The 230,686-nt window shown below is 46.0% G+C and carries 209 protein-coding genes, 7 tRNA genes, 4 pseudogenes and 1 riboswitch (2 of these 221 only partly in view); of the genes and pseudogenes, 153 read left to right on the top strand and 67 right to left on the bottom strand.

The genetic code is table 11. From position 1 onward, the window contains the following. Both natB and BGM23_RS20490 read left to right on the top strand, forming a co-directional pair. Positions 1–645, top strand: partial view of a sodium ABC transporter permease NatB gene (gene natB / locus BGM23_RS20495; protein ID WP_003234755.1) — the 3' portion only. It extends 516 nt beyond the left edge of the window; the window shows 645 of its 1,161 coding nt (coding positions 517–1,161); its start codon lies beyond the left edge, outside the window; it ends in the stop codon at positions 643–645. Between the two features lie 135 nt (positions 646–780). Continuing rightward, a complete protein-coding gene (locus tag BGM23_RS20490) occupies positions 781–1,713 on the top strand; it encodes an aldo/keto reductase (protein ID WP_015715197.1) in 933 nt (310 codons plus the stop codon). A 38-nt stretch (positions 1,714–1,751) separates the two neighbouring features. Here the strand turns inward: BGM23_RS20490 and BGM23_RS20485 are convergent, their stop codons facing one another. Both BGM23_RS20485 and BGM23_RS21965 read right to left on the bottom strand, forming a co-directional pair. Beyond that, positions 1,752–2,816: a DUF4352 domain-containing protein gene (locus tag BGM23_RS20485; RefSeq protein WP_003234750.1), complete on the bottom strand. Its 1,065-nt coding sequence runs from the start codon at positions 2,814–2,816 to the stop codon at positions 1,752–1,754. A 22-nt stretch (positions 2,817–2,838) separates the two neighbouring features. Then, complete coding sequence (locus BGM23_RS21965) at positions 2,839–2,970, bottom strand: hypothetical protein (RefSeq protein ID WP_003246334.1); 132 nt, start codon at positions 2,968–2,970, stop codon at positions 2,839–2,841. A 173-nt stretch (positions 2,971–3,143) separates the two neighbouring features. Between BGM23_RS21965 and BGM23_RS20480 the strand changes: the two genes are divergently transcribed. Both BGM23_RS20480 and BGM23_RS20475 read left to right on the top strand, forming a co-directional pair. Continuing rightward, on the top strand, positions 3,144–4,562 hold the full coding sequence (locus tag BGM23_RS20480; protein ID WP_046664294.1) for a YcdB/YcdC domain-containing protein: 1,419 nt from the start codon (positions 3,144–3,146) through the stop codon (positions 4,560–4,562). A gap of 186 nt (positions 4,563–4,748) precedes the next feature. Further along, entirely contained in the window at positions 4,749–6,110 is a 1,362-nt protein-coding gene (locus tag BGM23_RS20475) for a YcdB/YcdC domain-containing protein (protein WP_010886397.1), read from the top strand. A gap of 7 nt (positions 6,111–6,117) precedes the next feature. On the opposite strand, the gene cwlK is transcribed toward BGM23_RS20475, so the two are convergent. Continuing rightward, the gene (cwlK, locus tag BGM23_RS20470; RefSeq protein WP_009966473.1) at positions 6,118–6,621 is read right to left on the bottom strand and encodes a peptidoglycan L-alanyl-D-glutamate endopeptidase CwlK; all 504 of its coding nucleotides are present in this window, start codon (positions 6,619–6,621) and stop codon (positions 6,118–6,120) included. Positions 6,622–6,743: 122 nt separating this feature from the next. Between cwlK and rapJ the strand changes: the two genes are divergently transcribed. From rapJ to znuB, 6 genes are all read left to right on the top strand, one after another. After that, complete coding sequence (gene rapJ / locus BGM23_RS20465) at positions 6,744–7,865, top strand: response regulator aspartate phosphatase RapJ (protein WP_003246478.1); 1,122 nt, start codon at positions 6,744–6,746, stop codon at positions 7,863–7,865. Positions 7,866–7,971: 106 nt separating this feature from the next. Then, complete coding sequence (locus tag BGM23_RS20460) at positions 7,972–8,748, top strand: SDR family oxidoreductase (protein ID WP_019712418.1); 777 nt, start codon at positions 7,972–7,974, stop codon at positions 8,746–8,748. A 24-nt stretch (positions 8,749–8,772) separates the two neighbouring features. Next, positions 8,773–10,458: a glycoside hydrolase family 13 protein gene (locus BGM23_RS20455; RefSeq protein WP_003234736.1), complete on the top strand. Its 1,686-nt coding sequence runs from the start codon at positions 8,773–8,775 to the stop codon at positions 10,456–10,458. Between the two features lie 187 nt (positions 10,459–10,645). Beyond that, entirely contained in the window at positions 10,646–11,605 is a 960-nt protein-coding gene (locus BGM23_RS20450; RefSeq protein ID WP_003234733.1) for a metal ABC transporter substrate-binding protein, read from the top strand. Positions 11,606–11,660: 55 nt separating this feature from the next. Next, positions 11,661–12,356 (top strand): zinc ABC transporter ATP-binding protein ZnuC, encoded by a 696-nt coding sequence (gene znuC / locus BGM23_RS20445; RefSeq protein WP_003234730.1) that lies wholly within the window; start codon positions 11,661–11,663, stop codon positions 12,354–12,356. Then, entirely contained in the window at positions 12,314–13,156 is an 843-nt protein-coding gene (znuB, locus tag BGM23_RS20440; protein ID WP_003246340.1) for a zinc ABC transporter permease ZnuB, read from the top strand. The genes znuC and znuB overlap by 43 nt, the downstream gene beginning before the upstream one ends. Before the next feature lie 37 nt (positions 13,157–13,193). Here znuB and BGM23_RS20435 read toward each other — a convergent pair whose 3' ends face one another. Continuing rightward, entirely contained in the window at positions 13,194–14,189 is a 996-nt protein-coding gene (locus BGM23_RS20435) for an LLM class flavin-dependent oxidoreductase (protein WP_003246351.1), read from the bottom strand. A gap of 283 nt (positions 14,190–14,472) precedes the next feature. On the opposite strand from BGM23_RS20435, the gene BGM23_RS20430 reads away from it, so the two are divergent. From BGM23_RS20430 to niaP, 7 genes are all read left to right on the top strand, one after another. Beyond that, positions 14,473–15,072, top strand: a complete 600-nt coding sequence (locus BGM23_RS20430; RefSeq protein ID WP_003234725.1) for a TerD family protein — start codon at positions 14,473–14,475, stop codon at positions 15,070–15,072. A gap of 21 nt (positions 15,073–15,093) precedes the next feature. Next, positions 15,094–15,675, top strand: a complete 582-nt coding sequence (locus tag BGM23_RS20425; RefSeq protein WP_003234723.1) for a TerD family protein — start codon at positions 15,094–15,096, stop codon at positions 15,673–15,675. 34 nt (positions 15,676–15,709) lie between these two features. Then, a complete protein-coding gene (locus BGM23_RS20420) occupies positions 15,710–16,288 on the top strand; it encodes a TerD family protein (RefSeq protein WP_003241242.1) in 579 nt (192 codons plus the stop codon). A gap of 50 nt (positions 16,289–16,338) precedes the next feature. Further along, the gene (locus BGM23_RS20415; RefSeq protein WP_003246458.1) at positions 16,339–17,112 is read left to right on the top strand and encodes a TerC family protein; all 774 of its coding nucleotides are present in this window, start codon (positions 16,339–16,341) and stop codon (positions 17,110–17,112) included. A gap of 84 nt (positions 17,113–17,196) precedes the next feature. After that, positions 17,197–18,810 carry a YceG family protein gene (locus BGM23_RS20410; protein WP_003246317.1) on the top strand — a complete coding sequence of 538 codons (1,614 nt, stop codon included), beginning with the start codon at positions 17,197–17,199 and terminating at the stop codon, positions 18,808–18,810. 15 nt (positions 18,811–18,825) lie between these two features. After that, positions 18,826–19,917: a toxic anion resistance protein gene (locus tag BGM23_RS20405; protein WP_003234715.1), complete on the top strand. Its 1,092-nt coding sequence runs from the start codon at positions 18,826–18,828 to the stop codon at positions 19,915–19,917. 121 nt (positions 19,918–20,038) lie between these two features. Next, a complete protein-coding gene (niaP, locus tag BGM23_RS20400) occupies positions 20,039–21,241 on the top strand; it encodes a niacin permease NiaP (protein WP_032722887.1) in 1,203 nt (400 codons plus the stop codon). 290 nt (positions 21,242–21,531) lie between these two features. Here the strand turns inward: niaP and BGM23_RS20395 are convergent, their stop codons facing one another. Further along, positions 21,532–22,704 (bottom strand): MFS transporter, encoded by a 1,173-nt coding sequence (locus tag BGM23_RS20395; protein ID WP_029317213.1) that lies wholly within the window; start codon positions 22,702–22,704, stop codon positions 21,532–21,534. Positions 22,705–22,772: 68 nt separating this feature from the next. After that, positions 22,773–23,075, bottom strand: a complete 303-nt coding sequence (locus BGM23_RS20390) for an ArsR/SmtB family transcription factor (RefSeq protein ID WP_010886398.1) — start codon at positions 23,073–23,075, stop codon at positions 22,773–22,775. A gap of 289 nt (positions 23,076–23,364) precedes the next feature. Between BGM23_RS20390 and opuAA the strand changes: the two genes are divergently transcribed. Genes opuAA through opuAC form a run of 3 tightly spaced genes read left to right on the top strand, consistent with a single transcriptional unit; the run spans position 23,365 to position 26,352 of the window. Beyond that, a complete protein-coding gene (opuAA, locus tag BGM23_RS20385) occupies positions 23,365–24,621 on the top strand; it encodes a glycine/proline betaine ABC transporter ATP-binding protein OpuAA (protein WP_029727052.1) in 1,257 nt (418 codons plus the stop codon). A gap of 1 nt (position 24,622) precedes the next feature. Continuing rightward, positions 24,623–25,471 carry a glycine/proline betaine ABC transporter permease subunit OpuAB gene (gene opuAB / locus BGM23_RS20380; RefSeq protein ID WP_003234703.1) on the top strand — a complete coding sequence of 283 codons (849 nt, stop codon included), beginning with the start codon at positions 24,623–24,625 and terminating at the stop codon, positions 25,469–25,471. Then, a complete protein-coding gene (gene opuAC, locus BGM23_RS20375) occupies positions 25,471–26,352 on the top strand; it encodes a glycine/proline betaine ABC transporter substrate-binding protein OpuAC (RefSeq protein WP_003246462.1) in 882 nt (293 codons plus the stop codon). Before opuAB ends, opuAC begins: the two co-directional genes overlap by 1 nt. 37 nt (positions 26,353–26,389) lie before the next feature. On the opposite strand, the gene BGM23_RS20370 is transcribed toward opuAC, so the two are convergent. Continuing rightward, positions 26,390–27,541 (bottom strand): M20 peptidase aminoacylase family protein, encoded by a 1,152-nt coding sequence (locus tag BGM23_RS20370; protein ID WP_029727053.1) that lies wholly within the window; start codon positions 27,539–27,541, stop codon positions 26,390–26,392. Between the two features lie 149 nt (positions 27,542–27,690). Here BGM23_RS20370 and BGM23_RS20365 point away from each other — a divergent pair, with 149 nt between their 5' ends. The 5 genes and pseudogenes from BGM23_RS20365 to BGM23_RS20340 all read left to right on the top strand — a co-directional run bounded on the left by BGM23_RS20365 (position 27,691) and on the right by BGM23_RS20340 (position 34,768). After that, positions 27,691–29,124 carry a YfcC family protein gene (locus BGM23_RS20365; protein ID WP_029727054.1) on the top strand — a complete coding sequence of 478 codons (1,434 nt, stop codon included), beginning with the start codon at positions 27,691–27,693 and terminating at the stop codon, positions 29,122–29,124. A gap of 115 nt (positions 29,125–29,239) precedes the next feature. Continuing rightward, a pseudogene (locus tag BGM23_RS20355) lies at positions 29,240–29,841 on the top strand (DUF6773 family protein). Positions 29,842–29,989: 148 nt separating this feature from the next. Then, positions 29,990–31,969, top strand: coding sequence for an alpha-amylase (gene amyE, locus BGM23_RS20350; protein WP_029727055.1), 1,980 nt, complete (start codon positions 29,990–29,992; stop codon positions 31,967–31,969). A 176-nt stretch (positions 31,970–32,145) separates the two neighbouring features. After that, the gene (locus BGM23_RS20345; protein WP_046160029.1) at positions 32,146–33,111 is read left to right on the top strand and encodes an L-lactate dehydrogenase; all 966 of its coding nucleotides are present in this window, start codon (positions 32,146–32,148) and stop codon (positions 33,109–33,111) included. Positions 33,112–33,142: 31 nt separating this feature from the next. Then, positions 33,143–34,768 (top strand): L-lactate permease, encoded by a 1,626-nt coding sequence (locus BGM23_RS20340; protein WP_038428329.1) that lies wholly within the window; start codon positions 33,143–33,145, stop codon positions 34,766–34,768. A 43-nt stretch (positions 34,769–34,811) separates the two neighbouring features. Here BGM23_RS20340 and bmr3 read toward each other — a convergent pair whose 3' ends face one another. Then, on the bottom strand, positions 34,812–36,350 hold the full coding sequence (bmr3, locus tag BGM23_RS20335) for a multidrug efflux MFS transporter Bmr3 (RefSeq protein ID WP_032724880.1): 1,539 nt from the start codon (positions 36,348–36,350) through the stop codon (positions 34,812–34,814). A 112-nt stretch (positions 36,351–36,462) separates the two neighbouring features. On the opposite strand from bmr3, the gene BGM23_RS20330 reads away from it, so the two are divergent. From BGM23_RS20330 to BGM23_RS20320, 3 genes are all read left to right on the top strand, one after another. Continuing rightward, the gene (locus BGM23_RS20330) at positions 36,463–36,927 is read left to right on the top strand and encodes a MarR family transcriptional regulator (protein ID WP_046664293.1); all 465 of its coding nucleotides are present in this window, start codon (positions 36,463–36,465) and stop codon (positions 36,925–36,927) included. 73 nt (positions 36,928–37,000) lie between these two features. Continuing rightward, the gene (locus tag BGM23_RS20325; RefSeq protein WP_003246469.1) at positions 37,001–37,630 is read left to right on the top strand and encodes a LysE family translocator; all 630 of its coding nucleotides are present in this window, start codon (positions 37,001–37,003) and stop codon (positions 37,628–37,630) included. A gap of 69 nt (positions 37,631–37,699) precedes the next feature. Continuing rightward, a complete protein-coding gene (locus BGM23_RS20320) occupies positions 37,700–38,461 on the top strand; it encodes a YqcI/YcgG family protein (protein WP_003246374.1) in 762 nt (253 codons plus the stop codon). A gap of 1 nt (position 38,462) precedes the next feature. On the opposite strand, the gene BGM23_RS20315 is transcribed toward BGM23_RS20320, so the two are convergent. Then, on the bottom strand, positions 38,463–39,803 hold the full coding sequence (locus BGM23_RS20315; RefSeq protein WP_029727057.1) for an amino acid permease: 1,341 nt from the start codon (positions 39,801–39,803) through the stop codon (positions 38,463–38,465). A gap of 129 nt (positions 39,804–39,932) precedes the next feature. Here BGM23_RS20315 and BGM23_RS20310 point away from each other — a divergent pair, with 129 nt between their 5' ends. Together BGM23_RS20310 and nadE are read left to right on the top strand one after the other, a co-directional pair. Continuing rightward, positions 39,933–40,529, top strand: a complete 597-nt coding sequence (locus BGM23_RS20310) for a DUF1989 domain-containing protein (protein WP_003246345.1) — start codon at positions 39,933–39,935, stop codon at positions 40,527–40,529. A gap of 129 nt (positions 40,530–40,658) precedes the next feature. Next, entirely contained in the window at positions 40,659–41,477 is an 819-nt protein-coding gene (nadE, locus tag BGM23_RS20305; RefSeq protein WP_003246440.1) for an ammonia-dependent NAD(+) synthetase, read from the top strand. Between the two features lie 49 nt (positions 41,478–41,526). Here the strand turns inward: nadE and tmrB are convergent, their stop codons facing one another. After that, entirely contained in the window at positions 41,527–42,120 is a 594-nt protein-coding gene (gene tmrB / locus BGM23_RS20300) for a tunicamycin resistance ATP-binding TmrB (RefSeq protein ID WP_029727058.1), read from the bottom strand. A 277-nt stretch (positions 42,121–42,397) separates the two neighbouring features. On the opposite strand from tmrB, the gene BGM23_RS20295 reads away from it, so the two are divergent. Beyond that, positions 42,398–42,958: a shikimate kinase gene (locus tag BGM23_RS20295; protein ID WP_003246473.1), complete on the top strand. Its 561-nt coding sequence runs from the start codon at positions 42,398–42,400 to the stop codon at positions 42,956–42,958. 27 nt (positions 42,959–42,985) lie between these two features. Here BGM23_RS20295 and BGM23_RS20290 read toward each other — a convergent pair whose 3' ends face one another. After that, positions 42,986–43,747 carry a class I SAM-dependent methyltransferase gene (locus BGM23_RS20290; RefSeq protein ID WP_015715211.1) on the bottom strand — a complete coding sequence of 254 codons (762 nt, stop codon included), beginning with the start codon at positions 43,745–43,747 and terminating at the stop codon, positions 42,986–42,988. A gap of 117 nt (positions 43,748–43,864) precedes the next feature. Here BGM23_RS20290 and BGM23_RS20285 point away from each other — a divergent pair, with 117 nt between their 5' ends. From BGM23_RS20285 to putR, 7 genes are all read left to right on the top strand, one after another. After that, positions 43,865–44,839, top strand: coding sequence for a LysR family transcriptional regulator (locus BGM23_RS20285; RefSeq protein WP_029727059.1), 975 nt, complete (start codon positions 43,865–43,867; stop codon positions 44,837–44,839). A 71-nt stretch (positions 44,840–44,910) separates the two neighbouring features. Beyond that, the gene (gene cah / locus BGM23_RS20280) at positions 44,911–45,867 is read left to right on the top strand and encodes a cephalosporin C deacetylase (protein WP_029727060.1); all 957 of its coding nucleotides are present in this window, start codon (positions 44,911–44,913) and stop codon (positions 45,865–45,867) included. Positions 45,868–45,950: 83 nt separating this feature from the next. Next, positions 45,951–46,733, top strand: coding sequence for a nucleotidyltransferase domain-containing protein (locus BGM23_RS20275; RefSeq protein WP_029727061.1), 783 nt, complete (start codon positions 45,951–45,953; stop codon positions 46,731–46,733). 189 nt (positions 46,734–46,922) lie between these two features. Then, positions 46,923–47,834 carry a proline dehydrogenase PutB gene (gene putB / locus BGM23_RS20270; protein WP_072173922.1) on the top strand — a complete coding sequence of 304 codons (912 nt, stop codon included), beginning with the start codon at positions 46,923–46,925 and terminating at the stop codon, positions 47,832–47,834. A 16-nt stretch (positions 47,835–47,850) separates the two neighbouring features. After that, on the top strand, positions 47,851–49,398 hold the full coding sequence (gene pruA, locus BGM23_RS20265) for an L-glutamate gamma-semialdehyde dehydrogenase (RefSeq protein ID WP_003234655.1): 1,548 nt from the start codon (positions 47,851–47,853) through the stop codon (positions 49,396–49,398). A gap of 90 nt (positions 49,399–49,488) precedes the next feature. After that, positions 49,489–50,943 (top strand): sodium/proline symporter PutP, encoded by a 1,455-nt coding sequence (gene putP, locus BGM23_RS20260; RefSeq protein ID WP_072692962.1) that lies wholly within the window; start codon positions 49,489–49,491, stop codon positions 50,941–50,943. A gap of 152 nt (positions 50,944–51,095) precedes the next feature. Continuing rightward, positions 51,096–52,331, top strand: a complete 1,236-nt coding sequence (gene putR / locus BGM23_RS20255) for a proline utilization transcriptional regulator PutR (RefSeq protein ID WP_003234651.1) — start codon at positions 51,096–51,098, stop codon at positions 52,329–52,331. A 36-nt stretch (positions 52,332–52,367) separates the two neighbouring features. Here the strand turns inward: putR and BGM23_RS20250 are convergent, their stop codons facing one another. From BGM23_RS20250 to BGM23_RS20240, 3 genes are all read right to left on the bottom strand, one after another. Further along, positions 52,368–53,225: a TIGR03943 family putative permease subunit gene (locus BGM23_RS20250; protein WP_029727064.1), complete on the bottom strand. Its 858-nt coding sequence runs from the start codon at positions 53,223–53,225 to the stop codon at positions 52,368–52,370. Positions 53,226–53,229: 4 nt separating this feature from the next. Next, a complete protein-coding gene (locus BGM23_RS20245; protein ID WP_072692963.1) occupies positions 53,230–54,114 on the bottom strand; it encodes a permease in 885 nt (294 codons plus the stop codon). Positions 54,115–54,213: 99 nt separating this feature from the next. Continuing rightward, positions 54,214–55,068 (bottom strand): alpha/beta fold hydrolase, encoded by an 855-nt coding sequence (locus tag BGM23_RS20240; RefSeq protein ID WP_019712511.1) that lies wholly within the window; start codon positions 55,066–55,068, stop codon positions 54,214–54,216. 154 nt (positions 55,069–55,222) lie between these two features. On the opposite strand from BGM23_RS20240, the gene ffoR reads away from it, so the two are divergent. Next, positions 55,223–56,233, top strand: coding sequence for a ferredoxin--NADP(+) reductase (gene ffoR, locus BGM23_RS20235; protein ID WP_029727065.1), 1,011 nt, complete (start codon positions 55,223–55,225; stop codon positions 56,231–56,233). A 31-nt stretch (positions 56,234–56,264) separates the two neighbouring features. Here the strand turns inward: ffoR and cobA are convergent, their stop codons facing one another. The 5 genes from cobA to nasB all read right to left on the bottom strand — a co-directional run bounded on the left by cobA (position 56,265) and on the right by nasB (position 65,121). Then, complete coding sequence (cobA, locus tag BGM23_RS20230) at positions 56,265–57,716, bottom strand: uroporphyrinogen-III C-methyltransferase (protein ID WP_080348067.1); 1,452 nt, start codon at positions 57,714–57,716, stop codon at positions 56,265–56,267. Between the two features lie 60 nt (positions 57,717–57,776). Further along, positions 57,777–58,097: a nitrite reductase small subunit NirD gene (gene nirD / locus BGM23_RS20225; RefSeq protein WP_003246252.1), complete on the bottom strand. Its 321-nt coding sequence runs from the start codon at positions 58,095–58,097 to the stop codon at positions 57,777–57,779. Between the two features lie 31 nt (positions 58,098–58,128). Then, positions 58,129–60,546 carry an NADPH-nitrite reductase gene (gene nasD, locus BGM23_RS20220; protein ID WP_029727067.1) on the bottom strand — a complete coding sequence of 806 codons (2,418 nt, stop codon included), beginning with the start codon at positions 60,544–60,546 and terminating at the stop codon, positions 58,129–58,131. Positions 60,547–60,666: 120 nt separating this feature from the next. After that, positions 60,667–62,799, bottom strand: a complete 2,133-nt coding sequence (gene nasC / locus BGM23_RS20215) for an assimilatory nitrate reductase catalytic subunit NasC (protein WP_029727068.1) — start codon at positions 62,797–62,799, stop codon at positions 60,667–60,669. A 6-nt stretch (positions 62,800–62,805) separates the two neighbouring features. After that, the gene (gene nasB, locus BGM23_RS20210; RefSeq protein ID WP_029727069.1) at positions 62,806–65,121 is read right to left on the bottom strand and encodes an assimilatory nitrate reductase electron transfer subunit NasB; all 2,316 of its coding nucleotides are present in this window, start codon (positions 65,119–65,121) and stop codon (positions 62,806–62,808) included. Between the two features lie 179 nt (positions 65,122–65,300). Between nasB and BGM23_RS20205 the strand changes: the two genes are divergently transcribed. From BGM23_RS20205 to zinU, 6 genes are all read left to right on the top strand, one after another. Continuing rightward, positions 65,301–66,506: an MFS transporter gene (locus tag BGM23_RS20205; protein WP_003246358.1), complete on the top strand. Its 1,206-nt coding sequence runs from the start codon at positions 65,301–65,303 to the stop codon at positions 66,504–66,506. A 116-nt stretch (positions 66,507–66,622) separates the two neighbouring features. Further along, positions 66,623–67,537 (top strand): GTP cyclohydrolase FolE2, encoded by a 915-nt coding sequence (gene folE2, locus BGM23_RS20200; protein WP_029727070.1) that lies wholly within the window; start codon positions 66,623–66,625, stop codon positions 67,535–67,537. Continuing rightward, positions 67,534–68,118 (top strand): L,D-transpeptidase, encoded by a 585-nt coding sequence (locus BGM23_RS20195; protein WP_015252852.1) that lies wholly within the window; start codon positions 67,534–67,536, stop codon positions 68,116–68,118. The genes folE2 and BGM23_RS20195 overlap by 4 nt, the downstream gene beginning before the upstream one ends. Positions 68,119–68,199: 81 nt before the next feature. Further along, complete coding sequence (locus BGM23_RS22050; RefSeq protein ID WP_164833588.1) at positions 68,200–68,412, top strand: hypothetical protein; 213 nt, start codon at positions 68,200–68,202, stop codon at positions 68,410–68,412. Next, the gene (locus BGM23_RS20190) at positions 68,340–68,522 is read left to right on the top strand and encodes a hypothetical protein (protein WP_046664292.1); all 183 of its coding nucleotides are present in this window, start codon (positions 68,340–68,342) and stop codon (positions 68,520–68,522) included. The genes BGM23_RS22050 and BGM23_RS20190 overlap by 73 nt, the downstream gene beginning before the upstream one ends. 27 nt (positions 68,523–68,549) lie before the next feature. Beyond that, the gene (gene zinU / locus BGM23_RS20185; RefSeq protein WP_029727072.1) at positions 68,550–69,743 is read left to right on the top strand and encodes a zinc metallochaperone ZinU; all 1,194 of its coding nucleotides are present in this window, start codon (positions 68,550–68,552) and stop codon (positions 69,741–69,743) included. Between the two features lie 48 nt (positions 69,744–69,791). Here the strand turns inward: zinU and BGM23_RS20180 are convergent, their stop codons facing one another. Together BGM23_RS20180 and BGM23_RS20175 are read right to left on the bottom strand one after the other, a co-directional pair. Then, complete coding sequence (locus tag BGM23_RS20180; protein WP_003234624.1) at positions 69,792–70,472, bottom strand: amino acid ABC transporter permease; 681 nt, start codon at positions 70,470–70,472, stop codon at positions 69,792–69,794. Between the two features lie 9 nt (positions 70,473–70,481). Next, positions 70,482–71,345 (bottom strand): transporter substrate-binding domain-containing protein, encoded by an 864-nt coding sequence (locus tag BGM23_RS20175; RefSeq protein WP_029727074.1) that lies wholly within the window; start codon positions 71,343–71,345, stop codon positions 70,482–70,484. A gap of 161 nt (positions 71,346–71,506) precedes the next feature. Here BGM23_RS20175 and BGM23_RS21960 point away from each other — a divergent pair, with 161 nt between their 5' ends. From BGM23_RS21960 to bglC, 4 genes are all read left to right on the top strand, one after another. Continuing rightward, a complete protein-coding gene (locus BGM23_RS21960) occupies positions 71,507–71,704 on the top strand; it encodes a hypothetical protein (protein ID WP_119122841.1) in 198 nt (65 codons plus the stop codon). An 18-nt stretch (positions 71,705–71,722) separates the two neighbouring features. Further along, complete coding sequence (locus BGM23_RS20165) at positions 71,723–72,178, top strand: RDD family protein (protein ID WP_029727075.1); 456 nt, start codon at positions 71,723–71,725, stop codon at positions 72,176–72,178. A gap of 81 nt (positions 72,179–72,259) precedes the next feature. After that, positions 72,260–72,592 (top strand): YckD family protein, encoded by a 333-nt coding sequence (locus tag BGM23_RS20160; protein ID WP_015252849.1) that lies wholly within the window; start codon positions 72,260–72,262, stop codon positions 72,590–72,592. 151 nt (positions 72,593–72,743) lie between these two features. Continuing rightward, positions 72,744–74,177: a 6-phospho-beta-glucosidase gene (gene bglC / locus BGM23_RS20155; protein WP_029727076.1), complete on the top strand. Its 1,434-nt coding sequence runs from the start codon at positions 72,744–72,746 to the stop codon at positions 74,175–74,177. Between the two features lie 36 nt (positions 74,178–74,213). Here the strand turns inward: bglC and nin are convergent, their stop codons facing one another. From nin to hxlA, 5 genes are all read right to left on the bottom strand, one after another. Then, a complete protein-coding gene (nin, locus tag BGM23_RS20150) occupies positions 74,214–74,612 on the bottom strand; it encodes a DNA-entry nuclease inhibitor (RefSeq protein ID WP_015715226.1) in 399 nt (132 codons plus the stop codon). A gap of 26 nt (positions 74,613–74,638) precedes the next feature. Continuing rightward, positions 74,639–75,088, bottom strand: coding sequence for a DNA-entry nuclease (nucA, locus tag BGM23_RS20145; protein WP_003234608.1), 450 nt, complete (start codon positions 75,086–75,088; stop codon positions 74,639–74,641). Between the two features lie 167 nt (positions 75,089–75,255). After that, a complete protein-coding gene (gene tlpC, locus BGM23_RS20140) occupies positions 75,256–76,977 on the bottom strand; it encodes a methyl-accepting chemotaxis protein TlpC (RefSeq protein ID WP_029727077.1) in 1,722 nt (573 codons plus the stop codon). 110 nt (positions 76,978–77,087) lie between these two features. Beyond that, a complete protein-coding gene (hxlB, locus tag BGM23_RS20135; RefSeq protein ID WP_003234605.1) occupies positions 77,088–77,645 on the bottom strand; it encodes a 6-phospho-3-hexuloisomerase in 558 nt (185 codons plus the stop codon). A gap of 5 nt (positions 77,646–77,650) precedes the next feature. Beyond that, a complete protein-coding gene (hxlA, locus tag BGM23_RS20130; RefSeq protein ID WP_003234604.1) occupies positions 77,651–78,283 on the bottom strand; it encodes a 3-hexulose-6-phosphate synthase in 633 nt (210 codons plus the stop codon). A 232-nt stretch (positions 78,284–78,515) separates the two neighbouring features. On the opposite strand from hxlA, the gene hxlR reads away from it, so the two are divergent. From hxlR to BGM23_RS20095, 6 genes are all read left to right on the top strand, one after another. Continuing rightward, positions 78,516–78,878 (top strand): transcriptional activator HxlR, encoded by a 363-nt coding sequence (gene hxlR / locus BGM23_RS20125; protein WP_003246265.1) that lies wholly within the window; start codon positions 78,516–78,518, stop codon positions 78,876–78,878. Between the two features lie 572 nt (positions 78,879–79,450). Continuing rightward, positions 79,451–90,214: a surfactin non-ribosomal peptide synthetase SrfAA gene (gene srfAA, locus BGM23_RS20115; protein WP_069280911.1), complete on the top strand. Its 10,764-nt coding sequence runs from the start codon at positions 79,451–79,453 to the stop codon at positions 90,212–90,214. Between the two features lie 12 nt (positions 90,215–90,226). Then, complete coding sequence (gene srfAB / locus BGM23_RS22440; protein WP_046664290.1) at positions 90,227–100,975, top strand: surfactin non-ribosomal peptide synthetase SrfAB; 10,749 nt, start codon at positions 90,227–90,229, stop codon at positions 100,973–100,975. A gap of 36 nt (positions 100,976–101,011) precedes the next feature. Then, positions 101,012–104,839, top strand: coding sequence for a surfactin non-ribosomal peptide synthetase SrfAC (gene srfAC, locus BGM23_RS20105; RefSeq protein WP_029726579.1), 3,828 nt, complete (start codon positions 101,012–101,014; stop codon positions 104,837–104,839). 28 nt (positions 104,840–104,867) lie between these two features. Further along, positions 104,868–105,596, top strand: coding sequence for a surfactin biosynthesis thioesterase SrfAD (srfAD, locus tag BGM23_RS20100; protein WP_029726578.1), 729 nt, complete (start codon positions 104,868–104,870; stop codon positions 105,594–105,596). Positions 105,597–105,696: 100 nt separating this feature from the next. Continuing rightward, the gene (locus BGM23_RS20095) at positions 105,697–106,923 is read left to right on the top strand and encodes an MFS transporter (RefSeq protein WP_029726577.1); all 1,227 of its coding nucleotides are present in this window, start codon (positions 105,697–105,699) and stop codon (positions 106,921–106,923) included. A gap of 14 nt (positions 106,924–106,937) precedes the next feature. On the opposite strand, the gene BGM23_RS20090 is transcribed toward BGM23_RS20095, so the two are convergent. Next, the gene (locus BGM23_RS20090) at positions 106,938–107,495 is read right to left on the bottom strand and encodes a YcxB family protein (protein WP_029726576.1); all 558 of its coding nucleotides are present in this window, start codon (positions 107,493–107,495) and stop codon (positions 106,938–106,940) included. 53 nt (positions 107,496–107,548) lie between these two features. After that, positions 107,549–108,487 carry a DMT family transporter gene (locus tag BGM23_RS20085; protein ID WP_015715233.1) on the bottom strand — a complete coding sequence of 313 codons (939 nt, stop codon included), beginning with the start codon at positions 108,485–108,487 and terminating at the stop codon, positions 107,549–107,551. Between the two features lie 123 nt (positions 108,488–108,610). Between BGM23_RS20085 and BGM23_RS20080 the strand changes: the two genes are divergently transcribed. Next, a complete protein-coding gene (locus tag BGM23_RS20080; protein ID WP_046664289.1) occupies positions 108,611–109,945 on the top strand; it encodes an aminotransferase-like domain-containing protein in 1,335 nt (444 codons plus the stop codon). Here the strand turns inward: BGM23_RS20080 and BGM23_RS20075 are convergent. From BGM23_RS20075 to bsdA, 6 genes are all read right to left on the bottom strand, one after another. Next, complete coding sequence (locus BGM23_RS20075) at positions 109,940–110,614, bottom strand: 4'-phosphopantetheinyl transferase (RefSeq protein ID WP_015715234.1); 675 nt, start codon at positions 110,612–110,614, stop codon at positions 109,940–109,942. The genes BGM23_RS20080 and BGM23_RS20075 overlap by 6 nt on opposite strands. Before the next feature lie 104 nt (positions 110,615–110,718). After that, on the bottom strand, positions 110,719–111,366 hold the full coding sequence (locus tag BGM23_RS20070; RefSeq protein ID WP_014475783.1) for a YczE/YyaS/YitT family protein: 648 nt from the start codon (positions 111,364–111,366) through the stop codon (positions 110,719–110,721). Between the two features lie 320 nt (positions 111,367–111,686). Then, positions 111,687–112,430, bottom strand: a complete 744-nt coding sequence (tcyC, locus tag BGM23_RS20065; protein WP_046664288.1) for a cystine ABC transporter ATP-binding protein TcyC — start codon at positions 112,428–112,430, stop codon at positions 111,687–111,689. A 13-nt stretch (positions 112,431–112,443) separates the two neighbouring features. Further along, entirely contained in the window at positions 112,444–113,148 is a 705-nt protein-coding gene (tcyB, locus tag BGM23_RS20060) for a cystine ABC transporter permease TcyB (RefSeq protein ID WP_003234541.1), read from the bottom strand. After that, positions 113,135–113,941: a cystine ABC transporter substrate-binding lipoprotein TcyA gene (gene tcyA / locus BGM23_RS20055; RefSeq protein ID WP_014475786.1), complete on the bottom strand. Its 807-nt coding sequence runs from the start codon at positions 113,939–113,941 to the stop codon at positions 113,135–113,137. The genes tcyB and tcyA overlap by 14 nt, the downstream gene beginning before the upstream one ends. Before the next feature lie 115 nt (positions 113,942–114,056). Beyond that, positions 114,057–114,929, bottom strand: a complete 873-nt coding sequence (bsdA, locus tag BGM23_RS20050) for a transcriptional regulator BsdA (protein WP_003234533.1) — start codon at positions 114,927–114,929, stop codon at positions 114,057–114,059. Positions 114,930–115,018: 89 nt separating this feature from the next. Between bsdA and BGM23_RS20045 the strand changes: the two genes are divergently transcribed. The 5 genes from BGM23_RS20045 (at position 115,019) to BGM23_RS20025 (ending at position 118,673) form a co-directional block, all read left to right on the top strand. Further along, positions 115,019–115,633 carry a non-oxidative hydroxyarylic acid decarboxylases subunit B gene (locus tag BGM23_RS20045; protein ID WP_046664287.1) on the top strand — a complete coding sequence of 205 codons (615 nt, stop codon included), beginning with the start codon at positions 115,019–115,021 and terminating at the stop codon, positions 115,631–115,633. A gap of 2 nt (positions 115,634–115,635) precedes the next feature. Further along, positions 115,636–117,057 carry a phenolic acid decarboxylase BsdC gene (bsdC, locus tag BGM23_RS20040; RefSeq protein ID WP_003234529.1) on the top strand — a complete coding sequence of 474 codons (1,422 nt, stop codon included), beginning with the start codon at positions 115,636–115,638 and terminating at the stop codon, positions 117,055–117,057. A gap of 16 nt (positions 117,058–117,073) precedes the next feature. Then, positions 117,074–117,301: a phenolic acid decarboxylase subunit BsdD gene (gene bsdD, locus BGM23_RS20035; protein WP_010886405.1), complete on the top strand. Its 228-nt coding sequence runs from the start codon at positions 117,074–117,076 to the stop codon at positions 117,299–117,301. Next, positions 117,298–117,762, top strand: coding sequence for a pyridoxamine 5'-phosphate oxidase family protein (locus BGM23_RS20030; RefSeq protein ID WP_072692861.1), 465 nt, complete (start codon positions 117,298–117,300; stop codon positions 117,760–117,762). Before bsdD ends, BGM23_RS20030 begins: the two co-directional genes overlap by 4 nt. Positions 117,763–117,827: 65 nt before the next feature. Continuing rightward, complete coding sequence (locus BGM23_RS20025; protein ID WP_029726572.1) at positions 117,828–118,673, top strand: alpha/beta fold hydrolase; 846 nt, start codon at positions 117,828–117,830, stop codon at positions 118,671–118,673. A gap of 40 nt (positions 118,674–118,713) precedes the next feature. Here the strand turns inward: BGM23_RS20025 and BGM23_RS20020 are convergent, their stop codons facing one another. Next, positions 118,714–120,192 (bottom strand): peptide MFS transporter, encoded by a 1,479-nt coding sequence (locus BGM23_RS20020; RefSeq protein ID WP_029726571.1) that lies wholly within the window; start codon positions 120,190–120,192, stop codon positions 118,714–118,716. Between the two features lie 279 nt (positions 120,193–120,471). Here BGM23_RS20020 and BGM23_RS20015 point away from each other — a divergent pair, with 279 nt between their 5' ends. Further along, positions 120,472–122,226 carry a right-handed parallel beta-helix repeat-containing protein gene (locus BGM23_RS20015; RefSeq protein WP_029726570.1) on the top strand — a complete coding sequence of 585 codons (1,755 nt, stop codon included), beginning with the start codon at positions 120,472–120,474 and terminating at the stop codon, positions 122,224–122,226. A gap of 14 nt (positions 122,227–122,240) precedes the next feature. Here BGM23_RS20015 and BGM23_RS20010 read toward each other — a convergent pair whose 3' ends face one another. Further along, a complete protein-coding gene (locus BGM23_RS20010) occupies positions 122,241–122,462 on the bottom strand; it encodes a YczF family membrane protein (RefSeq protein WP_015252828.1) in 222 nt (73 codons plus the stop codon). A 125-nt stretch (positions 122,463–122,587) separates the two neighbouring features. Between BGM23_RS20010 and gerKA the strand changes: the two are divergent. From gerKA to gerKB, 3 genes and pseudogenes are all read left to right on the top strand, one after another. Beyond that, positions 122,588–124,221 (top strand): annotated as a pseudogene (gene gerKA / locus BGM23_RS20005) (spore germination protein GerKA). Then, complete coding sequence (gene gerKC, locus BGM23_RS20000) at positions 124,211–125,434, top strand: spore germination protein GerKC (protein WP_003246578.1); 1,224 nt, start codon at positions 124,211–124,213, stop codon at positions 125,432–125,434. Before gerKA ends, gerKC begins: the two are co-directional and overlap by 11 nt. 24 nt (positions 125,435–125,458) lie before the next feature. Beyond that, positions 125,459–126,580, top strand: coding sequence for an endospore germination permease GerKB (gene gerKB / locus BGM23_RS19995; RefSeq protein ID WP_003234509.1), 1,122 nt, complete (start codon positions 125,459–125,461; stop codon positions 126,578–126,580). Between the two features lie 104 nt (positions 126,581–126,684). On the opposite strand, the gene BGM23_RS19990 is transcribed toward gerKB, so the two are convergent. Next, entirely contained in the window at positions 126,685–127,365 is a 681-nt protein-coding gene (locus tag BGM23_RS19990) for an ABC transporter ATP-binding protein (protein ID WP_032722912.1), read from the bottom strand. 15 nt (positions 127,366–127,380) lie between these two features. Continuing rightward, complete coding sequence (locus BGM23_RS19985; RefSeq protein WP_032722913.1) at positions 127,381–128,841, bottom strand: ABC transporter permease; 1,461 nt, start codon at positions 128,839–128,841, stop codon at positions 127,381–127,383. A gap of 210 nt (positions 128,842–129,051) precedes the next feature. Between BGM23_RS19985 and yclJ the strand changes: the two genes are divergently transcribed. The 4 genes from yclJ to phrC all read left to right on the top strand — a co-directional run bounded on the left by yclJ (position 129,052) and on the right by phrC (position 132,560). Continuing rightward, complete coding sequence (yclJ, locus tag BGM23_RS19980; protein WP_032722955.1) at positions 129,052–129,735, top strand: two-component system response regulator YclJ; 684 nt, start codon at positions 129,052–129,054, stop codon at positions 129,733–129,735. After that, positions 129,722–131,143 (top strand): two-component system sensor histidine kinase YclK, encoded by a 1,422-nt coding sequence (gene yclK / locus BGM23_RS19975; protein ID WP_072173981.1) that lies wholly within the window; start codon positions 129,722–129,724, stop codon positions 131,141–131,143. The genes yclJ and yclK overlap by 14 nt, the downstream gene beginning before the upstream one ends. Before the next feature lie 162 nt (positions 131,144–131,305). After that, positions 131,306–132,454, top strand: coding sequence for a response regulator aspartate phosphatase RapC (gene rapC / locus BGM23_RS19970; protein ID WP_014475800.1), 1,149 nt, complete (start codon positions 131,306–131,308; stop codon positions 132,452–132,454). After that, positions 132,438–132,560, top strand: a complete 123-nt coding sequence (phrC, locus tag BGM23_RS19965; RefSeq protein WP_003224994.1) for a phosphatase RapC inhibitor PhrC — start codon at positions 132,438–132,440, stop codon at positions 132,558–132,560. The genes rapC and phrC overlap by 17 nt, the downstream gene beginning before the upstream one ends. A gap of 99 nt (positions 132,561–132,659) precedes the next feature. Here phrC and BGM23_RS21670 read toward each other — a convergent pair whose 3' ends face one another. The 3 genes from BGM23_RS21670 to BGM23_RS19955 all read right to left on the bottom strand — a co-directional run bounded on the left by BGM23_RS21670 (position 132,660) and on the right by BGM23_RS19955 (position 134,461). After that, positions 132,660–132,749 carry a YjcZ family sporulation protein gene (locus BGM23_RS21670; protein WP_015482794.1) on the bottom strand — a complete coding sequence of 30 codons (90 nt, stop codon included), beginning with the start codon at positions 132,747–132,749 and terminating at the stop codon, positions 132,660–132,662. 81 nt (positions 132,750–132,830) lie between these two features. Then, a complete protein-coding gene (locus BGM23_RS19960; RefSeq protein WP_014478831.1) occupies positions 132,831–132,944 on the bottom strand; it encodes a YjcZ family sporulation protein in 114 nt (37 codons plus the stop codon). 152 nt (positions 132,945–133,096) lie between these two features. Continuing rightward, the gene (locus BGM23_RS19955; protein ID WP_015715246.1) at positions 133,097–134,461 is read right to left on the bottom strand and encodes an aspartate kinase; all 1,365 of its coding nucleotides are present in this window, start codon (positions 134,459–134,461) and stop codon (positions 133,097–133,099) included. 384 nt (positions 134,462–134,845) lie between these two features. On the opposite strand from BGM23_RS19955, the gene yclN reads away from it, so the two are divergent. The 4 genes from yclN to yclQ are packed head-to-tail and all read left to right on the top strand — an operon-like array spanning position 134,846 to position 138,463. Then, a complete protein-coding gene (gene yclN, locus BGM23_RS19950; RefSeq protein WP_014475804.1) occupies positions 134,846–135,796 on the top strand; it encodes a petrobactin ABC transporter permease YclN in 951 nt (316 codons plus the stop codon). Further along, a complete protein-coding gene (gene yclO / locus BGM23_RS19945) occupies positions 135,789–136,736 on the top strand; it encodes a petrobactin ABC transporter permease YclO (RefSeq protein WP_014475805.1) in 948 nt (315 codons plus the stop codon). Before yclN ends, yclO begins: the two co-directional genes overlap by 8 nt. After that, complete coding sequence (gene yclP / locus BGM23_RS19940; protein ID WP_046664285.1) at positions 136,730–137,488, top strand: petrobactin ABC transporter ATP-binding protein YclP; 759 nt, start codon at positions 136,730–136,732, stop codon at positions 137,486–137,488. Before yclO ends, yclP begins: the two co-directional genes overlap by 7 nt. 21 nt (positions 137,489–137,509) lie before the next feature. After that, complete coding sequence (yclQ, locus tag BGM23_RS19935) at positions 137,510–138,463, top strand: petrobactin ABC transporter substrate-binding protein YclQ (RefSeq protein WP_046664284.1); 954 nt, start codon at positions 137,510–137,512, stop codon at positions 138,461–138,463. A 46-nt stretch (positions 138,464–138,509) separates the two neighbouring features. On the opposite strand, the gene BGM23_RS19930 is transcribed toward yclQ, so the two are convergent. From BGM23_RS19930 to BGM23_RS19915, 4 genes are all read right to left on the bottom strand, one after another. Then, positions 138,510–139,928, bottom strand: a complete 1,419-nt coding sequence (locus BGM23_RS19930; RefSeq protein ID WP_046664283.1) for an MDR family MFS transporter — start codon at positions 139,926–139,928, stop codon at positions 138,510–138,512. A 19-nt stretch (positions 139,929–139,947) separates the two neighbouring features. Next, the gene (locus BGM23_RS19925) at positions 139,948–140,826 is read right to left on the bottom strand and encodes a TetR/AcrR family transcriptional regulator (RefSeq protein ID WP_046664312.1); all 879 of its coding nucleotides are present in this window, start codon (positions 140,824–140,826) and stop codon (positions 139,948–139,950) included. A gap of 163 nt (positions 140,827–140,989) precedes the next feature. Then, positions 140,990–141,739, bottom strand: a complete 750-nt coding sequence (nfsA, locus tag BGM23_RS19920) for an oxygen-insensitive NADPH nitroreductase (RefSeq protein WP_046664282.1) — start codon at positions 141,737–141,739, stop codon at positions 140,990–140,992. 16 nt (positions 141,740–141,755) lie between these two features. After that, positions 141,756–142,043, bottom strand: coding sequence for a putative quinol monooxygenase (locus tag BGM23_RS19915; RefSeq protein ID WP_046664281.1), 288 nt, complete (start codon positions 142,041–142,043; stop codon positions 141,756–141,758). A gap of 139 nt (positions 142,044–142,182) precedes the next feature. Between BGM23_RS19915 and BGM23_RS19910 the strand changes: the two genes are divergently transcribed. Beyond that, the gene (locus tag BGM23_RS19910) at positions 142,183–142,497 is read left to right on the top strand and encodes an ArsR/SmtB family transcription factor (RefSeq protein ID WP_003234476.1); all 315 of its coding nucleotides are present in this window, start codon (positions 142,183–142,185) and stop codon (positions 142,495–142,497) included. Between the two features lies 1 nt (position 142,498). On the opposite strand, the gene gabR is transcribed toward BGM23_RS19910, so the two are convergent. Then, positions 142,499–143,938 carry a MocR-like transcriptional regulator GabR gene (gene gabR / locus BGM23_RS19905; protein WP_046664280.1) on the bottom strand — a complete coding sequence of 480 codons (1,440 nt, stop codon included), beginning with the start codon at positions 143,936–143,938 and terminating at the stop codon, positions 142,499–142,501. A gap of 105 nt (positions 143,939–144,043) precedes the next feature. Between gabR and gabT the strand changes: the two genes are divergently transcribed. The 4 genes from gabT to gdh all read left to right on the top strand — a co-directional run bounded on the left by gabT (position 144,044) and on the right by gdh (position 148,602). Beyond that, on the top strand, positions 144,044–145,354 hold the full coding sequence (gene gabT, locus BGM23_RS19900; RefSeq protein WP_015252814.1) for a 4-aminobutyrate--2-oxoglutarate transaminase: 1,311 nt from the start codon (positions 144,044–144,046) through the stop codon (positions 145,352–145,354). Between the two features lie 68 nt (positions 145,355–145,422). Continuing rightward, positions 145,423–146,811: a succinate-semialdehyde dehydrogenase gene (gene gabD, locus BGM23_RS19895; protein WP_029317299.1), complete on the top strand. Its 1,389-nt coding sequence runs from the start codon at positions 145,423–145,425 to the stop codon at positions 146,809–146,811. A 122-nt stretch (positions 146,812–146,933) separates the two neighbouring features. Next, complete coding sequence (gene glcU / locus BGM23_RS19890; protein ID WP_003234455.1) at positions 146,934–147,797, top strand: glucose uptake protein GlcU; 864 nt, start codon at positions 146,934–146,936, stop codon at positions 147,795–147,797. A 19-nt stretch (positions 147,798–147,816) separates the two neighbouring features. Further along, positions 147,817–148,602 carry a glucose 1-dehydrogenase gene (gene gdh, locus BGM23_RS19885; protein ID WP_003246720.1) on the top strand — a complete coding sequence of 262 codons (786 nt, stop codon included), beginning with the start codon at positions 147,817–147,819 and terminating at the stop codon, positions 148,600–148,602. 43 nt (positions 148,603–148,645) lie between these two features. Here gdh and BGM23_RS19880 read toward each other — a convergent pair whose 3' ends face one another. Genes BGM23_RS19880 through ycnK form a run of 3 tightly spaced genes read right to left on the bottom strand, consistent with a single transcriptional unit; the run spans position 148,646 to position 151,505 of the window. Next, complete coding sequence (locus tag BGM23_RS19880) at positions 148,646–149,260, bottom strand: YcnI family copper-binding membrane protein (protein ID WP_014475816.1); 615 nt, start codon at positions 149,258–149,260, stop codon at positions 148,646–148,648. 12 nt (positions 149,261–149,272) lie between these two features. Beyond that, positions 149,273–150,898, bottom strand: a complete 1,626-nt coding sequence (ycnJ, locus tag BGM23_RS19875) for a copper transporter YcnJ (RefSeq protein ID WP_003246637.1) — start codon at positions 150,896–150,898, stop codon at positions 149,273–149,275. 34 nt (positions 150,899–150,932) lie between these two features. Beyond that, positions 150,933–151,505, bottom strand: a complete 573-nt coding sequence (ycnK, locus tag BGM23_RS19870; protein WP_003246724.1) for a copper uptake transcriptional regulator CutR — start codon at positions 151,503–151,505, stop codon at positions 150,933–150,935. A gap of 164 nt (positions 151,506–151,669) precedes the next feature. Here ycnK and BGM23_RS19865 point away from each other — a divergent pair, with 164 nt between their 5' ends. The 6 genes from BGM23_RS19865 (at position 151,670) to sipU (ending at position 157,064) form a co-directional block, all read left to right on the top strand. Continuing rightward, positions 151,670–152,023 carry a hypothetical protein gene (locus BGM23_RS19865; RefSeq protein ID WP_003246726.1) on the top strand — a complete coding sequence of 118 codons (354 nt, stop codon included), beginning with the start codon at positions 151,670–151,672 and terminating at the stop codon, positions 152,021–152,023. A 172-nt stretch (positions 152,024–152,195) separates the two neighbouring features. Continuing rightward, positions 152,196–153,632: a PTS mannitol transporter subunit IIBC gene (locus BGM23_RS19860; protein ID WP_010886406.1), complete on the top strand. Its 1,437-nt coding sequence runs from the start codon at positions 152,196–152,198 to the stop codon at positions 153,630–153,632. A 24-nt stretch (positions 153,633–153,656) separates the two neighbouring features. Continuing rightward, the gene (locus BGM23_RS22255) at positions 153,657–154,088 is read left to right on the top strand and encodes a PTS mannitol transporter subunit IIA (RefSeq protein ID WP_003246714.1); all 432 of its coding nucleotides are present in this window, start codon (positions 153,657–153,659) and stop codon (positions 154,086–154,088) included. 1 nt (position 154,089) lies between these two features. Beyond that, positions 154,090–155,211, top strand: coding sequence for a mannitol-1-phosphate 5-dehydrogenase (locus BGM23_RS19850; RefSeq protein WP_046664279.1), 1,122 nt, complete (start codon positions 154,090–154,092; stop codon positions 155,209–155,211). 90 nt (positions 155,212–155,301) lie between these two features. Further along, complete coding sequence (locus tag BGM23_RS19845; RefSeq protein WP_003234436.1) at positions 155,302–156,366, top strand: tartrate dehydrogenase; 1,065 nt, start codon at positions 155,302–155,304, stop codon at positions 156,364–156,366. Between the two features lie 134 nt (positions 156,367–156,500). Then, positions 156,501–157,064 carry a signal peptidase I sipU gene (gene sipU, locus BGM23_RS19840; protein ID WP_003234434.1) on the top strand — a complete coding sequence of 188 codons (564 nt, stop codon included), beginning with the start codon at positions 156,501–156,503 and terminating at the stop codon, positions 157,062–157,064. 59 nt (positions 157,065–157,123) lie between these two features. Here sipU and BGM23_RS19830 read toward each other — a convergent pair whose 3' ends face one another. Further along, the gene (locus BGM23_RS19830; protein ID WP_015715251.1) at positions 157,124–157,732 is read right to left on the bottom strand and encodes a dienelactone hydrolase family protein; all 609 of its coding nucleotides are present in this window, start codon (positions 157,730–157,732) and stop codon (positions 157,124–157,126) included. An 85-nt stretch (positions 157,733–157,817) separates the two neighbouring features. On the opposite strand from BGM23_RS19830, the gene BGM23_RS19825 reads away from it, so the two are divergent. Continuing rightward, positions 157,818–158,210: a 3-hydroxyacyl-ACP dehydratase FabZ family protein gene (locus tag BGM23_RS19825; protein ID WP_003246580.1), complete on the top strand. Its 393-nt coding sequence runs from the start codon at positions 157,818–157,820 to the stop codon at positions 158,208–158,210. 32 nt (positions 158,211–158,242) lie between these two features. Here BGM23_RS19825 and BGM23_RS19820 read toward each other — a convergent pair whose 3' ends face one another. After that, positions 158,243–158,407, bottom strand: coding sequence for a hypothetical protein (locus tag BGM23_RS19820; RefSeq protein WP_015715252.1), 165 nt, complete (start codon positions 158,405–158,407; stop codon positions 158,243–158,245). A gap of 132 nt (positions 158,408–158,539) precedes the next feature. On the opposite strand from BGM23_RS19820, the gene BGM23_RS19815 reads away from it, so the two are divergent. The 9 genes from BGM23_RS19815 to BGM23_RS19775 all read left to right on the top strand — a co-directional run bounded on the left by BGM23_RS19815 (position 158,540) and on the right by BGM23_RS19775 (position 165,962). Further along, positions 158,540–159,289 carry a phosphoglycolate phosphatase gene (locus BGM23_RS19815; RefSeq protein ID WP_015715253.1) on the top strand — a complete coding sequence of 250 codons (750 nt, stop codon included), beginning with the start codon at positions 158,540–158,542 and terminating at the stop codon, positions 159,287–159,289. Between the two features lie 205 nt (positions 159,290–159,494). Beyond that, positions 159,495–160,268, top strand: coding sequence for a 5-oxoprolinase subunit PpxA (pxpA, locus tag BGM23_RS19810; RefSeq protein ID WP_015715254.1), 774 nt, complete (start codon positions 159,495–159,497; stop codon positions 160,266–160,268). A gap of 14 nt (positions 160,269–160,282) precedes the next feature. Then, positions 160,283–161,497 (top strand): NRAMP family divalent metal transporter, encoded by a 1,215-nt coding sequence (locus BGM23_RS19805; protein WP_014478854.1) that lies wholly within the window; start codon positions 160,283–160,285, stop codon positions 161,495–161,497. Between the two features lie 23 nt (positions 161,498–161,520). Next, on the top strand, positions 161,521–162,294 hold the full coding sequence (locus tag BGM23_RS19800; protein ID WP_074794535.1) for a putative hydro-lyase: 774 nt from the start codon (positions 161,521–161,523) through the stop codon (positions 162,292–162,294). A 44-nt stretch (positions 162,295–162,338) separates the two neighbouring features. Beyond that, complete coding sequence (pxpB, locus tag BGM23_RS19795; protein ID WP_003234420.1) at positions 162,339–163,061, top strand: 5-oxoprolinase subunit PxpB; 723 nt, start codon at positions 162,339–162,341, stop codon at positions 163,059–163,061. A 2-nt stretch (positions 163,062–163,063) separates the two neighbouring features. Continuing rightward, the gene (gene pxpC, locus BGM23_RS19790; protein WP_003234419.1) at positions 163,064–164,071 is read left to right on the top strand and encodes a 5-oxoprolinase subunit PxpC; all 1,008 of its coding nucleotides are present in this window, start codon (positions 163,064–163,066) and stop codon (positions 164,069–164,071) included. Positions 164,072–164,086: 15 nt separating this feature from the next. Beyond that, positions 164,087–164,839 (top strand): IclR family transcriptional regulator, encoded by a 753-nt coding sequence (locus tag BGM23_RS19785; RefSeq protein WP_003246517.1) that lies wholly within the window; start codon positions 164,087–164,089, stop codon positions 164,837–164,839. Positions 164,840–164,902: 63 nt separating this feature from the next. Further along, a complete protein-coding gene (lipC, locus tag BGM23_RS19780; protein ID WP_003234415.1) occupies positions 164,903–165,544 on the top strand; it encodes a spore germination lipase LipC in 642 nt (213 codons plus the stop codon). 172 nt (positions 165,545–165,716) lie between these two features. Beyond that, entirely contained in the window at positions 165,717–165,962 is a 246-nt protein-coding gene (locus BGM23_RS19775) for a YczI family protein (protein WP_003240256.1), read from the top strand. Between the two features lie 5 nt (positions 165,963–165,967). Here the strand turns inward: BGM23_RS19775 and BGM23_RS19770 are convergent, their stop codons facing one another. Continuing rightward, the gene (locus BGM23_RS19770) at positions 165,968–166,255 is read right to left on the bottom strand and encodes an antibiotic biosynthesis monooxygenase family protein (protein ID WP_003234413.1); all 288 of its coding nucleotides are present in this window, start codon (positions 166,253–166,255) and stop codon (positions 165,968–165,970) included. A 150-nt stretch (positions 166,256–166,405) separates the two neighbouring features. On the opposite strand from BGM23_RS19770, the gene pbpC reads away from it, so the two are divergent. From pbpC to BGM23_RS19750, 4 genes are all read left to right on the top strand, one after another. Further along, positions 166,406–168,412 (top strand): penicillin-binding protein 3, encoded by a 2,007-nt coding sequence (pbpC, locus tag BGM23_RS19765; protein WP_003246590.1) that lies wholly within the window; start codon positions 166,406–166,408, stop codon positions 168,410–168,412. Between the two features lie 100 nt (positions 168,413–168,512). After that, positions 168,513–169,415: an aldo/keto reductase gene (locus tag BGM23_RS19760; RefSeq protein WP_003246655.1), complete on the top strand. Its 903-nt coding sequence runs from the start codon at positions 168,513–168,515 to the stop codon at positions 169,413–169,415. Between the two features lie 185 nt (positions 169,416–169,600). Further along, a complete protein-coding gene (gene mtlR, locus BGM23_RS19755) occupies positions 169,601–171,685 on the top strand; it encodes a mannitol operon transcriptional activator MtlR (RefSeq protein WP_046664278.1) in 2,085 nt (694 codons plus the stop codon). Positions 171,686–171,896: 211 nt separating this feature from the next. Next, positions 171,897–173,408, top strand: coding sequence for a class I adenylate-forming enzyme family protein (locus BGM23_RS19750; protein WP_014478863.1), 1,512 nt, complete (start codon positions 171,897–171,899; stop codon positions 173,406–173,408). A 19-nt stretch (positions 173,409–173,427) separates the two neighbouring features. Here the strand turns inward: BGM23_RS19750 and BGM23_RS19745 are convergent, their stop codons facing one another. Beyond that, a complete protein-coding gene (locus tag BGM23_RS19745; protein WP_032722916.1) occupies positions 173,428–174,024 on the bottom strand; it encodes a class I SAM-dependent methyltransferase in 597 nt (198 codons plus the stop codon). 154 nt (positions 174,025–174,178) lie between these two features. Here BGM23_RS19745 and BGM23_RS19740 point away from each other — a divergent pair, with 154 nt between their 5' ends. The 5 genes and pseudogenes from BGM23_RS19740 to amj all read left to right on the top strand — a co-directional run bounded on the left by BGM23_RS19740 (position 174,179) and on the right by amj (position 178,011). Continuing rightward, on the top strand, positions 174,179–175,039 hold the full coding sequence (locus tag BGM23_RS19740) for an SDR family oxidoreductase (RefSeq protein ID WP_032722917.1): 861 nt from the start codon (positions 174,179–174,181) through the stop codon (positions 175,037–175,039). A 15-nt stretch (positions 175,040–175,054) separates the two neighbouring features. Further along, a pseudogene (gene lyxE / locus BGM23_RS19735) lies at positions 175,055–175,557 on the top strand (D-lyxose ketol-isomerase). Between the two features lie 87 nt (positions 175,558–175,644). After that, positions 175,645–176,196: a GNAT family N-acetyltransferase gene (locus BGM23_RS19730; protein ID WP_014478866.1), complete on the top strand. Its 552-nt coding sequence runs from the start codon at positions 175,645–175,647 to the stop codon at positions 176,194–176,196. Between the two features lie 77 nt (positions 176,197–176,273). After that, a complete protein-coding gene (locus BGM23_RS19725) occupies positions 176,274–176,696 on the top strand; it encodes a pyridoxamine 5'-phosphate oxidase family protein (RefSeq protein WP_003234396.1) in 423 nt (140 codons plus the stop codon). A 505-nt stretch (positions 176,697–177,201) separates the two neighbouring features. Next, entirely contained in the window at positions 177,202–178,011 is an 810-nt protein-coding gene (gene amj / locus BGM23_RS19720) for a lipid II flippase Amj (RefSeq protein ID WP_032722918.1), read from the top strand. 44 nt (positions 178,012–178,055) lie between these two features. Here the strand turns inward: amj and BGM23_RS19715 are convergent, their stop codons facing one another. Continuing rightward, entirely contained in the window at positions 178,056–178,346 is a 291-nt protein-coding gene (locus BGM23_RS19715; protein ID WP_015252794.1) for a DUF3817 domain-containing protein, read from the bottom strand. A gap of 184 nt (positions 178,347–178,530) precedes the next feature. Between BGM23_RS19715 and lrpC the strand changes: the two genes are divergently transcribed. From lrpC to BGM23_RS19665, 10 genes are all read left to right on the top strand, one after another. Next, a complete protein-coding gene (gene lrpC, locus BGM23_RS19710) occupies positions 178,531–178,965 on the top strand; it encodes a transcriptional regulator LrpC (protein ID WP_003246585.1) in 435 nt (144 codons plus the stop codon). 64 nt (positions 178,966–179,029) lie between these two features. Next, positions 179,030–181,213 (top strand): DNA topoisomerase III, encoded by a 2,184-nt coding sequence (locus BGM23_RS19705; RefSeq protein ID WP_029317313.1) that lies wholly within the window; start codon positions 179,030–179,032, stop codon positions 181,211–181,213. Positions 181,214–181,415: 202 nt separating this feature from the next. Beyond that, on the top strand, positions 181,416–182,504 hold the full coding sequence (locus BGM23_RS19700) for a lipoprotein YdaJ (RefSeq protein WP_046664274.1): 1,089 nt from the start codon (positions 181,416–181,418) through the stop codon (positions 182,502–182,504). Next, on the top strand, positions 182,485–183,336 hold the full coding sequence (epsK, locus tag BGM23_RS19695) for a cyclic-di-GMP receptor EpsK (protein ID WP_046664273.1): 852 nt from the start codon (positions 182,485–182,487) through the stop codon (positions 183,334–183,336). The genes BGM23_RS19700 and epsK overlap by 20 nt, the downstream gene beginning before the upstream one ends. Positions 183,337–183,346: 10 nt before the next feature. Continuing rightward, positions 183,347–185,056, top strand: a complete 1,710-nt coding sequence (locus BGM23_RS19690) for a DUF2334 domain-containing protein (RefSeq protein WP_082359963.1) — start codon at positions 183,347–183,349, stop codon at positions 185,054–185,056. Beyond that, positions 185,049–186,311 carry a glycosyltransferase family 2 protein gene (locus BGM23_RS19685; RefSeq protein ID WP_003246697.1) on the top strand — a complete coding sequence of 421 codons (1,263 nt, stop codon included), beginning with the start codon at positions 185,049–185,051 and terminating at the stop codon, positions 186,309–186,311. Before BGM23_RS19690 ends, BGM23_RS19685 begins: the two co-directional genes overlap by 8 nt. 5 nt (positions 186,312–186,316) lie before the next feature. After that, positions 186,317–188,428, top strand: coding sequence for a cellulose biosynthesis cyclic di-GMP-binding regulatory protein BcsB (locus BGM23_RS19680; protein WP_046664271.1), 2,112 nt, complete (start codon positions 186,317–186,319; stop codon positions 188,426–188,428). 136 nt (positions 188,429–188,564) lie between these two features. Next, positions 188,565–188,708: riboswitch (cyclic di-AMP (ydaO/yuaA leader) on the top strand. A 192-nt stretch (positions 188,709–188,900) separates the two neighbouring features. Next, positions 188,901–190,724, top strand: coding sequence for a potassium transporter KimA (gene kimA / locus BGM23_RS19675; RefSeq protein ID WP_021481720.1), 1,824 nt, complete (start codon positions 188,901–188,903; stop codon positions 190,722–190,724). 58 nt (positions 190,725–190,782) lie between these two features. Beyond that, a complete protein-coding gene (gene mutT, locus BGM23_RS19670; protein ID WP_015715262.1) occupies positions 190,783–191,232 on the top strand; it encodes an NUDIX hydrolase in 450 nt (149 codons plus the stop codon). A 66-nt stretch (positions 191,233–191,298) separates the two neighbouring features. Continuing rightward, positions 191,299–193,023: a pyruvate oxidase gene (locus BGM23_RS19665; protein ID WP_046664270.1), complete on the top strand. Its 1,725-nt coding sequence runs from the start codon at positions 191,299–191,301 to the stop codon at positions 193,021–193,023. A 56-nt stretch (positions 193,024–193,079) separates the two neighbouring features. Here BGM23_RS19665 and BGM23_RS22250 read toward each other — a convergent pair. The 5 genes and pseudogenes from BGM23_RS22250 to BGM23_RS19645 all read right to left on the bottom strand — a co-directional run bounded on the left by BGM23_RS22250 (position 193,080) and on the right by BGM23_RS19645 (position 195,887). Continuing rightward, positions 193,080–193,195 (bottom strand): annotated as a pseudogene (locus tag BGM23_RS22250) (hypothetical protein). A 28-nt stretch (positions 193,196–193,223) separates the two neighbouring features. After that, positions 193,224–193,490: a hypothetical protein gene (locus BGM23_RS19660; protein ID WP_021481716.1), complete on the bottom strand. Its 267-nt coding sequence runs from the start codon at positions 193,488–193,490 to the stop codon at positions 193,224–193,226. A gap of 102 nt (positions 193,491–193,592) precedes the next feature. Then, complete coding sequence (locus BGM23_RS19655; protein ID WP_041850718.1) at positions 193,593–194,870, bottom strand: Nramp family divalent metal transporter; 1,278 nt, start codon at positions 194,868–194,870, stop codon at positions 193,593–193,595. Positions 194,871–195,099: 229 nt separating this feature from the next. Further along, a complete protein-coding gene (locus tag BGM23_RS19650; RefSeq protein WP_046664269.1) occupies positions 195,100–195,357 on the bottom strand; it encodes a GlsB/YeaQ/YmgE family stress response membrane protein in 258 nt (85 codons plus the stop codon). 77 nt (positions 195,358–195,434) lie between these two features. Next, a complete protein-coding gene (locus BGM23_RS19645; protein WP_003246574.1) occupies positions 195,435–195,887 on the bottom strand; it encodes a DUF2188 domain-containing protein in 453 nt (150 codons plus the stop codon). A gap of 117 nt (positions 195,888–196,004) precedes the next feature. Between BGM23_RS19645 and BGM23_RS19640 the strand changes: the two genes are divergently transcribed. From BGM23_RS19640 to BGM23_RS19625, 4 genes are all read left to right on the top strand, one after another. Beyond that, positions 196,005–196,823, top strand: a complete 819-nt coding sequence (locus BGM23_RS19640; protein WP_003234359.1) for an EcsC family protein — start codon at positions 196,005–196,007, stop codon at positions 196,821–196,823. A 128-nt stretch (positions 196,824–196,951) separates the two neighbouring features. Beyond that, the gene (gsiB, locus tag BGM23_RS19635) at positions 196,952–197,323 is read left to right on the top strand and encodes a glucose starvation-inducible protein GsiB (RefSeq protein WP_003246542.1); all 372 of its coding nucleotides are present in this window, start codon (positions 196,952–196,954) and stop codon (positions 197,321–197,323) included. A 131-nt stretch (positions 197,324–197,454) separates the two neighbouring features. Continuing rightward, the gene (locus BGM23_RS19630; protein WP_003246564.1) at positions 197,455–197,796 is read left to right on the top strand and encodes a cupin domain-containing protein; all 342 of its coding nucleotides are present in this window, start codon (positions 197,455–197,457) and stop codon (positions 197,794–197,796) included. Beyond that, on the top strand, positions 197,790–198,149 hold the full coding sequence (locus BGM23_RS19625; protein ID WP_032722920.1) for a YdbC family protein: 360 nt from the start codon (positions 197,790–197,792) through the stop codon (positions 198,147–198,149). The genes BGM23_RS19630 and BGM23_RS19625 overlap by 7 nt, the downstream gene beginning before the upstream one ends. A 36-nt stretch (positions 198,150–198,185) precedes the next feature. Here the strand turns inward: BGM23_RS19625 and BGM23_RS19620 are convergent, their stop codons facing one another. Further along, a complete protein-coding gene (locus BGM23_RS19620) occupies positions 198,186–199,007 on the bottom strand; it encodes a manganese catalase (protein ID WP_015715268.1) in 822 nt (273 codons plus the stop codon). A gap of 84 nt (positions 199,008–199,091) precedes the next feature. Then, positions 199,092–200,144: a C4-dicarboxylate TRAP transporter substrate-binding protein DctB gene (gene dctB, locus BGM23_RS19615; protein ID WP_032722921.1), complete on the bottom strand. Its 1,053-nt coding sequence runs from the start codon at positions 200,142–200,144 to the stop codon at positions 199,092–199,094. A gap of 69 nt (positions 200,145–200,213) precedes the next feature. On the opposite strand from dctB, the gene dctS reads away from it, so the two are divergent. The 8 genes from dctS (at position 200,214) to BGM23_RS19570 (ending at position 208,745) form a co-directional block, all read left to right on the top strand. After that, on the top strand, positions 200,214–201,821 hold the full coding sequence (dctS, locus tag BGM23_RS19610) for a two-component system sensor histidine kinase DctS (protein WP_046664268.1): 1,608 nt from the start codon (positions 200,214–200,216) through the stop codon (positions 201,819–201,821). Continuing rightward, positions 201,811–202,491, top strand: a complete 681-nt coding sequence (gene dctR, locus BGM23_RS19605) for a two-component system response regulator DctR (protein WP_003234347.1) — start codon at positions 201,811–201,813, stop codon at positions 202,489–202,491. The genes dctS and dctR overlap by 11 nt, the downstream gene beginning before the upstream one ends. 120 nt (positions 202,492–202,611) lie before the next feature. Then, a complete protein-coding gene (dctP, locus tag BGM23_RS19600) occupies positions 202,612–203,877 on the top strand; it encodes a C4-dicarboxylate transporter DctP (RefSeq protein ID WP_014475862.1) in 1,266 nt (421 codons plus the stop codon). A 147-nt stretch (positions 203,878–204,024) separates the two neighbouring features. After that, positions 204,025–205,077, top strand: a complete 1,053-nt coding sequence (locus tag BGM23_RS19595; RefSeq protein WP_015715271.1) for an AI-2E family transporter — start codon at positions 204,025–204,027, stop codon at positions 205,075–205,077. Positions 205,078–205,353: 276 nt separating this feature from the next. After that, on the top strand, positions 205,354–206,280 hold the full coding sequence (locus BGM23_RS19585) for an ABC transporter ATP-binding protein (protein ID WP_015715272.1): 927 nt from the start codon (positions 205,354–205,356) through the stop codon (positions 206,278–206,280). After that, positions 206,273–207,040, top strand: coding sequence for an ABC transporter permease (locus tag BGM23_RS19580; RefSeq protein ID WP_015715273.1), 768 nt, complete (start codon positions 206,273–206,275; stop codon positions 207,038–207,040). The genes BGM23_RS19585 and BGM23_RS19580 overlap by 8 nt, the downstream gene beginning before the upstream one ends. Positions 207,041–207,134: 94 nt before the next feature. Then, the gene (locus BGM23_RS19575; protein ID WP_003225151.1) at positions 207,135–207,470 is read left to right on the top strand and encodes a hypothetical protein; all 336 of its coding nucleotides are present in this window, start codon (positions 207,135–207,137) and stop codon (positions 207,468–207,470) included. Positions 207,471–207,599: 129 nt separating this feature from the next. Next, positions 207,600–208,745, top strand: a complete 1,146-nt coding sequence (locus BGM23_RS19570) for an acyl-CoA dehydrogenase family protein (RefSeq protein WP_015715274.1) — start codon at positions 207,600–207,602, stop codon at positions 208,743–208,745. Between the two features lie 23 nt (positions 208,746–208,768). On the opposite strand, the gene fbpB is transcribed toward BGM23_RS19570, so the two are convergent. Together fbpB and BGM23_RS19560 are read right to left on the bottom strand one after the other, a co-directional pair. Then, positions 208,769–208,948 (bottom strand): Fur-regulated basic protein FbpB, encoded by a 180-nt coding sequence (gene fbpB, locus BGM23_RS19565; protein ID WP_072692865.1) that lies wholly within the window; start codon positions 208,946–208,948, stop codon positions 208,769–208,771. Beyond that, entirely contained in the window at positions 208,902–209,066 is a 165-nt protein-coding gene (locus tag BGM23_RS19560; RefSeq protein ID WP_015715275.1) for a Fur-regulated basic protein FbpA, read from the bottom strand. The genes fbpB and BGM23_RS19560 overlap by 47 nt, the downstream gene beginning before the upstream one ends. 247 nt (positions 209,067–209,313) lie before the next feature. Here BGM23_RS19560 and BGM23_RS19555 point away from each other — a divergent pair, with 247 nt between their 5' ends. Next, complete coding sequence (locus BGM23_RS19555; protein ID WP_038427412.1) at positions 209,314–210,186, top strand: cation diffusion facilitator family transporter; 873 nt, start codon at positions 209,314–209,316, stop codon at positions 210,184–210,186. 14 nt (positions 210,187–210,200) lie between these two features. Here BGM23_RS19555 and BGM23_RS19550 read toward each other — a convergent pair whose 3' ends face one another. Next, positions 210,201–210,521 carry a thioredoxin family protein gene (locus tag BGM23_RS19550; protein ID WP_038427414.1) on the bottom strand — a complete coding sequence of 107 codons (321 nt, stop codon included), beginning with the start codon at positions 210,519–210,521 and terminating at the stop codon, positions 210,201–210,203. Positions 210,522–210,674: 153 nt separating this feature from the next. On the opposite strand from BGM23_RS19550, the gene BGM23_RS19545 reads away from it, so the two are divergent. From BGM23_RS19545 to BGM23_RS19525, 5 genes are all read left to right on the top strand, one after another. Beyond that, positions 210,675–211,760, top strand: coding sequence for a D-alanine--D-alanine ligase (locus BGM23_RS19545; protein ID WP_038427416.1), 1,086 nt, complete (start codon positions 210,675–210,677; stop codon positions 211,758–211,760). Between the two features lie 71 nt (positions 211,761–211,831). Then, positions 211,832–213,205 (top strand): UDP-N-acetylmuramoyl-tripeptide--D-alanyl-D-alanine ligase, encoded by a 1,374-nt coding sequence (locus tag BGM23_RS19540; protein ID WP_046664276.1) that lies wholly within the window; start codon positions 211,832–211,834, stop codon positions 213,203–213,205. A 401-nt stretch (positions 213,206–213,606) separates the two neighbouring features. After that, a complete protein-coding gene (gene cshA / locus BGM23_RS19535) occupies positions 213,607–215,091 on the top strand; it encodes a degradosome RNA helicase CshA (RefSeq protein ID WP_003246685.1) in 1,485 nt (494 codons plus the stop codon). Positions 215,092–215,263: 172 nt separating this feature from the next. Then, positions 215,264–215,743, top strand: coding sequence for a PH domain-containing protein (locus BGM23_RS19530; RefSeq protein ID WP_046664267.1), 480 nt, complete (start codon positions 215,264–215,266; stop codon positions 215,741–215,743). Beyond that, positions 215,733–217,214, top strand: coding sequence for a PH domain-containing protein (locus BGM23_RS19525; RefSeq protein ID WP_029726538.1), 1,482 nt, complete (start codon positions 215,733–215,735; stop codon positions 217,212–217,214). The genes BGM23_RS19530 and BGM23_RS19525 overlap by 11 nt, the downstream gene beginning before the upstream one ends. Here the strand turns inward: BGM23_RS19525 and BGM23_RS19520 are convergent. Next, positions 217,211–217,810, bottom strand: a complete 600-nt coding sequence (locus tag BGM23_RS19520) for a rhomboid family intramembrane serine protease (protein ID WP_003246687.1) — start codon at positions 217,808–217,810, stop codon at positions 217,211–217,213. The two genes, BGM23_RS19525 and BGM23_RS19520, sit on opposite strands and share 4 nt — an antisense overlap. A gap of 94 nt (positions 217,811–217,904) precedes the next feature. Between BGM23_RS19520 and acpS the strand changes: the two genes are divergently transcribed. The 14 genes from acpS to BGM23_RS19450 all read left to right on the top strand — a co-directional run bounded on the left by acpS (position 217,905) and on the right by BGM23_RS19450 (position 228,709). Then, the gene (gene acpS, locus BGM23_RS19515; protein ID WP_015252768.1) at positions 217,905–218,270 is read left to right on the top strand and encodes a holo-ACP synthase; all 366 of its coding nucleotides are present in this window, start codon (positions 217,905–217,907) and stop codon (positions 218,268–218,270) included. Between the two features lie 165 nt (positions 218,271–218,435). Then, complete coding sequence (locus BGM23_RS19510; protein ID WP_072557167.1) at positions 218,436–219,452, top strand: LolA family protein; 1,017 nt, start codon at positions 218,436–218,438, stop codon at positions 219,450–219,452. Between the two features lie 113 nt (positions 219,453–219,565). After that, entirely contained in the window at positions 219,566–220,735 is a 1,170-nt protein-coding gene (gene alr, locus BGM23_RS19505; RefSeq protein ID WP_029727188.1) for an alanine racemase, read from the top strand. 115 nt (positions 220,736–220,850) lie between these two features. Beyond that, the gene (gene endB, locus BGM23_RS19500; protein WP_003225183.1) at positions 220,851–221,132 is read left to right on the top strand and encodes a type II toxin-antitoxin system antitoxin EndoAI; all 282 of its coding nucleotides are present in this window, start codon (positions 220,851–220,853) and stop codon (positions 221,130–221,132) included. 4 nt (positions 221,133–221,136) lie between these two features. Next, positions 221,137–221,487 carry a type II toxin-antitoxin system endoribonuclease NdoA gene (gene ndoA / locus BGM23_RS19495; protein ID WP_003156187.1) on the top strand — a complete coding sequence of 117 codons (351 nt, stop codon included), beginning with the start codon at positions 221,137–221,139 and terminating at the stop codon, positions 221,485–221,487. A 114-nt stretch (positions 221,488–221,601) separates the two neighbouring features. Then, on the top strand, positions 221,602–222,426 hold the full coding sequence (rsbRA, locus tag BGM23_RS19490) for an RsbT co-antagonist protein RsbRA (RefSeq protein ID WP_009966610.1): 825 nt from the start codon (positions 221,602–221,604) through the stop codon (positions 222,424–222,426). A 4-nt stretch (positions 222,427–222,430) separates the two neighbouring features. Next, entirely contained in the window at positions 222,431–222,796 is a 366-nt protein-coding gene (gene rsbS / locus BGM23_RS19485; protein ID WP_003225190.1) for an RsbT antagonist protein RsbS, read from the top strand. A gap of 3 nt (positions 222,797–222,799) precedes the next feature. Then, positions 222,800–223,201 carry a serine/threonine-protein kinase RsbT gene (gene rsbT, locus BGM23_RS19480; RefSeq protein ID WP_003246640.1) on the top strand — a complete coding sequence of 134 codons (402 nt, stop codon included), beginning with the start codon at positions 222,800–222,802 and terminating at the stop codon, positions 223,199–223,201. Between the two features lie 11 nt (positions 223,202–223,212). Further along, the gene (gene rsbU / locus BGM23_RS19475; RefSeq protein WP_003234295.1) at positions 223,213–224,220 is read left to right on the top strand and encodes a phosphoserine phosphatase RsbU; all 1,008 of its coding nucleotides are present in this window, start codon (positions 223,213–223,215) and stop codon (positions 224,218–224,220) included. A 61-nt stretch (positions 224,221–224,281) separates the two neighbouring features. Beyond that, complete coding sequence (gene rsbV, locus BGM23_RS19470) at positions 224,282–224,611, top strand: anti-sigma factor antagonist RsbV (protein WP_003234298.1); 330 nt, start codon at positions 224,282–224,284, stop codon at positions 224,609–224,611. Beyond that, entirely contained in the window at positions 224,608–225,090 is a 483-nt protein-coding gene (gene rsbW / locus BGM23_RS19465) for an anti-sigma B factor RsbW (protein WP_003234299.1), read from the top strand. Before rsbV ends, rsbW begins: the two co-directional genes overlap by 4 nt. Beyond that, positions 225,056–225,844: an RNA polymerase sigma factor SigB gene (gene sigB / locus BGM23_RS19460; RefSeq protein ID WP_029727187.1), complete on the top strand. Its 789-nt coding sequence runs from the start codon at positions 225,056–225,058 to the stop codon at positions 225,842–225,844. The genes rsbW and sigB overlap by 35 nt, the downstream gene beginning before the upstream one ends. Beyond that, positions 225,844–226,443 carry a phosphoserine phosphatase RsbX gene (gene rsbX / locus BGM23_RS19455; RefSeq protein WP_003234303.1) on the top strand — a complete coding sequence of 200 codons (600 nt, stop codon included), beginning with the start codon at positions 225,844–225,846 and terminating at the stop codon, positions 226,441–226,443. Before sigB ends, rsbX begins: the two co-directional genes overlap by 1 nt. A gap of 106 nt (positions 226,444–226,549) precedes the next feature. Next, entirely contained in the window at positions 226,550–228,709 is a 2,160-nt protein-coding gene (locus BGM23_RS19450; RefSeq protein WP_015252761.1) for a Tex family protein, read from the top strand. 9 nt (positions 228,710–228,718) lie between these two features. Here the strand turns inward: BGM23_RS19450 and cmpA are convergent, their stop codons facing one another. Continuing rightward, complete coding sequence (cmpA, locus tag BGM23_RS19445; protein ID WP_003225207.1) at positions 228,719–228,832, bottom strand: cortex morphogenetic protein CmpA; 114 nt, start codon at positions 228,830–228,832, stop codon at positions 228,719–228,721. A gap of 103 nt (positions 228,833–228,935) precedes the next feature. On the opposite strand from cmpA, the gene BGM23_RS19440 reads away from it, so the two are divergent. The 8 genes from BGM23_RS19440 to BGM23_RS19405 all read left to right on the top strand — a co-directional run bounded on the left by BGM23_RS19440 (position 228,936) and on the right by BGM23_RS19405 (position 230,227). Next, positions 228,936–229,388: a SprT family protein gene (locus BGM23_RS19440; protein ID WP_015252760.1), complete on the top strand. Its 453-nt coding sequence runs from the start codon at positions 228,936–228,938 to the stop codon at positions 229,386–229,388. A gap of 122 nt (positions 229,389–229,510) precedes the next feature. Continuing rightward, a tRNA-Asn gene (locus tag BGM23_RS19435) sits at positions 229,511–229,585 on the top strand. 4 nt (positions 229,586–229,589) lie between these two features. Continuing rightward, positions 229,590–229,680: transfer RNA gene (locus tag BGM23_RS19430), tRNA-Ser, on the top strand. A 29-nt stretch (positions 229,681–229,709) separates the two neighbouring features. Continuing rightward, a tRNA-Glu gene (locus BGM23_RS19425) sits at positions 229,710–229,781 on the top strand. 11 nt (positions 229,782–229,792) lie between these two features. Further along, positions 229,793–229,867: transfer RNA gene (locus BGM23_RS19420), tRNA-Gln, on the top strand. 26 nt (positions 229,868–229,893) lie between these two features. Further along, positions 229,894–229,969 (top strand) — tRNA-Lys (locus BGM23_RS19415). An 11-nt stretch (positions 229,970–229,980) separates the two neighbouring features. After that, positions 229,981–230,062: transfer RNA gene (locus BGM23_RS19410), tRNA-Leu, on the top strand. Between the two features lie 81 nt (positions 230,063–230,143). After that, positions 230,144–230,227 (top strand) — tRNA-Leu (locus tag BGM23_RS19405). Positions 230,228–230,446: 219 nt separating this feature from the next. On the opposite strand, the gene BGM23_RS19400 is transcribed toward BGM23_RS19405, so the two are convergent. Next, on the bottom strand, positions 230,447–230,686 hold the end of the coding sequence (locus BGM23_RS19400) for a GNAT family N-acetyltransferase (protein WP_029727186.1). The gene runs 324 nt beyond the window's last position; only the last 240 of its 564 coding nucleotides appear in the window; its start codon lies beyond the right edge, outside the window — the gene reads right to left on this strand; its stop codon occupies positions 230,447–230,449.

Below are 230,686 nucleotides of genomic sequence, written 5' to 3'. Positions count from 1 at the left end.
ATTATGCTTTCCGCCATTCTGCCCATGCTGATTCTGACTTCCATTGTTTCCGGCGCAATGCCGATCGCTCTTGATATCATGGCCGGTGAAAAGGACCGAAAGTCAATCGAGGCGCTGCTATTAACGCCAGTCAGCAGAAACAAAGTGCTGGTCGGCAAGTGGCTTGCGGTTTCCACTTTTGGCGTGGCTTCAGGTGTATTTGCTTTGGTGTTTTTGATTTTGTCCACCGTGTTATTTACCGAAAATTTAAAAACGGCCTTCCAGCTGGGAGATCATATGTGGAGTGTAATCGGCGCTTCAGCCTTAATCATTGTGCTCTCTGCATTGCTGATATCTGCGATGGAGCTTTTCATCAGCATCATGTCCAGCTCGGTAAAAGAAGCGCAAAGTTATATGTCTCTCGTCGTCTTTCTGCCTGTGTTCCCGATGTTTTTCATCTTCAGCAAGGCACCGAACCAATTTGACTTATCATACTTTCTCATCCCGTTTCTGAACCTGCATGCGTTATTTAAACAGCTTTTATTCGGGATGGTTGACCCGGCTGCCATTTTGTCTACGTCAGGAACCATCGCCGTGCTCATCGCCATCTTCTTTTTACTAGCCAGAGCCTGCTTCCTGAAAGACAAATGGGTTCTCCCAAAATAAACTTGCGAAAGGAGAAATACACTTTCTCCTTTTTGTATATCCTGAAAAAAGAAGGAAAATAGAAAAAGGATATCTAATACAAAAAGTGACCCTGCACTATTTTTCATCAAAATTGGTTTCAAAGGAGAAGGAACAATGGATCAAACACGTACACTCGGCAAAACGAAGCTGAAGGTGAAGCGGATCGGATTCGGCGCGAATGCGGTCGGCGGGCATAATCTATTTCCAAATCTAAATGATGAAACAGGGAAGGATTTAGTGCGCACGGCATTGGATGGCGGCGTCAATTTTATCGATACCGCCTTTATATATGGATTGGGGAGATCTGAAGAATTAATCGGCGAAGTCGTACAGGAACGCGGCGTGCGGAATGAGCTCATCATCTCCACCAAAGGAGCTCATAAAGAAGTGGACGGCAGCATTGAATTAGACAATAGCCGGGAGTTTCTTCGCAGCGAGGTCGAGAAGAGCCTGAAGCGGCTGAAAACAGATTACATTGATTTGTATTATGTTCACTTTCCGGATGGAAAAACACCTCTCGCTGAAGTGGCGGGCACTTTGAAAGAGTTGAAGGATGAGGGGAAAATCAAAGCAATCGGCGCTTCGAACCTCGATTATCAGCAATTGCAGGATTTTAATGCTGATGGCTATTTGGAGGTCTTCCAGGCCGAATATTCTCTCATACAGCGTGATGCCGAGAAAGAGCTTCTTCCATACTGTGAAAAACAAGGCATCTCCTTTATTCCTTACTTTCCGCTTGCGTCCGGACTGCTGACAGGAAAATTCACGCGAGACACAGTCTTTGATGACTTCAGAAAGGATAAACCTCAATTTCAGGGTGAAACGTTTATCCACAATCTCAAAAAAGTAGATAAGCTGAAAGCAGTAGCGGAGGAAAAACAAGCGGATACGGCACATGTCGCCTTGGCGTGGCTGTTAACGAGACCGGCGATTGATGCCATTATTCCAGGAGCTAAACGACCTGAGCAATTACAGGATAACCTGAAAACCTTGAACATTGAACTCACCGAAGACGAAGTGAATTTCATCAGCGACATTTTTAAATAAAAAGGAAATAGCCGTCAAGGCTATTTCCTTTTGGTGTTTTATTCTTTGATGAATGCTTCGACTAATTCTGCTGCTCTGTAATCATCCATATCAAGCTGCCATTGGTCGATGTCATTTTTCTTCATTTTCACTTCAACTGTTTTTTCAGATGAAGCAGGTCCAAGCTTTTTGAATTCCTCAGGATAGACTTGAAGCGCGTATTTCACTGCCTCTTCATAGCTGGCACTAGAGTTTTTACTGTAGTAGTCTTTCACTTTGTCTTCGATACGGTCTGAAAGAGAAGATGCATCTACAGGTTTAACTGTGGCTTCAACAATTGCTTCGTCTTTAGAGATTGAAGTCGTTTTTGCCTGAATGGAAGAGTTTTTGCTTAATCCCTCTTTAATGCCGTTCACGATATTATCAAGCGCTTTGCTGTCCGCATATGTGCTGGAAAGGCCGGAAGCTGAGAGATAACCGTCTTTGGCTGATTCATTGAAATCATTTACAATTTCATTTTTGTTAGCGCCGGTGATTTTTTCGAAATCGGCGTTATCTTTGCCGAAAAGAAGGACATCAACATAAGCTGATAACGCTTTTGCAGAATCTTGGAGCTTATCTGCCGTCGCCAGGATTTTTTTGTCTTTTCCGTCAATTTTAAAAGTAACTGATTTTGGCTTTTTATCACCGTAAGATTCCGGCGTATAGTTAAGCTCGTATTGCTTGCCTTTATCTACAACGAAGAAAAGATTTCCTTCAACGGATTTGTCAGCGTTAATCGTGCTGCCCTGAAGCTTTTCGCTATAGTCTTCAGGGTCTGTGTCAGACATTTTGGTATCACCTTGATACAATGTGAAATCCATACTGTCTACATTCAGCGGGTCTTTTCCTGTGTTTTTCACCGCGACATTGACTTTTAACACAAGCTGGTCATCTGAAGTGGACTTATCATATTTAGACGGAAGTGTGTAAGAGACATCCTTGATTTTGACTTGAGCTATATCTGAGCTTTTTTCTGTTTCTGATTCTTTCTTCTCCGCGCTTGTTTTGCTGCCGGAACAAGCAGCTGTAAACATCATCAGCAGAAGAATTAGGAAAACAGCGTACGTTTTTTTCTGAAACATTCATTTTTCCTCCTCAAATGGTTTAGGAAAGGGGAGTCTTTTGTCTTTGAGAAATGGATCTTTTTGAATGGATTAGCATCATATAACCAAAAAAATCAGTTCTTTTCTCACGGTTTTCACCGGATTTTCTGGAAACTCCGCCCTCCTTTGTCATGAATGGACCTATAAAAAGTTACAACGGAATTAATTTTAAGATTATTAGCTTTTATATTGAATAGGTTCATCATCCTATTTTTGGTGAAAAATGTTCTGGTAAAACTGGTAAACTCAGAAAACTGTGTATTTTAGACTATTACTTTTTGATTAGTTGGAGGGAACTTAAGAAGGATGAAAGGGGCCGCCTTTGTGAAGAAAGAGGGACTGAAACAAAAAGCACTGGAAATCGGCCGGGTGCCGACACACTTAAAACTGGAAATTGAAGATTATGGCGGTGATGACAAAAGAGCCTATTTTTGTTGGACAGATCCTCAGGATGAGAATACCGGCATTATCGTGGAGCTTGGACCGGACGGAGAGCTGGAATCCCTTTCCCGTGATATTGAGCCTGAAAGCGGAGAAAGGCTGTCTGAGGAGAAACTAGAGGATATCATGCGCCAATTTGTCGAGACTCATCATCCGGGGGCACTCTCTGCCTTTGTTCGTGAAGAAAATGACCGTGCATACGGCGATAAAGTGAGATTTTCATATGTTCAAATGGAGGCTGGGCTTCCTCTCCCCATGAGCGGATTTATGGCTGATGTTTCCTTATCAGGTGAGATTGTTTACTTCCGTTATTACGGCGAAGCGGGCAGCATCATCAAGCCAAAGCGGGTCGCGGATGTTGAAGAGGCACTTGCCTTTATCAAGAAGGACGTGGAGTTCGACCTTTTGTTTGAGGTTCTCCATCGTTCTGTTTACAAAAACGGAGATGATCAGCCGCATTTGGTGTACGAGCCTGAAGGTAGGGCGATTACCGTACCTGCGGATTTGGTTCAAGAAGAACAAGCAGTTGATGATGACGATGATTACAGGGAGCCGGAGAGCTTTCCTCTCCCTTTATTCGAGGGCATCCGCGAAAAGGCCGATCCTGACAGCATGATTGGTATTGAAAATGGGTTTGTCAAAGAGCGGGAAGCGGATTTGGGAGATGGGAGAATTGGAATCGTTTGGCGGAATCCGGATGACCCTGTGTATCAGCCGGCGGATAAAAGCATGGACAGCTGGTTTAAGGGACGGACTCATCAAGTGCTGAAAACCATCTATAACAAAGAAACCGGAAAACTCGAAGGCGTCATGTCATTTATGGAGAAAAAAGGGCCGCTGACAGTAACCTTGGCAGAGTGTGAAAAAATCGCGCTTCGCTTTCTATTTGCTTTATTTCCGAATGCCGATCAATATTTTAGGATCAGATACGACGAAAAAGATGAAGAAGAAAACGCAGTCGCTGGTTTTACGTTTGAAGCGCATTGTCACGGAGTTCCGCTCCGATTTGGGCAGATCAGAATTTGTGTCAGCCGCCAGACAGGGTATATCACCGTTTATATGGGACCGGATATTGACCCAAATAAGCTGGCAACCATTGATCCTGTGCCGGCTATTTCAGTTGAACAAGCCAAGTCTATCTTTTGGCAGCATTTTAAAGTTGAGCTTGGCTGGGAAAGAGAGTACGGGGATGATGAAGAACACAGCTACCGGCTCGTCTATAAGCCGGTGTATCCGCATTTTATCGATGCACATACAGGGGAGCCTGTCTTCAGCATATGGTGAAACAGCCAAAAGTCACGCAATTGCCTCAGATATAGAAGAGAGTATGTGATGAAAGTAACAGAAAGAATCTCAAAAAACAATGACAATAATAGAAAAGGACCTTTCTTCACTTTAAATGAAGAAAGGTCTTTTTATATAATAAACAGGATTCTCTTTGTCGTAGACTCTTTGAAAGGGATGACTTCATTGGTTAATAAACAGCTGAAAAAGAAGGCGCAGGAGATCGGAAATGTACCGACGCATTATGAGCTTGAGATAGAAGATTACGACCAAAAGCAAAAGAAGTACGGGCAGGCATATTTTATCTGGAAGGACCCTAAAGATCCGGAAAAGCACATTACAGTTGAACTTAGAAATGACGGCGCCTTGCTCACCTTTTCAACAACTGTCCACTCCGAGACAGACAAAAAACTTCCAGATGCCGAGCTGAAGCTGACGGCTCTTCAGTTTGCCGCTGCCAATCATCCCGGCACATTTATGAATTTTCATTTTCAAGGCAAGGAAGAAAGGGGGCAGCACATCCGGTTTGTCTATACCAAAATGGAGCTGGGGCTTCCGATTCCCAATTCAGGCTTTTTAATTGATATGACACGAAGCGGTCAGATTGTCCACTTTCTATATTACGGGGAAGGGCATAAAGCCGAAGTTCCGACGGAATTTGTAGCAAAAGAGAAGGTTGTATCCCATTACTTAAACACAATGTCTTTTGAGCTGATGTACGATGTCATTGATGGCGAACAGGAACCAAGGCTTGTATATGAACCGATTCTACCGGGATACAGCTATCCCGCAGATGTAGACGAAATTGTGCCCGACCAGCATATCGCAGATGAAAGAATAGAAAACACGGCGCCACTGCCGCCGCTTCAGAACAAGGAAGAAGTTGATATATTTGCCTTGCTGGGTTTTACCTCTGATATGCAGAAAGTCAGTGAAAGAGACTTTGGAGAACAAATTGGAAGCACGTGGCGCAGGGGCGCTGCGCCGGAGCGTAAGGATTTAAGCATAGGAAGCTATTTTGAAACGAGAAATAAAAATACAATCAAAATGAAGACGGATAAAAGAACCGGAAAATTAAAAGCAGCGCTTTCTTTTATGGACTGGCGGAACAACCTCCAATGCTCCACGGAAGAATGCCAAGAGATAGCGCTTCAATTTTTGTATGCCCTCTATCCGAGAGCGGCTGAGTTTTTCAGGGTGAATCCCGTCCGAATTGATGAAAGAGGGAGAGTCCGCAACCATTTTTCTGTCTGGTATAAAGGAGTGCCGCTGCGGTTCGGCGCTGCCCGCATCATTGTCAATCCGGAAACTGGGTTGATTGACGCTTTTATGGCGCCTGATATTGAACCTGAACAATTGGAAGCGATAAATCACAGGCCGGATGTTTCCGCTGAAGAAGCGAAAGAAGCATTTTTAGCCGCTTTTGATGTGAAACTGGAATGGCAGCCTGATTTTACAGCAGGCAGTGACCAGCACTGCAAACTTGTCTATAAGCCGGTTTACCCTTCCTATATTGATGCGCACATAAGGAAAAAGAAAAGGCTGTGAGGGGTGTCTAGTTAGGAATCATCTCCAAGTGGGGGTAGTCCTTGAATCGTTTCCAATCCCCGCCCCATTCGAAACCGAGTGTCTTAGCGATCTCGACAACCTCCAGCCAATCTGATTTTCCGTTTTGATTGCCGTCATATTCCATATCCCATATGATGCTGCCATCCTTTTTTTGAAGGGCGAAATCAATCGCTAAACCATAGTTATGATACGATTCCCCTCCTCTTGCATAGGTGACAATATTCCCTTTTTTTGTACGTCCCTGTTTATATAATTCATCTTGTTCCTTAAAGGACCTGAATCCTTCAGTAATGACGACGTCAATGCCTTTATTCGCTGCAGCGGCTTTGAGTGCATCGGCATTCTGCTTCACAATCGGATGAAGATCCGAGGGGACAGGCATGTCCTGCAAGGCGTTTTGAGAATGCCATTCATGCCGAATATAACTAAAACAAAGATCTAGAAGAAATAGAATACATAAGATAACAAATGTTTTTGCGGGTAAGTTCATATCGGTCTCACTTTCTCAAGATGTGCTGAATGTTAACGCTTTTAAGTGATTGACTCTCTCTAAAAGCGAACAGCTATGATAAAATATAACATAAATAGTAGCAGGAGGAAGGAGGCAGACCGATGAGAGCAAAGATTCCATCAGAAGAAGTAGCAGTAAAGCTGAATGAATGGTACAAGCTCATTCGCGCATTTGAAGCAGATCAAGCAGAAGCGTTAAAGCAGGAGATTGAATATGATTTAGAAGATATGGAAGAGAATCAGGACTTGCTTTTATATTTTTCTTTGATGGAATTCCGGCATCGAATCATGCTTGATAAGCTGATGCCGGTGAAAGACAGCGACACCAAGCCTCCGTTCTCTGATATGCTGAACGAAATTGAAAGCAATCAGCAAAAACTCACGGGCTTACTGGAATACTACTTTTATTATTTCAGAGGAATGTACGAATTCAAGCAGAAAAATTTCATATTAGCGATTGACCATTATAAACATGCCGAGGAAAAGCTCGAGTATGTCGAGGATGAGATCGAAAAAGCTGAGTTTCTTTTTAAAGTCGCAGAAGTGTATTATCACATCAAACAAACGTATTTTTCCATGAATTATGCGAGCCAGGCGCTTGATATCTATACGAAATATGAACTGTACGGTCGCCGCCGGGTTCAGTGTGAATTTATCATCGCCGGAAATTTGACCGATGTGTATCATCATGAAAAAGCACTGACCCACTTGTGCAGCGCTTTAGAACATGCCAGGCAGCTTGAAGAAGCGTACATGATCGCTGCTGCCTATTATAATGTCGGACACTGTAAGTACAGTCTGGGTGATTACAAAGAAGCGGAGGGCTATTTCAAAACAGCCGCCGCCATTTTTGAGGAGCACAACTTTCAGCAAGCTGTTCAAGCTGTATTTTCACTGACCCATATCTACTGTAAAGAGGGAAAATACGACAAGGCAGTAGAGGCTTATGACCGCGGGATAAAGAGCGCGGCTGAATGGGAGGATGACATGTACTTGACGAAATTCCGCCTCATTCATGAGCTGTATCTTGGAAGCGGCGACCTGAACGTGCTTACAGAATGCTTTGACCTGCTGGAATCCAGGCAGCTTCTTGCTGACGCCGAAGATCTGCTGCATGATACAGCGGAACGTTTCAATCAGTTGGAACATTACGAGTCCGCCGCTTTCTTTTACCGCAGGCTGATGAATATTAAAAAGAAGCTTGCCGAGCAGCGTTTTCAATAGGAAATGGCAGAGAACTACAGGTTCTCTGCTTTTTTTGTGCTGTTTTCAACTCGGAAAAACAGGGTATTTTCCACTGCATAGTGAGAAACAGAGGAGGATATCAAGTATGTACAAAGATTTAACCGGAAAAACAGCGATTGTGACAGGGTCTTCAAAAGGAATCGGGAAAGCCATTGCGGAACGGTTCGGACAGGAGAAAATGAATGTTGTTGTAAATTACCACAGCGACCCGTCTGGAGCAGATGAAACTCTGGAAATCATTAAGCAGAACGGAGGGAAAGCCGTCTCAGTTGAGGCGGACGTGTCAAAAGAAGAGGGGATTCAGGCGCTCTTGGACACAGCTTTAGAGCATTTCGGCACGCTCGATGTGATGGTAAACAACTCCGGTTTTAACGGCGTTGAGGCGATGCCGCATGAGATGAGTCTTGAAGATTGGCAGAGAGTGATTGATGTCAATGTTACCGGAACCTTTCTGGGAGCGAAAGCAGCACTTAACCACATGATGAAAAACAATATCAAGGGCAATGTGCTGAATATCTCAAGTGTTCATCAGCAGATTCCGCGCCCTGTAAACGTTCAGTATTCCACATCCAAAGGCGGCATCAAGATGATGACGGAAACGCTGGCGCTCAATTATGCGGATAAGGGAATCCGCGTCAATGCGATAGCGCCCGGCACCATTGCCACAGAATCAAATGTTGATACGAAAAAGGAAGAGAGCAGGCAAAAACAATTGAAAAAAATCCCGATGAAAGCCTTCGGAAAGCCTGAAGAAGTGGCGGCAGCAGCAGCTTGGCTCGTATCTGAGGAAGCAAGCTATGTGACCGGCGCAACACTTTTCGTCGACGGCGGAATGACACTTTATCCATCTCAGCTTGAATAGAAGACAAAACAGGGGGATTGCGGGATGAAAACAGACTGGTGGAAGGATGCAGTGGTGTACCAAATTTACCCGAGAAGCTTTCAGGACAGCAATGGAGACGGAATTGGGGACTTGCGGGGGATTATTTCCCGTCTTGACTACATAAAGGAGCTCGGGGCAGATGTGATTTGGATTTGCCCGATCTATCCTTCTCCGAATGTTGATTACGGCTATGATGTGACAAACCATAAGGCGATTATGGATTCTTACGGAACAATGGACGATTTTCACGAGCTGCTGGACCAGGTGCATCAGCGGGGATTAAAGCTGGTGATGGACTTTGTGTTAAATCACACCTCGGTCGAGCATCCGTGGTTTAAAGAAGCGGAGCTGGACAAAAACAGCAAATACCGTAGCTATTATTATTGGCGTCCCGGCACAAAGAACGGCCCGCCGACGGACTGGCTCTCAAACTATGGATGCCCGGTCTGGCAATACGAAGAGCACACCGGAGAATACTATCTCCATATGAATGCCGTCAAACAAGCTGATTTAAACTGGGAAAATCCCGAAGTTCGCCAGGCGGTGTATGACATGATGAAATTTTGGCTCGATAAAGGGGTCGACGGTTTGCGAATTGATCAGCTCCATCTCATTTCTAAGAAAGAATATCTTCCTTCGTATGAGGACTATATCAATCAGCAGGCAGAGCCGAAGCCCTTTCAGCCAAATGGCGAACGAATCCATGACTATTTAAAAGAAATCACAGATGAAGTGTTTTCTCATTATGATGTCATGTCTGTCGGAGAGGTCGGCAGTGTCACACCGGAAGAAGGCCTGAAATATACGGGAACAGATAAGCATGAGCTGAATATGATTTTTCACTTTCAGCATATGGAGCTTGATCAGCAGCCCGGAAAAGAACATTGGGATTTGAAGCCCCTTGAGCTTTCTGATTTAAAATCGGTTTTGACAAAATGGCAAAAGAAGCTTGAACATCAAGGCTGGAATACATTGTTTTGGTGCAACCACGACCAGCCCCGGATTGTGTCCAGATTCGGAGACGATGGGGAATACCGCAAAGCATCAGCGAAAATGCTGGCAGCCGTAATTTATTTTATGAAGGGCACGCCGTATATTTATCAGGGAGAAGAAATCGGGATGACAAACGCGCCGTTCACCCGGATTGAAGACTACAAAGATATCCAAACGATCAATATGTATCATAAACGGGTGTTTGAAAAAGGCTATGATCCAAATGATGTGATGAGATCGATCTTAGCCAAAAGCCGGGATCACGCCCGGACCCCGATGCAGTGGAACAGCGGCAAAAATGCCGGATTTACTGACGGCACGCCTTGGCTGAAGGTCAATCCGAACTTCACCGCAATCAATGTGGAGGAAGCGCAGGGAGATCCTGATTCTGTCTTAAACTATTACAAAAAGCTGATCAGCCTGAGAAAGCAGTACGCTGACCTCATGAAAGGGAGCTTTGATCTTTTGCTTCCGGACGATCCGCAGTTGTTTGTATACATGAGAGAAAACAGTAAACAACAGCTTTTGTCGGTCAATAATTTTTCAAAAGAGCAGGCTGTTTTTCAGTGGCCTAAGAACTGCGGCAAAGCTCAGGCCTCACTGCTTCTCAGCAATTATAACAACGATGATCTTGATGACGAAATGGTGTTCCGGCCTTATGAGAGCAGGGTCTATCTTCTGGACAAAACAAACTAATGATTGAAGTAGCCCGGCATTTTTAGCCGGGTTTTTTTAGTACATATATTCGCTCTGCAGGCGGGAAGAATAAATGAAAATGAAATTTATTCTTGCAAAACGTAATGACTTCGGTTTATTATGATATAGGATTACAAAATCGTTATCATTTTGATTTAAAGTTACTGAAAAAGAGGGGATATACGATATGTTTAAAAAATGGAGCGGTTTGTTTGTGATTGCAGCGTGCTTTTTATTAGTTGCAGCATGCGGCAACTCATCAACAAAAGGGTCGGCGGATTCAAAGGGTGATAAACTGCACGTTGTCACAACGTTCTACCCGATGTATGAATTCACAAAACAAATTGTAAAAGACAAAGGCGATGTGGATCTGTTAATCCCATCTTCCGTTGAACCGCATGATTGGGAACCGACGCCGAAAGACATTGCCAACATTCAGGATGCTGATTTGTTCGTTTATAATAGTGAATACATGGAGACATGGGTTCCGTCAGCTGAAAAAAGCATGGGCCAAGGCCATGCCGTTTTCGTTAATGCAAGCAAAGGCATTGATTTAATGGAAGGCTCTGAAGAAGAACACGAAGAGCATGATCATGGGGAGCATGAGCACAGTCATGCAATGGACCCTCACGTATGGCTTAGCCCTGTTCTGGCACAGAAGGAAGTTAAAAATATTACGGCTCAAATCGTGAAGCAGGACCCGGATAACAAAGAATACTATGAGAAAAATAGTAAAGAATATATTGCAAAACTGCAGGATCTTGATAAACTATATCGTACAACCGCAAAAAAAGCGGAGAAAAAAGAATTTATCACGCAGCATACAGCTTTTGGCTATCTGGCAAAAGAATACGGCTTGAAGCAGGTTCCGATTGCAGGGCTTTCACCTGACCAAGAACCGAGCGCAGCCAGCTTGGCAAAGCTGAAAACATATGCCAAAGAACATAATGTAAAAGTTATTTACTTTGAAGAAATTGCATCCTCAAAGGTCGCAGATACGCTCGCCAGTGAAATCGGCGCGAAGACAGAAGTGCTGAATACACTGGAAGGCTTGAGCAAAGAAGAACAGGATAAAGGTTTAGGGTATATCGACATTATGAAACAAAACCTCGATGCCCTGAAAGATTCACTATTGGTTAAATCATAAGATAGTGTGCGCCGGAGGGGTGCACACTATTTCTTTGTGAGAAAGGAAGATTAACATGAATCTCGTCTCATTGAAAGATATCGTTTTCGGCTATTCCCATACGCCTGTTTTAGATAAAGTATCACTTGATATTGAAAGCGGTGAGTTCGTCGGCATCACTGGACCAAACGGCGCCTCTAAATCGACGCTCATAAAGGTAATGCTCGGCATGCTGAAACCGTGGGAAGGCACAGTGACGATCAGTAAAAGGAATACAGAAGGGAAACGCCTGACCATAGGGTACGTCCCGCAGCAAATTTCTTCATTTAATGCCGGATTTCCGAGCACGGTGCTGGAGCTTGTTCAGTCAGGCCGCTATACAAAAGGGAAATGGTTTAAACGTTTAAATGAAGAAGATCATCTTGAAGTAGAAAAAGCATTGAAAATGGTGGAAATGTGGGACCTCCGCCATCGTAAAATCGGTGATTTATCAGGCGGACAGAAACAGAAAATCTGTATCGCCAGAATGCTCGCCAGCAACCCGGATCTGCTGATGCTGGACGAACCGACGACAGCTGTTGATTACGACAGCAGAAAAGGATTTTACGAATTTATGCATCATCTCGTGAAAAATCACAACCGCACAGTTGTGATGGTTACTCACGAACAAAACGAAGTACAGCAATTTTTAGATAAAGTGATTCGATTAGAGAGAGGAGAAAAAGGCGGATGGAAATGTTTGACTTGGAATTCATGCGACGAGCTTTTCTAGCAGGCGGCATGATCGCCGTCATGGCTCCGATACTAGGAGTGTATCTCGTTCTCAGAAGACAGGCCTTAATGGCTGACACACTTTCACATATCTCATTGTCAGGTGTTGCCATCGGCTTTTTTCTCAGCACCAATATAACCGCAGCAAGCATAGTCGTCGTGACCATCGGCGCGATCGGAATTGAATACATGCGGCGGGCGTATCGGACTTATTCAGAAGTGTCCATTGCCATCTTAATGGCAGCTGGTTTGTCCTTCGCGATGTTTTTAATCAGCCTTTCCAAAGGCACAGCCAATATGAGCATCGATCAATACCTATTTGGATCGCTTGTGACAGTAAACCAGCAGCAGGTCTATATTATCAGTATTATCACACTGCTGATCCTGCTTTATTTTATTGTACTGAGAAGGCCGCTCTACCTGCTGACGTTTGATGAAGCTACAGCCAAAACATCGGGAATCAATACAAACGTTCTCTCGTTGTCATTCAGTATTGTCACAGGCCTTGCGATTTCAGTCATTATTCCGATCATCGGGGTCCTTCTTGTATCGGCCCTGCTCGTATTGCCGGCAGCCTTCGCCATCAGAATTGCAAAAGGCTTTAACATGGTTTTCATTACAGCCATACTCATTTCATTATTCAGCGTATTTACGGGACTGACATCATCCTATCAGCTCGGGACGCCGCCAGGTCCGTCTATTACCCTGCTATTGATCGTTTTGCTATTAATCGGATTTGCAGTTCAGGGAGTTTGGACGTTTATCAAAAAAGAAGCTCAGCGCAAAAAAAGAAGCCGATAACATGAAAAGCAGTTTTCCCTAGGGAAAACTGCTTTTTTTATAGAAACAATTCGGCAAGGCGCTCATAAGATTCTTTTTTCGCCTCAAAATCAAACACATTGCACAGAACCATGATTTCATTTGTTTCGTAGCAGCCTGTGAGGTCTAACAGCTGTTGTTTGACAGTGGTGGGAGAACCGATCACCATCCGCTTTCTGTTTTCTTCTATGAGTTTTTTATCGGACGCTGTATAGGGATGAGCTTTCGCTTCCTCGATGCTTGGCACGCGGCTGTCCAAGCCTTTTCCGACGCGAAGAAGCCACAGATCCTGGCTTAATGCGAGTTCTTCTGCCTCTTCATCTGTTTTTGCGCAAATGACAAAAATCGTAAACAGTGCGGATGGATTCGAAAAATGGGCTGAGGGCCGAAAGCTTTCCCGGTAGATGCGGAATGCATTTTCTCCTCGCTCGGGATTAATGAAATGCCCAAATACATATCCAATCCCCTGGTGCGCCGCGCGTCTTGCGCTGTTTTCACCAAGACCGAGCACCCATAGCTCGGGTGCCGTACCAATAAGGGGCGCCGCTTTGATTCCGGCATACGGATGGTCGGGAGGAAGGGAATCTGTTAGAAAATAAGAGACATCCTGCAGCTGTCTGTTAAATTCGGTTAAGCTTTTTTTCACCCCGTCCGTTAATGCAAGTCTGGTTTTTGTCGTGCCGCCGGGGGAGCGACCGACGCCGAGGTCAATCCGGTTTGGATACAGGGCCTCAAGCTGGCGAAAGGTTTCAGCCACTTTAAATGGGCTGTATTGGGGCAGAAGCACGCCGCCTGATCCGACACGAATGGTGTTTGTCTGTGCTGCGATGCGGGCGATCATGATTTCAGGCGCTGTGCTTGCCAGTCCTTTCGTGCTGTGATGCTCGGCAAACCAATAACGCTTATAGCCCCACTGTTCGCTTAATTGGGCAAGCTCAACCGAATGCTGGAGAGTTGTCACAGGGCTTTCTCCTTTAGAAACAGGTGCCTGATCAAGTATGCTTAAATGAATCAAAAGGCCGCTTCCTTTCTGTCTGTTTTTAGATGGTGACACCAGAATAGGCAAAATGACTTGCCCGCGTCAAATGGTTTGTTTAAGAAGCGCACTTTATAGCATTTGCAAATCATATATCAAATATGGAAGTTTTTTTTCGAGGTTTTTCGTCAATTATTCTTAACTTTTACGAAACTTTGATATAATAACAAACGTATATATTAGTAATTTACGGCTTATTTTCCTTGTGAGCGTAAAAATAAATGTGACTATCTTCACATTTTGATGAGTAGGAGTGAATCGTGTGGCAATTTCTTTAGAAAAAGGTCAACGAATTGATTTAACAAAAGGAAAAGCCGGTCTGTCAAAATTGATGGTCGGTCTCGGCTGGGACCCAGTGTCCTCAGGCGGAGGATTCTTCAGCAAACTGCTTGGCGGAGGCGGTCCGAATATCGACTGTGACGCTTCAGTGCTGATGCTGGAAAACGGAAAATTCACCGATAAGAAAAACCTGATTTATTTCGGCAACCTGAAAAGCCGCTGCGGCGGTGTACAGCATACAGGCGACAACCTGACGGGTGACGGTGCGGGCGATGACGAGCAAATTATGATAGATTTAGATAAAGTGCCTGGAAACATCGATAAGCTTGTATTTGTAGTGAACATTTACGATTGTGTCAGAAGAAAACAAGATTTCGGCATGATTCAAAATGCGTTTATCCGCGTAGTTGATCAATCTAATCACGAGGAAATGCTCAAGTACAATTTGAGAGACAATTACGCCGGCAGAACAAGCCTGATTACAGCAGAAATCTACCGCAGCGGCAGTGAGTGGAAGTTTGCGGCGATTGGTGAAGGCACAAACGATACGAGATTAGAAGATATTATCAGCCGATACGTATAAAAGAAAAGGAGTGGATGAAACATGACAATTTCATTGGCAAAAGGACAAAAAGTAGATTTAACAAAAACAAATCCGGGTCTTTCAAAGGTTGTTGTCGGTTTAGGCTGGGATACGAACAAGTATGACGGCGGGCACGACTTTGATCTTGACTCAAGTGTGTTTCTGTTAGACGCTGCAGGCAAATGCGCGTCACCAAACGACTTTATTTTCTACAACCAGCTTGAAGGCGGCAACGGTTCAGTCGTTCATTCAGGCGACAACCTGACTGGTGCTGGCGAAGGCGACGATGAGAATGTAAAAGTAAATCTCAGCGCTGTACCGGCAAACATTGATAAAATCTCATTTGTTATTACCATTCACGATGCAGAAGCGCGCAGCCAAAACTTTGGACAAGTATCAAACGCGTTTGTCCGCATCGTAAATGAAGAAACAAATGAAGAGCTCATCCGTTACGATCTTGCAGAAGATTTCTCTATTGAAACGGCAATCATTGCAGGGGAGCTTTACAGACATAACGGCGAGTGGAAATTCTCAGCAATCGGCTCAGGCTACCAAGGCGGCCTTGCCCGCATTGCAACAGACTACGGTTTGCAAGTCGGTTAAGACAAATACGAAGAGCAGAAAGGAGAGAGGCAGTATGGCCATTCAATTATCAAAAGGACAGCGCATTGATTTAACAAAAACAAATCCGGGACTGACAAAAGCGGTGATCGGCTTAGGCTGGGATACAAACAAGTACTCCGGCGGACACGATTTTGACCTGGATGCTTCGGCCTTTTTAGTTGATGCGCATGATAACTGCGTAAATGATCTCGATTTCGTCTTCTATAATAACCTTGAACATCCGAGCGGCGGTGTCATCCATACGGGTGACAACCGCACGGGTGAGGGCGACGGAGATGATGAGCAGATTATCGTTGATTTCTCAAAAATCCCTGCTCACATTGAGAAAATCGGCATCACAGTGACCATTCACGACGCTGAAGCACGCAGCCAAAACTTTGGACAAGTTTCCAATGCATTTGTCCGCGTTGTGGATGAAGAAACGCAGAATGAGCTTCTTCGCTTCGATTTGGGAGAAGACTTCTCCATTGAAACAGCTGTTGTCGTTTGTGAGCTTTACAGACACGGCGGCGAGTGGAAATTCAATGCAATCGGCAGCGGATTTTCCGGCGGGCTGGCTGCATTGTGCCGGAATTACGGTTTGCAAGTGTAAGCGAGTGACAAATAGAGAAGTCACCGTTTCAAATTATAGGAGGAAAAAACTTGGACTTTTTACATCATATTTTGTCTACGTATGCTTCATTTTTCGATTGGAAAATGTGGGGGGAAGTTCTGACTGATCCTGTTTCCTGGGGTTTGATCGGTTCCCTTGTTGTTCTGGAAGGCCTTTTATCGGCCGATAACGCGCTTGTTCTTGCGGTCATGGTTAAACACCTGCCGGAAAAACAGCGGAAAAAAGCGTTAACGTATGGTTTGTTTGGAGCTTATATTTTCAGGTTTATTTTCATCGGGCTCGGTATGCTTCTCATTAAATTCTGGTGGATCAAGGTGCTTGGCGCGCTTTACCTGGCTTGGCTCGTCATTAAGCACTTCTGGATAGGCGAAAAAGAAGAGGAAGCGGACGGCATGAAGAAAAACTCTTGGATGGTCCGCACGTTCGGGATCTTCTGGGCGACTGTCATTTCAGTAGAATTAATGGATCTTGCCTTCTCTGTGGACAGCATCCTGGCCGCGTTTGCAGTATCTGAAAAAGTATGGGTGCTTCTGATTGGCGGTATGCTTGGTATTTTAATGATGCGTACAGTGGCAAAAGTGTTCCTTGTGCTGATTGATAAAATTCCTGAGCTGGAAAACACAGCATTCGTCTTAATCGGCATTATCGCGCTGAAAATGGCGGGGAGCGCTTTCCATTACGAAATGCCGCACTCTGTATTCTTCATTATCATTATCGCTGCATTTGCGGTAACATTGATCATTCACTACATCAATAAACAAAAGCAGGTGCGCGAACAAACAGCCGCTTCAAAAGAAGAATAAAACAAAACAAGGAGGGAGGTTCAATGTCCTTCCTTTTTTGTTACCGAAATATCGTTTCAATGACAAACCGGAAAGGAGGATATGATGAGACAAGAAGAACTAACCATTCATAAAGCACTTCCGGCTGATGGCGATTGGAAAAGCCTGCTGTTTCAGCCATTGCCGGAGCGGGATCACTATGAAACTGCACAAGGCCTTTCTTTTTCTCGTCTTGCCGGTCAGATATTGGGCACGCCTATTGATGAGACGGACTACTATAACGAGCTGTATGAGCTGTCTGTAAACGACCGCATAACGATTTTGAGTGAAACGCTTGATAAAACAATCGAACCGGAAACATTTCAAAAGCTTCAGCATATTCATTCCATCAATCAGAAAGAAAAAGGGCTGTCAGTCAGCCGCTTTGTTGCCTTTCTGGACGGGGAAAAGCTGATTGCGAAGCACTCAAATCCCTTGATGCACCGCCATTTAAGAAAAGCGTTGATGACGCTTTTACATACCTTTGCGGACAGTCATGAAAAGGGGCTGAATCATCCTGATTTTCGCAGAGTGCTGCTTGATGTCTCGAAGTTTTCCTTAAACCATCTGAACCCTTGGCTGGAAAAAACCGATATAGAGCGGGAGATGCCGAAGGTTGTTTGGTATGGAGATGCGACGAAAAGCCAGCTCTATTTCTTATATTATCTGATGCTGGTCGGCTGTGATGTACTGCTGTTCCATCCGGCGGGAACGGATCAGCTGGCGCTTGTCGACCCGAAGCAGGAGCTCGGTTTTACGGAAAAGCTCCCGGATGTTTCGGAGCTTCAGCCGTTTCCGAAAGAAAAACCAGACCGGAAATCAACAGTGGCTTACCGCTCAACAAAGGAAATTGAACATGTGCTGAATCACGAGGAATCCATGCTATATAAGCCGTGGCAGTTCAGAGATCACACACCGGTGTCCGTTACGCTGAAAACGACCTATGATGAATTGTTTTTAATCACGAAAGAACGCGCCTTTATTCGGCCGAATTTCAAAGCTGATAAACATTCCATTGAGATTCCGAATGTATTCGCCAAAATTATGGGCGTGTCGAAAGACAATAAGGAATATTGGAACAGGCTTCATACTCTAGCGGATTATCAGGAAACAGAAATGGTCAGAAGCTTTCCATTTACAGAAGAAATAAAGTCGAACTATCAATTTCACTACAGCCACGCACTTGATCAAGAAGGGAACATTGATCCGGACAAGCTGATGGCAAGCAATGTGTGGCAGTACAAACAGCTGCCGGCGGGCGTTCAGACTGCCATTGCCAAAACGATTTCGAGAATGTGCAGGTACCCGCGGCTTAAAGCCTTGCATCAGGAACAAGTCAAGGATGTTCAAATCTATTTGTTTAAACAAACAACAAACCTGCCTGCTAATCTGCTGAAATTGATTCAAATGTTCGACTATGCGCAAACCGTTCCGAAACTCGTTTTATATCATACGGAAATGAGCGGCGGACTCACGCGTTCGGATGCTGCCGCCCTGCTGTTCCTGAATGAAATCGGAATCGATATCATCATTTATAATCCGCCCGGACACCAAGATATTGAGCAGTTTATTGAAGAGGATCAGTATGATATCCACTGGCTGGATGACATGGTGTTTCAGCAGGACTACAAAGAGCCTTCGCTTGTGAAAAGGCTCTTCAGAACCATTACCCAAAAATAAGGAGAGAAGAAAAGCATGACAACAGAAAATCAAAATCCGCTTGTTCTCGATAAAAATGAAGAGATTTCCCAGCAAAAAGCTGACGATATCCGTCTTCAGCTCCGTCAGGAACCAGAAGTGAAGCGGCTTGCTCAACAAATTGACGTCAAAAACCAAATGGAGCTGCTTGAGTACGGCAAGGAGCCGGCCGTTGAAATATCCAAGTTCTCTGACCGCATCTTGGGGATGATGAAAACAACAAGCGTGACAGACTCCGGCACAATGCTGACTCAGCTTGGGAAAATCATGGACCGCTTCGACAAAAATGATTTTGATGAGCCAAAGGGATTAATGGCGAAAATTTTCAAACGCGGCGGCAGCATGATTGAAAAAATCTTTAAAAAGTATCAGACGCTTGGCGGAGAGATTGAAAAAATCCACGTTGAGATTTCAAAATACAAAGATGAGATGACGAAGACGAACTACACGCTCGATGAAATGTATGAAAACAATATCAAATACTATATGGAGCTTGAAAAATACGTCGTTGCCGGGCAGATGAAACTGGAAGAGATGCAGTCGATCCTTCCTTCATATGAGGAAAAAGCGGCAAGCGGGAACCAGCTGGCGCAAATGCAGCTCGATACGTTGCGCAACGGCATTCAGGCGCTTGAGGAACGGGTGTATGATCTGGATATGGCACGGATGGTGGCGCTTCAAACTGCTCCTCAAATCCGTCTCCTGCAGCGAGGAAATGCAAAGCTGATCGGGAAAATCAACTCGGCGTTTATCATTACCATTCCGATTTTCAAAAACGGCATTATTCAGGCTGTTACGGTAAAGCGGCAAAAGCTTGTGGCTGATTCCATGAGCGAGCTTGACCGCCGGACAAACGAGATGCTGAAACGAAATGCTGAAAACATCTCGAGCCAAAGTGTTGAAATTGCCAGAATGGCCGGCAGACCGAGCATAGATATTGAAACGATCGAATCGTCTTGGAACACGATTGTCAGCGGCATGCAGGAAACAAAACAAATCGAAGAAGAAAACAAGCGCCTCCGCGAAGACGGCGCGAGACGAATTGCACAGCTTCAGGATAATATTAAAAAAGCAGCATTGCAGCAATAATAAAAACCCCGCTTGTGGAACATAAGCGGGGTTTTTCAATTACATCATTTAGTTAATGACAATGTGTAAAGACAGGTGTAAACTTAAACGGTAATCATTTTGCATATCAGAGGTGTTGGCAATGGGAAAACAACAGCCTATATCCCAGCGTAAACTGCTGGGCGTCGCCGGTTTGGGGTGGCTGTTTGATGCAATGGATGTCGGAATATTATCGTTTATTATCGCCGCGCTCCATGTAGAGTGGAATCTGTCGCCCGAGGAAATGAAATGGATCGGAAGCGTCAATTCCATCGGCATGGCTGCGGGTGCGTTTTTGTTTGGTTTGCTGGCTGATCGAATCGGCCGCAAACAAGTGTTTATCATCACCCTTTTATGCTTTTCCATCGGAAGCGGCATTTCCGCTTTTGTGACGAGCTTATCGGCATTTCTAATCCTTCGTTTCGTGATTGGTATGGGACTTGGCGGAGAGCTTCCAGTCGCTTCAACACTCGTTTCGGAAGCGGTTGTGCCTGAAAAGCGAGGCAGAGTGATTGTGCTTTTGGAAAGCTTTTGGGCCGTGGGCTGGCTCGCAGCGGCCTTGATTTCTTACTTTGTGATACCAAGCTTTGGCTGGCAGGCTGCCCTGCTGTTAACTGCGCTGACTGCTTTTTATGCGCTGTACCTGCGGACGAGTTTGCCTGATTCGCCGAAATATGAATCGCTTTCTGCCAAAAAGAGGTCGGTGTGGGAGAATGTAAAAAGCGTCTGGGCAAGACAGTATATACGGCCGACCGTGATGCTGTCGATCGTTTGGTTCTGTGTGGTGTTTTCTTATTACGGCATGTTCCTATGGCTCCCGAGTGTTATGCTGCTGAAAGGCTTCAGCATGATTCAAAGCTTTGAATATGTCCTGCTGATGACGCTTGCTCAGCTACCTGGCTATTTCTCTGCCGCATGGCTGATTGAAAAAGCGGGCCGGAAGTGGATACTCGTCATTTACTTGATTGGCACAGCAGGAAGCGCCTATTTCTTCGGAACGGCGGATTCCTTAAGTCTTCTGCTTACGGCTGGAATGCTGTTATCGTTTTTCAATCTCGGTGCATGGGGCGTGCTGTATGCTTATACCCCGGAGCAATACCCGACTGCGATTCGAGCAACAGGTTCAGGAACGACAGCAGCGTTTGGAAGAATCGGCGGCATCTTCGGGCCTTTGCTCGTCGGAACTCTGGCAGCCCGTCATATTTCGTTTTCGGTCATCTTTTCAATCTTTTGCATTGCAATCTTACTCGCGGTTGCTTGTATTTTGATTATGGGGAAAGAAACGAAACAAACTGAGCTAGAATAGGAAAAGCACCTCTTGAAAGAGGTGCTTTCAGCGTGTCGACAAACCCTCGCATTCGTTGTCAGGACTGCGCTTCGGTGCTCAATGCGAAGTGGATCAACGGCTAAATTCTCAGGCGTCCTGCCTAAACGCCGTCGTCATCACATCCTGTGAATGTCCGCTCCTATGCTCGTCCTTCCTAGACTTCAAGGGTTTTCAATCACGCTGAAAAGATGACAAAATCCTAAAATGAAAACCATTTTAGGATTTTGTCAACAATCTGAGGCACCTCTTGAATGAGGTGCTTTTTTTTTTTACATCTGCGCCCGGGCTGCGGATTGGCGTTTCCCGGTTTTACTGATTGCCTGGTAGAGCGTCATAGAAAGTATGAACAAAATGGCAGTAAATCCTGTGACAGCTCCGAAATGCTGTGTGCTTTGATATAAAAAACCTGCAATACTTGTACCGACAGTGGTCCCGGCATACATAGCGGCATTGGAAAGGGAAGCGATGGTTCCTCGCGCATTTGGTGCAATGGATTGAAAGACACCCATCATTAACGGAAAGATGATGCCAGCTGTAAAGAACGTGAGAAAAAAGCCGGCTTCTACTAAAAACAAGTTTGGAAAGAACGGAAGAGCGAAATAGAGAGCGCCCATTAGCAGCATCCCGCTGATCAGTGTTTTAAACATGCCCAGCTTTTCTGAAACCCGGCTGCCGATAAGGCTCCCGAGCATATTTCCCAGTCCGAGTACAAGCATAGCTGCGCCAATTTGTGACACGGTTAAATGATAATCCGCGGAAAGCCAAGTACCCAGAAAGCTGAACGAAGCGAAGTTTCCGGTTTGAAACAGAAAATAGGCAAGCAGAATGACCGATGTTTTCGGCAATGAAAAAAGCTCCCGGTAGGGGTTGACAATTGATGGTCGCGCCAATGGTTCAGAAGGCAGGATATCAGGCATGACCGCCGCCAGGATCAATAGAAGAATAAGCGAGCACGCTGACAAAACGAAAAATGGCGTATGCCATGTAAAGGAAGCGAGAAACCCTCCAATAGGAAGTCCGAGCATTTGTGAAGCGGCCAAACCTGCTGTCGCAATCCCCATGCCTTTTATGATCTGAGAAGGCTGGACAATGACTGGGATGGACGCCCAAATTTGAGGCGTCACAAACGCAGCGCTAACGCCTGCGGCAAAACGGAACAGGCACATGGCGGCAAAAGAGGGAGCGATGCCGCATAAAAATGTGGATACGATAAAGCCTGCAAGTCCCCACAGCATGACTGTTTTCCTGTTCAGCCGGTCTGAGATTGGGCCTGCAATGAAAGCGAAGAGCGCATAACCGAGTGCATAAGCACTGACCATCCAGCCTGACAAATCAGTAGAGACATGAAACTGATCCTGTAAAAGGGGGAGAAGCGGCGAAAGCAAAAAGGTATCCGTGCCAATGACAAACATGACACTGAAGAAAAGCCAAATGCGATTCAAATTTTATCACTCCTATTGTTTTATAACTTTGAAACTATGAAACAGATATGTATAGAGAAAACCCTTTGTTAGAGGGTTTCCAAAAAGCCAGGCAGGTATGTTTGAAATGTGTCTTCACGCAGACTGACGTATTTTGTCCGCGAATCTTTCCGGGTTGCCGTCAATCCCGCTTCACGCAACGTTTTAAAATGATAAGATGCCGTGGTTTTGACAATATTGCACTTTTCACCTACTTCACCGCAGCTGAGTTCTTTTCCGCTGACATAAAGCGTACGAATAATGGCAAGCCTTGATTCATCAGACAGTGCTTTAAAAATTTGCGCTCTGATTTGATCATCTGATTGTTTCATAGTCATGAAACTATAATACATAATGGGTGTTGAAAAAGCAACTTATTTTTCCAGTAAAGGAGCAGGAAGTCATAAGAGGAAGGAGGAATTCAATTCCAATAAAAGCGTTTTCAACTAAAGATAGGCGAAAAATCACCCGTAAAATACAATCATATAGGAGGATTACAGAGCATTTAGAAGCATAAATAAGATCATGTGGTCACATGGATGTTTATAAAGAAATGGTACAGAATAAAAGAGAATATGCTGTTTGTGTGGGAAGTTACATAAATGTTACGGTAATAAAGATTGCTTAATATGGAGGGAAAATATGAGTGTAGATGAGAAACCAATTAAGATAAAAGTCGAGAAAGTCTCTAAGATTTTTGGGAAACAAACAAAGAAGGCAGTTCAAATGCTTGCCAACGGAAAGACAAAAAAAGAGATCCTGAAAGCAACCGGATCAACCGTTGGGGTTAATCAGGCAGATTTTGAAGTATATGATGGTGAGATATTTGTCATCATGGGTCTATCAGGGAGCGGTAAATCAACTTTAGTACGGATGTTAAACCGGCTTATTGAACCGACTGCCGGAAGTATTTACATTGATGGTGACATGATAACAAATATGTCAAAAGACCAGCTCCGGGAAGTCCGCCGGAAAAAAATCAGCATGGTCTTCCAAAAGTTCGCTCTGTTCCCGCACAGAACGATACTTGAAAACACAGAATACGGACTGGAGCTTCAAGGCGTAGACAAACAAGAACGGCAGCAAAAAGCGCTTGAGTCTCTTAAGCTCGTCGGGCTCGAAGGATTTGAACACCAATATCCAGACCAGCTTTCCGGCGGGATGCAGCAGCGTGTCGGCCTTGCCCGCGCGTTGACAAATGATCCGGACATCCTTCTGATGGACGAAGCGTTCAGTGCGCTTGACCCACTGATTCGTAAAGATATGCAGGATGAGCTTCTTGATCTTCACGATAATGTCGGAAAAACAATTATCTTTATTACGCATGACTTGGACGAAGCGTTGCGGATCGGCGACAGAATTGTCCTAATGAAGGACGGCAATATCGTTCAAATCGGCACGCCTGAAGAAATCCTGATGAATCCATCTAACGAATATGTTGAGAAATTCGTCGAAGATGTTGATTTGTCTAAAGTCCTCACAGCAGGCCACATTATGAAACGCGCTGAAACAGTGCGGATTGATAAAGGGCCTCGCGTAGCATTGACACTGATGAAAAACCTTGGAATTTCTTCAATTTATGCAGTGGATAAACAAAAGAAATTATTAGGTGTTATCTATGCGTCTGATGCGAAAAAAGCGGCTGAGTCTGATTTATCACTTCAAGACATCTTGAATACAGAATTTACGACTGTACCAGAGAATACGTATCTGACTGAGATTTTTGACGTTGTGTCCGATGCGAATATTCCAATTGCGGTTGTGGATGAGAAGCAAAGAATGAAAGGAATTGTCGTAAGAGGCGCGCTGATTGGCGCACTTGCCGGCAATAACGAGTATATCAATGCTGAAGGCACTGGTGAACAAACACAAGATCCTTCTGTACAGGAGGTGAAGTAAGATGGATAGACTGCCTAGAATACCTTTAGCAGATATCATTGACCGTTTTGTTGACTGGATTACGATGACGTTTGGCGGATTCTTCGACGGAATCGCTAACGGATTGGCCGCTTTTGTAAATGGAATTGTCACCGGTCTTGGATTTATTCCATCTATTTTGTTAACGATTATTTTCGCCGCACTTGCGTGGTGGATCAGTACAAGGGGAATTGCGTTATTTACGTTGATTGGATTCCTCCTGATCGATTATTTAGGATATTGGGACCCAATGCTGCAAACATTGGCGCTTGTTTTGACATCTGTGATTATTTCGATTGTGGTCGGGGTTCCGATCGGAATTTGGGCGTCTCAGAAAGAAACGGTTCGCCGTATTGTAACGCCAATTCTTGATTTAATGCAGACAATGCCTGCTTTCGTATATCTATTGCCGGCGATTTTCTTCTTTAACATCGGTGTTGTGCCGGGTGTTGTTGCATCTGTTATCTTCGCGATGCCGCCGACAATCCGCATGACTGTTCTCGGTATAAAACAAGTGCCGGCGGATCTGATTGAAGCGACTGAGGCATTCGGTTCTACAACAGCTCAGCGTTTGTTTAAAGTTCAGCTCCCGCTTGCGACAAAAACCATTTTGGCCGGGATCAACCAAAGCATCATGCTTGCGTTATCAATGGTTGTTATTGCCGCAATGGTCGGTGCACCGGGACTTGGTTCTGAAGTATACAGTGCCGTTACACAGCTGAAAACCGGGGTCGGAGTAGAGGCCGGTATCGCCATCGTTATCGTTGCCATTACCCTGGACCGTATTACTCAAAATATTAAAGTGAAGAAGAAAAGCAGGGGGAATGCCTGATGCTTAAAAAAATCATCGGCATCGGCGTTTCCGCCATGCTGGCGCTCTCACTTGCGGCTTGCGGTTCAGAAAACGATGAAAATGCATCCGCAGCAGAACAAGTGAATAAGACCATCATCGGGATTGACCCCGGTTCAGGGATTATGTCCCTGACTGACAAAGCGATGAAGGATTATGACCTGAATGACTGGACATTGATTTCAGCGTCAAGTGCTGCGATGACTGCTACGCTTAAAAAGTCATACGACCGTAAGAAACCGATTATCATTACAGGATGGACACCGCATTGGATGTTCTCCAGATATAAGCTGAAATATCTCGATGATCCGAAACAATCTTATGGCAGCGCAGAGGAAATCCATACGATCACACGCAAAGGCTTCAGCAAAGAGCAGCCGAATGCCGCAAAGCTTCTGAGCCAGTTTAAATGGACGCAAGACGAAATGGGCGAAATCATGATCAAGGTGGAAGAAGGCGAGAAACCTGCCAAAGTTGCTGCTGAGTACGTCAATAAACACAAGGATCAGATAGCCGAATGGACAAAAGGCGTTCAAAAGGTGAAGGGAGACAAAATCAACCTTGCCTATGTGGCGTGGGACAGTGAGATTGCAAGTACAAACGTCATAGGCAAAGTCTTAGAAGACTTGGGCTATGAGGTAACACTTACTCAGGTAGAGGCTGGGCCGATGTGGACTGCAATTGCGACGGGAAGTGCGGATGCATCCCTTTCCGCATGGCTGCCGAATACCCATAAAGCATACGCCGCTAAATATAAAGGCAAATATGATGATATTGGCACCAGTATGACTGGTGTGAAGATGGGGCTTGTTGTTCCTCAATATATGAAAAATGTCAACTCAATTGAAGATTTGAAGAAGTAATCAAAAAAGCAGCCTGTGTCAGGCTGCTTTTTTTGCGTTAAGAAGCGTTAGCGGCAGCAAGTGATTCCGCCTTCTGAAATGTTTTGAGCACGGCGTTCGCCAAAATATGAATGCCGGTAAACATCGCATTTCTGTCAAAGGTCATGTGCGGATGATGGAGCCCCGGCTGGAGCCCGCAGCCTAGTCCGAGCATCGTTGTTTTCAGATTCGGCACCTTCACGGCGTAAAAATGGAAATCCTCTCCGCCGGTAGTGACAAGCGGGTCATCAAGCCGCTCAGCCCCGATGATATCTGTAATGGCTTCTGCCATGATCGCTTCAGCTTCTTTGTTTTGTGTTGCCGCAGGAAGGCTGTGTTCTTTTTGCAGATCGATTTTTGCGCCGAATGCAGCGGCGGCCGCTTCACAGGCTCTTTCTGTCTCGGCGATTAACGCCTCCATGGCTTCATTGGTCTGTGCGCGCAAATCAAGGCTGAACGATGCTTTTCCTGGAATGATGTTAGAGCTTTCACCGCCGGCTTGAAGTTTTGTCATTTTGACGGTATGCGGGATTTGCGGGTCAATATGAATGAGTCCGAGCTTATGTACAAGAAATGCCGCAATTTCAATGCTGTTTTTCCCGAGGTGCGGACGGGCGCCATGAGCCTCTTCCCCGATGATCGTTCCCTCAATGTGCTGGCTTGATCCGTGCAGAATAGACGGAGCGCAGCGGCCGTTCTGTGTTTCCTGGATCGGACGGACGTGAACGCCATACAAATAGTCGATATCATCAAGCACGCCTTCTTCTATCATTTTCAAGGCGCCGCCGCCTTTTTCTTCTGCCGGCTGAAAGATAAAACGGATTGTGCCCTTCGGAAGCTCAGGTTGTTTTTTTAGCAGCATTAACGTGCCCAATGCCATTGTCATATGTGAATCGTGTCCGCAGGAATGGTTGGCGCTAAATGTGCCGTTAACCTCCTGCCACAGCGCGTCAATATCAGCGCGTACCGCTACAACAGGTGAGCCTGAGCCGATTTCGCCGACAACCCCGGTGCAGTCTGAAAACGTGCGCGTCCGGCACCCTAAATCCTCAAGCTTTTGTTTCAAAAATGAAGTTGTCTCATATTCCTTCCAGCTGACTTCAGGGTTCGCGTGCAGATGCTCGAAGATGTCCATAATGGTTTGTTTCATGTCTTCTGAAAGCTTTTGCATGGTTAGAAATACCTCCTTCTATCAGAATGAATTTTTACCTTCTTTACTTTATTTATATTGAAACAGGAAGATAGGCTGTATATAATATAGCACATATTGCTACTTTTCAGAATAATTAATATTTTCAAACAGAGGGGATGGATCGAAATATGAGTATGCCAGCAGCCGAAACACAGCCTAAGAAAAAACGTATGACATTTAAAATGCCTGACGCCTATGTCCTCTTATTTATGATTGCTTTCATTTGCGCAATCGCTTCATATATTGTGCCGGCAGGTGAATTTGACCGCGTGACAAAGGGGGATGTCACGACCGCTGTTCCGGGAAGCTATCATTCAATTGAACAGTCTCCGGTCAGCTTGATCAGCTTTTTTACTTCTCTACAGGATGGAATGGTTGGATCAGCACCCATCATCTTTCTGATTTTATTCACAGGCGGCACCATTGCTATTCTAGAAAAAACGGGTGCCATCAATGGCCTGATTTACAATGTCATCAGCAAATTCCGCACAAAGCAATTATTATTTATTTGTATTGTCGGCGCATTGTTCTCCATTCTCGGAACAACCGGGATTGTCGTGAATTCAGTTATCGGTTTTATCCCCATCGGCCTCATTGTGGCACGATCCTTAAAATGGGACGCAGTCGCGGGAGCCGCTGTTATATACATCGGCTGCTACGCTGGATTTAACTCCACCATATTATCACCGTCACCGCTCGGTTTATCACAATCAATCGCGGAGCTCCCTCTTTTCTCAGGAATCGGCCTGCGAGTTGTGATATACATATGCTTTTTGCTGTCTTCTATTATTTATATCTATTTGTATACGAGAAAATTAAAAAAATCAAAAGATGCCAGTGTGTTAGGAACAGATTGGTTCCCTGCGGCAGGAATGGCCGAAGCCGGTAAAGAAGAAGATCAGTCAGTGCCGTTTACCGTTCGCCATAAGCTGATTTTGGCTGTGGCGGGACTCTCACTTGTCGGATTTTTATACGGCGCTTTGAAGCTTGGCTGGTCAGATTCCCAAATGGCTGCGACATTTATTTTTATTTCTGTCCTTGCCGGTTTAATAGGCGGGCTTGCGGCGAACGATATTGCTAAAACCTTCATTACGGGCTGCCAAAGTCTTGTATACGGGGCGCTGATTGTCGGGATGGCACGAAGCATTTCCGTTATCCTTGAAAATGGAAAGCTTCTCGATACTGTCGTCAATGCTTTGGCTTCACTTTTGGATGGTTTCAGCCCGATTGCCGGGGCAATCGGCATGTATATCGCCAGTGCGCTGCTTCATTTTCTCATCTCTTCAGGTTCTGGCGAAGCCGTTGTATTTATTCCAATACTGGCGCCGCTCGCTGATTTGATGGGAATCACGAGACAGGTTGCGGTGGAGGCAGTTATGCTTGGAGAAGGGGTCGTCAACTGTGTGAACCCGACATCCGGCGTTCTCATGGCGGTGCTTGCCGCCAGCGGTATTCCGTATGTCAAGTGGCTGCGGTTTATGGTGCCGCTTGCTCTGATTTGGTTCTTGATCGGGCTTGTCTTTATCGTGATCGGCGTCATGATCAATTGGGGGCCGTTTTAACGATTGCTGCCCGCCGGCTTGTACGGCGGGCTTTTGAGTTATTCATTGCAGAAGCGCAGGCTGTTATTGTAACATGTAAGCCATAAGCCATTCGTAAAAGTGCGGGAGGAAGGTCATGAATAATCTGCGTAATAGACTTTCAGGCGTGAATGGGAAAAATAAGAGAGTAAAAGAAAAAGAACAAAAAATCTGGTCGGAGATTGGGATGATAGCGGGAGCATTTGCGCTGCTTGATGTGATCATCCGCGGCATTATGTTTGAATTTCCGTTTAAAGAATGGGCTGCAAGCCTTGTGTTTTTGTTCATCATTATCTTATATTACTGCATCAGGGCTGCGGCATCCGGAATGCTCATGCCGAGAATAGACACCAAAGAAGAACTGCAAAAACGGGTGAAGCAGCAGCGAATAGAATCAATTGCGGTCGCCTTTGCGGTAGTGGTGCTTACGATGTACGACAGGGGGATTCCCCATACATTCTTCGCTTGGCTAAAAATGATTCTTCTTTTTATCGTCTGCGGCGGTGTTCTGTTTCTGCTTCGGTATGTGATTGTGAAGCTGGCTTACAGAAGAGCGGTAAAAGAAGAAATAAAAAAGAAATCATCTTGAAAAATAGATGGTTTCTTTTTTTGTTTGGAAAGCGAGGGAAGCGTTCACAGTTTCGGGCAGCTTTTTTTATAGGAACATTGATTTGTATTCACTCTGCCAAGTTGTTTTGATAGAGTGATTGTGATAATTTAAAATGTAAGCGTTAACAAAATTATCCAGTCTTCACATCAGGTTGAAAGGAGGAAGCGGAAGATTGAAGTAAGAGCGATTTTTGACTCCGAAGTAAGTCTTCAAAAAATCAAATAAGGAGTGTCAAGAATGTTTGCAAAACGATTCAAAACCTCTTTACTGCCGTTATTCGCTGGATTTTTATTGCTGTTTCATTTGGTTCTGGCAGGACCGGCGGCTGCGAGTGCTGAAACGGCGAACAAATCGAATGAGCTTACAGCACCGTCGATCAAAAGCGGAACCATTCTTCATGCATGGAATTGGTCGTTCAATACGTTAAAACATAATATGAAGGATATTCATGATGCAGGATATACAGCCATTCAGACATCTCCGATTAACCAAGTAAAGGAAGGGAACCAAGGAAATAAAAGCATGTCGAACTGGTACTGGCTCTATCAGCCGACATCGTACCAAATTGGCAACCGTTACTTAGGAACTGAACAAGAATTTAAAGAAATGTGTGCAGCCGCTGAAGAATATGGCATAAAGGTCATTGTTGACGCGGTCATCAATCATACCACCAGTGATTATGCCGCGATTTCCAATGAGATTAAGAGTATTCCAAACTGGACACATGGAAACACGCAAATTAAAAACTGGTCTGATCGATGGGATGTCACGCAGAATTCATTGCTCGGGCTGTATGACTGGAATACACAAAATACACAAGTACAGTCCTATTTGAAACGGTTCTTAGAAAGAGCATTGAATGACGGGGCAGATGGATTTCGCTTTGATGCCGCTAAACATATAGAGCTTCCGGATGATGGGAGTTACGGCAGTCAATTTTGGCCGAATATCACAAATACAGCTGCAGAGTTCCAATACGGAGAAATCCTGCAGGATAGTGCCTCCAGAGATGCTTCATATGCGAATTATATGAATGTGACAGCGTCTAACCATGGGCATTCCATAAGGTCCGCTTTAAAGAATCGCAATCTGGGCGTGTCGAATATCTCCCACTATGCATCTGATGTGTCTGCGGACAAGCTAGTGACATGGGTGGAGTCGCATGATACGTATGCCAATGATGATGAAGAGTCGACATGGATGAGCGATGATGATATCCGTTTAGGCTGGGCGGTGATAGCTTCTCGTTCAGGCAGTACGCCTCTTTTCTTTTCCAGGCCTGAGGGAGGCGGAAATGGTGTGAGATTCCCGGGGAAAAGCCAAATAGGCGATCGCGGGAGTGCTTTATTTGAAGATCAGGCTATCACTGCGGTCAATAGATTTCACAATGTGATGGCAGGACAGCCTGAGGAACTCTCGAACCCAAATGGAAACAACCAGATATTTATGAATCAGCGCGGCTCACATGGCGTTGTGCTGGCAAATGCAGGTTCATCCTCTGTTTCTATCAATACGCCAACAAAATTGCCTGATGGCAGGTATGACAATAAAGCTGGGGCAGGTTCATTTCAAGTGAATGATGGTAAACTGACAGGCACGATCAATGCCAGGTCTGTGGCTGTGCTTTATCCTGATGATATTGCACAAGCGCCTCATGTTTTCCTTGAGAATTACAAAACAGGTGTAACACATTCTTTCAATGATCAACTGACGATTACCTTGCGTGCAGATGCGAATACAACAAAAGCCGTTTATCAAATCAATAATGGACCAGAGACGGCGTTTAAGGATGGAGATCAATTCACAATCGGAAAAGGAGATCCATTTGGCAAAACATACACCATCATGTTAAAAGGAACGAACAGTGATGGTGTAACGAGGACCGAGGAATACAGTTTTATTAAAAGAGATCCAGCTTCGGCCAAAACCATCGGCTATCAAAATCCGAATCATTGGAGCCAGGTAAATGCTTATATCTATAAACATGATGGGGGCCAGGCAATTGAATTGACCGGATCTTGGCCTGGAAAACCAATGACTAAAAATGCAGACGGAATTTACACGCTGACTCTGCCTGCGGACACGGATACAACCAACGCAAAAGTGATTTTTAATAATGGCAGCGCCCAAGTGCCTGGCCAGAATCAGCCTGGCTTTGATTACGTGCAAAATGGTTTATATAATGACTCGGGCTTAAGCGGTTCTCTTCCTTATTGAGGACAAGGCTAGACTGGACTTACCGAAAGAAACCATCATAGATGGTTTCTTTTTTGTTCATAAATCAGACAAAACTTTTCCCTTGCAAAAGTTTGTGAAGTGTTGCACAATATAAATGTGAAATACTTCACAAACAAAAAGACATCAAAGAGAAACATACCCTGGAAGGATGATTAATGATGAACAAACATGTAAATAAAGTAGCTTTAATCGGAGCGGGTTTTGTTGGAAGCAGTTATGCATTTGCGTTAATTAACCAAGGGATCACAGATGAGCTTGTGGTCATTGATGTAAATAAAGAAAAAGCAATGGGCGATGTGATGGATTTAAACCACGGAAAGGCGTTTGCGCCACAACCGGTCAAAACATCTTACGGAACATATGAAGACTGCAAGGATGCTGATATTGTCTGCATTTGCGCCGGAGCAAACCAAAAACCTGGTGAGACACGCCTTGAATTAGTAGAAAAGAACTTGAAGATTTTCAAAGGCATCGTTAATGAAGTCATGGCGAGCGGATTTGACGGTATTTTCTTAATCGCGACAAATCCGGTTGATATCCTGACTTACGCAACATGGAAATTCAGCGGCCTGCCAAAAGAGCGGGTGATCGGAAGCGGCACAACACTAGATTCTGCGAGATTCCGTTTCATGCTGAGCGAATACTTTGGCGCAGCGCCTCAAAACGTACACGCGCATATTATCGGAGAGCACGGCGACACAGAGCTTCCTGTTTGGAGCCACGCGAATGTCGGCGGTGTGCCGGTCAGTGAACTCGTTGAGAAAAACGATGCGTACAAACAAGAGGAGCTGGACCAAATTGTAGATGATGTGAAAAACGCAGCTTACCATATCATTGAGAAAAAAGGCGCGACTTATTATGGGGTTGCGATGAGTCTTGCTCGCATTACAAAAGCCATTCTTCATAATGAAAACAGCATATTAACTGTCAGCACATATTTGGACGGGCAATACGGTGCAGATGACGTGTACATCGGTGTGCCGGCTGTCGTGAACCGCGGAGGGATCGCAGGTATCACTGAGCTGAACTTAAATGAGAAAGAAAAAGAACAGTTCCTTCACAGCGCCGGCGTCCTTAAAAACATTTTAAAACCTCATTTTGCAGAACAAAAAGTCAACTAACCGCAACTTTAGAGTAAAGGGCTGATTGTCAATGTGGGAGCAGTTGTATGATCCGTTTGGAAACGAGTATGTGAGCGCACTTGTGGCGCTCACTCCGATTCTCTTTTTTCTTTTGGCTTTAACTGTTTTGAAAATGAAAGGCATTCTTGCGGCATTTCTTACCCTAGCCGTCAGTTTCTTCGTCTCCGTTTTGGCATTTCATATGCCGGTTGAAAAAGCGATTTCTTCTGTTTTGTTAGGAATCGGGAGCGGGCTGTGGCCCATTGGCTACATCGTCCTGATGGCGGTGTGGCTGTATAAAATCGCCGTGAAAACCGGGAAATTTACCATTATTCGGTCCAGCATTGCCGGCATTTCGCCTGACCAACGATTACAGCTATTATTAATTGGTTTTTGTTTTAACGCGTTTTTAGAAGGCGCGGCCGGTTTTGGTGTTCCGATTGCGATTAGTGCGGCGCTGCTCGTCGAACTTGGTTTTAAACCGTTAAAAGCGGCGGCGCTCTGCTTGATTGCAAACGCCGCCTCCGGAGCCTTTGGGGCGATCGGGATTCCTGTCATCACAGGGGCGCAGATTGGTGATTTGTCTGCTCTTGAGCTGTCACGGACATTAATGTGGACACTGCCGATGATCTCATTTTTAATACCATTCCTGCTTGTATTCTTATTAGACCGAATGAAAGGAATCAAACAGACATGGCCCGCTCTTCTGGTTGTGAGCGGTGGGTATACAGCGGTTCAGACACTGACAATGGCGGTGCTCGGACCGGAATTAGCAAACATTTTGGCGGCCTTATTCAGCATGGGCGGGCTTGCCCTCTTCCTCCGCAAATGGCAGCCGAAAGAGATTTACCGCGAGGAAGGGGCCGGCGATGCTGGTGAGAAAAAGGCATACCGTGCCGCTGACATTGCGAAAGCGTGGTCTCCATTCTACATTTTAACTGCGGCGATCACCATCTGGAGCCTTCCAGCATTCAAAGCGCTTTTCCAAGAAGGCGGGCTGTTATATCAATCAACGCTCCTGTTCAAAATGCCTTTTCTGCATCAGCAAATTATGAAAATGCCGCCGATTGCGCCATCTGCCATGCCGTTAGATGCAGTCTTTAAAGTTGATCTGCTGTCAGCGACTGGTACAGCGATTTTAGCGGCGGTCATCGTGACAGGGCTGTTCAGCAAAAAGTTCTCCTCTCGGGATGCCTTTGCTTCCCTGAAGGAGACAGGAAAAGAGCTGTGGGTGCCGATTATGACGATCTGCTTCGTGATGGGGTTTGCCAATCTGGCCAACTTCGCAGGGCTCAGCTCTTCAATTGGATTAGCATTGGCGAAAACAGGAGACCTGTTCCCGTTTGTCAGTCCTGTTCTTGGCTGGATTGGCGTGTTCATTACTGGTTCTGTTGTCAGCAATAATGCTTTGTTCGGTCATTTGCAGGTTGTCACCGGAGCGCAGATCGGTGCGGGTTCAGACTTGCTGTTAGCCGCAAATACGGCGGGCGGTGTCATGGCGAAACTTGTTTCTCCTCAATCTATCGCCATCGCTGCCGCAGCGGTCGGCCAAACAGGCAAGGAATCTAAACTGTTTAAAAAGACAGTGGCGTACAGCCTGATTCTGTTAGTGATTATTTGTATATGGACGTTTATTCTTGCAAGATTTGGAGTGTAATAGAAAAAAGCAGTACATGCCCAGCATGTACTGCTTTTTTATGTTAATTTGCTTTCTTTGTCATTTCGGCTGTTGTTTTCACTCTGGCTTTCCCCATAAATAAAATGGTAACCGCCGCGAGGACAATTGGAATCAAAGCGAGCAAAAACACATACGTAATACTTGATGACATCGCGTCAATAATGCGATTCAGGATCGCATCAGGAATCTGGGAACGTGTTCCCGCTTGGAATATCTCCTGCGGGTCGCCAATATTTTGCGCAGCACCTGATCCCGCTGAGCCTTTCATCCCGCTGAAGGCGTCGGTCAGCTTGTTCGTGAATACGTTTGTTTGCACCGTTCCGAAAATGGTGACGCCTAAGGTCATGCCAAATGATCGCAAAAATGAATTTGTAGAGTTTGCCGTTCCCCGAAAGCGAGGTTCAAGATCATTCATCGATGCCGCCGGCAGCAGGGAAAAGTTAAAGCCTACACCAAAGCCTGAAATCATCATGAAGACTGTCAGCCATACCCGTGCTGTGTCAGGCGTCATATTGGAAAGAAGCAGCATGCCGATAAAGAAAGCTATAACAGATATCAGCATCAAATTGCGGAAGCTTGCCTTCGTTTGGAAGATTCCGCCGATCATGCTTCCGATGACTGATCCAATCATCATCGGCGTCAGAATGAAGCCCGCGCTTGTCGCCGAGCTGCCGTAGACCGCCTGAACAAAAATCGGAATAAATACCGCTAAAATAATAAATGTTCCGCCATACAGGAAAGCGAGAATCTGTGCTGTGGCAAACAAGCGGTTCTTAAACATCCAGAAAGAAATAATCGGCTCTTCTGCTTTTCTCTCCACAATAAAAAAGGCAATGAAGAAAACGGCGAATACAATAAACAGCCCGATGATCTGAATGGAATTCCAATCGTATGTTTTGCCGCCAAGCTCAAGGGCGAACATCAGGCATACAATGGATACGACTAAGGTAATCGCGCCGCCCCAGTCTATTTTCTGCTTTCTGTGCTCCAGAGATTCTTTGTAGTAGCGAATAATGAAAAACAATGACAATGCGCCGATCGGCACATTGATGTAAAACACCCAGTGCCAACTGATCGAATCTGTAATGATCGCGCCTAAGAGCGGACCAAGAACACTGGATAATCCAAATACAGCACCGAACATGCCGGACATTTTTCCGCGTTTTTCCGGCGGAAACAAATCAAAGATAATGGTAAAGGCAATCGGCAGGAGCGCGCCGCCTCCGATCCCTTGAATGGCCCGGAAGATGATCAGCTGATTCATCGTCTGGGCAATCCCGCATAAAGCAGAACCGATTAAGAAAAAAATAAGTCCAAACAGGAAAAAACGTTTTCGGCCGTACATATCGGAAAGCTTGCCGTAAATCGGCATGCCAGCCATAACCGCCACCATATAGGATGCCGTCACCCAGGCAAATTTATCGAAGCTTCCAAGATCGGCTACGATATTGCCCATCGCGGTGGCAACAATCGTATTGTCCATTGCAGACATCAAGATGCCCAGCAGGAGACCGAGGACCACAAATTTGGTGGAAGCCTGTTTTGCTGTTGTTGTGTCCATTTGTTCTACCTCCTCTTACTTTTCTATGTAAGTTCTGATATCATGATAATAGTTTGATCGTTGAATATCTCGATTATCAAGATAAACTCGATTTTATAGGGAGGACTGTCAGTTGTCAACAAGAAATTCCAGAAGTGAGTTGGAAAGGACTGCTGTTCAGCTTTTTCGAAAACTGGGCACAAGAACGGTCCTGTTTCATCAGGCAGCCGCTCAAGCTCTCGGTCTGTTTCCTACCGATTTGAAATCAGCTGACATTTTAAATGAAGCAGGGCCGATGACGGCCGGAGAGCTGGGAAAAAAAACCGGCCTCAGCACGGGTTCCGTCACGGCGCTTGTTGACCGGCTGGAAAAAGCGGGGTATGTGGCTCGTGAAAAGGACCCGAACGATCGCAGGAGAGTCGTAATCGTCCCTTTGACTGCTTCGAAAAAACATATAAAGGATTTGTTCCGTCCTCTGTCTGAGTCAACGATGGATTTGTGCCGCGAATATACGGAAGAGGAGCTGGAACTCATTTTCAGTTTTGTAGGCAAAGCTGCCGATATTATGGAGGAAGAGCTTGAACGTCTGAAACAGTAAGTGAATTTGTGCATAGCTTGGCCCGTTCCCGAATAAATTGTACAAGTTACATAAGAGAAGGGAGTACGGGCCGGTGAACATTTTTTTGAGCTATATTGTGCTGGGACTGTCCTTGTCTGCGCCTGTGGGGCCAGTGAATGCGGCGCAAATAGACAAAGGAATTAAAAACGGTTTTTGGCATGCATGGATTTTCGGTTTAGGCGCCATGACAGCGGATGGGCTGTACATGCTTTTTATCTATTTCGGGCTGTCGCAGTTCTTGACCGCTCCATTTGTGAAAACGTTTTTGTGGCTGTTCGGCTTTTTTGTCCTGACCTATACCGGAATTGAAACGCTGAAAAACGTCAGAGAACCGATGGATGTGCGAAGCTCGCGGGGGAAACCGTCATACAGGAAAACATTCGCATCGGGTTTTCTCATTTCATTGTCAAACCCATTGAGCATCCTTTTTTGGCTTGGAATTTACGGAAGCATTCTTGCGAAAACAGCAGAGGCCTACAATATGAATCAGCTTCTAATCTATAGCTCCGGCATCATGATCGGCATTTTAATCTGGGATTTCTGCATGGCTATCACAGCCAGTACGTTCAGAAACCTGCTTCATGAAAAGCTATTGAGAGGATTGACCGGAATCGCCGGTGTATCCCTCCTTGTGTTTGGCTTTTACTTTGGTTATCAGGGCATCAAACAGTTATTGGGCTGATTCATGAAGGACAGTCACCTGCCGCTTCCAGTTTTAATATAGTATCCAGATGATACTGGAGGTGGATCAATGGTGAATGGGATTTACACCAAAAGTTTTCTGGAACGTATTCAGGAAGAGCTTCCTGAATGGCAAAGAATCGCTTTTGAGCTGCTGGCAGAAACTCTGGGAGACGACGCGGATACGTTTCCGTGCATTCCCGGACGCCAGGCGTTTCTGACTGATCAGCTTCGGATTGCTTTTGCCGGAGATCCGCGGGAAAACCGTACAGCGGAGGAACTGGCTCCGTTGCTTGCGGAGTACGGCAAGATATCGCGGGACACGGGAAAATACGCATCCCTCGTTGTGTTGTTTGATACACCGGAAGATTTGGCGGAGCATTATTCGATTGAAGCGTATGAAGAGCTGTTTTGGCGCTTTTTAAATAGACTGAGTCATCAAGACGAAAAAGAATGGCCGGAAGACATTCCGGCCGATCCCGAGCATTATAAATGGGAGTTTTGTTTTGACGGCGAGCCGTATTTCATTCTGTGCGCTACACCGGGGCACGAGGCAAGAAGAAGCCGGAGCTTTCCTTTTTTTATGGTCACGTTTCAGCCAAGGTGGGTGTTTGATGACCTAAATGGATCAACTGCATTTGGCCGTAACATGAGCAGGCTGATCCGATCTCGTTTAGAGGCCTATGATCAGGCTCCGATTCACCCGCAATTAGGCTGGTACGGAGGAAAGGATAATCGTGAATGGAAGCAGTATTTCCTCCGTGATGACGAAAAACAGGTATCGAAGTGCCCGTTTTCTTATTTAAAGAACATGTTCAACAAAATGAAATAAATCAAGGACTGGCAGGGCGATCTTTATGACCCTGCTTTTTTTGATAGATCATGGTCACGATGGCGATGATCACGAGAAAACCTATGCTGACGAAAAAACCGGGCCGGCTTGATTTTTCAAACAATGTACCGGACACAGCCGCAGCAATCAGAACCATCGCTAAATAAATTTGCGTTTTTCCCATGCCCTCGGGATCAGTCAGCTTTTTGCTGGAGAACAGGATAAACAGCCAAGTGTATAAAAGCATAAGCCCCGCAGCTGTTGTCATATGCTCATAAATGTTTTTAGGCAGCACTAACGACAGAATAATGGAGAGAACAAGCCCCGCAAACGTCAGCCCAAGTGCCGGCCAGCATATTTTTTTGCCTTCCTTTAGAGTAAAGCATTTCGGCGCGTCGCCGTCATCAGCCATCGTACAAAGCAATGTCGTAACCGCAAATAGCGAAGCGACAAGGGTCGAGAACCCGGCGATAATGAAAATCCCGTTAAATATATCAAGGATGATCTCAAGGTTGTATCCTTTTAACGACGTAATGAACGGGCTGTCCTGTTCTGTAAACTTGTGTAACGGAACCAAAAGCAGAGCCAGCCCGATTGAAATGATATAAATAATCGCCAGCGTTGCCAGCATCAGTTTCCCTGATTTAGACGCTTCCTCAGGTTTTTTTAAGTGAACCGCCATCAGCCCCATGACCTCAATCCCGCCAAAAGCGTAAAACGCGTAGATTAAACCTGTCCACAGCCCCATGGCGCCGTATGGGAAAAACTCACTCGTCTTATTTGGAACATGTATGCCATGATTTCCGCCGGACAGGATACCGCATAAAGCCAGGATGGCAATGACAATAAACATAAAAATAGCAGCTGTTTTAATGACTGCCAGCACGTTTTCTGTTTTTTCAAAGACGGACAGGCCGGTGAAAATAATAAGGAGCCCCAGTACTGCATAGATTGAGGCAAACACCCATAGCGGCACTTGAGGAAACCAATGCTTCGTAAATAGCGAAATGGCTGTCAGCTGGCTTCCGGTAATCAGCATTTCTGATGTCCAGTACACCCAGCCGTTGCTGAAGCCTGCCCATTTGCCGAATGCTTTTCGGGCATACGCACAAAACGAGCCTTTTTCCGGCTGCTTCGCCGATAGCTTGGCGAGCTGTTCAAAGACAAAATACGTACCGATCCCTGCGATCAGAAATGAAAGGAGAACGGAAAAACCGCTTTTTACAATTGCGATGCTGGAACCGAGAAAGAAGCCTGTTCCAATCGTGCAGCCGACTCCGATCAGTGACAGCTGCCACCAAGCCAGATTCCCTTTTGGCTGGTCTTTTTTTGTTTGGCTCATTATTTATTCAACCCCTTTTATCTAAGGTTAGATTGTGATCTGTCCAAAGCTTATATACATCGGATTTTTGCCTCTTTTTACATGGAGAAGGAAGCGGACGCTCATACTAATGAAAAAAGGAGCAAACCAATGACACAGCAATATATTGTGGAGCCGAAAAAAGGGCTTGGGCTGAAGCTGAAAAAGGGTCAGATTTTAAAGGTGGTTGATGTAGAAGGGCAGCAGGTGGCTGATTTTGTCGCATACCATGCCAAGGATTTTTATGAACACCTTGATCAGGGAGCGACGATAGACGCCAATCACTCCATTCATGTGAAGGTCAACGACCATCTCTACTCCAACCTGTATAAGCCGATGTTAACCCTGATTGAAGATACGGTCGGCAAGCATGATCTGCTGTTGCCCGCCTGCCGTCCTGATATGAACAGGCTCTTATATGGGAAGCAAAAGGATGAGTTTCAGGATACGTGCTATGACAATATGAACCGTGCGCTTGAGCAGTTTGGCGTACCGAAGCCTCACATGCATTACCCATTTGCGATTTTTATGAATACTGTCCTTGATGAGAAAGGGAATCTGTCTGTGGAAACGCCGCTTTCGAATGCCGGAGATTATGTAAGGCTCAGGGCGGAGATGGATTTAATTGTCGCGTTTTCTTCCTGCCCGATTGAAAAAGGGAAATGCAATGGCGACAGTGTGACATCCATACGGGTTGAAGTCAGCTGATCTCTCTTGTTCACTGTGAATGAAGACCTGTGCTATATTTAATAGGGATACATAACAGTCATGATTCATTTTCATTGATTTGGGGAAATGATCAGTAACAAGGGAAAATGTACAGGAGGAATGATTGGGATGAGCATGCAGGAAAAGATTATGCGTGAGTTACATGTGAAGCCCTCAATTGATCCAAAGCAAGAAATTGAGGACCGAGTCAATTTTTTAAAACAATATGTAAAGAAAACCGGTGCTAAAGGCTTTGTATTGGGAATCAGCGGCGGCCAGGATTCAACACTTGCGGGAAGACTCGCTCAGCTTGCGGTGGAGAGCATTCGCGAGGAGGGCGGAGACGCTCAATTTATCGCTGTCCGTCTTCCGCATGGCACACAGCAGGATGAAGACGATGCCCAGCTTGCTTTGAAGTTTATTAAGCCGGATAAATCATGGAAGTTTGATATTAAATCGACAGTCAGCGCTTTTTCTGATCAGTATCAGCAGGAAACAGGCGATCAGCTGACTGACTTTAATAAAGGAAACGTAAAAGCAAGAACAAGAATGATCGCGCAATACGCGATCGGCGGCCAGGAAGGCCTTCTTGTGTTAGGAACAGACCATGCTGCTGAAGCAGTGACTGGTTTCTTTACGAAGTACGGTGACGGCGGAGCAGACCTCCTGCCGCTGACAGGCTTGACGAAGCGCCAGGGAAGAACCTTGCTGAAAGAGCTGGGTGCACCGGAACGCTTATACTTAAAAGAACCGACTGCCGATCTGCTCGACGAAAAACCGCAGCAGTCGGATGAAACAGAGCTTGGCATTTCCTACGACGAGATTGACGATTATCTCGAAGGAAAAGAAGTATCAGCGAAAGTATCAGAAGCGCTGGAAAAACGCTACAGCATGACTGAACATAAACGCCAGGTTCCGGCGTCTATGTTTGATGACTGGTGGAAATAAGTTGAAGAAAGCCCGCTCTCGGAGCGGGCTTTTGTCGTGTACAGAAGCTTTATTTGATGCGGATATGATTCAGCTTTACCATTAATCTGTCGGCGAACCTTCGGAGGCTGCCTCTCGTATCAGGATCTAATGGGAGTTCGGCTCTCGCGGCAATGTTCTCTGCCACATCCTGAATCGACAGGTTGTCTGTTTGAATGTGGTCCTCAAAAATGGGTGATGATAAACCTTCAATGCAGCGGTCAATTTGTTTGGCGGCCCAGGAGTTTTTTCCTTCTGCTCTGGTGCGCAGCCTTTTTAACAAGGTTTCCTTTGAAGCCATTAGTGTAAAGTGGTGAACGATCCTGCCTTCATGCCTGAGCCTGCCGATGATCTCATTGAAGTATTCAGGATGTACAATCGTCATAGGCACAATAATGATGCCGCGGTATGTATCTGTCAGAGAAGCTAGCAAACTGTAATTGAACGCCCGCCATAAAGGATAGCTTTGAAAATCGTCCTTTGCGATCTCCTGCGGCACCATGGAGCGCAGCGCAAAACCCATTTTCTCGGGATCATACACGTAAGATGGGTTCAGCCTTCTGTGCAGTTCGAAGGCTGTTTGTGTTTTTCCGGAACCGAATGCCCCGTTTATCCAAATGATCATCGCCATTTCTCCCTTCCTATTTATCATACAGAAAAAGACCCTTCCATCGAAGAGTCAGCTGGAAAAACAATAAAGGCGGAAGGTTTTAACGCTTTTTTGCGTCGAAGTATTAAAATACCTGCAGAAATGTTGTACAATGAATGTCATTCAGGCAAAAATGATTAAAAAAAAAAGCGCACTATAAGCTTGACCGGTAAAGCCGGTATCTATATAAATATTCGCTAAATAAGCATATAATGAATATAAAATTTCATTCCTTAGGAGGATTTCGCCGAAGATGAACGCTAAACGAGCCATCCCAGTAAGAGAAAGAAATATCGTCCTGATCGGATTCATGGGTGTAGGAAAAACGACAATCGGCCAATTGGTCGCTAAAAAATTATATAGAGATTTTATTGATATTGACCAACAGATCGAAAAGGATTTCAATATGTCAATTCCTGAGATATTTGAGAAAAAGGGGGAAGACTTTTTCCGGAAAACGGAGAAGGAATATATTTTAGACATCTGCCATCATAAACGATTCAAAATCGTATCTCTGGGCGGGGGATCTTTTAAACAAGAAGAAATCAGAAATTGCTGTCTGGAAAACTGTCTCGTGCTTCATCTGGACCTGTCATGGGAGAACTGGAAGCAGCGCGCGGATTTATTGATCGAAAGCCGCCCTGTACTGCATAACCGTTCAATGGATGAAATGGAACAGCTGTTTAACGAAAGAAAAGTCATTTATGACAAGCACAATTCAAAAGTGGCAACAGACAACCTTTCCCCGGAAGAGGTTGCCGATTACATTGTTGAGACATTAAAAATTGGCTGGGATCTTTATCAGCCGATGTAAAAAGCCGTGCGCAGCGCACGGCTTTTTTTATCGTTTTATCCCTTGTATCAAAATCGCTTTTAAACAAAAGGAGATGGGCTGTCCGTTTTGGTTCAATGTAATACAGAACGTGTCGCGTGCTTCGTCTGATGCGTGATTCAAGTGGGTAATGATTTGTTTTTTCCGGTCAGCGGGAGTTCCGCCTCGTTTGATCCAGCTATCGTATTGAATCGGCAAGTTCCACTTTTGGATGTCTTGATAGGGCAGTTGATTGGCGCTGAACATCGACTGCCATTCTGATAATGAGCTTTCTCGAACATGGGAAGGGTCTCGAAGCCGGTTCAAATGATTGACAAACTCATCAAGAACGGGATCTTCAGGCGCGTAATGATCAACTAAGAGAAAACGTCCGTCCTGTTTTAGTACGCGTGCAACCTCGCTGACAGCTTTGCGGACATCTGAAAAATGGTGGGCTGCGTATCGGCAGGTGATGATGTCAAATGAATCGTCGGGGAAGGGGAGTGACTCTGCCGTTCCTTGCTGAAAGCGTACGTTTTCAGCTCCTTTTTCTTGCGCGAAGGAGGACGCAACCTCAACCATCTCTTTCGTCGCATCAACACCGATGCACTCCTGTACATAAGGAGAAAATGCCAGCGCCGTATGGCCGGCGCCCGCTCCTATATCCAGCACTCGATGCTCTGCCCGGCATTCCGCTGTTTTGATCATCAACCCCAAATCTTCCCCCTCGGCAAATACCTTTTCATCCCGATACATCTCGGCGTTTTTAGAAAACGGTGTTTCATTAGTCATTTGAACCAGCTCCTTCTTTTCGTAAATGATGATATGGATTATGTTAGCAATTTTTGTTATGATTCGTCCAAGATATAAAAATGATGAAAATGATAGGTTCAACCTATGGAGGCTGAAATGGATATTAAAGTGATGGAATATGCAGCGGAAATTGCCCGGCGCCAAAGCTTTACAAAGGCGGCGGAACATCTTCATATCGCACAGCCGTCTCTCAGCCAGCAAATCAAAAAGCTTGAGGCTGAGCTGGGGCTTACCCTTTTTCACAGATCCCATAGCTCTGTTACACTGACACCTCACGGCAGGCGTTTCATTGAAAAAGCCGAGGACATCATTCGTTCCAGAGATGATTTGCTTCGGGAAATGCAGGAGCGATCACAGGGAATCGGTCATAAATTATCCATCGGGATTCCTGCTGTAACAGGGAGATATCTCTTTCCCCCGCTGCTGAAGCAGTTTTTGGCGCGCTATCCTCATGTGGAAGTTCAGCTTGTTGAAAAAGATCCGGTTTCATTAGAGGAGATGACGGCAAAGGGAGAAGTTGACCTTTCTGTTTTATCCTTGCCGATCGAGGATGAACGGCTCTCCATTACACCCTTGCTCACGGAACCGGTTGTTCTCGCGGTGCCGAAGGAAAAACAAAGGTGGATGCCGCCGGAATTGGTCGCGCTGATTGAGAAAGCGCTGGAAGAAGATGAGGGACGCCAGCCGTGTGTGCCGATTGACATGGTAAGGAACGTGCCATTTATTCTGTTAAAAGAAGGCTTCGGCTTTCGCAGGACAGTTCTCGATCTCTGTGCGGAAAGCGGCTTTAAGCCGAATGCCGCCTTTAAGACAAGCCATATTGAAACCGCCCAATCTCTTGTGGCTAACGGATTAGGTGTGACAATGGCGCCGAATATGGTCAGAAGGGATAAAGATCCGGGTGTGATCTATTTATCGATTCAATCCGCGCCATCACGAACCCTCGTCTTCGTCTTTTTAAAGAACCGCTATGTCAGTCTGACCGCCCGGGCCTTTATGGAACTAAGCCGGGAAAGTCTTAAACAAACGTTTGATGAAGGCTGTCTGGGAAACAATGATGAAAATATTTAGAAAACAAAGCCGAAACGTGGTAGTATAGGAATACAAACTATATCTTATAAAACAAAGGGGAATAATCGGAAATGCAACTATTCGATCTGCCGCTCGACCAATTGCAAACATATAAGCCTGAAAAAACAGCACCGAAAGATTTTTCTGAGTTTTGGAAATTGTCTTTGGAGGAACTTGCAAAAGTCCAAGCAGAACCTGATTTACAGCCGGTTGACTATCCTGCTGACGGAGTAAAAGTGTACCGTCTCACATATAAAAGCTTCGGAAACGCCCGCATTACCGGATGGTACGCGGTGCCTGACAAGGAAGGCCCGCATCCGGCGATCGTGAAATATCATGGCTACAATGCAAGCTATGATGGTGAGATTCATGAAATGGTAAACTGGGCACTCCATGGCTACGCCGCATTCGGCATGCTTGTCCGCGGCCAGCAGAGCAGCGAGGATACGAGTATTTCACCGCACGGTCACGCTTTGGGCTGGATGACGAAAGGAATTCTTGATAAAGATACATACTATTACCGCGGTGTTTATTTGGACGCCGTCCGCGCGCTTGAGGTCATCAGCAGCTTTGACGAGGTTGATGAAACAAGGATCGGTGTGACAGGAGGAAGCCAAGGCGGAGGTTTAACCATTGCCGCAGCGGCGCTGTCAGACATTCCAAAAGCCGCGGTTGCTGATTATCCTTATTTAAGCAACTTCGAACGGGCCATTGATGTGGCGCTTGAACAGCCGTACCTTGAAATCAATTCCTTCTTCAGAAGAAATGGCAGCCCGGAAACAGAAGTGCAGGCGATGAAGACACTTGCATATTTCGATATTATGAATCTCGCTGACCGAGTGAAGGTGCCTGTCCTGATGTCAATCGGCCTGATTGACAAGGTCACGCCGCCGTCCACCGTGTTTGCCGCCTACAATCATTTGGAAACAGAGAAAGAGCTGAAGGTGTACCGCTACTTCGGACATGAGTATATCCCTGCTTTTCAAACGGAAAAACTTGCTTTTTTTAAGCAGCATCTTAAAGGCTGATAAATGTGAAAAGCCGCCGCATATCATCAGGCGGTTTTTTTCTGCAAACTGCCGGAATGAGAACAGACTGGAGACGAATAGATATGAAACAAAGAATCATTGATGAATTAAAACGGATCGAGCAGTCATACGGAGTCAAAATCGTGTATGCCGTCGAGTCAGGAAGCCGCGCATGGGGATTTCCCTCGCAGGATAGTGATTACGACGTCCGCTTTATTTATGTGCCGAAAAAGGAGTGGTATTTTTCAATTGAGCAGGAGCGTGATGTCATTGAGGAACCGATTCACGATTTGCTGGATATCAGCGGCTGGGAGCTGAGAAAAACGCTTCGGCTTTTCAAAAAATCAAACCCTCCGCTCCTCGAATGGCTGTCCTCAGACATTGTGTATTATGAAGCATTTACGACCGCAGAGCAGTTAAGAAAACTGCGCACGGAGGCATTTAAGCCTGAAGCAAGCGTGTATCACTATATCAATATGGCGAGAAGGAACGTCAAGGATTATCTACAAGGACAAGAGGTCAAAATTAAAAAGTACTTCTACGTTCTTCGGCCTATTTTGGCTTGCCAATGGATTGAAAAGCACGGAACCATTCCGCCAATGGACTTTACTGTTTTGATGAATGAACTTGTTGCTGAATCCGAGCTGAAGGCTGAAATGGAAACCTTGCTTGAACGGAAAAGAAGAGGGGAAGAGCTTGACCTCGAAGCAAGAATCGATGTTATTCACCAATTCGTTGAAACGGAAATCGAAAGAATCATGGAAGCGGCAAAAGAACTGAAGGCAGAGAAAAAAGATATGACATCTGAATTGAACCGTTTGCTTTTGAATACGGTTGAAGAAGTGTGGAAGGATGGAGGAAGCTGATGTTTTTTGTCGCTTCCTTTTCTCCTTTATTCGACAGAATCCCCCCCGACTTTCTAACTATCTGATTGTGGCAAACCCACAAAAATAATCAGAATCTTTGTATTTTGAGAATATTGTGAACGCTGGTTTTGTCCATTTACAATAAACTCATACAAATACTTCTTAGATTGCGGGGTGTTGAGGTTGGAAGTGATCACAAGAGATTTTTTCTTATTTTTATCCAAAAGCGGCTTTCTCAATAAAATGGCGAGGAACTGGGGAAGCCGGGTAGCAGCGGGTAAAATTATCGGCGGGAATGACTTTAACAGTTCAATCCCGACCATTCGACAGCTTAACAGCCAAGGCTTGTCAGTTACTGTCGATCATTTAGGCGAGTTTGTGAACAGCGCCGAGGTCGCACGGGAGCGTACGGAAGAGTGCATTCAAACCATTGCGACCATCGCGGATCAGGAGCTGAACTCACACGTTTCTTTAAAAATGACGTCTTTAGGTTTGGATATAGATATGGATTTGGTGTATGAAAATATGACAAAAATCCTTCAGACGGCCGAGAAACATAAAATCATGGTCACCATTGACATGGAGGACGAAGTCAGATGCCAGAAAACGCTTGATATTTTCAAAGATTTCAGAAAGAAATACGAGCATGTGAGCACAGTGCTGCAAGCCTATCTGTACCGGACGGAAAAAGACATTGACGATTTGAATTCTTTAAACCCGTTCCTTCGCCTTGTAAAAGGAGCTTATAAAGAATCAGAAAAAGTAGCTTTCCCAGAGAAAAGCGATGTCGATGAAAATTACAAAAAAATCATCCGAAAGCAGCTCTTAAACGGTCACTATACAGCGATTGCCACACATGACGACAAAATGATCGACTTTACAAAGCAGCTTGCCAAGGAACATGGCATTGCCAATGACAAGTTTGAATTTCAGATGCTGTACGGCATGCGGTCGCAAACCCAGCTCAGCCTCGTAAAAGAAGGTTATAACATGAGAGTCTACCTGCCATACGGCGAGGATTGGTACGGCTACTTTATGAGACGCCTTGCAGAACGTCCGTCAAACATTGCATTTGCTTTCAAAGGAATGACAAAGAAGTAAAAAAGGAGAGATTATCATGACAACACCTTACAAACACGAGCCATTCACAAATTTCCAAGATCAAAACAACGTGGAAGCGTTTAAAAAAGCGCTTGCGACAGTAAGCGAATATTTAGGAAAAGACTATCCGCTTGTCATTAACGGCGAGAGAGTGGAAACGGAAGCGAAAATCGTTTCAATCAACCCGGCTGATAAAGAAGAAGTCGTCGGCCGAGTGTCAAAAGCTTCTCAAGAGCACGCTGAGCAAGCGATTCAAGCGGCTGCAAAAGCATTTGAAGAGTGGAGATACACGTCTCCTGAAGAGAGAGCGGCTGTCCTGTTCCGCGCTGCTGCCAAAGTCCGCAGAAGAAAACATGAATTCTCAGCTTTGCTTGTGAAAGAAGCAGGAAAGCCTTGGAACGAGGCGGATGCCGATACGGCTGAAGCGATTGACTTCATGGAGTATTATGCACGACAAATGATCGAACTGGCAAAAGGCAAACCGGTCAACAGCCGTGAAGGCGAGAAAAACCAATATGTATACACGCCGACTGGAGTGACAGTCGTTATCCCGCCTTGGAACTTCTTGTTTGCGATCATGGCAGGCACAACAGTGGCGCCGATCGTTACTGGAAACACAGTGGTTCTGAAACCTGCGAGTGCTACACCTGTTATTGCAGCAAAATTTGTTGAGGTGCTTGAAGAGTCCGGATTGCCAAAAGGCGTAGTCAACTTTGTTCCGGGAAGCGGAGCGGAAGTAGGCGACTATCTTGTTGACCATCCGAAAACAAGCCTTATCACATTTACGGGATCAAGAGAAGTTGGTACGAGAATTTTCGAACGCGCGGCGAAGGTTCAGCCGGGCCAGCAGCATTTAAAGCGTGTCATCGCTGAAATGGGCGGTAAAGATACGGTTGTTGTTGATGAGGATGCGGACATTGAATTAGCGGCTCAATCGATCTTTACTTCAGCATTCGGCTTTGCGGGACAAAAATGCTCTGCAGGTTCACGTGCAGTTGTTCATGAAAAAGTGTATGATCAAGTATTAGAGCGTGTCATTGAAATTACGGAATCAAAAGTAACAGCTAAACCTGACAGTGCAGATGTTTATATGGGACCTGTCATTGACCAAGGTTCTTATGATAAAATTATGAGCTATATTGAGATCGGAAAACAGGAAGGGCGCCTAGTAAGCGGCGGTACTGGTGATGATTCGAAAGGATACTTCATCAAACCGACGATCTTCGCTGACCTTGATCCGAAAGCAAGACTCATGCAGGAAGAAATTTTCGGACCTGTCGTTGCATTTTGTAAAGTGTCAGACTTTGATGAAGCTTTAGAAGTGGCAAACAATACTGAATATGGTTTGACAGGCGCAGTAATCACAAACAACCGCAAGCACATCGAGCGTGCGAAACAGGAATTCCATGTCGGAAACCTATACTTCAACCGCAACTGTACAGGTGCTATCGTCGGCTACCATCCGTTTGGCGGCTTCAAAATGTCCGGAACGGATTCAAAAGCAGGCGGGCCGGATTACTTGGCTCTGCATATGCAAGCAAAAACAATCAGTGAAATGTTCTAAGCGGGACTAAATGGGCATCCTCCCTGCGGGGGTGTCCATTTCATCCATATACTATAAAAAAGAGGAGGAAGTGCCATAGAAAACACACAGCTGATTATTTCGATTTGTATTTATATGGCGGGAATGCTGCTAATCGGCTACTTTGCTTACAAGCGTACGTCGAATCTGACGGATTACATGCTGGGAGGACGCTCTTTGGGTCCGGCAGTAACTGCTCTCAGTGCCGGCGCTGCCGATATGAGCGGCTGGCTGCTAATGGGGCTTCCGGGCGCCATGTTTTCTACTGGTCTGAGCGGCGCTTGGATCGTCATCGGACTTTGCCTTGGAGCGTGGGCGAACTGGCTTTACGTCGCACCGCGGCTGAGAACCTATACTGAAAAAGCGGGGAATTCGATTACAATTCCCGGATTCCTGGAAAATCGCTTCGGAGATCAAACAAAGCTTCTCAGACTGTTTTCAGGAATTGTCATTTTAGTCTTTTTCACGTTTTATGTATCGTCCGGAATGGTGTCCGGCGGCGTCTTATTCAACAGCATCTTGGGGATGGATTATCACACCGGCCTGTGGATTGTGACGGGTGTTGTTGTGGCATATACCCTGTTTGGCGGCTTTTTGGCAGTCAGCTGGACAGATTTTGTTCAGGGGATCATTATGTTTGCCGCACTCATTCTTGTGCCGATCGTTACGTTTTTCCACACGGGAGGAGCAGGTGATACAGTTGCTGACATCCGCTCTGTAGATCCTGATATGTTTAATATTTTCAAAGGAACGAGCGTCCTTGGCATTATTTCTTTGTTTGCCTGGGGGCTGGGATACTTTGGCCAGCCGCATATTATTGTGCGTTTTATGGCGATAACGTCCGTAAAAGAGATCAAAAGAGCGCGCAGAATTGGGATGGGCTGGATGATTTTGTCTGCAGTAGGCGCAGTGCTGACCGGTTTGGGCGGAATCGCTTATTACCATCAGCGCGGCATGACACTGAAGGACCCAGAGACGATTTTTATTCAATTAGGGAATATCTTGTTCCATCCGATTATCACGGGTTTTCTGATTTCAGCGATTTTGGCCGCGATTATGAGTACAATTTCTTCCCAGCTGCTTGTGACATCAAGCTCTCTGGTAGAAGATTTGTATAAGTCGATGTTCAGACGCTCAGCTTCAGATAAAGAACTGGTGTTTTTAGGCCGACTGGCTGTTCTGGCTGTTTCAATTGTCGCGTTGGTTCTGGCTTGGGAGAAAAATAACACCATCCTTGGATTGGTCAGCTACGCGTGGGCGGGCTTCGGTGCATCATTCGGGCCGGTTGTACTGCTCAGTCTGTTTTGGAAACGAATGACTAAATGGGGGGCACTCGCCGGCATGATTGTGGGAGCAGCGACTGTAATCATTTGGGCGAATGCCGGTCTTTCGGACTTTCTGTATGAAATGATACCTGGTTTTGCTGCGAGTCTATTATCTGTCTTTTTTGTCAGCATATTGACGCAGGCTCCGTCACAAGCTGTCACAGACCAGTTCAACGACTACCAAGATACAATGTCACAATAAAGATCGAAAGGAGGAGGAAGGGGCTGTCCCTTTTTCCTCTTTTCTCCTTTTAAGCGGCCATTTTTTTCTTTTGGAAACAAACGTATTTTTTTCTATACAAAAAGACCCCGTATGGATATGATTAAAGTAAAAAAAGTATAGGAGAAAAAGGTATGGAAGAGCTTTTAGAGAGAGTTTTTTCATTTTCAGATGTTGATAAGCTGATTGATTTTATTAGCTATGAACTGCAAAAGCCAGTGATACTGGAAAGCGCGGATTTCTTTTTGTTAGCCTATAATTCTTACTATATTAACCATTTTGATTCTGCCAACCAGCAGACTATTTTTTCGAAAAAGTGTCCGGTCCAGATTTTTGAGAGGTTTCTGAAGGACGGAATTATTGAGAAATTGAAAACAGAGCCTGAGCCTTTTCGCGTCAATAAAATTGAAAGCATTGGGTTAAACCAGAGGGTGGTCGTGAGTGCAAAGCACAAAGGGGAAGTCATGGGCTACATCTGGATTCAGGAGCTGGACCAAAATCTGACGGATGAAGAGCTCGACTTTTTGTACGAGACCTCCTTCCATGTCGGGAAAATCATTTATAAAACGAATAAATTGAAACAGGAAAAGGAAGAAAAAGCAGAGGATCTCATCAAACGGGCGATCTATCAGCAATTTACCTCTGAGAAGGAACTCAGACGGGAAGCTGAAAGGATCAACACCGTGCTGCCTTCCATGTTTTCAGTTGTTATCCTGCACGCCGCAAATGGGGATGGGGAAGCGGTTGAGGATTTAAAGGAAAATATCAGGTCGTACCTGAATTTACGGGATAAGGTCAGTCATGTCTTAACGATCGAATCAAACATTGTCATCGTCGTAGCGAGTTTTTCCCAAAAAAGCTCCGTCTCCTCAGCAGCTTCTGAGTTTATTAACAAGCTGTTAACACATTTTCACTTTCAAAAAATACCTACCCCTATTTATATCGGTATCGGAAACGAATATAATCACCTATTAAAACTTGGCAAGAGCTACACAGAAGCACTTGAAGTCATCAAAGCCGCAGAAATCACCGGCAATCAGGAAAACATTCCATATGAATATGCCAAACTCGGCATTTACCGCTATTTAGAAAGCATCGAACAGAAAAATGAATTTTTAGAATACGAGAATAAAGATTTAGCTTTATTAAAAGCAAAAGACGAAGAAAGCAGCACTGAGCTGCTCAAAACCTTGGAAATCTATCTCCTCAACAACTGCAAAACAAAACCAGCGGCAGAACAGCTGTTTATTCACCAAAATACATTGAATTACCGCATCAAACAGATTACTGAGATGACGTCGATCGATTTAAGCGATTTCAGAACGCGGTGCCAGCTCTATCTCGATTTGATGCTGATGAAAAAGAAATAAAAAAGAAACCAGTACTTGTACTGGTTTCGTCTTCACTTAAAATCCTCTGTAAACATACGGATCATCAGGTTTTTTAATGGTATTCCAGTCAGTTACTTTGACGACAGGGAGAGTTGACTTGAATGGCTGGTAATATTCTGAGGCCAGAGTGCCCTTAATGTGAATCCATTCATCATCCTTGATGTCCATGTCCTTCGGAAATTCCACAAGCATCCCGTACACGCCGGAATCAGCGATACAGTGAATGATGCCAAACCTTAATACGAACAACTGATTTTTGTTAATTGCGTTTCCTTTGTAAGCAAATCCATGGAATTCTATCGTCCGTTCGAGAAATTCACCCGGATAATTATAGATGGTTTCCATTCCTTTTAGGAAATCGTCATCGGTCAGAGAAATCTCTTTTTTGCTGGAATACTTATTAAACAGCTGTTTCATTTGTTTGTCATAGCTGTCTTGCGCGTAATAAAGGCTGGCATCAGGCCGCAAATACTGTGTTTGGGAGTAGTGATCTCCGCTCTCCATCGCCTTAAATGAGAACCCTTTTGTTTTGACTATGGATGAGTCAAGCGTTGCAATCGGGAAGAAGATGCCTGACACCAAAGGAAAAAGAAAAACAACATAAATCAAATAACGCTGATAAAATGGCTTGTTTTGTTCATGGTCATGCTCGTGATCATGGCCGCACCCGCAATCATGGTCATGGTGATGCCCGCTTTTTTCAGGCGACTTGATAAATAGGCACGCTTGGACGGCGGTCAGAATAGCCAGCAGGAAGATCGCAATAAAGGACAGATAGGAATATTTCATATTGATATATTTTGTTAGATTTCCTGAGGCATGCAGATGATAAAAGAAAAACGTAAATCCCATCAGCACCAATAGACGAAACACCCAATCACCCCTTTACCAGTAGTGATCCCGCTAAAACAATCACGACAATGTATGTAATCAGCAGGAAAACAAATCGTTTTTTGAAGGCCGCAAGCATCATCAATAGATTCTTAATATCCACCATTGCGCCAAAGACGAGAAAGGCGATTAACGATCCTAATGAAAATGTGCTGCTGAAGGAAGACGCGATGAACGCATCAACTTCTGAACAAAGCGACAGGACAAACGCCAGTCCCATCATCACGAGGGAAGAGGATACATCATTCTGCCCGATCGCAAGCAGAGTGGATGTTTTGACATACGTCTGCATAGCGGCTGCGATAAAGGCGCCGATGATTAAATATTTCCCCACGGAGAAAAATTCATCAATGGCATGCCGCAAGGTCCCGCCCAGTTTTTGGAGCACGGTGCCGTGATGATGATGGTGGTGCCCGGGTTCATCAGGCTTTAAAAGCTGGTTATCCTTAAATTGATAGGATAAGATGACCCCGATGATCAGCGAAACGGCGAGAGCCAGTCCGCCTCTGTAAAAGACAACGCTCCATCTATTCCCGAACGCAATATAAGTAGAAAATAAAACGATAGGATTAATGATAGGCGCGGTCAGCATGAAAGCAACCCCCGCATGCAGAGGAACTCCCTTTAACAGAAGCCGCCTCGTAATCGGGATGATGCCGCATTCGCAGGCGGGAAATAAAACGCCGGCCAGCGCACCGAATAAAACGGCGAGAAAACGGTTTTTCGGCATGATTCTTGCAATCATTTCTTCAGAAACAAACATTTGAATGATTCCGGAAAGTATGACGCCAATCAGAATAAACGGAATGGCTTCTATTAAAATGCTGATAAAAATAGAATTCAGCTGAAGAAAAGATGATTGTGCTGTCACAATAAAACCTCCGCTCATGTTAAGCTGCCTTTCTTATGATACCAGAAAAAAAGGCACTGCTTGTTTGACGGAGGAGGGGAAAGGATCGTTTCACTTTGGTTAGGATTCCAAAAAGCTGAGTAGGATACTGTCTGTTTCTGCAGCTTCTTTTCCGAGCCAAATCAGGTGTCCCCATGAGTGAAGCAAACAGAGAGCAGCGCCACGAATGTGCTCTTTTGCATGATGTGCATGTGACAAGTCAACCAATCCATCATAAACACTTTGCATAATCAGCACGGGACATATGATGGCTTGCAGGTCTTTTAAAGAGACAGCGGCGGTTTGTGACAAGTCAATCAGAAATCCTTCACCCGAGCGTTGCCGGCTGTTCATTTTCCGAAATGCTTCCATGTCTTTTTCATCCATCAAGGACTTGATTCGCTGAAACGGAAGCGTGCTGAATTGGGGGCTCATAGCTCGAAACATCAAACGCGGGAAAGCGTTATTCAAAGAAGAAATCAGCTTCCATATCCACTTTTCCACCGGCGGGCGGAAGAGAATTCTCCCCAATTTATATTCAGTGTCTTTTGGGGTGAGCCACTCTTTGGTGACTGCGGATTGCAGGGTCAATGTATTTACTCTTTCCGGATAATGTGAGGCAAAGCATATGCCGCTCGGCCCTCCTGCTGAGATGGCGATCACATGGACACTGTTGATTTGTAAATGATCTAATAATTTCACATAGAAACGGCAGGCGTTGGCAAGACTTTTTCCAATTTCTTTTGACGTTCGTCCATAGCCGGGCCTTGAAGGCGTAATGATGGAATACCCTTGCTCAATCAACGCTGTGTATCCGAATTCCTCGTAACAATTTGAATGCCCGCCATGCATGACAAGGATCGGAGTTCCCTTGCCTGTCACAGAATATTCTAGTGTACTGCCATCAAAGGTGATCGTTTCGACTTGTCTTTTCATCTGTTACTCCCATTTGTCCTATTATAGAGTTTTCAGCAATTGATCACAAGGTGAAGAAATGAATAAACACAGGCCCTTGAAATATGATATACTTTGTATTGATATTCATTCTCAATTAAAACTTTGATATAGATGTGAACGGGAGGCAGGACGGATGGCTGAGAATCAAGAGGTATATGACGTTACGATAATAGGGGGCGGGCCGATTGGGCTGTTTACTGCTTTTTACTGCGGGATGCGGGAGCTGAAAACAAAGGTAATCGAATTTTTGCCGAAGCTCGGAGGGAAGGTGTCTTTATTCTTTCCTGAGAAAATCATTCGCGATATCGGCGGCATACCGGGGATTGCGGGAAAGCAGCTGATCGAGCAGCTGAAGGAGCAGGCGGCAACATTTGATCCTGATATCGTATTGAATCAGCGTGTGACCGGGTTTGAACGCCTGAATGACGGCACCATTGTACTGACGGGTTCTGAAGGGGAAAAGCACTATACAAGAACTGTGATTTTGGCTTGCGGCATGGGTACACTTGAGGTCAATGAGTTTGACAGCGAGGATGCGGCCCGATATGCGGGCAAAAATCTTCATTATGGAGTGGAGAAGCTCGATGCGTTTAAAGGGAAACGCGTGGTGATATCAGGCGGCGGAGATACTGCGGTCGATTGGGCTAATGAGCTTGAACCGATTGCGGCGTCTGTGACTGTCGTTCATCGGCGTGAGGAATTCGGCGGAATGGAAAGCAGCGTGACGAAAATGAAGCAATCATCGGTGCGGGTGCTTACGCCTTATCGGCTGGAGCATTTGAACGGAGATGAAGAGGGCATCAAAAGCGTGACCGTTTGTCATACTGAGTCTGGCCAGAGGAAAGACATAGAAATTGATGAGCTGATCATTAATCATGGCTTCAAAATTGATCTAGGGCCGATGATGGAGTGGGGGCTGGAGATTGAAGAAGGCAGGGTGAAAGCTGACAGACATATGCGGACGAATCTTCCGGGCGTGTTTGTAGCGGGTGACGCGGCTTTTTATGAAAGCAAGCTGAGATTGATTGCCGGCGGCTTTACCGAAGGCCCGACAGCGGTCAACAGTGCCAAGGCTTATCTGGACCCTAAGGCCGAGAATATGGCGATGTATTCCACCCATCATAAAAAATTGGTACATAAATAAAACAGCCCTTGGGGGAAAGGGCTGCCAGCCATCAGCTGTGAAGGAGCTTTTTCTGCGTCTGTTGATTCTGAATGAAAGCTAGCAATTCATCCTGTTCTTGTACAGCTGTGAATCCATAAGCTTCGGCAGCTGAGTCATCGCCTATACAGACGATAGGGGGCCGGCTTGCTGACAATTCCGGCGAAATGCCAATTTGTTCGCCACCATTGATCAATTGCTGAACGGACAGCTTGTTCGGGCAAATGACCATGTGCAGCGGGGATTCACTGATGGTACGCTGAATCATGTGGGTGAACCGGTCATCTATGACGTTTTCATGAGTGATATAAAACGAACAGGATTCATGCTTTTGCATGAATTCCACTGCATGGCGGCTCCCGACAACAAGACGTTTCTCTGAATCAGGTTGAATGGCGGTGACAAGAAAGCCCCGTTTCTCAAGCTCTGTCTTTGCTTGCTCAGATGCTGCACTCAGTTTGGCTGTCAGCTGGCGGATGTCGATTTTCTGAGAAGCCAGTGCTCTGAAAAATTCACAAACCGCTCGGCGCGATGTGAAAAAAACGTCTTCAAAGGTGCCAATCTTTCGAAGAATGTCTTCATTGACTGGCATGTTTTCGGTCCGCCATTTCGGCCACTCGATGACATCGGCGCCGGAATCGCGCAGCTTGTCTGCAAGCGGGTCTTCATCTTCGCCATGAGTCACAACCATCAAATGCCGTCCGATGAGCGGTTTGCTTTCAAACCAGCCGTGTGTTTGAAAGTTGACGATGTCTCCGATGACGATAATCGCAGGGTTTGTAATCTGGTGTTCCTGCACTTTTTGCTGAATGTTCTCAAGTGTTCCTTTCACACTCCGCTGGCGGCCCCACGTTCCCCATTGGATGACAATGACAGGGACAGAAGGCGATTTCCCGTATGAAATAAGCTGCTGGCAAATATAAGACAAGTTCTTGACACCCATGTAAAAAACAAGGGTTTGTACGCTTCGTGCAAGCCCTTCCCAGTCAAGGTTCGGCGTGCCTTTTAATGATTTATCATGCGCTGTAATCATGGCAAAAGACGATGCGAAATCCCGATGCGTGACGGGGATGCCCGCATATAGCGGCGCTGCAATTCCAGAGGTGATTCCCGGCACCATTTCATAGCGAATGCCGTGCTCATGAAGAGCATCTGCTTCCTCGCCGACTCTGCCGAATACGCTCGGATCTCCGCCCTTCAAGCGAACGACGGTTAACCCATTTAATGCTTTTTCAACCAGCAGGGCGTTAATTTCTTTTTGTTTCATAAAATGGCGGTTTGGCAGTTTTCCGCAATAAATAAACTGGCAGTCCGGTGATGCAAATTCGAGCAGCTTCGGGTTGGCGAGCCGGTCATATAAAATCACATCTGCTTCCTCGAGCGCCTGTTTTCCTTTGATGGTGAGCAGGCCTGGGTCGCCGGGTCCGGCTCCCACGAAATATACGATTCCGTTCTTCATGATCATGTCATCCTTCCGTCACTGTAAAAAATGAAGGACCACTAGAAAAGTGATCCGGTCTTTTGATCAATATACGAGATAAACATGTTCTCCTTCGATCAGCGTTTCATATGTTTTGACGCATCCGTGGTCAGGTTCTTGGACGATTCCGTCTTCTAAGGAAATTTTCCAGTCGTGCATCGGGCAGAAAACATATTGACCGCTGACGATGCCTTCTGCCAGGACGCCGCCTTTATGCGGACAGCGGTTTTCGATGGCGCGGATGCTTCCGTCTGAAAGCTTGAAAACCGCGAGCTCCTTATCTTCAATATACACTGTTTTGCCTAATTGTTCAGGCAATTCTTCAATTTTTCCGATACATACTTTTGTTACGTCTTTGTTTACCATGCCCATTCCTCCTCAATGATTGTTTTTGTCATTATGATGTGGTCACGACATTTTCAAATAATTCTTTCGAGGTTTGTTTATCCTCTAAAAAGTCTTTCCACGGATCCTTGTGGACAGAGAGTGTTTCATTCATTCGGTCGTTCAGCTCCTGCCGCTTTTCCGGATCGTTTAACACGGATTGGACATGGGATAAACCGACGCGCTCAAGCCATGCGGACGTACGCTCCAGATAGTTTGCGGTTTCCCTGTAATATTGCAGGTAAGCGCCTGCGTATTCTAAGACTTCTTCATTTGTTTTCACCTTCATCAGCAAATCGCCGGCACGCAAGTGGGTTCCGCCGTTTCCGCCGACATAAAGCTCCCAGCCTCCGTCGATGCCGACAACGCCAAGGTCCTTAATGCCGGATTCCGCACAGTTTCGCGGGCATGCAGACACGGCCATTTTGACTTTGTGCGGCGTGTTTAGCCCTTCGAATTTTTTCTCAAGCGCAATGCCCAGTGCCATGGAGTCTTGTGTGCCGAAGCGGCAGAATTGCTCGCCTACACATGTTTTCACTGTGCGGAGCGTTTTTCCGTATGCGTAGCCCGACGGCATATCAAGATCTTCCCATACCTTCGGAAGGTCTTCTTTTTTCACGCCGATAAGATCAATTCGCTGGCCGCCTGTCATTTTCACGAGCGGGATCTCATATTTGTCAACGACATCGGCGATCTTGCGCAAATCTGTGGAGTTGGTCACGCCGCCGTACATCCGAGGAACGACTGAGTATGTTCCGTCTTTTTGAATATTGGCGTGCATTCGTTCATTAACAAAGCGGGATGTCCGGTCATCCTCGTATTTGGTTGGATTGATCATGCCTAAGTAGTAGTTCAGAGCCGGCCGGCATTTGGAACAGCCTTCTGGCGTTTTCCAGCCGAGCACATTCATGACTTCTCTTGTATGTGACAGCCCTTTGGCTTTGATTTCTTCTACGACTTCATCTCTTGACAATGTGGTGCAGCCGCAAATGGCTTCTTTTTGCGCTGACGCATCAAAGTCTGATCCGAGCGTATGCTGGAGGATTTCTTCTACGAGTGGCTTACAGCCTCCGCATGAGCGGGATGCGCCGGTGCATGCTTTGATTTCGTCCGTTGACGAGCAGCCCTTTTCCTGTATGGCTTGAATAATCGCACCTTTTGACACGCCGTTACAGCCGCAGATGATTTCATCGTCGCTCATCGCTGCGGTTATGCTTGTGCCTGCTTCTTGGCTGAGAGGCTGTAAGATTGATATTTTAGAGGTTTCAGAGATATCGGCTTCTTTTTGAATCATAGAAAACAGGCGGTTGCCTTCGTTGCTGTCACCGAATAAAACAGCACCGACAATTTGATTGCCTCTCAGGACTATTTTTTTATAGATGCCGTCCTGCTCATCGAAGACTTTAATCGCTTTTTTCTCCTCTGATTCGTTAAAGTCACCGGCAGAGAAGACCTCGACGCCTGATACCTTTAACTGTGTGGAGAGAACGGAGCCCTCATACGGTTTTGTTTCGATGCCGCAAATATGCTTCGCCAGCACTTTTGCCTGTTCATAGAGCGGTGCCACAAGCCCGTAGGCGATTCCGCGGTGCTCGGCACATTCGCCGACCGCGTAAATGTGCGGGATTTCAGTCTGCATATAATCATTGACGATGATGCCGCGGTTAACCGGAATGCCGCTCTCGGCGCCGAGTGTTGTATTCGGACGGATGCCGACAGCCATGACGACTAAATCGGCTTCAATGCTTGTGCCATCTTTGAAGCGAAGGCCTTCGACACGGTCATCACCGACAATTTCTTCTGTTTGCTTTTCAAGTAAAAAGGTCATACCTTGTTTTTCTAACTCGTTTTGCAGCAGGCGTCCTGCCGTTGCATCAAGCTGGCGCTCCATCAGGAATGGGGCAAGGTGGATGACGGACACGTCCATGCCGAGATTCAGCAGTCCGCGAGCTGCTTCCAAACCAAGTAGTCCTCCGCCGATGACGGCAGCTTTTTTATATTGTTTTGACGCGGCGAGCATTGTGTCTGTATCTTTTATGTCCCGGAAAGCTGTGACGCCTTTTTTGTCTGCGCCCGGAATCGGAAGGATAAAAGGGACCGAGCCTGTCGCCAGGATCAATTCATCGTAAGGCTGGATTCTGTCTGCATCTGTGATGACTGTTTTGTTTTCCGTGTCCACTTTGATGACTGTTTCATTTGTATACAATTGAATGTTGTTTTCTTCGTACCAGTCCCAATCGTTTAACGTAATATCTTTAATATCTGTATCGCCTTGAAGCACTTTTGACAAAAGGATTCGGTTGTAATTGGGATGCGGTTCGGCACCGAAAATTGTGATCTGAAACTCGTCTTTAGCAACACTCAGTATCTCTTCAATGGCCCTTACCCCGGCCATTCCATTACCAACAAGAACTAGCTGTTTTTTTCCCATCAGATGATCCGCTCCTTATCAATGTTTTTTCCAGCGTAGCACAGCGAAAAGGAATATTTAAGATACATGTTATAAAATGTAACAAAATATACGAAAAGTTCTAAAAATTTTATGAAAAATTTAAATGGGTCTGATTCGGACGGTACATACCTTAAAACCGGGCATTTTACAGGCTGGATCTAAGGCTTCCCCGATTAAATCATTCACATTTTGAGCGTCTGCCCAATGGATGGGAACAAAAACAGTATCTTTTCTGATTTGTTCTGATAATTTGCTGCGGACGGTGATGCTTCCCCGCGGCGATTCTATTTTTACCAGTACACGGTCCTCGATATTGTAGGTCGCTGCTGTTTGCGGATGGATTTCCATAAACGATTCAAAATGTCTCGCGGCAAGGGCGGCGCTTTTTCTTGTTTGGACGCCTGTTAAGTAGTGAGACATGACTCTGCCTGTCGTTAAATAAAGCGGATAATCGGCTGTCGGCTTCTCTTTTGGAACAGGTGGTTCGTTTGGAATCACACTTAATGCCGCTTTTTGATCCGGATGAGCAAATGATTCTGTAAACAAGCGCCCAGTTCCGGGATGATCAGATTCCGGACACGGCCAATGAATGCCGCCTTCACGTCTGAGCCTGCCGTATGAGATGCCTGAATAATCGGCAATCCCGCCTCGGCTCGCTTCTCTCAATTCATTAAAAATATCCTCCGCTGACGTATAAGAAAAGTAGCGGCCCTTGCCGAGAGCGGATGCGAGATCACAAATGATCTGCCAATCATGCTTTGCTTCGCCGGGGCATGGCCGGCTTGCTTCTCTTAATGTCACGCGTCCTTCTACATTTGTCATGGTGCCTTCATCTTCTAAGTAAGAGGAGGCAGGTAAAATCACATCTGCGTATTTCGCAGTCTCAGAAATAAACAAATCGATTGCAACAAAGAATGTCAGTTTCCTTAAAGCCTTTTTCACGAGATTCGCATTTGGGCTGGAGACAGCAGGATTGGAGCACATGAGGAACAATCCTTTGATGTCGCCGTCGTTGATTTTTTCCATCATTTCATAGGCTGAGACACCTTTTCGCGGCAGATCATCCTGATGGATTCCCCACACTTTCGCAACATGTGCCCGGTGTTGTTCGTTTTCAATAGATCGATAGCCCGGAAGCTGATCGGCTTTTTGGCCATGCTCTCTTGCACCTTGCCCGTTGCCTTGTCCGGTGATCGCCCCGTAACCTGAGTAAGGCTTGCCGATTTTTCCTGTGATCAGCACCATGTTTAAGAAGCCTTTCACAGCCGCTGTTCCATCGGTTTGCTGTTCAATCCCGCGGGCTGTAAACAGCATGCCGGACGTTTCCTTGGCAAACTTTACAGCCGCTTTTCTTATATCCACCAGGGGGACACTCGTCTGTTCGGCGATGTCATTCAGGTCCAACGAGTCAGTATGCTGCTTCAGCTCTTCGAATCCATTTGTTCGTGATTGAATGAAATCCTCGTTTATAAGCTGTTCGTCGATGATGATTTTGACGAGACCGTTGGCAAGGGCGGCGTCTGTGCCGGGTTTGATTTTCAAATGAAGATCGGCGATTTTTGTTGTCGCTGTTTCACGCGGATCAATGGCAATGATGTAAGCTCCGTTTTCTTTCGCTTTTTCAAAATATGGCATAATCGTAGGCTGGCACTCCGCGATATTGGTGCCGGCCAGAATGATCACACGGGTGTGGGGAATGTCTGATAAGGGATTCGTTAAGCCTCTGTCCGCGCCGAATGTTTGGTTGGCTGCGGTTGCTGCGGCGGACATACAAAGCCTCCCGTTGTAGTCGATGTATTTTGTCTGTAAGCCCACCCGTGCGAATTTCCCTAACAAATACGCCTCTTCATTTGTAATCGAGGCGCTTCCGTATACCGCCATAGCGTCATGGCCGTGTTCTACTTGTATCATTGTCACTTGGTCTTTAATGTAATTCAGTGCTTCTTCCCAGGAAACAGGCATAAACTCGCCGTTTTTCTTCAGCAGCGGCCGGGTGATGCGGGAGGAGTTCAGGGCATGCTGGTGGGCGTTCATGCCCTTCATGCATAGCCGACCCTGTGTTGTAGGATTATCAATCCCGATCGCAGTGTACTTTTTGCGCGTGACGATGGTTTGTTCCACGAGCTGCATTTTGCACTGCATGCTGCAAAACGGGCATTGAGTGTCATATGTTTTTTCTGATTGGACGTCTTGCTGTTTATCACGGAAATATCTAAGCAGTCGTTCAGTCAAAATGCCTCATCCTTTCTTATATGCACCCGTCTCTACAGTCGGGTTTTGAATCAGTGACAGATCTGTTTGGAGGCTTTCCAGCAGCTGTGCCCTTAGGTCTTCTTCGAATAGCACTTCTCTGATATGAACGATCCCGAGACGGTCTATCCACTGATGAACACCTTCTAAGTAATGAGCCGTTTCCCGATAATACTGGATCAGTCCTTTGATCATGCCGGCAGTGCTGTCTTCGTTCTCAGTCACGCAAAACAAAGCTCCTGAACGGGCATGAGTTCCCCGGACGCCGCCGATGTGAATGTCCCAGCCAGCTTGTCTCCGAATTGCGCCGACATCTTGCAGGGCGGCATCGGTGCAGTCTGTTTCACATGATAAGCTGATAGAAATGGGAGCGGGTAAGGGAAGCATCTCAAGTTGTCTTTCGATTTGGGCTGCCAGCTGCTGAATTGATCGATTTTGCCCGCATGTACATGCTTTGATGCTTTGCAGCGCGTGTCGGTGTTCATTAGTGTAAACGGGCATCTTCAGGTCTTTTTTTATGTTCGGGAGATCCGCAGGCTTGATCCCGGAAAGCTTCAGCCTTTGGCCGTGAGTGATGGATACGTCGGGAATGCTGTATGCCTCAATGATGTTGGCGATGGTTCTTAGCTGCTCCGCGTTTGTCCGCCCGCCGTACATTTGCGGGATCAGGATGCATGTCTCTTCAGTGGCTGGCTCAGGCTGGACAAACCCAGGGTACAGCATTTCCAGATAGTATTGAATCGCAGGAACACAAGTACTGCATCCGTTTTTTGTTTTCCAGTCAAGCTGGTTCATCACTTCTGCCGGATTAGTGAATGGCCTGCGCTGAAGCTCAGCGATGATGTCGTCTTCTGTAAAATCAGTACAGCTGCAAAACGAAGGTGTGCCGGCGGGCTTCGTATATTCGCTGTTGGTCATGTGCCTCAAAAGGTCTTCAACGAGCGGTTTGCATCCTCCGCAGGACCCAGTGGCTTTGGTGCAGTGCTTGACTTCCTCAACAGTTGTTAAGCTATTCGTGTGCACCGCTTCTTCAATCGCGCCTTTCGTCACTGTGTTGCATTGGCAAATCGTTTCACTGGAAGGCATGGATTCAAATAAAGGGCCGCTTGTCTCCGGTTCGATGATCTGCTTTTTGACAATGGAGATGTCTCGTTGTTTAAGGAGGCTGTCGAGAAGCCGCTGCTTGTCACGGGTGTCTCCGAATAAAATAACGCCGGCCAGTTTTTCATCTACAAAAAGCGCTTTTTTATAAACTCCTGCTTGTTCGTCGTAGATTTTGATGCTCGTCGTGCGTTCATCCTCTTGGATCTTTCCTGCTGACCACACATCGATTCCAGCTATTTTTAACGCCGCTGATGGTGCTGAGCCTTGATATTCCTCACATGGAACGCCGCAAATATGACTGGCGAGCGCTTTTCCCTGCTCATAAAGCGGAGCCACCAATCCGTACACCGTTCCGTTATGCTCAGCGCATTCACCAACGGCGTAGATATTCGGTTCGCTTGTCTGCATGAAGTCATTCACGATGATCCCGCGGTTCACTTTGATTCCAGCGGATACAGCCAATTCAATATTCGGTTTGACGCCGGCCGCCATCACAATCAAGTCTGCTTTTAATGAAGAGCCATCTTTAAAATGGATTCGGTCTGCCTTCGTGGCGCCGGAAATGGAGACGGTGTCTTTCTCCAAAAGAAAGGTTAGGCCTTTTTGTTCCAGCTCTGTTTGCAGCAGCCGCGCCGCTGTTTGATCGAGCTGTTTTTGCATAATGCCGGCGGAGTGGTGAATGACGCTGACATTCATACCGAGATGCTGTAAACCGACTGCAGCTTCCAGTCCTAATAAGCCGGCTCCGATTACCGCAGCCTTTTGAAAGTGCTGGGCCATCTTCATCAGTGCTTGGCAGTCTTCTATTGTCCGAAATCCATAGACACCTTTTTTGTCTGCCCCGGGGATAGGGAGAATATGAGGGGAGGAACCTGTTGCCACTATTAATTTGTCATACGACAGAGTGCGTTTCCGATCTGTGATGACCTGCTGCTGATCTGTATCAATCTGAATAACCGTTTCGCCTGTGTAAAGCGTGATCCCGTGCTTGTCGTACCAATCCTTGCTGTTCAGTGTAATATCATCGAGTGACGCTTCACCCTGCAATACAGAGGATAAGAGAATGCGATTGTAATTGGGATGCGGCTCGCTTCCGAAAATGACAATCTCAAACATGTGGCGATTCAGCTTTAATACTTCTTCAATACAGCGGATTCCGGCCATGCCGTTTCCCGCTAACACCAATCTTTGTTTCTTCATGTATCAGACCTCCTTTGGCGAAGCTCGTAAGTTTTCTCCTATTAAAAATTATGTCACAATGCATTGTTAACGCATTAAACGTGTCACAAAAACTTACACATGTCTTTTCCAGAAAATAATGGTCCTATATCCTTGATTCAGAAAATGTAAAATAATGAGGGTCTAGAAAGGGGAATCTTATGAAGCTGTCGGAACTGAAAACTAGCGGTCATCCACTCACTTTGCTCTGTTCCTTTTTATACTTTGATGTCAGTTTTATGATATGGGTTATGCTTGGGGCGCTGGGTGTTTATATTTCTCAGGATTTTGGCCTGTCTCCTTTTGAGAAAGGGCTTGTCGTAGCTGTGCCGATTTTATCTGGATCTGTGTTTCGTATCATTCTTGGTATTTTAACGGACAGAATCGGACCGAAAAAAACGGCAGTGATCGGGATGCTGGTGACGATGATTCCGCTGCTTTGGGGGACATTCGGCGGCCGTTCCCTGACTGAGCTGTATGCCATCGGGATTCTGCTTGGCGTGGCGGGAGCAAGCTTTGCTGTAGCGCTGCCTATGGCCAGCCGCTGGTATCCGCCTCATTTGCAGGGACTTGCGATGGGGATTGCCGGAGCGGGGAACAGCGGCACGTTGTTTGCAACCCTGTTTGGCCCTCGTCTGGCAGAGCAGTTCGGCTGGCACATTGTCATGGGAATTGCGCTAATTCCATTATTGATCGTCTTTATTCTTTTTGTATCCATGGCAAAGGATTCCCCTGCACAGCCGTCTCCCCAGCCGCTCAAAAGCTATCTGCATGTGTTTGGGCAAAAGGAAACATGGTTTTTCTGCCTGCTGTACAGCGTCACATTTGGCGGATTTGTCGGGCTCTCAAGCTTTTTATCTATTTTCTTTGTTGATCAATACCAGCTGTCAAAAATTCACGCAGGGGACTTCGTTACATTATGTGTGGCGGCGGGGAGCTTTTTCCGGCCTGTCGGGGGCTTGATTTCAGATCGTGTCGGCGGCACGAAAGTTCTTTCTGTATTGTTTGTCATCGTGGCACTGTGTATGGCCGGAGTCAGCAGCCTGCCATCTCTCTCAATGGTTATTGTTCTATTGTTTGTCGGAATGATGGGGCTCGGAATGGGAAACGGCGCAGTATTCCAGCTCGTGCCGCAGCGCTTCCGCAAAGAAATCGGCATGGTGACGGGAATCGTCGGTGCGGCCGGAGGAATCGGAGGGTTTTTCTTGCCGAACATCTTAGGATCTCTCAAACAGATGACAGGCACATATGCTATCGGTTTTATCACGTTTTCCTGTATCGCGCTGCTGGCGTTTGCACTTGTGCTTGCCGCAGGCTATTACTGGCGGAAAAGCTGGAGCGCGGAAAGCAGCCCGGCGGATGTTTAGGATTTTGACGGACACGCGTTTGTGCGTGTCTTTTTTATTTTCTCTTGATTTTCAACAGTGAACCGATCAAAATAAATAGTAATTATTACGATTTGTTAGTGAGAGGAGTTTTCTAAATGAATCAACATACGCTGCTCCCGAAAAAAACGGAGCGTCTTCAATACTTTGGATCGGTCAGTCCGATCAAAGGCGAGAAACCAGTGGAAAAAGAGAAAATGAAGGACCTGCAAAATATCAGGAAGGATTATTTTTTTGACATTCAGCATGTAGGTGTAGCTAATGTGTCCCATCCAGTCACAATCACTTCTGCCATGATGCCTGCCGAGCAAACAACGGCTGCGAACTTTACAATGACTTGTAATTTGCCGAGAAATCAGAAGGGGATTAACATGAGCCGGTTAACAGAGCTGCTGCAAGTCTATCATCAAAATGGCTGGATTCTCTCATTTTCCTCTCTTCAGCAATTTACGAAAGAGCTTGCGGAAAACATGGGCCAGTCCTCTGCTTCAGTCGAAGTGCGGTTTCCGTGGTTTTTCGAACGGAAAAGCCCGAAGCTTGAGAAAGCGGGTTTGATGCATGCTGATATATTCATGTCTGTCACCTATCGCAAAGATCAGCCGTTTAAACAGCGTGCCGGCATCTCAGCAAAAGTAACGACTCTGTGCCCTTGCTCCAAGGAAATCAGCGAATACAGTGCCCATAATCAGAGGGGAACGGTCAGCATTTGGGCGGATATTCACCCGGCCGCATCGCTGCCAAGTGATGTTAAAGCTGATTTGCTTCACGCCGCAGAATCAAATGCTTCTGCGAGACTGCATCCGGTATTGAAGCGGCCTGATGAAAAAGCCGTGACAGAAACGGCCTATGAAAACCCGAGATTTGTTGAGGATCTCGTCCGGCTGATTGCTGCTGATTTGTTTGAGCTTGAATGGGTGTCGGCCTTTGAGATTGAATGCCGCAATGAAGAATCGATCCATCTCCACGATGCCTGCGCGAAGCTGCGTTTTTCGAAACAGGTGGATAAAATATGAAACTCTCATTATTCATTATTGCAGTTCTTATGCCAGTCAGCCTGCTGTCAGCCTGCTCCGATCATGCAGAAGAACACGCAAGTATCAATACAAAGAAAACGGTCGAAAACATAACGGACGTTCGAAAAACAGCAAAAACAAGCATTGATTGGACAAAGCCTTCGGGCGGAGAATACCCGGATATTAAACAGAAGCATGTCTGGATTGATGTGAATGTGAAGGAGCAGAAGGCTTACATCAAGGAAGGAAGCAACACCATCTATACAATGATGATTTCTTCTGGTCTTGATCAAACAAAAGATGATGCTACGCCAAAGGGCACCTTTTATGTAGAGCCTGAACGGGGAGAATGGTTTTTCTCCGAAGGATACCAGGAAGGCGCAGAATACTGGGTATCATGGAAAAATCACGGTGAATTTTTATTTCATAGTGTGCCAATGACTAAGGATCAAAAAGTCATCAAAACGGAAGCAGAAAAACTAGGAACGAAAGCATCTCACGGATGTATCAGGCTGACCATTCCAGATGCGAAATGGGTATATGAAAATATCCCTGAACATACAAAAGTGGTGATCAGCTGAATTGAAAACCGTTGACAAAAAGGAAAAAAGACCATACGATTTAAATCGTAACAATTGCGTTTTGTGGTAAATGGCTTATCATTGGCTGTATCTGTGAAAAGCGGAAAGGCTAAGGATCTTGCTGTCATTGATCCCCATGAAGCGTCTCTTGAAAACTGGAAACGAAACCCAAGCTACTTTCTGATGAGATATTTGCGCTTTCCATCGGTTCAGCAACGCAAGTGGAGCGATTGCTTTATGCAAGCTGCGGTTTTCCGAATGTCGGCAAGGATTTGCGATGGGGAAAAGGATTAAACGCGGTTGGAGCCTTTACTGATTTAGAAACCGGGTGGCAGCGAGAAATGAGCGCGAAAAGCTGCTCTACACTATTGTACATATGGCGAAGTATACAATTTAAATCGTAATCATTCTATTTTAATGGAGGCATTATTATGAAAAAAATTCCGGTTACCGTACTGAGCGGTTATCTAGGTGCGGGAAAAACAACATTGCTGAACAGCATTCTGCAAAATCGCGAAGGCTTGAAAATAGCGGTTATCGTAAACGATATGAGCGAGGTGAACATTGACGCGGGCTTGGTTAAGCAGGAAGGGTGCCTTTCCAGAACAGATGAAAAGCTTGTGGAAATGTCAAACGGCTGCATTTGCTGCACGCTTCGCGAAGACTTATTAATTGAAGTTGAGAAGCTGGCAAAAGACGGACGGTTTGATTATATCGTCATCGAATCGACAGGAATCAGCGAACCGATCCCGGTGGCCCAGACTTTCTCTTATATCGATGAAGAGATGGGAATCGATCTTACAAAATTCTGTCAGCTGGATACGATGGTGACAGTGGTTGATGCCAACCGTTTTTGGCATGATTATCAGTCAGGCGAAAGCCTTCTGGACCGCAAAGAGGCATTGGGGGAAGAGGATGAAAGAGAAATCGCCGACCTCTTGATCGATCAAATTGAGTTTTGCGATGTACTGATCTTAAATAAATGTGATTTGGTCAGCGAGCAAGAGCTCGAACAGCTTGAAAACGTTCTTCGTAAACTGCAGCCAAGAGCCAGGTTCATTCGTTCCGTCAAAGGAAATGTAAAACCGCAGGAGATTTTGCATACAGGGTTATTTAACTTCGAGGAAGCGAGCGGATCGGCCGGCTGGATTCAAGAGCTGACGGCAGGCCATGCGGAACACACCCCGGAAACAGAAGAATACGGTATCTCTTCATTTGTATATAAGAGACGTTTGCCGTTTCATTCTACACGATTTTACCGTTGGTTGGATCAAATGCCAAAGAACGTGGTACGTGCCAAAGGAATCGTCTGGTGCGCATCTCATAACAACCTTGCTTTGCTGATGTCGCAAGCAGGTCCGTCGGTTACGATTGAGCCTGTATCTTATTGGGTGGCGGCGCTGCCGAAGCTTGAGCAGGAGCAAGTCAAGCAGCAGGAGCCGGAAATCCTGGAGGAGTGGGACCCGGAGTTCGGGGACCGCCTAACACAGCTAGTTTTTATCGGAACTGACCTGGATGAAGAAACGATTACGAAAGAGCTTGATCAATGCCTGCTGACTGAATATGAATTTGATTCCGACTGGTCGCTGTTTGAGGACCCGTTTAAATGGAAGCTGAATCAATAGAAAAAAAGCCGTCCCCTGGGGAGCGGCTTTTTTTAATGAAACGTTTGTTTAAACATAATGAGCGTATTTTTTCTCAAGGATATTCTGAAAGACCGCGGCAATGGAGCAGATGGCCCAATAAATGAGAGCGGTCAGAATATACATGGTCATATAATCAAACTCTCTGCCCCCGATGATTTTCGCATGCTGGAGCAATTCCGGCACTGTAATCATCGCAGCGAGAGATGACGCCTTGATTAAGTCGAGCAATACATTGGCAAGCGGAGGCAGCGCAATACGTATCGATTGCGGCAAAATGATGCCCCTCATCGTCTGCCAATAGGAAAGACCCAGCGAGGATGCGGCTTCCCACTGTCCTTTTTCGACGGATGAAATGGCTGAACGGTTAATTTCCGCAATGTAGGCGGCGCTGTTTAGGCTAAAGCCGATTAAAGCAGCCGTGACAGCGGAAAATTCAATGCCGATATAAGGAAACCCGAAATAAAGGATAAACAAAATCACCAAAATCGGAACGCCCCGCATAAATGAGATATAGAGCTTCGCCGGCCATCTTAACAAAGCAAGCTTAGACATTCTGGCGAGTGATATGAACAGGCCGATCACAGTTCCCGCAAACATGCTTACAAAAGAGATGAGCAGTGTATACCCAATGCCTTTTATGACATAAGGGAACGATTCAATGGCCAGCTTCGTGTTGAAAATATATTCCCACTGAATGCTATTGATCATGGCGTCCAATTACAAATCAACGTCCTGAACGTCGGCATCAATTTTTTTTGATACATCTGCTTTATTGAAGAATTGTTTCGACAGTTTAGTCAAAGAGCCATCCTTGCTCATCTCTTTCAATGCTTCGTTCATCTTTTTCTGAAGTGCCGCATTGCTTTTTTTCATGACAAGGGCCTGTTTGTTCGGCATGTACTTGATGTCAGGATGAATTGTTATGTTGAGATCCGGGAATGCCGCGAGCGCAAGTGTCTGCAGGTAATAGTCGTTTAAAATGACGTCAGTGCGTCCGTTGGCAACATCTTTTAAATATTGCTCATTCGTCGCATTATCATAAATCACTTCTTTGGCGCCGTATTTTCTCGCGACCTCCATGTAGACGGTTGTAGCCGCGCCAGCCGCTTTCTTCCCTTTTAAATCCTTGAGCGTTTTAATCCCTGATAAATCGTCTTTTCGGACAATTGCCGTGCCGTATGAATATTTATATGGAGTGGAAAATGCGAACTTCTTCTCGCGGTCCTTCGTCACATCGATGTCATTTGCGGCTGCGTCAACCTGTCCGCTGTTCACCGCTGTCAGCATCCCGTCAATGCCCATCTCCTTGAACTCAACCTTCAGCCCCAATCGTTTTGCCGCTTCACGAACGACTTCAACCTCGTAGCCCGTCAGCTTATCGGAGCCAGAGTCGGTATCATGATAAGAAGTGGGATAAAGCGTACCTGATGTAGCGACTACGATTTTCCCTTTGTCCTTGATTTGCTCCCAGCCTGTATCCTTGGAATCGGCTTCATTTTTGCCGGAACAGGCTGCCAATATAAGAAAGAAAGCCATTGTGAAACTGAATATAACGGCTTTGGATTGCTTGAATGATTTCACCTATATTTCCCCCAATCTGTTAATCAACTAAAAAGATAGCATTGAACATAAGGGGTTGCAATATGTTGATCGCGTTTTCAAAAAGTTCGAATTGTGTATACAAAAAGCATGGGTGGGTGTTTAAAAGCGTCTATGAAGGGAAGAGGTGATGAAAAAAGGAATTGTCCAAGGATGAATGCCAGACGTACCAAGGAAACGCATGTGAAAGTGAAGGATGCAGCAGACCCGTCACTCATCTATGCCAATACCGGAAGAAATGGTCAAGAGGCATGAAACCGATCTTCAGAATAAATTTAAGTCTTGCTGATGCCCCTAAGGCATATGATATATTCGATGAGAAAGAAAATGGAAACATTTAAACCATAATGGGGAGTCAAATGAATATTTACAAACCAGCCGGATTTTGGATCAGACTTGGAGCTGCATTGTTAGACTACATTATAGTCTCCGTGCCGCTTTTGCTGATCTATTGGCTGATTACAGGAAAAGACCCAAACGACAGCATGTTCATCAGTTTGGTTGTTCTGCTGTATTCTATTTTGCTGCCGGTGTTTTGGCGCGGTTATCTTATCGGAAAAAGGATCTGCGGAATCAGAATCGTAAAAAAAGACGGATCACAAGTCAGCCTGTTAACAATGTTTTTACGAGTTATTGTAGCCGGCCTGGTTTACGGTATAGCCTTCGGACTCGGCTTGATCGCCAGCCTGATTCTGATTGCCGTACGAGAAGACAAACGGACCCTGCATACTTTAATCGCAGGAACGTCTGTCACTTATGCGACACCAGGTGAAGAGGAACTTAATGCTGACGAAGAGATTAGAAAGAGCGAATAATGGATCGCTCTTTTTATTTTTATGCATAAAAAATACAAGGCAGCAAAACATATGAAAAATAGGATTGGAGGAATAAACTGGATGAAACGAATAACCATCAACATTATCACAATGTTCATTGCAGCGGCTGTCATTTCTCTGACCGGTACAGCTGAGGCCGCTGAAAAACAGCAGCAGCCTCCCGCAAATGTTACACTGACAGATCAGCAAAAGAAAGAGATTGAACAACTGGAAGCAGAGATTCTTAAAAAGCGCAAAGACGTGATCTCAAAGTATGTACAATACGGTATCCTGCCTAAAGAAAGAGGAGAACACATCAAAAATCACTTGGACAAACACTTTGAAATGATGAAACAAAACGGCTTTGTTCCAAAGCACCATCCTCATCCGCATAAATTTGAAAAAAGACATTAAGATTTTAAGCATCCAATGGGAATTGGGTGCTTTTGCGTTATTTACAGGTAGGCAATATTAGCTGAGCTGTTCCGCGACTAACATCGAGTTGATATGAAACGCGTTTCATAGCCTATGATAGGTTTATCAAATAATTCAGGAGTGATAAACACTGATCCACCAGCATCCAGAATCTTTTCCGAAACATTTTTTGTGGGGCTCTGCTTCTGCAGCGTACCAGATTGAAGGCGCTTGGAATGAAGATGGCAAAGGCCCTTCTGTTTGGGATGTGTTTACGAAAATACCGGGCAAAACGTTTAAAGGAACCAATGGCGAGATTGCGGTTGACCATTATCACCGATTTAAAGAAGATGTCGCTCTGATGGCTGAGATGGGGTTAAAAGCATATCGATTTTCCGTCAGCTGGCCACGGGTTTTTCCAAAAGGAAAAGGAGAGATCAATGAAGCAGGTCTAGCGTTTTACGATAGTCTGATTGATGAATTGCTTTCTCATCACATCGAGCCGGTTCTGACTTTATATCACTGGGATTTGCCTCAAGCGCTTATGGACGAATACGGCGGGTTTGAATCCAGAAACATCATAGAGGATTTTAATCACTACTGTATTACTCTTTATAAACGTTTTGGAGACAGGGTGAAATATTGGGTTACGTTAAACGAACAGAACTACAATTTTAATCACGGATTTATTACAGCCATGCATCCGCCTGGAGTGAAAGACAGAAAACGATTTTACGAAGCAAATCATATTGCGTTTCTGGCTAATGCAAAAGCCATCGAATCATTTAGAGAATATGTGCCTGAAGGCAAAATAGGTCCTAGCTTTGCTTATTCTCCGGCTTACCCTTTATCAAGCCATCCAGAGGATATACTGGCATTTGAAAACGCCGAAGAATTTATGAACAATTGGTGGCTTGACATGTATTGCTGGGGAACCTACCCACAAATTCCATTCCGCTACTTGGAAAAACAGGGATGGGCGCCGACAATTGAAGCAGGAGATATGGACCTGCTCGCCAAAGGGAAGCCTGATTTTGTAGGTGTCAATTATTATCAGACGATCACCTATGAACGAAATCCGCTTGATGGTGTGTCAGAAGGGAAAATGAATACGACAGGCCAAAAGGGAACCAATCAGGAGACGGGGATACCCGGAGTGTTCAAAACGAAAAAAAATCCGCATCTGACAACGAGCAACTGGGATTGGACAATTGACCCAATTGGGCTGCGTATCGGTCTTCGCCGAATTACAAGCCGCTATCAGCTTCCAGTGTTTATAACAGAGAACGGTTTGGGTGAATTTGATAAAGTTGAGGACGGCACTGTACAGGATGATTATCGAATTGATTATTTGCGTTCGCATCTTGAGCAATGCAGACAAGCCATCAGTGACGGTGTCGATTTAATCGGCTATTGCAGCTGGTCGTTTACTGATCTGTTAAGCTGGCTGAACGGCTACCAAAAAAGATACGGATTTGTATATGTCAATCGTGATGAAGAAAGCACATCCGATTTAAAACGCTTGAAGAAAAAAAGCTTTTATTGGTATCAAGATGTCATCAAGACAAACGGAGAAAGTTTATAAAGAGTCCCTGAGAGTTATTCTCTCAGGGGTTTTTCATTACACAGAAACAGCATCAATAATATAAGTGTCGGCGTGCAAATCTGACATTTCAGCCGGCACAGTCCAGCATGTCAATTGATAGTCTCCTTTAGGCAGATCAAAGGACAGTCTTTTAGACATGATGCTTTCAATATGAATTCCGTTTTCTGTGACATGAAAAGGAACAGTCACTTTTTTTTCGTAGGAGCTTACTGTTTCTGAACTGTTCAGGCGCAAAAGAATAAAGGCCTTTGTATTTCGCTGTGCCTCAAAGGAAATGGCTCCGTCTGCCGCAGCATATCCTTTTTCAATCGCTTCGTCAGTCCAATCCATTACAGGAGGTGTAGAATCCTTTTGAAATACAGTAAATTGATGATATGAAATCGAAAGTTCTTGCGGCTTCCATGATTTGATCAATGTGCTGTTCCTCCTCTATGTACTGTTTACTGAATTGTGAATAAAACCTTTGTGCCGTCTGGGTAATCGGTAAGCTGATGCCCGACCCAAGAGCCTGCTCCGCGGTTGTCAGCGGGAGAAATGTATTCTACAGAAGCTCCCTCACCGCCTTCTTTGCACATGGCCATTGGCCATTCATCTCTGTCATACCCCTTTTTGGAAGGTACGTCCTTTAATGATTGCTCGCGGCGTTCCTCAGCTCCGTCTCTGTCAATAGTGCACACCTCTGAGTGTCCCTCATTTATCGCATCCTTAATATGCTTGGCAGTTTCGGGATACCGGTCAGATGGGAAGGCGATTGTTTCATCATATTCTTTCGTTTGAGACGTTTTTTGATCAGTTGAAAAAAAGTCTCCTTTTATCAGGCCGACAGCTGCAGCTGCTATGATGACGATGACGAGAAGTATCGTTTTTATGATGTCCGTCGTGATGTTCACCTCCCGCTTTTAAAACTGACACAAGAGTAATCCAGAAAGCATTTGGTGTAAAGGTTTAAATTTTATGTTTTACGCTCAGTTTATTGCAGAAATCGTAATTTTAGCAGATCGAAATATTTGTTTTCAGCAAAATACGATTGCCAATTTACAATAATGATAGTAAGTCATCAGCCGTTTTCGGCTTGATTAATCATTTTAAATTGGCTTATGATACCGGTAAGCTCCTCAGCTAATTGAGAAAGTGTTTCAGAAGCTGCGGTAATCTCCTCCATTGCAGCAAATTGCTCCTCTGTTAATGCAGCCGCTTGCCGGGTATTTTTAGTAGATTCTTTAATGTCGGCCGTATTGGCTGCAAAGGAATCATTTATATGATGTGCACTGGCTGAAATGTTTGTTACAGATGCTGATAAATCACTAATCTCGGCGCTGATTTCACCTGTTGCAGCTGCAATTTCCTTAAATGCATCTCTGGTGCGCTGGATCATGGTGACTCCTTCTGCAGCTTCTGTTTTCACATGCTCAACAGATCTTGCAGACCGGTTCATATCCTTTTGTATTTCTATGATCAGTTTTGAAATCTGCCCCGCAGACTGTTGAGACTCTTCCGCTAATTTCCGTACTTCATCAGCAACAACAGCAAAGCCTTTTCCTTGTTCACCGGCTCTGGCAGCTTCAATCGCTGCATTCAGCGCAAGCAGGTTTGTCTGATCGGCAATTTGGGTGATGACCGATAAAATTTGCTCAATTTGTTTAGAGCGGCCGTCTAACTGGTGTATGATTTCTCCGCTTTTCTGAATTGACTGGTGAATCGCATCCATTTGCGCCTGTACATTTGCAATTTCCTTTTGTCCAATGTCTGCTTTTGATTGAGCGAGCTGCCCTTTGTCAGCGATAGCGGCAGTATTTGCAGAAATATCCCGGATGTCTGCTGAAGCTTGTTTTAATGAGCTTTCACTACTTTCAATTCGGGTGATCTGATCTTGGGCTCCATTTGCAATCTGCTGTACAGCTTCTGTGATTTTTTCTGAAGCTTGATTTGTTTCCTCTGCTCCGGCTGAGAGCTGCTGAGAGGCTGACGCAAGCTGAAGGGCTGATTGTTGTACGGTTTGTATGGTATCGTTCAGCTTCATTCTCATCTTATTATAATAGACGCTTAGTTCTGAAAGCTCGTCACCGGTTTTGTCTGACACCTCTATTGTCATATCTCCGTTTCCGGCACTTTCAAAGGCGCTTTTTAAAGCGTTCAGCCGCTTGTTGATTTTTCTGGTGAAAACCAAGACAAGGATGACTGATACCATAATGACGATAACAAGAACGATAGCGAATTGAGTGAAAAGTGATTGTGTAAGTGATGCTAAAATACTTTGATTAGCTCCGGTATACAGCATGCCGATGATGTTCCCATTTTGATCTTTTAACGGCATGTATGCAGTCTGATAAGAAGAACCTGCTACATCTGCTTGTCCGTAAAAACGCTTTCCTTTCTTTAAAACAGCGGCAATAACTTCAGAAGAAGCCTGGGTGCCGACAGCTCTTTCGCCATTCTTCATGACATTGGTTGCAACACGAGTATCGCCTTGGAAAATGGTAATGGTATCACCTGTTTTTTCGCCAAGCAGATCAACAATATCTTCATTTCCATTGATTTGTGTTTGCCCTTTATAGAGCTTATTGTTTTTCACCTGCCAGTCGCCTGACATGACATCATCAATATAAGTGCTGCTTAAAGCAAGATCACCTTTCGCTTTTTCAGTTGCCATTTGTTTCATGTTTTCTGTAATTTCCTTAAGCATCACAGTGCCAACTGATGCCGAAAACAAAAGAATCACCACGAAAACGAGGCAAAGAATTTTAGTTCCTAGCTTCATCTTAAATCGTTTTATCAACATAATTCCTCCCTTTACGATTTGTAGGTCATATTACTTATCGGGTTTTCGGGTTTAAAGTTTTATTTTAGAAAAAATAAAACCGGCCTGATCTTCAGGCCGGTTGTGTGATGCTATTCAAGGTTTGCGTGGTGAGTGAACATAGTTTCAGAATCGAGTCCTTTTTTCTCCATGAGTTTTAAAATCACTGCATCATAGAAGAGCAGCAAAGTTTGTTCAAATAATGATCCCATTGGCTGAATGGTTTTATAGCTTCCGTTAGACTGGTCTTTAGGAGAACCAGGCATTCTGATGATGAGGTCCGCTTGTTTTCCGATGCTTGATTCCGGATTGATGGTTAAAGCGGCAACAATTCCGTGTAAGCTTTTTGCTTTTGCTGCGGTATGAATCAAGCTTTTTGTCTCGCCTGATCCTGAGCCGATAATAACTAGATCTCCTTCGGCGAGCGGCGGAGTGAGAATCTCACCTACAATATGGGCGTTGAAGCCCATGTGCATCAGTCTCATCGCGAAGGATTTTGCCATCAGGCCAGACCGCCCCGCACCCGCAGTGAAAATTTGGTGGGATGAAAGAATGTGATCGGCAAGCTGGTCAGCCTCTTCATTAGAAATATAAGCTGCTGAACGGTGTAACTCATTGAGAATTTCCGCTACGTATTCAGTCGTTTTCATAGGAGTTATCCTTGGACAATCAGCTGCTTCATTTTTGAAGCTGTTTCCGCCTTATCAGCTGCGCTTGTAATTCCGCCCCCAACAATGACAAGGTCAGGGTTTTGCTTGATCACTTCTGGCAGTGTATCAAGTTTGATGCCGCCCGCGATTGCGGTTTTTGCGTTTTTTACGGTATTTTTGATTGTCGTTAATTCTTCGAAAGAGTTTTTGCCCTCTGCTTGAAGATCATAGCCAGTGTGGACGCAGATGTAGTCAACACCGAGTGCGTCAATTTCTTTCGCACGGGATTCGATATCTTTCACGTTAATCATGTCCACTAAGATTTTCTTCTTTTGTTTTTTGGCTTCTTCTACTGCGCCTTTAATCGTTGCATCGTCTGTAGCCCCTAAAACGGTGATGATGTCAGCGCCTGCTTCCGACGCTTTCATAATTTCGTAGCCTCCGGCATCCATGATTTTCAGGTCTGCAAGAACCTTCAATTGAGGAAATGCTTCTTTTATTTCTTTAACGGCTCTTAGGCCTTCATTGATGACGACCGGTGTTCCGATTTCAACTACGTCGATGTATTGTTCTACCTCTTTGACGAGCTCAATGGCTTCCGGGATGTTGACGAGGTCTAATGCAAGCTGTAATTCCATTGTTGATCCACTCCCTTTTTCGAATTATTTTTCATTCTATAGGTTCCTTCTTTTGATGAGAAGTAGGCACTTTGAAGTCAACAAGTTACTTGGAGGATACTGTGAGGAGAGACAATCAGATTTCTTTCGCTTGATTTTATGAGTGAGTATAATGAAAAAAGAGTCTGCAAAAAAGTAAGTAAGTGATGATACGTATCTAACATACAAAAAGGTTACTAAGGGGGGGATTCTATTGAGCCGGATGGACGACAAAAGGTTTAATTGTGAGAAGGAATTAACGCTTGCAGTGATTGGCGGTAAATGGAAAATGCTCATTTTATGGCATTTAGGAAAAGAAGGCACAAAACGGTTCAATGAATTAAAAACATTGATTCCTGATATTACGCAGAAGATCCTCGTGAATCAGCTGAGAGAGCTTGAGCAGGATATGATTGTTCACAGGGAAGTGTATCCAGTTGTCCCGCCGAAGGTTGAATATTCTCTGACCCCGCACGGAGAAAGCCTCATGCCTATTCTTGAAGCCATGTATGAGTGGGGGAAAGGTTATATGGAATTGATTGATATCGACAAAAATGTCATGAAAGAATCGTTGTAAGACGCTCTTCGCAAGGGTGTCTTTTTTTGCCTTTTTTTCGGTTTTTGCGCGGTACACATAGTCATGTAAAGATTGTAAATTGCATTCAGCAATAAAAAAAGATTGAACGCAGCAGTTTGGTTTAAAAATTTTTATTTTTCTGTAAATAATGTTTAGTGGAAATGATTGCGGCATCCCGCAAAAATATCCCTGTAAATAAACTGGAATCTTTCGGCATCCCGCATGAAACTTTTCACCCATTTTTCGGTGATAAAAACATTTTTTTCATTTAAAGTAAACGGTAGAAAGATAAAAAATATTGAAAACAATGAATAAATAGCCAAAATTGGTTTCTTATTAGGGTGGGGTCTTGCGGTCTTTATCCGCTTATGTTAAACGCCGCAATGCTGACTGACGGCAGCCTGCTTTAATAGCGGCCATCTGTTTTTTGATTGGAAGCACTGCTTTTTAAGTGTAGTACTTTGGGCTATTTCGGCTGTTAGTTCATAAGAATTAAAAGCTGATATGGATAAGAAAGAGAAAATGCGTTGCACATGTTCACTGCTTATAAAGATTAGGGGAGGTATGACAATATGGAAATAACTTTTTATCCTTTAACGGATGCACAAAAACGAATTTGGTACACAGAAAAATTTTATCCTCACACGAGCATTTCAAATCTTGCGGGGATTGGTAAGCTGGTTTCAGCTGATGCGATTGATTATGTGCTTGTTGAGCAGGCGATTCAAGAGTTTATTCGCAGAAATGACGCCATGCGCCTTCGGTTGCGGCTAGATGAAAACGGGGAGCCTGTACAATATATTAGCGAGTATCGGCCTGTTGATATAAAACATACTGACACTACTGAAGATCCGAATGCGATAGAGTTTATTTCACAATGGAGCCGGGAGGAAACGAAAAAACCTTTGCCGTTGTACGATTGTGATTTATTCCGTTTTTCCTTGTTCACCATAAAGGAAAATGAAGTATGGTTTTACGCAAATGTTCATCACGTGATTTCTGATGGTATCTCCATGAATATTCTCGGGAATGCGATCATGCACATTTATTTAGAATTAGCCAGCGGCTCAGAGGCAAAAGAAGGAATCTCGCATTCATTTATCGATCATGTTTTATCTGAACAGGACTATGCTCAATCGAAGCGGTTTGAAAAGGACAAGGCGTTTTGGAACAAACAATTTGAATCGGTGCCTGAACTTGTTTCCTTGAAACGGAATGCATCCGCAGGGGGAAGTTTAGATGCTGAGAGGTTCTCTAAAGATGTGCCTGAAGCGCTACATCAGCAGATTCTGTCGTTTTGTGAGGCGAATAAAGTCAGTGTTCTTTCGGTATTTCAATCGTTGCTCGCCGCCTATTTGTACAGGGTCAGCGGCCAAAATGATGTTGTGACGGGAACCTTTATGGGCAACCGGACAAATGCGAAAGAGAAGCAGATGCTTGGCATGTTTGTTTCTACGGTTCCGCTTCGGACAAACATTGACGGCGGGCAGGCGTTTTTAGAATTTGTCAAAGACCGGATGAAGGATCTCATGAAGACACTCCGCCACCAAAAGTACCCGTATAATCTCCTGATCAACGATTTGCGTGAAACAAAGAGCTCTCTGACCAAGCTGTTTACTGTTTCTCTTGAATATCAGGTGATGCAGTGGCAAAAAGAAGAGGACCTTGCCTTTTTGACTGAGCCGATTTTCAGCGGCAGCGGATTAAATGATGTCTCGATCCATGTGAAGGATCGATGGGATACTGGGAAACTCACCATAGATTTTGATTACCGCACTGATTTATTTTCACGTGAAGAAATCAACATGATTTGTGAGCGCATGATTACAATGCTGGAGAACGCGTTAACGCATCCAGAACATACAATTGATGAATTAACGATGATTTCTGATGCGGAGAAAGAGAAGCTGCTTGCGAGGGCGGGCGGTAAATCTGTGAGCTACCGTAAGGACATGACGATCCCGGAACTGTTCCAAGAAAAGGCTGAGCAGCTTTCAGATCATCCAGCGGTTGTATTCGAAGATCGTACATTGTCCTATCGAACGTTACATGAGCAATCTGCACGCATCGCCAATGTGCTGAAACAGAAAGGGGTTGGCCCGGACAGTCCTGTCGCGGTTTTGATTGAACGTTCTGAACGGATGATTACAGCTATCATGGGAATTTTAAAAGCCGGCGGAGCCTATGTGCCGATTGATCCGGGTTTTCCTGCAGAGCGGATTCAATATATTTTGGAGGACTGCGGGGCGGACTTCATCCTGACTGAATCGAAGGTTGCAGCGCCTGAAGCCGATGCTGAGCTGATTGACTTAGATCAGGCAATTGCGGAAGGTGCAGACGATATGACGGAGGCTGATGTAAACGCGCGGAATCTTGCCTACATTATTTACACATCGGGAACAACCGGACGTCCGAAAGGCGTTATGATCGAGCATCGCCAGGTTCATCATTTGGTTGAATCTCTGCAGCAGACGATTTACCAAAGCGGCAGCCAAACCCTGCGGATGGCATTGCTTGCGCCGTTCCACTTTGATGCGTCAGTGAAGCAGATCTTCGCGTCGCTTCTTTTGGGACAAACCCTTTATATCGTACCGAAGAAAACAGTGACGAACGGGACCGCCCTTGCTACATATTATCGGAGAAACAGCATTGAGGCGACGGATGGAACACCGGCTCATTTGCAAATGCTGGCAGCAGCGGGCGATTTTGAAGGCCTAAAACTGAAGCACATGCTGATCGGAGGAGAAGGCCTGTCATCTGTTGTTGCGGACAAGCTGCTGAAGCTGTTTAAAGAAGCCGGCACAGCGCCGCGTTTGACTAATGTGTACGGGCCGACTGAAACGTGCGTTGACGCGTCTGTTCATCCGGTTATCCCTGAGAATGCAGTTCAATCAGCGTATGTGCCGATCGGGAAAGCGCTGGGGAATAACCGCTTATATATTTTGGATCAAAAAGGCCGGCTGCAGCCTGAAGGCGTGGCGGGTGAGCTTTATATCGCGGGAGACGGTGTGGGCCGAGGCTATTTGCATTTGCCTGAATTAACGGAAGAGAAGTTTTTACAAGATCCATTCGTGCCGGGCGATCGCATGTACCGGACCGGAGATGTGGTGCGCTGGCTTCCAGATGGAACAATCGAATATTTAGGCAGAGAGGATGACCAGGTCAAAGTCCGCGGATACCGGATTGAGCTTGGGGAAATTGAAGCCGTGATTCAGCAGGCGCCAGACGTTGCAAAAGCCGTTGTTTTGGCACGCCCTGACGAACAGGGAAATCTTGAGGTTTGCGCATATGTTGTGCAGAAGCCTGGAAGCGAATTTGCGCCAGCCGGCTTGAGGGAGCATGCGGCCAGACAGCTTCCTGACTATATGGTGCCGGCTTACTTTACAGAAGTGACAGAAATTCCGCTTACGCCAAGCGGAAAAGTCGACCGCCGCAAGCTGTTTGCACTTGAGGTGAAGGCTGTCAGCGGCACAGCCTATACAGCGCCGCGAAATGAGACTGAAAAAGCAATCGCAGCCATTTGGCAGGACGTGCTGAACGTTGAGAAGGCGGGGATCTTTGACAATTTCTTTGAAACTGGCGGACATTCATTGAAAGCCATGACCCTTTTAACAAAGATTCATAAGGAAACAGGTGTCGAGATTCCGCTTCAATTTTTGTTTGAGCATCCGACGATTGCGGCTCTTGCAGAGGAAGCTGATCACAGAGAAAGCAAAGCTTTTGCGGTGATTGAACCTGCTGAAAAACAGGAGCATTACCCGCTTTCATTGGCACAGCAGCGAACATATATCGTCAGCCAGTTCGAGGATGCGGGAGTCGGCTATAACATGCCTGCAGCAGCAATTCTGGAAGGGCCTTTAGATATTCAAAAGCTGGAGCGCGCATTTCAGGGATTAATCCGACGCCACGAGTCATTGAGAACATCATTTGTTCTTGAAAACAGCACGCCGAGACAGAAAATTCACGATAGCGTTGATTTCAACATCGAAATGATTGAAAGAGGCGGCCGCTCAGATGAGGCAATTATGGCTTCATTCGTTCGGACATTTGATTTAGCGAAAGCTCCGCTGTTCAGAATCGGTTTGCTGGGGCTTGAAGAGAACCGTCATATGCTGCTGTTTGACATGCACCATTTGATTTCTGACGGTGTATCCATTGGCATTATGCTGGAGGAGTTAGCACGCATTTATAAAGGCGAACAGCTTCCTGATCTTCGTCTCCAGTATAAGGACTACGCTGTATGGCAAAGCAGACAGGCTGCTGAAGGGTACAAGAAGGACCAGGCTTATTGGAAGGAAGTCTTTGCAGGCGAGCTCCCGGTGCTTCAGCTTCTGTCCGATTACCCAAGACCGCCTGTTCAAAGCTTTGAAGGGGATCGGGTGTCAATCAAGCTGGATGCGGGGGTAAAGGATCGCCTCAATCGTTTGGCTGAACAAAACGGCGCCACTTTATATATGGTGATGCTTTCCGCTTACTATACGCTTTTGTCAAAGTATACGGGGCAGGATGACATCATTGTCGGGACACCGTCAGCGGGCAGAAATCACTCCGATACAGAGGGCATTATCGGGATGTTCGTCAATACGCTTGCGATTCGCAGTGAGGTGAAGCAGGATGAGACGTTTACCCAATTGATCTCGCGTGTCCGCAAACGGGTGCTGGATGCCTTTTCTCATCAGGACTATCCGTTTGAGTGGCTTGTTGAAGATTTGAACATCCCGCGTGATGTTAGCAGGCATCCGCTGTTTGACACGATGTTCAGCCTTCAAAACGCGACAGAGGGCATTCCGGCTGTCGGCGATCTTTCCTTGTCTGTTCATGAGACCAATTTCAAGATTGCCAAATTTGATTTGACGGTGCAGGCGAGAGAAACCGATGAAGGCATTGAGCTTGATTTGGATTACAGCACAAAGCTGTTTAAACAAAGCACGGCAGACAGGCTGCTTACGCATTTTGCGCGATTGCTTGAAGATGCTGCGGCTGATCCGGAGAAGCCGATTTCTGAGTATAAGCTTCTTTCTGAAGAGGAGGCTGCTTCGCAAATTCAACAGTTTAACCCGGGCAGAACACCTTATCCGAAAGACAAAACAATTGTTCAGCTGTTTGAGGAGCAAGCGGCGAATACGCCAGACCACACTGCGCTTCAATATGAAGGCGAATCACTCACTTATCGTGAACTGAATGAACGGGCCAATCGTTTAGCCCGCGGCATTCTTTCTCTTGGAGCTGGCGAAGGCAGAACTGCGGCTGTCTTATGCGAGCGGTCAATGGATATGATTGTGTCGATCTTGGCAGTATTAAAATCAGGTTCGGCTTATGTTCCGATCGATCCGGAACATCCGATTCAGCGGATGCAGCATTTCTTCCGTGACAGCGGAGCAAAGGTGCTTCTCACTCAGAGGAAATTAAAGGCTTTGGCGGAAGAAGCGGAATTTAAGGGCGTTATCGTGCTAGCCGATGAGGAAGAAAGCTATCATGCCGATGCGCGAAATCTCGCACTGCCTCTTGATTCTGCAGCAATGGCCAACCTGACGTATACTTCTGGAACGACTGGAACACCTAAGGGGAATATCGTGACTCATGCCAATATTCTCCGCACGGTGAAGGAAACGAATTATCTCAGCATTACAGAACAGGATACGATTCTCGGTCTTTCCAATTACGTGTTTGACGCGTTTATGTTCGATATGTTCGGCTCTTTGTTAAACGGAGCCAAGCTGGTGCTGATACCGAAGGAAACCGTTTTGGACATGGCTCGCCTGTCCCGCGTCATTGAACGGGAGAACATCAGCATTCTCATGATTACAACCGCTTTGTTCCACTTGCTTGTGGACTTGAATCCGGCATGCTTGTCAACGCTTCGCAAGATTATGTTTGGCGGGGAACGGGCTTCGGTTGAGCATGTCAGAAAAGCTTTGCAAACGGTTGGAAAGGGCAAGCTTCTTCACATGTATGGGCCGTCTGAAAGCACGGTTTTCGCGACGTATCATCCGGTTGATGAATTGGAGGAGCACACTCTGTCTGTTCCGATTGGAAAACCGGTTAGCAATACGGAAGTATACATTCTTGACCGTACGGGACACGTGCAGCCTGCCGGGATTGCCGGAGAGCTTTGCGTCAGCGGCGAAGGTCTCGTGAAAGGCTATTACAACCGTCCAGAACTGACTGAGGAGAAATTTGTTCCCCATCCGTTTACATCCGGCGAACGCATGTATAAAACGGGAGACCTTGCGAGATGGCTGCCGAATGGCGACATCGAATTTATCGGGCGAATCGACCATCAGGTGAAGATTCGCGGACAGCGCATCGAGCTTGGAGAAATCGAACATCAGCTGCAAACCCATGATCGTGTTCAGGAAAGTGTTGTGCTTGCCGTTGATCAAGGAGCGGGAGATAAACTGTTGTGTGCTTACTATGTCGGAGAGGGAGACATCTCATCACAAGAGATGAGAGAGCATGCTGCGAAGGACTTGCCGGCATATATGGTTCCTGCGGTGTTTATCCAAATGGACGAGCTGCCGCTGACAGGGAACGGAAAAATTGACCGGAGAGCGCTGCCGATTCCTGATGCCAACGTTTCAAGAGGTGTTTCATATGTTGCGCCACGCAATGGAACGGAACAAAAAGTCGCGGACATTTGGGCACAGGTACTTCAGGCAGAACAAGTCGGCGCTTATGACCACTTCTTTGACATTGGCGGACATTCATTAGCAGGCATGAAGATGCTTGCCTTGGTTCATCAGGAACTGGGCGTTGAGCTGTCACTCAAGGATCTCTTCCAGTCACCGACGGTTGAGGGCTTGGCACAGGTGATTGCCTCCGCTGAAAAAGGGACAGCCGCAAGTATCAGCCCGGCAGAGAAACAAGATACGTATCCTGTTTCTTCACCGCAAAAACGGATGTACGTGCTTCAGCAGCTTGAGGATGCGCAAACGAGCTATAACATGCCGGCGGTTCTGCGCCTGACAGGTGAGCTTGATGTTGAAAGGCTTAACAGCGTCATGCAGCAGTTAATGCAGCGTCATGAAGCCTTGAGAACCACGTTTGAAATAAAAGATGGAGAAACGGTGCAGCGGATCTGGGAAAAGGCTGAGTGTGAGATAGCCTATTTCGAAGCCCCGGAAGAAGAGATAGAGCGGATCGTTTCTGAGTTTATTAAGCCTTTCAAAATCGACCAACTTCCACTGTTCAGAATAGGGCTTATCAAGCATTCAGACACTGAGCATGTGCTGCTGTTCGATATGCATCATATTATTTCTGATGGTGCATCTGTCGGTGTGCTGATTGAGGAGCTTTCAAAGCTGTACGACGGAGAAACCCTTGAGCCGCTCCGTATTCAATATAAGGATTATGCCGTGTGGCAGCAGCAGTTCATTCAGTCTGAGCTTTACAAGAAGCAAGAAGAGCATTGGCTGAAGGAGCTGGACGGAGAGCTGCCGGTGCTGACGCTTCCGACCGATTACAGTCGGCCTGCCGTTCAAACATTTGAGGGAGACCGCATTGCATTTTCATTAGAAGCAGGCAAAGCTGATGCTCTGCGCAGGCTTGCAAAAGAAACGGATTCCACGCTTTACATGGTGCTTCTGGCTTCATACAGTGCATTTTTATCAAAACTTAGCGGGCAAGACGATATCATCGTCGGTTCACCTGTGGCCGGACGATCTCAAGCGGACGTCAGCCGCGTCATCGGAATGTTCGTCAATACATTAGCGTTGCGCACGTATCCGAAGGGTGAAAAGACGTTTGCTGACTATCTTAACGAAGTGAAAGAAACGGCACTCAGCGCTTTTGATGCGCAGGATTACCCACTTGAGGATTTGATCGGAAATGTTCAGGTTCAGCGTGACACAAGCAGAAATCCGTTATTCGATGCAGTTTTTTCAATGCAAAATGCGAATATAAAGGATTTAACAATGAAAGGGATTCAGCTTGAGCCGCATCCGTTTGAACGGAAAACAGCCAAGTTTGACCTCACGCTGACGGCTGACGAAACCGACGGAGGGCTTACATTCGTACTCGAATACAATACAGCTCTGTTTAAGCAGGAAACGATTGAACGATGGAAGCAATATTGGATGGAGCTTTTAGATGCAGTTACTGGGAACCCGAACCAGCCGCTTTCCAGCCTGTCACTGGTCACTGAGACAGAAAAGCAAGCGCTTCTTGAGGCATGGAAGGGCAAAGCGCTGTCTGTGCCGACAGACAAAACGGTTCATCAGCTATTCGAAGAGACTGTCCAGTGCCACAAAGACCGCCCGGCTGTCACATACAACGGCCAGTCTTGGACGTACGGCGAGCTGAATGCGAAGGCAAACCGTCTCGCGCGGATTCTGATGGACTGCGGCATCAGCCCGGATGACCGCGTCGGCATTCTCACGAAGCCGTCGCTTGAAATGTCCGCCGCGGTGCTCGGCGTCTTGAAAGCCGGAGCGGCGTTTGTGCCGATTGATCCTGACTACCCGGATCAGCGGATTGAGTATATTTTACAGGACAGCGGCGCGAAGCTCCTCTTGAAACAGGAAGGCATTTCAGTGCCGGACAGCTATACGGGAGATGTCATTCTTCTCGACGGAAGCCGCACGATTCTAAGCCTGCCGCTTGATGAAAACGACGAGGGAAATCCAGAGACGGCTGTAACCGCGGAGAACTTGGCGTACATGATTTACACGTCTGGAACGACCGGACAGCCGAAGGGTGTCATGGTCGAGCACCATGCGCTTGTGAACCTGTGCTTCTGGCACCACGACGCGTTCAGCATGACAGTAGAGGACCGCAGTGCGAAGTACGCGGGCTTTGGGTTCGACGCTTCCATTTGGGAGATGTTCCCGACCTGGACGATCGGTGCTGAACTTCACGTCATTGATGAAGCGATCCGCCTCGATATCGTCCGCCTGAACGATTACTTCGAAACGAACGGCGTAACGATCACGTTCCTGCCGACACAGCTTGCGGAACAGTTCATGGAGCTTGAGAACACATCACTTCGCGTATTGCTCACTGGAGGAGACAAGCTGAAGCGGGCAGTGAAAAAGCCGTACACACTCGTCAACAACTACGGGCCGACAGAAAATACGGTCGTTGCCACGAGTACAGAAATCCATCCGGAGGAAGGCTCGCTTTCCATCGGAAGGGCCATTGCCAATACGAGAGTATACATTCTCGGCGAGGGCAATCAGGTGCAGCCGGAAGGCGTAGCCGGAGAGCTTTGCGTGGCGGGGCGCGGACTGGCACGAGGCTATCTGAATCGAGAAGACGAAACCGCGAAGCGGTTTGTCGCTGATCCGTTTGTGCCGGGTGAGCGCATGTACCGCACCGGCGATTTGGTGAAATGGACGGGCGGCGGCATCGAATACATCGGCCGGATCGACCAGCAGGTCAAGGTCCGCGGCTACCGGATCGAGCTTTCAGAAATTGAAGTCCAGCTCGCCCAGCTTTCTGAGGTGCAGGATGCGGCGGTGACAGCTGTCAAGGATAAAGGCGGCAATACAGCGATCGCGGCGTATGTCACCCCGGAAACAGCTGATATAGAAGCACTAAAATCAACACTAAAGGAAACCCTGCCGGATTACATGATCCCGGTGTTCTGGGTGACGCTGAACGAGCTTCCGGTTACGGCAAACGGCAAAGTCGACCGCAAAGCCTTGCCTGAGCCGGACATCGAAGCGGGAAGCGGAGAATACAAAGCGCCGACGACCGACATGGAAGAGCTGCTTGCCGGCATCTGGCAGGACGTGCTTGGAATGTCTGAAGTCGGTGTCACCGACAATTTCTTCTCGCTTGGCGGAGATTCCATCAAAGGAATTCAAATGGCGAGCCGCTTGAATCAGCACGGCTGGAAGCTGGAAATGAAAGATCTCTTCCAGCATCCGACGATCGAAGAGCTTACCCAATATGTAGAGCGTGCCGAAGGCAAACAGGCAGACCAAGGCCCGGTGGAGGGCGAAGTCATCCTGACGCCGATCCAGCGCTGGTTCTTTGAAAAGAACTTCACGAACAAGCACCACTGGAACCAATCGGTGATGCTTTACGCCAAGAAGGGCTTTGATCCTGAACGAGTGGAGAAAACATTGCAGGCGCTGATCGAGCATCATGACGCGCTCCGTATGGTCTATCGTGAGGGACAGGAAGACGTCATTCAATACAACAGAGGTCTTGAAGCTGCTTCCGCTCAATTGGAGGTCATCCAGATTGAGGGCCAAGCTGCAGATTACGAAGACCGTATAGAGAGAGAAGCGGAGCGTTTGCAAAGCAGCATCGACTTGCAGGAAGGCGGCTTGTTAAAAGCAGGATTGTTCCAAGCGGAAGACGGAGACCACTTGCTTCTTGCCATTCACCACTTAGTGGTTGACGGCGTGTCGTGGCGGATTTTACTGGAGGATTTCGCCGCGGTATATACACAGCTTGAGCAAGGCAATGAACCGGTTCTCCCGCAGAAAACACATTCATTTGCAGAGTATGCAGAGAGATTGCAAGACTTCGCGAACTCCAAAGCCTTTTTGAAAGAAAAAGAGTATTGGAGACAGCTTGAAGAACAAGCTGTTGCGGCAAAGCTTCCGAAAGACCGCGAATCTGGTGATCAGCGAATGAAACATACAAAGACAATTGAATTCTCGCTGACTGCTGAAGAGACAGAACAGCTCACCACAAAGGTGCATGAGGCATATCACACAGAAATGAATGATATTTTGCTGACGGCATTCGGATTGGCAATGAAGGAGTGGACGGGTCAAGATCGAGTAAGTGTTCATTTAGAGGGGCATGGACGTGAAGAAATCATAGAAGACCTGACCATTTCTCGCACAGTCGGCTGGTTTACAAGTATGTACCCAATGGTGCTCGATATGAAGCATGCGGATGATCTGGGCTACCAGCTGAAGCAAATGAAAGAAGATATCAGACATGTGCCGAATAAGGGAGTCGGATACGGCATTCTGCGCTATCTGACGGCACCGGAACATAAAGAAGATGTGGCGTTCTCGATTCAGCCGGATGTCAGCTTCAACTATTTAGGTCAGTTTGACGAAATGTCGGATGCAGGTTTGTTTACGAGATCAGAGCTGCCATCAGGACAGTCATTAAGCCCTGAAACAGAAAAACCGAATGCGCTGGATGTTGTCGGATATATCGAAAACGGAAAACTGACGATGTCACTGGCCTATCATTCTCTTGAATTTCATGAAAAAACAGTACAAACATTCAGTGACAGCTTTAAAGCGCATCTTCTCAGAATCATTGAACATTGCCTATCTCAAGATGGTACGGAACTGACCCCGAGTGATCTTGGTGACGACGATTTGACGCTGGATGAGCTGGATAAATTAATGGAAATTTTCTAATAGAGGTGGCATATGAGCAAAAAATCGATTCAAAAGGTGTACGCACTGACACCAATGCAGGAGGGAATGCTGTATCATGCGATGCTTGATCCGCATTCTTCCTCGTACTTCACACAATTAGAGCTTGGGATTCACGGCGCTTTTGATCTTGAAATCTTTGAGAAAAGCGTCAATGAACTGATTCGGTCATACGATATTCTCCGTACGGTATTTGTGCATCAGCAGCTGCAAAAACCGCGTCAGGTCGTGTTAGCGGAACGCAAAACAAAAGTGCATTATGAGGATATCAGTCATGCAGACGAAAACCGCCAGAAAGAGCACATTGAGCGTTACAAACAAGACGTTCAGCGCCAAGGCTTTAACCTGGCAAAAGACATATTGTTCAAGGTAGCGGTTTTCCGCCTTGCTGCAGATCAGCTGTATCTTGTCTGGAGCAATCATCATATTATGATGGACGGCTGGAGCATGGGCGTCCTCATGAAAAGCCTGTTCCAAAACTATGAAGCGCTCAGAGCAGGAAGGACACCTGCAAATGGTCAAGGCAAGCCTTACTCCGACTACATCAAATGGCTTGGAAAACAGGACAATGAAGAAGCGGAGAGCTACTGGAGCGAGCGCTTGGCGGGTTTTGAACAGCCAAGCGTGCTCCCGGGCCGCCTGCCTGTAAAAAAAGACGAATACGTCAATAAAGAATATTCCTTTACATGGGACGAAACACTGGTTGCCCGCATTCAGAAAACCGCAAACCTTCATCAAGTGACAGGGCCTAACCTATTTCAGGCCGTTTGGGGGATTGTTCTCAGCAAATACAACTTTACGGATGATGTGATCTTCGGAACGGTCGTCTCGGGACGACCGTCTGAAATCAACGGAATCGAAACGATGGCGGGGCTGTTTATCAACACCATTCCAGTGCGGGTGAAAGTTGAACGAGATGCTGCATTCGCTGATATTTTCACAGCTGTTCAGCAGCATGCAGTAGAGGCAGAGCGTTACGATTACGTGCCGCTCTATGAGATTCAAAAACGCTCAGCCCTTGATGGCAATCTCTTAAACCATCTGGTCGCGTTTGAAAATTATCCGCTTGATCAAGAGCTTGAAAACGGCAGCATGGAAGACCGCCTCGGGTTTTCGATTAAGGTAGAAAGCGCATTTGAACAAACGAGCTTCGATTTCAACCTGATTGTGTATCCAGGCAAAACATGGACCGTCAAAATTAAATATAACGGAGCCGCCTTTGATTCCGCTTTTATCGAACGGACAGCGGAGCACCTTACCCGCATGATGGAAGCAGCTGTCGATCAGCCGGCCGCTTTTGTGCGTGAGTACGGGCTTGTGGGAGACGAAGAGCAGCGTCAAATTGTCGAGGTGTTTAACAGCACGAAAGCCGAACTCCCTGAAGGAATGGCTGTTCACCAAGTGTTTGAAGAGCAAGCGAAACGGACGCCGGCGAGCACTGCCGTCGTATATGAAGGAACCGAGCTGACGTACCGCGAGCTGAATGCAGCGGCTAACCGTCTGGCGAGAAAGCTTGTCGAACAAGGCCTTCAAAAAGGGGAAACAGCAGCGATTATGAACGACCGCTCAGTAGAAACCGTTGTCGGCATGCTGGCTGTGTTAAAAGCAGGCGCCGCATATGTGCCGCTTGATCCAGCGCTTCCGGGGGATCGTCTTCGTTTCATGGCAGAGGACAGCTCCGTTCGAATGGTTTTGACCGGAAATTCTTATACAGGGCAGGCACATCAGCTGCAGGTGCCAGTTCTTACACTGGACATAGGCATTGAAGATGGCGAAGCTGACAATCTCAACCTGCCATCCGCCCCGTCTGATTTGGCGTACATCATGTACACATCCGGTTCAACGGGCAAACCGAAAGGCGTCATGATCGAACATAAAAGCATTCTGCGCCTCGTCAAAAATGCCGGGTACGTTCCTGTTACTGAAGAGGACCGCATGGCGCAAACAGGGGCAGTCAGCTTTGATGCCGGAACGTTTGAGGTATTCGGCGCACTGCTGAATGGCGCAGCGCTTTATCCGGTCAAAAAAGAGACACTGCTTGATGCGAAACAATTTGCTGCATTCCTGCGTGAGCAAAGCATCACAACCATGTGGCTGACATCACCTTTATTCAACCAGCTTGCTGCAAAGGATGCGGGTATGTTCGGCACACTGCGCCATTTAATCATCGGCGGAGACGCCCTTGTCCCGCATATTGTCAGCAAAGTAAAACAGGCATCGCCGTCGCTTTCATTGTGGAACGGATACGGCCCGACAGAAAACACGACGTTTTCAACCAGTTTTCTGATCGACCGCGAGTATGGCGGCTCTATCCCAATCGGGAAGCCGATCGGAAATTCCACTGCCTATATTATGGATGAGCAGCAATGCCTGCAGCCAATCGGCGCGCCTGGTGAGCTTTGCGTAGGCGGAATCGGTGTAGCGCGAGGATATGTCAATCTCCCTGAGCTGACGGAGAAGCAATTTCTCGAAGACCCGTTCAGACCGGGTGAGAGAATTTATCGCACTGGTGACTTGGCAAGATGGCTGCCGGACGGCAATATCGAATTTTTAGGCAGAATCGACAACCAAGTGAAGGTGCGCGGCTTCCGAATTGAGCTTGGCGAAATTGAAACAAAACTGAACATGGCTGAGCATGTGACAGAGGCTGCGGTGATCATCCGCAAGAACAAAGCGGATGAAAATGAAATTTGCGCGTACTTCACGGCGGATCGTGAAGTGGCTGTGGGCGAGCTGAGAAAAACACTGTCTCAGTCTTTGCCTGACTATATGGTCCCTGCCCACCTGATTCAAATGGACAACCTGCCGCTCACGCCAAACGGGAAAATCAATAAAAAGGAACTGCCTGCACCGCAATCAGAAGCCGTGCAGCCGGAATACGCAGCACCAGAAACAGAGAGTGAAAAGAAATTAGCGGAGATCTGGGAAGGAATACTCGGCGTCAGAGCAGGCGTTACCGATAACTTCTTTATGATCGGCGGCCATTCTTTGAAAGCGATGATGATGACGGCGAAAATTCAAGAGCATTTTCATAAGGAAGTTCCGATAAAAGTGCTTTTTGAAAAGCCGACTATTCAAGAAATGGCACTGTATTTGGAAGAGAACGAAAGCAAGGAGGAGCAGACGTTTGAACCGATCAGGCAAGCATCTTATCAGCAGCATTATCCTGTATCCCCGGCCCAGCGGAGAATGTATATCCTCAATCAGCTTGGACAAGCAAACACAAGCTACAACGTCCCCGCTGTACTTCTGCTGGAGGGAGAAGTAGATAAAGACCGGCTTGAAAACGCGATTCAGCAATTAATCAACCGGCACGAAATCCTCCGTACATCGTTTGACATGATCGACGGAGAGGTTGTGCAAACCGTTCATAAAAACATATCGTTCCAGCTGGAGGCTGCCAAGGGACGGGAAGAAGACGCGGAAGAGATAATCAAAGCATTTGTTCAGCCGTTTGAATTAAACCGCGCGCCACTCGTCCGTTCGAAGCTTGTCCAGCTGGAAGAAAAACGCCATCTGCTGCTCATTGATATGCATCATATTATTACTGACGGAAGTTCAACAGGCATTCTAATCGGTGATCTTGCCAAAATATATCAAGGCGCAGATATGGAACTGCCACAAATTCACTATAAAGATTACGCAGTTTGGCACAAAGAACAAACTAATTATCAAAAAGATGAGGAATATTGGCTCGATGTCTTTAAAGGCGAACTGCCAATACTGGATCTTCCCGCGGATTTCGAGCGGCCTGCTGAACGGAGCTTTGCGGGAGAGCGCGTGATGTTTGGGCTTGATAAGCAAATCACGGCTCAAATCAAATCGCTCATGGCAGAAACAGATACGACAATGTACATGTTTTTGCTGGCGGCGTTCAATGTACTCCTTTCCAAGTACGCGTCACAGGATGATATCATTGTCGGCTCGCCGACAGCTGGCAGAACACATCCTGATCTGCAAGGTGTGCCGGGTATGTTTGTCAACACGGTGGCACTCAGAACGGCACCAGCGGGAGATAAAACCTTCGCGCAATTTCTTGAAGAGGTCAAAACAGCCAGCCTTCAAGCATTCGAGCACCAGAGCTATCCGCTTGAGGAGTTGATTGAAAAGCTTCCGCTTACAAGGGATACAAGCAGAAGTCCGCTGTTCAGCGTGATGTTCAACATGCAGAATATGGAGATTCCTTCATTAAGATTAGGAGATTTGAAGATTTCCTCGTATTCCATGCTTCATCATGTTGCGAAATTTGATCTTTCCTTGGAGGCGGTCGAGCGTGAAGAGGATATCGGCCTAAGCTTTGACTATGCGACTGCCTTGTTTAAGGACGAGACGATCCGCCGCTGGAGCCGCCACTTTGTCAATATCATCAAAGCGGCCGCGGCTAATCCAAACGTTCGGCTGTCTGATGTAGATCTGCTTTCATCTGCAGAAACGGCTGCTTTGCTAGAAGAAAGACATATGACTCAAATTACCGAAGCAACCTTTGCCGCTCTTTTTGAAAAACAGGCCCAGCAAACACCTGACCATCCTGCGGTGAAGGCTGGCGGAAATCTGCTGACCTATCGCGAGCTTGATGAACAGGCGAACCAGCTGGCGCATCATCTTCGTGCCCAAGGGGCCGGAAATGAAGACATCGTCGCGATTGTTATGGACCGGTCAGCTGAAGTCATGGTATCCATTCTCGGTGTCATGAAGGCGGGGGCAGCTTTCCTTCCGATTGATCCTGATACACCTGAAGAACGAATCCGTTATTCATTAGAGGACAGCGGAGCAAAATTTGCGGTCGTGAATGAAAGAAACATGACGGCTATTGGGCAATATGAAGGGACAATCGTCAGCCTTGATGACGGTAAATGGAGAAATGAAAGCAAGGAGCGCCCATCATCCATTTCCGGGTCTCGCAATCTTGCATACGTCATTTATACGTCCGGTACGACCGGAAAGCCAAAGGGCGTGCAGATTGAGCATCGCAATCTGACAAACTATGTCTCTTGGTTTAGTGAAGAGGCGAGCCTGACGGAAAATGATAAGACTGTATTGCTTTCATCTTACGCATTTGACCTTGGCTATACGAGCATGTTCCCTGTACTTCTGGGCGGGGGCGAGCTCCATATCGTCCAGAAGGAAACCTATACGGCGCCGGATGAAATAGCGCACTATATCAAGGAGCATGGGATCACATATATCAAACTGACACCGTCTCTGTTCCATACAATAGTGAACACCTCCAGTTTTGCAAAAGATGCGAACTTTGAATCCTTGCGCTTGATCGTCTTGGGAGGAGAAAAAATCATCCCGACTGATGTTCTCGCCTTCCGTAAGATGTATGGACATACCGAATTTATCAATCACTACGGCCCGACAGAAGCAACGATCGGCGCCATCGCCGGGCGGGTTGATCTGTCTGAGCCGGATACATTTGTGAAACGCCCGACAATCGGACGGCCGATTGCGAATGCCGGCGCGCTTGTCTTAAATGAAGCATTGAAGCTTGTGCCGCCGGGAGCGAGCGGACAGCTCTATATCACAGGACAGGGGCTTGCGAGAGGGTATCTCAACAGGCCTCAGCTGACAGCCGAGAGATTTGTAGAAAATCCATATTCGCCGGGAAGCCTCATGTACAAAACCGGAGATGTCGTACGAAGACTTTCTGACGGTACGCTTGCATTTATCGGCCGGGCTGATGATCAGGTGAAAATCCGCGGCTACCGCATTGAGCCGAAAGAAATTGAAACGGTCATGCTCAGCCTCAGCGGAATTCAAGAAGCGGTTGTATTAGCGGTTTCCGAGGGCGGTCTTCAAGAGCTTTGCGCGTATTATACGTCGGATCAAGCTATTGAAAAAGCAGAGCTCCGGAAGCAACTTTCCCTAACACTGCCGTCTCATATGATTCCTGCTTTCTTTGTGCAGGTTGACGCGATTCCGCTGACGGCAAACGGAAAAACCGACAGAAACGCTTTGCCGAAGCCGAACGCGGCACAATCCGGAGGCAAGGCCTTGGCCGTACCGGAGACAGCGCTTGAAGAAAGCTTATGCCGCATTTGGCAGAAAACGCTTGGCATAGAAGCCATCGGCATTGACGACAATTTTTTCGATTTAGGCGGCCATTCATTAAAAGGGATGATGCTGATTGCCAACATTCAGGCGGAATTGGAGAAAAGCGTACCGCTTAAAGCACTGTTCGAGCAGCCGACTGTTCGACAGCTGGCGGCTTATATGGAGGCGTCTGCCGTTTCAGGCGGTCATCAAGTACTCAAGCCGGCTGACAAGCAGGATATGTATCCATTGTCATCCGCACAGAAACGGATGTACGTGCTCAATCAGCTTGACCGCCAGACGATAAGCTACAACATGCCATCTGTTCTTCTAATGGAAGGAGAGCTTGATATTTCGCGCCTGCGCGACTCACTCAATCAGCTCGTGAACCGTCACGAATCATTGCGGACGTCATTTATGGAAGCTAATGGTGAGCCTGTTCAGCGCATCATTGAGAAGGCGGAGGTTGATCTTCATGTGTTTGAAGCCAAAGAAGACGAAGCGGACCAAAAGATTAAGGAATTTATCCGGCCATTCGACTTAAACGACGCACCGCTCATTCGCGCAGCTTTGCTTCGAATAGAAGCGAAAAAACATTTGCTGCTTTTAGATATGCATCATATCATCGCAGACGGCGTCTCAAGAGGCATCTTTGTAAAAGAATTGGCGCTGCTTTACAAAGGAGAGCAGCTTCCGGAGCCGGCGCTTCATTATAAAGATTTCGCCGTTTGGCAAAATGAAGCTGAGCAACAAGAACGGATGAAGGAGCATGAGGCGTACTGGATGTCAGTTCTTTCAGGCGAGCTGCCAGAGCTTGATCTCCCGCTTGATTATGCCCGTCCGCCTGTGCAAAGCTTTAAAGGAGATACGATCCGTTTCCGTACGGGAAGTGAGACGGCAAAGGCGGTAGAAAAACTGCTTGCCGAAACCGGAACGACCTTGCACATGGTGCTCCATGCTGTTTTCCACGTCTTTTTAAGCAAAATTTCCGGACAGCGGGATATCGTCATCGGCTCCGTTACTGCCGGCCGGACGAATGCTGATGTTCAGGACATGCCGGGAATGTTCGTCAATACACTTGCCCTGAGAATGGAAGCGAAAGAACAGCAAACATTTGCGGAGCTTTTGGAGCAAGCAAAGCAGACGAACTTGTCAGCGCTTGAGCATCAGGAGTATCCGTTTGAAGATCTGGTTAATCAGCTTGATCTCCCTCGGGATATGAGCCGAAACCCATTGTTTAATGTGATGGTGACGACAGAAAACCCTGATAAAGAACAGCTTACATTGCAAAATCTGAGCATTTCACCTTATGAGGCTCATCAGGGAACTTCTAAGTTTGATCTGACACTGGGCGGATTTACTGATGAAAATGGCATTGGCTTGCAGCTGGAATATGCGACAGATCTGTTCGCAAAAGAAACAGCTGAAAAATGGAGCGAATACGTTCTGCGGCTACTAAAGGCTGTTGCGGATAACCCGAACCAGCCGCTTTCCAGCCTGTCACTGGTCACCGAGACAGAAAAGCAAGCGCTTCTTCAGGCATGGAAGGGCAAAGCGCTGCCTGTGCCGACAGACAAAACGGTTCATCAGCTATTCGAAGAGACTGCCCAGCGCCACAAAGCCCGCCCGGCTGTCACATACAACGGCCAGTCTTGGACGTACGGCGAGCTGAATGCGAAGGCAAACCGTCTCGCGCGGATTCTGATGGACTGCGGCATCAGCCCGGATGACCGCGTCGGCGTTCTCACGAAGCCGTCGCTTGAAATGTCCGCCGCGGTGCTCAGCGTCTTGAAAGCCGGAGGGGCGTTTGTGCCGATTGATCCTGACTACCCGGATCAGCGGATTGAGTATATTTTACAGGACAGCGGCGCGAAGCTTCTCTTGAAACAGGAAGGCATTTCAGTGCCGGACAGCTATACGGGAGATGTCATTCTTCTCGACGGAAGCCGCACGATTCTAAGCCTGCCGCTTGATGAAAACGACGAGGAAAATCCAGAAACCGCTGTAACCGCGGAGAACTTGGCGTACATGATTTACACGTCTGGAACGACCGGACAGCCGAAGGGTGTCATGGTCGAGCACCATGCGCTTGTGAACCTGTGCTTCTGGCACCACGACGCGTTCAGCATGACAGCGGAGGACCGCAGTGCGAAGTACGCGGGCTTTGGGTTCGATGCTTCCATTTGGGAGATGTTCCCGACTTGGACGATCGGCGCTGAACTTCACGTCATTAATGAAGCGATCCGCCTCGATATCATCCGCCTGAACGATTACTTCGAAACGAACGGCGTAACGATCACGTTCCTGCCGACACAGCTTGCGGAACAGTTCATGGAGCTTGAGAACACATCACTTCGCGTCCTCTTGACCGGAGGAGACAAGCTGAAGCGCGCAGTGAAAAAGCCGTACACACTCGTCAACAACTACGGGCCGACAGAAAATACGGTCGTTGCCACAAGCGCAGAAATCCATCCGGAGGAAGGCTCGCTTTCCATCGGACGGGCCATTGCCAATACGAGAGTATACATTCTCGGCGAGGGCAATCAGGTGCAGCCGGAAGGCGTAGCCGGAGAGCTTTGCGTGGCGGGGCGCGGACTGGCACGAGGCTATCTGAATCGAGAAGACGAAACCGCGAAGCGGTTTGTCGCTGATCCGTTTGTGCCGGGTGAGCGCATGTACCGCACCGGCGATTTGGTGAAGTGGACAGGCGGCGGCATCGAATACATCGGCCGGATCGACCAGCAGGTCAAGGTCCGCGGCTACCGGATCGAGCTCTCAGAAATCGAAGTCCAGCTCGCCCAGCTTTCTGAGGTGCAGGATGCGGCGGTGACAGCTGTCAAAGATAAAGGTGGCAACACAGCGATCGCGGCGTATGTCACCCCGGAATCAGCTGACATAGAAGCACTGAAATCAGCACTGAAGGAAACCCTGCCGGATTACATGATCCCGGCGTTCTGGGTGACGCTGAACGAGCTTCCGGTTACGGCAAACGGCAAAGTGGACCGCAAAGCCTTGCCTGAGCCGGACATTGAAGCGGGAAGCGGAGAATACAAAGCGCCGACGACCGACATGGAAGAGCTGCTTGCCGGCATCTGGCAGGACGTGCTTGGAATGTCTGAAGTCGGTGTCACCGACAATTTCTTCTCGCTTGGCGGAGATTCCATCAAAGGAATTCAAATGGCGAGCCGCTTGAACCAGCACGGCTGGAAGCTGGAAATGAAAGATCTCTTCCAGCATCCGACGATCGAAGAGCTGACCCAATATGTAGAGCGTGCCGAAGGCAAACAGGCAGACCAAGGCCCGGTAGAGGGCGAAGTCATCCTGACGCCGATCCAGCGCTGGTTCTTTGAAAAGAACTTCACGAACAAGCACCACTGGAACCAATCTGTGATGCTTCACGCCAAGAAGGGCTTTGATCCTGAACGGGTGGAGAAAACATTGCAGGCGCTGATCGAGCATCATGACGCGCTCCGCATGGTCTATCGTGAGGAAAACGGGGACATCGTTCAGGCGTATAAACCGATCGGTGAGAGCAAGGTCAGCTTCGAAATCGTGGATCTGTACGGCTCTGATGAAGAGATGCTGAGAAGCCAGATTAAGATTCTCGCGAACAAGCTGCAAAGCAGTCTCGATCTGAGAACCGGGCCGCTTTTAAAGGCGGAGCAATATCGCACAGAAGCTGGGGATCACCTGCTCATTGCTGTACACCATCTCGTGGTCGACGGTGTGTCATGGCGGATTTTGCTTGAAGACTTTGCTTCAGGCTACATGCAGGCTGAGAAAGAAGAGAGCCTTGTCTTCCCGCAAAAAACAAACTCCTTCAAGGACTGGGCGGAAGAACTGGCGGCATTCAGCCAATCAGCGCATCTTTTACAGCAGGCTGAATACTGGTCGCAAATTGCCGCTGAACAGGTTTCTCCTTTACCGAAGGATTGTGAAACAGAGCAGCGGATCGTCAAGGATACATCATCCGTCCTATGTGAATTAACGGAAGAAGACACTAAGCATCTTTTAACAGATGTTCATCAGCCATATGGAACTGAAATCAACGATATTCTTCTCAGTGCGCTCGGTTTGACAATGAAAGAATGGACAAAGGGTGCCAAAATCGGCATTAACCTTGAGGGACACGGCCGGGAGGACATTATCCCGAATGTGAATATCTCCAGAACGGTCGGCTGGTTTACGGCACAATACCCTGTTGTGCTCGACATATCTGACGCAGATGCCTCGGCTGTGATCAAAACAGTCAAAGAAAACCTGCGCCGCATTCCCGACAAAGGTGTTGGCTACGGCATTCTTCGTTATTTCACAGAAACAGCGGAAACAAAGGGCTTCACACCGGAGATCAGCTTCAACTATTTGGGCCAATTCGACAGTGAAGTCAAAACCGATTTCTTTGAACCATCCGCTTTCGATATGGGGCGCCAAGTAAGCGGAGAATCAGAGGCGCTGTACGCTTTAAGCTTCAGCGGCATGATCAGAAACGGCCAGTTTGTGCTTTCCTGCTCCTACAATGAGAAGGAGTTTGAAAGAGCTACAGTCGAGGAGCAAATGGAACGGTTTAAAGAAAACCTCCTGATGCTAATCCGCCATTGCACGGAAAAAGAAGACAAGGAATTCACACCAAGCGACTTCAGCGCCGAAGACCTTGAAATGGACGAGATGGGAGATATCTTTGACATGCTTGAGGAGAATTTAAAATAAAACGCAAGGGAATTACAGAAGGCGGGAGCGAAACATATGAGTCAATTTAGCAAGGATCAGGTTCAAGATATGTATTACCTATCGCCGATGCAGGAAGGGATGCTTTTTCATGCCATCCTGAATCCCGGCCAAAGCTTTTACCTTGAACAAATCACGATGAAAGTAAAAGGCAGCTTGAATATCAAATGTCTTGAAGAAAGCATGAATGTGATCATGGACCGGTACGATGTATTTCGTACCGTGTTCATTCACGAAAAAGTAAAAAGACCTGTCCAAGTCGTATTGAAAAAACGGCAGTTCCAAATAGAAGAAATCGATCTGACACACTTAACGGGCAGCGAGCAAACAGCCAAAATCAATGAGTACAAAGAACAGGATAAGATCAGGGGTTTTGATTTGACGCGGGATATTCCGATGCGGGCAGCCATTTTCAAGAAAGCTGAAGAAAGCTTTGAATGGGTGTGGAGCTACCACCACATTATTTTGGACGGATGGTGCTTCGGCATCGTCGTACAGGATCTATTTAAGGTATACAATGCTCTGCGCGAACAAAAGCCGTACAGCCTGCCGCCCGTCAAACCGTATAAAGACTACATCAAGTGGCTTGAAAAGCAGGATAAACAAGCATCGCTCCGCTACTGGCGCGAGTACTTGGAGGACTTTGAAGGACAAACGACGTTTGCGGAGCAAAGGAAGAAACAGAAGGACGGCTATGAGCCGAAAGAGCTGCTCTTTTCACTGCCGGAGGCGGAAACAAAGGCTTTTACTGAGCTTGCAAAATCGCAGCATACCACTTTAAGTACGGCGCTGCAGGCAGTCTGGAGCGTATTGATCAGCCGCTATCAGCAGTCTGGCGATTTGGCCTTCGGTACAGTTGTTTCAGGGCGTCCCGCGGAAATCAAAGGCGTTGAACATATGGTCGGGCTGTTTATCAACGTTGTCCCGAGACGTGTGAAGCTGTCTGAGGGTATCACATTTAACGACTTGCTCAAGCAGCTGCAGGAGCAATCGCTGCAGTCTGAGCCGCACCAATATGTGCCGCTTTATGACATCCAAAGCCAGGCCGATCAGCCGAAACTGATTGACCACATCATTGTTTTTGAGAACTATCCGCTTCAGGATGCGAAAAATGAAGAAAGCAGTGAAAACGGCTTTGATATGGTGGATGTTCATGTTTTTGAGAAGTCGAATTATGATCTCAACCTGATGGCTTCCCCGGGAGATGAGATGCTGATTAAGCTTGCCTATAATGAGAATGTGTTTGATGAGGCGTTTATCCTGCGCTTGAAATCTCAGCTTCTCACAGCAATTCAGCAGCTCATCCAGAATCCGGATCAGCCTGTCAGCACGATCAACATCGTTGACGACAGGGAGAGAGAATTTTTGCTAACCGGCTTAAACCCGCCGGCTCAAGCTCATGAAACAAAGCCTCTGACGGATTGGTTCAAGGAAGCAGTGAACGTCAATCCGGATGCACCGGCGCTTACGTATTCCGGCCAGACCCTGTCTTATCGCGAATTAGATGAGGAAGCGAACCGCCTTGGACGCCGGCTGCAAAAACAAGGTGCGGGCAAAGGCTCTGTTGTAGCGCTGTACACGAAGCGCTCACTTGAACTGGTGATCGGCATTCTCGGTGTATTAAAGGCGGGAGCAGCCTATCTGCCGGTTGATCCGAAGCTGCCAGAGGACCGAATCTCGTATATGCTGGCTGACAGTGCGGCAGCCTGTCTTCTGACGCATCAGGAGATGAAAGAACAAGCGGCTGAGCTGCCGTATACAGGCACAACGCTCTTCATTGATGATCAAACACGGTTTGAAGAACAGGCAAGCGATCCTGCAACCGCGATTGATCCTAATGATCCGGCATATATCATGTACACGTCCGGCACAACCGGAAAGCCAAAAGGCAATATGACTACTCATGCCAATATTCAAGGTTTGGTCAAGCATGTAGACTACATGGCATTTTCTGATCAGGATACGTTCTTGTCGGTTTCGAATTACGCCTTTGACGCATTTACCTTTGATTTCTATGCTTCTATGCTGAATGCGGCACGGCTCATTATCGCAGACGAACATACGCTGCTTGATACAGAACGGCTCACAGATCTGATTCTGCAAGAGAATGTCAATGTCATGTTTGCGACAACCGCACTATTTAATCTTCTCACAGATGCGGGAGAGGATTGGATGAAGGGGCTTCGCTGTATATTATTCGGCGGAGAGCGCGCCTCAGTGCCTCATGTCAGAAAAGCGCTGCGGGTCATGGGGCCGGGCAAGCTGATTAACTGCTACGGGCCGACTGAGGGAACAGTGTTTGCGACAGCTCACGTCGTGCATGATCTGCCGGATTCCATCTCCTCATTGCCGATTGGAAAGCCGATCAGCAATGCCAGTGTTTATATTCTGAACGAGCAAAGCCAGCTCCAGCCATTCGGGGCGATCGGTGAACTGTGCATCAGCGGAATGGGCGTGTCAAAAGGATATGTAAATCGTGCTGACCTCACGAAGGAAAAGTTTATTAAGAACCCGTTCAAGCCGGGAGAAACGCTTTACCGCACAGGGGATTTAGCGCGCTGGCTGCCGGATGGAACGATTGAATACGCCGGCCGTATTGACGACCAGGTCAAAATACGCGGACACCGGATTGAGCTTGAAGAAATCGAAAAGCAGCTGCAGGAATACCCAGGTGTGAAAGATGCGGTCGTTGTGGCGGACCGCCATGAGTCTGGCGATGCATCAATCAATGCCTACCTTGTGAACCGAACGCAGCTTTCAGCTGAGGACGTGAAGGCGCACCTGAAAAAACAGCTTCCTGCTTATATGGTGCCGCAAACCTTTACCTTCTTGGATGAGCTTCCTTTAACGACGAACGGGAAAGTCAATAAACGGCTGCTCCCAAAACCTGATCAGGATCAGCTGGCGGAAGAATGGATTGGACCGCGGAACGAGATGGAAGAAACAATCGCACAAATATGGTCTGAGGTTCTCGGCAGAAAGCAAATTGGCATTCATGACGATTTCTTTGCGCTCGGAGGGCATTCCTTGAAGGCCATGACCGCCGCGTCCCGCATCAAGAAAGAGCTCGGGATTGATCTTCCAGTAAAGCTTTTGTTTGAAGCGCCGACGATCGCCGGCATTTCAGCGTATGTGAAAAACGGGGGTCCCGATGGCTTGCAGGATGTAACGATAATGAATCAGGATCAGGAGCAGATCATTTTCGCATTTCCGCCGGTCTTGGGCTATGGCCTTATGTACCAAAATCTGTCCAGCCGCTTGCCGTCATACAAGCTGTGCGCCTTTGATTTTATTGAGGAGGAAGACCGGCTTGACCGCTATGCGGATTTGATCCAGAAGCTGCAGCCGGAAGGGCCTTTAACATTGTTTGGATATTCAGCGGGATGCAGCCTGGCGTTTGAAGCTGCGAAAAAGCTTGAGGGACAAGGCCGTATTGTTCAGCGGATCATCATGGTCGATTCCTATAAAAAACAAGGTGTCAGTGATCTGGACGGACGCACGGTTGAAAGTGATGTCGAAGCGTTGATGAATGTCAATCGGGACAATGAAGCGCTCAACAGCGAAGCCGTCAAACAAGGCCTCAAGCAAAAAACACATGCCTTTTACTCATACTACGTCAACCTGATCAGCACAGGCCAGGTGAAAGCAGATATTGATCTGTTGACTTCCGGCGCTGATTTTGACATACCGGAATGGCTTGCATCATGGGAAGAAGCTACAACAGGTGCTTACCGTATGAAAAGAGGCTTCGGAACACACGCAGAAATGCTGCAGGGCGAAACGCTAGATAGGAATGCCGGGATTTTGCTCGAATTTCTTAATACACAAACCGTAACGGTTTCATAAATGAAGTGATGAAAGGAGGAGACAGCCAATGAGCCAACTCTTCAAATCATTTGATGCGTCGGAAAAAACACAGCTCATCTGTTTTCCGTTTGCCGGCGGCTACTCGGCGTCGTTTCGCCCTCTCCATGCTTTTTTGCAGGGGGAGTGCGAGATGCTCGCTGCCGAGCCGCCGGGACACGGCACGAATCAAACGTCAGCCATTGAGGATCTCGAAGAGCTGACGGATTTGTACAAGCAAGAACTGAACCTTCGCCCTGATCGGCCGTTTGTGCTGTTCGGACACAGTATGGGCGGAATGATCACCTTCAGGCTGGCGCAAAAGCTTGAGCGTGAAGGCATCTTTCCGCAGGCGGTTATCATTTCTGCAATCCAGCCGCCTCATATTCAGCGGAAGAAAGTGTCCCATCTGCCTGATGATCAGTTTCTCGATCATATTATCCAATTAGGCGGAATGCCCGCAGAGCTTGTTGAAAATAAGGAGGTCATGTCCTTTTTCCTGCCTTCTTTCCGATCAGATTACCGGGCTCTTGAACAATTTGAGCTTTACGATCTGGCCCAGATCCAGTCGCCTGTTCATGTCTTTAACGGGCTTGATGATAAAAAATGCATACGAGATGCGGAAGGGTGGAAGAAGTGGGCAAACGACATCACATTCCATCAATTTGACGGCGGGCACATGTTCCTGCTGTCACAAACGGAAGAAGTCGCAGAACGGATTTTTGCGATCTTGAATCAGCATCCGATCATTCAACCGTGATCAAAAGCGGACAGCTTCGGCTGTTCCGCTTTTTTTGTGTTGAATGCCAATTTTTGCATGGTATAATAGTCGAAATACTCAAATAAAGGCAGGTCGAAACATGCGCACGTCTCCCAGGATGAAATGGTTTGTATTGCTGTTTACGTTTGTTTTCGCCATCGGAATGAACTCATTCAGAAATTCCTTTCAATTTTTTATGCTGCCAATGGCAGATGCCTTCCATGCCGACAGGTCGCTGATTTCGGTTTCTGTCAGCATTTTTATGATCACAACCGGCATCGTCCAGTTTTTTGTCGGTTTTTTTATCGACCGTTTCAGTGTCAGAAAAATTATGGCGCTTGGAGCTGTCTGCATCAGCGCAAGCTTTTTGGTGCTTCCTTATTCACCGAATGTTCATGTGTTTTCCGCCATTTACGGTGTGCTTGGCGGAATCGGGTATTCCTGCGCGGTCGGCGTGACGACCCAGTACTTCATCAGCCGTTGGTTTGACATACACAAAGGTCTGGCGCTTGCTATTTTGACCAATGCCAACTCTGCGGGCCTGCTGCTTCTCTCACCCATTTGGGCTGCGGCTCCGTATCATGCCGGCTGGCAGAGCACCTATACCATTTTGGGAATCGTCATGGCGGCTGTTCTGCTGCCGCTCCTCGTCTTTGGGATGAAGCACCCGCCACATGCGCAAGCGGAGTCTGTGAAAAAATCTTATGATTGGCGGGGGTTTTGGAACGTGATGAAGCAATCCCGCCTCATTCATATCCTGTACTTCGGCGTGTTTACTTGCGGATTTACAATGGGAATTATTGATGCTCACCTCGTCCCGATACTGAAGGATGCGCATGTCTCTCATATCAACGGAATGATGGCCGCGTTTGGGGCGTTTATCATCATTGGCGGATTATTGGCAGGCTGGCTGTCCGATCTCCTCGGCAGCAGAAGCGTCATGCTATCCATCTTATTTTTCATTCGGCTGCTCAGCCTCATTTGCCTGCTCATTCCCATTCTCGGAATTCATCACAGCGACCTTTGGTACTTCGGGTTTATCCTGTTATTCGGGCTCAGTTACACAGGCGTGATCCCGCTGACCGCAGCGTCAATTTCGGAAAGCTATCAAACAGGATTGATCGGATCGCTGTTAGGCATCAATTTCTTTATCCATCAGGTTGCCGGAGCTCTTAGCGTGTATGCGGGCGGTTTGTTTTTTGACATGACTCATGGTTATTTGCTGATTGTCGCTGTGTGCATCGTGTTTGTGGGTTTATCGGCTGTAATAGAGCTGGTGCCGTTTTTAGATAAACAGAAGGCAAAAGAAACCCACCATTCAATATAAAAGGATCAGCACTGTCAATGCTGATCCTTTTTAAATTTGAGTTTTTTTGTTTCGGTATTTTTAAGGATAATCTCCTTGAATCTGTTCATTTCCTCTTTGGAATGAAAAAAACGTTTTGGGATCGCAATATATTGGCCACTTGATGTATTGACCCTGAAGATATTTTTATATTCGAAAACAGCTGTGATTTCATCCCAATTGTAAATGAGGTCATATTTTTTAGAACATATACGAATTCCTTCTTGGTTCAGAGTATATGTTCTTTTAGATTTCATCCGTTCGTTCTTCTTGTATGCTCTGGAAAACTTCACATATAGAAGAAGGAGGAGCAGCAGTGTAAACAGAACTGACATCACGATAATCAACATACTGTTCATAAACAAGTTAAGCGCGTCACTGCCATAAACGATACGGGGCCATCCGTTAATGAAGTTAACTGCAGCAAATATGGCGCAAAACAACAGAAAGTAAAAGCATGATATTTTTGCGATTTGATAAAAAAAGATTTCTCTTACATCCTTAAAAGCAATTTCTCCTGGAAGATTGATACTTTCATTAGCATATTGAATCATACGGTAAACCTACACCTCTAACCATGTTTTTCCTTTCAGTCTAGCATAATTTCTCATTTTTTTGCAGGCATACCAGGGCGCTTTGTTTTTTTCTCCAGATTGATATTGCTCCCCACCACGCCAATCATAATACAAACAGCCCCGGCAAGATGATACCAGGCCAGGCTTTCTTTGAGAATCACAACTCCTGCAATCATCGTCACAATGGTAGATACATGATTAAAAGCGCTCATTTTAAACGCCTCAATTCGCGACAGCGTATAGTTAGACAGAAACGAAGTAACAAGTGAAGACAGCACGCCCAAATACACAATGCCGAGAACGAAGCCGGGCTCCCGGAACGGCAGAAAATAAGTGCCGACTGTTCCCGCCGCTCCGTGACGCACAAGGGCGATGGCGTTGAAGACGACAAAGCCGATGGCTGACATGATGTAGGTGAGCTCGGTCAGCTTGAACCGCTGCGTCATTTTTCTGGCAGCAGTATTGTACATCGCTGAAGACAAAGCGGACAATAGGATCAGCAAAGACCCTTTTAAGCTGGCTGATTCCACGTCAACGCCTTTCATCACAAAAATAAACATGACGCCGGCAACGGATAAAACCGTGAACCCCTTTTGGGTCCACGTTGGGCGTTCCTTTAAAACATAAGCGGCAAAGACCATCGTGAAAATCGGAATGGCTGCCTGAATAATTCCCGCTTCAGAGGAGGACGAGTACACAAGGCCGAATGCCTGAAAGCTGAAAAATAACGCGGGATACAGCAGGGCGAGCGGCAAAATGGCAATGACGTCCTTTACGCGGATTGATAGCTTTACCCAGCCGAATAAGATCGGTACAGTGGCCGCAGCAAACGCAATGGTGAACCGATGCGCCAAAATATCAAACGGCTCTGCTGTTTGCAGTGCGATTTTTACGAATAGAAAGGATAAACCGATAATGAACGAATATAAAATAGCCGCTATATAAGCGGGGGCTTGCTGATGTTTAACCATAATGGGAATGGCTCCTTTACCTGAATTGCAGCGCCGGTCGCTCCCTTTATTGTATGGCCGCGGTCAGAACGGTACAATGAGAAAAACAATGAACTGTACCGGTACAAAACAGGGGGAGAAGGCATGGAGAAATATATGAGTCTAGTAACGAGGATAGAGGAGATGATGCAAAGCACCTCCTATCAAGAAGGAGACAGGCTTCCATCTATCCGTCAGCTGTCCGCCCGCTACCAAGTCAGCAAAAGCACAGTGATCCGCGCGCTGCAGGAGCTGGAAAAACGCCACCTTATCTATTCCGTTCCGAAAAGCGGCTACTATATTGTGAAAAAGACGGGAAAAGCCAAAAGCGGGCAGCCTGGCCCCATCGATTTTGCCACATCTGCGCCGGACCCAAATGTGTTTCCGTATCTTGATTTTCAGCACTGCATCAACAAAGCGATTGATACTTACAAAAACGATTTGTTTATTTATGGGACGCCAAAGGGGCTTCCATCACTCATCCGTGTTCTCCGAAAGCTCTTGGCCACTCAACAGGTATTTGCGGATGAACGGCATATTTTCATTACATCAGGTGTCCAGCAGGCGTTATCTCTGCTTTGTGCCATGCCATTTCCAAATGGGAAAGAAAAGATCGCCATTGAACAGCCGGGCTACCATTTGATGGTCGAACAGCTTGAGACGCTTGGGATTCCCGCCATCGGGGTGAAACGAACGGAAGAAGGGCTTGATATAGCCGGGGTTGAGCGGTTATTTCAAACAGAATCGATTAAATTTTTTTATACGATGCCGCGCTTCCATAACCCGCTTGGGTGCTCATTGTCAGAGCGTGATAAACAGGAGCTTGTGAGACTGGCAGAAGCGTATGATGTCTACCTCGTTGAGGATGATTACCTCGGTGATCTGGAGGAAAATAAAAAGGCAGATCCGCTGTACGCATATGATCTGTCCTCACATGTCATCTATTTGAAAAGCTTCTCGAAAATGATATTCCCCGGCCTTCGCGTGGGGGCGGCTGTTTTGCCCGAAGCGCTGACTGACACGTTCTATGCGTACAAAAAACTGAACGACATCGACTGTTCGATGATTTCTCAAGCGGCATTGGAGATTTACCTGAAAAGCGGTATGTACGGCAGGCATAAGGAGAAAATCAGAGATTCTTATAAAGAGCGGTCGCTGAGGCTACATCAAGCCATTCGAACTCACAGGCAGCTGGGAAGCGGACGCTTTACGTTCTCCAGCGGGCAGGCACCCTGTATGCACACCCATCTGGTGCTTCCTCAGGATCTGCCCGCCTCAAGAGTGATTCATAGACTGAAAAAACAAGGGGTTCTCCTTGAGGCGATAGACCGTCATTATTTATCAGATTATCCGAAAGAAAATCTATTAAAAATCAATATTTCCAATGTGAAAACGGAAGATATTGAGCGCGGTGTCAAGCTGTTGATGAGCCATTTATAAAAGCTCTTCGTACGAGACCATTGTGATATCCTCGGGGAAATCAGGGTGTGCGGCGCATACAGCCATTTTGTAGCCGGGATCGACCTCATACGTTTTGATATAGCATGGGGAATGGCTGTCCGGAAGCTCAATGGATACTTGTCCGTCCTGGTGCAGGCGCACTGAAAAAGAATCAAGCGGAAGCGATAAGCCTTTGCCTTCCTGTTTGATAAAGCTTTCTTTCATTGACCATAGATGATAAAAATAGTCTGTCTGCTCGTCCTTGTCTTTTGCTAAAAGGTCGCTGTACTCTGTTTTTGAAAAAAAGCGCTTGGCGATCTCAAGGCTGATCGGTTTCGTTTTTTCGATATCTATGCCGATCGGCTGTGAATCAAACGCACCAATGACCCAGCGGCCGGAGTGAGAAATGTTGAAATGAGCGTCGGGAAGATCAGGGATGCACGGCTTCCCGTATTCCTGCGTGCTAAAGCGGATATCGGATTTGTCCAACTGATACTGCCTGCTTATGACTGAGCGAACGAGCACATCTCCCAGCAGGGTGCGGTGAGCATCTTCTTTATGATAAAATCTCCGGCATTTCTCCCGTTTTTCAGGTGATATGAAAGTCATGAACCGTTCATTTTCTTCCTGTGAAAGCGGGCGGTCCATATAAATTCCGTAAATCTTCATTCTAGATCCTCCGTCTGCAAAAGATTGTCAAAACCATCCTATCATACTTCCACAAGACTCATATAGAGGAGAAAATAAAAAAACAAAGCCAAGGCGGCTTTGTTTTAGTGGACAGGCGGAGATGCTTTCACAGCGGCGGTCCGCCTTGCCACAGCATAATTCAGCAACTGGATTGACTGGGGCAATGAAAAGCGCAAAATAAGTCCTGTGAGGATGGCGGTCAAAATGGTGCCAAAACCGATCGGCCCGCCCATGCCCCATGCCGCAAACAAAATGGTTATTTCCATGCCGTTCCGCACCCATTGCACATTCCAGCCGGTTTTTTCTGTAATCAGCATCATCAGTGAATCACGCGGCCCCGCGCCAAGCCCTGCTGATACATAAACACCGACGCCGTAACCGATCAGCACCACGCCTAGAGAGAAGACGATGATCGAGCCTGTGTAGGTCGAGGGGGCAGGCAGAATGAAATTGAAAAAATCTATAAATACACCAATGAGCACCATATTCAGGAGGGCCCCAATTTTCGGCCAAGCTCTCGTAAACAATGACGTGAATCCGACGATGAGCGCTCCAATAATGATGGACCACTGGCCGACGGTAAGCCCGAAGTGCTGAAACAGGCTGTAATGAAATGCATCCCACGGACTAATGCCGAGTGCTTTTCCTTCTATCGTCAGGGATACACCAAAAGCCAAAATGATCAAACCGGCAAAATAAAATGTCCAGCGCAGAACAAGTTCTTGCTTCACGTGAGGTCCCTTCTTTCGTAAAAATCAGTCGATTGTCATTGTAGCACATCTGACAGAAGGGCGGAATAGGCGAAAGGGGCTCAACAAAAAAACAGGGCCGCCGCAGGCGCCCTGTTTCAGCGTGTTGGCAAACCCTTGCATTCTTTGTCAGGCCTGTGCTTCAGTGCTCACGAATTTAACATTCGCTGTGCTCCAATGCTCCCCCTTCCTAGACTTCAAAGGTTTTCAATCACGCTGAAAATCACAAAATCCTAAAACGAAAATCGTTTTAGGATTTTGTCAATAATCTGAAACAGGGCGCTGACGCCCTGTTTTTCTTATTACAGCGGGTTCAAAATCCGGTTCAAGAACCGCTGTGTCCGTTCTTCTTTTGGTGCGGAGAAAATTTGCTCCGGCGGTCCCTGCTCCACGATAACGCCGCCGTCGATGAAGATGACTTCATCCGCAACTTCCTGCGCGAACTTGATTTCGTGGGTCACGACGACCATGGTCCAGCCTTCATTGGCCAAGTTTTTGATAACCTTCAGCACCTCTCCGACAAGCTCGGGATCAAGCGCTGAGGTCGGTTCGTCAAACAGCATGAGCTCAGGCTGAATCGCCAGTGCGCGGGCGATGCCGACGCGCTGCTGCTGTCCGCCGGAAAGCTGGAACGGATATAAATCCATTTTGTCCTTCAATCCGACTTTATCAAGAAGCTGAATCGCTTCTTTTCTGACTTCCTCTTTGTTCCGTTTTTGCACCTGAACAGGGCCCTCCATCACGTTTTCGAGGGCTGTGCGGTGCGGGAACAGGTGATACGCCTGAAACACCATTCCGGATTTTCGGCGAAGCTTTAGGATATCCGCCTGTTTCACCTTTTTGGAGAAATCGATGGAGAAATCATCAAATGCAAGCTCTCCGCGATTCGGGATCTCCAGAGCGTTCAGGCAGCGGAGCAGCGTCGTTTTCCCTGAACCTGAAGGCCCAAGTATGGCGATGACTTTTCCTTTTTCAATCTTCATATCTATCTTTTTTAAAATTTCATTTTCACCGAATGATTTGTTTAATCCTTTAACGGTAAGCATACTCGGAACCTCCTTATTTGGCCACGTAGCGGTCAAGACGCCGTTCGATGACATGCTGGACGAGTGAGAGCAGGAAGCAGATAATCCAATAAATAAAGGCTGCTTCAATATAGATCACTAAAATTTGATCAAGATTCCGCGCGCCGATTTCCTGGGCTTTTCTGAACAGCTCAGCGACCAGAATTTGAGAGGCGAGGGATGTATCTTTAATCAGGCTGATAAAGGTATTGGATAATGGCGGGATCGACACACGAAACGCCTGCGGCAAAATGACGCGGAACAGCGTTTTTTGATGTGTCATGCCAATTGTGTAGCCGGCTTCCCATTGCCCTTTCGGCACGGATAAAATAGATGCCCGGATGATTTCAGATGCATAGGCGCCGACGTTTAATGAAAAGGCGATAACTGCGCTTGGAAATGGATCTAATGTGACGTTAAAGGCCGGGAACAGATAGAAAATGATGAACAATTGAACGAGAAGAGGAGTGCCGCGTATTGCGGATACGTATACGCTGAACACCCATCTCAAAGGTCTCACTTTCGACATTCTGGCAAGCGCCGTAATCAGCGCCAGGATCATTCCAAATATAAAGGAAAGAATCGTAAGGGGAATCGTATAGTAGATTCCCCCTGAAAGTATCGGCCAGAATGACTGCTGCACCAGATCCCACGGGATCGCCGTGCCAAGCGTCAATGCCGGCAGATTATTTAGAAACATCTTCGCCGAACCATTTTTTAGAAATTTTAGAAAGAGTCCCGTCCTCTTTCATTTCTTTTAATGCTTTGTTGACTTGATCAACAACCTCGCCGCTTCCTTTACGGAACGTGAAATATGTTGACTGAGGCTCACCTGTTTCAAACGCGATTTTCACGTTTTTATTGCCAGATGTTTTTAAGTAGTTCAATACGGCAAGCTTATCGTTGTATGTCATATCGACGCGGCCTTGCTGGATCATTTGAAGGGCCTGCGCCATGCCTTCAACGCCTTCTACTTTAGCGCCGGCATTTGTAGCTAATTTGTTGTAGTTGCTTGTCAGTGATTGAGCTGACGTTTTTCCTTTTACATCTGCTTCAGACTTAATATCGTTGTTGTCTTTTTTCGTTACGACAACGGCTCTTGATGTTGTGTATTTATCTGAGAAATCATATTGATTTTCACGATCTGTTTTTCCGACTTGGTTGGCAACAACGTCAAACCGTTTGGAATTCAGGCCGGCAAACATGCTGTCCCACTGTGTTTCCTTAAAGTCGACTTTAAGCCCGAGGCGTTTTGCGACTTCTGTGATAACTTCGACATCATAGCCAGTCAGTTTATCAGTGTCTTTGTCGTGGTAAGTGAACGGCTCATATGTTCCTTCCGTTCCGACTGTGAGCACACCTTTTTTCTTAATTGAAGCCCAAAGATCGCCATCTTTGGCATTATCTTTTGACTGATTGTCATTTCCTGCTCCGCAAGCTGCAAGAGCTGCAATACTTACGACCATGAATAAAGCCAATAATGCTTTTTTCATCTTATTCCCCACTTTTCTGGTTGATTTTATTGAAATAAAAAAATAGCTTACAAATCTAAAGGATAACTTTTTTTTAGTATGAGTCAAGTAATTGGTTTTCATAAGGCAAAATCTTTTAAAATAAATCCAAAAATTGCTGTGCCGGTTTAGGCAAATAACTGTCCGTTCTCCACATGACAGCCGGTGTCATAATGAAGGGATTATTTTCGATATGAACGGTGTGAACGTGATTTCTCATATGAACGGGAATCATTGTGACGGGCAAAATAGACGCGCCGAATCCAGATGACACGAGGCTGAGCAAAGTTGCAGAGTCGTGGCATTCACAAACAATGCGCGGCTCCAGGTTCAAACGGTGAAATTCATTCATGACCTGATTATAGACGCCTTTTCCGTTGACAGGCCGCAGCAGGATCAGCGGAAATGAAGGAATGTCCTCCATCTTAATGGTGTCTCCGCACGGATATCCGGCTTCATCTGAAAGCACGAGCACACATGGAATGTCATCAAGCTGTTTGAATTGTACTGTGTCACTTTTGATCAGTGTTGTCGTGACCGCCGCATCGATTTGCCGGCTTTCCAGCAGTTCCAACAGTGTCGCGGGTTCATTTTCCCAAATATTAAAGGTGAGATGGGGGTATCTCTCTTTGATTTGTGTTACTTTTTCAAGCATCAGAGCCGCGCAATAAATCGTTGATCCCACGGCAAGTGTGCCGGCTACTTCCTCCTTCAGCTCCTGTACCTCAATGACTGCATCTTCAAACCTATGCAGAATCTCTTTTGCTCTTTTTAGAAAAACAGCTCCTTCATATGTAAGAGTCATTTGTTTTTTCTTGTTCCGGTCAAACAGGACAACACCAAGTTCGTCCTCCAGCTGTTTGAGCTGCCTGCTTAAAGGCGGCTGCGCCATGTGAAGCTTTTTGGCTGCGGACGTGATTTTCTGTTCTTGGGCAATGGTAATGAAGTATCGAAGCTGGCGAATATCCAAAAGAAAGCGCCTCCTTATCATACCTTTTAGGTATTAAATATAGATTTAATAGATATTTTTCATATGGATATATCAGGAGTATGATTGAAATGAAAGCAGAATTCAAGCGTAAAGGAGGGGGCAAAGTGAAACTCGTTGTCGGAATGACAGGGGCAACAGGGGCCATTTTCGGGGTCAGGCTGCTGCAGTGGCTGAAGGCCGCCGGAGTGGAAACCCATCTCGTTGTGTCTCCTTGGGCAAACGTCACGATCAAACATGAAACAGGCTATAGCTTACAAGAAGTAGAACAACTGGCCACATACACTTACTCACATAAGGATCAGGCGGCAGCCATTTCAAGCGGGTCGTTTGATACCGATGGAATGATTGTTGCGCCGTGCAGCATGAAATCTCTCGCAAGCATTCGCACCGGAATGGCGGATAATCTGCTGACACGTGCGGCGGATGTCATGCTCAAGGAGAGAAAAAAACTCGTCCTCTTAACGAGAGAGACGCCTTTGAACCAAATACATCTCGAAAATATGCTAGCGCTTACGAAAATGGGCACCATCATTCTTCCTCCGATGCCGGCATTTTATAATCAGCCGAGCAGCTTAGAGGAAATGGTTGACCATATTGTATTCAGAACGTTGGACCAATTCGGCATTCGGCTTCCTGAAGCGAAGCGCTGGAATGGGATTGAAAAACAAAAAGGAGGAGCTTGATCATGGCTTATCAAGATTTCAGAGAATTTCTCGCTGCCCTTGAAAAAGAAGGACAGCTGCTTACAGTGAATGAAGAGGTAAAGCCGGAACCGGATTTAGGGGCCGCCGCACGGGCAGCCAGCAATCTTGGCGATAAAAGCCCCGCGCTCTTATTTAACAACATTTACGGCTATCATAACGCGCGAATTGCGATGAATGTCATCGGCTCTTGGCCAAACCATGCAATGATGCTGGGCATGCCGAAAGACACACCGGTAAAAGAACAGTTTTTTGAATTCGCAAAGCGTTATGACCAATTTCCAATGCCGGTCAAACGTGAGGAAACAGCGCCATTTCATGAAAATGAAATCACAGAAGATATCAATTTGTTCGATATACTGCCTCTTTTCAGAATAAACCAAGGAGACGGAGGCTACTATCTAGACAAAGCGTGTGTTATTTCCCGTGATCTTGAGGACCCTGACAACTTCGGCAAACAAAATGTCGGCATTTACAGAATGCAGGTCAAAGGAAAAGACCGTCTCGGCATTCAACCTGTCCCGCAGCACGATATTGCAATCCATCTGCGCCAAGCTGAAGAACGCGGCATCAATCTTCCGGTCACTATTGCGCTCGGCTGTGAGCCGGTCATTACAACGGCGGCATCGACTCCGCTTCTCTATGATCAATCAGAATACGAAATGGCAGGTGCGATTCAAGGCGAACCATATCGCATCGTCAAATCAAAGCTGTCTGATCTTGATGTTCCGTGGGGCGCTGAAGTGGTGCTTGAAGGTGAGATTATTGCCGGAGAGCGCGAATATGAAGGGCCGTTCGGTGAATTCACAGGCCATTATTCCGGCGGACGCAGCATGCCGATTATCAAAATTAAACGCGTCTATCACAGAAACAATCCGATCTTTGAACATTTATACTTAGGCATGCCTTGGACAGAATGCGATTACATGATCGGCATTAACACATGCGTGCCGCTTTATCAGCAGTTAAAAGAAGCGTATCCGAACGAAATTGTGGCAGTGAACGCCATGTACACACACGGTTTAATCGCGATTGTATCCACAAAAACCCGCTATGGCGGATTTGCGAAAGCGGTCGGCATGCGCGCACTCACAACGCCGCACGGACTCGGCTACTGCAAAATGGTCATTGTCGTTGATGAGGATGTCGATCCATTCAACCTTCCGCAGGTCATGTGGGCGCTTTCGACCAAAATGCATCCGAAACACGATGCGGTCATCATTCCGGACTTATCTGTCCTGCCGCTTGATCCGGGATCCAATCCATCAGGAATCACCCACAAAATGATTCTTGACGCCACTACACCGGTTGCGCCGGAAACAAGAGGCCATTATTCACAGCCGCTTGATTCTCCGCTAACAACGAAAGAATGGGAACAAAAACTAATGGACTTAATGAATAAATAAGGAAAGGATGTTCGAAATGCATACATGTCCTCGATGCGACTCAAAAAAGGGAGAAGTCATGAGCAAATCGCCTGTAGAAGGCGCATGGGAAGTTTATCAGTGCCAAACATGCTTTTTTACATGGAGATCCTGTGAACCGGAAAGCATTACGAATCCCGAAAAATACAATCCAGCGTTTAAAATTGATCCAAAGGAAACAGAAACAGCAATTGAAGTTCCGGCGGTGCCGGAACGAAAGGCTTGATCTGCGTGAACTGTATGTCAGACTGTCTCTTTGAGCTGCTTGACGGGAGCTGCCTGAATGAGAAGCAGCATGAGGCCTTCGTTCTGCAAACAGTATCAGAGGATGGCTGGCCGCATGCCGCTATGATCAGTGCAGGTGAAATCATCGCGCTGAGCCGAACTGATATCCGAATCGCTCTGTGGAAAAACACAATGACTTCGGCCAACATCCTTCGTACAGGAAAAGCACAGTTCACGGCGTGGTGGAAGGGAGCGGCCTATTATGTAAAGCTTGAATGCGCGCCTTTACCGCCTTTGAAAGATGCTGAATATGATAGAGACCGTTTTTCCTGCCGCATCGTTTCAGTGAAGGAGGACGTTGCGAAATACGCTGATTTGACTTCAGGTGTCCGTATACAGCTTCACAGCGCTGAAGAGGTGCTGGGCAGATGGGAAAAGACACTGGAAGATTTAAAACGGTAATATCGATAGCCTGACGCCATGCGTCAGGCTTTTTTTATATAATGAAAACAAAGGGGGCGTGAGAAATGGAACGTACGGGGATCTGTCACTCGGACGGCTTTGATTTAGCTTATCAAATTGAGGGCGAGGGCGCACCCATCCTTGTGATCGGGAGTGCGGTTTACTATCCGCGCCTTTTTTCCTCAGATATCAAACAGAAATATCAATGGGTCTTTGTCGACCATAGGGGATTTGCTAAGCCTAAGCGGGAGCTTCGTGCGGAGGATTCGAGGCTTGATGCCGTCTTGGCTGATATCGAAAGGATGAGAACATTTCTTCAGCTTGAGGATGTTACTATCCTGGGACATTCCGGGCACGCTTTTATGGCTTTAGAGTATGCCAGGACATATCCCAAACAAGTTCGGAAGGTGGCGCTCTTTAATACTGCGCCTGATAACAGTGAAGAAAGACAGCGAAAAAGCGAATCATTTTTCATGGAAACAGCCAGCCTTGAGAGAAAGAAACGATTTGAAAAAGACATCGCGAATTCGCCGCAGGACATCGACAAAGATCCTGAAAGGCGCTTCGTGCACATGTGTATTCGCGCTGAAGCGAAAAGCTTTTATCAAGAGCGGCCGCATGCTGCTGCCTTATGGGACGGTGTATTCACGAATATGCCGATCATTGATGAATTATGGGGCAATACATTTGCCCGGATTGATCTTATTCAGCGGTTAGCTGATGTTCGTATGCCGGTGTATATTGGATTAGGGAGATATGATTATTTGGTTGCGCCCGTTGCGCTATGGGATGCAGTTGACGGTTTATATCCCCATGTGGATAAGGTTATTTTTGAAAGGAGCGGCCATCAGCCGATGCTGGAAGAACCGGAAGCCTTTGATCAAAGCTTCAGCAAATGGCTGGATCAATAAAAAAACAGCCCGCAGATCAAAATCCGCGGGCTGTTTCTGATTATAAGACCCCTTTCATCGCGCGTTTGATAACCGGCGAGAGCAGCAGGAGAATGCCGCCAAGAACGATAGAAATCAAACCGATGGTGCCGAAGTACATTGTTTCAGGAATTTTATCAAACAATCCGGCTACTTGGGCATTGATCGCTTGTGCTGCTGCGTTCGTCAGAAACCACATACTCATTGTCTGTGCAGAGAAGGCAGCTGGTGCCAGTTTCGTTGTCACGGATAAACCGACTGGAGACAGGCACAGCTCTCCAAGCACGACAAGCAGGAAGCTGAGAACGAGCCAAAGCGGGCTTACGAGTGCTTCTTTTCCTTGCATAGCAGGGAATACCATAATGATAAATGACAATCCGGCTAAAATAATTCCGATTGAGAATTTAACTGGTGTAGACGGCTGGCGTTTGCCAAGCTTCATCCAGAGCCATGCGAATATTGGCGCAAAAATGACGACAAACAATGGATTTAATGATTGGAACCATGATGACTGAAGTTCGAATCCGCCCAATGAAAGTCTTATGCGTTCATCAGCGTATACCGCAAGAATGGTCGCTCCCTGTTCCTGAATGGCCCAGAACATGACAGCACCGATAAACAAAGGAACGTAAGCGGCAAGACGGGATTTTTCTGTTTTGTCCGCTTTTTTGCTTGTAAACATGATGATGAAATAAATCACAGGAATCAAAATACCGAGAATACTTACAAGGTCGATAAAACGATTGATCGTCAGCACGCCTGTTTGTACAGAGATAATCACTGCGATCGCCACGATGATAACACCGATTCCGGTGCCAATCGCAGATTTTTTAGACAGCGGATTCGGCACATTGGAACCTGCAAGCCCGAGGTTTTTCTTTCTTGTCAAAGCAAAAACGATAAGTCCGAGAAGCATTCCGACCGCGGCAGCTCCGAAGCCGAGATGATAGTTGTACTTCTGTCCGAGTGTTCCGACAATTAACGGCGCAAGTAAACCACCGAGGTTAATCCCCATGTAGAAAATACTGAAACCTGAGTCGCGGCGCGGGTCTTCTTTCGTGTAAAGATCCCCAACCACGCTTGAAACGTTTGGTTTTAATAAGCCTGTTCCGACAATGATAAGCACCATGCTGATATAGAATGCGATCGCGCTGCCCGGATAGGCGAGTGCAATGTGGCCGAACATAATGAATATGCCGCCGTAAAACACGGTGTTTGCGGTACCGAATACCCGGTCAGCGAGCCATCCGCCAATAATGGTGGACATGTATACGAGTGATCCGTAAATCGACATAATGGCAACCGCAGTGCCCTTGTCAAAGCCGAGCCCTCCGTTTACCGTCTCTGTATACAAATAGTAAAGTAAGATTGCTCTCATTCCATAGTAAGAGAAACGCTCCCAAAATTCGGTGAAAAATAGTGTAAATAGTCCTCGCGGGTGACCAAAGAACCCTTTTTGCGGGACGCTTTTAATGATACTTTCGTTATCAATCGAAGCCATGTCAGCCAAACCCTTTCTAAAAAAAGTGTATTATAAAAATCATATTCTTATATAATACTTGTGTCAATATAATTTATACTCATTTCAAATAGTTCCATAATGGAAAAATTATAAATACCTAAAAATAGTGATTTTCTCCTAATTTTTATACTCTTTATCGTGAGATTTTCTTACACAACTATTCCTTTATATTTTTTTAATAAAATTTTAGAGAAATGTACAAGCAGATCGGGCCTTTGTGAGTAACATGATAGTAATCATAGAGAAGGAGGCTCGCAATTGGCTGAATTCATATTAAATGCAGCGGATTTCGGTGTTCCTGGAGATGGTAAAACGGATTCGACAGAACGGATTAATCAGTGCCTCAGTACAGCTGTTTCGAAAGGCTATCATACTGTCTGGTTTCCAAAGGGAACATATTTAATAGACGCAACGCTTGGCGGAGATCTTAATCAGAGGTTTCGAAACGCGGGGATCATTGTTCCCGGCAACCTTGAGATTATGATGGACCCCGAATGTATCATGAAAGTGATCCCGAATAGTTCGTGGGGTTATTCCGCATTTTATGTAGGCAAGCAAGAGAATATAACCATTTCCGGGGGACAAATTATCGGCGAACGGGATGAGCATACGTATGCCTCGGCAGGGATAAGGTCAACCCATGAATGGGGCTTTGGCATATGTATTGAAGGATGCTCGAATGTTGTCATTGATGATGTGAAAATTTCTGATTTTACCGGCGATGGGATCATAGTCAGCCCAAGGGGATTAAAGACCAATCAAGATTATCGAACGTCAGAGCAAATTATCATCCGCCGCTGTGAGGTTCGGCGGTCGAGGAGAAATAACATTTCCATTACCGGATGTGACATGGTCACGGTGGAGGAATGCTTGATTGAAGATGCCGGAACGGGGAATGGAACAGCCCCGAAATTCGGAATTGACATTGAAGGATATGGCGAAGGTGATGTTGATTATGAGGAACCGATTAATGTATCAATTCGCAATAACCACTTTGTTGGAAACGTTTCAAGTTCTGTGACCAATTTTAACGGGTATGGCATTTTAATAGAAGGAAATCACTCTGACAATACAATCAGCTACGGATATGGGACGCAAACAGTGATCAAGGGAAATATACTGAGGCGCCCTGAAGACGCGGCGGCTGCGCCAAGAGTCGGGATAACCGGACTCGGTGTATCACAAGGAAAAGAGACCAGTGATGCAGTGATCGCTGGCAACCTCATTACCGGATTTTCAACTGGAATTGATGTCAGGGGAAAGAGCGTTCTTGTGACGAACAACAAAATCAGCAACTTTGAAAACACAGGGATATTGGTTTATCAGTCTTCCGACGTAAAGGTAGACGGAAACCAAATTCAAAACGGACTGTCTGAAACAAGGCGCAGCATCGGTCTTCGCGCAGTGCTGTCAGATGACATCGCTTTTCTGAATAACTGTCTCATTCAAGTCGTTGACGGTGTGAACGTTTCCGGCGGAAATATGATCATTAAAGATAATCTCCTGAGAAAATTCAGCCGGGGCATTTGGATTGCTCAAGGGAACGCGGTGATTGAAGGGAATACACTGAATCCTGACGCGTTTGAAGCAGTGCCGGAATCATATTCTGTTTCCGTCACAAACAATGCCGGCGCCATCATCAAAAACAATACATTTAAAGAGTTTAAAAATTACCCCATTTACTGCTCCACAAGTGCAAAAACCTCAATTATCGGCAACCACTTAGAGAGATCTCCGCTTTTGGTCACCATCTATATCAGCGCCGGTGTGCATGAGATTTTTGATAATACCATTTCAGTCAACAGAACAGCCGGGAATCCGATTGTGATTTATCTCAATGGCTCTGCAGGCTCTATCATCTCAGGAAACACCATCAATAACCTCTCCGCGGGCACTGCGACAGCTATTCAAACAAACACGTCAACCAATTCCAAAATCATCGGCAACCGCATTTTTAAAGGGACTATCAACAAACACAGCAGTGATGCAATAGACGGCAATTTTATTGTCTGAAAAAAGCGCCCCCTCTAGGGGTTCTTTTTTTTCGATTTATAGATCACGTACATTTCTCTCACAAGTACTAACACAAAAAATAAAATCACGACCCATTCCGCAAATGTTGTCATCTTAAAGCTGGACATATTGTTATAAACGGCTTTTGTTAAACTGAACCCTTGAAGCATGTCCATCAATACAGAAATAGCTAATAAACAAATTAATATGACTCCGGTCACGCCCAATATCTTCATGCTTCATCATCCTCCGCTTTTAGTGTCTATCGTTGGCGGAGAAGTTATACCGCATCTAACCCTAATGCATAATCTCAATTTTAAAAGGAAGAATATGAGAAAACGACAAGGAAAGGTATTTGTGTATGCCTTTATTTTCTAAGCGAAAGAACAATACCGATTCAAAAGACAAGCAGAATACAGACGAAAGGAATCAGGAACAGCAGCAAGAAAAAGAAAGGCCGGTTCTCATTTCTCCAAGTTTGGCAAAGAATATAGCGGAAACGAAAAAGGAAGTCGGAAGCAGCTCTGACGTCATCATTCGCGAGATTAAAATCGGGGAGCAGGATCATGTCCACCTAGCTGTTATCTATATTGCTGGGCTGGTCGATAATAACACGATCCATGAGTCGTTAATTGACCCATTGGTACAGGATGAGTCTATCCAGAATACTCATGCGATCCAGCAAATTCTTGAAAAAACGCTCCCGCTGGGCGGGGTGAAAGCGGAAAAGAGCTGGGACAAGCTTTTTTCCGAGTTAATGCTCGGCAATGCGCTCATTTTTGCTGATGGCCATGATGAAGCTTTGATTTGCAGCACTCAAGGGGAGAGCAGCGCTCCATCCAAGAGCCGAGCACCCAGGTGTCATTCCGCGGCCCGCGCCAAGGGTTTACAGAGTCTCTGCAAACCAATATTTCCATGATCCGGCGATACATTAAAAATCCGAATTTATGGGTTGAAAAAATGAAAAAAGGTTCTGTTACGAATACGGATATCGCTCTCATGTACATTCAAGGAATATGCGATGAAAAGGTGCTGAAGGAAGTGAAACAGCGCCTGGAAAAAATAGATATTGACAGTATTTTGGAATCTGGATATATTGAGCAGCTGATTGAAGATGAAACCTTTACGACGTTTCCGACTATGTATCATACAGAACGCCCTGATGTTGTAGCGGGTAATCTGTTAGAAGGAAGATTCGCGATTATTGTGGACGGAACACCGTTTGTGCTTATTGCCCCAGCCTTATTTGTCCAGTTTTTTCAGTCTGTTGAGGATTATTATTCGCGTTTTGACATTGCGACAAGCATAAGAATTCTTCGTGTTTTAGTCTTTTTCATTTCGCTTGTGGCTCCGGCTGTATACGTGGCAGCCACGACGTTTCATCAAGAAATGATACCGACTCAGCTGTTAGTGGTCATTGCGGCCCAGCGGGAAATTGTCCCGTTTCCGGCTGTTGTGGAGGCGCTGACGATGGAGGTTGCTTTTGAGATTCTGAGGGAAGCGGGAGTCAGGCTGCCCCGGGTTGTTGGCTCGGCAGTGTCAATCGTAGGCGCGCTCGTAATCGGCCAGGCTGCCGTACAGGCTGGTATCGTCTCTCCGGCAATGGTGATTATCGTGGCACTCACCGCGATTGCGAGCTTCGCAACACCGGCGTTTGCAATGGCGATTTCAGCCCGGCTTATTCGGTTTATCTTTATTATTGCCTCAGCTGTTATGGGTTTTTACGGGCTGATTTTAGGGATCATTATGATGTTTGTCCACTTATGCAGTCTTCGTTCATTCGGCGTTCCATATATGTCGCCGCTTGCACCTTTTTCTTCACAAGGCGTAAAGGACGCGCTTTTCCGGGTTCCGTGGTGGGCCGATGAAAAAAGGCCGGAATCGGTCAGCAAGGAAGATAAGGTGCGGCAGGGGAAAGATCAACGCCCAGAGCCGGCCGCTTCACGAGGAATGGTGAACAAAGATTTGGAAGAAGGGGATCAGAATGGTACGTAAATGTCTATTAGCCGTTCTCATGCTTTTGAGCGTCATTGTGCTGCCCGGCTGCTGGGATAAGCGGGAGCTGACGGATCTTGCGATTATCTCGGCGATTGGCATCGATCGGACAAACGACAGCAACTACGTGCTGCATCTTCAAATTATCAATCCAGGAAATGTTGCCGGCGGCCTTCAGGGAGGCGGTGCTGGAGACAGGCCGCCTGTATCTGTCTATTCGATTGAAGGTAACAATATAACGGAAGCACTCAGAAAAGCCTCCATGAAGGTATCACGGCGGCTTTATTTTGCCCATACCAATCTAGTCGTGATCAATGAAAAGCTGGCAAAAGAAGAAGGTTTGGATTTTGTATTAGATAATCTTGACCGGGACACAGAATTCAGGACAACAGCAACATTCGTCGTTGCCCATAAAACAAAAGCAGAAAATATTGTGAAAATCTTGACGCCGATTGATAAAATTCCGTCAAATAAAGTCAATAAAACACTCGATTTCACGGAGGCACAATACGGGCGGGTGGTCAAAATCAATATTCAGGACGTTTTGAAAACACTTGCCGCCAACACTATGGCACCGGTCATCCCCGGATATATGATGATTGGTGACGATAAAAAAGGAGTCAGCATGGAAAACACGCAGGCGACTGACCCGAAAGCCATTCTTCAGGCAGATGGTTTGGCGGTTTTTGATAAGGCAGGATATTTAAAGTATTGGCTGGAAGATGATGAAAGCGTGGGGGCAGTCTGGCTTATGAATAAGATCCAGCATACGTTTATTAATGCTGACTGGGGCAAGACGAAGGATGCGGTCAGCTTGCAGGTTACCCATCAAGATACAAAGCTGGTACCGAAAATGCGGAACGGACGCCCGTACATCCATGTGAAAGTGTCGGTTGAAGGTATTATAGATGCTGTCAAATACCCTTTCCAATTGTCTGATCCCAAGGTGCTGGCCGCTATTGAAAAAGCGCTCAACAAAGAGCTTGAAAAGGAAATCAGCCATACTGTGAAAAAGATTAAGAAGAATAAAATAGATTTTATCGGTTTTGGTGACACGATATATAGAAAGTATCCGGAGCAGTGGGAGAAAATGAAGGACACTTGGGACAAAGAATATTTGCCGGAACTGCCCATCGATGTGAAGGCCGAGACGTATATCAGAAGGACGGGATTGCGAAACAATCCGATCAAACACCAGTTTAAAGATGATTAGGTCTGAAGAAAGGGGAAGTGACAGATGGAAAAAGCCAGAATAAGCATAAGGCAGTTGTTTGTCATGATTATCATTTTTGAACTGGGCAGCTCCTTATTGATTACACCGGGATCAATGGCGGGCAGGGATGCTTGGATAGCAGTTTTATTAGGCTGTGCGATCGGACTGTTTCTTTTCTATTTGTATCAAGGCATTTATCAATGTTATCCGAATTCTTCTCCGAAAGAATATATGGATGATATGCTGGGAACCAAGCTGAGCTGGCTGTTTTCATTTCTCTATATCTTGTACTTTGCCTATATTGCCGCAAGGGTGCTGCGTGACTTTGGAGAAATGCTGCTGACGTTTGCTTATCATGATACACCTATCATTATTGTAAATGCTTTATTAATGGTAGTAAGCATATATGCCGTAAGAAAAGGAATTGAAGTACTCGCACGCGCGGCCGAACTTCTTTTCGGGGCCATGTATTTACTGGGCGCGATCGGCCTTGTGCTGATTATTGTCTCAGGGACTATAGACCCGCACAATTTAAAGCCGGTTTTGGCAAACGGCATTTCTCCTGTCCTTCACTCTGTTTTCACACAGACCATGTACGTTCCATTTGGTGAAGTTGTTTTATTTGTGATGATTTTCCCTAACCTGAATGACAGAAAAGATGTGAAAAAAATGGGGATGATCGCCATGGCTATTAGCGGATTGATTGTGGCGCTCACCGTGGCGATTAATATTAGCGTGCTTGATGTTGATCTTACACTCAGATCCCAGTTTCCGCTTTTAAGCACGATCCAGACAATCAAGGTCGAAGAATTTTTAGACCGGCTCGATGTCTTTTTTATGCTGGCGCTGATCATCGGCGGCTTCTTTAAGGTCAGCCTCTACTTATATGCCACTGTGGTTGGGACATCTACGCTCTTTAAGGAAAAGAACCCCTCTCAATTGGCTTATCCGATGGGATTGGGCATCTTAATCCTTTCTATAACGATCGCGACTAACTTTTCGGAGCACTTGAATGAAGGCCTGAACGTGGTGCCGCTGTATATTCATTTGCCTTTTCAATTATTGTTTCCGCTCTTTCTGTTTATTGTGGCCGTTTGGAAAAAGAAACGAAGAGAGAAGTCAAAAGGGGAGGAAGCAAAAAAATGATAAAAAGAGCGGGGGGATGCGGCCGCCGCTCTTTTTATGTTCACTTCTATATAAAAGGGGGATATAGGGTGCGCCCCTGTCTGCACTGGCAGAGGCGCGTTTTGTTATACGACTGCGACGTTTTCCTTCACAGTAAAGCTTCCTCTTGAAAGTCTGATATTGATGTCTGACACTTTTGCAATTTGTTCATCGTGCGTCACCATAATGACGCATTTATCTTCCTTGTGCGCCAGATCCTGAAAGAGCCGTACGATCTCTTTTGATGTGTCCTCATCAAGGTTTCCGGTCGGTTCATCGGCTACGATAAGATCCGTGTCACAGCAGAAAGCCCTTGTAATTGATACCCGCTGCTGCTGTCCGCCGCTCAGTGTGAGCACTTTTTGCCGGGCTTGTTTTTCGTTGATGCCAACCTTCTGCAGCATGTCAAGCGCATATGATTCTTTGTTCTTTTCTTTAGAACCTGTGATTTCCATAGCGGTTGTGACGTTCTGCAAAGCCGTCATATACGGGAGCAGGTTGTACGCCTGAAAGACGATTGATACATATTGATTTCTGAAATTGGTTAAGCCGATTTTAGAAACCGCTTTTCCGTCGTAAAGGATGTTTCCTTCTTTTGGTGCGTCAAGTCCGCCTGCCAGAGACAGGAAAGTGGTTTTCCCCGTCCCTGATGTTCCGACGATTGTGTAGAATTTTCCTTTTTGAAAGCTGATGTTAATATCCTGAAACAATGGCTGGCTTTTGTCTTTATACCAGTAGCCGACTTGTTGAAATTGTAATAAGCTCATAGGTTCCGCCTCTTTCTATTCCTGTTTTGTCAATATCGTTTTCGGATGAAGCCGCAGTACTGAAATTGACGGCAGCAATGTTGCAATGATTGCGATTAGGATGCCGATCCCGCCCAGAATAAGCATGTCGTTCATAGAAACCGCGACGTTCAGTGAATCGATAACGTCTACGTTTGATGAACTGTGGCCGAACATTTTGCCGCCCATGCCGCCACCGCCGCCGGGCATTTGTCCGCTTGCGGTTTGCGTTGAATCGGTTGATGAACTGATTTGCTGGGATAAAAGCTGATTTCCAAGCTGATTCGCGACGAGATTTCCCGTCACAGATGCAAGGCCGATAGCGATAACGGCCACAATCAGAATCTCAGTCAAGAACTGTCCAATCAATTTCCATCGTTTTTCACCGATAGCCATTAACACGCCCATTTCGTATTTGCGCTCCCTGATTGACATCATGACAATCAGGCCAAGAATGACGGCGCCTGCCACTGATACAAGATACACCACGTTTTTAGAGAAAGAAGCCACATTTTCAATCGGTCCGACCATTTGCTGGTAAAGCTGATCGTTTGTATTCAGTGTGTACGTATCAAAGTCAATTGATGTTTTCTTCGCTGCTTTTACGAAAGCATCCATATTTTTCGCGTCGTCCATATAGTAAACAGCTGAGTCAATCGTATTTTTATAGTCGTCGCCTTTCAATGCCGCTGTTGCTGTGTAAGGCGTATAAAGCTTGTTATAAGGATTTAAGAAAGAGAAATTTTGGGCTTGGTCATCACCTGAAGATGTTGTTTTATAAATACCGACGATCTTCAGTTTTACTGTTGTATCCTCATCCGTTGCTGATTCAATTGTGATCGAATCGCCAACGCTTAAATCATTTTCTTCCGCTAATGTTTCGTTGATCACTGTTACTTTTTTGCCGACATCTGATTTTGTAATCGCGCGTCCGTCTGTGATTTTTGAATCCCCGTCAGAGAAATCATCAACTAATGCTGTGCTGATGACACCTTCAATAGAAAGATCGGCTTGAACCATTTGCGGTCCGCCTTGTCCGCCACCTTGGCTGTTTTTAGCGTTTGAGCTTGAACTGCTGGAGCTGGAATCACTTGAACTAGAGCTTTCAATCGCATCAAAGTTTCCTGCGTTGGCTGAAGCTGATGCGGTGTAATTGTAGCTCTTCACATGATCAAGCGCTGCAAGCTTATTCGCATCAGACACTTTGATCGGTGTTGATTCGAAGCTGCGCTTTTCACCGCTGTCCTGCTGTTTTTCCATTTGCTTTTGACGGTCAACCTGAAGTGTCACGCTTCCGCCAAGTTCCTGTCTGGCCAGTTCGCTTGACTTTTGTGCTGCCGACTGGATGGTGAGGCCTGATAGAACAAAGACACATATGACTGTAAACACAAATAATTGCAATAACGTTTTTCCCTTTTTAGCCTTCATATTCCAAAAGGCCCGTTTGATAAAGTTCATTTATGTTCCTCCGTATTGGTATTTTTATTGATAAGACCGCCTCTGGGGCGCCCGCTTGCTGATAAATTAATAGTAGTCCAAAGGTATGAAAAAAATATGAACAATCTATTTCTAGTTGATGAAATAAAAACTAACAATTGTGAAACGCAAAACCTTCTGTTTAAAATGGTGCTATTATATAAAAAAGCATCAAAACAACCGGAGGATATAATGAAAATATTAATGATAGAAGATAATGTTAGTGTTTGTACGATGACGGAGATGTTCTTTTTTAAGGAAGGTTTTGAAGCGGAATTCGTTCATGACGGATTAGAGGGATACCAGCGTTTTACGGAAGAAAATTGGGATCTGATTATTTTGGATATCATGCTTCCATCTATGGACGGCGTGACCATTTGCAGAAAAATAAGAGAGACAAGCACGGTGCCGATTATCATGCTGACTGCCAAAGACACTGAATCAGATCAGGTCATCGGTTTTGAGATGGGGGCGGATGATTATGTCACGAAGCCGTTCAGCCCGCTGACATTGGTTGCCCGCATCAAAGCCGTCATCAGAAGATACAAGGCGACAGGAAAAGCGGTTGTTGATGAAGATATGATCGAAACGGAATGCTTTACCATTAATAAGAAGACGAGAGAAGTATTATTAAACGGAGAGCCTGTAGAAAATCTCACGCCCAAGGAATTCGATCTGCTTTATTACCTTGTCCAAAATCCGCGGCAGGTGTTCTCCAGAGAACAGCTGCTTGAGCAGGTATGGGGCTATCAGTTTTATGGAGATGAGCGAACGGTTGACGTTCATATCAAACGGCTGCGGAAAAAGCTTGCCAGCGAGGACAAGCCTTTCCTGTATACTGTGTGGGGAGTAGGGTATAAATTTGATGAAGATTAAATATTTATATCAGCTGCTGCTAAGCCATATCAGCATTTTGATTTTAGCGTTTGTCATTATCATTTCTCTGTTTTCCCACTTTGTGAAGGAATTTGCCTATCAGAACAAAGTAGAGGAATTGACGTCATATGCGGTGCAGATTGCAAATGAATTCCAAGCCGGCCAGGTGGACATGCGCAGGCTCTATCCTTATCAGGACATGTTAAGCACAAGAAAGACGCAGTTTATCATCTTTAATGAAGAGCAACAGCCCTATTTTCTTCCTGAAGGCTTTCATCACCCACCAAGGGAACAGCTGAAGAAATCAGAATGGAATAAACTAAAAAAAGGGCAGACTGTCATGATCAGGGCAGATGGCCGTTTTGATGATGAAGTGTCACTTGTGGCGCAGCCTATATTTGTTCAGAACGAATTTAAAGGCGCCGTTCTGCTGATTTCTCCGATCAGCGGTGTTGAACAGATGGTCAATCAGGTCAACCTCTATATGTTTTACGCTGTGATCAGCACGCTTGTGATTACGATTCTCGTGAGTTGGCTTCTGTCCAAATTCCATGTCAAGCGGATTCAAAAGCTGAGAGAAGCGACAGATAAAGTGGCTTCCGGCGATTATGACATCCATTTGGAAAACAGCTACGGGGACGAAATCGGCGTTCTGGCGTCTGACTTTAATATCATGGCGAAAAAACTAAAGCAGTCAAGGGATGAAATTGAGCGCCTTGAGAAGCGGAGAAGGCAGTTTATCGCTGACGTGTCACATGAATTAAAAACACCGCTGACGACGATCAACGGTTTGGTTGAAGGGTTGAACAGCCATACGATTCCTGAGGATAAAAAGGATAAATGCTTCTCGCTGATCAGTGAGGAAACGAAGCGCATGCTGCGGCTCGTAAAAGAAAATCTGGATTATGAAAAAATCAGATCCCAGCAAATTACCTTGAACAAGCTAGACGTTCCTCTGATCGAGGTGTTTGAAATCGTGAAAGAGCACTTGCAGCAGCAGGCGGAAGAAAAACAAAACAAGCTGATGATCCAAGTAGAGGATCACGTCATCGTACATGCCGATTATGACCGGTTCATTCAAATTCTCGTCAACATTACGAAAAACAGCATCCAATTTACGCAAAACGGTGACATTTGGCTGCGCGGAATGGAAGGTTATAAAGAGACGATTATTGAAATTGAAGACACGGGTATCGGCATTCCAAAAGAGGATATTGAGCATATTTGGGAGCGATTCTATAAAGCAGATATTTCAAGAACGAACACAGCATACGGTGAATACGGACTCGGTCTCTCGATCGTAAGGCAGCTCGTTGAAATGCACCAGGGCACAGTAGAAATCAAGAGTGAAGAAGGGAAAGGCACAAAGTTCATCATCCGCCTTCCTTTAACGGCAAAACAGCAATAGCATACAGGGCGGCGCATCAACTGATGCATCCGCCTTTTTTGCACACCGCTTCGGTTTATTGCGTGCTCCCGAAAACAAAGATTGCGTGTTTTTCGGGTTGGGACGGTCTATAAACATGATAAAATATGACATAAACAGTTTTTGATGGGAGAGGGTGAAGGAATGAAGAGCGGGGTAATTCCTTCTTCAGCGGTCGGTCAAAAAATTAACGAGTGGTACAGATATATCCGGACATTCAGCGTGCCGGATGCCGAAGTGTTAAAAGCTGAAATCCAGCAGGAACTGAAACACATGCAGCATGATTCCAACTTGCTGCTTTATTATTCACTAATGGAATTCCGGCACCAGCTTATGCTGGATTATCTTGAGCCGTTAGAGAAATTAAATATCGAAGACCAGCCAAGCCTGTCTGAATTATCAAGAAACATTGACAGCAACCAGGCAGATCTCAAAGGGCTGCTCGACTATTACGTGAATTTTTTTCGCGGGATGTATGAATTTGATAAGCGGGAATTTATTTCTGCCATTACATACTATAAACAGGCGGAGAAAAAGCTCTCCTTTGTCGCAGACCATATTGAACGGGCTGAATTTTATTTTAAAATCGCGGAAGCTTATTATTATATGAAGCAAACGTATTTTTCATTGATTAATATAAAAAACGCCTATGAAATTTACGTGGAGCAGGAAACCTATAATGTGAGAATCATTCAGTGCCATTTCGTGTTCGGGGTCAACCTGATGGATGAAAGAAATTTCGAACAAGCCGCACGCCATTTCAAATTGGCGCTCAATATGGCCCAAGCAGAACAAAAAGCCCAGCTGGTTGGAAGAGCATACTACAATCTCGGGTTATGCTATTACAATCAAGACCTTCTAGACCCTGCCATTGATTACTTTGAAAAAGCGGTCTCCACATTTGAAAGCAGCAGGATCGTCAATTCTCTCCCGCAAGCCTATTTTTTAATCACCCTGATTTATTATAAACAGGGAAAACATGATAAAGCTTCGGAATATCACAAGCGGGGCTATGAATATGCTAAAGAAACAGACGATGCAGACTATGCCGTAAAATTCGAGTTTTTGCAATCCCTATATCAGGATCAGCCCAATGAAGAAGGAATCGAACGATGTTTCCAGTACTTAAAAAATAAAAATATGTACGCTGATATAGAGGATTTAGCCCTAGAAGTAGCAAAATATTACTATGAACAGAAATGGTTTAAACTGTCTGCTTCCTACTTTCTACAAGTTGAAGAGGCAAGAAAACAAATACAAAGGAGTGAAGGTTTGTATGAAATTGAAATCTAAGTTGTTTGTTATTTGTTTGGCCGCAGCCGCGATTTTTACAGCGGCTGGCGTTTCTGCTAATGCGGAAGCACTCGACTTTCATGTGACAGAAAGAGGAATGACGTAAGAACAAGCCCCTTCTCATTAGCGAGAAGGGGTTTTTCTTTTCAAAAAAACACCGCAGGACATAGTCTTGCGGTGCCGCCTTCATGGAGATTACGTTTATTTAGTAGCCTCCTACAAATGCAGTTCCCACAATGATCAAGAGGATAAATAACACAACAATCAAAGCGAAAGAAGTTCCGTAACCTGACATTTTGTGCACCTCCTTGCGAGATTGCTTCAGCATATACTGCAAAACTGTGGCGGACAGGGTTCCGCAGAGACGGTCAGCAGCTTAGTAGCCGCCAACAAACGCAGTCCCTACGATAATTAAAAGAATAAACAATACAACGATTAAAGCGAAAGAACTGATGCCGCCGTAACCGCCGCCGTTAGAGTATCCTGACATAAGGTTTCACCTCCCTATGAAGGATACTATAAGATATGCTGAACCGATCCATTTGGCAGGGATAATAGTGGACAAGAGAAAAAATGAAGAATTCGGCTATATGAAGGTGATATAAAAAATAGCGGGCGCTGCCGCCCGCTATTTATGTACGATTAAGAGATCAGCACGCCCGCGAAAAATTCCTGGTATAACGCTTGAACGGCTTTTCTTTCTTCGGCTTCTTTTACGCCAAACATCATGCTCACTTCAGAAGATCCCTGATTGATCATTTCGATATTCACCTGTGCCTCTGATAATGCTTTGGCGGCTCTTGCCGTTGTACCGACATTGTGGCGCATCGCTTCCCCTACAACCATAATTAGGGCGAGATGATGCTCGACGATGACTTCATCGGCATGCAAATCCTCTTCGATCCGTTTGATGACGCTGCGTTCAGTGGCTGCATCCATTTGCCCCTGCCGTAAAATGATTGTCATGTCATCGATTCCCGATGGAACATGCTCATACGTCAAACCATGCTCCTCCAGGATGTGAAGGGCTCTGCGGCCAAAACCGATTTCTCTGTTCATGAGATACTTGCTGATATAAATGCTGCAAAAACCGGTGTCGCTGGCAATGCCGACGACAGGCCCGTTTGTGTTATCCCGCTTGCTGACGACGCGGGTGCCTTCGGCTGAGGGGTTGTTCGTATTTTTGATCTGAACAGGAATCCCCGCTCTGAATGCCGGAATGAGCGCTTCATCATGAAACACTGAAAAACCCGCGTAGGACAGCTCCCGCATCTCTCTATATGTCAGCTCGCTGATTTCCTTTGGATTCTCAACGAAGGACGGATTGACAGAATACACAGCGTCTACGTCTGTAAAGTTTTCGTACAAATCGGCTTGTAGTCCGTTGGCAAGAATCGAACCGGTAATATCAGAACCGCTCCGTGAGAATGTGATCACATCGCCATCCTTGCTGAATCCGAAAAAACCGGGAAAAATGATGAGTCCGTCACGTTCCCGAAGACGATAGAGGTTTTGATAGGATTCAGGAAGAACTTGCGCGTTGCCGGGTTCATTTGTCACAAAGAGGCCAGCATCCTTCGGGTTTACATATTCCGCTTTGACGCCTTTATAACGGAAGTAAGCGGCGATCAACTTGGCATTGTTATCCTCTCCGCTGGCCTTGACTGCGTCAAGGTATTGCTCGGGATTGCTTTTATCTCCTTCTAAAAGCGTAAACAGATCATTTCTGATTTTTTCGATAATGCTTTGCCCCAGCTGAAGCTCATTGGCGATGAGAGCGTACCGTTCCACAACAGCTTCCGCCAGTTCAGGTGCGCTGCCTGATGCCAAATATTGTTCTGCACATGCGATTAAGAGATCAGTCACTTTCGTATCCTCGGCATAGCGTTTTCCCGGAGCTGAGACGACTACAGCTTTCCGTGCCGGGTCTGAGGTAACGATGTGAAACACCTTGTCAAGCTGGGCGCCTGAAGCAAGTGAGCTGCCTCCGAATTTAACGACCTTCATGTTTACATCTCCTAATGTTTAAAATTTTCACACAAATTTAGTATTTATTATCTCTCTTTCAGTACTGTAAATCAAGGGGGAATTTCTATCCGGGGAGAACATTTGTATTTTCCACGAGGAATAATGTCAGGTTTGCTGACCGTATACCTGCGTTATAAAGATAAATATGGTAAACAGCCTAACGTTTTGGGATGGAAAATGGTTAGAATGATTAGTAAAATGGATAAATGACTAGGTTAATATTTTTAAAGAATATTGACTAACCCTAGAAAAATGGTAATATGTAAATGATAATGATAATCAATTACTATATGGCCATATTGTTTTGAGTCCTTGCGGAGTAGGAGATACGTTCTTTTTGCTGTAAGGATGTAAGGAGGCAGCATGAAGCTACGTTACTTATTTATTCTACTTATCATATTAGCAGTCACATCTGTATTTATCGGTGTAGAAGATCTGTCGCCGCTTGATCTCTTCGATTTAAGCAAACAAGAGGCGTCAACGCTGTTTGCAAGCCGTTTGCCGCGATTGATCAGCATTGTCATCGCGGGATTAAGCATGAGCATCTGCGGTTTGATTATGCAGCAGATCAGCAGAAACAAATTCGTGTCACCGACGACGGCGGGCACGATGGATTGGGCGAGGCTCGGCATTTTAATTTCCTTGCTGCTGTTTACATCCGCCAGTCCTTTAATCAAAATGCTGGTCGCGTTTGTCTTTGCCCTTGCAGGAAATTTTCTGTTTATGAAAATCCTTGAAAGAATCAAGTTTAACGATACCATCTTTATTCCGCTTGTCGGTTTAATGCTCGGGAATATCGTCAGTTCAATCGCGACATTTATCGCATATAAATATGACTTGATCCAGAATGTGTCATCATGGCTGCAGGGAGACTTCTCTTTAGTCGTGAAAGGAAGATACGAGCTTCTTTATCTGAGTATTCCGCTCGTGATCATTGCCTATGTGTATGCGGATAAATTCACATTGGCCGGTATGGGTGAAAGCTTTTCTGTCAACCTCGGCCTGAAGTACAAACGGGTTGTGAACATCGGGCTCATTATCGTGTCCCTGATCACGTCCCTTGTTATTTTGACTGTCGGTATGCTGCCGTTTCTCGGTTTAATCATCCCGAATATTGTATCGATTTACAGAGGAGACAATCTGAAGAGCAGCCTGCCGCATACTGCGCTGTTGGGAGCGGTTTTTGTGCTGTTTTGCGATATACTGGGCAGAATCATTATCTTCCCTTATGAAATCTCGATTGGCCTGATGGTCGGAATCATCGGCAGCGGCATTTTCCTGTTTATGCTGTTAAGGAGAAAAGCCTATGCGTAACCAGATGAAAATAGCTTTGCTCGTTGTTTTAGCCATTGTATGTATAGGCTTGTTTTTGTTTTATGACTTAGGCAATTGGGATTACACCCTGCCGAGACGAATCAAAAAAGTCGCTGCCATTGTGCTGACGGGGGGAGCGATTGCGTTTTCGACCATGATCTTTCAAACGATTACGAACAACCGCATCCTGACGCCGAGCATTTTGGGCCTTGATTCTCTCTACATGCTGATTCAGACTGGCATTATCTTTTTGTTCGGTTCTGCGAATATGGTCATCATGAATAAAAACATCAACTTTATCATCTCTGTTCTGCTGATGATACTGTTTTCTCTTGTTTTGTATCAGATCATGTTCAAGGGTGAGGGGAGAAATATCTTTTTCCTTCTGCTTATCGGAATCGTGTTTGGCACGCTGTTCAGCAGCCTGTCTTCTTTTATGCAGATGCTGATTGATCCGAACGAGTTCCAAGTTGTGCAGGACAAGATGTTTGCCAGCTTTAACAATATCAATACGGATTTGTTATGGCTCGCGTTCATCATCTTCCTGCTGACAGGCGTTTATGTCTGGCGTTTTACAAAATTTTTCGATGTGCTGTCGCTCGGACGCGAGCACGCCGTGAATTTGGGCATTGACTACGACAAAGTGGTGAAGCAGATGCTGATCGTGGTTGCGATTTTGGTTTCTGTTTCAACAGCGCTAGTCGGGCCGATTATGTTTTTAGGCCTTCTGGTCGTCAACCTGGCGAGAGAATTCCTGAAAACATATAAGCATTCATACTTAATCGCAGGCTCCGTTTTCATCAGCATCATTGCGCTGGTCGGAGGGCAGTTTGTGGTTGAGAAAGTGTTTACCTTCTCAACGACGCTGAGCGTCATTATTAATTTTGCCGGCGGGATTTATTTTATCTACTTGCTGTTAAAGGAGAATAAATCATGGTAGAGGTCAGAAATGTAAGCAAACAATATGGCGGGAAAGTTGTTCTTGAAAAGACGTCAGTCACGATTCAAAAGGGCAAAATCACCTCGTTTATCGGTCCTAACGGCGCCGGCAAAAGTACGCTGCTGTCTATCATGAGCCGCCTGATCAAAAAGGATTCCGGCGAGATTTACATAGACGGACAAGAGATTGGAGCATGTGACAGCAAAGAGCTTGCCAAGAAAATGAGCATTTTGAAACAGGCGAACCAAATCAATATCAGGCTCACGATCAAAGACCTTGTCAGTTTTGGCAGGTTTCCGTACTCACAGGGCCGGCTGACAGAGGAAGACTGGGTTCATATCAACCAAGCGCTTAGCTATATGAAGCTGGAAGACATTCAAGACAAATACTTGGATCAGCTGAGCGGCGGACAGTGCCAAAGGGCATTTATCGCCATGGTCATTGCCCAGGACACAGATTATATCTTTCTGGATGAGCCGCTGAACAATCTGGATATGAAACACTCAGTTGAAATTATGAAACTGCTGAAACGGCTGGTAGAGGAGCTTGGAAAAACGATCGTCATCGTTATTCACGATATCAATTTTGCTTCAGTCTATTCTGACCATATCGTCGCTTTGAAAAACGGCCGAATCGTTAAAGAAGGACCGCCTGAAGAAATGATAGAAACGTCAGTGCTTGAGGAAATCTACGATATGACCATCCCGATTCAGACGATTGATAATCAAAGAATAGGTGTCTATTTTTCTTAATATATAGAAGAGGTGAAGAGCATGAAAAAGTTCGCATTACTATTCATCGCTTTGGTGACGGCAGTTGTGATTTCTGCATGCGGAAACCAAAGCACAAGCAGCAAAGGTTCTGATTCTAAGGAAGAACAAATCACTGTGAAACACCAGCTGGACAAAAACGGAACAAAAGTACCGAAGAGCCCTAAAAAAGTTGTCGTATTTGACTTTGGAAGCTTAGATACATTAGATAAACTTGGACTTGATGATAAAGTAGCGGGACTGCCGAAACAAGCCCTTCCTAAATATCTGTCCAAATTCAAGGATGACAAATATGCTGACGTCGGAAGCTTAAAAGAGCCAGACTTCGAGAAAGTGGCAGATTTAGACCCTGACTTGATCATTATCTCAGGGAGACAATCTGAGTCTTACAAAGAATTCTCTGAAATTGCGCCGACAATTTACCTTGGCGTAGACACAGCGAAGTATATGGAATCATTTAAGTCTGACGCAGAAACAATCGGTAAGATCTTCGATAAAGAAGATGAAGTGAAGGATGAACTCTCAAAAATCGATCATTCAATCGCAGATGTAAAGAAAACGGCTGAAAAGCTTAACAAAAACGGTCTCGTCATCATGGCGAACGACGGGAAGATCAGCGCATTCGGTCCTAAATCAAGATACGGCCTGATCCATGACGTGTTCGGCGTGACACCGGCTGATAAAAACATCAAAGCGTCTACTCACGGACAAAGCGTTTCTTACGAGTACATTTCAAAAACAAACCCGGATTACCTGTTTGTCATTGACCGCGGTACAGCGATCGGTGAAACATCATCTACTAAACAAGTCGTTGAAAATGATTATGTGAAGAATGTAAACGCAGTGAAAAATGATCATGTCGTCTACCTTGATTCTGCTACTTGGTACTTATCAGGAGGCGGTCTTGAGTCTATGGCACAAATGATCAAAGAAGTGAAAGACGGTTTAGAAAAGTAAAACCAAAAAGAGCCTCCGCTAAATAGCGGGGCTCTTTTTTTGTTAATCAGCGTGCCGGCTGCTGTTCGGCAGGGCGCTGAGGTTTCTTTAATGTGAATGAGAGAAGGAAGCCGACAAGTGCAATGACGGCAGCCACAATAAAAGCGGCGTTCATGCCGTGCAGGGCGGCGTGCTTTACATTTGTCGTGCCTGCATGTGCCGCCTGGTTGCTCATCACGGAAACCAATAGTGCGGTTCCGATCGAGCCGCCGACTTGGCGAATCGTGTTGTTCATCGCAGTTCCGTGCGGAATCAAGTGGCGCGGCAGCGCATTGATTCCGGCTGTTGTCACCGGCATCATGATCATGGCGGTGCCTAAGAGACGAACGGTGTATAAAACGACAATCCAAGCGAGTGACGTATGGTCAGTCAGCTGCATAAACGGCAGAGATGTCAGGAAGATGATGCAGAAACCGGCAATCGCCAGCCCTCTTCCGCCGACACGGTCAAAAATTCTGCCGATAATCGGCGACATAAAGCCCATCACAACGGCTCCCGGCAGGAGCATAAGCCCTGTATCAAAAGCTGTGACGTCTCTGACATTTTGTGTATAAAGCGGCAGGATGGTTTCCGTACCGATCAATAATGCAAAGACGAGGGTTCCCAGCAGTGTTGTTAAGCTGAAAACGCCAAACGTGAAGACGCGGAATTCCAGCATCGGTTTTTCAAGCTTCATTTGTCTTATGATAAACAAGAGCAGCGCGATGACACCCACCAGCAGTGAAATCAAGACGGTTGAACTGGACCAGCCGTAAGAGCCGACGCTTGAGAATCCGTACAGAAGGCCGCCGAATCCAAATGTTGAAAGGATGACTGATAAAATATCAATCTGTGTTTTTCTTAAAGTCGTCACGTTTTTCATCAGGATGCTGGCAAGAATCAAATCAATCACAGCAAACGGAAGAATAATATAAAACAATGATCTCCAAGAGAAAGCTTCGACAGCCCATCCGGAAAGAGTCGGTCCGATCGCAGGCGCGAATGAGATGACCAATCCGACCATACCCATAGCCTGGCCGCGCTTTTCAATCGGAAAGATTGTCAGGAATACAGTCTGCATGAGCGGCATCATAATGCCGGCTCCGGCCGCTTGAATGATACGAGCTGTCAGCAGAACCGGGAAGTTCGGCGCGAACGCTCCGACGACTGTTCCGACAGTGAAAATGCTCATTGCTGTGATGAGCAGCGCCCGGCTTGTGAATTTCTCAATTAAAAACGCGGTAATCGGAATTAAAATCCCGTTGGTTAACATAAATGATGTTGTCAGCCATTGTGCTTGGTTGGCATCGACATTGAAATCCCTCATGATATGGGGAAGTGCGGTAATCAACAATGTCTGGTTCAAAATCGCCACAAACGCTCCGGCTAACAAAATGCCGACAATGACAGAACGGTTAAAAGGTTTTTGTTCAATACTTGTGTTCAATACATATCCCTTCTTTTCTCTAAGTAATTAACAGTGTTTTTAACATGGAAACGGGCTGTGTTAAAACACCGGTTTGTTCCAGATAAACAATCAGTGATTTGAGTAAAAAAGCGCGGGGTTCTTCCTTCTTCGCTTCTTCCTCCAGCATAGCGGCTGCGGATGTCAGTTCATCTACGTCATAGTCCGCGGCGGACAGGGAAGAGATGCCTTTATGTAATTCCTTCAGGCTTTCCGATAATAGGACTGATTTATCCTTTGGCTTGTAGGAGGATGCTGATTGAATATAAAGCTCGATGGCTTCGGGCGGAAGAAGAGACTGGCGGGTTTCCCTGTTTTTGATAATCTGATTGAGGGTGCTGATGATAAACTCTGCGATCGGGTCAAGCTCAAGCGGTTTTTCCTCGATTTTGATCAGCATTAAAAACTCACGCATCATGCCGTGAAGAATGATGACCAAATCCCACACAAACGGGAGAATGGTTTCTCCATACGCCTGGATCAGCGAATCGCGGTGCCAGCAGATAATCGTCGATCTGGTCTGATGGATATGCTGTTTGACCCGGTCATTATGCAGCTTGGGGTTTCCGTAGGTCAGCATATTGAAAAACTGCTGATTCCGCCTGAAGCCCTCCAGTTCCATTTTGACCTTTTGCGTCAAACGCTCCTCCGGTGTAAGTGCGGTATTTTCCTGAAGTCTTGAGGCTGCGGCCACCATTTGCTTCTGGTTAAATGACAGCAGCTCCAAAAGCAGATCTTCTTTAGATTGGAACAGCTTATATATCGAAGCTTTTGACATCTTACATTCTTCTGCGATCGCCTGCATGGAAACCGACGTAAAATCCTTTTCCGAAAAAAGCTTTCGCGCGGCTAACAAGATATCTGTTTTTTTATCAAGCATCTCATGGCTTCCTTCTTTCTTGAACATTAGAAAACCCATTGGTTCACAGAAAACCAATGAGTAACTATGAAAAAATTTTACCAAATAAACAAAATAAAAGTCAATGGATTTTAACCGGGTAAATGAAAGGCCTGCCGGAAAATCCGACAGGCCGAATAAGAGCTTATTTTTCAACTTTAAATCCTTGTTTTTCAAGCATTTCACGGATGTGCGGATAGTACAGGCGCTCATAGTAGGAAGCGATGCTCTGTGACCAATTTCTTGTTTCTTTTCCGTTTGTCCGTTTATTCATGTATTCAGACATCTGTTCGTCGTATGCCTGAATGTGAGACGTCAGCTCATCCTGATTCAAATAAGTTTCCTGATGATTGACAGCTTCCTGCGGCAAGCGCGGTTTTTTCGCTGAACGGTCGGCAGGATGCCCAATGACAAGGCCGGATAAAGGGAACACGTATTTTGGAAGGCCAAGCAGTTCGATCAGCTCTTGAGGATTTCCGCGAACCGCACCGATCGGAACTGTGCCAAGTCCGAGTGACTCCGCCGCTGCTGTTGCTGTGCCGAGGGCAATACCAGCGTCTACTGCGCCGACAAGAACAGATTCCAATCCATTTGTGATTTCCATTTTGAAATCATGCAGATCTTCAAGCGCAATTTTGGCCCGATTGAAATCTGCGCAGAACAGCAGGAAAACAGGAGCTTGATCGATCCATGGCTGGCCGCCTGCCAGCTCGGAGATTTTCTTTTTGCGCTCTTTATCCTGGACTGTGATCACAGTCACTTGCTGTCCGTTGATAGAAGAAGGGGCTGATTGCACCGCTTCAATGATTTGGTCCAATTGCTCCTGAGCTACAGGCTCATCTGTGTAGCTGCGAATCGAGCGGTGGTCTGTTAAAGATTTAATCACTTCATTCATATGAGACACCCTTCCTTTACTCGCTAAGCTCTGTGCGGACAACATCAAGAGGAGCGCTCAGCAGTTCTTTTCCTTTTGCAACAAACCCTTGGAAATGCGCAGTTTCGTTATGGAATTTCATTGCCGCTTCATCTTTCCATTTTTCAAGCATGACAAATGTATTTTCTTCGCCTACTTTTTCAAATAGGTCGTATTGCACGTTGCCTTCCTCAGCTCTTGAATGCTGAACAAGTGATTGAGCCTCGCTCAAAAATTCCTCGCGTTTTTCTGGTTTTACTTTGATGTAAGCTTGTAATACGATCATTTAAATCTCCTCCGTTGTTATGCGAATTTATTGTTCGAATTTCATCGAACTAAATGTAACATGTATTCTAATTGAGGTAAAGGAAAAACCCTTAAATAGTAAAATTGTCATTCTAATTGTTGTGTGATACATTTGTGTCATGAACATTCCAAACCATCCAGAAACAGAAACATTGCAGCTGACAAAGGTTCTTCATGCACTTAGTGATCCGCTTCGTTTAGAGCTCGTCAAGCAATTAGCTGAAGCAAAAGAAAAAACGTGCAGCACCTGTGCAGATGTGCAGGTTGCCAAATCGACTTTGTCGCATCATTTTAAAGTTTTGAGAGAATCGGGCATCGCTCAAGTTCGGATAGAAGGAAAGCGCCGGTATTATTCGCTTCGCGCTGAAGACCTTGAAAAGGCATTTCCGGGCCTGCTTGAAGCCGTGCTGAATGTAGACCAGGACCGCTGGTGAATCAATCCCCTGTAACGGGGATTTTTTTATGTCCGTAAACCGCTTTGAAAAGCCGCTGCACACCCTCCTGAATATCTTCTTCCTTCAGCCGTGCAAAGCCGATAATGAGAGCTGGCCTGCCCGTTTGCCGCTTGTTTTCCTTCAAGTTAAATCGGCTCATTCCGAATATTTCAAGCTGCAGCCCGGCAGCATGTGACAGGATGTCTTGTTCGGTGCGCCTGGTATCAAATTCGGTAACAAAATGCAGCCCCGCATTTGCCCCTTTTACGGTAACCTCTCCGTTGAACTCTGCTTCTAAAGCGGTGATCAGGCGTTCTCTCTTTTCTTTATAATGCTGCTTCATTTTTTTTATATGCTTCTGATATTCACCAGACTCGATAAATTCCTGCAGGGTGAGCTGCGTGAGTGACGAGCAAGTCTGCAGATCATAGCCCCGCTGTTTGTATGTCCTCAACAGCTCAGGTGGCAACACCATATAGCTGATCCGCAAGCCGGGGAGAAGGGACTTTGAAAAGGTTCCCATATAGATGACATTTTGAAAACGGTCGAGGCTTTGCAGCGCCGGAATACTGTCTACATCATATGTGAATTCACTATCATAATCGTCCTCAATGATATATCTGCGCGGATCCTTGGCTGCCCAGTTCAGCAGCTGAATTCTTCTGGATACAGGCATAATCGTTCCGGACGGAAACTGATGCGACGGGGTGGTCACCAGCACATCTGGCTGCTGTCTGGTGATTTCAGCAATCGACATGCCCTTTTCATCCAGCATGATCGTCTTGACTTGTTTTCCGGCACTCTTCAAAAGCTGATACATGCGCCTGTAGCCAGGCTCCTCCATCGCATACATGGCTTCCTTGGGTAAAAGCTCAGTCAACAGCTGCATGAGCACCTGTGTGCCTGCCCCTATGATCATTTGTTCTGGCCTGCATTTTACACCCCTCGTCAGGGAAATGAGCCTCGTAATGGCCGCTCTCACTTCATATATCCCTTGCGGATGTGACATGTCGCCGAGCGTGCGGTATGAGCGGGAGGCCGCTTTTTGCTCGCAGCGGAACCAGCTTTTGATCGGAAAATGGTCTGTATCGGAACTCATGTGTGAAAACGATATCCAATCGCTCTGGTCGATGTGAATCTCTTTTAGGTCATCCGGCAGTGCAAATGGAGGGTGCTCCTCGGCGGAAAACATGTCTAGTTCCTCCACGAAGAAACCCTTTCGTTCAATGGCGTACAAATACCCCTCAGCCAGCAGCTGCTGATAGGCTGAATTCACTGAATTTACGCTGACCTTGAGATTTTCAGCCAGCTCCCGCTTGGAGGGAACCTTCGAGTGCGGCAGCAGATTGCGGCTGAGGATTTCTTTTTTCAGCTTTTGATAAATTTGCTGATAGATATAATCGGCTTGTTCTGAACGATCGAGTGTAATCGTGATATCCATTTGTATTTTCTCCTTCTGATACCATCAAAAAGTTATAATTGGTACTTTTCATCATACCAAAGAGAAGTCAGAATGATAAGAAAATACCGACAGGGGGATATTCACATGAGTCAAACAACAGCAAGCATCACAACTGCACAATGGCAGCAAAAACGGGATCAATTTGTGTCAAAAGGTGTGAGCAACGGCAACCGCAGTCTGGCGGTCAAAGGAGAAGGGGCCGAGCTGTACGATCTGGACGGCCGGAGATTTATTGATTTTGCAGGCGCCATCGGCACGTTAAATGTCGGACACTCGCATCCGAAGGTGGTTGAGGCTGTGAAGCGGCAGGCGGAGGAGCTGATTCATCCTGGCTTTAATGTCATGATGTACCCGACTTATATCGAGTTAGCCGAAAAACTGTGTGGCATTGCACCGGGCAGCCATGAGAAAAAAGCGATTTTTCTTAACTCAGGGGCAGAAGCGGTCGAAAACGCTGTGAAAATCGCCAGAAAGTATACAAAGCGCCAAGGCGTTGTCTCGTTTACACGCGGGTTTCACGGGCGCACGAATATGACGATGAGCATGACAAGCAAGGTAAAACCTTATAAATTCGGTTTCGGGCCTTTTGCGCCAGAGGTTTATCAAGCGCCGTTCCCTTATTATTATCAGAAGCCGGCCGGCATGAGTGATGAAAGCTATGACGATATGGTTATTCAAGCATTCAATGATTTCTTTATCGCTTCAGTGGCGCCTGAAACGGTGGCGTGTGTCGTGATGGAGCCAGTGCAGGGAGAAGGCGGGTTTATTATTCCTTCGAAACGGTTCGTACAGCACGTCGCTTCATTCTGCAAAGAACACGGCATTGTTTTTGTTGCTGATGAAATCCAAACTGGCTTTGCCAGAACTGGCACTTATTTCGCAATTGAGCACTTTGATGTAGTGCCCGATCTGATCACGGTTTCTAAATCGCTTGCGGCAGGCCTGCCATTAAGCGGCGTGATCGGGCGTTCGGAAATGCTTGATGCGGCAGCGCCAGGGGAGCTGGGCGGCACGTATGCCGGCAGCCCGCTCGGCTGCGCGGCGGCTTTGGCAGTCTTGGATATTATCGAAGAAGAAGGACTGAATGAGCGATCTGAAGAAATTGGCAAAATCATTGAAGATAGGGCGTATGAGTGGAAAAAAGAATTCCCGTTCATCGGTGACATCCGCAGACTCGGGGCGATGGCCGCAATCGAAATCGTCAAGGATCCAGACACGCGTGAGCCTGATAAAGCAAAAGCAGCAGCGATCGCGGCCTATGCGAATCAAAACGGATTACTTTTGCTGACAGCGGGAATTAACGGTAATATCATCCGCTTTTTGACACCGCTCGTCATCTCAGACAGCCTTTTAAATGAAGGGCTCAGCATCTTGGAGGCGGGCCTGCGAGCTTAATCATTGGAAAGAAAACGGCTGGGTCTGCTATCATTTTAAGTAATCATGAAAAGAAAGGAATGTTCAATATGCCAGATCAATTAACGGTCTACAACCCGGCTACGGGCGAGGAGATCAAAACGATTCCTCAGCAATCAGCCACAGAGGTAGAAGAAGCCATTGAACGTTCACATCAAGCGTTTAAAACGTGGTCTAAAACATCAGCGAACGAAAGAGCGTCTCTTTTGAAAAAATGGTATGAGCTGATTGTTGAACATAAAGAAGAGCTTGCAGATTTAATTACAAAGGAAAACGGAAAACCATACAAGGAAGCAGTCGGCGAGGTACTTTACGGCGCAGGCTATATCGAATGGTTCGCAGAGGAAGCGAAGCGTGTGTACGGAAGAACGGTCCCGGCCCCGACAACGGGTAAACGAATTGTTGTCACACGCCAGCCGGTCGGCCCCGTTGCTGCTATCACGCCCTGGAATTTCCCGAATGCGATGATTACACGCAAAGCGGCGCCTGCTCTTGCCGCTGGCTGTACATTTATCATCAAGCCGGCGCCGGACACACCGCTGTCTGCTTATGAACTAGCACGCCTCGCATATGAAGCGGGCATTCCGAAGGATGTTCTTCAGGTTGTAATCGGCGATGGAGAAGAAATCGGAAATGTGTTCACAAGCAGTCCGAAAATCCGCAAAATCACGTTCACAGGCTCAACACCTGTAGGGAAAATCCTTATGAAAAACAGCGCGGACACCGTGAAGCACGTCTCAATGGAACTCGGCGGACACGCCCCGCTGATCGTAGATGAAGATGCAGACATTGACCTTGCCGTTGAACAGGCGATGGCGTCCAAATACCGAAACGCCGGCCAAACCTGCGTATGTGCCAACCGCCTGATCGTTCATGAATCCATCAAGGATGAATTTGCTGCGAAACTGAGCGAGCAAGTGTCTAAGCTGAAAGTCGGAAATGGACTTGAGGAAGGCGTTAATGTCGGACCGATCATCAATAAACGAGGCTTCGAAAAAATCGTCAGCCAAATAGATGATGCGGTTGAAAAAGGCGCGAAAGTGATTGCTGGGGGCACATATGACCGAAACGATGACAAAGGGTGCTACTTTGTGAATCCGACAGTGCTCACCGATGTCGATACGTCCATGAATATCATGCATGAGGAAACATTCGGCCCGGTCGCCCCGATCGTCACGTTTTCTGATATTGATGAAGCGATTCAGCTTGCCAACGATACACCGTATGGCTTGGCTGCTTACTTCTTCACAGAAAACTACCGCCGCGGCATCTATATTTCCGAGAATCTAGAGTATGGCATTATCGGCTGGAATGACGGCGGACCGTCAGCGGTTCAAGCGCCATTCGGCGGAATGAAAGAAAGCGGCATTGGCCGTGAAGGCGGTTCAGAAGGTATCGAGCCGTACCTTGAAACAAAATATTTGTCCATCGGTTTATAAAAGAATGCACGCTCCTGAGAGCTGCCGGATTTTCCGGCAGCTCTTTTTGTGTTCCGGCGAATAATCACAACAATTCCAGCCAAAATAACAGCAAATACATTTTGAAAGAAGGTTCCCCAACAATGGATTTATTATTGGCTCTTCTCCCGGCTTTGTTTTGGGGGAGCATTGTTCTCTTCAATGTGAAATTAGGCGGCGGGCCGTACAGCCAGACACTGGGAACGACGATCGGGGCACTCATTGTTTCTATCGTTATTTACTTTTTTGTTCAGCCCGTTCTGTCACTTCGTATTTTTATTGTTGGAATCGTATCCGGCCTATTTTGGTCACTTGGACAGGCCAACCAGCTGAAAAGCATTCAATTGATGGGCGTGTCGAAAACAATGCCGATTTCCACAGGAATGCAGCTCGTTTCCACCTCGCTGTTCGGTGTGATCGTGTTCCGCGAATGGTCAACACCGATTGCGATTACGCTTGGCGTTCTCGCTTTGATCTTTATCATTGTAGGAATCATTCTCACGTCCTTGGAAGATAAGAATGATAAAAAAGAGGGCGAGCCAAGCAATTTGAAAAAGGGCATTTTGATTCTCCTTGTTTCGACTCTTGGTTATTTGGTTTATGTAGTCGTGGCTAGATTATTCAATGTGTCCGGCTGGTCCGCGCTGCTGCCACAGGCAATTGGTATGGTGGTCGGGGGGTTAGTTTTAACCTATAGACACAAACCCTTTAACAAGTATGCGATCAGAAATATTCTCCCAGGGTTAATCTGGGCAGGCGGAAATATGTTTTTGTTTATTTCTCAGCCGCGAGTCGGCGTTGCAACGAGCTTTTCCCTTTCACAAATGGGAATTGTCATTTCTACGCTCGGCGGTATTTTCATCCTGCGTGAAAAGAAAACGAAACGCCAGCTAATAGCAATTGCGATCGGGATTATCCTGATTATTGCCGCCGCCGTATTCTTAGGAATCGCCAAAACAAATTCATAACAAATGGAGGAGGATGTATATGTATCCGGATTTAAAAGGAAAAGTCGTCGCTATTACAGGAGCTGCTTCAGGGCTCGGAAAGGCGATGGCCATTCGCTTCGGCAAGGAGCAGGCAAAAGTGGTTATCAACTATTATAGTAATAAACAAGATCCAAACGAGGTAAAAGAAGAGGTCATCAAGGCGGGCGGTGAAGCTGTTGTCGTCCAAGGAGATGTCACGAAAGAGGAAGATGTAAAAAATATCGTGCAAACGGCAATTAAGGAGTTCGGCACACTCGATATTATGATTAATAATGCCGGTCTTGAAAATCCTGTACCATCTCACGAAATGCCGCTCAAGGATTGGGATAAAGTCATCGGCACGAACTTAACGGGTGCCTTTTTAGGAAGCCGTGAAGCGATTAAATATTTCGTAGAAAACGATATCAAGGGAAATGTCATTAACATGTCCAGTGTGCACGAAGTGATTCCTTGGCCGTTATTTGTCCACTATGCGGCAAGTAAAGGCGGGATAAAGCTGATGACAGAAACATTAGCGTTGGAATACGCGCCGAAGGGCATTCGCGTCAATAATATTGGGCCAGGTGCGATCAACACGCCAATCAATGCTGAAAAATTCGCTGACCCTAAACAGAAAGCTGATGTAGAAAGCATGATTCCAATGGGATATATCGGCGAACCGGAGGAGATCGCCGCAGTAGCAGCCTGGCTTGCTTCGAAGGAAGCCAGCTACGTCACAGGCATCACGTTATTCGCGGACGGTGGTATGACACAATATCCTTCATTCCAGGCAGGACGCGGTTAAACAAAAAAAGCGACCCAGACATCACATCTGGATCGCTTTTTTATTACGCACGCTTTTTCTTAACAAGTGCTGCTACAGATAAAATAATAGCAGCCGCAGACAGCACAATCGCTGTAATGTCTAGAGCTGAAGAACCTGAGTTTTCGGAATCGTCTTCTGTTTTCGTGGCGCCGTGCTCATCTGTCACTTGTTTTGCAGACGTGATGTTTGTAATGGAATGAGGTGTATCGGCATCCTCGTCACCTGTCCACTCAACAATGCTGCCGTCTTTGTAATATTGGTAAGCGTCCCAAGCGGCTTCCTCCGCTTTGTCAGGGTTTTTGGCAACAAAGGTAAACTGCTGGAACTGGCCTTCCTGAATGCCTCCGTCAGTCGCTTCCCACGTCACGGACACTGATTTGTCATCATGTTTTTGAGTGGAAACCTTCCAGCCCGGAATTGGCTCATATTGCTGGAATTCAACATCCTTCGGCATTTTGAGGACAACCTTCGTTGTCGGCAGATTTTTCTCAGAAGGGACCTTCATTGTATACGTTTCCCAAGAGCCTGCAGCAGACTCAGCCGGTTTTACAGAAACGTGCGCGCTGGCAGGGGCCGTAAAGAATAAGAGGGAGCCGACAATAGCCGGACATAGTGTCAATGCGATTTTTTTCAACAACGTAAACACTCCTTAATTGGTCTTTGTAAACATGATATTGATTTCGTTAAAGTCGCCGGTCAGGCCGTGGACTTTGATCTTCCAGTTTCCTTTTTCATTAATCGACAGGTTTTGATCTTGGAAGACGCCTTTTGTTTTTTCTTTTAATGTAAAGGTGCTTTTGTTTTCGCTGCCTGACAGGCCTGTTTTATAAACGGTTAACGTGATTTGCTGGATGTTTTTCACGGGATCTCCGTTATGGTCGGTGACCCGCAGCTCAAAAACATTTTTTCCGGGCTGGTTTGGGCTGATGCTGAGAGAAACGCTTTGTCCGTTCTCTATCGCTTTGGTTTGGTAGAACGGTTCCGGCGCTGGCTCAGGCGGGCTTGGCAGGCTTGTAAACACGGCCGCTGTGATCAATACAGCGATGCCGATTGCCCACTCCGCTTTCAACGTTCGGCTGATTCCTGTGCGGCGCTGCTTTCTGGTAAGCAGAAAATGAATTGCGCCTAAGACCAGCATGAAAACAAACAGCCCGCTTTTCACTAAAAGAGCTTGTCCGTACGCTGTATGGAACAGTGAATCCATTGAACGAATGATGAAAAATCCATTGAGCAAGCCTGAAAACAAAATGACGCCGACTGCAGTGAGCGCCCATGGGGAGAACCGTCTGACCGTCTCCCACGCGAGCGTTTTGTCAGGCTGCCTCCATTCTTTTGAGAGCAGCAAAACGAGTGCCGCTATTCCGCCGACCCAGATGGAAGCGGAAGTTAAATGAAGGAAATCCATCAAAATGCCGACCGTTTTTTCTTCAACGACAGCAGCATGCCCGGTAAACGCCTTGGCAAGCAGGAGACCGAAAAAGAAAATGAGCGGCGCTGTCCAATAGCCAAAGGATGAAAAGCGGTTTTTCCGTATCGCAGGGATGACAGACAGTGCGAGCAGCACGAACAGCGCAGCCTGTATGATCCAAATGGAGCCGCCTGCTGTCTCAAACAGTGTTTCTCTGATGTAGCCCGGCTGGAATGCGCTGCCCCAGCCGCCGCCTGCGTTCGCTTTTGTCTGAATCGGAAGCTGAAGCAAAAGCGCCAGCCCCAATGCTGCGATCGAGCCGGTCAGGATACGTCTCGTCCGTTTGACGAGCTGTTCTGATTTCCCTTTATACCAGAAAAGATGGAAGAAAACCGTTCCGATAAACAGAGATAAGGCTGTATACAGAATCGCGCGATCTGCTGCTGTTCCCGGATTCAGCGCTGAATCGGCTGCTTTTTGGCTGCTGAATCCGCCATCCGCTTTCCCGATACTGAACGGAATGACGCCGGAAACAGGATGTCCATCCGCGGATACGGCATTCCATTCCGCTCTGTACACATCTTTAGGCAGATTCTTCTTCAGCTTCACTGTCATGATGTGATGATTATCTTTTTTGATTTCAGTCTTGTCCGTATCCACACGGTCGCCGTTTGAATTATAGACTTTAATGTAATGAAACCCTTCTTCAACCGGTTCATTAAATTCGATTTCCACCTGCGCAGGGGCGCTTTTTAATTCGCTGTTTTCCCCAGGTGAAGATTTGACAATATAGGCGTGAGCAAAGCTTGTTTTCGGCAGGAAAACAAGAAAAAGCAGAAGGATGATCCACCATCTGTTTCGCTTCATCACTCAGACACCACCTTCCGCTGTATGTGTTGTGTTATTTCTTGGTGCAGGTGCAGCGTTTCTTTCGGTCTTGAAGCATGTCTTCCAGCGCTTGGTCGAAAGTGCAGACGGCTCCGCCGAATCCTTTTTGAAATCGTTCGGCATGGTCAAGTGTCGCAAACGGAATGGCCTGCGGCTGGCAGCAGTGCAGGTTTAATTCAGCATTTACGACGAAATAAGCCGAACCGGCACTGACGGTTGTCTGTAACAGAAAATCTCTGCAAATCAAGTGTGAAACCTCTTCCGTTTTATCCGCGTAACGCAAAAACGCGCAATGTGCGCAGCATAGCTGTTCAATGTCTTGGTTTACCGTAATCAGCTGAACCGAATGAGCTTGATTGACGGGCTTCAAGCAATAGCTGCACATATGATCTGTTTGAGGTGTTCGGACGGGGAGCGTGATGCCGCCGGCCGTTTTAATGACCTGATTTGACTGAACCAGCTGATTGACATCTCTATATACCGTCATTTCCGAAACGCCGAACCTTGCGCTGATGTCAGAAATTCTAAGCGAGCCTTCTTCTTTCAGCCACTTCAGTATGTGTTGCTGTCTATTAATCGGAAGCATTCATACACCCTCTTCATTAAGATCTATTTAAGCGTAGAGGATTTTAGAGACGGAGACAAGTAAGTGGATGATAAAAAATGTGAAAATGTGTTGAACAGCAACAAAACGAAACAGAAGGGACTCTGGTATAATAGACAGATGGAATAGAAAGTGAGGAATACCCTATGAAAGAAACACCATGCCCGAACTGCGGCAAACCTTTGACAGGCGATATGGTCAGATCATCAAATGTGCCTTGTCAATTTCGCTGCGGCCACTGCCGGGAACGGCTTTATGAATATAAAGTTTCAGCTCCGATTATGCTGGTATCATTAGCGGCCATCGTGCTGCTTATTTATCTTTTGATGCTCCTCCGCAATGCGGCAGGCTCAGTGCTGCCAGCTGTACAGCACGTGCCGATGGCTGTATTTGCGCTTGTGTGCGCGTATCCCGTTTTTATTGTGAGTGAGCGGATGATTGCAAAGTACGTGATTCAAAATGGCAACATCATTTATAGAGGAAAGAGAAAAGGCTCCTGAAACCAGGAGCCTTTTTATTTTTAAAAAATTGTCACAGTCATGTGCCAAAGTCCTCTTTACTTTCAATTGTATAGGGACTGTAAGCGTTTTAACATAGAGTCAAAGGGAAGCATCATTCTCTGAACATATTTTTGCACCTTACAGCGACAAACAAAACAGGGAGGGTTTATATATGCAGCAGCAAGAACAGCAGCAAGGCGGCATGAAAGTGAAAGTGCAGCGCTTTGGGAGTTATTTGAGCGGAATGATCATGCCGAATATCGGCGCATTTATCGCGTGGGGTATCATTACCGCGTTGTTTATTCCGGCAGGATGGTTTCCGAATGAACAGCTGAACACGCTGGTCAGCCCGATGATTACGTATTTATTGCCGCTTTTGATAGCGTATACAGGCGGAAAAATGATCTACGACCACCGCGGCGGAGTTGTCGGAGCGACAGCGGCAATTGGGGTGATTGTCGGATCGGATATTCCAATGTTTTTAGGCGCAATGATTATGGGTCCGCTTGGCGGATACCTCATTAAACAGACTGATAAATTATTCAAGGATAAAGTCAAACAAGGCTTTGAAATGCTGATCAACAACTTTACGGCAGGGATTGTCGGCGCGGCTTTAACGATTCTCGCGTTTTACGCCATCGGCCCGGTTGTCCTGACGCTAAATAAATTGCTGGCGGCTGGTGTGGAAGTCATTGTACACGCTAATTTACTGCCGGTAGCCAGTGTTTTTGTAGAACCGGCGAAAGTGTTGTTCCTTAACAACGCCATAAACCATGGAATCTTAAGCCCGATCGGAATCGAGCAAGCATCCCAAACAGGAAAATCAATTCTGTTTTTAGTAGAAGCGAACCCTGGACCGGGGCTCGGCATTTTGCTGGCGTACATGTTCTTTGGCAAAGGATCTTCAAAATCAACGGCTCCCGGTGCGGCGATCATCCATTTCTTCGGCGGGATTCACGAGATTTACTTCCCGTACATTCTGATGAAACCGGCCCTGATTCTCGCAGCCATTGCCGGCGGAGCAAGCGGACTCTTAACGTTTACGATCTTTAATGCCGGACTTGTCGCGGCAGCGTCACCGGGAAGCATTATCGCATTGATGGCAATGACGCCAAGAGGAGGCTATTTCGGGGTATTGGCGGGTGTATTGGTCGCTGCAGCTGTATCGTTCATCGTTTCAGCAGTGATCCTGAAATCCTCAAAAGCAAGTGAAGAAGACCTGGCTGCCGCAACAGAAAAAATGCAGTCCATGAAGGGGAAGAAAAGCCAAGCAGCAGCTGCTTTAGAGGCGGAACAAGCCAAAGCAGAAGAAGCGTCTGAGCTGTCTCCTGAAAGCGTGAACAAAATTATCTTTGCGTGTGATGCGGGAATGGGATCAAGTGCCATGGGGGCATCCATCTTAAGAAACAAAGTGAAAAAAGCGGAGCTTGACATCAGTGTGACCAACACGGCCATTAACAATCTGCCAAGCGATGCGGATATTGTCATCACCCACAAAGATTTAACAGACCGCGCGAAAGCAAAGCTGCCGAACGCGACGCACATATCAGTGGATAACTTCTTAAACAGCCCGAAATACGACGAGCTGATTGAAAAGCTGAAAAAGTAATCTTATAGAAAGAGAGTGATACTCATGCAAGTACTCGCAAAGGAAAATATTAAACTCAATCAAACGGTATCATCAAAAGAAGAGGCCATCAAATTGGCAGGCCAGACGCTGATTGACAACGGCTACGTGACAGAGGATTACATTAGCAAAATGTTTGAACGTGAAGAAACGTCTTCTACGTTTATGGGGAATTTCATTGCCATTCCACACGGCACAGAAGAAGCGAAAAGCGAGGTGCTTCACTCTGGAATTTCAATCATACAGATTCCAGAGGGCGTTGAGTACGGAGAAGGCAACACGGCAAAAGTGGTATTCGGCATTGCGGGTAAAAATAATGAGCATTTAGACATTTTGTCTAACATCGCCATTATCTGTTCAGAAGAAGAAAACATTGAACGCCTGATCTCCGCTAAAAGCGAAGAAGATTTGATCGCCATTTTCAACGAGGTGAACTGACATGATCGCCTTACATTTCGGTGCGGGAAATATCGGGAGAGGATTTATCGGCGCGCTGCTTCACCACTCCGGCTATGATGTGGTGTTTGCGGATGTGAACGACACGATGGTCAGCCTCCTCAATGAAAAAAAAGAATACACAGTGGAACTGGCGGAAGAGGGACGTTCATCGGAGATCATTGGCCCGGTGATCGCTATTAACAGCGGCAGTCAGACCGAGGAGCTGTACCGGCTGATGAATGAGGCGGCGCTCATCACAACAGCTGTCGGCCCGAATGTGCTGAAGCTGATTGCCCCGTCTATCGCAGAAGGTTTAAGACGAAGAAATACTGCAAACACACTGAATATCATTGCCTGCGAAAATATGATTGGCGGAAGCAGCTTCTTAAAGAAAGAAATATACAGCCATTTAACGGAAGCAGAGCAGAAATCCGTCAGTGAAACGGTAGGTTTTCCGAATTCTGCCGTTGACCGGATCGTCCCGATTCAGCATCATGAAGACCCGCTGAAAGTATCGGTTGAACCATTTTTCGAATGGGTCATTGATGAATCAGGCTTTAAAGGGAAAACACCAGTCATAAACGGCGCACTGTTTGTTGATGATTTAACGCCGTACATCGAACGGAAGCTGTTTACGGTCAATACCGGACACGCGGTCACAGCGTATGTCGGCTATCAGCGCGGACTCAAAACGGTCAAAGAAGCAATTGATCATCCGGAAATCCGCCGTGTTGTTCATTCGGCGCTGCTTGAAACTGGTGACTATCTCGTCAAATCGTATGGCTTTAAGCAAACTGAACACGAACAATATATCAAAAAAATCATCGGTCGCTTTGAAAATCCTTTCATTTCGGACGATGTGACCCGCGTAGCGAGGTCACCTCTCAGAAAACTGGGAGAAAATGATAGACTTGTAGGCCCGGCAAAGAAAATAAAAGAACCGAATGCACTGGCTGAAGGAATTGCCGCAGCACTGCGCTTCGATTTCACCGGTGACCCTGAAGCGGTTGAACTGCAAGCGCTGATCGAAGAAAAAGGATACAGCGGCGTACTTCAAGAGGTGTGCGGCATTCAGTCCCATGAACCGTTGCACGCCATCATTTTAAAGAAACTTAATCAATAACCGACCACCCGTGACACAATGTCACGGGCTTTTTTTACTATCTCGCAATCTAGTATAATAGAAAGCGCTTACGATAACAGGGGAAGGAGAATGACGATGAAACAATTTGAGATTGCGGCAATACCGGGAGACGGAGTAGGAAAAGAGGTTGTAGCGGCTGCTGAGAAAGTGCTTCATACAGCGGCTGAGGTACACGGAGGTTTGTCATTCTCATTCACAGCTTTTCCATGGAGCTGTGATTATTACTTGGAGCACGGCAAAATGATGCCCGAAGATGGAATACATACGCTTACTCAATTTGAAGCAGTTTTTTTGGGAGCTGTCGGAAATCCGAAGCTGGTTCCCGATCATATATCGTTATGGGGGCTGCTGCTGAAAATCCGGAGGGAGCTTGAGCTTTCCATTAATATGAGACCCGCCAAACAAATGGCAGGCATTACGTCGCCGCTTCTGCATCCAAATGATTTTGACTTCGTGGTGATTCGCGAGAACAGTGAAGGTGAATACAGTGAAGTCGGCGGGCGCATTCACAGAGGCGATGACGAAATCGCCATCCAGAATGCGGTGTTTACGAGAAAAGCGACAGAACGTGTCATGCGCTTTGCCTTCGAATTGGCGAAAAAACGGCGCAGCCATGTGACAAGCGCCACAAAGTCTAACGGCATTTATCACGCGATGCCGTTTTGGGATGAAGTCTTTCAGCAGACAGCCGCTGATTATAGCGGAATCGAAACATCATCTCAGCATATTGATGCGCTGGCCGCTTTTTTTGTGACGCGTCCGGAAACGTTTGATGTCATTGTGGCGAGCAACTTGTTCGGTGATATTTTAACCGACATCAGCTCAAGCCTGATGGGAAGCATCGGCATTGCGCCTTCTGCGAACATCAATCCATCCGGCAAATATCCGTCCATGTTTGAACCGGTTCACGGCTCAGCTCCTGACATTGCCGGACAGGGCCTTGCCAATCCGATCGGCCAGATTTGGACAGCGAAGCTGATGCTCGACCACTTCGGAGAGGAAGAATTGGGGGCGAAAATTCTGGATGTAATGGAGCAAGTGACTGCCGACGGCATCAAAACACGCGACATTGGGGGACAAAGCACAACGGCTGAGGTCACTGATGAAATCTGTTCGCGCTTAAGAAAGCTCTGATGAATCAGGCCGGTGGCAGATGGCTGCCCCGGCCTGTCCATTTCCTTACGAAAATTTCCACGAAAGTCTAACCAAGCAGATCCAAATGCTGTATAATAATTTGGAATTCTTAGGAAAGCATCGGGTGAAGGAAGTTGAATGCAAAAACAATCACGTTAAAGAAAAAAAGAAAAATCAAAACGATCGTTGTACTCAGTATCATTATGATCGCAGCTCTCATTTTTACGATCAGATTGGTGTTTTACAAGCCTTTTCTTATTGAAGGATCATCAATGGCCCCAACGCTTAAAGACTCAGAAAGAATTCTGGTTGATAAAGCAGTCAAATGGACTGGCGGGTTTCACAGAGGAGACATCATAGTCATTCATGACAAAAAGAGCGGCCGCTCATTTGTCAAACGTTTAATCGGTTTGCCTGGTGACAGCATTAAAATGAAAAATGATCAGCTATACATAAATGATAAAAAGGTGGAAGAACCATACTTAAAGGAATATAAACAGGAGGTCAAAGAGTCGGGGGTAACCTTAACAGGTGACTTCGAAGTTGAGGTTCCTTCCGGTAAATATTTTGTGATGGGAGATAACCGTCTCAATTCACTGGATAGCAGAAACGGAATGGGCATGCCTTCTGAGGACGATATCATCGGTACTGAATCTCTCGTCTTTTATCCATTCGGTGAGATGAGACAGGCAAAATAAAATGCAATGCAAAAAGAACATGGAACATGACGGCACCGATAATAAAGCGCCGTGCACGTTTAAAAAAATGATGATGAAACGGTGCGGAGCCGGCTTTCCGCCCCGTTTTTTATGATAGAAAGCGTTTTGAAGAAAAGGGCCCTGTTGAAATAAACAGAATCAGGATTGGCGAAGCCGTGAAGCGCATCGAATTGGTAAATCTCAAGATGGGTATGCTGTTTTTCCCGCAGTTTTTTGATAAGAAGCGCTACGTCAAACGACGGCTCATAATTAGGGAAAAACAATAGGACCGGGCAGGCTGGCACGTGATGAAGAGAGTCGCGTATCCGGGAACCGTAATAACAAACCGATCCGCTCACCTCAGGCATACTGCTGCATTTCCATGCGATAGTAGCCCCCACGCTGAATCCAATCACAAAGATGTGCCGTCCGGCGTTTTGCCTGATCACATTCTGGATGATGGTTTCTCCCGTTTTCAGCCTTTCGTGTTTTGTAAATTGTTCGTATGCCGTTTTTTCTTCTTGCAGTGTGTAGACTTCATCCTCGCCGAGCAGGTTGGGCGTCAACACATCATATCCAGCCATTTTGATCAGCCGGCCCATCTTTTTCATATGGCTGTTTACACCGTATATTTCGTGTACGAGAATGACAAGCGGTTTTGGGGACATAACGGCCTCCTTTTGTGTTTTTTCCATTATATCCTATCGTTTCACTTTAGGCTGAGATATAATGGTCAAAAAAAGGAGATATAAAATGAACTCATTATCTTTGCCTCACCGCTATCCATTTTTGTTTATTGATGGCGTGACGGATAGCGAGCCCGGCAAACATGCGGCAGCTTATAAGCTGATTAGTGAGAACGACTGGTTTATCACTGATACGCAAACAGAAATGCCGTTTTCACTTGTGATTGAAGCGCTTGCGCAAACCGCGGCTTTTACAGGAATTACAGATGAGAACAGCTTGGGATTATTGTCTTCGGTGAAGAAAGCGGAAAAGCTGGGAGAAGCTGTGCCTGGTGACCGGCTTGATCTTACGTTTGAAGTCACGCGCAATCGGCGCGGGTTTGTGTTCGGACATGCCAAGGCGTCAGTTGGAGAGCAGCCTGTTGCTGAAGCTGAAATCGGCATCTATATTGAAAAATGAAAAAAACCCTTCACAACATTTTGTGAGGGGTTCTATTTTGTGTCGTAATCCCGTTCGCTTTGAGAGCTATCTCTTTGCTGGCGTTTGTGTTTTTCATCATTCATATTTTCCTTCAGCTCTTCATTAGGAATCGGATCGGTTAAGTCGTTGTGCTCAGGGTTTTCATTTGGTTTGTTTTGCTGTTTTTTTTCTGTCATGTTTGATCACCTCACCGTTTGTTTTCCTCTTATCCGTTCTCCTCAAACATAGGAAATCGCTTTTTTGTCCCGCTGGGTATAATGTATTAGAATAGAGAGAAGCACAACAAAAAGATAAAGAGAGGTACATATATGTCTGTTCAAAGAGAAGATGTAGATATCAAGCTGATCGCAATTGATATGGATGGTACACTGCTGAACGACGAGCAGCTGATCTCGGATGAAAACCGCAAAGCCATTCGTGAAGCGGAGGATAAAGGTGTGTATGTGGTGATCAGCACGGGCCGGACGCTGATGACGTGCAGGGAGCTGGCGGAATCGCTAAAGCTGTCATCCTTTCTAATCACGGCAAACGGCAGTGAAATTTGGGATTCGAATTTTAATTTGGTGGAACGGAAGCTGCTTCATACGGACCATATTCAAATGATGTGGGATTTGCGGAATAAGCACAACACTAATTTCTGGGCTTCTACGGTGAATAAAGTATGGAGAGGCGAGTTTCCGGAAAACATTACGGATCATGAATGGCTCAAATTCGGCTTTGACATCGAGGATGACGATATCCGAAACGAAGTGCTTGAGGAGCTGAGAAAAAACAAAGAGCTCGAAATCACAAATTCAAGTCCGACAAACATTGAAGTCAACGCGCTTGGCATCAACAAAGCTGCAGCCCTTGCCAAGGTTACGGAAAAACTCGGCTTTACAATGGAGAATGTGATGGCGATGGGCGACAGCCTTAATGACATTGCGATGATCAAAGAAGCGGGTCTTGGCGTCGCAATGGGCAATGCGCAAGACATCGTAAAAGAAACGGCTGATTATATCACGGATACAAATATTGAGAATGGTGTCGCTAAAGCGATTCGCCATTGGGTACTATAAAAAAAGAGAGTCCTAAGATGGACTCTCTTTTTTAGTTTGGCAGGTTTTATTCTGGGACCATGGTAGGTTTTCTGACAAAAGTATTTCACAAACTGATATGGTTCACTTATAATGAAATAAAGTTCAAAAATTCGGAATAGTCGTTCCGAATTTCGGGACAATAAATGACATAAAGCATATCGTTTGCTTTGGCAGGAGGGATTCTGTGTTTCAGATTGATTTAAACTGTGATTTAGGAGAAAGCTTCGGAGCCTACAAGATAGGCCTTGACCAAGATATTTTAGAGTATGTGACATCAGCGAATATCGCATGCGGATTTCATGCAGGAGATCCTAGTGTTATGCGAAAAACCGTCGCGCTTGCAGCGGAAAAAGGCGTAAAAATCGGTGCGCATCCGGGCTTGCCGGATTTACTCGGTTTTGGGCGCCGCAATATGGCGATTTCTCCTGAGGAAGCGTATGATCTTGTCGTTTATCAAATTGGCGCGCTCTCTGGCTTTCTAAAAGCAGAGGGACTTCACATGCAGCACGTCAAGCCGCATGGCGCTTTATACAATATGGCGGCAGTCGATCAAAAACTGTCGGATGCTATCGCGAAAGCTGTCTATAAGGTTGATCCCGGCCTGATTCTTTTCGGTCTTGCTGAGAGCGAGCTTGTAAAAGCGGGAGAACGGATCGGACTTCAGACCGCAAATGAAGTGTTCGCCGACAGAACATACCAATCGGACGGCACGCTGACACCGCGCTCCCAGCCGGACGCACTCATTGAAAGTGATGATGCCGCCGTCACCCAGGTCATCAAAATGGTGAAAGAAGGGGCGGTCAAATCTCAGCAAGGACATGATGTGTCATTAAAAGCAGATACAGTCTGCATTCATGGAGATGGAGCCCATGCGCTGACATTTGCGCAAAAAATCAGAAAACAGCTCAAAGCGGCTGGAATTGAAGTGACAGCTATTTCAGAACAGAGGTCAACATAAAGGAGGAACAATAGATGGAGCAGCAGAAAAAGACAGCAGGAAAAAAAGCGGGCAGCTGGTCATTGCTGATGGGCGCCGCCTTTTTAATGGCGACATCAGCAATCGGACCGGGTTTCCTCACCCAAACCGCAACATTCACAAACACACTCGCAGCAAGCTTCGGTTTTGTCATCTTAATCTCTATTATTTTAGATATTTTCGCCCAAACCAATGTGTGGCGCATCATCGCAGTTTCTGGAAAACGAGGTCAGGAAATTGCGAATATGGTGCTTCCCGGACTGGGGTATTTCATCGCCATTCTCGTCGTGCTTGGCGGACTAGCTTTTAATATTGGGAATATCGGAGGGGCCGGGCTGGGACTTCAGGTGCTGTTCGGCATTACACCTGAAACAGGCGCTTTAATCAGTGCCGTTATCGCCATTTTGATTTTTGTCATCAAGGAAGCAGGAAAAGCGATGGACCGTTTTACGCAAATCGCGGGGTTCGTGATGATTATTTTAACGGTCTACGTTGCGGCGACGACAGCTCCTCCGGTCGGACAGGCAGTCGCAAATACATTCGTCCCGGAACACATCAGCATATTTGCCATTGTCACCCTAGTGGGCGGAACCGTCGGCGGTTATATCACATTTGCCGGAGGACACCGTTTGCTTGATGCCGGAATTAAAGGAAAGGAATCCATTCCGCAGGTGACAAAGAGCTCGGTTGTCGGCATTTTAATTACATCTGTCATGCGTATCGCTCTTTTTCTTGCGGTTCTAGGCGTTGTATCGAAAGGCCTGCACATCGATGAAAGCAACCCGGCGGCTTCTGTCTTCAAGCTGGCTGCTGGAAATGTCGGTTATAAAATTTTCGGATTGATCATGTGGTCTGCGGCGATTACGTCTGTTATTGGAGCAGCCTATACATCTGTTTCATTTTTTAAAACCTTTTCTCCAAAAATTGAAAAGAATTCACGCGGTATTATTATCGGATTTATTGTGGTTTCTACGTTAGCTTTTGTCACAATCGGCCAGCCTGCGAAGATCCTCGTCCTTGTCGGTTCACTGAACGGCTTAATTCTGCCGATTGCGCTCGGAACGCTGCTTGTTGCCGCCTACAAGAAAAACATTGTCGGTGATTATAAGCATCCGCTTTGGCTGACAAGCACAGGCGCGCTTGTAGTGATTGTAATGGCAGTTATGGGAATCTACACGTTAATTACACAACTTCCTCAATTGTGGAGCTGATATAAGTGGAGCAATTAAACAAAATGGCGCCAAAGGATGTACGCGCCCTGATACGAGAGGGGACAATAAACGGGCCGACCGCAGGCATGTCCGGCGGCTACGCCCAAGCGAATCTTGTGGTTTTGAAAAAGGACCTTGCGTTTGATTTTCTGCTGTTTTGCCAGCGAAATCAAAAGCCCTGCCCCGTGCTGGATGTGACTGAAGCAGGTTCGCCTGTGCCGTCTCTGGCTGCGCCGGATGCTGATATCAGAACGGACTTTCCGAAATACCGTATTTACAGGCACGGTATCCTAACGGAAGAAGTATCTGATATTACGCCATACTGGGAGGACGATTTTGTCGGCTTTCTGATCGGATGCAGTTTCTCCTTTGAACAGGCACTGATCAATAATGGGATAGCTGTCCGGCATATTGATGAGGGGACAAACGTCTCAATGTATAAAACGAATATCGATTGTGTTCCGGCGGGGGCGTTTCACGGACAGATGGTTGTCAGCATGAGGCCGGTTCCTGAACGGCTGGCTGTACGTGCTGCACAAGTGACCTCGCGTTTTCCGGCTGTGCACGGAGGGCCGATCCATATTGGCAATCCGGGAGCAATCGGGATTCGCGATCTCGGGAAACCGGATTTCGGAGATGCCGTTTCCATTCGTGACGGCGAGGTTCCTGTTTTTTGGGCATGCGGAGTGACCCCGCAAGCCGTGGCTATGAATGTAAAGCCTGAAATGGTCATCACACATGCGCCGGGGCATATGCTCATCACAGATATTCGAGACGAGTCGCTTGCGGTGCTGTAGCCTCTCGTCATCCTGATGAACGAGAATTAAAAGAGGTGAGAAAGATGACTGTACGATATCAAATCGAACAGCTCGGTGATTCTGCAATGATGATCCGATTCGGAGAAGAAATCAATGAACAGGTCAACGGCATTGTCCATGCAGCGGCCGCTTATATAGAAGAACAGCCATTTCCGGGATTCATTGAATGTATCCCGGCTTTTACAAGTCTAACCGTATTTTATGATATGTATGAAGTGTACAAGCATTTGCCTCAAGGCATAAGCTCACCTTTTGAGAGTGTCAAGCGCGATGTCGAAGAGCGGCTGGCAGAAATAGCCGAAGACTATGAGGTCAACCGCCGTATTGTAGAAATTCCCGTTTGCTATGGCGGTGAATTCGGTCCGGATTTAGAAGAGGTGGCGAAGATCAATCAACTGTCACCGGAGGAAGTAATCGACATTCATACAAACGGTGAATATGTGGTGTATATGCTTGGCTTCGCGCCCGGTTTTCCTTTTCTAGGCGGGATGTCAAAACGCATTGCAGCTCCGAGAAAATCATCGCCAAGACCGTCGATTCCCGCAGGTTCGGTCGGTATTGCGGGATTGCAGACAGGCGTTTATCCGATTTCAACGCCGGGCGGCTGGCAGCTGATCGGCAAAACGCCGCTGGCTCTTTTCCGGCCGCAGGAAAACCCGCCGACATTGCTGCGGGCGGGAGATATTGTGAAATTCGTTCGCATCTCAGAAAAAGACTATCACGCCTATAAGGAGGAGTCCAATTGAGCATGAAAGTATTAAAGCCCGGACTGCTCACAACGGTTCAGGATATAGGCAGAACGGGTTACCAAAAATACGGCGTTCTGGCCAGCGGCGCTATGGACACGGTTTCACTGCGCATTGCCAATCTGTTGATAGGAAACGGCGAAAATGAAGCAGGTCTCGAAATAACGATGATGGGGCCCGGTCCGTCGTTTCATTTTTCAAAACAGACACTGATTGCTGTGACAGGGGCGGACTTCACGCTGCGTATTAATGACGAGGAAGCGCCTTTATGGAAGCCTGTGCTCATCAAGGAAAACAGCACGGTCAGCTTTGGCCCCTGCAAACTCGGCAGCCGTGCTTATTTGGCGGCAGCTGGCGGCATTGAGGTGCCTGCCGTCATGGAAAGTAAAAGCACATACGTCAGAGGAAGCATTGGCGGACTTCATGGCAGAGCGCTTCAAAAAGAAGATGAACTGAACATTGGAGAGATGTCAGCTCTTTCGCAAACCATCCTTTCTCGCTTAAGTTCGCAGCTTGGAAAACAGGGATTTGCAGCACCGAAGTGGTCAGTCAGCCGCGGCAGATTTCTGCCATTGAAGAAGAATCCCGTCATTCGGGTGCTGGAAGGAAAGCAATTTGCCTTTTTCACAGAAGAATCAAAAACGCGTTTTTATGAAGAAGCATTTCGTGTCACGCCGCAGTCCGACCGTATGGGCTACAGGCTCAAAGGAGAACCGCTCGAACTGAAGGCCCCGCTTGAGATGGTGTCGGAAGCGGTTTCATTCGGAACAGTTCAGGTGCCGCCTGACGGCAACCCGATTATCCTGCTTGCAGACCGGCAGACGACTGGCGGCTATCCGAGGATCGCGCACATCATATCCGCTGATCTTCCGATTGTTTCCCAAATCATGCCGGGCGAGCACGTTCAGTTTGAGCCTGTGTCCCTCCAGGAGGCAGAAGCGCTTGCGGTAGAACGGGAACAGCATATAAAAGAACTGAAAACGAGAATGAAGATGGAATGGCTGACATAGCAAAGGGGATGAATGATGCAGAATAAAAATAAAACCGTAGTCAAATCTATGGCGCTGCTTAATTTGTTTTTGCATAAACCAAGCCTAACCTTAAGTGAACTGGTGTCGCTGACGGGAATGCCGAAGACCTCTGTTCACCGGATGGTCAGCTCCTTGGAGGAAATGGGGTTCCTCAGTCGGGATGCGTCCGGCGCTTATTCGCTGGGATTGGTGTTTTTGGAATTCGGACAGCTTGTCGCTGACAGGCTGGATATCAGAAAAATAGCGAAACCGGTGATGGAAGAGCTGTGCCGGGAAGTGGATGAGGCCGTGCAGTTGATCATGAGGGACGGCAATGAAGCGATATACGTTGAGAAAATAGAAGGGACACAGACTGTGCGGCTGTATACGGCGATCGGCAGGCGTTCCCCCCTATACGCGGGAGCGTGCGCCAGAAGCATTCTGTCCTTTCTTCCCCGTGAAGAAATCGAAGCATACATCAAACAAACCGAGCTCATTTCGATTGGCTCCGGAACGATTACCGATCCCGAAAAACTGCTTCAGGAGATTGATGCCTCTGTGCAAAATGGCTATACTGTCAGCTATTCAGAGCTCGAAAACTATACGGCGGCGATCGGCGCCCCGATCTTTAACCATGAGCGCCAGGTGGCAGCCGGCATTAGCATTGCAGGCTTTGAAGCGAGATTTACAGAAGACAGGCTGCCCTATTTAACAGAAAAGGTGAAGGACGCCGCTTTACAGATTTCAAGAAAAATAGGATATACATAAGTAGCCAATCTTTTCTCTGCTGCGTACATTAACGTATCGACGTTCAAGAGTGGAGGAAAGAACATGGTGCTTCGATATACAGCTCTGGGCGATTCCTTGACGACAGGGAGAGGCTCCGGGCTGTTTTCACCCGGCTTCGTCCAGCGTTTTGGGGACATGATGGAAGCTGACTTGAAAACAAGAACGGCAATAAACATATTTGCCAGATCAGGTCTGAATACAGAAGAGATTTTGGGACTCCTGTCATATCCCTATGTGCAAAAATGTATTCGAGATGCTGATATGATAACGATCACAGGGTGCGGAAACGATCTCATCGATTCGGTCTTAGCCTACCAAACCTCTAAGGATGAAACGATTTTCAGCCGTGTATCCGCCCATTGCCATGAGAATTTTGAAAAGATGATTGCCAAAGTCGCCGAGATTAAAGGAGAAAATCCTTCCCCGTACGCCATTCGTGTGTTCAACTTATACAATCCGTTTCCCGAAATTGATATCGCCGGCAAATGGATCACTTCGTTTAATTCACATTTAGAAACACTTGCATCAGCACCCCATGTCAAAATCGCGGATGCCTATAGCATCTTCAAAGGCAAAGAACAGGAATATCTGTCCTTTGACGGTGTCCATCCGAACAGCAAAGGCTATCAAGCGATGGCTGAAGCCGTTCACAAGCTAGGCTATAAAGAATTATCAGTTTCATAGAAAACGCGCCTCATGACAGGCGCGTTTTTTATGTGTGATCGAAATATTAAAAGAAACTTAAAATTCTCTGTCTTCTGTTCTACAGACAAACAAAGTGCGCTAGAATAATGGAGGGCGTAGGCAAATATAGCCATAACGTTCAATATTTCGTATATAAGGAAGGATGGTCCTTTTGTTTCGGATTTTTAAAATGTCTTTTGCGGTTATCATTATTATACTGGCGCTTATTGCTTTTAACTATACGGAACACACCTCTGTAATCCAATCGGTCATGCTCGTCTTTCTTGGTGCGGTCATGTTTATGCAGGGGCTTGAAGAGCGCAAAAAAGAAAATGACGGCTCAGGCGCTTTTAATATTTATACCGCCGTTTTTGTATGGTCTGTCTCCCTTATCGGTTTTACACTTCATATTATATAAATCTATTACACATCCTGAAAATGCTCGACCGTCGGGAACGGGGTATAGAACCGATGAAGCAAGGCTTTCCACTCTTGATACTCTGAAGAACCGCGAAAGCCTTCCGTATGGTCCTCAAGTGTTTCCCACTCCACAAGAAGCAGATATTTATGCGTTTCCTCCATGCATTTTGATAACGAGTGAGTGATATAGCCCTTCATGCCGGAAATAATCGGCGCAGCTTGCCGGAATGCATCCTCAAACTCTTGTTCAAGGCCTTCTTTAATGTGAAGCATTGCTGCCTCTCTGACCATGCTATCCCTTCTTTCTGTCTTTTCAAATAGTCTACAGCAAACGATAGGAGATTTCTGCAAAATCGGTGAACTTTTCCTTCATTTTCAAAAAAATCTTGCACGCACCAATTCAATTAAGAGAAAATAACAAGTGGAAGGCAGGGGAAAGTCATGTTAAAAAAGTGTATTCTACTAGTATTTCTATGCGTCGGATTGATTGGGTTAATCGGATGCTCCAAAACAGATTCACCAGAGGATCGCATGGAAGCATTCGTGAAACAGTGGAACGATCAGCAATTCGATGACATGTATCAAAGCCTGACTAAAGATGTCAAAAAAGAAATCTCCAAAAAAGATTTCGTCAACAGGTATAAAGCCATCTATGAGCAGGCCGGCGTAAAAAATTTGAAAGTCACTGCGGGAGAAGTAGATAAGGACGATCAAGACAACAAGACGATGAAACATATCCCGTATAAAGTCAGCATGAACACAAATGCCGGCAAAGTCAGCTTCAAGAATACTGCTGTGCTGAAATTAGAAAAAACAGATGACGAGGAGTCATGGAATATAGATTGGGACCCATCGTTTATTTTCAAGCAGCTGGCTGACGACAAAACCGTGCAAATTATGAGCATTGAACCGAAACGAGGCCAAATTTACGATAAAAATGGAAAAGGCTTAGCCGTCAATACAGATGTTCCGGAAATTGGAATTGTTCCCGGAGAGCTTGGCGATAAAAAAGAGAAAGTCATAAAAGAACTCGCCAAAAAACTTGATTTGACTGAAGACGACATCAAGAAAAAGCTGGATCAAGGCTGGGTAAAAGACGATTCGTTTGTGCCGCTCAAAAAGGTCAAGCCTGACCAGGAGAAATTAGTTTCTGAAGCGACGTCATTACAAGGCGTAACAAGAACGAATGTCAGCTCCCGCTACTATCCGTATGGCGAAAAGACAGCCCATTTGACAGGCTATGTCCGCGCCATTACAGCGGAAGAACTGAAGAAAAAGAAAGAAGGAACGTACAGCGATACGTCTAACATCGGTATCGCCGGACTTGAAAATGTGTATGAAGACAAGCTAAGAGGCACAACTGGCTGGAAAATCTACGTGCCGCAAACCGGGGAAGTCATCGCTGAAAAGAAAGCAAAGGACGGCGAGGATCTTCACCTCACAATTGATATCAAAACGCAAATGAAGCTGTATGATGAACTGAAGGATGACAGCGGGGCGGCAGTCGCGCTGCAGCCGAAGACAGGCGAAACACTCGCCCTTGTCAGCGCGCCTTCCTACGATCCAAACGGATTTATTTTCGGCTGGAGCGATAAGGAATGGAAAAAGCTAAACAAAGATAAAAACAATCCGTTTTCAGCGAAATTCAATAAGACATACGCGCCAGGTTCTACCATTAAACCGATTGCGGCTGCTATTGGAATCAAAAACGGCACCCTTAAAGCCGATGAGAAGAAAACAATCAAAGGCAAGGAGTGGCAAAAAGATTCAAGCTGGGGCGGCTATTCAGTGACACGTGTGTCTGAGAGACTTCAACAAGTCGATTTGGAAAACGCCCTTATTACGTCAGACAATATTTATTTTGCCCAGAATGCGCTTGATATGGGAGCGGACACCTTTACAAAAGGCTTGAAGACATTCGGTTTTTCAGAGGACGTTCCGTACGAATTCCCGATCCAGAAATCGTCTATTGCAAATGACAAGCTTGATTCAGACATTTTGCTTGCGGATACAGGCTACGGACAAGGGCAAATGCAAATGTCTCCGCTTCACTTGGCAACTGCTTACACGCCATTTGTTGACAATGGAGACCTTGTCAAACCGACGCTGATCAAAAAAGATTCACAAACAGCTGATGTTTGGCACAAGCAAGTGGTCACGAAGGAAGGAGCGGCAGACATTACAAAAGGTCTGAAAGGCGTTGTGGAAGATGAGCGCGGATCAGCGTATCAGCCTGTCGTGAAAGGAATCACAGTGGCTGGAAAAACAGGAACAGCCGAGCTGAAAACATCAAAAGATGATAAAGACGGCACGGAAAATGGCTGGTTTGTCGGCTACGATTACGAAAACAAAGACCTGCTTGTCGCCATGATGATCCAAAATGTGCAGGACCGCGGCGGCAGCCACTATGTCGTTGAGAAAGCGAAAAAGCAATTTCAATCGAATTAAAATGTCTTTTTAAAAGGAGCGAAAGGAAAAAGGGGATCTGAGGCCGAATGAACTAGTAAGGGGCAAAACCCGGTTTATACAAAGAAAAGAGGGATTTTGCATGCAGCGTATTCAATTGGCGGAGGATCTTCAATTTTCAAGAGTCATACACGGGCTTTGGCGGCTGAATGAATGGAACTATTCAGATGCTGAACTTCTAAGCCTCATTGAATGGTGTATCGATCACGGCATCACGACCTTTGATCATGCGGATATTTATGGAGGCTATACGTGCGAAAAGCTGTTTGGAAACGCCCTTGCCCTTTCGCCTGGATTAAGAGAAAACATAGAGTTGGTCACAAAATGCGGTATCGTTCTTGAATCGCCTGAACGGCCCGCTCACAGATCGCATCATTATAACACAAGCAAATCGCATATTTTGGCATCCGTTGAGCAATCGCTTATGAACCTTAGGACGGATTATATCGATATGCTTTTGATTCACAGACCGGACCCGCTCATGGATCCGGAGGGGGTAGCAGAGGCGTTTCAGGCCTTGAAATGCTCTGGCAAGGTCAGGTACTTTGGCGTTTCAAATTTTAAAGATCACCAGTATCGGATGCTGGAATCATATTTGCCTGAGAAGCTCGTAACCAACCAGATTGAGCTTTCCGCATACGAATTAGAAAATATGCTCGACGGCACTTTGAACCTGTGCCAGGAAAAACGGATTCCGCCGATGGCTTGGTCGCCTCTGGCAGGCGGCAAAGTATTCACTGAAAACACGGATAAAGACCGACGTGTCCGTACGGCGCTTGAATCCGTCCAAGGGGAAATCGGCGCCGCTTCATTGGACGAGGTGATGTACGCATGGCTGTATACGCATCCGGCCGGCATCATGCCGATTGTCGGAAGCGGAAAGCGCGAGCGGATTTCCGCCGCGATAAATGCGTTGTCATACAAGCTTGACCAGGATCAATGGTTCCGCATTTTTACAGCCGTACAGGGTTACGATATTCCATAAAAAGCATCAGTTTACCAGCTGATGCTTTTTCAATATTGTCACACCGCTTAGTGCCAAATTACCATTTATAAGTGATTGATTCTTTCTTGAAAGCGTTTTATATTAAAAGGAAACCTCTCTATATCCTCTACTGCATCTCCTTGCGACTTCATCCGCACATCAAGATTGGCTAGGAGGTCTTTTTTATGTATATGACTGCCAGAGAACAAAAGCTGTTAAAGCACTTATTATTACAAAACAGATATATAACCGTAACTGAGCTTGCTGAGCTGATGCAAGTCAGCACGAGAACCATTCACAGGGAACTCAAATCAATTAAACCGCTGATGGAAACCGTGGGGCTTACGTTAGATAAACAGCCCGGTAAAGGGTTGAAAGCAGTGGGAAGTCCCGAGGGTAAACAAAAGCTGCTTACTGATTTATCATATGAACAGCATGAATACAGCGCCGACGAACGGAAACTGCTCATTCTTTGTTCGTTATTAGAGTCTCAGGAGCCCGTCAAACTGTACACGCTTGCTCATGATCTCCAGGTGACGAATGCCACGGTCAGCTATGACTTAGATGAGCTCGAGAAGTGGATTTCTCCCTTTGGACTGACACTGATCCGCAAAAGAGGTTTTGGCATCCAGCTCATAGGGCCGGAGAATGCGAAACGGAAAATTGTCGGCAACTTGATTGTGAACCGTCTCGACATCCAAATGTTTTTGGAAGCGGTTGAATTAAACATTAAAGGAAAAGCCGATTCTTCAGAGAAAATGTTCGGGGTTGTCAGCAAAGGTGAGCTGTTAAAAATGGAGCGCATCTTATTTCAGCTCAAAGAAAAAATCGCTTTTTCATTGTCCGATAGCTCCTATATAGCGCTCGTCGTCCATCTGACGTATGCGATCGAACGAATTAAGCTTGGGGAAACTATCACCATGGAGCAAAATGAGCTTGAGGAACTGAAGAATGCGAAGGAATACAGCTCCGCTCTTGAAATCGCGGGCGAGCTTGAACGTGCCTTCGGCGTGACGATTCCAGAGGCGGAGGTCGGCTATATTACAATCCACCTTCGAAGCGCCAATCGAAAATACAAAACAGAATACAAAGCGCAGGAAATTGAGCTGGAAACAGCCCTGCAAACAAAGCGGCTCATTGCTTTTATTTCAGACAAAATCAGAATGGATCTAACGAAAAACTACTCTTTATATGAAGGCTTGATTGCCCATTTGGAGCCGGCCGTCAGCCGCATAAAAGAAAATATTGAGATATACAATCCGATGAAGGAACAGATCAAGCGCGATTATTTTCTGCTTTATATGGCGATCGAAGAAGGCGTCGAAAAGTATTTTCCGGGCATGTCCTTTTCTGATGATGAAATCGCTTTTATCGTTCTTCACTTTGGCTCGGCTCTTGAAATCAAAAAAGAAGAAGCAAAAGTGAAAGCGCTTGTCGTCTGCTCAAGCGGGATCGGCTCCTCGAAAATGCTTGCCTCCAGACTGAAAAAAGAGCTGCCGGAAATTGAATCGTTTGATATGTCATCCCTGATCGAGCTAAAGGGGAAGGATGTTCAAGCCTATGATATGATTGTGTCCACTGTACCGATTCCTTATGAAAACATTGATTACATCATGGTCAGCCCGCTATTAAATGAGGAAGACGCAAACCAGGTCAAGCAGTATATCAAGCGGAAGATTCCCCTTATTCTTAACAAAAAAAGAAGCCCGAAGGAAGAGGCGCAGCAAGCTGATGTACCTGACATGCTAGAGGCGGCGGAAAGCATAGGGCGGTATATGGAAGTTATCCAAGATGTTCTGCGCCATTTTACGCTAGCTCAACTCAAAACAAACCCGGACCATAGCATGCTTCTGCTAGAGCTTTTTCAACAGCTGAAGAAGGATGGCCTGATCCGTGATCCGGAAAAAGCTGCGGTTTGCCTGGCTGAGCGGGAGAAACAAGGGGGATTGGGAATCCCCGGAACAAACATGGCGCTTTATCATCTCAAAAATGATGAAATCGTCCTGCCTTTTTTCAAAATGTTTGATCTCAGCACCTCCTATGAAGTGGATGGCATGGACGGAAATACCCTCAGGATGACACGCATTCTCGTCATGATGGCGCCTAGCTCATTATCTGCTGAAGGCTCGGAGATTTTAAGCGCGATCAGCTCGGCAATTATCGAGAGCGGAGAAAGCATGGCGGGGTTTCAGGAAGAAGGAGAACAAGAATTGTATCAGCGGTTAAACCGCATATTTTTCACATGGATGAAAGAAAAAAACATACTGTAAACCTGCATGGCACACGTCAAAAATTTGGCGTGTGTTTTTCTGTGGATGGGGAACAAAATAAGAAAATGTGGGACTATTTTATCATTCAGTATTGGAATAATTCCAAAATGAAATAGTTTTACAAGTTATCTTTTTTGGGTTAAAATGGGTGAGGTAAGGAAGAAAATCTAACAAATTATTGAAGATTCAAGAGAATATAGGAGATGACGATATGGAAACATTACAGCATCTGATTCTGCATGACATGCCGAATAGCGAAGAAATAGAGGCTGTAAAAAGCGGAGACCATACACTGACATATAAAGGTTACCGTAAACGGATTAATCAGCTGGCGAATGCCATGCTTCAAAAAGGAATTCAAAAGGGCGACCGTGTTGCATTGCTTTGCAAAAACGGCCATCCCGCATCAACTGTTATGTTCGCCGCGCTTGAAATAGGTGCTGTTGTCGTACCTGTCAGCTGGCAGCTGAAACCATATGAAATGACAGGCATTTTAAAAGCAAGTGAACCGAAAGCGATGTTTTACGGAGCGGAGTTTAAAGAGATACTGGATGAAGTTCTACCTGAATTGTCCTCACTGTGTGTAACAATGGAAACAGGAACAGCTTACGAAACATCTGCTGAATTTGAAGCGCTGTTTGCAGGTCCTGATCATTTGCCAGAGACGGAAATGGTTTCACCTGATGATACAGCACTTCTGATGTTTACATCTGGAACAACGGGAAACCCGAAAAGATGCATGATTACACATGGCGGCATATACAGATACGTTAAAAAATCCAACAGCTCAATAGCACGTATGAAGGGCCTTCGTTTTCTCGCGTGCCATCCGATTTATCATACGAGTGCGCTCATTTGCATCATGCTTGGAACGTTTGCAGAAACAACCTTTGTGTTTACAAAGGATCAAGATCCTGTTCACATGCTGAAGGTCATTGAAGAAGAGAAAATTCAGACCGTGATGGCTCTTCCTGTGTTTTACACGTATTTGCTTGAGGCGTGGGAAACGCACCAAACTGACTTATCTTCACTTGTTATTTTAATGACAGGCGGAACAAAAGTGCCGAGCAGCCTAATACGCCGCTATCTTGATATTGGCATTCCGCTTGCGCATGGCTATGGAAGTACTGAGGCTTGGGGCATCAGCACATGGACGCCTGATATGGGAATGGATAAAGCGGCATCTGCAGGAAAACCTGTGGCAGGTGTTAAAGTCAAAGTGGAAGATCCTCTGACCGGAGAAGAACTTCCTCAAGGAGAAATCGGCGAAATCGTTGTTCATACTCCATTCTTATTTAAAGGCTATGAAGACAATCCTGAAGCAACAGCGAAAGTGCTGCAAAACGGATGGTTTAGAACCGGAGATTCAGGATATGTGGATGAAGATGGCTTTATTTTCATCACGGGACGCTACAAGGATGTCATTATTTACGGAGGCGATAACGTCTATCCTGATCAGGTTGAAGAAGTTATCCAGCAGATCCCGGGAATCCTTGAAACGGCTGTGGTCGGTATTCCTGACCCGCTTTACGGTGAAAAACCGAAAGCTTTTATCGTGAAAAATGGCGGCCAGCGCATCACGGAAGAGGATGTCATCGCATTTTGTAAAGAACGCCTGTCCGCTTACAAAATACCTGAAGTTGAATTTGTTAACGAACTGCCGAAAAACAACCTTGGCAAGGTGAAAAAAGACGTCCTGCGCAATCAGGCTGTACATTCATAAAAGAAGAAGCCCGTCCACTTTATGTGGCGGGCTTCTTTGCAGTTGCACAGACGGAAAGCTCAGGCTTAATGTTCTTAAATTGTATATCAGTGTCTTCGAAGCCGGCTGCTTTAAAGTCAGCAATCATCTGTCTTCCAAATGATTTGGTTTTCTCAGGACTGGCATCCGCTTCCCGCGGCTGCATCGTAATGGCTGCTTTGCCGCCTGGCTTTAATGCCCGATAAATCTGTTTCATGCCTTTTGTTTGGTCATTCCAAATGGTGTAGTTGTTAACGGAAATCACTTTATCATAAAACGAGGCGGGGAGAGGAAATGTCTCGATGCTTCCTTGTATCAGGCGTACGCCCTTTGGTTTCACTCTGCGGGCGGCCAGCTTCAGCATGGCCTCTGACACATCAATCCCATGAAGATGAACATCCTTCTCGCGTTTCAGCATCTGCTGCATGCAGTATCCCGGGCCAAACCCGACTTCTAAAATGCTGTCCCCGCGCGTGATACCCAGCTGATTGATTGTCCACTGATTCAGTGTTTGATTTTCAGCAGCCATGATGTACCCGGCAATCATGCCGATGACGCCCTTTGGCCTGCTGAATCTTCTAGAAAGCATGTTAATCATTCAGCAACCAACCTCCTTTTTGAGTTATTTCCTCCAAGCGTTCCATGTGAAACATTTTTCTGATAAAGCAATGCGAAGGTGCCAAGCCATGTTTATCCAAAGAGTGTGTGAGGTACACAACAAATAGACATGAAAACAAAGGAGGAGAATCATCATGGCAAATTATCCAAAAGAACTGCCGGCACAAACTCAAAGTCGCCAGCCGGGAATTGAAAGCGAAATGAATCCAAGTCCGGTGTATGAGTACGAGGATTATAAAGGAGCAGACAAATTAAAAGGAAAAGTAGCTCTTATTACAGGCGGCGACAGCGGGATCGGACGCGCGGTTTCCGTCGCTTACGCAAAGGAAGGCGCAGACATCGCCATTGTGTATAAGGATGAGCATGAAGACGCTGAGGAGACGAAGAAACGTGTTGAACAAGAAGGCGTAAAATGCCTGCTGATTGCTGGTGACGTAGGTGAAGAGGAATTCTGCAATGAAGCGGTTGAAAAAACGGTCAAGGAACTAGGCGGCCTTGACATCCTTGTCAACAATGCAGGTGAACAGCATCCGAAGGAAAGCATCAAAGATATTACGAGCGAACAGCTTCACCGCACATTCAAAACAAATTTTTATTCTCAATTTTATTTGACTAAAAAAGCAATTGATTACCTGAAACCGGGCAGCGCCATCATCAATACGACATCCATCAACCCGTACGTAGGGAACCCGACACTGATTGATTATACAGCGACAAAAGGGGCGATCAATGCCTTTACAAGAACAATGGCGCAGGCGCTTGTCAAAGACGGCATCCGTGTAAATGCAGTCGCGCCGGGTCCAATTTGGACGCCACTAATCCCAGCTACGTTCTCTGAAGAAACAGTTGCTCAATTTGGGCAAGATACGCCGATGGGCCGTCCTGGACAGCCTGTTGAGCACGTCGGCTGTTATGTGCTTCTGGCATCAGATGAGTCCTCTTACATGACAGGTCAGACCCTGCATGTCAACGGCGGAAACTTTGTGACGACATAAGAGGGAGTGAGACATATGGGCATCACGAAAGAAGAAGTGAACAGCTACTATCAAAAAGCAGGGATTGTATTAACGGACGAGGAAGTAGACCAAATCCAGCTGATGGATTACGGCTTAGGAAAAGAAAGAAAAGTCGGGCTCCAGCTCTTCGTCTACGTCAATACAGACCGTTATTGTTCAAAGGAATTGGTGCTGTTTCCGGGACAGACTTGCCCGGAACACCGCCATCCGCCGGTCGACGGCCAGGAAGGCAAGCAGGAGACCTTCCGCTGCCGCTACGGAAAAGTGTATCTTTACGTAGAAGGAGAAAAAACGCCACTTCCAAAAGTTCTCCCTCCTCAGGAAGACAGAGAACACTATACGGTCTGGCACGAAATTGAGCTAGAACCGGGCGGGCAATATACAATCCCCCGAATACAAAGCATTGGTTCCAGGCCGGGGAAGAAGGTGCCGTCGTGACGGAAATGTCATCGACGAGCACGGATAAACATGATATCTTTACCGATCCAAGAATATAAGGATGAGGCTTAGCAGCCCATCCTTTTTTGTATTGAAAAAAACAGAATCATCGATATAATGGGTGAAAAAGGAAAGAGGGCGAAGCGATGTTCACTTGCAAGGTAAATGAGCACATCACCATCCGATTATTGGAGCCGAATGATGCGGAGCGGCTGGCCGAACTCATTATCCAAAATCAGCAGCGGCTCAGCCAGTGGCTGTTTTGGGCGGAAAATCCAAGCAGCGCTGACACGTACAGAGAAACCATCATTCCAGAATGGCGGCATCAGTATGCAGACCTGAACGGCATTGAGGCGGGGCTCCTTTATGACGGCAGCCTATGCGGCATGATCAGCCTGCATAACCTTGATCAAGTGAATCGAAAGGCTGAAATCGGATATTGGATTGCTAAAGACTTTGAAGGGAAAGGCATTATTACAGCTGCCTGCCGAAAACTCATTACGTATGCTTTTGAAGAGCTTGAGCTGAATCGTGTGGCGATCTGTGCGGCTGTCGGAAACGAAAAAAGCAGAGCGGTTCCGGAGCGGATCGGGTTTCTAGAGGAAGGAAGGGCACGGGATGGCTTATACGTAAACGGCAGGCATCACGACCTCGTCTACTACAGTCTGTTAAAGCGTGAATGGGAAGGCGAAAAATAAAGAGCACACTTTCTTGTTTAAATCTTCCCCGGATGTGGAAAAGTAACAGCGGAGACGTTAAAAAGGAGTGATTCGAGATGAATCAGCAAGACATTAAACAAAAAGTGCTTGATGTTCTAGATCACCATAAAGTAGGTTCGCTCGCAACGGTTCAAAAGGGCAAACCGCATTCCCGCTACATGACTTTTTTCCATGACGGGCTGACGATTTACACACCGACAAGCAAGGAAACTCATAAAGCAGAAGAAATTGAGAACAACCCCAATGTCCACATTTTATTAGGCTATGATTGTGAAGGCTTTGGCGACGCATATGTCGAAGTTGCCGGAAAAGCCAAAATCAACAATTCGGCAGAACTCAAGGACAAAATATGGAGTTCCAAATTAGAGCGCTGGTTTGACGGCAAGGATGATCCGAATCTGGTGATTCTTGAAATTGAACCGGAGGATATCAGATTGATGAATGCCGGGGAGAAAACGCCGGTCTCACTCGAACTATAAAAAATTTGTGTTTTCAAGGGCGATATGTTATTATGAATAGCTAGTAAGAAAAATAAGCAAATAAAAAAGAAAGTAAACTTCTTTTTTCTGTTTTGAGAGAGAAGCTTACCGCTTCCCAAGCAGCATAACCAGCTGCCCTTATTCTTTTCCTTCATAACAAATCGCCCCTAACGATGAGATGGAAAAAAGACTTTTTTGTTTTACAATTCACACCGGCGCGGCTTCGGAGCCGCAGTGACGATTGAGAGGTAGGGCTTTCGTTGTCTTGTGTTCAAGAAATTTCCATGGTGTTTACTTTCCAGAATGATTCTTCGGAACAATGCTTTATGAATCTAACCCGCCTGACTTGGCGGATGATATAATCTTTATTTGCGTATAGAAAAGAATAAGACAAACCGCCCGGCGTACGCCGGACGGTTTTTTTATTGCAAAAAACACATCGTACTGAAACCTCCTTGTCTTCTTTCCAGTCTTATCTCTAGGATGAAATTGGAGGAAGAATAACGTGCATGTCATTACAACACAAGTACTTTTTATTTTTTGTTTTTTATTGCTGATTCACTCGATAGAAACCTTAGCCTATGCTACAAGGCTTTCCGGGGCCCGCGTTGGATTTATTGCGTCCGCGCTTTCTCTGTTTAATGTCATGGTCATCGTATCCAGAATGTCGAACATGGTGCAGCAGCCCTTTACTGGGCATTTAATTGATGCTGCTGGAAAAAACGCACTGGCGATTGTAGGGGAGCAGTTCCGCTTTTTAATTTTCGGATCGACAGTCGGCACCATTTTGGGCATTATCCTGCTCCCGTCTTTTGTCGCTCTTTTTTCAAGGGCGATTATTCACTTGGCGGGCGGCGGCGGCTCCGTTTTTCAAGTATTCCGAAAGGGATTCTCGAAACAAGGATTCAAAAATGCCCTTTCCTATTTGCGTCTGCCGTCCATTTCATATGTAAAAGGATTTCATATGCGCTTGATTCCGAAGCGTTTGTTTGTCATCAACATGCTGATCACATCGATTTATACGATTGGCGTGCTTTCGGCTTTATACGCAGGCCTTCTGGCGCCGGAGCGCAGCACGACAGCCGTCATGGCTTCGGGTTTGATCAACGGAATTGCGACGATGCTGCTGGCCATTTTTGTTGATCCTAAAGTATCCGTTCTAGCTGATGATGTGGCAAAAGGAAAACGAAGCTATCTCTATTTAAAATGGACCTCTATCACAATGGTCACATCAAGGGTGGCGGGCACACTCCTCGCCCAGCTCATGTTTATTCCGGGGGCCTACTATATCGCGTGGCTGACAAAGTGGTTTTAATAAGAAAGGCTGGATCATAAAGATCCAGCCTTTTTTGCGTTCCCTTATTTATATTTCCTTAATCCGCGGTCGTACAAAAAATTTCCGAATGGGACGAAAGCAGCGACGAAGCCGGCAGCTGACCATTTCAGCGGCCATTTGACAGAGAAGGTTGCATAAGCCAAGACAAGCAAATACAAAATGAACAACCCGCCGTGAACCGAACCGACAATTGTCACCGCAAGCGGAAGGCCTGCCCAATATTTAAGCGGCATAGCGATGAACAACAGGATTAAGAGTGACATTCCTTCAATAAAACCCATCGTGCGAAGTCTTCCGATCGGCGTGTGCAGCATAAATCGCCCTCCTTGTGGACACGTTTTCATTTTATACTATAAACAATCCGGAGGGGCATATGACAGCTTTCAAAAAATGTTCGGAAAACATTCATTTTTACATGCCTTTTCTAGGGAACTGTACTTGTCATTTACAAAAATACCCGAGATAATGTGTACAAAATCAAAAAAGAAGGATGTTGAAATGAAACTTGACCAGATTGATCTGAATATCATTGAGGAGCTTAAGAAGGACAGCCGTTTGTCGATGAGGGAATTAGGCAGAAAAATTAAGCTGTCGCCTCCATCTGTGACAGAACGGGTAAGACAGCTTGAATCGTTTGGCATCATCAAGCAATACACGCTGGAGGTCGACCAGAAAAAACTTGGGCTTCCCGTTTCCTGTATTGTGGAAGCAACCGTTAAAAACGCGGATTACGAGCGGTTCAAAAGCTATATTCAAACATTGCCGAATATTGAATTTTGCTACCGGATTGCAGGTGCAGCCTGCTATATGCTGAAAATCAATGCCGAAAGCCTCGAAGCGGTAGAAGATTTCATTAACAAAACATCGCCCTACGCGCAAACCGTCACTCACGTCATTTTCTCAGAAATTGACACGAAAAACGGGCGCGGTTAGAGAGTGCCGCGTGAAGTCTGTTATAATAACAGGATGAGCGCGAAAGAAAGAGAAGTGATCAAGCATGTCAAAAACAGTTGTATTAGCTGAAAAACCTTCAGTCGGCCGGGATTTAGCCCGGGTGCTGAAGTGCCATAAAAAAGGAAACGGTTATCTCGAAGGCGATCAATATATTGTGACCTGGGCTTTAGGCCATTTGGTGACGCTTGCTGATCCGGAAGGCTACGGAAAAGAATTTCAATCATGGCGCCTAGAGGATCTGCCGATTATTCCAGAACCCTTGAAGCTTGTGGTGATAAAAAAAACCGGAAAGCAGTTCAATGCAGTCAAATCCCAGCTTACCCGTAAAGACGTCAATCAGATTGTCATCGCGACTGACGCAGGCCGGGAAGGTGAGCTTGTTGCGCGCTGGATCATTGAGAAAGCGAATGTCCGAAAACCAATCAAGCGGCTGTGGATTTCATCTGTGACGGATAAAGCGATCAAGGAAGGTTTTCAAAAGCTGCGCAGCGGCAAAGAATATGAAAACCTGTACCATTCTGCCGTCGCCAGAGCGGAAGCGGATTGGATTGTGGGGATCAACGCCACCCGTGCACTTACCACAAAATTCAATGCCCAGCTCTCATGCGGGCGTGTGCAGACTCCGACGCTTGCCATGATTGCAAAGCGCGAGGCAGACATTCAGGCGTTTACGCCCGTTCCGTATTACGGCATCCGTGCTGCAGTCGACGGCATGACGCTGACGTGGCAGGATAAGAAATCAAAGCAGACGAGAACGTTCAATCAAGATGTAACAAGCCGTCTGCTAAAAAATCTCCAAGGAAAGCAAGCGGTCGTAGCTGAGCTGAAAAAAACAGCGAAAAAAAGCTTTGCGCCTGCGCTTTATGATTTAACGGAGCTGCAGCGTGACGCCCACAAGCGCTTCGGTTTTTCTGCTAAAGAAACGCTTTCTGTCCTGCAGAAGCTATATGAGCAGCATAAGCTCGTCACATATCCGCGGACTGACTCTAGATTTTTATCCAGTGACATCGTCCCAACGTTAAAAGACCGTCTGGAAGGCATGGAAGTAAAACCGTATGCCCAATATGTCAGCCAAATTAAAAAACGCGGCATTAAATCTCATAAAGGATATGTCAATGACGCGAAGGTGTCAGACCACCACGCGATTATCCCGACCGAAGAGCCGCTCGTTCTCAGCAGTCTGAGTGATAAAGAACGAAAGCTGTATGACCTGATTGCGAAACGTTTCCTGGCTGTATTAATGCCTGCATTCGAATATGAGGAAACAAAGGTCATCGCAGAAATCGGCGGAGAAACCTTTACGGCGAAAGGCAAAACCGTGCAGTCGCAAGGGTGGAAAGCCGTTTATGATATGGCGGATGAGGATGATGAGCAGGAGGATGACAGAGATCAGACACTTCCTGCGCTTCAAAAAGGCGACACACTTGCCGTCCGCACGTTAACGGAAACAAGCGGCCAAACGAAGCCGCCTGCCCGATTTAATGAAGGGACCTTGCTGTCAGCGATGGAAAACCCAAGCGCGTTTATGCAGGGAGAAGAAAAAGGCCTCGTCAAAACGCTTGGAGAAACAGGCGGCCTCGGCACGGTGGCAACGCGTGCCGACATTATTGAAAAACTGTTCAACAGCTTTTTAATCGAGAAAAAAGGCCAAGATATTTTTATCACATCTAAAGGAAAACAGCTCCTGCAGCTTGTTCCGGAGGATCTGAAATCACCGGCCTTAACAGCAGAATGGGAGCAAAAGCTGTCTGCGATTGCGGCCGGCAAATTGAAATCGGCTGTTTTTATTAAAGATATGAAGGCTTACGCTCACCAAACGGTAAAAGAAATCAAAAACAGCAGCCAAACCTTCCGACATGACAACATCACGGGAACGGCATGTCCGGAATGCGGCAAAATGATGCTGAAAGTAAACGGCAAACGCGGGACGATGCTCGTGTGCCAAGATCGTGAATGCGGAAGCAGAAAAACGATTGCCCGAAAAACAAACGCACGCTGCCCAAATTGCCATAAAAGAATGGAGCTTCGCGGCCAAGGCGAGGGCCAAACCTTTGCGTGTGTGTGCGGTCACCGTGAAAAGCTCTCTGTATTTGAAAAACGAAAAAACAAAGACAAAGCGCGTGCTACCAAACGGGACGTATCCTCTTATATGAAAAAACAAAATAAAGATGAGCCGATTAACAACGCGCTGGCAGAACAGCTGAAAAAACTCGGTTTGGATAAATAATAAAAAAACCTGTGCCTATCGCACAGGTTTTTTTAGTGGACTTAGGTCCTGTTTTCTTAATGTTCAAAAAGGGGAAAAAAAGCTAGCAATCTGCATTTTTTTCTTTTATAGTAAATGTACTTTGTAACATGGCAGTCATATTTTCGTCTATAACTATTTGTGAGCGTCTGATTTGCTTCAGGCGACAAAGGGGGATTTGCCTGTGAGGCATGTACTAATTGCTGTCATCTTATTCTTCTTATCTATCGGACTTTCCGCAGGGTGTGCTGAAGCTGGAAACAAGACCCAAAATCAGTCGGCGACAGAAGTGAATGCCAGCCCGCTCCAGCCGGCGGAATATTTCATCTATCACAATTTAATGAATGACCAAGGGCTGATCAAAACCGATTTTTCAGACCAGCCTTCTTACTTGTCGGAATCTCTCGGCCTGTGGATGGAGTTTCTGCTCAGCAAAAATGACGCACCGCATTTCCAGGATCAATATCAGCATCTGACTGATTCATTTCTGATGAGCAATCACTTGGTGACGTGGAAGATTCAAAATGGCCAAGCGAGCGGGACGAATGCGCTGATAGATGATATGAGAATTATGCTGTCTCTTGACCAAGCCGCCGCAAAATGGGGCCGCAGCGACTACGCGCAAATGGCTAGGGATATCGGCACGTCTTTGAAGACATACAATATGAACAACGGGTTATTTACAGACTATTACGACTCACAGGCCGCTTCAAAGGATGTGACGCTTTCATACGTCATGCCTGATGCCTTAGCTGTCTTAAAGAAGAATGGAATCATAGACGAAGAAACAGAACAGCGGAATGCCAATGTTCTCTATTCAGCTCCTTTAAAAAATGGCTTTCTGCCGAAGACATACAGCTCGGAGACGAAGGGATACACATATGATAGTGAAATCAACCTGATTGATCAGCTTTACGCTGCTTGGCATTTGCCGGAAGGGGATGAAAAAGCATCTGTTTTAGCGGACTGGATCAAGCAGGAATTTCAGAAAAACGGAAAGCTGTACGGGCGGTATTCGGCAGATACGAAGGAGCCTGCCGTCCAATATGAGTCTCCATCCGTATATGCCTTAGCCGTATTGTTTTTGACAAAACAGCATGAAAACAGTTCTGTCATCAAAGCCATATATGACAGAATGAATGACTTTGAAATTCATGATCCGGTGAAATCGTATTATGGAGGCTATATGAGCGGCACTCAGACGCATTCATTTGACAATCTGCTGCCGCTGTTAGCCGAAAGGAAGCTTTTTAATGAAAATATCATTCAGTGAATCACAAAAATTATTTGCTTATTTTTCAGGGCTCATCGCGGCCCTGTCTTTGTTTATTTATTATGTGTCAGCCCAGCAATCAGAAGGTGCTCTGATCCTTTGCATCACATTTGGCGTCATCGCCGCAGGCATCTGGTTCGGCCCGATTTACGCGCTGGCAGTGACCTTAATCGTACTCTTTGTTCTCGGCACCTTAATGATGTTTTTCCAGACTGGACAGGCTGCGTTATTTCCGGCTGAGGAAGGACTGCGAATGCTTATCGTGTGGGGAATCGCGCTTTTGCTGTTTTCTTTTATTTCTGGACGAATCCACGATATTACGGCAGAGCTTAGGCGCTCGATTACACGGCTTCAATCCGAAATTAAAAGCTATGTTGCTGTTGACAGAGTGACCGGTTTTGATAACAAGCAAAGGATGAAGCTGGAACTTTCAGAAGAAATCAAGCGGGCGGAGCGCTATGGCAATTCTTTTGTGTTTTTGCTGCTCCATATGCATTATTTCAAAGAGTTTAAGTCTTTGTACGGTGAAAAAGAAACGGACCGCCTCTTCCAATATGTCGGTCAGCAAATCAGGACAAGCGTTCGGGAAACGGATAAGAAATTCCGTCCCTCTGATGAGCGTATCGGGATCGTGCTGACGCACACGCCTGCTGAACATATGCCGGCCGTTCTGACCAAGCTGAAGAAACAATTGGATACATATCAGCTGGAAAATGGAAAGTATGTGTCGCTTACGTTCCACGTTTGCTATTTGCCCTACCGCAACGATATCAAAACAGCTGATCAATTTTTAGAAGAACTGGAAAACGAGATGATGATGAATGAACTATAAAGGAATCACATTGCTATGCGTCATGATGCTTCTATTTTCAGCTATTGCGTCTTTTCCCGTTTCTGCGCAAGCGAAAGATCAGGATGCCGGCATTCTCATCATCTACTCAACCTTGGACGGCAAAGAGTCGTCACAAGTCAAAATGCTCGATTTGCTTGCGGGCCACTTTACATCCCATGTGACAGTCAAAAAAGATTCAGACGTTGAAGCGTCGGATTTCAAAGGGAAAGACCATGTGATTTATTACGGCCAAACGAAAAGAAAGCTCAGTAACAAATTGCTGTCTCTTATCAGCGGCGTAAAAAAACCGGTTGTCGCCATTGGCTATAACGCAGGCCAAATCAGCCAATTTTCCGGTCTTTCATTAGCTTGCAAAGAAAATGTGTTTCAGGTTCACAGCAGGTCGGAAAAGGCCGATGTGTCTCTGGAAAGCGGGCTTAACGTGCTGAGTGTATCAGGCCTGAAAGGAACGGCGCTTTACACCTTCAAAGCCGATGACGGCACAACGCATTCTTTTATATGGAAAACAAAAAAAGGGAATGTGTACATTGGATTAACAAATTTGTTAAATAACAATTTGATCGTGGCGAAACAGCTCAGAGAAGCTTTCGGAGAGAAGGCGGGGACGACGTTATTGTATTTGCGTCTCGAGGATATCAGCCCGATGTCTGATGAAAAATTGCTGCTTCAAGCCGGTACATACCTGCATAAGCGGCATATTCCTTTTATCCTGGCGGTCATTCCGGTTTACTTGAATCCGGAAACAGGCGACAAAGTGTATTTGTCTGATCAACCGAAGATGGTCAAGGTGCTGAAGAAGCTGCAAAGCATGGGCGGCAGTATCATTGTTCACGGCTATACTCACGCTTATCGCTACAGTGAAACAGGAGAGGGCTTTGAATTTTGGGATGCAAAGGCGGATCAGCCGATTACATCCGGAAATGCCGAAGACCCCCCGTCCATTTTGGAGAAAGAACAGGACTTCCCGAACGAACAAGCCTATCACAGCTATCTCGAACCATTTCGGGAAAAGGAAGAAACGTATACAAAACAAAAACTGACGCGTGCCATTGAGGATTTGACATCATCGGGTCTTTACCCGCTGGCGTTTGAAGCGCCGCATTACACGATGTCCGATTATGGCTATCAAATCGCCTCGCAGTATTTTACAAGCATTTTCGGCCAGGTCCAGCTCAGCAGCACAACATGGAAAACATCCGGTGCACCTCCGTTTGTGACTGCTCCTTCGATGTTGCACGGAATGACGCTTTATCCGGAAACGATCGGCTTTGTCGACACATCGAAGCAAAACCCGCTCGGTGAGATGGAGGAGCACATCTCCCAGATGATTGATTTTGAAGGCGGAGTAGCCGGAGGATTTTATCACCCGTACCTCGGGATGAAATATCTGCCGGAGCTGGTTGATCAGATGGAACGCATTCCAGACAGTGAATGGCTTGATTTAAAGAAAACGAAACAAACCGTCAAAACAGACAAAGTGGAAATTCATACAAGCGGTGACGGAACGATTCAGGTGAAAAACGGCGTAAGCGCGATTGACGAGTTTTTCGATCATCACCGGCAAACCCCTCTGGAAAAGGCGTTATGGATTCTCTCCGCTGTTGTGCTCCTATTTGTCATCATGTTTGTCAGTTATACGTTTTACTTGAGAGCCACATTGAAAAAACGAATTTTTAAGGAGAGAAGAAGCCTTGGGTAATACGCTGTTCTTTATCTCGCTAAGTTTAATATGGGTTATGCTTCTCTACCACATGTTTCTCATGCAGGGCGGGTTTCGCCACTATATGACCTTCGAACGGAATATTCCAAAGTGGAGAGAAAACATGAAGGAACTGCCGAAGGTCAGCGTCCTCATCCCGGCGCATAACGAAGAGGTTGTGATTCGGCAGACGCTGAAGGCGATGGTCAACCTTTATTATCCGAAGGACCGGCTGGAGATTATCGTCGTTAACGATAATTCATCAGACCGGACGGGTGATATCGTCAATGAATTTTCCGAGAAATACGATTTCATCAAAATGGTGATTACGAAGCCGCCAAATGCAGGAAAAGGAAAATCCTCTGCACTTAACTCGGGTTTTGCCGAATCAAACGGCGATGTGATCTGTGTGTATGACGCCGACAATACGCCTGAGAAAATGGCCGTGTATTACCTCGTGCTCGGCCTGATGAATGACGAAAAGGCAGGCGCCGTGGTAGGGAAATTCCGCGTCATCAATGCAGCGAAGACGCTGCTGACGAGGTTTATTAATATCGAAACGATCTGTTTTCAGTGGATGGCTCAGGGAGGCAGATGGAAGTGGTTCAAAATCGCCACGATCCCAGGCACCAACTTCGCGATCCGCAGAAGCATTATCGAAAAGCTCGGAGGCTGGGATGACAAAGCGCTCGCTGAGGATACTGAGCTGACCATCCGGGTATATAATCTCGGCTATCACATCCGCTTTTTCCCTGCCGCCATCACGTGGGAGCAGGAACCGGAAACATGGAAGGTATGGTGGCGCCAGCGCACCCGATGGGCGCGCGGCAATCAATATGTCGTGCTCAAATTTTTGGCGCAGTTTTTTAAGCTGAAACGAAAACGGATTATCTTTGATTTGTTTTATTTTTTCTTTACGTACTTCCTGTTTTTCTTTGGCGTGATCATGTCAAATGCGATTTTTGTAGTGAATTTGTTTTATGATTTGCATTTGTCTGTTGGATTTTTGGCAATGATTCTCTGGATTTTGGCGTTTTTCTTATTTATGACAGAGGTCATGATTACGTTGAGCATTGAAAAAACAGAAATGAACAAGCAAAACTTTTTTATCGTATTTCTCATGTACTTCACATACTCGCAGGCATGGATTGTGCTTGTTATCTACTCTTTATTCGTAGAAATCAAGCACCGTCTATTCAAGCAAGAGGTCAAATGGTACAAGACAGAACGATACAATCAACATAAAAGCGGGTGACCTTTTTGAAACAAATAATGATTTTTCTCACAAGCTTCATGCTGCTGGCGATGACTGGACAAACGGCTCTTGCCAAAGACGTACAGGTCAGCGGTTCGCTCCTTGGGAAAAGCAGCCAAGAACAAGCCAAACAGCAGGTGCTGACAAGCGAGCTGATTACACTGTATGGATCAAAAGACAGCGCAGAGCTGACGTATCAGATCCCGGCAGGCGCCTCTTCGGGCAATCAGCAATTGGTAATCGAATACGAGGCATCAAATCTTTTAATTTCTCCATCATCGTTAACGGCTGTCATTGATGATGAACCGGTCAAGACGTTAAAGCTTGATGGTGATTCCAAACGAAAAACAGTGAAGCTGAATCTGAATAAAAGCCAGTCTGCGCAAGGCTATCACAACGTATCGCTTAAATTCTACGGCGTAATGAAAGAGGGCGTGTGCGTCAGACAGGATACTTCAGGCAACTGGATCAAAATTTATCCGGACAGCCGGCTGACACTTGCTGACAGCAGTGAAGCGAAGGGAACGTCGCTGGACCATTATCCGTATCCTTTCGCCCAATCTGGAAATACAGCGGAAGAAACAGCTATCGTCATTCCGGATAACCCAAGTTCAGCGGAAATAGAAGCTGCTGTTAAAGCAGAAGGCTATTTGAAAACGGTGGACAGCAGTGTCAGTATTGCGTATGTCACGGAATCTGAACTGAAAAAAATCGATAAGCCGACGATTGTTATCGGCGTGGACAAGCATTGGAACGGCAAAGTGAAAAAACTGTTGAAACAAGCCGGGCTACAGGCAAAAGGAGAAAACCTTCTGCTTGCGGAGCGGGTGCTGAAAGCAGAGGGCAAACAGCAGCCGGTTCTGTTTGCGCAAGCGGCGTCCGAGGACGCGCTCACTAAAAAAATCAGCGTGATGACAGATCAGACATATACAGGCCAGCTCAGCGGCGATACACTTTCAATCAGCAAGCTTCAGCAGACTGAAAAAAAAGAAAGCGATAAGCTGACCCTTGAGAATTTTGGAGCGGGTGATATCACAATTGGAGCCGACAAAACATCTTCAGCACATTATTTTTATCCGGCTTCGGCTGTTTTAGATGAAAACCAATCGGCGAAGCTGTCGCTTAAACTGAAAAAGTCTGAAACGATTCAGGCCTCAACGGCTGAAAACGAGTCAGCCTCTCAGGCTGCAGAACTGAAAGTGATGATCAACGGCCAGCCGCACTCGGTCCGGCTTGATGAATTAGGAAAAGAAGATAAAAACGGATTCTATCATGTCACAGTGAAAGTGGACCCTAAGCTGCTGCAAAAAAACCGCTACATTGATATTCAGTTCGTCACGACCGGTTTAAAGGAAAACAACCCTTGCAACACCACTGATGAGGAAAAGTGGGTTTTTATCGATAAAAACAGTACATTATCATACGCCATCAAAGGCATGTCTCCTTCAGCGGATTTTCAAGAGTGGCCGCTGCCTTACGCCGGAAACCAGGATCAAACAACGTTAATCGTGCTTCCTGACACCGTAAGCCAATCGAAGCTTGAGGAGCTTTCTCTCGTGACGGAATCCTTTGGCAGCGAAGCACAGCATTCATATACGGTAAAGAAATCATCTGACGTTACAGCAAAGGATGCGAAAGGACGAAACCTCATTTTCATAGGGGGGATCAATCAATTTTCTCTTCTGAAGGAGAAATCATCAGATCTGCTTGTGCCGCAGGAAAAGAACGGCTCGTTTGATGTATCTGGTTTCGAGATGCTGAATGAGACGACAAAACAAGTGGTATTTACCCAAGCATCGGTTTGGGATTCGCGCTATACAATGGCTGTCTTTGCACCGTCAAAAGGAGATGGCACGGCTGTCACAAAAGAGATCATTAGTTATCTGAACAGCAACGATGAGTCGGCAACCGTCCTTAATGAAACAAACAGCCAGCAGGTGTTTACAAACCACCAGCAGCTCAAATCGGAAACAAACAGTTCCGATGCAGAACAACCAACACAGGATCATAGCCAGAAATGGATGTATATTGGTGTGCTGGCACTCATTATGGTGGTTGCGGCAGTGTTCATTTGGATTGCCGTAAGACGCAAAAAAAGAAAGACAGATAAAGAATAAAACAGAGGCGATTTTAGCCTCTGTTTTTTTTATTTTTGGTAAGTGAATTCCATTTGTGGAACCTGTCATTTTATTTTTTTCTCTCAGCCAATAAGCCTCTTTACAACGTGCGGGAACGGGAGTATGATCACTTTTAGAAAACAAATCGCTTAATCTGAAATCAGAGCGGGGGACCCAATAGAACGGCTTTTTGCCGTTGGGGTGAATCCTTTTTAGGTAGGGCTAACTCTCATATGCCCGAATCCGTCAGCTAACCTCGTAAGCGTTCGTGAGAGGAGATGAATGAAACCTGTGTTCGATGTTATGGCACAGGGGCATCCGTTTGCCTCTGTGTTTTTTGTTGTTCATTTTTGAATGCAAATCGCATACAGAGACATCATAGCAGAAAGGACTATCATCAACATGTGAGAGCAAGACACTGATGTTTTATTGTTTTAATTGAAAAATGAGAAATTAAAAGGGGAAGACATCGATGTATCATTCAATCAAACGTTTTTTGATTGGGAAACCACTAAAATCCCAAGCAGCTGGAGAGCAAAAACTGACGAAATTAAAAGCCTTGGCTATGCTTTCCTCAGATGCGCTGTCATCTGTCGCATATGGGACAGAACAAATTCTAATCATTTTGGCAACAATCAGTGCTGCCGCATTTTGGTACTCCATTCCGATTGCGGTGGGCGTTCTCATCTTGCTGCTCGCACTGATTCTTTCATACAGGCAAATTATTTACGCTTATCCGCAGGGCGGCGGGGCGTATATCGTTTCTAAAGAAAATCTCGGTGAAAAACCGGGATTGATTGCGGGCGGTTCATTACTTGTTGATTATATTTTAACAGTAGCGGTAAGTATTTCCGCAGGCACGGACGCCATCACGTCAGCCTTTCCTGCATTGCATGATTATCATGTGCCGATCGCTATTTTTCTCGTGTTAGTGATTATGATTTTGAACCTGCGCGGTCTTTCGGAATCGGCATCCATTCTTGCCTACCCGGTTTATCTGTTTGTGGTGGCGCTTTTGGTTCTCATTGCAGTCGGGTTGTTTAAACTTATGACAGGACAAATAGACCAGCCAGCCCATCATACACCGCTAGGCACACCTGTAGCCGGCATTACGCTGTTTTTGCTGCTTAAGGCTTTTTCCTCCGGATGCTCAGCGTTGACCGGGGTTGAGGCCATTTCTAATGCGATTCCTGCATTCAAAAACCCGCCTGCGCGAAACGCGGCAAGAACGCTTGCGATGATGGGGATTTTGCTGGCGATCTTGTTTTCCGGCATCACGGTGCTCGCGTACGGGTATGGTACGGCGCCGAAGCCTGATGAAACAGTGGTTTCACAAATTGCATCCGAAACCTTCGGGCGGAATGTGTTCTACTATGTCATCCAAGGTGTCACATCGCTTATTTTGGTTCTTGCGGCAAATACGGGATTTTCAGCCTTCCCGCAGCTTGCCTTCAACCTGGCGAGAGACCAGTATATGCCGCGAATGTTTACAGTCAGGGGCGACCGCTTAGGCTTCTCAAATGGGATTATCTTTTTAGGCTTTGCCTCCATTGTTCTCATTATCTTATTCGGAGGACAGACGGAGCACTTAATCCCGTTATATGCTGTGGGCGTATTTATTCCATTTACGCTTTCACAAACCGGCATGTGCATGAAATGGATCAAGCAAAAACCAAAAGGCTGGATCGGAAAAATGCTGATCAACTCCTGCGGCGCTCTGATTTCGTTTATGGTTCTATCCATTCTGTTTGTGACGAAGTTTAATGTCGTATGGCCTGTGTTAATCTTTATGCCTATCGTTGTTTTGCTGTTTTTTGCGATTAAAAATCACTATACAGCAGTTGGCGAACAGCTTCGCATCGTAGACAAAGAGCCGGAAGAAATCAAAGGCACCGTTGTGATTGTGCCTGTGGCCGGTGTCACCACCGTCGTACAAAAATCGATTCACTATGCGAAATCACTGTCCGATCAGGTGATCGCCGTTCACGTGTCATTTGACAGAGAACAGGAAAAGAAATTCGAAAAACGCTGGGAAGAGCTTAATAACGGAGTGCGTCTCGTTACGCTTCACTCCTCGTACAGAAGCCTTGTCCATCCGTTTGATAAGTTTTTGGAAACAGTTGAGGCAAAAGCGAAGAAGGAGCAGTTTTCCGTTATGGTGCTGTTTCCGCAATTTATAACGAAAAAACGCTGGCACACCATCCTTCACAACCAATCGGCCTTCCTCCTCAGAGTCCGGCTGTTCTGGAAAAAGGACATAATGGTTGCCACACTGCCGTATCATTTTAAAAAGTAAAGCTCTAGGACCAAGGGAATCACCTTGGTCCTTTTTTGCGGGAAAAGGAGGTATGGCGGTGTATACACAAGGTGCTTTTGTGATCGTATTGAACGAAAGCCAGCAAATTCTGCTGGTGAAACGAAAAGATGTCCCTCTATGGGATTTGCCGGGCGGCAGGGTTGATCCCGGGGAATCGGCTGAGGAAGCGGCAGTGCGGGAGGTATTGGAAGAAACGGGATACAATGCAGCGCTTTCTGCGAAAATAGGTGTTTACCAAAGGCCAAAGTTTCAAGATGAACAGCATTTGTTTTTCGGAAGCATAACAGGCGGACAAGCAGTGGCTGACGGCACAGAGACAGCGGGATTAAAGTGGGTTTCCCCGGGGCGTTTGCCGCTTTTTATGGTGCCGAATCGAAAAAGGCAGATCAATGATTTCAAGAACGGCGCTCAAGATGTAAATGTCACCGTCAAGGATAGAGGGTTGCTCGCGGCGATCGACCTGTTGAAAAGAAGACTGGGCAAGTGATTCAGGTCTCCGGGTTTTAAAGCCTTTCTCCTGTGGTATTGAAAAAAGGAAAAAGGAGGATACGTTATGGCATACAAAACTGCAGGACAAGTAATGACAGAGCTGCTTGAGCAATGGGGAGTTGATCATGTATACGGCATCCCCGGAGACAGTATAAATGAGTTTATTGAAGAATTAAGACACGAAAGAAATCAACTGGAGTTCATTCAAACCCGCCACGAAGAGGTAGCGGCACTGGCAGCCGCGGCTGAAGCAAAACTCACCGGCAAGATCGGAGTCTGTCTGTCAATCGCAGGGCCGGGAGCGGTGCACTTATTAAATGGTTTATATGATGCAAAAGCGGACGGCGCCCCTGTGCTGGCGATTGCAGGACAGGTTTCTTCTGGCGAAGTGGGACGGGACTATTTCCAGGAGATTAAGCTGGAGCAAATGTTTGAGGACGTGGCTGTGTTCAACAGAGAGGTACATAGCGCAGAATCACTTCCGGATCTCTTAAATCAGGCGATCAGGACCGCCTACAGCAAAAAAGGCGTTGCGGTATTGAGCGTGTCAGATGATTTGTTTGCGGAGAAAATCAAACGCGAGCCCGTGTATACTTCACCGGTGTATATTGAAGGGAACCTTGAACCGAAAAAAGAACAGCTCGTCACCTGCGCCCAATATATTAATAACGCTAAGAAGCCGATTATCCTGGCAGGGCAGGGAATGAAAAAGGCGAAACGGGAGCTCTTAGAATTTGCGGACAAAGCCGCCGCTCCGATCGTTGTTACACTCCCGGCAAAGGGTGTTGTTCCCGATAAGCACCCGCATTTTCTCGGCAACCTCGGACAGATCGGAACAAAGCCGGCTTACGAGGCAATGGAGGAATGTGATTTATTAATCATGCTCGGAACGTCATTCCCGTACCGTGATTATTTGCCTGATGACACGCCGGCGATACAGCTCGATTCAGACCCGGCGAAAATCGGAAAACGGTATCCGGTGACAGCGGGCCTTGTCTGCGATTCGGCTCTCGGCCTGCGCGAATTGACAGAGTATATTGAACGCAAGGAAGACAGAAGATTCCTGAATGCCTGCACAGAACATATGCAGCATTGGTGGAACGAAATTGAAAAAGATGAGACAGAGGCAACAACACCGCTTAAACCTCAGCAGGTCGTGGCCCGTCTTCAGGAAGCGGCAGCCGATGATGCGGTGCTCTCTGTCGATGTCGGCACTGTGACAGTCTGGATGGCGCGTCATTTCAAAATGAACGCGAATCAGGATTTCATCGTTTCCAGCTGGCTTGCGACAATGGGCTGCGGCCTGCCGGGAGCGATTGCAGCAAGCTTGTCCGAACCGGAACGCCAGGCGATCGCCGTCTGCGGTGACGGGGGATTTTCCATGGTCATGCAGGACCTTCCGACCGCCGTCAAATATAAGCTCCCGATCACAGTCGTCATTTTAAACAACGAAAATCTCGGCATGATTGAGTACGAGCAGCAGGTCAAAGGCAATATCGACTATGTCACAAAACTTCAAAATGTCGACTATGCCGCATTTGCAGAAAGCTGCGGAGCAAAGGGCATCAAAGTGACCAAAGCGGAAGAGCTTGCGCCGGCATTCCATGAGGCGCTGCACTCTGACCAACCGGTCGTTGTGGATGTCATGATTGGAAACGAACCGCCGCTTCCTGGCAAAATCACCTACGGGCAGGCGAAAGGCTTTAGCAAGTACATGCTGAAAAACTTCTTCGAAAACCAAAAATTTGAAATGCCGTCACTGAAGAAAAGTTTGAAACGGTTATTCTAAAAAAACAGAGGCCCCAAAAGGCCTCTGTTTTTTGTTGGAAACAAACGTATTTTCAGCTATAACATGCTTGAATTCATAAAATGATCGGTATACTCGAAATAGACAAAAGGACAAATGCATCTTGTTTCAAAGCAATGAGTTGCATTTGTCCTTGTATGTTTATTCTTATCAAATCTTACAGAACTCTTCTCATTATAAGCTTATTTCTCTTTTTTCTTCAGCCCGAAGAAGAAAGGAAAAGCAGAACCGACCAAGAAGGTGCCGAATAAAAACATGCCGCCGATAAACACGTGGAAATTTGTGTGTCCGGCCGTAAACGCCGTGATTAAGGAAATGATACTGAGCACGATCATGGCAATGCCGGGCGCGACTCTCATTTTTCCCTTGGATCTATGGGCAGCAACAGAACATAAAATGCCGATAACAATAGGAACTATCCACAAATAAAACAGAATAAATACTGACATCATCAAAACTCCGATTTTTCTTCTATCATAACAAATTTCTGTCAAAAAGGGTATCAATGAGCTTTTGCGAAAAAATAAAAACCGGCTTTAGAAGCCGGTTTTTTATTGAAACGTATCTACAATTAAAAACACATTCAAAGCAACGATCAATACAGCAATCAGCCAAGACACCACTGTGACCCATTTGGCGTTGATCAGAGATCCCATGATCCGTTTATTGCTTGTAAACATAATAAGCGGAATGAGGGCAAAGGCGATCCCGAAGGACAGCACGACCTGGCTCAGTACGAGAGCGGTCGTCGGATTAACACCTGACGCGATGATCAAGATCGGCGGAATGATCGTGATAAAACGCCGTACATACAGCGGAATGCGGTAGTTGATAAATCCTTGCATAATCACGTCGCCTGAAAGTGTGCCGACAGACGAACTGGATAGACCGGCAACGAGCAGCCCGATCCCGAATAAAGCCGCAGACATAGGGCTGACAAGATGTCCGAATTGCTGAAATGCGACGTCGAGATCCTCAACAAACAGGCCGTTTTTGAAGAATAATGCGGCAGCCACAATCAGCATACTTGCATTAATAGCCCCTGCAATCAGCATCGCTATTAAAATATCAATAAATTCAAACCTAAAGATTTTTTTCCGTTCTGCATCAGTTTTGCCAACCACCCGCCGCTGTGTAAGGGCAGAGTGTAAATAAATGGCGTGCGGCATAACAGTTGCGCCAAGAATACCCGCTGCAAGAAGCACACTGTCGGTGCCATGAAACGCCGGGACAAAAAGGCCCTTCATCACTGACACGGCATCAGGCTTTGCGAAAAAGGTCTGCAGCGCAAAGGCGATCACGACCACAAACAGCATACCGGCAATACCGGCTTCAAGTGAGCGATAACCGCGGCGCTGAAGCTCCAATATCGCGAAAGAACCGATCGCAGCTATAATAGACGCTTCAAGCATCGGAATGCCGAACAGCAAATACAGTCCCAGAGCCGCTCCGATAAATTCCGCCAGATCAGTTGCGATAATGACCAGCTCGCCCTGAATCCATAATCCGATCGAGACAGGCTTCGGGAATTCTTCACGGGCAACCTCAGGCAGATTTTTGCCTGTCGCAATACCGAGTTTGGCGGATAGGGATTGAATTAAAAGCGCCATGATATTAGAAAATAAGATCACCCATAAGAGCATATATCCGTATTTAGAACCCGCCGAAATATTCGTTGCGAAGTTGCCGGGATCAATATAGGCAATGGCTGCTATAAATGCAGGGCCGAGAAAAGGGAGCAGCCCTCTGAATCCTCTGATTTTCCCGTCAAGCGCATCTTGGACGGCTTTGGAACGGGGAGATTGTGCTGTGATGTCCTTGTTCATCATGTCTCACCTGAATTCTGTTTGTTTTTGCCGTACAACAAAGAGTTTCCTTAAGGCAAATTATTTTATCTACATCATATGACCATCCCGGTTTCTTGTCAACCGAAAATGTTCAAAATACACTTCTGAATTTTTCCCTGTTATGTAACATGATATGTAGGGATTCGGGATAAGGTCCCATATAAAAAGACATCGTTTCAGTTCGAAACGATGCCTTCTGTATCTAATGAGTCTAGGCTTCCTTCCGCAGCCCGCGGAATATAAGGCCCAGCAAGAATACGAAGATGGCTGCCCCGATGATGGCCGGGAAAATAGCAAAGCCGGCGAGGCTCGGTCCCCATGTGCCAAGAAGTCCGTGCCCAATCCAAGCGCCGATCAGCCCGGCAATCATAGAGCCGAAAATTCCTCCCGGCAGCCGGTTTCCTACAATGACGCTCCCAATTAATCCGATAACAATAGCAACAACTAATGAAACCAAAAAGCTAAGCATCATGATCACCTCTCATAAATGATTTACCAATCAATAACCGCTCCTGATCATTTCGAAACACTTAAAAGCATATTCCTTTATGATCCTGTTTTAATCTTTCTCTGCACACTGCCGTCAGCTAAATGAACAATGACCTCAGTGCCTTTATGCGCCGCGATTTCCTTTGCCCGTTCAATCGCTTCTTTCTTTGTATCCTTGATTTCAGACACGCGTTTGGCGCCCTCGGCTTTGACTGCCCAGCCTTTTTTATGCTTAATAACATGCTCTGCTTTGTTCATGAGCTCGGGGCCGCTGCCGCTGCTTGGATCAGCATCGCGTTCTGTCTCATCATCATGCGTCAGGAAATCATCAATTTCATCTGTAGAGGCGTTTTCCGCCCATTCCTTCGCTTTGCTTGTCGCAATTGGAATCGCGCGCCCTTCCTCATAGCCTTCATCAATCATCGCATTCGCAATGTCTATCGCCTTTTTTCTCACCGGCTTCTCAAGATTTTTTAATGAAGCAGGATAATCCTTCATCGACCAAGGCATGTCCATCACTCCTTTTCCTTTTATAAAAATGGTACCCGCAGGTGAAAAATAAAAACGCATCCGAAAAAATGAAGGTATACTATATAGTAGAAAAAACGGAAGGGAAGTGCGGATTGGGTGCCAACAGAACGAAAAGAAGACTTACATCAGCAATTAAAAGAGATAGAGAAATGGGAAAAAGATCAGCAAAAAGTCTGGTTTTGGGAAAAGCTCAGCCGTCTCCCGTTTCAACTCCTGGACAAGCTGACACCGGAATTCATCCAGAAAAAGATCGGCAAGCTCTTGGATGAGGTCGGCAGCTTTGTTCAAACAGGCGGACAGTACCTGACATCTGAAAAACAGATTATCAGGATATTTCAAAAGAAACTGCCGGAGGAGATCTTTGAATCGCTGGAGGACATCCGGAAAGCGCCTCTTCCTGTCATGGATGAAATTGCGGAAGGAATGGGCAAAAACAGAACCAACGCAGCAACCGTTCAAGGCGCGACAACCGGTGTGGGCGGCGTGTTTACGCTGGCGGCAGACATTCCGGCAGTGCTTGGCTTATCACTAAAAACATTACAGGATATCGCAGTCGCATACGGCTATGACCCAAAGGAGAAAAAAGAACGCGTCTTCATTGTGAAATGTCTGCAGCTGACGTCGGCTGATGTTGTCGGCAAAAGATCGATTTTGCAGGAATTAAAACACTACGATCAAGACCGTACATATAAGAATGTCGCTTCTCAAATCCAAGGCTGGCGAGAAGTCGTTTTGGGCTATCGAGACACGTTTGGCTGGAAAAAACTTTTCCAGATGGTGCCGGTTGCCGGAATGGTTTTTGGCGCCGCTGCCAATCGCTCAACATTAAACGACATTACCGAGACAGGCATGATGCTGTACAAAAAGAGGCGCATTCTTGAACGACTGAAAGAAACAGAACGAGAGATGGAATAGCAGAAAGCAGACGGACACCGCGATCCGCCTGCTTTTTTTAGTGGAAACATACCCAATGTGTTTTGTTTGTTTAAAAGAATTGTGAGCGGGAATACAACAACCAACACCAATTAAAGGAGGAATTCAAAATGGCAGACAATAACAAAATGAGCAGAGAAGAAGCAGGTAGAAAAGGCGGAGAAACAACAAGCAAGAACCATGACAAAGAATTCTATCAAGAGATTGGTCAAAAAGGCGGAGAAGCCACTAGCAAAAACCATGACAAAGAATTCTATCAGGAAATCGGCGAAAAAGGCGGAGAAGCCACTAGCAAGAACCATGACAAAGAGTTCTATCAAGAAATCGGTGAAAAAGGCGGAGAAGCCACTAGCGAAAATCATGACAAAGAATTCTATCAAGAAATCGGCCGAAAAGGCGGAGAGGCAACAAGCAAAAATCATGATAAAGAATTCTACCAAGAAATTGGCTCAAAAGGCGGAAACGCCCGCAACAACGACTAATCAAAAGCATAAAGGCAGACAACCTGTAAATAAAAAAGCGATCCGGCACATCAGCTGGATCGCTTTTTTTTGGAATCTTCTCAATTTATGCCGCTATTGCGATACAATAAGTGAAAAAGGGGTTTTCGCTAATGTCCAAGATGCAAAACTTGCTCGCCATCGCAAATGAAGTCAAAGAAAAGCACGCCAATTTTTCAATCTCAGAGGTCAACGACCACTGCGTGCGCCTTGCGGTGTTTACGGGAGAATATGACTGGCACCATCACCCTGACTCAGACGAATTGTTTATTGTTCTTGAAGGGGAGCTGCTGATCGATTTTAAGGACAAAGAAACCGCGGTGCTCAAAGCAAATGACAGCCTGCTGATCCCGAAAGGCACGGTTCACCGCACACGCTCTTATGTCAGAACGGTTAATCTCTGTGTGGAGCATAAACAAGCCGAAACCGTCATCATAGAGGAGCAGCCATGCTAATCAAAAAGGTGATATGTGAAGTAGACGCTGCAAACGCTGAAGCATTTGCAAAAGCGCAGTCACAGTGGGAAGCATTATCGCATATAAGCGGCTTTATCAAACAGGCCGGCGGCTGGCGAAAAACGATAGACGAGCCGCTCACCGCAGAAATCATCAGTGTATGGGAAAACAGAGAAGCCTATGATCATTTTATGGAGAACGAACATGACAGCATATACGAGGAAAACGATCAGAAGGCTGTAATTCTTTCGATAGAGGTGACGGTGTACGAAGAGGATAAACCGTTCGTTCACGATCTGTTACATAACCCTGATATCCGGTACGAACCAGACTGGACGGTTCTGAAGGCATAATCAAAGCCCAAAACATCATGTTTTGGGCTTGTCTCTTTACTCGCGTCCCGGAAGTGTATTATGAACAAAAGGCGGTGCTGGTTTTAACTCCGGTTTTTCTCCAAACGTTTTTGCTTCTTTCACATATTCAAAGGCTTCTCCGTCCGGCGCTTTTTCATTCAGCCAGTTTTGCTCGGCGCTTTCTTCGCCTTCAGAGAAATTGATAAGCTGATGTGAGAACTCTTGTTTTTCGAGCGCTTTCGGGAATGTACCCGGCACAACCGGACCTTCCTGTGCTTCTAATTCTTTAATGGCGGCAAGCCATTGGTTCTGGTGCATTGTGTCACGCGCCAGCAGGAAGCTGAGCATATCTTTGACGCCTTTGTCATCCGTCATTTCAAACAGGCGTGCGACCTGCAGACGGCCCTGAGATTCCGCATTCAGGTTGGCGCGGAAGTCTGCCAGCAGGTTTCCGCTTGCTACGATATAACCGCCGCTCCAAGGTACGCCTGTACTGCTTTCCGGCATGGCGCCAAGTCCTGATACAATCGCATGGTGAGGGTTCATGCCGCCCAGGATGGAGCCGATGACCGGATCTTCAGCAGCTTTTTCCTGCTGATCAAGAGGGGCATCCTCAAGAAGTCTGGCAATCATCGTTGCGATCATTTCAACATGCCCGAGCTCCTCAGTTGCCGTATCCATCAGCAAGTCCTTGTATTTTTCATTTCCTCTTGTGTTCCAGCCTTGAAATAAGTACTGCATGGCAACTGAAATTTCTCCGAATTGCCCGCCTAAAATTTCTTGCATTTTTTTAGCGAATAATGGATCTGGACGATCTGGTTTAGCAGGATGCTGCAGCATTTTTGTGTGCTTAAACATGTACCCATCTCCTTTTTCGATTATCTCTTTTTATATTTCCGATCGATAGAAAGATAAACGAAAAACAGCGTATCGAGATGGGAACTATGAATCTTTTCGCAGCTCCAACAGTTCCCGGATCAGCTCCCGGCCAAAGATGGGCTCATACTGCCGGTAAACAGGGTCAAGACGCTTCATCCATTCTTGTTTCTCTTTATCTGACAGCTCATAAATATGTATAGCAGAATTCTTTTTGATTTCTTCCAGCTGCTCCTTGTTCATTTGTTCGGCATACGTTTCATTCCACTCCGTCGTCTCCTTCATCGCTTCAGTCAAAATGCGTCTTGTTTCTGGTGTTTGCGCCTTCCAGAAGTGTTCATCAGTCATGACAGCGTAGCCGAGGTAACCGTGGCTGCTTATTGTCAAATAGTCCTGAACATTATAAAATTTTTTAGAATAGATGTTTGAAATTGTATTTTCTTCGCCATCGACTACATTGTTTTCTAACAGCTGAAAGGTAGAATTGAAGGATTCCTGATGAGGTGTTGCGCCAAGCAGCTTGAACTGATCCTCAATCACATCGCTTTGCATAATGCGCAGATCCTGCCCTTTTAAATCATCCGGTGTTTTGACCGGCCCTTGATTTGTTGTGATTTGCTTAAAGCCGTTCGTCCAATAGGCCAGTCCTCTTAATTGGTTTTTCTTTAGAGAATCAAACAGCTGTGTGCCGATGCTTCCGTTCAGCCCTTTTTTGGCGGCGTTGTAATCTGTAAATGCATACGGCAGATCCAGCACTCCCCATTCAGGCGAGAGCATGCCGAGCTTCGATGTGGAGGGGGCGATAAATTGAACATCACCGTTTTGCAATGCTTCAATTTCTTCGATGTCCGAGTACAGGCTTCCATTCGGAAATACTTCTATTTTTATTTTCCCGCCTGATTTTTCGTTCACCAGATCAGCGAATTTATTGGCGGCCAGCCCTTTTGGCGTATTTTCAGCAACCACGTGGCTGAATTTAAACACGATTTGATCCTTCAGGCCTTCCTGGTCGTCATCATAAACAATCTTTTTATTGCCTGTATGATCATGGAATCCAATAAATAAAGCGGTTGCAATTCCAGCGATCATCAGTGCGAGACATGCAAGCAAACTCTTCATGAAAAGCCCTCCCCTATGTTAAGGATAATGGGGGCAATGACATTCGTAAAGACCTGAAAGGAGAAGCTGATGAACAAAAAGAAGCTCTCAATCCGTTGGAAAATCACAATCTTATCCTATATACTCGTCATTTTCTCCTTTTTGATCGGCGGCATTGTGCTCATCGGCAACATTCAGCATACAGAGGAGCGGGAGCTGAAAAAGCGGCTGATGAATACGGCCCGGACGGTGTCAGAGATGACAGAAGTGAAAGAAGCCTTGGCGCGAAAAAAACGAACAGAAGCTGTTCGCCATGCGGTTGAAGAAATCAGGATGATTAATGAAGCAGACTATATTGTCGTCATGGATATGAATCACATCCGATATACGCATCCTGTCAGCACAAGCATCGGCAAGAAATCAGAAGGTGCAGACGAGGAGGCAGCGTTTGCGGAGCACATTTATTTCTCTGAAGCAAAGGGCGAGCTCGGCACGGCGGTTCGCGCTTTTTATCCGGTTAAGGATCAAGACCTGAACCAAATAGGCGTGGTGCTTGTCGGAAAAACGCTGCCGGGTATCGCTGACATCCTGCTTCATTTAAAGCGTGATATCGCCTTCATCGTTGTGCTGACACTCGGCTTTGGCCTTGCTGGTTCCTTTTTGCTGGCCCGCCATATCAAAAAACAAATGTTTCAGCTTGAACCCCATGAGATTGTCCGAATGTATGAAGAACGGACAGCGACGTTTCACTCGATGAATGAAGGGGTGATCGCTATTGACAATCGGCTCGTCATTACGATTTTTAATGAAAAAGCGAAACAGATCTTTGAAGTGCAGGGGGATCTGATCGGCAAGGTGATTTGGGAGGTTCTCAAGGATTCACGCCTGCCCGAAATCGTGGAGCGGAACAAAGCGGTTTATAATGAAGAAATTCGTGTCAGCGGAAAAGTCATCATGAGCAGCAGAATTCCGATCGTCATGAAGAAAAAAGTGATCGGCGCCGTTGCGATTTTTCAGGACAGAACGGAAGCGGCCAAGATGGCAGAGGAATTGACTGGTGTCAGAAACTTTGTGGAGGCGCTCCGTGTCCAAAACCATGAGCATATGAATAAGCTGCACACGATCGCCGGTCTCATCCAGCTGGGGAAATCTGAAAAAGCCTTGCAGCTTGCATTCCAGGCATCAACTGAGCAGGAAAATGTGACTGAATTTCTGCACCGCTCGATTCAAAATGACGCTGCGGCAGGCCTTCTTTTAAGTAAAATCAGAAGGGGAAGAGAGCTCGGCATTGCTGTTCATATAGATGAAAACAGCAGTCTTCAGCAATTTCCCGAGCATGTTGATCAGCATGATATTGTGGTGCTTTTGGGGAATCTGATTGAAAATGCCTTCGGCTCATTTGAAACCGTTCAATCTGAAGACAAACGAATTGACATTAGTATCGAACAAACAGATGATATCCTCGCTATTTTAATAGAAGATAACGGCTGCGGAATTGATCCGGCACATATGCCTCGCCTTTACGACAAAGGTTTTACGGTCAATAAAACTGGCGGCACAGGCTATGGCCTGTATCTAGTGAAACAAATCATAGACAAAGGATCGGGCACGATAGAAGCTGATTCACATGCGGGGCAGGGGACATCTTTTTCTATCGTTTTTCCAATGAAGGGGGAGGAAGCACAGCATGGCTCGTAAAGAATGGAAGGTTCTGCTCATTGAAGACGATCCGATGGTTCAAGAGGTCAATAAGGATTTCATTACAACTGTTAAAGGCGTTACTGTCTGTGCAACGGCAGGAAACGGAGAGGAAGGCATGAAGCTGATTAAAGAAGAACAGCCGGATCTCGTCATTCTCGATGTGTACATGCCGAAAAAAGACGGCATCAAGACCTTGCAGGAGATCAGAAAGCAAAAGCTTGAAGTGGATGTCATTGTCGTCTCCGCTGCAAAAGACAAGGAAACGATCTCACTCATGCTGCAAAACGGGGCGGTTGACTATATCTTAAAGCCGTTTAAGCTTGAGCGAATGAGACAGGCACTCGAAAAGTACAAGCAATATAAACAAAAAATCGAAGCGAATGATACGCTGTCCCAGGAACAGCTCGATGCGATCCTGAATATTCCGCAGCAGGCCGTACAGGATCTGCCGAAAGGGTTGAATCACTTCACGATGAATGAAGTCACTGCTTTTTTGAAACAGCAAACCGCATCCCTTTCTGCTGAAGAGGTCGCCAAGGCGCTTGGCATCGCCAGAGTGACAGCCAGACGATATCTTGATTACTTAGAAAAAACCGGGATCATCAAATTGGACGTTCAATACGGCGGAGTCGGCCGGCCGGTCAACCGCTACGTGTTAAAAGGATAAACCTGAGACCAAAAAGACCAAAATGTCCGTTATGATCATAAACTTCCCCAGACATCATGAAAACGCTATCATTATAGTAAGAAAGACACAAAAGGCGAATAGGACAGGGGGATGAAGGATATGAAACTGTTTAAAAATTTAACAGTTCAGGTCATAACCGCGGTCATCATCGGGGTCATTGTCGGGCTGGTCTGGCCGGATGTCGGCAAAGAAATGAAACCGCTTGGCGATACATTTATCAACGCTGTTAAAATGGTGATTGCACCAATTATTTTCTTCACAATCGTTCTCGGGATTGCAAAAATGGGCGATATGAAGAAGGTTGGAAAAGTAGGGGGAAAAGCGTTTATCTATTTCGAGGTTGTCACCACCCTCGCACTCATTATCGGTTTATTTGTCGTCAATATTATGAAGCCGGGTGCGGGTCTTGATTACAGCAAGCTTGAAAAGGGTGATGTATCACAATACACGCAAAATGGCGGTCAGGGAATCGACTGGATTGAATTTGTTACACACATTGTTCCATCCAACATGGTTGATGCCTTCGCAAAAGGGGACATTTTGCAGGTCTTATTCTTTTCTATTCTTTTCGGAGTGGGTCTTGCGGCATTAGGCGAAAAAGGAAAAAGCGTCATTGATTTCTTCGACAAGGTTTCTCACGTTTTTTTCAAAATTATCGGCTACATTATGCGTGCCGCGCCAATCGGGGCATTCGGGGCGATGGCGTATACAATCGGACACTTCGGGCTCGATTCCATCAAACCGCTGGCAAGCTTAATGATGTCTGTTTATATTACGATGTTCCTGTTCGTATTTGTTGCTTTAAATATCATCTGCAAGCTTTACGGATTCAGCCTGTGGAATTACCTTCGCTTCATTAAGGATGAGCTTCTGATCGTGCTTGGCACAAGCTCTTCCGAATCGGTGCTTCCTCGTATGATGGATAAAATGGAGCGCTACGGCTGTTCCAAATCCGTTGTCGGGCTTGTTATTCCGACGGGCTATTCGTTTAACCTCGACGGCACATCCATTTATTTATCAATGGCGACTGTCTTTTTGGCACAGGTGTTTGGAGTAGACCTCAGCATCGGCCAGCAAATTACGATTATCCTCGTTCTGATGCTGACATCGAAGGGAGCGGCAGGTGTGACGGGAAGCGGATTTATCGTCCTTGCCTCAACGCTGTCAGCGCTGCAGGTCATTCCGCTGGAGGGGCTTGCACTCCTGCTCGGGGTCGACCGTTTCATGAGTGAAGGAAGAGCCATTGTGAACCTGATCGGAAACGGAATCGCCACGATCATTGTTGCCAAAAGCGAAAATGAATTTGATGAAGCAAAAAGCGTAGAGGCTGTTGAAGGCATGAAAAAAATGAAAACAGCAGTCTGAAAAAAAACGGCCCATCCATGGGGCCGTTTTTTTAATTGTTTAAGAATTATTAAGGTAAGGACAGAGACCTCAGCATTTTTTTGTTATATAATTTACAAATGGATACTATATTGAATGAAGGACGTTTGTCCTAACAGGAGTGTATAAATGGCCGCTTTAGTTAAATTTTTTCAGCACCCGGGAGTAAGGCGTTTCTCCATCTTTGTCGTGTTAACTGGTGTGTTATATCTATTTAAGAGCATGATCAACTTAATATTGCTTACCTTCATTTTCACATTTCTAATGGATCGTTTGGAGCTTGTCGTGCGGCAGTTTGTAAGCCAGTTCTTCCGCGTGAGCCAGCGGGTTGTCATTACGTTTCTTTACATGTTGCTGGCTGTGCTGCTTACAGTCGGGGGCTTTGTGTTTTATCCGGTCGTCGCGGCGCAGATCCAGCAGCTGGTAAAGCAGATTAAACATATTGCGTATCATCCTGACAGCATCCCTTTCTTTGATGAGATCACCAGTGTCTTCGGAGATATTAACATCAGTTCATATGTCAAAGAGGGCTTCAATGTAGTGTATACGTATCTGGCCGATATCAGCACATTCGGCTTGCAGGTCGTGATGGCGCTCATTCTCAGCATGTTTTTCTTATTTGAGAAAAAACGGCTTTCTGAATTCATGGCGAAATTTAAAACGAGCAAACTGAGGGTCTTTTATGAGGAGATTGCTTTTTTCGGAAGCAAATTTGCAAGAACGTTCGGCAAGGTGCTCGAGGCTCAATTTATCATTGCGCTCGTCAACTGTATTCTGACGTTTATCGCGCTTTGGATTATGCATTTTCCGCAGCTGTTTGGGCTTTCGATTATGGTGTTCTTCCTTGGATTGATCCCTGTAGCAGGCGTCGTCATTTCCCTGATTCCGCTCAGCATTATCGCCTACAGCACTGGCGGCGGAATGTATGTGCTCTACATTGTCCTTGTCATATTCGCCATTCATGCGATCGAAACCTATTTCTTAAATCCGAAGCTGATGTCGGCGAAAACAGAGCTGCCAATTTTTTTCACCTTCACAGTACTCATTTTCTCTGAACACTTCTTCGGCATTTGGGGTTTAATTATCGGGATTCCGATCTTTGTGTTTCTCCTTGATATTCTGGATGTCACCAACAAGGAAGATAGGTCTAAAGGACACCGAGAGAATAGCGATAAAATGTAGTTTGAAATCGAATAATGAGTGTGCCTCGATCTGCCGGCCTGCCTGTTCAAGGCATGGAATTAAGACTCGGAATCGGAGCTTGGCATTGCTTCGCACAGTGGTGAACACAACAGGTGACAATGCCTGTCATCATTACAGAAACTGAAAAGAACAAACAGTCGGAGTAAACGCTCATCATCGGTTTAACCAAACATTTGGAAGCAACAAATGCTATAATACAAACAGTGCCTAATGTTAGGCACTGTTTATTTTTTGTCGAAAAAGGAGGAAGGCTTTATGGCTGAGCCGATTTTACATATTGAAGGCCTCGATAAAAAGATTGGGTCTAAACAGATTTTAAAACAGATCAGCATGGACGTCATGGAGGGCGAAATCATCGGCCTTCTCGGTCCAAATGGTTCCGGAAAAACAACACTCATCCGTATCATCGTCGGGCTGCTGAAACAAAACAGCGGAAGCGTGACAATCAGCGGATTCCAGCATGATACAGAGTTTGAAAAAGCGATGGAAGCGGTTGGAGCGATTGTTGAGAACCCTGAGTTCTATCCGTACCTGACAGGCTGGGAAAACCTCAAGCACTTTGCGAATATGCACAAAAAAATAGCGGATGAACGGCTTGATGAAGTGGTGGAACGTGTCGGGCTGACGTCAGCGATTCATGATAAGGTGAAAACCTATTCCCTTGGGATGCGCCAGCGTCTGGGAATCGCCCAGGCAATTCTTCACCGGCCGAAGCTTCTCATTCTAGATGAACCAACAAACGGCCTCGATCCTGCGGGGATGAAGGATTTTCGCGATCATATTAAAGAGCTCGCAGAAATGGAAGGAACAGCTGTCCTGTTCGCCACTCATTTATTGCGCGAGGTTGAAGACTTGTGCGACCGTGTCATCATCATTCAAAAAGGTGAGATCAAAGCGGAAGTCAGCTTACAAGGAACTGGCCAAACCACAGAAAAAGCGATTATAGAAGTGCAGCCGCAAGAAAAAGCGCTCAATTGGCTGACAGGCAATCAATATCAAGCTGAGTGCCAAGCTGGGGCGATTGTAGTTGAGGTGGCAAAAGAAAACATACCGGAGCTGAACCGATCACTTGTCGGACAAGATCTGAATGTATTTTCCATTACGCCTTACACGCAGTCACTGGAAGACGAATTTATAAAAGCGACAACAGCTCATCAAGAGGAGGGAGAAGAGCTTGTCTAAATTAATTTGGAATGAACATATGAAACTTTTTAATCGGAAGGTCACTTTGGTTTCCCTTATCCTGATGGCTGTCTTTCAATTCTTCATGGCATTGATCATTAAACGGATTGTCATCAGTGCCGGAACAGATGAAAACTTCATCGGCTATTTATCGTATACACCGAGCCTGAACATTTTGCTGCAGGCTTTAACGATCGTAATTGCAGCAACAATTGTTTCGATGGAATTTGATAAAAAGACGATCAAATTTTTGCTCATTCGTCCGGTTAAACGCCAAAAGGTCTTTTGGTCAAAATTAATCACAGTCGTGATGGTCAGCTTCTATTTGTATCTGGCATACTACATTCTGGCATTATTATTCGGTCTCGTGTTTTTTGGCACATCGGTGACTGCGGAATCAAAGACATTGCTGGTCAACACCTTGGCGCTGATCGGGTCAAACTGGCTTGAAGCTGTAATGATGGGATTATTCGGGCTGCTTTGTTCTTCGCTGTTCCGCAATAGCGCGGTAGCAGTTGTTGTTTCTTTTGTCGTTTTATACGGAGCGAGTACACTTGTTCAGCTCATGAAGTTGTTTGAAAACAAGTGGGGCAGCTTTTTGCTTTTTGCGAACACTGACTTTACGCAATACAGAAGCGGAGAGACAGCGTTGTTTTCAGGCATGACGCCATTGTTTTCAATTGGCATTCTCATCATACATGCCATATTCTTCATCGTTGTTGGCTGGTGGTGCTTCTGTAAACGGGATGTTCGGGTCTAAAGGCAAGGAATGACATTTTTGTGAAACAGCTCACGTAAATCAATATTAAGTGATATTTTGGTTTATACTAAAGGTACTGACGGAGGTGTCTCGATTGAGGAACTTTATTACCGCTTTACCGATCGTATTGCTGCTTGGATTCTCATTTGTGTCATTCATGTTTCAGTTTGAACATCTTGTTTATTTCAGGCTCGCGCTTGGGTTGTTTTCTCTCGTGGGACTGTACATGATATATAAAATGAAGACGGGCATCCGCTATTTTATCATCTATCTGTATGCCAGCTGGATTGTGTTGGCCGCAGTGACCGCTTTTGAAGAGCCGATTTTCTCAAGCTTTTTCTTTGGCGGCCTGGTGATGACGATGGGTTACCTGACATATATGCTGATTTATCTCGGCATGAAACAAGACCGGGATGCAAATCCTGTGTAATCGCGCTGTTCCCTTGGGGAACGGCGTGTTTTTCTATACTGGACAAAAAGATTAACAGTTGCGGAAAAATGGCAGGAAATCTATAATACATATTAAATTTATCGGAATTAAAACTTGGGGGGCTGCCGGATGTCATTATTTATACAAAACGATCAACAGCGGCAATGGATGGAGAAAATCGGACGGATTGCGGATGAATTTCAGCAAACAGCTGCTGAAGATGACGAACAGGGACGTTTTCCTGCAGAGAAAATACAAAAACTGCGTGATGCTGGGTATACAGCATTAACATTGCCGGCATCTCATGGCGGAGGGGGCATTTCTGTTTACGATATGCTCCTGTTTCAAGAACGGCTTGCACGGGGAGATGCTCCGACGGCTCTTAGCATCGGCTGGCATTTGAGCGTGATCGGGGAGCTTGGAGAAGGCAACAGCTGGGATGAAGACGTATTTGCATTTGTTGCCAAGGAAGTCCAAAACGGAGCTGTCATTAACAGGGCGGCGACTGAAGCGAAAACCGGAAGCCCGACAAGAGGAGGGCGTCCCGGTACACACGCCGTCAAAAAGGATGGCAAATGGGCAGTGAACGGGAGAAAAACCTTTACGACGATGTCACAAGCTCTGGATTATTTTTTAGTAACCGCATGGATTGAGGACAAACAAACAACAGGCGTGTTTCTCATTCATAAAGATGATCCCGGCTTGTCGATTGAAGAAACGTGGGATATGATGGCGATGCGGGCGACTGGGAGCCATGACCTTGTACTGAACGAAGTAATGCTTGATGAGAATAAGCTGGTGGAACTGCTTCAAGGGCCTCGTGGAGCTAAGCCGAATGGCTGGCTGCTTCACATTCCTGCAATTTATCTTGGTGTGGCTCAAGCTGCTCGTGACTATGCAGTGCAATTTGCATCTGAGTATTCTCCAAACAGCTTGAATGGACCGATCAAGAATGTCCCGGCCGTACAGCAAAGAACAGGCGAAATGGAGCTTGAACTGCTCAATGCCAGACACTTTCTTTTCCATATCGCTCAATTGTATGACGATCCGGAGCGGCGTCCACACTTGACCAGCGAGCTCGGTGCGGCGAAACATATCGTCACAAACGCTGCGCTGTCTGTTGTTGATAAAGCGATGAGAATTGTCGGGGCCAAAAGCCTGGAACGAACCAACCCGCTTCAGCGCTATTATCGTGATGTGCGCGCCGGTCTTCACAACCCGCCGATGGATGACGCCGTGATACACAAGCTGGCGGCTGAAGCGTTTGAGTCATAAAAAAAGAGCCTTACCGGCTCTTTTTATGTATTGTTTTGCTCTTGCAGATTTTTTTGATGCTTGCGGTCGATCCTGTCATAAATAACGTTCATCAGCTTTGGATTGCCCATAATCGCCTCTTTGTTTTCCTGGATCAGCTGTTGGTAAGTTTTCACTTTACGCTTCGGCATGCCCCGGCGCCCTCCTGACATGTTTGTATTCACTTTCTAACTCCGTCAGCGACAATTCATACAGATGACGCTTTGACTTTTTGTATATACCATTCTGTATTAACAGATGAATGAGCTGTTTTTTTCTGATTTCTGCAGACTGAGGTGTCATTGTGTCACCAACCTCCAATCAAACGATATTGATAATCATTATCAATTAACTTCAGTATACAATGTCCGCAATCGCCTGTAAAGGTGAAAACAGTCCTATTCTTTCGCCAATTTACAAACATTCAACAAATCGACAAAAAGTTTCCCGGGCAATAATTTGCTGTCGAAATATTCCGCTTCATTGAACGCGTCCTGCTATTTTTCATGTTTTGAACCATACTATGTAATAGAATGGAGGCTGGTATTCAATGGAGCGGACAGAAAATCTGAAAAAGGGAGAAAAAGGGGCGCTCCTCAATATTTTTGCATATGTCATTCTTGCTGTTGTAAAGCTAGTCATCGGGATTCTATATCATTCTGAAGCGCTGAGAGCAGACGGGTTAAATAATGGAACAGATATTGTTGCGTCAGTAGCAGTGCTGATAGGATTGCGGATTTCTCAAAGACCGGCTGACAGCGATCATCCATACGGCCATTATCGGGCTGAAACAATTTCGTCTCTTGTTGCGTCTTTTATTATGATGGCAGTCGGCATTGAAGTGTTAATCGGCGGAGGAAAAGCGATTGCGGGCGGAACAACGGAAACGCCAAATCTTATCGCGGCATGGACGGCGTTAGGCAGTGCTGTGTTTATGTATGGCATCTATTTATATAACAAAAGGCTGGCAGCGTCCATTAAAAGCTCTGCCCTGATGGCAGCGGCAAAGGACAGCAGGTCAGACGCTTTTGTAAGCGCCGGCGCGTTTATCGGTGTTTTTTCGTCCCAGCTGAAGCTGCCGTGGATTGATCCGGTAACGGCTTTTATCATCGGCATCATCATTTGCAAAACTGCGTGGGATATCTTTAAAGACGCTTCACATTCCTTAACAGACGGCTTCCATTTAAAAGATCTTGAGCCTTACAAACAGACCGTCGGCAGGATTGAAAAAGTGCATCGCCTAAAGGATGTGAAAGCGAGGTATTTAGGCAGTACAGTTCATATCGAGATGGTCATTACGGTTGATCCGAAGCTTACAGTAGAAGAAGGCCATGGAGTGGCGGATGAAGTAGAAGACAAAATAAAACATGAACACGATGTAACTCATGTTCATGTTCATGTAGAGCCTGACGACATAAAATAAGGCTGTTTAACGAATTAGCTTATATGTTCAGATAAAAATTCAATCACTTCTTCAGGCGTTTTGGCATTGGCGCTGTGAAGGTGAGCTGTTTTTTCACCGTTCTTGAAAATAAGCAGGCTGGGAATGCCCATTACTTGGTATTTTTCAGCCAGGTCAGGAAGCTCGTCCTTATTCAGCTCATACCAATCGTTTTGATTGTATTCTTCCAAAATATCGCCGATGAACATATTCATGCGTGTGCAGTCTGGGCACCAATCAGCATAAAACTTTACAATGATTTCTTTATCGGATTGAATCAGTTCATTAAATTGTTCGTTTGTTGTGATTTTTTTCATATGTCACATCTCCTTTTCAATGCCATTTTAATATAAAATAAAAAGGAATTACATACAAATGCATTCAACATCAGCATGCCCAAAAATAATTAGATCATTTTCCGGTGAAAATGATAAGATAGTAAAGATGAATTGTAGTGGGGGGAGTATCCATTGAAAACAAGTCTAGGATTAGTGTACGGAGGAAAGTCGGCAGAACATAATGTTTCCCTGCAGACGGCTCTGGCTGTAATCAAAGCGCTAAATACTGAGAAGTTTGATATACATCCGATTTATATAACAGAAAAAGGCGAATGGGTTAGAGGCGCCCGTTTAACTGAGCCTGTTTCAAACGTGAAAATGCTTCAATTTGAGCAAGGAGGCAATGCTTTTTCTCCAGCTGCCCTGAACCAGGAGATGTTTCCGCAGGAAGCGTCACAGCAAAATGAAGCCATCGACGTCGTATTCCCGCTCCTCCACGGACCGAACGGAGAAGACGGTACGATCCAGGGAATGCTCGAGCTGTTGAACATTCCTTATGTCGGCAACGGAGTGCTTGCTTCCTCAGCTGGCATGGATAAAGTTGTCATGAAACATTTATTTGCTCAGGCCGGCCTTGCTCAGGCTAAATACGCAGCTTTCCTTAAGAAAGACTGGACTCGTTCTCCGAAAGAAAGCTGTGAGCAGGTTGAACAGGAATTAGGCTACCCTTGCTTCGTAAAACCGGCGAACCTCGGCTCAAGTGTCGGAATCAGCAAATGCCGAAACCGTGAAGAACTGCAAAAAGCATTTGAGCTTGCTTTCCAATATGATCGCAAAGTCGTCGTTGAAGAAGGAATTAACGGCCGCGAGATCGAAATCGGCGTTCTTGGAAATGACGATCCTAAATGCTCTGTTGTGGGGGAAATCGCACCGAAGACGGATTTCTACGATTACAAAGCGAAATATGAGGATGGAGATACTGATCTGATGATTCCGGCGATTGTGACTGATGAGGAATACGCAACAATCAGTGATATGGCGATCAAAGCGTTTAAAGCGATCGATGGTTCAGGACTCGTCAGAGCGGACTTTTTCCTGACAGCTAACGGCGAAGTTCTGATCAATGAAGTCAACACAATGCCTGGCTTTACACCTTTCAGCATGTTCCCGCTGCTCTGGAAAGAAGCCGGAGTGGAATATGCTGACCTGATTGAACAGCTTGTGGAGCTTGCAAAAGAACGCCACGCTGAAAAACAATTGATTAAGCATACATTCTAATGAAGAAGGACACTGCCGGTAAAAGGGCAGTGTTTTTTCCCGTATATACAAAAGAAAGAGAGGGACCTTACTTGATTAAGCGAACAGTAAAAAACATTGCCGAAATGGTTAAAGGCACACTAACAAATCCGCAATATGAACAAACAGTCATTCATGGAGTGGCAACCGATACAAGAAAACTGGAACAACATCAGCTCTTTATTCCGCTGAAAGGGGAACGTTTTGACGGCCACTCTTTTGTGGAGCAGGCCTTTGAAGCTGGTGTAGCGGCTGTTCTTTGGGATCGGTCAGTACCAAATCCGCCCGAGAATCACGCCGTCATTTTAGTGGACGATACCCTTACCGCACTTCAGCAGCTTGCAAAAGCCTATTTGCAGGAGCTTGGCACACGTGTCATCGGAGTAACCGGAAGCAATGGCAAAACGACAACAAAAGATATGATTCACGCCGTACTGGGGACCAAGTACCGTGTTCACAAAACAGGAGGAAACTTCAATAATCATATCGGTTTGCCGCTGACAGTTTTAGCGATGCCAGAAAATACGGAGATCGCCGTATTGGAGATGGGAATGAGCGCCAAAGGAGAAATTGACCTCTTGAGCCGCCTGGCAAACCCGGATGCGGCAGTGATTACGAATATCGGCGAATCGCATATGCAAGACCTTGGCTCTAGAGAGGGCATCGCGGAGGCGAAGCTTGAAATCATTAACGGGCTTAAAGAAGACGGAGTGCTGATTTATATCGGGGACGAACCGCTTCTTCAAAATGCATACAGCTGCCAGACGAAAACGTACGGGACGGGAGCGCATAATGATTATCAGCTTCAGGATGTCAGCCAGAGTGAGGAAGGAACCCATTTTACAATCAAAGGGATAAAAAACACGTTTTTTATTCCGATACTCGGCAAGCACAATGTGATGAACGCCATGGCAGCGATTGCTGCAGGGGGTTATTTTGGCATCACGCCTGAGGGTGCGGCAAAAGGACTGAGCGGCCTAAAGGTAACCGGGATGAGACTTGAACTCATCAAAACAGACAGCGGCCTTTCGATAATCAATGACGCTTATAATGCGAGCCCGACTTCCATGAAAGCTGCAATTCAATTGACAGAAAGCCTCGAAGGCTACGGCAAAAAAATGCTCGTGCTCGGTGATATGCTTGAACTCGGCGATCTTGAAGAAACGTTCCATAAAGAGTGCGGCGCTGTGATCAGCCCTGATAAAATTGACCGCGTCTTTACGTACGGAAAACTGGGAGCTTTTATCGCGGAAGGCGCCCTGAAACACTTTGAGAAAGACCGCGTCAGCCATTACACTGAGAAAAAAGATCTCCTCCAAGCTGTGAAGGAAAACGCATCAAAAGGCGATTTGATTTTATTCAAAGCATCCAGAGGTATGAAGCTTGAAGAAATCGTTAAAGATTTAATAGAGAGCCCGCTTTCATAAGAAAATATTTTGCGGAAAAACGCATATTGCATCATAAAATAACATGATATGCAAACACTAATGTATGCCGGCCGAAAATTATGTATATCTGGCCGGCTGCGGCTATGATACAATATATATATAGGTTATTTCGCGATACGAACATATTCGTCCGGACTTTTCATCGTGACCCGAAGTTCTCCGCTGGATTCTTGGGAGCGGATGGAGCAGCAGCCGGCATATTCGAGATGCCGATCTGCTTCTCATCTTATTGAAAAACAAATAGTGTAATGGTAAGATAAAACTTAAAGTAATTCGGGCTTTGTATACGGATGGATCCTGTCCTTCTTGTCTAAAGGGCAGTTTTATAAGTGGTAAATCACGACATTACTGAAACAGCAATTAGAAGGAGTTTGAATAATTTGACTATAACGTTTCAAGATTTTAATTTAAGTTCTGATCTCATGAAAGCAATTAATCGTATGGGATTTGAAGAAGCAACACCGATTCAGGCACAAACGATACCGCTCGGACTTTCAAATAAAGACGTCATTGGACAAGCGCAAACAGGTACAGGTAAAACAGCTGCGTTTGGTATACCCCTTGTTGAAAAAATTAACCCCGAGTCTCCTAATATTCAAGCAATCGTAATCGCGCCAACCCGTGAATTAGCCATTCAAGTATCTGAAGAATTGTATAAAATCGGACAAGATAAACGTGCGAAGGTTCTTCCTATTTACGGCGGACAGGATATTGGACGGCAAATCCGGGCGTTAAAGAAGAATCCGAATATTATTGTCGGAACACCTGGCCGTCTTCTTGACCACATCAACCGCCGCACCATTCGTTTAAACAACGTAAATACCGTTGTAATGGATGAAGCGGATGAAATGCTGAACATGGGATTCATTGACGATATTGAATCTATCCTTTCAAACGTGCCAAGCGAGCATCAGACACTTCTGTTCTCTGCCACAATGCCTGCGCCGATCAAACGCATTGCAGAGCGCTTCATGACTGAGCCGGAACACGTAAAAGTAAAAGCGAAAGAAATGACGGTTTCTAACATTCAGCAGTTCTATTTGGAAGTGCAAGAACGCAAAAAATTCGATACACTGACTCGCCTTCTTGATATTCAGTCTCCTGAGCTTGCGATCGTATTCGGACGTACAAAACGCCGTGTCGATGAGCTGGCTGAAGCTCTGAACCTTCGCGGATATGCAGCTGAAGGAATTCACGGTGACTTAACGCAGGCGAAACGTATGGTTGCGCTTCGTAAATTTAAAGAAGGCGCAATCGAAGTTCTTGTCGCAACTGATGTTGCCGCTCGCGGACTTGATATCTCAGGTGTTACACACGTATACAACTTCGACGTGCCTCAAGATCCTGAAAGCTACGTTCACCGTATCGGAAGAACGGGCCGTGCAGGAAAAACAGGTATGGCAATGACGTTCATTACACCGCGTGAGAAAAGCATGCTTCGCGCAATTGAACAAACAACAAAACGCAAAATGGACCGCATGAAGGAGCCTACACTTGATGAAGCGTTAGAAGGCCAGCAGCAGGTTACTGTTGAACGTCTTCGCACGACAATCAGTGAAAACAACCTGAACTTCTACATGACAGCGGCAGCTGAGCTGCTTGAAGATCATGATGCAGTAACAGTGGTTGCGGCGGCTATCAAAATGGCTACAAAAGAGCCAGACGACACACCGGTTCGCTTAACAGACGAAGCGCCGATGGTCAGCAAACGCTACAAGAACCAGCGCTCTTCTAAACGCAGAGACGGTCAAGGCGGCGGCTACCGCGGCGGAAAAGGGAAAAGCAACAACCGTTCTTCCTATGACAAAAAGCGTTCAAACGATCGCCGTTCTTCAGGTGACAGACGCCAGAAAAAATCTTACTAATTTGATCGATTCAGAGCCCAAAACATGATGTTTTGGGCTTTTTTATGTTCGCGATTTGTTATTCAGCAAATTTTCAGCTGACGGAAGCCATTTTTCTCTGTATGCTTAAGAATGAAACCTTTCTGTAAAAGAGACGTATAAATAACGACGAAAAAAAGGGAGGTAGGTATTTTTGAGAGGGCAGCCAAAAAACCAAATCAGTCCAGACGGATTAAAGGTTTGGCGACTTCAAGAGATCATCATATCCGCTGTTTGCTTACTTATTGTCATTGCAGTTGCAGTGTTAAGCTATTATTTTCATTGGCCGTACTGGATCAGCGGCGTGCTCGGCGCGGTTTGGCTGTTGGGATCGATTGTGACGGTCTTTATCATTCCGAAGGTCCGTCATAAGGTGTGGCGATATGAAGTCCATGAACATGAAATAGATATTCAGTCAGGTATTTTTGTGGTAACACGTGTGATTGTTCCGATGGTCAGAGTTCAGCACGTCGATACGTCACAAGGGCCATTATTAAAAAAATACAACCTGGCAACGGTGAAAATTTCCACGGCCGCGACCGTTCATTCGATCCCCGCTTTAGAGATGGAGGAAGCGGATCGGCTGAGAGACTCCATTTCCCGTCTGGCGAGGGTGACTGACGATGATGTCTGAACCGAAACGCCTGCACCCGGCAGCAGTCATTTTGAATTTATGCCATACCATTATTCAAACGATAAAAAATATCATTCTGCCATTCTTTTTTGTGTATATTGTCAATTCAAACCATACTGTCCGTTTTTACGGAGCCATTGCGCTCGGTGTGCTATTCATCTGGCTTGTAGCGGCAAGCATTATCAAATGGAGAAGGTTTACCTATCGAATTGAAGATGATGAATTTAGAATCGAAGAAGGCTTATTTGTTACGAAAAAGCGATACATATCGATTGATCGGATTCAAACGATGAATACGAGCGCAGGCCTTGTCCAGCAAATCTTTAAGCTTGTGAAGCTGCAAATTGAAACAGCAGGCGGAGGCAAGGAGGCAGAAGCCGTTCTTTCTGCTATTTCTGTTGAAGAAGCGGAACGCATCAAAGAAGCTGTCTTTAAGAAAAAAGCGCAAAGACGAGAAAATGAACTTGATGAAGAACGGCTTGAAGCTGAAGAGGAGTTGGTTCCGGCCGTTGAGGTGCAAGAGCACTATCGCATGAACGCGAAAGAATTGCTCATGGCCGCTTCTACCTCCGGCGGAATCGGAGTCATTATCTCCGCTGTATTTGCACTTATTTCCCAGCTTGATGAAGTGCTGCCAATGGATTGGTTATTCGATAAGTTTTCCTTCCTTCAGCACGCCAGCATCGGTATTTACGCGGTACTGATTTTTATCGGTTTATTTATCGCCTGGATTTTCAGCATCGCGGGCATGATGTTTAGATACGCGAACTTTCAAATCATAAAAAAAGAGCAGGAACTGGTGATTTCAAGGGGAATTATTGAAAAACATCAAGTCACGATTCCATTGCGAAAAATACAAGCCATTAAAATCAAAGAAAATATCATTCGCCAGCTTTTCGGCTTTGTAACGGTGTCCATCGTCAGCGCAGGAGGCGGCGACCGGGAAAAAGAAGAAGGCGCTTTGACCATTCTCTTTCCAATGATTCATAAAAAAAAGCTTCCGCACATGCTCCGAACATTTACGCCGGAATACACGCTGGAAGAAAACTGCCGCCGCCTGCCGCGGCGCGCGTTGAAACGCTATTTGTTCCGTTCTGTCATTTTTTCACTATTTTTGATCATCCCGTTATGTATCTTCTTTCAGCCATGGGGCTATCTGTCAGCCATCCTGCTGCCGATAGAATTGTTCTTCGGCTATCTCGCGTATAAAGAGGCTGCATGGACGATCAACGGGGACCGTCTTCAGCTGACGTCTAGATTTATAGGCAGAACAACCGCCATTGTACTGAAAAAACGAATGCAGGTCTGCAAGTTCAGCCAATCCTATTTCCAAAAGAAAGGCCGCTTGTATACCATTTCTACTTCGGTGAAATCATCGAGCCATATGGAAGAATTAACGGTGAGGGATGTAGGTGAAGAGGATGCAGCCTTCATTTTAAAGTGGTACTCATATGAAAATGCGGACGGTTAATACCGCCGCTCTTTTTTTTGCACGCATAAAAACGAAAGAAGAAACCCGCCGCATAGTCCAAACAAATGGGCCATCATGTTAATATTGGAGTTGATAAACGACATGAGAACGGCAAATGCGAGCAGTGTGATGATCATTTTGGAATGCTCCTGCCCTATTAGCTCATTGCGAAAAAGAACCATAAACAGGTACACGCCGAATAGCCCGAAAATTGCGCCTGAAGCACCGACATGCACGTAATCAAGCGGCTCTGTAACATAAGTGCCGATATTGCCGATGATGCCGGAGCCGGCGTATACAAGAAGGAAACGCGCTTTTCCCAGCATGCGTTCCAAAGCCGGGGCAAATAAAAAGATGGACATGGAATTAAACAGCAGATGTGTGAAACCGGCGTGCAGCAAAATCGGTGTGATCAGCCGCCACCATTCACCGTTTGCGACACCTAGATTATAGCCTGTGACGGTATCCCTCCATAACACGACTGAATGGGCAGGAAGTGAAAAAAACAGCCAGAGAACAGCTTGCAAAGCCAATATAAAGGTGACAACGGGGTAAAGCCTGATAAATGTTTGAAAATTTTCAGTTCGTATAAACATTCCGAGCCCCTTTTCTTCATTTTGGTATATCTATAGTAACACGTTTATGAGACAAACCATTTAAATAGTACGTACGCAAAGGAGGTTATCATACATGATTTACGGCATTGGGCTGGACATTACCGAGCTTAAACGCATCGCCTCTATGGCTGGGCGCCAGAAAAGGTTTGCCGAGCGGATTTTGACGCGAAGCGAGCTTGACCAATACTATGAGCTTTCAGAGAAAAGAAAAATTGAATTTCTCGCGGGCAGATTCGCGGCAAAAGAAGCTTTCTCGAAAGCGTTTGGCACCGGCATTGGGAGGCAGCTCAGCTTTCAGGACATTGAAATTAGGAAAGACCAAAATGGCAAGCCCTATATCATTTGCACGAAACTGAGCCAGGCTGCCGTTCACGTATCAATCACTCATACAAAAGAATACGCTGCCGCGCAGGTTGTGATTGAAAGGTTGTCAAGCTAGTCTGCATATTAGGGAAACCCCACTCATATATTTGATAGTGCATTAAGGGAGACAAGTTGTTTGAGGCTTTTATGGTACGCATCTGTTCTGCCTAAACGTGTACCGAGCGTACCGTTAAAGTCAAACAAGCGATTTCTTCCTTTTACATCAATTGAGAAAAAGGGGTTGAAAAAGGTGAGAAAAAGCTTTGTTTTGCTTTTAACGGGACTGCTTGCTGTTCTTATTCTTTCTGCCTGCGGGCAAAAAACACAGCAAGATATTGTGGCCGGGTTAGATGAAAAGGCGAAAGAATACACCTCGTACAAAGCAAAAGCGAAAATGACCATCGAGACAGGGAGTGAGCCTCAAGTATACAATGTGGAAATCTGGCACAAAAAGCCGTCTCTGTACAGGGTTTATTTAGAAAATCCGAAAAAGGACCAAAACCAAGTCATTTTACGAAATGAAAACGGAGTATTCGTTCTCACGCCGTCTTTAAATAAGAGCTTCAGATTTCAAAGCGATTGGCCGAACAACAGCAGCCAGGTTTATCTGTTTGAATCGCTCGTAAAGGATGTTCAAAACGATTCGGATGCAGTTTTCACAGCGAAAGAAAAGAAATACGTATTCGAAACAAAAACAAACTATCAGCATAACAAAATGCTGCCTACGCAAGAAATCACATTTAACAAAAAAGATATGAGCCCGTCATCTGTCAAAGTGATGGATACTGACCGGAAAGTGATGGTCAAAGTAGAATTCAGCAGCTTTGAATTTAATAAACAATTTGATAAAGAATCATTTGACGAAAAGAAAAATATGACCCTTTCTCAAATGGATGTTGCCACAAGCGCAAAGCCTTCCGATACATTCGCGGTCAAAACGCCGCTGGAACTGCCGCTTGGCGTCAAGCTACTTGAAGAAAAAGATATATCTACTGAAGACGGGAAGCGCATCATCATGACGTACGGAGGAGAAAAGTCATTTACGTTAATTCAGGAAAAAGCCCAGATTGCCAAGGCTTCCTCCTCCGTTACGCTGAACGGCGAACCGGTAAATCTCGGCTACACCATCGGCGCCTTGTCGGATGCATCATTGTCATGGACATATGAAGGTGTAGATTACCTTCTCTCTTCTAAAGATCTTTCAAAAGAGGAAATGGTGACAGTAGCGAAAAGCATGCAGGGACAATCATCGAAATAACAACAAAGGCCAAACATGATTTGGCCTTTTTTTCGTTAGACATCGTTTCCCTTTAGCCTTTAATTTTAGTATGATATGTAAATGATATTGAATAAAAGCTAGGAAGTGTCGTAATGAGCACAAAATCTTTTTACAGAGATACGTGGGCGGAAATTGACTTGTCCGCGATAAAGGAAAATGTCAGCAATATGAAAAAACATATCGGTGAACATGTCCACCTGATGACAGTTGTGAAAGCAAACGCCTACGGGCATGGTGATGCAGAAACAGCAAAGGCTGCTCTTGACGCAGGTGCTTCATGCCTGGCCGTGGCCATTTTGGATGAAGCGATTTCACTGCGCAAAAAGGGATTGAAGGCGCCTATATTGGTGCTTGGCGCGGTTCCCCCAGAGTATGTTGCAATCGCTGCTGAGTATGACGTGACCTTAACAGGTTATTCTGTTGAATGGCTTCAGGAGGCAGCCCGCCACACGAAAAAAGGTTCTCTTCATTTTCATCTGAAGGTCGATACGGGGATGAACAGGCTTGGTGTAAAAACAGAGGAAGAAGTTCAGAACGTGATGGCCATTCTTGACCGCAATCCTCGTTTAAAGTGCAAAGGGGTATTTACCCATTTTGCGACAGCGGATGAAAAAGAAAGAGGCTATTTCTTAATGCAGTTTGAGCGCTTTAAAGAGCTGATTGCTCCGCTGCCGTTAAAGAATCTAATGGTCCACTGCGCGAACAGCGCCGCCGGACTCCGGCTGAAAAAAGGCTTTTTTAATGCAGTCAGATTCGGCATCGGCATGTATGGCCTTCGCCCGTCTGCTGACATTTCGGACGAGATACCGTTTCAGCTGCGTCCGGCATTTACCCTGCATTCGACGCTGTCGCATGTCAAACTGATCAGAAAAGGCGAGAGCGTCAGCTACGGAGCCGAGTACACAGCAGAAAAAGACACATGGATCGGGACGGTGCCTGTAGGCTATGCGGACGGCTGGCTCCGAAAATTGAAAGGGACTGACATCCTTGTGAAGGGAAAACGCTTGAAAATTGCCGGCCGAATTTGCATGGACCAATTTATGGTGGAGCTGGATCAGGAATATCCGCCGGGCACAAAAGTTACATTAATAGGCCGGCAGGGGGATGAATGTATTTCCATGGATGAGATTGCAGGAAGGCTTGAAACCATTAACTATGAGGTGGCCTGTACAATAAGTTCCCGTGTTCCCCGTATGTTTTTGGAAAATGGGAGTATAATGGAAGTAAGAAATCCTTTATTGCAGGTAAATACAAGCAATTAACTTACCTAAATGGAGAATTCATAAAACAGCTTTGCTTGAAGAGTGAATAATGGTATCATTATCACTGGATGGATAAAAGAGTCGTATCCGTAAGTTTGGTGGAGGTGTATGTTTTTTGTCTGAATCCAGCGCAAGAACCGAAATGAAAATCAGCTTGCCCGAAAACCTAGTAGCTGAATTGGATGGTGTAGCGATGCGGGAGAAACGAAGCAGAAACGAACTGATATCACAAGCAGTGAGAGCGTATGTCAGCGAACGAACAACTCGTCACAACCGTGATTTGATGAGACGCGGCTATATGGAAATGGCGAAAATCAACCTGAATATTTCTTCTGAGGCTCACTTTGCGGAGTGCGAGGCTGAAACGACAGTTGAGCGCTTAGTCAGCGGAGGATAATCATTTGATTGTGAAACGCGGCGATGTTTATTTTGCTGATTTATCTCCTGTTGTTGGCTCAGAGCAAGGCGGGGTGCGCCCGGTTTTAGTGATCCAAAATGACATCGGAAATCGCTTCAGCCCAACTGCTATTGTTGCAGCCATAACAGCACAAATACAGAAAGCGAAATTACCAACCCACGTCGAAATCGATGCAAAACGCTACGGTTTTGAAAGAGATTCCGTTATTTTGCTGGAGCAAATTCGGACGATTGACAAGCAAAGGTTAACGGATAAGATTACTCATCTGGATGATGAAATGATGGATAAGGTTGATGAAGCCTTACAAATCAGTTTGGCACTCATTGATTTTTAGACATATTTGCAGGTTGCTCAAATAGAGCAACTTTTTTTGTTTTCAAAAAACATAAACGATATAATAGTGAAATAACGAAAAAATATGTTGTTTTTTATTGGGAGGTAAGCGAATTTGATGTCGAATCAGACTGTATACCAGTTCATTGCCGAAAATCAAAATGAACTGCTCCAACTGTGGACTGACACACTAAAAGAATTAAGCGAGCAAGAATCCTATCAGCTGACTGACCAAGTGTATGAAAATATATCTAAAGAATATATCGACATTCTGCTGCTGTCTGTTAAGGACGAAAACGCTGCTGAAAGCCAAATCAGCGAACTGGCGCTTCGAGCGGTCCAAATCGGACTGTCTATGAAGTTTTTGGCTACTGCACTTGCTGAATTCTGGAAGCGTCTCTACACGAAAATGAATGATAAGAGATTGCCAGATCAAGAGAGCACGGAATTAATCTGGCAGATTGATCGCTTTTTCAGCCCGATTAACACAGAAATTTTTAATCAATACTCAATCTCATGGGAAAAAACAGTATCCCTGCAAAAAATCGCGCTGCAAGAGCTGTCTGCGCCGCTTATCCCGGTGTTTGAAAATATCACTGTGATGCCTCTTGTCGGAACAATTGATACCGAACGCGCGAAACGAATTATGGAAAACCTTCTTAATGGCGTCGTCAAACACCGTTCCCAAGTCGTGCTGATTGACATTACAGGTGTCCCTGTCGTCGATACGATGGTTGCCCATCATATTATTCAGGCATCAGAAGCTGTAAGGCTTGTCGGAGCAAAATGCCTGCTGGCCGGAATCCGTCCGGAAATTGCTCAAACAATCGTCAACCTGGGGATTGATTTATCCCAAGTTATAACTAAGAATACCCTGCAAAAAGGAATTCAAACAGCATTGGAAATGACGGATCGAAAAATCGTTTCATTGGGGGAATAACATTTTGAGACATCCGAAAATCCCGATCTTGAAACTGTATAATTGCTTATTAGTGTCCATTCAGTGGGAACTTGATGACCAAACAGCATTAACCTTTCAAGAAGACTTATTAAATAAAATATACGAAACAGGTGCTAACGGAGTCGTCATTGACCTGACATCTGTGGATATGATTGATTCATTTATCGCGAAAGTGCTGGGCGACGTCATTACAATGTCTAAGTTAATGGGGGCAAAAGTTGTCTTGACCGGCATTCAGCCCGCTGTGGCAGTGACGCTGATTGAACTTGGAATCGCACTTGAGGAAATCGAAACTGCGCTCGACTTAGAGCAGGGGCTTGAGACATTGAAGCGGGAATTGGGGGAATAGCGAATGAACGACCAATCCTGTGTAAGAATCATGACAGAATGGGATATTGTGGCCGCCAGACAGCTGGGACGAAACGTTGCGAAAGAACTGGGTTTCGGCACGGTAGACCAGGCTAGAATTACAACGGCTATTTCAGAATTAGCCAGGAATATTTATTTATATGCCGGCAAAGGGCAGATTGGAATTGAACAGGTCGCAGACAGAGGAAAAAAAGGCCTGAAAATTATAGCGGAAGACCAAGGGCCGGGAATTCCTGATATCCGAAAAGTCATGGAAGACGGGTTTTCAACGTCTGGAGGACTTGGTGCGGGACTTCCCGGGGTCAAAAGGCTGATGGATGAATTCAGCTTAAATTCCGTAGCGGGGGAAGGAACAGAGATACAAGCCATCAAATGGCTTCGGTAGGAGGTAAGAACGTGGATTTTAGGGAGGTTATTGAGCAGCGGTATCATCAGCTGCTTAGTCGATATATAGCCGAATTAACAGAAACATCTTTATATCAAGCCCAAAAATTCAGCCGAAAAACAATCGAGCACCAAATTCCTCCGGAAGAAATCATCAGCATTCACAGAAAAGTGCTGAAGGAGCTGTATCCAAGTCTCCCGGAAGATGTGTTTCATTCGCTGGATTTTTTAATAGAAGTCATGATTGGTTATGGAATGGCTTATCAGGAGCATCAAACCCTTAGAGGGATACAGCAGGAAATCAAATCAGAAATTGAAATCGCGGCAAATGTCCAGCAGACGCTGCTCGGAACTAAAGTTCCTCAGGAAGAAGCGCTGGATATCGGCGCCATCAGTGTTCCTGCTAAACAGATGAGCGGTGATTACTACCACTTTGTCAAAGACAAGGAATCCATCAATATCGCAATCGCGGACGTGATCGGAAAAGGCATTCCAGCGGCTTTATGCATGTCCATGATTAAATACGCGATGGACTCTTTGCCGGAAACGGGCATACACCCTTCTCAAGTGCTGAAAAATTTGAATCGTGTTGTTGAACAAAACGTTGATGCCAGTATGTTTATTACGATGTTTTATGCGAATTACAATATGGACAAGCATCAATTTACATATGCTTCAGCGGGACATGAACCGGGATTCTATTATTCTCAAAAAGACAACACGTTTTACGATTTAGAGGCCAAAGGACTCGTTCTCGGCATCTCGCAGGACTATGACTACAAACAATTCGATCAGCATCTGGAAAAGGGCGATATGATTGTTTTATTTTCTGACGGCGTCACAGAATGCAGAACGGAAAACGGTTTCTTGGAGCGTCCTGATCTGCAGAAGCTCATTGAGGAACATATGTGTTCCTCCGCGCAGGAAATGGTCAAAAACATTTATGACAGCCTCCTCAAATTGCAGGATTTTCAGCTTCACGATGATTTTACGTTAATTGTTTTGCGGAGAAAGGTTTAACGTCTGTCAGACCAGGGTATAAAGCAACTAGTGATTTGAAGGAAAATTTGAGGTGATACGAATGAATATAAATGTTGATGTGAAGCAAAACGAGAATGATATACAAGTAAACATTGCAGGAGAAATTGATGTATACTCAGCCCCGGTGCTTAGAGAGAAGCTCGTTCCTCTGGCAGAACAAGGAGCTGACTTAAGAATTTGCCTGAAAGATGTCAGCTACATGGACAGTACCGGATTGGGCGTTTTTGTAGGGACCTTTAAAATGGTGAAAAAACAAGGCGGTTCGCTGAAACTTGAAAATCTTTCTGAACGGCTGATCCGACTGTTTGACATTACAGGCTTGAAGGACATCATTGATATTTCTGCAAAGTCAGAAGGTGGAGTGCAATGAAGAATAATGCTGATTACATCGAAATGAAAGTGCCGGCCCAACCTGAATATGTGGGAATTATAAGACTGACGCTGTCAGGGGTCGCAAGCAGAATGGGCTATACGTACGATGAAATTGAAGACTTGAAAATCGCAGTCAGTGAGGCGTGCACAAATGCGGTTCAGCACGCTTACAAAGAAGATAAAAATGGGGAAGTGTCAATACGATTCGGTGTGTTTGAAGACCGTTTAGAGGTTATTGTGGCGGATGAAGGAGACAGCTTTGACTTTGATCAAAAGCAGCAGGATTTAGGGCCGTACACACCTTCGCACACAGTTGATCAATTATCAGAAGGAGGGCTCGGTCTATATTTAATGGAAACGCTCATGGATGAAGTCAGAGTGCAAAACCACTCCGGCGTCACCGTAGCGATGACAAAGTATTTAAATGGGGAGCGAGTTGATCATGACACAACCATCAAAAACTACGAAACTAACTAAAGATGAAGTCGATCGGCTCATAAGCGATTACCAAACAAGGCAAGATGAACAGGCGCAGGAAACGCTTGTGCGGGTGTATACAAATCTGGTTGACATGCTTGCGAAAAAATATTCAAAAGGCAAAAGCTTCCACGAGGATCTCCGCCAGGTCGGCATGATCGGGCTGCTAGGCGCGATTAAGCGATACGATCCTGTTGTCGGCAAATCGTTTGAAGCTTTTGCAATTCCGACAATCATCGGTGAAATTAAACGTTTCCTCAGAGATAAAACATGGAGCGTTCATGTGCCGAGACGAATTAAAGAACTGGGTCCAAGAATCAAAATGGCGGTTGATCAGCTGACCACTGAAACACAAAGATCGCCGAAAGTCGAAGAGATTGCCGAATTCCTCGATGTTTCTGAAGAAGAGGTTCTTGAAACGATGGAAATGGGCAAAAGCTATCAAGCCTTATCCGTTGACCACAGCATTGAAGCGGATTCGGACGGAAGCACCGTCACGATTCTTGATATCGTCGGATCACAGGAGGACGGATATGAGCGGGTCAACCAGCAATTGATGCTGCAAAGCGTGCTTCATGTCCTTTCAGATCGTGAAAAACAAATCATAGACCTTACGTATATTCAAAACAAAAGCCAAAAAGAAACTGGGGACATTCTCGGTATATCTCAAATGCACGTCTCGCGCTTGCAACGCAAAGCTGTGAAGAAGCTCAGAGAGGCCTTGATTGAAGATCCCTCGATGGAGTTAATGTAATGATCCAGGTTGAAGAAAACGAGCATATTCAAACTCTAGTATATCAACTGAATAAAGAAGGGAAATCGATTTGCGGTGACAGCTTTTTTATGAAAGCTGATGATAAGGAGTTAATTTGCGCGGTTGCTGACGGACTGGGAAGTGGATCACTTGCTAACGAATCCTCTGCAGCCATCAAAGACTTAGTGGAAAACTATGCGAATGAAGACGTAGAAAGCATTATCGAACGCTGTAATCAGGCGATGAAAAACAAAAGAGGCGCTACAGCATCTATCCTGAAAATCAATTTTGAGCAAAGGCAGTTTACGTACTGCTCTGTCGGAAATGTACGGTTTATTCTGCATTCCCCGTCTGGTGAAAGCTTTTATCCTCTGCCGATTTCGGGCTATTTATCAGGCAAGCCGCAAAAATACAAAACGCACACCGCCACCTATGAAAAGGGTTCAAAGTTCATTATACATACAGATGGACTCAACGTACCTGATATCCGCTCCCACTTGAAAAAAGGCCAATCGGTAGAAGAAATATCGAATTCGCTGAAAATGTATACGACATCGAGAAAAGATGACCTGACCTATATTCTCGGACAGCTGTCCTAGAGAATAAGAACAAAAAGAAGCCGGAATGCCGGCTTCTTTTTTTATGTGTTTTTTTCGGTTTTTGATACACTAGAGAAAGAACGACAAAATTGGAGGCTTTGGTTACATGGAAACGTCAGCCCTTTTAAAACAGCAAATTGCGAAAGAAATAGGTTTATCACAAAAACATGTTGAAAGTGTTATCCGTCTGCTTGAGGACGGCAACACAGTCCCGTTTATTGCCCGGTATCGAAAAGAGCAGACGGGTTCAATGGATGAGGTTCAGATTCAAACGATTTCTGAACGCTGGCAATACATACAAAACCTGAATCAGCGAAAAGAAGAGGTCATCAGGCTGATTGCAGAGCAGGATAAACTGACAGATGATCTAAAACGTAAAATCGAGCAATCGGTGAAGCTTCAGGAAGTGGAAGACCTTTACCGCCCTTATAAACAAAAACGCAAAACAAAGGCGACAGTCGCTAAAAGCAAAGGCCTTGAGCCGCTTGCCGACTATATCCTGACACTTCCCCAAGATGATCGTCTGGCAGCAACTGCAGACCAATACATCAGCGAAGAAAAAGAAGTGTTCACACGAGAAGAAGCGATTGAAGGTGCCAAGCACATTATTGCAGAACAAATCTCAGACGAGCCGACCTTCAGAAAGTGGATTCGCCAGGAAACCTTCAAAAGAGGAACCATTAAGTCTGCAGCCGGAAAGTCGGCAGACACCGATGAGAAAAATGTGTATGAAATGTATTACGAGTATGAAGAGCCAATTGCAAAAGTCGTTCCGCATAGGGTGCTGGCAATGAACCGCGGCGAAAAAGAAGACATTTTAAAGGTGTCGATCGAACCGCCTGCGGATCACATTAAGGCGTATTTAGAAAAACAAATCATCAAAAATCGCTCAACATCCGTAAAAGAGATTTTGCAGGAGACAATTGAAGACAGCTATAAAAGGCTGATCCAGCCGGCAATCGAGCGTGAAATCAGGAAAGAGCTCTCAGAAAAAGCTGATGAACAGGCGATTCATATTTTCTCAGAGAACTTGAGAAAACTTCTTTTGCAGCCGCCGATGAAAGGCAAAACCGTTCTCGGTGTTGACCCAGCCTTTCGAACCGGCTGTAAGCTCGCTGTGTCAGATGAGACTGGAAAAGTCTTGAAAATTGATGTGATCTATCCGCATGCGCCAGTCAACAAAACAAAAGAAGCCCATGAAAAAGTGAAAAAGATTCTTGAGCAGTATCAAGTCGAGATGGTGGCGATCGGAAACGGCACAGCATCCAGAGAAACAGAACAATTCATCGTCAATGTACTCAAAGACATGCCGCGCAAAATTTATTATGTGATCGTCAATGAAGCGGGAGCAAGCGTCTATTCGGCTTCAGAGCTGGCCAGAGAAGAATTCCCTGACCTTAAGGTTGAAGAGCGCAGTGCTGTATCTATTGCGCGAAGACTTCAAGACCCGCTCGCGGAGCTCGTTAAGATCGATCCGAAGTCTGTTGGTGTCGGACAGTATCAGCATGACGTCAGCCAAAAACGCTTAAATGAATCTCTGCGGTTTGTCGTCGAAACGGTCGTAAACCAGGTGGGAGTAAACGTCAACACAGCCTCCGCCGCGCTGCTTCAGTATGTAGCGGGATTATCGAAGTCTGTAGCAGGCAACGTTGTCAAAAAACGTGAGGAAATCGGAAAGTTTTCAAATCGAAAAGAACTGAAGGACATCCCAAGGTTAGGTGCGAAAACCTACGAGCAATGTATCGGTTTCTTAAGAGTGCAGGAAGGGACAGAGCCTTTGGATAGAACAGGCATCCACCCGGAAAGCTATAAAGAAACAAAAGCACTTTTGAAAAAACTCGGACTTTCAACAGAACATATCGGCACGGCGGAATTGAAGGACAAAATCAATCAGCTGGCGCTCTCTGAAACGGCAAAAGAGCTGGGAATCGGCGAAATCACTCTGAAAGACATTTGTGAACAGCTGACAAGGCCGGAACGCGATCCACGCGATGAGGTGCCTAAGCCTTTGCTGAAAACAGACGTCCTTCAGCTGGAAGATTTGAAAGAGGGAATGGAACTGCAGGGCACCGTGCGCAATGTAGTGGACTTCGGAGCGTTTGTTGATATCGGAGTCAAACAAGACGGGCTTGTGCATATCTCAAAATTGAGCAATCAATTCGTCAAGCATCCTCTTGATGTCGTATCTGTCGGCGATATTGTGACAGTTTGGGTTGACGGCGTAGATGTACAAAAAGGCAGAGTATCGCTGTCTATGGTAAAATAAAAGCACTGCTTACGAGCAGTGTTTTTTCCTATAGAAATACCAGCATTGATTCAGCAGTTTAATTTGGTAATTATCTTTTTCAAGGAACGCTTTTTGCATCTGCTTTTTAAGCCAATTTGGCATAGGCTCATTCCTCCTCAGCTTTTATCATAAGAGGGACGGTGATTACCATATTGTATGCGAACGGTGAATTGTCCCGTTCAATGTTTTTTAAGTGAGGTGCACTATGGATAATATAGAGCTTCAAAAGCTGACAGAGGATATTTCTAAAACGTATTTTAAAAAGCCGTTCCGCCATCAGGCGCTTTTTAATGACAGGCTTAAAACCACTGGCGGCAGGTACCTGTTAACCTCCCATAACATTGAATTGAACAGAAAATATCTGATTGAACACGGCAGGGAGGAGCTGATCGGCATTATCAAGCACGAGCTCTGCCATTATCACCTCCACCTTGAAGGAAAAGGGTACAAGCACAGAGACAGAGATTTTAGAATGCTTTTGCAGCAGGTCAACGCGCCGAGGTTCTGTACACCCCTTAAGAAAAAAGCGGAAAACAAAAAAAATTATATGTATATCTGTACGGCCTGCGGCCAACAGTATATAAAGAAGCGCGCCATGAACCCTGACAGATACAGGTGCGGAAAATGCCGCGGGAAAATAAAAAGAATTTTTTCGTGAAAAAGGTTGACGAATATGGCAAGCCTATGTTACATTATAAAAGTCGTTACGAGAGATAAATAAAAATATTTACCTCTTGACACTGTAAATCAAGGCTGATATAATAAGTCTTGTCTCATTATTCCACAGTAGCTCAGTGGTAGAGCTATCGGCTGTTAACCGATCGGTCGCAGGTTCGAATCCTGCCTGTGGAGCCATATTGGAGAAGTACTCAAGTGGCTGAAGAGGCGCCCCTGCTAAGGGTGTAGGTCGCGTAAGCGGCGCGAGGGTTCAAATCCCTCCTTCTCCGCCATAAGATTTCGATATAAGTTCTCAACCATCGGCCCGTTGGTCAAGCGGTTAAGACACCGCCCTTTCACGGCGGTAACACGGGTTCGAATCCCGTACGGGTCATTCCATTTCGTTGGGCTATAGCCAAGCGGTAAGGCAACGGACTTTGACTCCGTCATGCGTTGGTTCGAATCCAGCTAGCCCAGCCATTTTTATTTTTGAAATCTAATAGTAAGAGCCATTAGCTCAGTTGGTAGAGCATCTGACTTTTAATCAGAGGGTCGAAGGTTCGAGTCCTTCATGGCTCACCATTTGTCTTTTTGCGGGTGTGGCGGAATTGGCAGACGCGCTAGACTTAGGATCTAGTGTCTTACGACGTGGGGGTTCGAGTCCCTTCACCCGCACTTTATTTACAAAGTGCACGCAAATCGGTTTTACTAGGTTAAGAGCCTACTAAACCAGCACAAACACAATTTAATGATCACGCGGTCGTGGCGGAATGGCAGACGCGCTAGGTTGAGGGCCTAGTGGGTGAATAACCCGTGGAGGTTCAAGTCCTCTCGGCCGCATCAATGATACCAAGGGTTTAGAGTACCTTGGTATTTTTTGTGTCTTTTGAACAGAACGTATTTTGTGACTAAAACTGACCACTTACTTTAAGTAGGTGGTCTGATTTGTCCGCAAAAGTATATAGTTTAATAATAAAAAGGGCATTGTATATTAGCATACAAAATATGTTATGCCCTTTTTTGTTTTAATAACGCATCCGTTATTTTAAGCGTACAATGTTACTTTATTATGGAATAAAAACAAGTGTCGGTCAGCTTGCTTCCATCTGCGGATAAATCATCATTTCTTAAAGTGCCTTCGAATACAAACCCAAGTTTTTCAGGAATAGCACGACTTTTGAGGTTTGTTGATTCACATCTTATTTCAATTCTTCTAAATTTAATATTATGTAACCCAAAGGTAGCTAATTTTTTTACTGCTTCTGTCATATATCCATTCCCGCCAAATTTAGTATTTAC

The organism is Bacillus sp. FJAT-14266 (assembly GCF_001719225.1).
In the GTDB taxonomy this organism is placed as follows: Bacteria; Bacillota; Bacilli; order Bacillales; family Bacillaceae; genus Bacillus; species Bacillus subtilis.
Note: the sequence above shows the minus strand (reverse complement) of the source record. Positions and strands in the feature narration are given on the sequence as shown.

Coding starts and splice junctions, on each gene's coding strand:
- BGM23_RS20490 (WP_015715197.1), top strand. CDS start 781: ATGGATCAAACACGTACACTCGGCAAAACGAAGCTGAAGGTGAAGCGG.
- BGM23_RS20485 (WP_003234750.1), bottom strand. CDS start 2,816: ATGTTTCAGAAAAAAACGTACGCTGTTTTCCTAATTCTTCTGCTGATG.
- BGM23_RS21965 (WP_003246334.1), bottom strand. CDS start 2,970: ATGACAAAGGAGGGCGGAGTTTCCAGAAAATCCGGTGAAAACCGTGAG.
- BGM23_RS20480 (WP_046664294.1), top strand. CDS start 3,144: ATGAAAGGGGCCGCCTTTGTGAAGAAAGAGGGACTGAAACAAAAAGCA.
- cwlK (WP_009966473.1), bottom strand. CDS start 6,621: ATGAACTTACCCGCAAAAACATTTGTTATCTTATGTATTCTATTTCTT.
- rapJ (WP_003246478.1), top strand. CDS start 6,744: ATGAGAGCAAAGATTCCATCAGAAGAAGTAGCAGTAAAGCTGAATGAA.
- BGM23_RS20460 (WP_019712418.1), top strand. CDS start 7,972: ATGTACAAAGATTTAACCGGAAAAACAGCGATTGTGACAGGGTCTTCA.
- BGM23_RS20455 (WP_003234736.1), top strand. CDS start 8,773: ATGAAAACAGACTGGTGGAAGGATGCAGTGGTGTACCAAATTTACCCG.
- BGM23_RS20450 (WP_003234733.1), top strand. CDS start 10,646: ATGTTTAAAAAATGGAGCGGTTTGTTTGTGATTGCAGCGTGCTTTTTA.
- znuC (WP_003234730.1), top strand. CDS start 11,661: ATGAATCTCGTCTCATTGAAAGATATCGTTTTCGGCTATTCCCATACG.
- znuB (WP_003246340.1), top strand. CDS start 12,314: ATGGAAATGTTTGACTTGGAATTCATGCGACGAGCTTTTCTAGCAGGC.
- BGM23_RS20425 (WP_003234723.1), top strand. CDS start 15,094: ATGACAATTTCATTGGCAAAAGGACAAAAAGTAGATTTAACAAAAACA.
- BGM23_RS20420 (WP_003241242.1), top strand. CDS start 15,710: ATGGCCATTCAATTATCAAAAGGACAGCGCATTGATTTAACAAAAACA.
- BGM23_RS20410 (WP_003246317.1), top strand. CDS start 17,197: ATGAGACAAGAAGAACTAACCATTCATAAAGCACTTCCGGCTGATGGC.
- BGM23_RS20405 (WP_003234715.1), top strand. CDS start 18,826: ATGACAACAGAAAATCAAAATCCGCTTGTTCTCGATAAAAATGAAGAG.
- niaP (WP_032722887.1), top strand. CDS start 20,039: ATGGGAAAACAACAGCCTATATCCCAGCGTAAACTGCTGGGCGTCGCC.
- BGM23_RS20390 (WP_010886398.1), bottom strand. CDS start 23,075: ATGTATTATAGTTTCATGACTATGAAACAATCAGATGATCAAATCAGA.
- opuAA (WP_029727052.1), top strand. CDS start 23,365: ATGAGTGTAGATGAGAAACCAATTAAGATAAAAGTCGAGAAAGTCTCT.
- opuAB (WP_003234703.1), top strand. CDS start 24,623: ATGGATAGACTGCCTAGAATACCTTTAGCAGATATCATTGACCGTTTT.
- opuAC (WP_003246462.1), top strand. CDS start 25,471: ATGCTTAAAAAAATCATCGGCATCGGCGTTTCCGCCATGCTGGCGCTC.
- BGM23_RS20370 (WP_029727053.1), bottom strand. CDS start 27,541: ATGCAAAAGCTTTCAGAAGACATGAAACAAACCATTATGGACATCTTC.
- BGM23_RS20365 (WP_029727054.1), top strand. CDS start 27,691: ATGAGTATGCCAGCAGCCGAAACACAGCCTAAGAAAAAACGTATGACA.
- amyE (WP_029727055.1), top strand. CDS start 29,990: ATGTTTGCAAAACGATTCAAAACCTCTTTACTGCCGTTATTCGCTGGA.
- BGM23_RS20345 (WP_046160029.1), top strand. CDS start 32,146: ATGATGAACAAACATGTAAATAAAGTAGCTTTAATCGGAGCGGGTTTT.
- BGM23_RS20340 (WP_038428329.1), top strand. CDS start 33,143: ATGTGGGAGCAGTTGTATGATCCGTTTGGAAACGAGTATGTGAGCGCA.
- bmr3 (WP_032724880.1), bottom strand. CDS start 36,350: ATGGACACAACAACAGCAAAACAGGCTTCCACCAAATTTGTGGTCCTC.
- BGM23_RS20320 (WP_003246374.1), top strand. CDS start 37,700: ATGGTGAATGGGATTTACACCAAAAGTTTTCTGGAACGTATTCAGGAA.
- BGM23_RS20315 (WP_029727057.1), bottom strand. CDS start 39,803: ATGAGCCAAACAAAAAAAGACCAGCCAAAAGGGAATCTGGCTTGGTGG.
- BGM23_RS20310 (WP_003246345.1), top strand. CDS start 39,933: ATGACACAGCAATATATTGTGGAGCCGAAAAAAGGGCTTGGGCTGAAG.
- nadE (WP_003246440.1), top strand. CDS start 40,659: ATGAGCATGCAGGAAAAGATTATGCGTGAGTTACATGTGAAGCCCTCA.
- tmrB (WP_029727058.1), bottom strand. CDS start 42,120: ATGATCATTTGGATAAACGGGGCATTCGGTTCCGGAAAAACACAAACA.
- BGM23_RS20295 (WP_003246473.1), top strand. CDS start 42,398: ATGAACGCTAAACGAGCCATCCCAGTAAGAGAAAGAAATATCGTCCTG.
- BGM23_RS20290 (WP_015715211.1), bottom strand. CDS start 43,747: ATGACTAATGAAACACCGTTTTCTAAAAACGCCGAGATGTATCGGGAT.
- BGM23_RS20285 (WP_029727059.1), top strand. CDS start 43,865: ATGGATATTAAAGTGATGGAATATGCAGCGGAAATTGCCCGGCGCCAA.
- cah (WP_029727060.1), top strand. CDS start 44,911: ATGCAACTATTCGATCTGCCGCTCGACCAATTGCAAACATATAAGCCT.
- BGM23_RS20275 (WP_029727061.1), top strand. CDS start 45,951: ATGAAACAAAGAATCATTGATGAATTAAAACGGATCGAGCAGTCATAC.
- pruA (WP_003234655.1), top strand. CDS start 47,851: ATGACAACACCTTACAAACACGAGCCATTCACAAATTTCCAAGATCAA.
- putR (WP_003234651.1), top strand. CDS start 51,096: ATGGAAGAGCTTTTAGAGAGAGTTTTTTCATTTTCAGATGTTGATAAG.
- BGM23_RS20240 (WP_019712511.1), bottom strand. CDS start 55,068: ATGAAAAGACAAGTCGAAACGATCACCTTTGATGGCAGTACACTAGAA.
- ffoR (WP_029727065.1), top strand. CDS start 55,223: ATGGCTGAGAATCAAGAGGTATATGACGTTACGATAATAGGGGGCGGG.
- cobA (WP_080348067.1), bottom strand. CDS start 57,716: ATGATCATGAAGAACGGAATCGTATATTTCGTGGGAGCCGGACCCGGC.
- nirD (WP_003246252.1), bottom strand. CDS start 58,097: ATGGTAAACAAAGACGTAACAAAAGTATGTATCGGAAAAATTGAAGAA.
- nasD (WP_029727067.1), bottom strand. CDS start 60,546: ATGGGAAAAAAACAGCTAGTTCTTGTTGGTAATGGAATGGCCGGGGTA.
- nasB (WP_029727069.1), bottom strand. CDS start 65,121: ATGAAGAAACAAAGATTGGTGTTAGCGGGAAACGGCATGGCCGGAATC.
- BGM23_RS20205 (WP_003246358.1), top strand. CDS start 65,301: ATGAAGCTGTCGGAACTGAAAACTAGCGGTCATCCACTCACTTTGCTC.
- folE2 (WP_029727070.1), top strand. CDS start 66,623: ATGAATCAACATACGCTGCTCCCGAAAAAAACGGAGCGTCTTCAATAC.
- BGM23_RS20195 (WP_015252852.1), top strand. CDS start 67,534: ATGAAACTCTCATTATTCATTATTGCAGTTCTTATGCCAGTCAGCCTG.
- zinU (WP_029727072.1), top strand. CDS start 68,550: ATGAAAAAAATTCCGGTTACCGTACTGAGCGGTTATCTAGGTGCGGGA.
- BGM23_RS20180 (WP_003234624.1), bottom strand. CDS start 70,472: ATGATCAATAGCATTCAGTGGGAATATATTTTCAACACGAAGCTGGCC.
- BGM23_RS20165 (WP_029727075.1), top strand. CDS start 71,723: ATGAATATTTACAAACCAGCCGGATTTTGGATCAGACTTGGAGCTGCA.
- BGM23_RS20160 (WP_015252849.1), top strand. CDS start 72,260: ATGAAACGAATAACCATCAACATTATCACAATGTTCATTGCAGCGGCT.
- tlpC (WP_029727077.1), bottom strand. CDS start 76,977: ATGTTGATAAAACGATTTAAGATGAAGCTAGGAACTAAAATTCTTTGC.
- hxlB (WP_003234605.1), bottom strand. CDS start 77,645: ATGAAAACGACTGAATACGTAGCGGAAATTCTCAATGAGTTACACCGT.
- hxlA (WP_003234604.1), bottom strand. CDS start 78,283: ATGGAATTACAGCTTGCATTAGACCTCGTCAACATCCCGGAAGCCATT.
- srfAA (WP_069280911.1), top strand. CDS start 79,451: ATGGAAATAACTTTTTATCCTTTAACGGATGCACAAAAACGAATTTGG.
- srfAB (WP_046664290.1), top strand. CDS start 90,227: ATGAGCAAAAAATCGATTCAAAAGGTGTACGCACTGACACCAATGCAG.
- srfAC (WP_029726579.1), top strand. CDS start 101,012: ATGAGTCAATTTAGCAAGGATCAGGTTCAAGATATGTATTACCTATCG.
- srfAD (WP_029726578.1), top strand. CDS start 104,868: ATGAGCCAACTCTTCAAATCATTTGATGCGTCGGAAAAAACACAGCTC.
- BGM23_RS20095 (WP_029726577.1), top strand. CDS start 105,697: ATGCGCACGTCTCCCAGGATGAAATGGTTTGTATTGCTGTTTACGTTT.
- BGM23_RS20090 (WP_029726576.1), bottom strand. CDS start 107,495: ATGATTCAATATGCTAATGAAAGTATCAATCTTCCAGGAGAAATTGCT.
- BGM23_RS20085 (WP_015715233.1), bottom strand. CDS start 108,487: ATGGTTAAACATCAGCAAGCCCCCGCTTATATAGCGGCTATTTTATAT.
- BGM23_RS20080 (WP_046664289.1), top strand. CDS start 108,611: ATGGAGAAATATATGAGTCTAGTAACGAGGATAGAGGAGATGATGCAA.
- BGM23_RS20075 (WP_015715234.1), bottom strand. CDS start 110,614: ATGAAGATTTACGGAATTTATATGGACCGCCCGCTTTCACAGGAAGAA.
- tcyC (WP_046664288.1), bottom strand. CDS start 112,430: ATGCTTACCGTTAAAGGATTAAACAAATCATTCGGTGAAAATGAAATT.
- tcyB (WP_003234541.1), bottom strand. CDS start 113,148: ATGTTTCTAAATAATCTGCCGGCATTGACGCTTGGCACGGCGATCCCG.
- tcyA (WP_014475786.1), bottom strand. CDS start 113,941: ATGAAAAAAGCATTATTGGCTTTATTCATGGTCGTAAGTATTGCAGCT.
- BGM23_RS20045 (WP_046664287.1), top strand. CDS start 115,019: ATGAAAGCAGAATTCAAGCGTAAAGGAGGGGGCAAAGTGAAACTCGTT.
- bsdC (WP_003234529.1), top strand. CDS start 115,636: ATGGCTTATCAAGATTTCAGAGAATTTCTCGCTGCCCTTGAAAAAGAA.
- bsdD (WP_010886405.1), top strand. CDS start 117,074: ATGCATACATGTCCTCGATGCGACTCAAAAAAGGGAGAAGTCATGAGC.
- BGM23_RS20025 (WP_029726572.1), top strand. CDS start 117,828: ATGGAACGTACGGGGATCTGTCACTCGGACGGCTTTGATTTAGCTTAT.
- BGM23_RS20020 (WP_029726571.1), bottom strand. CDS start 120,192: ATGGCTTCGATTGATAACGAAAGTATCATTAAAAGCGTCCCGCAAAAA.
- BGM23_RS20010 (WP_015252828.1), bottom strand. CDS start 122,462: ATGAAGATATTGGGCGTGACCGGAGTCATATTAATTTGTTTATTAGCT.
- gerKC (WP_003246578.1), top strand. CDS start 124,211: ATGGTACGTAAATGTCTATTAGCCGTTCTCATGCTTTTGAGCGTCATT.
- gerKB (WP_003234509.1), top strand. CDS start 125,459: ATGGAAAAAGCCAGAATAAGCATAAGGCAGTTGTTTGTCATGATTATC.
- BGM23_RS19990 (WP_032722912.1), bottom strand. CDS start 127,365: ATGAGCTTATTACAATTTCAACAAGTCGGCTACTGGTATAAAGACAAA.
- BGM23_RS19985 (WP_032722913.1), bottom strand. CDS start 128,841: ATGAACTTTATCAAACGGGCCTTTTGGAATATGAAGGCTAAAAAGGGA.
- yclJ (WP_032722955.1), top strand. CDS start 129,052: ATGAAAATATTAATGATAGAAGATAATGTTAGTGTTTGTACGATGACG.
- rapC (WP_014475800.1), top strand. CDS start 131,306: ATGAAGAGCGGGGTAATTCCTTCTTCAGCGGTCGGTCAAAAAATTAAC.
- phrC (WP_003224994.1), top strand. CDS start 132,438: ATGAAATTGAAATCTAAGTTGTTTGTTATTTGTTTGGCCGCAGCCGCG.
- BGM23_RS21670 (WP_015482794.1), bottom strand. CDS start 132,749: ATGTCAGGTTACGGAACTTCTTTCGCTTTGATTGTTGTGTTATTTATC.
- BGM23_RS19960 (WP_014478831.1), bottom strand. CDS start 132,944: ATGTCAGGATACTCTAACGGCGGCGGTTACGGCGGCATCAGTTCTTTC.
- BGM23_RS19955 (WP_015715246.1), bottom strand. CDS start 134,461: ATGAAGGTCGTTAAATTCGGAGGCAGCTCACTTGCTTCAGGCGCCCAG.
- yclN (WP_014475804.1), top strand. CDS start 134,846: ATGAAGCTACGTTACTTATTTATTCTACTTATCATATTAGCAGTCACA.
- yclO (WP_014475805.1), top strand. CDS start 135,789: ATGCGTAACCAGATGAAAATAGCTTTGCTCGTTGTTTTAGCCATTGTA.
- yclP (WP_046664285.1), top strand. CDS start 136,730: ATGGTAGAGGTCAGAAATGTAAGCAAACAATATGGCGGGAAAGTTGTT.
- yclQ (WP_046664284.1), top strand. CDS start 137,510: ATGAAAAAGTTCGCATTACTATTCATCGCTTTGGTGACGGCAGTTGTG.
- BGM23_RS19925 (WP_046664312.1), bottom strand. CDS start 140,826: ATGCTTGATAAAAAAACAGATATCTTGTTAGCCGCGCGAAAGCTTTTT.
- nfsA (WP_046664282.1), bottom strand. CDS start 141,739: ATGAATGAAGTGATTAAATCTTTAACAGACCACCGCTCGATTCGCAGC.
- BGM23_RS19915 (WP_046664281.1), bottom strand. CDS start 142,043: ATGATCGTATTACAAGCTTACATCAAAGTAAAACCAGAAAAACGCGAG.
- BGM23_RS19910 (WP_003234476.1), top strand. CDS start 142,183: ATGAACATTCCAAACCATCCAGAAACAGAAACATTGCAGCTGACAAAG.
- gabR (WP_046664280.1), bottom strand. CDS start 143,938: ATGGATATCACGATTACACTCGATCGTTCAGAACAAGCCGATTATATC.
- gabT (WP_015252814.1), top strand. CDS start 144,044: ATGAGTCAAACAACAGCAAGCATCACAACTGCACAATGGCAGCAAAAA.
- gabD (WP_029317299.1), top strand. CDS start 145,423: ATGCCAGATCAATTAACGGTCTACAACCCGGCTACGGGCGAGGAGATC.
- glcU (WP_003234455.1), top strand. CDS start 146,934: ATGGATTTATTATTGGCTCTTCTCCCGGCTTTGTTTTGGGGGAGCATT.
- gdh (WP_003246720.1), top strand. CDS start 147,817: ATGTATCCGGATTTAAAAGGAAAAGTCGTCGCTATTACAGGAGCTGCT.
- ycnJ (WP_003246637.1), bottom strand. CDS start 150,898: ATGAAGCGAAACAGATGGTGGATCATCCTTCTGCTTTTTCTTGTTTTC.
- ycnK (WP_003246724.1), bottom strand. CDS start 151,505: ATGCTTCCGATTAATAGACAGCAACACATACTGAAGTGGCTGAAAGAA.
- BGM23_RS19865 (WP_003246726.1), top strand. CDS start 151,670: ATGAAAGAAACACCATGCCCGAACTGCGGCAAACCTTTGACAGGCGAT.
- BGM23_RS19860 (WP_010886406.1), top strand. CDS start 152,196: ATGCAGCAGCAAGAACAGCAGCAAGGCGGCATGAAAGTGAAAGTGCAG.
- BGM23_RS22255 (WP_003246714.1), top strand. CDS start 153,657: ATGCAAGTACTCGCAAAGGAAAATATTAAACTCAATCAAACGGTATCA.
- BGM23_RS19850 (WP_046664279.1), top strand. CDS start 154,090: ATGATCGCCTTACATTTCGGTGCGGGAAATATCGGGAGAGGATTTATC.
- BGM23_RS19845 (WP_003234436.1), top strand. CDS start 155,302: ATGACGATGAAACAATTTGAGATTGCGGCAATACCGGGAGACGGAGTA.
- BGM23_RS19830 (WP_015715251.1), bottom strand. CDS start 157,732: ATGTCCCCAAAACCGCTTGTCATTCTCGTACACGAAATATACGGTGTA.
- BGM23_RS19825 (WP_003246580.1), top strand. CDS start 157,818: ATGAACTCATTATCTTTGCCTCACCGCTATCCATTTTTGTTTATTGAT.
- BGM23_RS19820 (WP_015715252.1), bottom strand. CDS start 158,407: ATGACAGAAAAAAAACAGCAAAACAAACCAAATGAAAACCCTGAGCAC.
- BGM23_RS19815 (WP_015715253.1), top strand. CDS start 158,540: ATGTCTGTTCAAAGAGAAGATGTAGATATCAAGCTGATCGCAATTGAT.
- BGM23_RS19805 (WP_014478854.1), top strand. CDS start 160,283: ATGGAGCAGCAGAAAAAGACAGCAGGAAAAAAAGCGGGCAGCTGGTCA.
- BGM23_RS19800 (WP_074794535.1), top strand. CDS start 161,521: ATGGCGCCAAAGGATGTACGCGCCCTGATACGAGAGGGGACAATAAAC.
- pxpB (WP_003234420.1), top strand. CDS start 162,339: ATGACTGTACGATATCAAATCGAACAGCTCGGTGATTCTGCAATGATG.
- pxpC (WP_003234419.1), top strand. CDS start 163,064: ATGAAAGTATTAAAGCCCGGACTGCTCACAACGGTTCAGGATATAGGC.
- BGM23_RS19785 (WP_003246517.1), top strand. CDS start 164,087: ATGCAGAATAAAAATAAAACCGTAGTCAAATCTATGGCGCTGCTTAAT.
- lipC (WP_003234415.1), top strand. CDS start 164,903: ATGGTGCTTCGATATACAGCTCTGGGCGATTCCTTGACGACAGGGAGA.
- BGM23_RS19770 (WP_003234413.1), bottom strand. CDS start 166,255: ATGGTCAGAGAGGCAGCAATGCTTCACATTAAAGAAGGCCTTGAACAA.
- pbpC (WP_003246590.1), top strand. CDS start 166,406: ATGTTAAAAAAGTGTATTCTACTAGTATTTCTATGCGTCGGATTGATT.
- BGM23_RS19760 (WP_003246655.1), top strand. CDS start 168,513: ATGCAGCGTATTCAATTGGCGGAGGATCTTCAATTTTCAAGAGTCATA.
- mtlR (WP_046664278.1), top strand. CDS start 169,601: ATGTATATGACTGCCAGAGAACAAAAGCTGTTAAAGCACTTATTATTA.
- BGM23_RS19750 (WP_014478863.1), top strand. CDS start 171,897: ATGGAAACATTACAGCATCTGATTCTGCATGACATGCCGAATAGCGAA.
- BGM23_RS19745 (WP_032722916.1), bottom strand. CDS start 174,024: ATGATTAACATGCTTTCTAGAAGATTCAGCAGGCCAAAGGGCGTCATC.
- BGM23_RS19740 (WP_032722917.1), top strand. CDS start 174,179: ATGGCAAATTATCCAAAAGAACTGCCGGCACAAACTCAAAGTCGCCAG.
- BGM23_RS19730 (WP_014478866.1), top strand. CDS start 175,645: ATGTTCACTTGCAAGGTAAATGAGCACATCACCATCCGATTATTGGAG.
- BGM23_RS19725 (WP_003234396.1), top strand. CDS start 176,274: ATGAATCAGCAAGACATTAAACAAAAAGTGCTTGATGTTCTAGATCAC.
- BGM23_RS19715 (WP_015252794.1), bottom strand. CDS start 178,346: ATGCTGCACACGCCGATCGGAAGACTTCGCACGATGGGTTTTATTGAA.
- lrpC (WP_003246585.1), top strand. CDS start 178,531: ATGAAACTTGACCAGATTGATCTGAATATCATTGAGGAGCTTAAGAAG.
- BGM23_RS19705 (WP_029317313.1), top strand. CDS start 179,030: ATGTCAAAAACAGTTGTATTAGCTGAAAAACCTTCAGTCGGCCGGGAT.
- epsK (WP_046664273.1), top strand. CDS start 182,485: ATGAAAATATCATTCAGTGAATCACAAAAATTATTTGCTTATTTTTCA.
- kimA (WP_021481720.1), top strand. CDS start 188,901: ATGTATCATTCAATCAAACGTTTTTTGATTGGGAAACCACTAAAATCC.
- BGM23_RS19665 (WP_046664270.1), top strand. CDS start 191,299: ATGGCATACAAAACTGCAGGACAAGTAATGACAGAGCTGCTTGAGCAA.
- BGM23_RS19660 (WP_021481716.1), bottom strand. CDS start 193,490: ATGTCAGTATTTATTCTGTTTTATTTGTGGATAGTTCCTATTGTTATC.
- BGM23_RS19655 (WP_041850718.1), bottom strand. CDS start 194,870: ATGATGAACAAGGACATCACAGCACAATCTCCCCGTTCCAAAGCCGTC.
- BGM23_RS19650 (WP_046664269.1), bottom strand. CDS start 195,357: ATGCTTAGCTTTTTGGTTTCATTAGTTGTTGCTATTGTTATCGGATTA.
- BGM23_RS19645 (WP_003246574.1), bottom strand. CDS start 195,887: ATGCCTTGGTCGATGAAGGATTATCCTGCTTCATTAAAAAATCTTGAG.
- gsiB (WP_003246542.1), top strand. CDS start 196,952: ATGGCAGACAATAACAAAATGAGCAGAGAAGAAGCAGGTAGAAAAGGC.
- BGM23_RS19630 (WP_003246564.1), top strand. CDS start 197,455: ATGTCCAAGATGCAAAACTTGCTCGCCATCGCAAATGAAGTCAAAGAA.
- BGM23_RS19625 (WP_032722920.1), top strand. CDS start 197,790: ATGCTAATCAAAAAGGTGATATGTGAAGTAGACGCTGCAAACGCTGAA.
- BGM23_RS19620 (WP_015715268.1), bottom strand. CDS start 199,007: ATGTTTAAGCACACAAAAATGCTGCAGCATCCTGCTAAACCAGATCGT.
- dctB (WP_032722921.1), bottom strand. CDS start 200,144: ATGAAGAGTTTGCTTGCATGTCTCGCACTGATGATCGCTGGAATTGCA.
- dctS (WP_046664268.1), top strand. CDS start 200,214: ATGAACAAAAAGAAGCTCTCAATCCGTTGGAAAATCACAATCTTATCC.
- dctR (WP_003234347.1), top strand. CDS start 201,811: ATGGCTCGTAAAGAATGGAAGGTTCTGCTCATTGAAGACGATCCGATG.
- dctP (WP_014475862.1), top strand. CDS start 202,612: ATGAAACTGTTTAAAAATTTAACAGTTCAGGTCATAACCGCGGTCATC.
- BGM23_RS19595 (WP_015715271.1), top strand. CDS start 204,025: ATGGCCGCTTTAGTTAAATTTTTTCAGCACCCGGGAGTAAGGCGTTTC.
- BGM23_RS19585 (WP_015715272.1), top strand. CDS start 205,354: ATGGCTGAGCCGATTTTACATATTGAAGGCCTCGATAAAAAGATTGGG.
- BGM23_RS19570 (WP_015715274.1), top strand. CDS start 207,600: ATGTCATTATTTATACAAAACGATCAACAGCGGCAATGGATGGAGAAA.
- BGM23_RS19560 (WP_015715275.1), bottom strand. CDS start 209,066: ATGACACCTCAGTCTGCAGAAATCAGAAAAAAACAGCTCATTCATCTG.
- BGM23_RS19555 (WP_038427412.1), top strand. CDS start 209,314: ATGGAGCGGACAGAAAATCTGAAAAAGGGAGAAAAAGGGGCGCTCCTC.
- BGM23_RS19550 (WP_038427414.1), bottom strand. CDS start 210,521: ATGAAAAAAATCACAACAAACGAACAATTTAATGAACTGATTCAATCC.
- BGM23_RS19525 (WP_029726538.1), top strand. CDS start 215,733: ATGATGTCTGAACCGAAACGCCTGCACCCGGCAGCAGTCATTTTGAAT.
- BGM23_RS19520 (WP_003246687.1), bottom strand. CDS start 217,810: ATGTTTATACGAACTGAAAATTTTCAAACATTTATCAGGCTTTACCCC.
- acpS (WP_015252768.1), top strand. CDS start 217,905: ATGATTTACGGCATTGGGCTGGACATTACCGAGCTTAAACGCATCGCC.
- alr (WP_029727188.1), top strand. CDS start 219,566: ATGAGCACAAAATCTTTTTACAGAGATACGTGGGCGGAAATTGACTTG.
- rsbT (WP_003246640.1), top strand. CDS start 222,800: ATGAACGACCAATCCTGTGTAAGAATCATGACAGAATGGGATATTGTG.
- rsbV (WP_003234298.1), top strand. CDS start 224,282: ATGAATATAAATGTTGATGTGAAGCAAAACGAGAATGATATACAAGTA.
- rsbW (WP_003234299.1), top strand. CDS start 224,608: ATGAAGAATAATGCTGATTACATCGAAATGAAAGTGCCGGCCCAACCT.
- sigB (WP_029727187.1), top strand. CDS start 225,056: ATGACACAACCATCAAAAACTACGAAACTAACTAAAGATGAAGTCGAT.
- rsbX (WP_003234303.1), top strand. CDS start 225,844: ATGATCCAGGTTGAAGAAAACGAGCATATTCAAACTCTAGTATATCAA.
- BGM23_RS19450 (WP_015252761.1), top strand. CDS start 226,550: ATGGAAACGTCAGCCCTTTTAAAACAGCAAATTGCGAAAGAAATAGGT.
- cmpA (WP_003225207.1), bottom strand. CDS start 228,832: ATGCCAAATTGGCTTAAAAAGCAGATGCAAAAAGCGTTCCTTGAAAAA.
- BGM23_RS19440 (WP_015252760.1), top strand. CDS start 228,936: ATGGATAATATAGAGCTTCAAAAGCTGACAGAGGATATTTCTAAAACG.